Raw genomic sequence first — 230,686 nt, 5'->3', positions numbered from 1 at the left:
CTTGTCGATCAGCGAACGCTTGCCATGGACCACTTCGTCGTGGGAAATCGGCAGAACGAAACGCTCGGACCAGGCGTACACCAGGCCAAAACTCAACTCGTTGTGATGATGGGCGCGGTACACCGGATCCTGCTGGATGTAATGCAGCGAATCGTGCATCCAACCCATGTTCCACTTGTAGGCGAAACCCAAACCGCCCTGCTGCGTGCTCTGGCTGACGCCAGGCCAGGCGGTGGACTCTTCGGCGATGACCAGCGCACCAGGCGTTTCCAGGGCGATCACGTCGTTGAGATGCCGCAGGAAATCGATGGCTTCCAGGTTCTCCCGTCCGCCATGGCGGTTAGGCACCCATTCGCCGGCCTTGCGCGAATAGTCGCGATACAGCATCGAGGCCACGGCGTCCACCCGCAGGCCGTCGACGTGGAAATGCTTGAGCCAATGCAACGCCGACGCCAGCATGAAGCCGTGGACTTCGGTGCGGCCCAGGTTGTAGATGAGCGTGTCCCAATCCTGATGGAAGCCTTCCAGCGGGTTGCCGTACTCGTACAGCGCCGTGCCGTCGAACTGGGCCAGGCCATGGGTATCGGTGGGAAAGTGCGCCGGGACCCAGTCCAGGATTACGCCAATGTCAGCCTTGTGGCAGGCGTTGACGAACGCGGCGAAATCATCGGGCGAACCAAAACGCGCCGTGGGGGCAAACTGCGAAAGGGGTTGATAGCCCCACGAACCTCCGAACGGGTGCTCCATGATGGGCATCAGCTCGATATGGGTGAAGCCCAGGTCCTTGACATAAGGGATCAACCGCTCAGCCAGCTCATGCCAGTTGTACTGCCGGGACACCTCCCCCGCCTCGTCGATCTCGCACTGCCAGGAACCGGCGTGCAACTCATAGATCGAAAGCGGCGCGCCCGGTAGCTGGCGTTCACGACGGCTCTGCATCCACTCGTCGTCGTGCCATTCGATCTTCAGGGGCGGGGCGACCTTGGACGCCGTATCAGGCGGCATCTGCGTGGCCAGGGCCACCGGGTCGGCCTTGAGCGGCAGGATGCCGTGGGCACCGAGGATTTCGTATTTGTAGCCTTCGCCGGGACCCAGCCTCGGGATGAAGATTTCCCACACGCCAGACGGGTAACGAATGCGCATCGGGTGCCGGCGCCCGTCCCAGACGTTGAAATCCCCCACCACCGAGACCCGGCGCGCATTCGGCGCCCAGACGGCGAAGCGCACGCCATCGACGCCATCCACCGTTTTCAGTTGAGCACCGAGGCAGGCACTGAGGTCGCGGTGATTGCCCTCGGCAAACAGGTAGAGATCCATTTCCCCCAGCAGCGGTCCGAAGCTGTACGGGTCCTCGGCAACCTGCTCGCCACCGGCCCAACGGGTGCGCAGCAGGTACGGTTGGGCTCGGTCGAAATGGCCGACGAACAGGCCCGGGGTTTCGGTGATCTGCAACTCGCCCAGCTCTTCGCCGCCGTCACGGGCGAGCACATGCACACTCAACGCGCCGGGCAGATAGGCCCGGATGAATTGCCCTCCGGCGCCATCGCCATGAGGGCCCAGGATCGAAAACGGGTCGTGGTGTTCGGCGCGCACCAGCGCGTCGATGTCGTGGGGGGCCGGTAGCAAAGACTCTTTGGCCTGCCCCTGTGATTCCTTGTTCGAGACGCTCATGATTCTCTCCACTAAATCGGTCCGGCTAAATCGGAAAAGGGTTCAAGCCCACTCAATAACCCGTACAGGCCGTGCAGCGGCACGGGCAGCCAGGCAGGGCGATTCTCGGCTTCATAAGCCACTTCATAGGCCGCCTTCTCCAGGCCGAACAACGCCAATGCGGCGTCCTCGCCTTCAGCATCCTTCCACTCATGGGCAAGACTAGCTGCCGCCAGCCGATATGCCTGGACAAATGCCTGGCGAGCCTCGGTCAGATAACGGTCGGCGACTCGCTTGCGCGCCGCATCGGCATCGGCCGTGCTGTCGACGGTGTGCAACTGGACCGCCATCGCCGCCGCGTAATCGAACGAGCGCAACACACCGCTGACGTCCTTGTACGGGCTGTGCTTGCCACGTCGTTCATGCAACGGCCGCGCCGGCTCCCCTTCGAAGTCGATCAGGTAGGCATCGCCCTTGATCACCAGCACCTGCCCCAAGTGCAGGTCGCCATGCACGCGGATGCGCAAGCCGCCAGCGGCCTTGCCGGCCAGCTCCTGGACGTGGGCCAGCACGGTTTTCCTGTGTTCCAGCAAGCGTGCGACCATCGCCTGGTCCGCTGGGTTCAATTGGTCCTGGTTCTGTTTGAGCAGACGCAAGGCATTTTCCACCTGAGCGGCCACGTCCTTGCCGATGGCCTGGGCCTCCTTGGCGCTGGTAGGCTGGGGCGCGAAGTCCGGATTGTCGGTGGGCTGGGCGAGCACCTGGTGCATCTCCCCGAGGCGCTGGCCGAGCATGCCGGCGAAATCCTTCAGTTCGCCCAAGGCGTTGTAATGCTGTTCCTGCTCCGACACGGCGTCGGCCAATTCGTCGCGCAACGCGCGTTCGAGATTGTTCTGGGTCCATTCCCATGCATCGCCCTGGTTGCTCAGGTAACCCTGGGCGATCATCAGCAAGGCATCTTCACCCTGGGCATCGCGGCGAATCACCGAACCCAGCAGCGGCGAAATATTGCTGAAGCCTGCCGCGGTCAGGTAAGCGCTCATCTCCAGTTCCGGGTGAACGCCGGACGCGACCTTGCGAATCAATTTGAGCACCAGGCTGCCACCCACCACCACTGAACTGTTGGACTGCTCGGCGGACAGGTAGCGCACCTCCGGCTCGGCGCCCAGGTTCAGCGCCGCCAGACCTTCGGTGGGTTCGAAGCGCAATTCACCGTCAGCGCACGGCAGCACCGAACCGGCCTGAATGCCCTGGAGCACCGCGCGAATGAAGTTTTCCAGGGTGAACGCATCGGTGATCAAGCCGACCTGGCGACCCCGACGAACCCGCGACAAGGCCAGTTGCTGGGGCAGCGCCGGGCCGACGTGCTCTTCGGCGAGCAGGCCAAATGGAAGTTGATAACGTAAGGTCTGGCCGGCGCTGGTGACGTCGATTTCGCTCAACAGCACAGGGTGTTGCGGATCGCCGAAGCGCACGCCATAAACGATGTCGACGTTCTCGATGGCGCTGTCCTTGCCGGCGAACCAGCGGCGCTTTTGCAGCCAGCTTGGCAGGATGCTCTGCTCCAACGTGGCGCGCGATGGCGCCTCGAGCAATTCTTCCAGGCGTTTTTTCAGCACCAGCGTAGTGAAATCCGGCAGGCTCTGGACCGGCTCCACATGCCAGCTCGGCATCTGGTTTTCCGCCGCCAGGGCGAACCAATAGAAACCGTACGGCGCCAGGGTCAGTAGGAAATTCAACTGGCCAATTGGCGGGAATGCGTTGCCACCAAGCATTTCCACCGGGACCATGCCCGCATAGGCCGACAGATCCAGCTCGGCAGCCTGGGCACTGCGCGATACGTTGGCCACGCAAAGGATGATTTCGTGCTTGCCGTCCGGGCCGGTGTACTCACGGGTATACGCCAGGATCCGCCGGTTGCTCGGCGACAGCATTTTCAACGTGCCCCGGCCAAAGGCCTTGGATTGCTTGCGCACTGCGAGCATGCGACGGGTCCAGTTGAGCAGCGAATGAGGGTCGCCGGACTGGGTCTCGACGTTCACCGACAGATAGCCGTATTGCGGGTCCATGATCGGCGGCAACACCAGGCTCGCCGGGTCGGCGCGGGAGAAGCCGCCATTGCGGTCGATGGACCACTGCATCGGCGTGCGCACGCCATCGCGGTCGCCCAGGTAGATGTTGTCGCCCATGCCGATCTCATCGCCGTAATACAAGGTCGGCGTGCCAGGCATCGACAGCAACAGGCTGTTGAGCAACTCCACGCGGCGGCGGTCGCGCTCCATCAGGGGAGCCAGACGTCGACGAATGCCGAGGTTGATCCGCGCGCGACGGTCGGCGGCGTAGTAATTCCATAGGTAGTCGCGCTCCTTGTCGGTGACCATCTCCAGGGTCAGCTCATCATGGTTGCGTAGGAAAATCGCCCACTGGCAGTTGGCCGGAATCTCCGGCGTCTGGCGCAGGATGTCGGTGATGGGAAAGCGATCTTCCTGGGCCAACGCCATGTACATGCGCGGCATCAAAGGGAAGTGGAACGCCATGTGGCACTCGTCGCCATTGAGGCCTTGGGCATCGACGTCGCCAAAATAGAGCTGGGTGTCTTCCGGCCATTGGTTGGCCTCGGCGAGCAACATGCGGTCAGGGTAATTGGCGTCGATCTCGGCACGAATCAGCTTGAGGACGTCGTGGGTCTCGGGCAGGTTCTCGTTGTTGGTGCCGTCGCGCTCGATCAGGTAGGGGATCGCGTCCAGACGCAGGCCATCGATGCCCATGTCGAGCCAGTAGCGCATCACCGAGAGCACGGCCTTGATGACTTGCGGGTTGTCGAAGTTGAGGTCCGGCTGGTGCGAGTAGAAACGGTGCCAGAAGTACTGGCCGGCGACCGGGTCCCAGGTCCAGTTGGACTTCTCGGTGTCGAGAAAGATGATCCGGGTGCCGTCATATTTGTGATCGTCATCGGACCAGACGTAGAAATCCCGCGCCTTGGAGCCTTTCTTGGCCTTGCGTGCGCGCTGGAACCAGGGGTGCTGATCGGAGGTGTGGTTGATGACCAGCTCGGTGATCACCCGCAAGTTGCGCTTGTGGGCTTCGGCAATGAAGCGCCGCGCGTCGGCCATGGTGCCATAGTCGGGGCTGACCCCCCGGTACTCGGCGATGTCGTAGCCGTCGTCACGCCGGGGCGAAGGATAGAACGGCAGCAGCCAGATGGTGTTGACGCCCAGGTCGGCGATGTAATCGAGCTTCTCGATCAGACCGGGAAAATCACCGATTCCGTCATTGTTGGAGTCGAAATAGGATTTGACGTGAACCTGATAAATGACCGCGTCCTTGTACCAGAGCGGGTCGTTGATGAAGGTGGCAGACCGGGGTTTCTTGGCCATTTGCAACTCCTGCTGATTCTATAAAGCCGTTGAGCTGGCTGGCGAGACGTACGTGGCGAGGGAGCTTGCTCCCGCTTGAGTGCGAAGCGCTCATCGCTTTTAGAGGGCCGCTGCGCGACCCAGCGGGAGCAAGCTCCCTCGCCACAAAAGCACTTCATCCGCTCACTTTTGTTCTATGCCACGCTGATCCGCCAGATCCCGAACGGCTGGTAAGCCGGGTCGATGCGCATGAACTGGTACTTGCCATACCAAGTCCAGCGGTGGCCGTTCATCAAGTCCTCGCCCTGGGTCTGGGCGTCGTCCGGCAGGCCCATCTCCCATAACGGCAATTCGAAATTCGCTTCCTGGACGTTATGCGGATCGAGGCTCACCGCCACCAGGATGAAATTGCTGCCGTCCGGTGTGCGCTTGCCGAAGTACAGGATGTTGTCATTCCAGGCGTTGTAGATTTTCAGGCCAAGGTGCGTGTGCAACGCCGGGTTCTGGCGACGGATACGGTTGAGCTGGGCGATTTCGGCGATGATGTTGCCCGGCGCGGTGAAATCCCTCGGGCGGATTTCGTATTTCTCCGAATCGAGGTACTCCTCCTTGCCCGGCACCGGCGCCGATTCGCACAGTTCAAAGCCCGAATACATGCCCCACAGGCCCGACCCCATGGTCGCCAGCGCCGCACGAATCAGGAAACCCGCGCGTCCCGAGTGATGGAGGAACGCTGGGTTGATGTCCGGTGTGTTGACGAAGAAATTCGGCCGGTAGCATTCGCGCCAAGGCGACTCATTGAGCTCGGTGAAATACGCCGCCAGCTCGGCCTTGGTGTTACGCCAGGTGAAGTAGGTGTAGCTCTGGGAATAACCGACCTTGCCCAGTCGCGCCATCATCGCTGGGGTGGTGAACGCTTCCGCGAGGAAAATCACCTCTGGGTGCTGCGCACGAACGTCGGCGATCAGCCATTGCCAGAACGGCAATGGCTTGGTGTGAGGATTGTCGACACGGAATATCTTCACGCCTTCGTTGACCCAGCCGACGACGATATCCCGCAGTTCCAGCCACAGGCTGGGGATTGCATCGGCGGCGTAGAAATCGACGTTGACGATGTCCTGGTATTTCTTCGGCGGGTTCTCCGCGTATTTGATCGTGCCGTCCGGCCGCCAGCTGAACCAGCCCGGATGCTGCTGCAGCCAGGGGTGGTCCTGGGAACACTGGATGGCGAAATCGAGGGCGATCTCCAGGCCATGGTCGGCGGCCGCGGCCACCAGGCGCCGGAAATCTTCGCGGGTGCCCAGCTGAGGATGGATCGCCTCATGGCCGCCCTCCTCGCTGCCGATGGCATATGGGCTGCCTGGATCGTCCGGACCGGCGGTCAGGGAATTGTTCGGCCCTTTGCGGAAACTGCGGCCGATCGGATGGATCGGCGGAAAGTACAGCACGTCGAAGCCCATGTCCTGGATCACCGCCAGGCGCGAATGCACGTCGTTGAACGTGCCGTGACGCTTGGGATCATCGGTGATCGAACGGGGGAACAGTTCGTACCAACTGGCGAATTCGGCCAGTTGGCGCTCCACGTCCAGTGGATATTCGGGACTGATGCTCAGGTAAGGCCGGTGATCGGCCAGGGACATCAAGTCGGCACTGCGTGGCGCGAGAAACAACGCCACTTGCTCTTCAGGCAGCAGGCCCGAAAGCTCGTGGTGCAACGCGGCCAGCTGTTCGCTCAATTCGCCGTCGCTACGCTCGGCGGCTTGTTGCACGTGGTTGCGCCCCTCTTGCAGCTCCAGGCTGATGGGCACACCGGCGGCGTATTTTTTTTCCAATTCATAGCGGAAGCTGGCGAACTGGTCGAACCAGGCTTCGATACAGAACACGTAGCGTCCGACGGCCGGTACTGTGAACTGGCCACGCCAGCCATTATTACCCAGCTCGGCCATGACCTCGCTGTTCCAGATGTCATCTTCCAAGGCACGCCAACGGATTCGCACGGCCAATTTATCGTGGCCATCGGCGAACACCTTGCTGGTCACCGTCACGTCCTGTCCGGCGAGGGCCTTGGCGGCAAATTGCCCGCCGTCAATCACTGGCGTGGTGTCTTCAATCGCAATACGCGGCAACAACAAGGCCTGGGACAACGGCAGATGCGGGTTGTATTCCAGGTCGGTCGGCTGTTCGGCAGTCATCGAGCATCGCTCCTTTTACGCCCCATGGACGCGTTTGTGGCGGTAAAGGCCCAACGGGTCCTGATTAACTCACTTAAGCTCCGAACCGGACCGGCAGCCAAAAGTTCAGCGGGATTTGCTGGCCGGCAGCGGGGAATCAAACCCGTCCAACGGTGGTCAACCAGACAAGCACGACTCAAGCCACTTGCGTCCTGGAGGCACCACCCGATGACCATTCCCATCCCGGCCGAAACACCCGATCCGAACATCGACGACCCCAACCTGCCGCCACCGGGTCCCGATCCCGAGCCGATTCCGGAAAAAGACCCGCCGCTGGACCCGCAGCCGCCCCAGGGCGATCCGCCAAGCGAGGCGCCGCCGGAGCGGGTTTGAAAGCCTAGCCGCAGTGAACCTGCGGGAGCGAGCTTGCTCGCGATAGCGTCAGGTCAGCGAAGCCAGAGGTGACTGACACATCGTTATGGCGAGCTAGCTCTCCCACAAGGACCTTGCGCACAGCCCCGGCGAATGCCTTACAGCTTCTCATCCTTCTCCAGTGCCCGAACAATCACTGGCATCACACTGAAGATTGCCAGCGCCAGAACGGTGCTGAGCACCGCCGTCGCTTCCCGGCCGAGCCCGGCGGCGACGCCGATGGCGGCGGTCATCCACAGGCCCGCCGCGGTGGTCAGGCCTTTGACGTGGCTTTCATCTGCATCCGCGTTTTTCAAGATGGTACCGGCGCCGAGGAAACCGATCCCGGCGACAACGCCCTGTATCACCCGGCTCATCGCATCGGCCTCTGACCCCGACATTTGCGGCACCAGCACGAACAGCGCGGCGCCCAGCGCCACCAGCATGTGGGTGCGCACCCCGGCGGCCTTGCCCTTGTGCTCACGCTCGAACCCCAAAATGCCTCCCAACAGTGCAGCCATTACCAGGCGCACCGTCACCCGCGTCATTTGCTGGGCATCGGCGATGTCGGCGAACTCCGCTTGCAGGGTCATCCAGACTTCATCCCACCACGAATCCATGAACGTTCCTCTCTTCACTCGATAAATGATTGACCGCAAGCGATGCGAGACGTGCGACCGCTGATCAGCCACGAAGAACCCTGCCGATCGGGAGGCGCCTAACGTTCAGGCATACAGGAAGGAGCAGTACCATGACTGTACGTATCGATGACCACCAGACCTGCCATTTCGACACCGCCAACGGGCCGGAACTTCGCCCGGCCAGCGAGCTGACCATCATCACCGACCCGGACAAGGCCATGTCGGCGGTGGAACTCAATGGCGGGCGGGTCTACCTGACCGAAGCGCAGGTCGATGCCCTGATCGTGGCTGGGGCGGCTGACGGGCGGCAGAATCTGAAGGCGACGGACGGGGATTCGGTCATCTGACGGCTCGTTTGGCTCTTATTTATGATCTTGCGTTGCTCTTGATTTCGCTTCGGCTTTTGATCTTGAACGCCCCGTTAACCACGCTGGCCGAACGCAGGTATTGCGTAGTGGGTATCCCGGCATGGATGCCGGGATAGCCGCGCAGGGCCATGGATGGCCCATCGCGGCGGGCCCACGGAGCAATGCCGGAGTGAGGGAACGCCGAGCCTAGGCGAGGTGCCGAGTGGTGGGGCGAAGCCTTTTTTGCTTACTTTTTTTGGCGTCTGAAAAAAAGTAAGCCGCCGTAAGGGCGGAACCGTCAGTAGCCACCAACCGCAGAGATGGATATACACACCAATCCGGAAGTCGCATCAAACTGCCGCAAAGCGAGGGCTACATCGCATCTGATCCGGTTTTTATCAACCCACCTGAGCCTGTTATGCAAACAGTTCAATGGTCATAGTGCCCCAGCCAGATAGCGGCTGATGAGCGACCGACCATGAGCGAAAGAATCCCCGCCCAACTGATACAGACCTTCGACCCCACGCCCACAAAAACAAAGTCCAGAACCACCGACAACCTGATCCACACCCGCAGCTTTACCGGCTTGTTCCGCACCTTGCGCATCAGCGGTGCCGGCATTCTGTTCCTGTTGTTCTTCGGCACGGTATGGCTGAACTGGGGCGGCCGCCAAGCGGTGCTCTGGGACCTTTCCGAGAGCAAGTTCCACATCTTCGGCGCGACCTTCTGGCCCCAGGATTTCATCCTGCTGTCCGCCCTGCTGATCATCGCCGCGTTCGGCCTGTTCGCCATCACCGTGTTCGCAGGGCGCGTGTGGTGTGGCTACACCTGCCCCCAAAGCTCATGGACCTGGATCTTCATGTGGGTCGAGAAAATCACCGAAGGTGAACGCAACCAGCGCATCAAACTCCAAGCCGCGCCGTGGGACTTGAACAAACTCCTGCGGCGCTCGGCCAAGCACACTTTGTGGCTCGTCATCAGCCTGCTCACCGGCCTGACATTCGTCGGTTATTTCACCCCGATCCGCCCCCTGGCCGAGGAACTGCTGACCTTGCAGATCGGCGGCGTCAGCCTGTTCTGGGTGCTGTTTTTCACCGCGGCCACTTACCTCAACGCCGGCTGGCTGCGCGAAGCGGTGTGCATGCACATGTGCCCTTACGCACGGTTCCAGAGCGTGATGTTCGACAAGGACACCTTGACCATTTCCTATGACGTGGCCCGTGGTGACATTCGCGGGCCACGCAAACGCGAGGTCGATCCCGCCGATGTCGGACTGGGTGACTGCATCGACTGCCAGATGTGCGTGCAGGTCTGCCCCACCGGCATCGATATCCGCGATGGCTTGCAAATGGAATGCATTGGTTGCGCGGCGTGCATCGACGCCTGCGACTCGATCATGGACAAGATGGGCTACGCCCGTGGCCTCATCAAGTACACCTCCGAGCATCAACTGCAAGGAGGCAAGACGCATCTGCTGCGGCCACGGCTGGTGGGCTACACGGCGGTGCTGCTGGTCATGATCGGTGCTCTGGCGGTGGCGCTGGCGGAGCGCCCCATGGTGTCGCTGGATGTCAGCAAGGACCGTGGGCTGTTCCGTGAAAACAGCCAGGGCCAGATCGAAAACATCTATAGCCTGAAAATCATCAACAAGACCCAGCAACACCAGGCGTATGAATTGTCCCTGGTGGACGGCGACGGCTTTGTCCTGCAAGGCAAGACACGCCTGAGCCTGGCGCCGGGGGAAATCGTCGACGTGCCAGTCTCGGTGGCGATGCTCAGCGAACGGCCACGCAGCGGTTCCCAGGAAATGACCTTCAAGGTTGCCGACAGTGACGAGCAGCAAGTCTACAGCGTGGCCAAGAGCCGTTTTGTCGCGCCGATGAATCGGTGAACCTTTAAGATGCAATGTCCCTTATGACCGGGCCCGCCATGAAACGCTACGAAAAATTCGCCGATGACATCGCTGAACTGATCCGCTCCGGCATGCTGGGGCCCGGCCAGCGCGTGCCGTCGGTGCGCTACGCCAGCCAAACGTACGGCGTCAGCCCGTCCACTGTTTTCCAGGCCTATTACCTGCTGGAGCGACGCGGCCTGATCCGGGCCCGGCCGCGTTCCGGTTATTTCGTCAATAATCTTGCACCGCGCCCGTTCTGCGAGCCGGTTATCAGCAGCCAGGTGCAAGAGTCCACTGAAGTCGATGTCAGCGAACTGGTGTTTTCGGTGCTCGACTCGATCAAGGATCCCGCCACCGTACCGTTCGGCTCTGCATTCCCCAGCCCCATGCTGTTTCCGTTGCAGCGGCTGTCCCGCTCGTTGTCCAGCGCGACCCGGGACATGGACCCACGCGTGGTGGTGACCGACATGTCACCGGGCAATCCTCAACTGCGCCGCCAGATCGCCTTGCGCTATATGGTCGGTGGGCTGATGTTGCCCATGGAGCAATTGCTGGTCACCAACGGCGCCCTGGAAGCCTTGAACCTATGCCTGCAAGCGGTGACCGAGCCCGGCGACCTCGTGGCGATCGAAGCCCCTGCGTTCTATGCCAGCCTGCAAGTGCTGGAAAGGCTGAAGCTCAAGGCCGTGGAAATCCCCGTGCATCCGCGTGACGGGATCGACCTGGACGTGCTGGAACAGACGCTGGCGCGCCATCCGATCAAGGCGTGCTGGTGCATGACCAGCTTCCAGAACCCCATGGGCGCCACCATGCCCGAGGCGCGCAAGCAAGCGTTGGTGGAGCTGTTGCGCCAACACCAGGTGCCGTTGATCGAGGACGACGTCTATGCCGAACTCTATTACGGCCAGCAGGCTCCCAAACCAGCCAAGGCGTTCGACACCGAAGGGTTGGTGATGCATTGCGGTTCGTTCGCCAAGAGCCTGGCCCCGGGTTATCGCGTCGGCTGGGTCGCCGCCGGGCGCTATGCGCAGAAGATCGAACGGCTCAAGCTCATGACATCCCTGTGCGCCTCGATGCCGGCCCAGGCCGCGATCGCCGACTACCTGCAACACGGCGGCTACGACCGGCACCTGCGCAAGCTTCGCTACGCCCTGGAAGAACAGCAAAGCGCCATGCTCGCCGCCATCGGCCGCTATTTCCCGCCCCAGACCCGCGTCAGCCAGCCGGCGGGCGGCTATTTCCTCTGGCTGGAACTGCCGGAGCAGATCGACTCGCTGAAGCTGTTCCAGATGGCATTGTCGCAAGGCATCAGCATCGCCCCCGGGCCGATCTTTTCACCGACCCAACGTTTCAGGAATTGCATCCGGCTGAACTATGGCGGGCCTTGGACTGAGGCGTCGGAAAAGGCGATGGAGACATTGGGGCGGATTATCCGGTCGTTCTAATATTTGGTTTGCCAGCACTACCGCCATCGCGAGAAAGCTCGCTCCCACATTTGGAACGCAATCCCCTGTGGGAGCGAGCTTGCTCGCGATGAGGCCAGGGCAGACCGCCCAGTTCTCAGCGCCCACCACCAAGGTCAACAAACGTCCCCGTCGCATACGAAGCCTTGTCCGACAGCAACCAGATAATCGCCTCCGCCACCTCATCCGGACGCCCGCCTCGCGCCATGGGAATCGCCGATTCCAGCTTGCTGACCCGCTCAGGATCACCACTGAGGGCATGGAAATCGGTGTAGATATAGCCCGGGCGAACGGCGTTGACGCGAATGCCTTCGCCGGCCACTTCCTTGGACAGGCCTACGGTGAAGGTATCCAGTGCGCCCTTGGAGGCCGCGTAGTCGACGTATTCCCCCGGCGCGCCCAAGCGGGCGGCAACCGACGAGACGTTGACGATGCTACCGCCCTGCCCGCCATGGCGGGGCGACATGCGCAGCACCGCATGCTTGGCACACAGGATCGGCCCCAGCACATTGGTCTTCAGGATTTTGAGAATGCGGAACTCGGACATTTCATCGAGCCGGGATTTGTGGGCGACCGTACCGGCGTTGTTCACCAGGGCGGTGACACGGCCCAATTCGGCGTCGACGCGGTTGAACAGGCCGACCACCTCGTCTTCGATGCTCACGTCGGCCCGCACCGCAATGGCCCGCGCGCCCTTGGCCCGGACCTGTTCGAGGATGTCCTGAGCGGCGTTTTCATCGGACTGGTAGTTGATGCAGATGTGATAGCCCTGATCCGCCGCCAGCAGCGCCGTGGCCGCTCCGATCCCGCGCCCGCCACCAGTGATGACGATGACTTTATCCACGCTTGCTCTCCCGTTCCACGCAAACACGTCGGGCCCAAGAATAGCGTTGACCCGACGATTTGCACAACGCGGCCGGTTTACCGGGGCGATGACACCGACTGGCGAGCCAGTGCGCGCAGGTCCAGGCGCCCGTCCAGCAGCGGCGGGCACCAGTAATACCCGCCAGTGATCGGCCGGCTCATGCGGTACAAGCCATCGGTAATGCCGTCTTCGAGGCCGCTCATGCGGCGCAGTTGCGCTTCGAAGGCATCCAGGGAGAAACCGAACGCCAGGAACATCAGCCCAGCGCGATCGCCTTCGATCCACGGCATGGAACGGCGCACGACGAAAGCCTCCGGTGCAAAGCTTTCCTGGGCCGTGCGCTTGACGTGGGCCGACTCCGGCGCCTCTTCGATTTCCTCGTTGTCGCTCAGGCGACGGCCCATGATGTTGTCGCGTTCGTGGGACTGCATCGCCGCGAACCCGTCCAGATCGTGCTGCCACTGCTGGATCGCGGCGAAGCTGCCACCGCGCAGTCCGTCGGCGCCCTGGGCCAGGGCAGCGGCGACGGCCGCGTCATCGTGGGGGTTCTCGGTGCCGTCTTCGTAGCCGGTCAGGTCGTGGCCGGTCATATGGCGGAAGGTTTCGTTCATTTGCACCAGGCGCAGGGCCGGCGCCAGGGCCGCTTCGATGGCGCGGCTGCGGTGCAGCAGCTCGCCGCGATCCTCGCCATGCAACCAGCACCACAGCGCGTGCTGGGTCGAGGGATTATCGACGCCGACACCGGCCAGGGCAGGAAATGCCCGCAGCCCCTTGACCTCGGCGCCCAACGCTTGCACCAACGACTCGCCAAACCCGACAACCGCGCGGCCATCCAATTGCAGCAACAATTTATCGATCGCAGCCGGCAGTGCCTCGACCGATTCCAGGGCAAAAAACAGATGACGGGCCTGAGGCGGAACAGGGGTGGCGAGAATGCCGGGCTGGTAGTAACTCATGGGAACTCCTTCGGAAAGAGTCGCGAGTTTACCCGGCGGCGGCCGCTTTGTGTCGCTTCGCTTGAGGACAGGGCCCTTCGGTCGACGGGACCGTTTTGTGGGAACGCTCCCACGTCCCTGTCAGACAGCTCGGAACCCAGCCTGCATCCGTTGCTGCGGATTGCCGGGCAGCTAAAAACGCCCTAGATTGACCGTCCCTCAAGGAAGGCCAACGAGAGCGGTCCATCATGCACATTGCCAAATCGATACTCGCCGGGAGCTTTTTCCTGATCCTTTCTTTTACCGGCGTCGCCCAGGAACGCCTCGAAGAAACTGTCAATGCCGTTATCCAGCCCCTGATGAAACAGCAGGACATCGCGGGCATGGCGGTGGCGATCACCCACAACGGCCAGCGCCAGTTCTTCAATTATGGCGTTGCCTCCAAGGACACGAGAAAGCCCGTCACCGACCAGACCCTGTTCGAAGTCGGCTCGATCAGCAAGACCTTCACCGCCACGCTCGGCGCCTATGCCCAGGCCCAAGGCAAGTTGCAATTGTCGGATCCCGCCGGTCGCTATGCCCCGCAGCTGAACGGAGCAGCGCTGGCAAACACCCGCCTGCTCGATCTCGCTACCTACACGGCGGGCGGGCTGCCTTTGCAGTTTCCCGACGATGCAGACCATGCCGACAGGATGTTCAGCTATTACAAGTCCTGGAAACCGCTCTACCCGACCGGCACCCAACGGCTCTACTCGAACCCGAGCATCGGCCTGTTTGGCCATCTGGCGGCCCGCGCCCTGGGTCAGTCATTCGATGACGTGATGGAACAAACCCTGATGCCGGGGCTGGGCCTCAAACACAGTTATGTACGGGTGCCGCAAGACCAATCGGGCCGATACGCCCAGGGCTATGCAAAGGATGGCAAGCCCGTGCGGGTCGGACCTGGCGCCTTGGATTCCGAGGCGTATGGGGTGAAGACCAGCTCAGCGGACCTCATTCGTTTCGTCGAGGCCAACCTGCGACCGCAAAAGCTGGAGGAAGCCTTGAAGCAAGCCATCGCCACGACCCACATGGGTTTCTATCGGGTCGGCGGGATGACCCAGGGCTTGGGCTGGGAGTTCTACCCTGCCCCGTTCACCGTGGATGACCTGCTCGCCGGCAATACCCCGCAGATGGCCCTGACCCCACAGAAAGTCGAACCGCTCAACCCGCCCCGCCCGGCGCCGGACGGCAGCTGGATCAATAAGACAGGCTCTACCAACGGCTTTGGCGCATACGCGGCGCTCGTGTCTGGAAAGGATTTGGGGATCGTGATGTTGGCGAACAAGAACTACCCGATCGAAGAACGGATAAAGGCCGCCCACAAAATCCTGGCGGCGTTGGAACGACAATGAAGTCTGCTTTTGTGGCGAGGGGGCTTGCTCCCTCGCCACGTAAATTCGGCGTTATAGAGGGTCAATCCTCCAGCGCCTTCGGCGCGGCCGCGGGCTTGGTGGGCTTGGCCGCCTTGCCCGGCTTGGCGCCTTTCGCGTCCTTGGCCGGCGCGGGTTCTGGCTCGGGTAGCGGGGTTGGCGCCACGGCTTCCTTTTCAGCCGCAGGCAATTTGTCGACAGCATCGAACAGCTCGCTCAATGTGATCGCGCCGGAATGCTCAAGCTTCTTTTCCCCATCCTTGCCCACCAGGATGATCTTGGGCAGCGCACCGGCTCCCAGCTTGAGAGAACGGATCAGTGCCATGGTGCTTTGCGGGTCCAGATCCTTGCCATCACGTTTTCCGATGGTGTTGAAAACGGTGTAGAGCATCATGTTTCGTTCGGAGAATCCCTGCTTGCCCTCTGGCTTTTCGAGCTCTGCTTTCAACGTGGACCATGCAGGGTCGACGGAGCTGGGCGCGATAATGATCAAGGGGCGGGTCTTGCCCACCTCCGCCACCAGGGGCGAGTCGCCATCAGCGGCGAACAAGGGGCCAGCAAAGGCCAGCAAGGTAGCGAAGGTCAACGACCGAATAAGCATGCGCCTCTCCTTTTGATATTTACGCTGTACTGATTGCACATGGCGGCGATTGTTCCGCGAGAGTCGCCCGTTACCGCAGCTGCCTGCCTTGAAGCTTAGGCCACCGGCCCCATAGCGCAACCGCGTCACGAAGCGCTCAAAGGCCGAACGGGAAGGTGTCTTCCTCGTGCTCAAGCGTGTGAGGTGTTGGCAATGGCGTGACCGCTTCGGTCTGCTCGAACCAGAGCCAGGCATCGAACTGCTCGGCCAATACGGCTTCGAAGTAATGGCTCTGGCGTTCGGTTTCAGGGCGGTAGATCACGCCGATAGCGCGTTCGAGCAGGGGCTCGGACAATGCGTCCAGCAGTGCCTCGTCAGGATTAGTCCGCCAGTCCGTGAGCGATGCGCGAACACCCGCATTCAGGAATTCCCGCTCCCAACTGCCGGCCAATGCGGGCAGCACCTGCTTGATTTTCATCGGTGAGTCCCAGTCATCGGCCGCCGCCACACTGCCATGATCAGTGCCCATGCCCAACAGCACCGCGTCGCGGCCGTAAGCCATGCGGCATAACTGGCCGATATTGAATTCACCTTCCCAACCCATGCGGGTCGCGGCGGCATTGCCGATGTGGGAGTTGTGCGCCCAGACCACCGCTTTCGCATCGGGGCCACGATGTTCCATCAGGCTCTGCAGGGTGTCGAACATGTGCCGGTCCCGCAGGTTCCAGGACGATTTTCCGCCGCGATACATGGCCCGGTAGTACTGTTCGGCGGCGCGCACGACCCGGGCGTTCTGGATGGCGCTGAAGAAACTCTCGTCATCCTCGATCAGGGGATCGAGGCGCTCGGCGAGCAGCGTGTTGAGCTGCTCGACCACCGCGTCCTCGCAGGTCGCCAGGTTGCCGCGTTCGGTGAAATGACCGTAAAGCGCCGGGTCGTCGTGCCAAGGCGTCAGGCAACCATAACGATGCCGGGCGCCGCGGGCCAGGTGGGGGTGTGCCTTATCGAGGTAGTTGAGCACTTCGTCGATCGAGTGCCGCAGGCTGTAGACGTCGAGCCCGCGAAACTCCACGCGCCGATCGCCCGGCTGCTCCAGGTTGTAATCGCGCAACCAGCGGACGAAGGACTGTACGTCGGTGTTGCGCCACATCCAGCTTGGAAACCGGGCGAAAGCCTGCTGTTTCCAGGCCGAGGGTCCGAGGTCACGCACGCAGCGGTCGATTTGCCCGGCGTCGGGCCAGTCGGCTTCGACGGCGACGATCCCGAAGCCGTGATGCTCGATCATGTGCCGGGTGATGGCCGCGCGGGTGCGGTAGAAGTCATGGGTGCCGTGGCTGGCTTCGCCGATCAGCAAGACCTTCGCGTCGGCAAAGCGATCGAACATCTCGCCAAACGCCGGGCTGTCCTCGGCGGGCAGCGGTTCGGCGTGATGACGCAGAATGTCGGCGATGTCGGAGCGAGGTTCGACGCGACGACGGCGCAGGCGTTGCAGCAGATCTCTGGCTGGGCTGTTCATGGATCGTGGCCTCATCAGTACCTGGTTTACAGGTATGACTATGCCTATCGGCCCATGACTCCGAGCAAATCAGAACGCCAGTTTGAAGCCGATCATCGCCAACATCACCGCCAGGCAAGGGCGCAGGAGTTCATCGGAAATACGTCCCGACAAATGGCTGCCCAGGTAAATGCCCGGCAGTGAACCGATCAGCAAGAAGCCGAGGATGTGCCAGTCCATGTTGCCCATGCTTGCGTGGCCCAGGCCGGCCACCAGGGTCAGCGGCACGGCGTGGGCAATCTCGGTCCCCACCAGGCGCCTGGTGACCAGGAACGGATAAAGGATGAACAGCGCGACAGTGCCCAGGGCGCCGGCGCCGATGGAGGTCAACGCGACCATCGTGCCCAGCACCAAGCCGGTAATCACAGTGAGTACGTTGAGCCGTGAGCCGCTGGGGTTGTAGTGGCCGCCGGCGCGATCGTGGGCGAATTGGAGCAGGCGTTTCTTAAACAGGATCGCCAGGGCAGTGGCGAACAACACAAAACCCAGTGCTTGCTTGATGACTGCGTTCATCGCGTCTGGCGAGCTGTTCAGGCTGCTGAGGAACCACAGGGTCAGCCCGACCGCCGGCACGCTGCCCAAGGTCAGCCAACCGGTGATGGACCAGTCGATATTGCGGTTCTTGGCGTGAACCAGCACGCCGCCGGATTTGGTAATGGCCGCGTACAGCAGGTCCGTACCCACCGCCGTCGCGGGGTTGATGCCGAACCACAGCAGAATGGGGGTCATCAGCGATCCGCCACCCACGCCGGTCATCCCGACGATGAAACCGACCACCAGGCCCGCTACGACTAAACCGAAATTACCGAAATCCATCAAACCCGTCTCAGCGCGACCGCGTGAAAAATCTGGCCGCGAGCATAGCGATTTTTCTTATAACCCCCTATATCGATGTGATCTATCTTTATTCCATTTTTGATCACTGGACGGGCAGGAAATTCAGGAACAGCAGGCTCTGTGCATAGTTGAGCCCTATCCGCCGGTAGCGCTCGTCGAGCATCTGCGTCACCAGGTCCAGGCGTGCAACGATTTTCCCGAACTCGACGGCAAAGCTCAGGTTGCTGCCCTCCTCCGAGATTTCGTTGGAAAACAGCATCGGCGAGCCGTCCTTGTTCTGCCGCTGGCCCAGCAACCAGGTTGCCTTTTCGATGTTGCGCGCAGCGTTGCTGACGAAGCGCGGATCGATGGTGTCGGTCATGTAGAACTCCAGGCGATTGCCGTGGGCCGTGACCAGCATGCTGCCAATGGCGTAGATGAACGCACCGACCCTATCACCAAGGAACTCGGGGCTCATGGCATAGCTCAGGGCCGCCAGGTCCTTTTTATTGCCCAAGGTCGGCAAGGGCTGCTGTTGCTCGATGGCTTGGCGCACTTGCTTGACGGCGACGCGGACGTCGAGGAAGCCCGACTTGCGCAATTCTTCCGGGTTGCGCAGGTAAAGTTTGTGCATCAGCAGGTAAAGGCTCTGCAAGTTGTCGTGCATCGAGAGCGTGGCCATCCGGTCCACGCTGGTCTGCAAGAATTCCTGGGGCTTGGCGTTGCTGAACTGCGTAACCATGTCCTGGCCTTGCTGGTGGGTGCAGCCGCCGCTGAGCAACAGCAACAGGCCCACCAACAGCAGGTTGCTGCGACGTGGCGACACCATCACGGAAAGTAAAACACCGGCCATCGAATCTCGTCTGGACATGGGGAAGCGGTGGGGCTCGCCGCTTCCTGGCCATGGATAGAGCGGAAAAAACCCTAAAAGTGCAGTGCCTTACCCGAGAGTTGACGTCTGGTCACGATTCGCCTCGATCAATTAGTCTTACTTTTTAATTGATAAATCTCAATTTATAGCTATAAATCCCTTCTCCACCCGCAAATAGAAAGACTACTGAACAGAAAAACCTTCATCGCTGTCCGACCAATTAACGGACTCGACCCGCGTTAAAACAACAAAAAAACAACAGGAAGGAAGGTCACACTCATGCTTGAATCCAGACACCTGCTCTCGGCCCTCGGAGTTTCTCTGATGATTGCCACCTCTTCACAGGCCGCCGGCCTGACCAACGAACGCGTTGCTTTCGGTAAGACCGACGACGGCACGGCGGTTGAAAAATATGTGCTGCGCAACAGCAACGGCATGGAGGCTACCGTCATCACCTATGGCGGGATTCTCCAGTCGCTGATCGTGCCGGACAAAAACGGCATGACCGACGACATCGTGCTCGGCTTCGACGATGTCCAGGGCTACCAGAAGAATGGCAATGTATATTTCGGCGCGACCATCGGCCGCTTCGGCAATCGCCTGGCTGGCGGCGCGTTCGAGTTGGATGGCAAGCGCTACCAGGTGCCACAGAACGACAAGGACAATTCGCTGCACGGCGGGCCGCAAGGGTTCGACAAGCGTGTCTGGAAAGCCGAGCCGAGCAACGACAAGGACTCGGTCGGCGTGACCCTGACCTACCTGTCGAAGGACGGCGAGATGGGGTTTCCCGGCAATCTGAAGAGTGACGTCACCTACAGCCTCAACGACAAGAACGAACTGCGCATCGACTACAAGGCCACCACTGACAAACCGACCGTACTGAACCTGACCAACCACAGTTATTTCAACCTGGCGGGTGCAGGCAATGGCGACATCCTCAAGCAAGTCGCGACCTTGCACGCGTCCCGCTACACACCGGTGACCGCCAAGCTGATTCCCACCGGCGAGCTGGCGCCAGTGGCCGGCACGCCGATGGACTTTACCAAGCCAACCGCCATCGGCACCCATATCAAAGCCGATCATCCGCAGTTGAAGTTCGCCGAGCCAAAACAGGGTGGGTTTGACTTCAACTGGGTGCTCGACGCCAAGGGTGACGTAAACAAACTCGCCGCCGACGTCCAGGATCCGAAGTCCGGGCGACGGCTGCAGCTCTTTACCACCGAACCCGGTGTGCAGTTCTACACCAGCAACTTCCTCGATGGCACGGTCAAGGGCAAGCAAGGCAAGGTCTATCCGCACTGGGGCGCGTTTACCCTGGAGACCCAGCACTTCCCCGACTCGCCGAACCAGCCGGACTTCCCGACCACGCGGCTGGATCCGGGCCAGACCTACACCCAGGCCATGGTGCTGAAGTTCTCGGCGGAATAACCCTCCTGCCAACCGAGCGTTCCCACGTTGCGCGTGGGGACGCCTCCCGTGGCGCTTTGCGTCATGCATTTCGGCCCTAGAGCATCCCGCTGCATTGCGGCGCGAATCAAACCTGAACGCCTGGTCTATTCTGCTGCCACAGCTTAATCGACCCGCACGACAGGAGATGTGAATGAGAACTCTGGAGTTGGCCGGCGTGTCCGTGCCGGTAATCGGCCAGGGCACTTGGCGCCTGGGTGAAGAACCGTCCTATCACAAAAAAGAAGTGGCTGCCCTGCGCCTGGGCATTGAAATGGGCATGACCCTGATCGACACCGCCGAAATGTATGCCGAGGGCGGCGCCGAAAAAGTCGTTGGCGAAGCGATCACCGGGCTGCGTGACCAAGTGTTCCTGGTGAGCAAGGTCTACCCCCACAACGCCAGCCGCAAAGGCATTCCGCTGGCCTGCGAGCGCAGTCTGCGGCGGCTCGACACCGATTACATCGACCTTTATCTGCTGCACTGGCGTGGCCAATACCCGCTGGAAGAAACCGTCGAAGCGTTTGAACGACTTCGCGAAGAAGGCAAGATCGGGCGCTGGGGCGTGTCGAATTTCGACGTCGACGACATGGAAGAACTGAACGCGTCCGACTGCGCCACCAACCAGGTGCTGTATAACCTGCAGGAGCGCGGCATCGAATTCGACCTGCTGCCCTGGAGCCAGCAACGGCGCATGTCGATCATGGCCTACTGCCCGGTCGGCCAGGGTGGGCAGCTGCTCAGGGATCACACCATGCAACAAATCGCCGAGCGCCACCGCGCGACACCGGCGCAGATTGCCCTGGCCTGGCTGTTGCGCCAGGACAATGTGATCGCCATTCCCAAGGCCGTGCAGCCTGAACATGTGCGCCTGAATGCCGAAGCGGCGAATCTGCAACTTGAGCCCCAGGATCTGGCGGCGCTGGACCTGGTGTTTCCCAAGCCCCAGGGCAAGCAGCGGTTGGCGATGGTTTAGCTTGGGGAATCGAAGGTTCTGTGGCGAGGGAGCTTGCTCCCGCTGGGGTGCGAAGCGGCCCTCGCTTTAGGCGGCTGCTGCGCAACCGAGCGCGAGCAAGCTCCCTCGCCACAAGAGCCTCCCCCTCCAGCCCATCACTCAGCGGCATCAGAACAACCCCATCTGCCCCCCGACCAAAGTCGAAAAATCATCGTCCACAAACGGCAGGATTGCATCCGCCACCGGCTGTAGTTGCTTAGTCACGTAATGGTCGTAATCTATCGGCGCGCTGCGGGTTTCCAGCGGTTCGGGGCCGGCCACGGTGATAACGTAGCTGATCCAACCGCCGTTCTGATACTGCCGAGGCCGACCCTGGCGTTCGTTGAACTCATCGGCGAGCCGAGCGGCCCGTACGTGGGGCGGCACGTTGCGTTCGTAATCATCCAGGGGGCGGCGCAGGCGCTTGCGGTAGACCAGACGCTCATCGAATGTACCGGCCAGCGTCTGGCGCACGTAATCGCGCACATAATCCTGATAAGGCTGGCGATGGAAGATCCGTCCGTACAGCTCCTGCTGGAACTGCCGGGCCAGAGGCGACCAATCGGTGCGCACGGTTTCCAGGCCCTTGTAGATGATTTCATCGCTGCCGTCGGCGCGGGTCACCAAGCCGGCGTAGCGCTTCTTGCTGCCCTCCTCCGCGCCGCGGATGGTCGGCATGAGGAAACGCTTGAAATGGGTTTCGAATTGCAGCTCCAGCGCGCTCTCCAGGCCGAACTCGTCACGCACGTGCTCGCGCCACCACCCGTTGACGTAAGCCACCAGTTCCCGGCCAATCGCCGCGGCTTCTTCCTGGCCATGGGGCCGGCGCAGCCAGACGAAGGTTGAATCAGTGTCCCCATAGATCACCACATGCCCCCGGGCTTCGATCAACTGCCGGGTGCGTTGCATGATCTGATGACCGCGCAGGGTGATGGACGACGCCAGGCGCGGGTCGAAGAAGCGACAGCCACTGGAGCCGAGCACTCCATAAAACGCGTTCATGATGATTTTCAGCGCCTGGGACAAGGGCGCGTTATGTTCGCGCTTGGCGGTCTCCCTGCCTTCAGCGACCCGCGCCACGATGGACGGCAGGCAGTGTCGGGTACGGGAGAACCGCGCCCCGCGAAAGCCTGGGACAGACTCGTGCTCGCCCGGATGGCGCAGCCCCTCGATCAGGCCCACCGGGTCTATCAGAAAGGTGCGGATGATCGACGGGTACAGGCTCTTGTAGTCGAGCACCAGCACCGATTCGTAGAGCCCCGGCTGGGAATCCATGACGAACCCGCCAGGGCTGGCCTCGGGCGGACGCTGGCCGAGGTTCGGCGCAACGAAGCCCTGGCGGTGCATCAGCGGCATGTAAAGGTGCGTGAACGCCGCCACCGAACCACCGCTGCGATCGGCCGGCAGGCCGGTGACGCTGGCGCGCTCCAGCAGGAACTCGAGCAGATCGGTCTTGGCGAAAATCCGCGTCACCAGCTCGCAGTCCTTGAGGTTGTAGCGGGCCAGGGCCGGCTTGTCCTCGGCGAACATGCGGTTGATCTCGTCCATGCGCTGGTACGGGTTGTCGATGGACTTGCCTTCGCCCAGCAGGGTCTGCGCGACGTTCTCCAGGCTGAACGACGGGAAACTCCAGGTCGCCGAACGCAAGGACTCGATCCCGTCGATGATCAACCGGCCCGCCGCCGAGGCGAAGAAATGATTGTTGCGCGCGCCATGCTCGCGCCACTGCATTTCCTCGCCGCCACGCCCCAGGCGCAGCGGCACGGCCAACCGACGAGCATGCTCATGCAACACGCGCAAATCGAACTGCACCAGGTTCCAGCCGATGATCGCGTCGGGGTCGAAGCGGGCAAACCACTCATTGAGCTTCTTGAGCAGCAGCGTTCGGGATTCGCAATATTCGAGTTGGAAATCAACGTCGCGATCATCGCCGTTCGGTGGACCGAGCATATAGACCTGTCGCTCACCGCAGCCTTCCAGGGCGATGGAGTACAAATCGCCCTGGGCGGTGGTTTCGATGTCCAGGGACACCAGCCGCAGCGGTGGGCGGTACTCGGGAGCCGGTTTCATCTGGGCGTCAAGCAGCACGCCGTCGGCCGATGGCGTGCCACCGAACCACACCGGGGCGGTGATGAAGCGCTCCATCAGGTAGCGCTCCGGTGGCCGGATATCAGCTTCGAACACGTCCACGCCGGCGCGCCGCAGCGTGGTGTCTAGGCGCATCAGTTGTCCATGCTGTCGACAATACAGGCCCAGCACCGGGCGATGCTCGAAATCCAGCAGGTCCAGGGGACGCAGCTCGATGTCCTTCTCCCCTTGCAACAGCGCTTCGGCCTGGCCGCGCTGCACTTGCGGCACGAACGCCACCGAAGGCTGCACCGGCAGGCGCACGCGCCGGGGGCCGGCATCGGTCGCCAGCCAGAACTCGACTTCGGTGCCCGCCGGGGTATCGCGCCAATGCCGGGTCAGGACGAAGCCCTGCTGTAGATCCACCGCTGAAACCTCAAAACTTGCATGTGCGCTGATTCTACCTGTGGCGAGGGGATTTATCCCCGCTGGGGTGCGCAGCAGCCCCTCAAGCAACTTGCATCAGATGAATGTCGTGTCGACATTTTTGGGACTGCTGCGCAGCCCAGCGGGGCGGCGCGACGCTTCGCTAAATCCCCTCGCCACAACGGCGGATGACTTTAGATAGGAGTGAATTCACCCGCCATGACGCTTTTGGACGACTGACTGCCGCTTTATCGCTTGCCCTTCGCCGTTGGGTCTACGATTCTTTTACCACCCGCAAAAAACGATACCCGAGGGCTCCCCATGAAAACCGTCGCGCAGTTGCTCCGGATAAAAGACGAGAAGAACCAGCAAGTGCACACCATTTCACCGGACGACATGGTTTTGCAGGCCCTGATGCGCATGGCCGAGAAAAACGTCGGTGCCTTGCTGGTGGTGAAGAACGACGAGGTGCTGGGCATCATCAGTGAGCGTGACTATGCGCGCAAAATGGTCTTGCACGGGCGCTCATCGGTGGGCACGAAAGTCAGCGACATCATGGTTTCGCCCGTGATCACCATCGATCCCCATCAGAACGTCGAGACGTGCCTGAGCATCATGACTGAAAAGCACTTGCGGCATTTGCCCGTCGTGGAGGACGGCAAGCTCGTCGGCCTGTTGTCCATTGGCGACCTGGTGAAAGAGGCCATTGCCGAACAAGCAGACCTGATCCGACAACTGGAGCAATACATTCGCGGCGAATGATCGGCTCGGGCGGGTTGCTCATTTGCGACTCACTTCTATATTGAAGGAGTTGCCCCGCCGAGCATCCCCATGGCCGTTACCGAACGACTGATCATCTGTGAATATTGCGATGCGGTGTACGAGCCGGTTGAGCTCGCCCCGCATCAAAAAGCTGCGTGCGTGCAATGTCACGCCGTGATCCAGCGCTACAACGGCTTGACCATCGAACAGCGCTTGGCCTTGACCATCACCGCGGCGGTGGTGTGGGTCTTCGCCAACGTTTATCCGGTGATAAGCATCCGCCTCCAGGGCTTGAGCAACAGCGCGACGCTGTGGGACTCCGTCGTTGCCCTGAGCCAGGGCCCCATTACCTTCATCGCCCTGGTCGCCGCCGTCGCGATCATCATCGCCCCGGCCTTCCAATTGGCGCTCCTGCTCTGGGTGCTGGGCTACGCCTATTCCAAGCGGCGGGCACCGGCTTTCAGCCTGTGCATGCGCAGCCTGGAAACCCTGCGGCCGTGGAGCATGCTGGAGGTGTGTCTGCTGGGTGCGTTGGTCGCGGTGATCAAGCTTGCCGGCCTGCTGGATGTACTGCCCGGCATCGGCCTGTTCGCCCTGGCGGCCTTGAGCCTCTTGATGATCCGTATTGCCGGCCGCGATGTCCGCGACCTTTGGGACACCCTGTGAACGGGCCATTGCCAGGCAACCCGCCCCGGGCCGGCGACCTGAACCTGTGCCTGTGCCACAGCTGCGGCCTGGCGTGCGACATGAGCGACGAGCCCGAGACGTGTCCGCGCTGCGATGCCGCCCTGCACCGGCGCAAACCCGATACCCTGACCCGCACCTGGGCCTACATGCTGGCGGCGCTGGTGTTCTATATCCCGGCGAACCTGCTGCCGGTCATGAACACCCAAATGCTCGGCGATGGCGCGGACAGCACGATCATCAGCGGCGTTCTCGAGTTCTGGAACAGTGGCGCCTGGGACATCGCCTTGATCATCTTCATCGCCAGCATCGCCGTACCGGGCATCAAGTTCGTCGTACTGACGCTGCTGCTGGTGACCGTGCAGCGGCGCAGCACCTGGGCCCAGGTCCAGCGAGCGAAGCTGTACCGGCTGGTGGAGGTCATCGGTTACTGGTCGATGCTTGATGTGCTGGTCGTAGCGTTGGTGGCGGCGCTGGTGAAATTCCAGGCCCTGAGCGACATCGAACCGCGACCGGGAATACTGTTCTTCGGTCTCGTGGTGCTGTTTACCATGCTGTCGGCCATGAGTTTCGATCCACGGCTGATCTGGGATACCCAACCATCCGAGGAGGTCATGGATGAAGTCGCAAGCCACTGATGGACAGCCCGCACCGGGCCGGGCCCATGTCACCAGCCGTCGCTGGACGGTGTCGCTGGTATGGATCGTGCCCATCATCGCCGTGCTGGTGGGGGTGTCCCTGGTGGTCCATAACTGGCTGCAGGAAGGCCCGACCATCACCATCACCTTCAAGACGGGCGAGGGCCTCACCGCGAACAAGACCCCGGTCAAATACCGCAACGTGGTCATCGGCCAGGTCACCGACGTGCAACTGAGCGCCGACCAGAAGAATGTGACCGCCACCGTCAAGCTCGCCAAGACCGCGGACACGTTCACCCATGAAGACTCGGTGTTCTGGGTGGTCCGGCCGCGTATCGGCGCCGGCGGTATCTCCGGGATCGATACCTTGCTGTCCGGGGATTTCATCGGTGCCGACGCCGGCCACTCCACCGTGCGCGCCAAGTCCTTCACCGGCCTGGAGGCCCCGCCCCCCATCACTTACGGAGAGCCGGGCAAGCGCTTTACCCTGCACTCCCAGGACCTCGGTTCGCTGGACATCGGCTCGCCGGTGTACTTGCGCAAGATCCCGGTGGGCCAAGTGGTGTCCTATGCCCTGGACGCCGACGGCAAGGGGGTCAATATCGAAGTGTTCGTCAATGCGCCAAACGATGCCTACGTCACCGAGAACACCCGCTTCTGGAACGTCAGCGGTGTCGATGTGAACGTCGGCGCCAACGGTTTCGCGGTCAAGACCGAATCCCTCTCCGCCCTGCTGGTCGGCGGCATCGCCTTCAGGGCCCCGGAGTACAGCCCCAACGACACGCCCGCGCCCGAAGACAAGAATTTCGAGCTGTTCGCCGACCAACAGAGCGCCCTCGCCCCGCCCAGTGGCAAGGCGCAATTCCTGGCTTTACGCTTCGACCAGGCCTTGCGCGGCTTGCGCGTTGGGGCCCCGGTGGAGTTCCTGGGCATCGAGATCGGCCGTGTCGTCGCCATGAACCTGGATTTCGACGAAAAGCAGCGCACGTTCCCTATCAATGTCGGCATCGTGATCTACCCCCAACTGCTGGGAAAGGCCCACGAAAAACTGCTCAAATCGCTGGATTACGATCCGGAAGACGAAGCCGCCGCTGCCCGGCTGGTGGGCAGTTTCGTCGAACGGGGCCTGCGCGCCCAGGCTCGCAGCGGCAACCTGCTGACAGGGCAGTTGTATATCTCCCTGGATTTCTACCCCAAAGCGGAAAAGGTCGCCTTCGACCTCGCCGCCCGCCCCCTGCGGATCCCGACGATCCCGGGCAGCCTGCAGCAATTGCAGGAACAGCTGCAAACGGTGGTGGAGCGCATCAACAAGCTGCCGCTGGAGAGCATCGCCAGCAATCTGGACGGCAATCTGGTGGAGCTGCGCAAAGGACTCTCGCAATTCAACAACAAGACCCTGCCGGGCGTGCAAAGCACCTTGCAGGACGTGAGCAAGACCCTGCAATCGGCGAATTCTACGTTGGCGGAAGACTCGCCGCAGCGTGAACAGCTGACCCAGACCCTGGATGACCTGGGCCGCATGTCCCGTTCGCTGCGCGAGCTGTCGGACTACCTGAGCCGACATCCTGAATCGCTGCTTCGCGGCCGTCCGAAGGACGCCCCGGCGCAAAACCTGACTTTTCCGGTGAAAGAATGATGACAGGAGCACGCTCGATGCCGCTGACGCTGAGATGTTCGTTGATTGCCCTGGCGCTGCTCCTCGGCGCCTGCCGCAGCGACCCTATCCACTATCACACCCTGAGCCCGGTCCAACCGGCGGGCCAGGTGCATGCGGGCGTGGATATCCAGATCGAGCAACTCAGCGTTCCACCGCAAGTGGATCGCACCCAGATGGTGATTCGCCAGGGCGACAGCGGGTTGGCCATCCTCGAAACCGAATGGTGGGGCTCAAGCCTGGCGGACGAACTACGCAGCAGCCTTGACGAGCAATTGAGCAACCCCGGTGCGCCAAAGCGGTTGCTGCGGGTCGACGTGCAGCGCTTCGACTCGATTCCCGGTCGGTATGCGCGCATGGACGTGCAATGGCGACTGCGCACGCTGGGCAGCGACGCCCACGCCCTCACCTGTCGCAGTAGCCTGCAAACACCGGCCACGGGCAATATCGACGACTTGGTGAAGGGGCATCAAAACAACGTCCGGCAGTTGGTCGACCTCGTGGGGCAAGCGGCATCGCGCAACGCCTGCCCCTGATTCAATCGGGCCAATGCAGTGAAAGCACTGGAGCGACTCGCGGGTGGTGGTCGATGCGCGCCAGCAAGGCATGGAACTCAGGGCGGGCATTGAGCATCGCTTCCCGGGTTTCGACCCATTTCGTGATCACCGCCGCCAGGATATCCAGCGCGCCGGGCTCGGCGCCGCCGAGAAAGGGTGACGCTGCAAACTGGTCGGCAAACAGAGCCCAGTTGCGATACAGGCGCTGTTTCGTGCCCGACACCAGACGTTCCTGGGTGAGTTCGTCCGCATCAGGCAGCCAGCGCTGGGGGAAATCGATAATGCCAATGGGTGTGTAGCAGTTGGCGGCGATATAGACCAGGCCACGTATGACCTGCGCGCGCTGGGCCGGATCCTCCGGCAACAGTTTTGATTCTCGGAAAGACAACCCCAAGTGAATCAGGATCGCCGCCGCCTCGGTCAACACCGAGCCGTCCGGCAGTTGCAGCGTCGGGACCTGCTTCTGAGGATTCAACGCCTCAAGTTCTTTCGCGGCCTCGTTGTCCTCGGTCGAATAGGTATCGACGCGTCGATAAGGCACCCCGCATAGGTTCAAGGCGACCTCGACAGCTGCCGAGCCGGACTGGCTGTGACCGAATAACTGGTACATGCACCTGCCTCCTGCAAAAGGGATTATGCCGGTAGAGCTTCCTGGTCCGTGAGTGTTCCATCAATCTGACTGACACACCTGCAACGAGCTATCACCGCCGTCGATGTTCACCATCACGTCAATGAAGTTCTCATGCTCCCTGCCCGGCGCAACAATGGCCCCACACAAACAACACACCCCGGAGCACACCATCATGAAACGCCAAATCATCCTCAGCTTCGCTTTCTCGGTACTGGCCGCCAACGCATTCGCCGCCACTTCCCAACCCGTCGTTGCCGAAGGTGGCTCCGACCGCCTGATCGAAAGCCGCGTCGCCGAAGGTGGTTCCGACCGCCTGCTGGAACGCCGCGTCGCCGAAGGTGGCTCCGACCGCTTGCTGGAACGCCGCGTCGCCGAAGGTGGCTCCGATCGTCTGCTGGAACGCCGCGTCGCCGAAGGTGGCTCCGATCGCTTGCTGGAACGCCGCGTCGCCGAAGGTGGCTCCGACCGCTTGCTGGAACGTCGCGTCGCCGAAGGTGGCTCCGATCGTCTGCTGGAACGCCGCGTCGCCGAAGGTGGCTCCGATCGTCTGCTGGAACGCCGCGTCGCCGAAGGTGGCTCCGATCGTCTGCTGGAACGCCGCGTCGCCGAAGGTGGCTCCGATCGTCTGCTGGAACGCCGCGTCGCCGAAGGTGGCTCCGATCGTCTGGCTCAGAACCGTGCATGAGTGGTTTTCACGCAATGCCTGACCCGGTTCCAAACGACGTTCAATACGAGTCATGGCGAGGACAGCCCCTTGCCATGACGGTCCAACCCGCTTGCAAGTCATCCCCCTGAAAGCCCGGCCTTAACCGCCGGGCTTTTTCATGGCCAGAAGTTTTAGCGCCCCGAAGCCCGAGCCATGCAGCGCTGATAACGTTCGTCCACGCGCTTGGCAAACCATGCGGTGGTCAGTTTGCGTGTGATTTTCGGACTCTTGAGCACAATGCCCGGCAACAGTGCCCGAGGCAGCGGCTTGCCCTCGGCCTTCTCAGCCAGTTCGAATACACGCTTGTAGAGTTTGCTGTCTTCGAAGGCGAGGCTGTCGCCCAGCTCCAACTGATCGCGGATGGTCGGGTTGCGCATCCCCAGGGACTTGCCCAAGGTGCGCACCGCCAATTCCGTGCTGCCCGGCATGATCGAGCCATGCAAGATCAAATCGCCGTCCAGGGCCAAAGAAATACCCGAAGCGCGACTCACCGCATGTTGAAACGCCGCGTTGCGACTGGCATACCACCCGGCATTGAAATCGGCGAACCGGTACAGCGGCTCTGTGTAGCTCACCGGATAGCCCAACAAATGGGCGATGCCGAAATACATGCCGCCACGACGACTGAACACTTCCCGCCGAATGGAGCCATCCACCGTGTACGGATAATCCCGGGCATTGGCCTGGGCAAATGCGATGCTGACCTGCATCGGGCCACCCGTGTGCACGGGATTGAAGCCGTCGAACAACGTCTTGCCCAACGGCACCATGCTGATGAAGTCATCGAAAATCGCGCTGAGTTCTTTCTCGCTTCGCGCCGCGTCCAGACGGTCGCTGTAGCTTTTACCGTTCGGCGAACGCACCTGGAGCGCGCCGCTGACCAGGAACCCCGGAATGTGCACCTTGGCCGCGCGACGGTCGATCTCCTGCCGGGCGATCTTGCCCAGCCCGGGCACGGCCGGATCGGCCTGGAACGTGGATTCCTGTTCGGTCACCGCCAGCACCGAACAGATGTTCTGCGTCGTGGGCGGGATCTGCTGCGCCGAAAAGGCTACGTAGATATCCGTTGCCCAGCCTGCCCGATCAGCGGTCTTGGCCGGCAACAAACGAACGATCTGCGCCTTGACTTCGGCAGGCTGGCGTTCAGGCTCCTGGGCCTGGCGAGTGCCGCAACCGGCCAGGGCCAGCGAAGCGGCGAGGCTGATCGTCAATCGAGTGAAATGCATGGTGCTCCATCAGATCCATTGTTCGGGAGCAACCATACGACCAAAAGCCGGTAGAAATCCAATAGAGAGCAAGCTTGCTCCTACAAGGCAACGCCGTTCACTCAAGGCCACCTGCAAACCCGTGGCGAGGGAGCTTGCTCCCGCTGGGCCGTGAAGCGGCCCCAAAACCCGCCCAATGCGCAGCAACAGAAACACCGAGTCCGACGGTTTACGACCGCTTCGCAGCCGAGCGGGAGCAAAGTCCCTCGACACAGGTCCATCATCTTTCTAGTACGGTGCTGGGTTAGATTCCGCTCAAGGCCAGGTCCAGGGCGAAGTAGGTGAAGATCAGGTCTGCCCCGGCCCGCTTGATCGCGCCCAGGCTTTCACGTACCACGCGGGCCTCGTCGATGGCACCGGCCTGGGCGGCAAACTTGATCATCGCGTATTCACCGCTGACCTGGTAAGCCGACAAGGGCAAGTTCGACGCCTGGCGAATGTCGCGGATGATATCGAGGTAGGCCCCTGCCGGCTTGACCATCAACGCATCGGCGCCCTCCTGCTCGTCCAGCAACGACTCGCGCAAGGCTTCGCGACGGTTCATCGGGTTCATCTGGTAGCTCTTGCGGTCGCCCTTTAAGGCACTGCCGCCAGCCTCGCGAAACGGCCCGTAGAGCGCCGAGGCGAACTTGGTGGAGTAGGCCATGATGGCGGTCTGGCTGAAGCCCGCGTTGTCCAAAGCCTTGCGAATAGCCTGGACTTGCCCGTCCATGGCCGCCGACGGCGCAATGACATCGGCACCGGCGCGCGCCGCCGCCACGGCTTGCTTGCCCAGGTTGACCAAGGTGCGGTCGTTATCCACTTCATCGCCATGCAGCACGCCGCAATGGCCATGATCGGTGTATTCACAGAAACAAGTGTCGGACATCACCACCATTTCCGGCACGGCGTCCTTGCAGATCCCCGCCATGCGCGATACCAGGCCACGCTCGCTCCACGTGTCGCTGCCATCGTTGTCCAAGTGATGAGACACGCCAAAGGTCATCACCGACTTGATACCCGCGCGGGCATAGCGCTCGATTTCGCCGGCCAGTTTCGATTCGGGGATACGCCTCACACCCGGCATGCTCTTGATCGGCACAAAATCGTCGATCTCTTCCTCGACGAAGATTGGCAGCACCAGATCGTTCAATGTGAACTCGGTTTCCTGGAACAGGCTGCGCAAGCTCGCGTTGCGGCGCAGACGGCGTGGACGTGCTTCGGGGAACTGGCTGGACATGGGACTCCGGGGTCAGGTTTGAATCACGAGGCAAAGCTTATGCCCTGGCCAGCCAGGGCACAAACGGCGCTCGGAAAACAGAGTGTTACCGACCGGGCAATAATCCCTCAGTCAGCGAGCCCTGGTGCCAGTCATTCCGGGATCTTCAACCCGCGAGTCACTGCCGGCCGCGCCAGGAAACGCTCCAACACCCGAGTCACGTTGGGGAAGTTCTGGATGCCCACCAGGTCACCCGCCTCGTAGAATCCCAGCAGATTGCGCACCCACGGAAACGTCGCGATGTCGGCAATGGTGTAGCGCTCGCCCATGATCCAGTCCCGCCCCTGCAAACGGCCATCGAGCACCTTGAGCAGGCGCCTGCTCTCCTCGACATAACGGTCGCGCGGTCGCTTGTCCTCGTAGTCCTTGCCGGCGAACTTGTTGAAGAACCCCAGTTGCCCGAACATCGGCCCGATCCCGCCCATCTGGAACATCAGCCACTGGATCGTCTCGTAGCGCGCCGCCGATTCCTGTGCGAGCAATTGGCCGCTCTTGTCCGCCAGGTAGATCAGGATCGCCCCCGATTCGAACAACGCCAGCGGTTGGTCCCCGGGACCGTGGGGATCGAGAATGGCTGGAATTTTGTTGTTGGGGTTCAGCGACAGAAACTCGGGCGACAATTGGTCATTACTGCCGAAATCGACTTTATGGGGCTCGTACGGCAGGCCAATCTCTTCGAGCATGATCGAGACTTTTACGCCGTTGGGGGTCGGCAGGGAGTAGAGCTGGATCCACTCCGGGTACTGGGCGGGCCATTTTTGGGTGATGGGAAAAGGGGTCAGGTTGGGCATGAAATGGGTTCCAGAGTCAGCCAGAAAGCTGAAGCATAAATCAGCTGATCCAGCTTTGGGCCGTCGCCCATTCTTAAATCCGCAACATCCTGTCGCTAACATTCGCTTCATCTCCTGACGGCATGCCGCTAAAAACAGCGCATCGGCCAGGATCGAACCAAAGGGCGAGAAGGGACTCAGAGAGAGGCCCCGAGAAATCGAAGCGGCTTTACGACAAGGAAAACACCCGGGCCCAGGGCCTCGCGGTGCCGGGGTTTGTCAGCCTGAATCGAGAGCATCGAAGACGTCTATCCCATGATGAACCCACAGAGATTCACCCGTTACCTCAAACGCCGTTCGTGGCTGGTGCTGCCGACGCTGCTTGTGGCCTGTGGACTGGTGCTGTCGCTGGAATCCAGCGTCAGCCGCGCGCAGCCAGCCGACGGTGTCCAGACCCTGGTGTTCTTGCGCCACGCCGAGAAACCCGCCGGAGGCCTCGGCCAGCTCAACTGCCAAGGCCTCAACCGCGCCATCGACCTGGCTACCCTGCTGCCGGAAAAATTCGGCAAAGCTGACTATGTATTCGCCGCCAACCCTACCCGAAACGTCGAAGAGGGTGAGTTGGACAATTCCTATAGTTACATCCGCCCATTGATGACCATCAGCCCCAGTGCCATCAAGCTGGGCTTGCCGGTCAATATCGAATACTCAGCCAACGACACCAGCGACCTGGCAAACGAACTGCTGGACGACAAATACCACAACTCCACCATCTACACCGCCTGGTCCCATGGTTACCTGCCGGAGCTGATCAATAAGGTCGCTGGTGAAGCGGTGGGCAAACGGCAAGAGATTACCGACGATTGGGCGTCGAGCGATTTCGATTCGCTGTATGTACTGACCCTGACGTGGCACAACGGCAAGGCCAGCCTCACCAGCCAGAATTACAAGCAAGGGCTGGATAACGGGCAGGAGACGTGCCCGACGTAACCGGCAGCCCACTTCTATTGACTGGACATCCGATGTGGGAGCGAGCCTGCTCGCGAAAGCGGTTTCTCAGTCACCGATGTGGTGCATGGAACGGCCTCTTCGCGAGCAGGCTCGCTCCCACAGGGGCACGGTGTGTTGAATGCCAGATGGCGCCCTACCCGCCCCGAGCCGCGCGCTTACGCAGGTATTGCAATACCGCCGCCTGCTCCCCGGCGAACTCGATGCGCCCGCCCTTCTTTTCTCGCTGGAATACGTACATCGGGTCGTAATATTCGCGCAGCAAGCCTTCGATCCAGCCGCGATGCAAATCGACGGCTCCCGTACTGGCCTGCTCGGCCAGGGCCGCCTCCATGATGTCCATCAACCGGCGATGACGGTCGCCCCCCAGCCGCCTATGGATGTTATCGAGGCTCGACAGCAGCCGTTCGGAAAACAGTGAGAAACCTTCGTCGCCATGCACGTCGATGAATTCGGCACAAAGGTTGGTCACATAATCACTCAGGATGCGCTCGACCCGTCGCTCCAGGCTGTCTTCTAGCCAGACCATCGGCACCTGCTGCATACGCTGGTACAACGGCAGCGGCACGGCGCAGCTGCCCACCATGCGACTTTCGTCTTCCAGCACGAATTGCTCGAGCCCGGCGGCGCGCTTCTTCAGCACATCCACCGCCAGCAGGTTTTCGAAATCGATGTTGGACGGCTGCCCGGTGGCGCGCTTGCCAAAGCTGGAACCGCGATGATTCGCATAGCCTTCCAGGTCCAGTGCGTTGGGCAGTTGCGTCAGCACTTCGGTCTTGCCCGTGCCGGTCATGCCGCCCAACAAGACCAGGTCGCACTGGGCAGCCGCTTGATCGACGGTTTCGAGCAGAAAGGTACGCATGGCCTTGTAGCCACCGCCGACACGGGGGTAGTCGATGCCGGCTTCTTCCTTGAGCCACTGCTGGACAATCTGCGAGCGCAAGCCACCACGAAAGCAATAAAGCACTCCGTCGGGATGGGAACGGGCGAAGTCGGACCAGGCCTGGATGCGCTGGGCCTTGGTGTCACCGCTAACCAATTGATGCCCGAGGACGATGGCAGCTTGCTGGCCCTGTTGTTTATAGCAAGTGCCAACGCGTTGCCGTTCGATGTCGGTCATCAGGGGCAGGTTGACCACGCCGGGAAACGCGCCCTTGAGAAATTCGACGGGCGCTCGGGTGTCCATCATCGGACGGTCGTTGACGAAGATATCGCGGTAATCGGTGATGTCGCGGGGCATCAGAACACCTCGACCGCGTGGCTCTGTCGCTCGACCAATTCACCGATCGGCTCCAGCGAAAGGCCCAGCTCGACGGCAACCTGCAGGAATTCGCTTTCGCCTTCGGGCGTGACGGCAACCAGCAAGCCGCCGCTGGTCTGCGGGTCGCACAGCACGCGCTTGTGCAACTCCTGGACCCGACCGACCCTGCTGGCGTAGCTGTCATAGTTGCGCAGTGTGCCGCCTGGCACGCAGCCCAGGTCCAGGTAGTACTCGACACCCGGCAAGCGCGGCACGGCGTCGTAGCGGATGCGTGCGGTGAGCTGGCTGCCATCGGCCATCTCCACCAAGTGTCCGAGCAAGCCGAAACCGGTGACATCGGTCATTGCGGCCACGCCGTCGAGCTTGCCGAAATGGCTGCCGGGCTTGTTGAGGGTGCACATCCAATCCCGGGCCAGGCCCACGTCGGCGGCGCGCAGCTTGCCTTTCTTTTCCGCGGTCGTGAGGATGCCGATGCCCAGGGGTTTGGTCAGGTACAAGCGGCAACCCGCGACGGCGGTGTCGTTGCGCTTCATGTGGCGCTTGTGCAGGAGCCCCGTCACCGCGAGGCCAAACATTGGCTCCGGCGCATCGATCGAATGGCCGCCCGCCAAGGGAATGCCCGCCTCGTCGCACACCGAGCGGCCACCACGAATGACCTCCCGGGCAATCTCCGGGGCCAGTACGTTGACGGGCCAGCCGAGGATTGCAATCGCCATCAGCGGATCGCCGCCCATGGCGTAGATATCACTGATGGCATTGGTCGCGGCGATGCGTCCGAAATCGAAAGGATCGTCGACGATCGGCATGAAGAAATCGGTGGTCGAGACCACCCCGCGCTCCTCGTCGATGGCATACACCGCTGCATCGTCCCGGGAGGCATTGCCGACCCAAAGCTTGGGGTCAAGGTTCTGCGCACCGCTGCCGGCCAGGATCACTTCCAGCACCTGGGGCGAAATCTTGCAGCCGCAACCGGCACCGTGGCTGTACTGGGTCAGGCGAATCGGCTCGCTCATGGGCATACCTCTCGTAAGTCAAGGTCGGCAATTCTACCAGCAACGTCCGCCGCCCACCGCCCGTCGCGATCAATCGCCGCGTATCCGACGGAATTTTTCCGGCGTCGCGGGACTCACTTGAACAATAGCCGAGCCTTCCAAGGAGATAGCCGATGGACCCAACCCCACCCGCGACGACTCATCTTGATTACGGTCTCGACACGCTGTTCGGCCGCGAGACCAAAAGCGTCGACTGCCTGTTCGACGTCAAGCGTCTGGACGACGGCGAGCCGCCGTGGTTTGCCCTGCATGTACGCCCGCCGCTGCCCGAAGACCTGGCAAAGGCCCAGATCGTGGTGTTCAGCGCCGAAGGCCGACGCATCAGCGGTATCGTCCGGCGTTCCGAGCGCCTGGCCGATGACAGCTTGCAGCTGGACGTCGAACCGGACTGAAGCGCTCAGGCGCGCGGTGTACTGCTGCGGTACATGAACACCAGCGCCAAAGCCAGGCAGGCCATGGCCAGCAAGCGACTGCTGGACAGTTCGATCGCCGGATTGCCCAGCCAGCCGAAGTTATCGATCAGCATGCCCATGCCCAGTTGCCCGACAATGACCGCCACGGTGGCAACGGCCGTGCCGACTCGTGGCACCGCGCCGACCATCACTATCATGTACACCACGCCAAACAACGCACCGCTGAGCTGCCACTTGGGCACCTCCAACAGGCTCATGGCATGCGCCGGCTCGAAAAACACGATCAACAGCCCCGTGACCACCGTGCCCACCACAAAGGTCAGCAGGCTGCTGCGCAGCACGCCAACCGTCTCGCCCAGGCGTCCGTTGATCGCGGCCTGAACGCTCAGTACCGCGCCGGCGGCAACGACCACCAGCAATAACACAATGATGCTCATATCAACCTCGGGCTATCAGGACAAGGGCGACCACAATCAACGCCAACGCCAGCCAACGCTCGCGATTGACCCGCTTGCGACTCGCGCCGAACCAACCGAAATGGTCGATCAGCACGCTTTTGCCCACTTGGCCGGAGAGGATCGCGATCATGGTCATCGCAATACCGATGTGAGGGGTGGCGAGGGTCAGGACCACCACATAGATGGGTCCCAGAAAGCCGCCGATCAATTGCCAGCGCGGCAGCGTGTCCAGTGATGGGCCTCGCTGGGGGCCGCTGAGCAACAGCAGCAGGAACAACAGCGCGGCGCCCACGCCAAAGATGCTCAACGTCGCCCATAGATGGCCGACCTGGATGCCCAACGGTCCCAACAGACCGGCCTCCACCGACAATCCCATGCCCGCCAAGATGACCAGGGGCAACAATAGCCAGCGCAAAAATGGCCGGGGTGGCGCCGCAGCCTCTATCGGCGCGGCCGCGTCTTGTGATGTCGGTTGCATCGAATATACCTGTCTTGGAAAGAAACGACGGGCATTATCAACTGGCGCTCCTATGCGATAAATGTGAGCATTCCCACAACACTTTTGCGCAGTACGCACAGCGGATTTCCCATGCAAGGACTCGATGAACTGGGTTTCAAGGCACTCCGACTGTTTGTCGCGGTGCTCGATCACGGCAGCTTTTCGGAAGTGGCGCGGCGTGAGGGGTTGGCGCCCTCTTCGATTTCCCGCCAGATCCAATTGATGGAGCAAGCGCTGAACCAGCAACTGCTCTATCGCCACACGCGCGCCGTTTCGCCCACCGAAGCCGGCCGCCTGCTCGGTCACCACGCACGGTTGTTGCTGGTGCAACTGGAGGAAGCCGAACAAGCCTTGCAGGAGCAGTACAGCGAGCCGGCCGGGCTGATACGGATCAACGCTCCCGTGGTGTTCGGCCAGCGACACCTGACGCCGTGGCTGGGCCAGTTGTGCGAGCGCTACCCCAAGCTGCAGTTGGACATCCAGCAGACCGACAATTATGTGGACCCGCTGCAGCAAGGTGCCGACCTGCTCTTTCGCATCGGGCCGCTGCACGATTCCAGCATGCAGGCGCGGATCGTCGCGCCGCACCGCTTCCAGATTGCCGCAAGCCCCGACTACCTCGCCCGTCATGGCACGCCACGCAAGCCCCAGGACCTGGCTGCCCATGAGTGCCTGGCCTATAAAGGCGTGGCGGGCCAGCAGCGCTGGTTCTTCCGACGTCCCGGTCAAACCTGGACGCCATACAGTGTCAGGGGCCCGATCACCGGCAACCACGCCGACACCCTGACCCAGGCCGCCGTGCAAGGGCTGGGCCTGGTGATGTTCCCGTCGTGGCTCATCGGCGAAGCCGTGCGCAGCGGAACGCTGGTGCCGGTGCTGAGCGACTACGAAGCGTCCAACAGCCTCGAACCCCAGCAAATCGCTATCCTCTGGCCCGGCAGCCGACGCCTGTCGGTGAAGGTGCGTACGGTGATCGACTTTTTCCTTAAATGTTTCGGCGAGGTGCCCTACTGGGATCGTCCTTGACGGTCGGGCGCTGGAGTCAAGGCCAGGCCCATGGGATGATCCAGCTTTAGATCGAGCCTGCGTGGAGCGTTTTAATGTCATTGCTGAGTAAACGAGCCGCCGCCGTGCTGCTGACGGCGGTCGCCAGCCTGGCCGCATGGCCTGCCATGGCGGCCCAGCCCAAGACCGTGGCCCAGGCACCGGTCCAGAAGATTTCGATGCTGGGCGGCAAGTTCAGCTTCACCCTGCCCAAGGGCTACACGGCAACGCCGTTATCCGCGGGCGAAGTGGCCCAGGGGACAGCCGGGGCGACCGGTATGATGTACAGCAATGCCACGAGCAAGACAGTGGTGATCACGGCTGAAAACACCTTGGTCGACGGGGCGAATGTGAAGGACAACGACGCGGCCTTCCTGGACAGCACCTTTGCCGATTTTGCCGTCCAGAAAACCAAGGCTCTGCCGGATGCCAAAATTCTTGGCGAACAAAGCCTGGTCCAGAAAACCACCGGTCTGGGCCTGCGTCAGCTCGACACCAAGGCCACGCAGGGTGGCGGGCCGACGTTGGACACCACGCTGATCGGCGCCTCCGGCACCCGTATGGCCGTGGTGCAGATCATTTCCAGGGCCAGCGACCAGGCCGGCCATGAGGCGCTGGTCAAGCAGATCGCCAGCGGGAAGTGAGAACACTGGCGCAGCATGCCTGACCCGTGGGAGCGAGCCTGCTCGCGATGACGGCGATACATTCGGCATCCCATCAACTGAAACACCGCCATCGCGAGCAAGCTCGTTCCCACACTGGATTTGTGGATGACTCAAAACCCAAGCGCAGCACACCCCCCCTGTGGGAGCGAGCTTGCTCGCGATGACGGCGGTACATTCGGCATCCCCATCAACTGAAACACCGCCATCGCGAGCAGGCTCGCTCCCACACTGGATTTGTGGAGGACTCAAAACCCAAGCGCAGCCCCCCCCTGTGGGAGCGAGCCTGCTCGCGATGACGGCGGTACATTCAGCATCCCCATCAACTGAAACACCGCCATCGCGAGCAGGCTCGCTCCCACACTGGATTTATGGAGGACTCAAAACCCAAGCGCAGCACACCCCCCTGTGGGAGCGAGCCTGCTCGCGATGACGGCGGTACATTCAGCATCCCCATCAACTGAAACACCGCCATCGCGAGCAGGCTCGCTCCCACACTGGATTTGTGGAGGACTCAAAACCCAAGCGCAGCACACCCCCCTGTGGGTGCGAGTCTGCTCGCGATGACGGCGGTACATTCGGCATCCCCATCAACTGAAACACCGCCATCGCGAGTAGGCTCGCTCCCACACTGGATTTGTGGATGACTCAAAACCCAAGCGCAGCCCCCCCCCTTTGGGAGCGAGCCTGCTCGCGATGACGGCGGTACATTCGGCATCCCCATCAACTGAAACACCGCCATCGCGAGCAGGCTCGCTCCCACACTGGATTTGTGGATGACTCAAAACCCAAGCGCAGCACACCCCCCTGTGGGTGCGAGTCTGCTCGCGATGACGGCGGTACATTCAGCATCCCCATCAACTGAAACACCGCCATCGCGAGCAGGCTCGCTCCCACACTGGATTTGTGGATGACTCAAAACCCAAGCGCAGCACACCCCCCCTGTGGGAGCGAGCTTGCTCGCGATGACGGCGGTACATTCGGCATCCCCATCAACTGAAACACCGCCATCGCGAGCAGGCTCGCTCCCACACTGGATTTGTGGATGACTCAAAACCCAAGCGCAGCACAATCTCCTTTTGGGGCTGGTGTGCCTATCAGGGGTTGAGTCGCTCAAGCCAGGCCCGCAGATCCTTCACTTCCTGCGCATTGATCTCATGGCCAAGGCCCGGATAGGCATGGAATTCCGGCTCCAGGGCCAGGGTCTTTAGGAAGGTGTCGGCGTCGGTGCCGTCATGGAAGGGAATGATCGGATCCGCGGTGCCGTGGCCGATGAACACGGCTAGCGCCCTTCGCGCCTCGTCGGGCGTCAGTTCGGCCCGCAGCACCGGCAGGATTCGCCCACCCATCGCAGCGATGCCCCCGACGGCTTCCGGGTGTCGCAAGGCGATTTCGTAGCTCATCATCGCGCCCTGGCTGAAGCCCACCAGGTAGACGTTGCCCGCATCGGTCGGGTACTTGGCCCGCGCCTTTTCGATGAACTCCATAAGCATCTGGCCACTGGCCTTCAAGTCTGAAGTGTCACCGTCATACGCGCCCTCGCCCTTTTTGGCGAACCATTGGTAGTGGCCCGGTTCCATGGACTTGGGCGCGCGCACCGAGAGGTAGTTGTAGTGCCTGGGCAGTTCATCGGCGAGCCTGAGCAGATCCTTTTCGTTGCTGCCCGAACCGTGCAGGAAAATCACCAGCGGCCGGTTTCGGGCCTGCTCGTCGGCGCGGACCAGGTAATTGAGGGGCAAATCCGTTTGCAGCGACGGTTGGGCCTGCACGCCGGCCGATACCAGCAGCAGAAACAGGGCGAACGCTTTGAGCATCAGTCTTCCTCCATCATTGGATAGCCGCACGACAACGACCGTGCGGTGAGGTAGACAGCACTTATCAGTCGTTGATCAATTTCCCCGCCCGAATAGGCTCGCGCCCGGCGACTTTCGCCTGCCAGATACCTGGCTGGGTGTAGCGCCCACGATCCAGGGCGAACAGTACGCCGCTGGTGCCCGCTGGCACAACGCTGACCCGGTCATTCAACGGATCGACCACCTCGAACAGCGGATCGCCGCGCTCCACCCACTCCCCGGCCTCCCGCAGGAAACTCACCACGCCATGGTGCGGCGCGAACAGGTATTGCGTGCCTTCGAACGGCAAGCCCTCGCAGCATTCTTGCGGCGCGGCCGGCCAGTCACCGGCGATGAGGCCCTGTTCCGCGAGAAATCCCAGGATGGCTTCGCAATTGGCCTGGGCCTGCTCCACCCGGGTGTCGCCCATGCTGCCCAGTTCGAGCGTCGTCGCCAGGTTGGCCGGCGGAATCGCCGCTTGCGGAAAAATCCTAGCCAGGCGCAACCAGGGCGTCGAGCAGGACTCATCGAACGAACTGCCGCCCGAATCTTCACACAGCAACGCCACCCCGGCCTTCAACCGCGCGGCCAATGAGCGCCACTGCGGCCATTGCTGGGGCAAGGCATACAAGTGGATCGCGGCCTCGAAATCACAGTGCAGATCCAGAGTGACATCGGCGTCGCAGGCGTGGCGAAGCAATAGCCGGTGCAGGGCTTCAAGCTGGGAAGGTGGCGGCGGCAGATCTTCCAGCACCTCGACCATTGTCTGGCGAATCAGGGTGATGTTGGCAGCCGGGTCATCCCCGAGACGGTCACCGATGCGTTGCGCCACCGGGGCGCTGAGTTCGACGAAGGAACGGTTGAAATTCTTGCCGCTGCCCAGCTCGAAACGCCCCATATGGGCGCTTTGCAGATGCTGATCCAGGCCGATGGGATTGGCCACCGGCACGAGCTCGATCACGCCTTTGAGCAAACCACGGGCTTCAAGATCGTTCAGTCGCTGTTTCAGCTCCCATGCCGTGCGCATGCCCGGCAACTCGTCGGCATGCAGGCTCGCCTGGATGTACGCCTTGCGCGGCCCGTGGCCGTAACGAAACACGCTGAGCGAACGCTCCGTGCCCAGGTGACTCCATGGCAGGATATGGTCGATGCGTTGCATAGGCACTCCAGATATCGGTTTCTCGACAGGCTCAGGGTAAAACAATCGCCCATGAAAAAGGTGGCCGGCCGGGTCAGCGGCGGGCCACCTGTGGGCTTCAGCTATTAATGCCCGTAGACGTCAAAGGCGAAGTATTTGTCCTGCACTTTCTTGTAGGTGCCATTGGCGCGGATTTCAGCGATGGCAGCGTTGAATTTCTCGGCAAGCTCTTTATCACCCTTGCGCACCGCAATGCCGGCGCCGCCGCCGAAGTACTTGGCGTCTTCATAGGTAGGCCCGACGAAGGCAAAACCTTTGCCGGCGTCGGTTTTCAGGAAACCTTCGTCGAGGTTGACCGAGTCAGCCAGCATCGCGTCGAGGCGACCGGCAACCATGTCCAGGTTGGCCTCCTGCTGGGAGGTGTAGCGCACCAGGTTGATCCCCGCCGGCACCAGCACTTCGGTCGCGAAGCGGTCATGGGTACTGGCGCGCAGTACACCGACTTTCTTGCCCTTGAGCTCGGTCAGCGGGTCCTTGACGTCGGTGCCTTGCTTCATCACGAAACGCGCCGGGGTGTGGTAGTACTTGATGGTGAAGTCGACGTTTTTCTTGCGGTCGTCCGTGATCGTCATGGACGACAGGACCGCGTCGATTTTCTTGACCTTCAGCGCCGGGATCAGGCCGTCGAACTCCTGCTCGACCCAGACACACTTGACCTTCATCTGCTCGCACAACGCGTCGCCGATATCCACATCGAAGCCGGCCAGCTTGCCGTCAGGGGTTTTCATCGAAAAGGGTGGATACCCGGCCTCGATCCCGAGACGGATCGGCTTGGCGTCTTCGGCCACGGCTGAGAAGGATAATACGGACAGTGCCAGGGCACCGAACATGACAAGCTTCTTCATTTTTGCTCCTGAGTGCGCAGGTTTTTTTGATCGTTATTGGCAGATTCGGAAACAGCGTTCGGTCTGGGAAACCGAAGTGGGCGGGAGTCTAGAGGGGCACTCGGGAGGGGAATTACGTAGAGGCGACAAATAGTTATAGAAATACCCAGGCTTGGCTGAGGATCATGAATTTACGAAAAGCCTGACAGAGGCAAACGCTAGTGGCGAGGTTCTGCACCGCTCAGGACTGCTACGCAGCCCAGCGGGAGCAAGCTGCCTCGCCACTACGTGAACAAGCCGCCGGAAAATTTCAGCAATCGCAGCTGACGATCTTCTCCGCCACGCGCTCTACGGAACCGGTCAGGCGAAAGCCCTCGTCGAGCCAGCCCATGACGCCGCCAATCATTTCCTTGACCGGATACCCGAGGGTCGCCAGGCGGACCGCAGCCTTGTTGGCGCCGTTGCAGTGTGGCCCGGCGCAATAGACCACGAACAGAGTCGTCTCGGGATAGGCCGCCAGTGCGTGCGCGGTGAGCGTGCGGGTTGGAAGATTGATCGCCCCCGGCACATGCCCGCGCTCGTAGGCCAGCGGACCGCGTACATCCACCAGTACAAAATCGACATCGCCCGTTTCCTGGCTGGCATGGACATCGGAACAGTCGGTTTCGAACATCAGGCGCCGGCTGAAGTGTTGCAAGGCCAGGTCGGATGAGGCGGCAGGCACTTCGCTAACGGGGCTGGTCATGATTTTTACTCCTGGAACAAAAGGGCTCGAAGAGACTTTATCGACCTGGCGCTTACCGCTACAGTGGCGGATACGACACTCTGTGGGAATTTTCCGCCAAATGCATCCTACACCCGGCCTCGTCGCGATCCTTGCCTACGACGGCCTGTGCACGTTCGAGTTCGGCGTCGCCGTCGAGATATTCGGACTGGCACGGCCCGAGTTCGATTTCCCGTGGTATGAGCACCGCATCGTCGCCGTCGACGAAGGCCCGATGCGCGCCATGGGCGGCTTCCAGGTGCTGGCCGATGGCGGCATGGAACTGCTCGACAGCGCTCGTACGATTGTCGTGCCGGGCTGGCGCATTCGCAGCGGTCCGCCCTCCGATGCCCTGCTCCAGGCCCTGCGGCGAGCCCATGAACGCGGCGCCCGTTTGTTGTCGATCTGTTCAGGAGCGTTCGTGCTTGCCGCTACGGGGTTGCTCGATGGCCTGGGCGCCACGACTCATTGGCGCTACACCGACGAGCTCGCCGAGCGCTACCCCGCCATCGATGTGGATCCCGACGTGCTTTATGTCGATTCAGGCCAAGTGATCACGTCGGCTGGCAGCGCGGCAGGCATCGATGCGTGCCTGCACCTGGTTGCGCGGGATTTCGGAGCCCAGGTCGCCAACACCGTGGCACGCCGGCTGGTCATGCCGACGCAACGCACCGGCGGCCAGGCGCAATTCATTCCGTCGCCGGTCAGTCGCACACCGCGCAGCGACTTGTCCGGCGTCATGCAATGGGCCCGGGAACGTCTCCACGAGCCGCTGGGTGTGCGCGAGCTGGCAAGCCACGCCGCCATGAGCGAACGAACCTTCCTGCGCCGCTTCACCCAGGCCTCTGGCCTTTCACCCAAGGCCTGGCTGCAACATGAACGCCTGGCTCGGGCGCGGGAACTGCTGGAGAGCACGAGCGACAACACCGACATCATTGCCCAACTCTGCGGCTACCGCTCGGTGGAAAGTTTCCGCGTGGCATTTCGTAGCGTGGTGGGGGTTGCGCCGTCGGTCTACCGAGAGCGGTTTGGGCGGGGATGAACCCAGCATGAGCTTCGCCCAGGTTTGCTCGCGACGCTCAGCGTCTGCGCAACAAGTACGTGTCCATGATCCAGCCATTGGCCTGCCGCGCCGCCTGGCGAGTGCGTTCGATGTCATCGGCCACGTCCCCCAGCCGGCCGGCGACCAGGATTTCGTCCGCCGTCCCTACATAGGCGCCCCAGTAGATGTGCAGGTCCGGATCGCGTACCTGACGATACGCGTCCTGCGCATCGAGCATCACCACCACGCTCTCCGCGTCGCCGACCTGCCCCGCCGCCAACCGCCGGCCAGTGGTGATCTCCAGCGAACCGCCAATGGTATTCAATGACACTTTATGTCGCGCCGCGAGGGCCTGGACGCTGGTGATGCCAGGGATCACTTCGAACTCGAAAGCGCAGCGTCCCGAATCAAGGATCGCCTGGAGAATACGCAAGGTGCTGTCGTACAACGACGGGTCGCCCCACACCAGGAAACCGCCGCATTGTCCGTCCGATAACTGCTCATCGATCAGCCCTTCGAAAATGGCCTGCTTCGCCCGATTCAGCTCCGTGACAGTGCCCGCGTAGTCCGAATCGCCGCGCTCGCGCTCAGGACTGCTGGCTTCGACGAAACGGTAGGAATGGTCGGCGATATAGCGTCGACAGATCTCGCGGCGCAAGTCCAGCAACCCGTCCTTGGCAGGCCCCTTGTCCATCAGGAAAAACACATCCACCTGGTTCAAGGCCTTCACCGCCTGCATCGTCAAGTGGTCCGGATCACCTGCACCGATGCCGATCACCAAGAGTTTTTTCATGGTCGTGACTCCAAGGCTCGCAAGCGCCAAACCCCGTTGAATCGCAGGTCAACGACGCCAAGGGGTTCGATATCGATCCGGTTGAACATGGCCGGTTGGCAGCCCAGCACGTTCATCATGGCGGCGCGGATCACGAACGGATGGGTAACGGCCAACCAACGACCCGGGGTCTTTTCCAGGGACGCCAGCCAGTCACCGACGCGCCGACACAATTGGCTGACGGATTCACCGCCGTGGGGTGCGGCGTCCGGATCATCGCACCACGCCTGGAGGTGCTGCGGTTCGGTCGCGAGCAACTCGTCGATCGATGCCCCCCGCCACCGTCCGAAATCACAATCGGCCAATGCCGGGGTCACCACGGGTGAGTCACCCAACAAGGCCGCCGTCTGGCGCGTCCTCAGTTCCGGCCCGCAGAGCAGATGCCGGACATGGTGGTATTGGCGACCGATCTCGGGGCGCTTCGCCAGCCAACCGGCATCCAGCGGTTCGTCCAGGCCCAAGCGAGCGCTTTTCTGAGCGGCGGTGCGGGCGTGGCACATCAAGGTCAGGCGGGTCGCTTGCACGGGGGTTCTCGGGCGGTTGGAGGGGATCAGTGACAGGGCAATGGCGCACTTTGTTGTACAGCACCTTATATGAACTCCAATAACGTTGGACAAAAAGGCGTTATGTCCGACACCGGCAGAAGCATTACCTGACATACAAAGGCACCTCAACCAAAGCCTTGCCCTACAAGGCTTACACATAAGTTCAGACTTTTTAAACGGAACGTAAAAACCTCTGGACACGTAGCACCCGCTACCCAAATACTATTTTCGAAATGATGAAAAAAACCCAACACCCATCCAGGCAAGGAGCACGGATGCCTCTCTCCAGAGACCAGACCAGCGATCCATGCCTGGTTTTGCCGCCATCGGAAAGCCAGGCCATAGATGCCCTGCGCAGTCGGGCATTGTTCGAAGCGGTGTCCAGCCCGCTGGTTGAAGCCTGTCCAGCCTTGAAGGCCCGGGAGCCGGCCTTGACCCAGGCGTCGCCATCTGCCGAGCCTTGTGAGCACTATGCGCGAACCCATTGAATGCGCCGAATCAGGTCTGTACACCAAGCCTGCTTTCAGATTGCTGCGGGAAGAGTCGGACCATCCGCTGCTGCTGGTCTGTGAACACGCCAGCCGATTCATCCCAGGCGCGCTCAATGACCTGGGTCTGGATGAGACGGCGGCCCAGGAACATATCGCCTGGGACATCGGTGCCCTGGCCTTGGCCGAGCGGCTGTCCGAAACCCTTGGCGCGACCCTGCTGTCGGCCAACTACTCGCGACTGTTGATCGACCTGAACCGCCCATTGCACGTCCCCGACAGCATCCCGGCGCAAAGCGAGATCTACCAGATCCCCGGCAACCACTCGCTGGACGACGCCACGCGCGAATACCGCCAGCAGTGCCTGTTCCACCCTTTTCATGACCGACTGCGAACCCTGATCGACCGCCGCCTGGCTGACAACCGGGTCGTGCGGGTAGTGGGCATCCATAGTTTCACCCCGGTGTTCTACGGCCAGCCGCGCGCACTCGAGGCCGGCGTCCTGTTTGGCGAAGCCAGGGAATATGCCCAGCACATCGTCGAAGGGCTGGCCCGGCACTCGCTGCGGGTCGCCGGCAACCAGCCCTACAAGGTCAGCCCCTTGAGCGACATGACGGTTCCGGTACATGGCGACGGCCGCGGCCTGGATTCGGTGCTGATCGAAGTGCGCAACGACCAACTGCGCAGCCTCGAGTCGTTAAGGACCTGGAGCGCATACCTCGCTCCCCTGCTATAAACACGACGGTGTAGAGTTTTCAGCTGCAAAGCAACAACGCGTGGACAACGACAGTGATCGTCAAGCCCGGTGCCTATCAGCGGGTTCTTTGGAACAGGAGTGCAATCCATGCTGGCTTTACGTCCAGTTCAATTGACCGATTTGCCGCAACTGCAACAGCTGGCCCGCGATAGCCTGGTAGGCGTCACTTCGCTCCCCGACGACGTCGATCACCTGCGGGAAAAAATTCTCGCCTCGTGCGCCTCCTTCGAGGCCGAAGTGCACACCCCGGGCGGGGAGAATTATTTTTTTGTTTTGCAGGAGCTGGAATCAGGTCGCCTCGTGGGCTGTTCGGAAATTGTCGCCACCACGGGTTGCGGCGAACCATTCTACAGCCTGCGCAACCGGCCGTTTTCCAGCGAATCCCGCGAGCTGAACATCCAGCACGGCGTACCCGCGCTGTCGCTCTGCCAGGACCTCAACGGTCAGACGCTGCTGCGCGGTTTCCACATCGACGCTGCACGGGTACGCACGCCGGAGTCGGAGTTGCTTTCCCGGGCGCGGCTGATGTTCATCGGCGCCCACCCGCGGCGCTTTGCCGACTCGGTGATCACTGAGATCGTCGGTTTCAGCAGCGAGGATGGCCAGTCGCCCTTCTGGGACGCCGTCGGACAGCATTTTTTCGACCTGCCCTACACCGAGGCCGAACGTCTGTGCGGCTTGCGCAGCCGAACCTTCCTCGCAGAGCTGATGCCTCAATACCCGATCTATGTCCCGATGCTGCCCCCGGCGGCCCAGGCCTGCATAGGCCGGGTCCACCCGGACGGCCAGGAAGCCTTCGACATCCTCGAGCGCGAGGGTTTCGAAACCAACAACTACGTGGATATCTTCGACGGTGGCCCCACGCTGCACGCCCGGGTCGCGAACATCCGCTCGATCACCCAGAGTCACTTGGCTATCGCGCGCCAGAGCCGACACATCGACGCCACGGGTCGCTACCTGGTCAGCAACGATCGCCTGGGCCATTACCGAGCCATTGTCGCCGACCTGGAAGTCAACGGCGAAGGCCCTGTCCCATTGCAGCCCGATATGTTGCATGCGTTGGGCATTGCAGAGGGTGACCGGATCCGGGTGGTCCGCCTATGAGACGCCTTCGAGCCCGTCTATGGCAGCATCGCGCCCGGCATGATCAAGGAGCGACACCATGATTGTCCGCCCGGTCGCCCTGACCGACCTGCCTGCGTTGATGGACCTGGCGCGCTGCGCCGGCCCGGGGTTTACCAGCCTGCCGGCCAACGAAGAACGCCTGGCGCACCGAGTGCGCTGGGCCCAACGGACCTTCGCCGGGCAGGTGGAACGTGCCGATGCCGACTACCTGTTCGTGCTGGAGGACGACGACCGGCACGTGGTGGGTATCAGCGCGCTGACCGGCGCGGTGGGGGTGCGCGAGCCCTGGTACAACTACCGCGTGGGTGTGACCGTCAGCTCGGCGCCTGAATTGGGCATCCAGCGACAGATCCCGACGCTGTTCCTCAACAACGAAATGACCGGGCAATCGGAAATCTGCTCGCTGTTCCTTCATCCCCATCAGCGCCGTGGCCATAACGGGCGCTTGCTGTCCCTGGCGCGCCTGCTGTTCGTGGCCGAGTTTTCCCAGCTGTTTGGCGAAAAGCTGATTGCAGAATTGCGCGGTCGCGCGGACGACCAGGGCTGCTCGCCTTTCTGGGATAGCCTGGGACGACACTTCTTCAACAAGGACTTCAGCTACGCCGACCAGTTGGCTGGCATGGGCAACAAAGCCTTCATCGCCGAGCTGATGCCACGCCAACCGTTGTACACCTGCCTACTCACCGAGCAGGCCCAGGCAGCGATAGGCAAAGCGCATCCGGACACCGAACCCGCCTTGAAGATCCTCGGTGCCGAAGGCTTCGCCCACAAGGGATACGTGGACATCTTTGACGGCGGGCCGGTCATCGAGGCACCTGTCTCGAAGATCCGCAGCGTACGTGACAGCCAGCCACTGACCTTGACGATCGGCACGCCGGACGGGCAGGCGCCGGTGTGGCTGATCCACAACCGGCGCCTGGAAAGCTGCCGCGTCACCAGCGCCCGGGCCCACCTGCATGGTCAAAGCCTGCTCGTTGACCGCGCCACAGCCCAACGTCTGCAAGTGCAACCGGGCGACACGGTACGCGCCGTGACGTTGCTCAGGCCGCGAGAACAGGCCGAGGCGGCATAAATCCGCCGCCCTGTCCCGGCACTTTCCATTTACTCCTCGCGCAACGTGAGGATGTAACACTAAACAATAACAACCCTCTTTAACCAGAAAGCAACTCGATATTTCCCCGGCAATACTTGTCGACAATTAGCAAGTTGCCTCCCACCCTGTCCAACTCCATACTTTCCAACACCGACCCACTGCAACGAAAACGATCATGATCAAAAATCTAATTACCGAGATAGTTTCTCCAACGGACATTGCGGAAACAATTAAATCATTGGACATGACGTCAGAAACAAGACAACTGGTTTCTCAACTTACCGCCGCACCCGACTTTGCCAGGGAGCAATTCCGGCGGGCAACAATCATGAACGCCACCAACCCGCATACGGGAACCGTGATACTGCACCAGACGAATATAGGCAATATAAGTGTTAAATCACCTACATTCGACTCAACTTCATCGTCACTGTACTCAGTGCCCGGCCACAGCATTCTGTTCGCGCTTGACCGACCCTTCCAGATCCAGCGATACACTTTGATGGAACAGCGTATCGAAAAGGCCGATAGAGTAGTTATTGACGAAAGAAACCCGCTGATCATCGACGGCCGTCATACATTATTCGACTACATCCAAACCGACCCCAAGCCAGCCAGACTTACAGGGCGAATCAATCTGCCAAACAGAGCGGCCGATATCAGCGTATTCGATCGTGTCACGTTGAAAAAGATAGCGTGGTTGCCCCACGATGAAAGTGCCTCACGTTATCTGGTCAGCCTGGAGCTGCTCGACACAATCCAAGACCTCGATGGCGTCAAGGTCGCGGAGGAGTTGGTCTACCACTATCATCCCGCTGTGGTGTGGAAAGCCTTCCAGATACTCTACCGAGCGGACCGGCCCAAGGCGCTGGCATACGCTCCATTGCTGAAAAAACACAAAAGTGCGCGCCTGGACAGCTTGCTTCGTCCACTGGAGAAGGCCGCATGAAACTCGACACTTTCCTGGAGCGCATAAACACTTACGATCTGCAGCGTGACAAAGCCGATGTCATTGAAGACATGCGCCAGCTGGCGACGAATCGTTCTTTATTGAGTCACCATCTGCATGACGTAATACAGAGAGATGGTTTCGCCATCCGCAACAATATCTACAATGCCTATGCCTTTGTACTGCACAGCAACGATGAGTTTACCCTGCGCCTGGGATTCTGGGCACCCGTGGAAACACATGACGAGAGCAAGACTTTCATCTACAACCTGAACCACAATCATGACTTCGACATGTATGCGGTGGGCTATAGCGGAGATGGTTATACAACGGTTGTCCGCGAAATACTTGATGAACTTCCCTTACAAATGGGCAAGGTGCCCAGATTAGGTAAGGAACGAAGCGTAAAACTGGCGCCAGGCGAAGTTTTATACATGCCTGCATTTCGAGAGATCCACAAACAGATCGCGCCTCGGTCAATGTCTGCATCGTTGAGTCTGCTCATTCATCCTGAACACTCGATCAGACCGGACGAAGCCTGGTGTTTCGATGAAAACTATAAGCCGTTTTACCCCGGCGTAGCTGCGCAAGAGACAGCGTTATTCAAAGACACGCTGTCGTTGCTCAACCCCGGGCAGTCATTGGCTGCCCTATAACCAAAAGAGGAAAAAACATGGATAACCTGATGAACAACTGGGACCAAGCGCCTTTGCTGCGAGCCGGTACGGATGCGGTGGATACCGCTGTCCAATTGACGAACGAGAACGAAGTCTTCTGCACTATTCCCTTCTCGACCCGCTTCAACGTTGGAAACATTCACGAGATCAAGAAGATGTGGGGGGAAACGACCCTGTCCTGACATCGTTTAAGCTGTAGGCACTCGCCAGGCTACAGGCCTTCCGGTCTGTGGCCTTTTTTGGTGCACTGCAAAGCATGGCCCATGCACATTCGTCATCATCTTTGTGCCTGCCGCATGATAGCCTTTGGTTTTTCGGCGTTGACACTTTTGCTCAAGCCCTTCCATTCCATTGGTGGAACTTATATGTCCAGGCTTTCCCATCAAGATTTGCGTCGCAACTTCCGCCAATTGCTGGCTTCCGACACGTGCTACCACACTGCGTCCGTGTTCGACCCGATGTCAGCGCGCATAGCCGCAGACCTGGGATTCGAAGTGGGGATCCTCGGCGGCTCGGTCGCTTCATTGCAAGTGTTGGCCGCGCCGGATTTTGCCTTGATCACTCTCAGTGAATTTGCCGAACAGGCTACCCGCATCGGTCGCGTGGCCCAGCTGCCGGTGATCGCCGACGCTGACCACGGCTACGGCAACGCGCTGAACGTGATGCGCACGATCATCGAGCTCGAACGCGCCGGCATTGCCGCGCTGACGATCGAAGACACCCTGCTGCCCGCCCAGTTCGGCCGCAAGTCCACGGACCTCATCAGCGTGGCCGAAGGCGTCGGCAAGATCCGCGCCGCCCTGGAGGCCCGCGTCGATTCGGAGATGGCCATCATCGCCCGGACCAACGCGGGAATACTGCCGGTTCAGGAAATCATCAGCCGCACCCAACAATACGAACGTGCCGGCGCCGATGGGATCTGCATGGTCGGGGTACAGGACTTCGAGCATCTGGAAAAGATCAGCGAGAACCTGAACGTGCCGCTGATGCTGGTCACTTACGGCAACCCGCTGCTGCGTGACGACAAACGCCTGGCCGAGCTGGGTGTACGGATCACCATTGATGGCCACGGCGCCTATTTCGCCGCGATCAAGGCCACTTATGACAGCCTGCGGGAACAGCGCCAGATCTTTACCCAGGCGTCGGACCTGAGCGCCACCGAACTGACCCACACCTACACCCAGCCCGAGGAGTACATCCGTTGGGCCGAGGAATACATGAGCGTCAAGGAATAAGCTCATTCATCGTCCAAAAAAGACGGCCATCGCGAGCAAGCTCGCTCCCAAGGTGCTTGCGGTGAACGCCAATGCTGCGTTCATCCAACAAACTCAGTGGGAGCGAGCCTGTTCGCGATTACGTGTCAGTGTGAAGAAGCTTCAATGCCCGCTGCGCAACATCTCCTTGGGCACATACTTGCCGATCTCGAACTTGCCGATGGCGGCGCGGTGGACTTCATCCGGGCCGTCGGCCAGGCGCAACGTTCGCTGCATGGCATACATGTAGGCCAGCGGAAAGTCGTTGGAAACCCCAGCCCCGCCATGAATCTGGATCGCCCGGTCGATGACCTTCAGCGCCACGTTCGGCGCAACGACCTTGATCTGGGCGATTTCGCTCTTGGCCACTTTGTTGCCGACCGTGTCCATCATATAGGCCGCCTTCAACGTCAACAGGCGAGCCATGTCGATTTCCATCCGCGAATCGGCGATCTTGTCGATGTTGCCACCCAAGCGCGCCAGTGGCTTGCCGAAGGCGGTGCGACTGATGGCCCGCTGGCACATCAATTCCAATGCGCGCTCCGCCATGCCGATGGAGCGCATGCAGTGATGAATCCGGCCCGGGCCGAGGCGGCCCTGGGCAATTTCGAAACCGCGGCCCTCGCCTAGCAGGACGTTTTCGTACGGCACCCGCACGTTGTCGAACAGCACTTCGGCGTGGCCATGGGGCGCGTCGTCGTAACCGAACACCGGCAATGGCCGGACGATCTTGACCCCGGGCGTGTCCACCGGCACCAGGATCATCGAATGCTGGGCGTGACGAGGTGCATCGGGATTGCTCAGGCCCATGAAGATCAGGATCTTGCAGCGCGGGTCGCAGGCGCCTGAGGTCCACCACTTTTTACCGTTGATGACCCACTGGTCTCCATCGCGCTCGGCACGGGCGGCCATGTTGGTGGCATCCGACGAAGCGACGTCCGGTTCAGTCATGGCGAAGGCCGAGCGAATCTCTCCCCGCAGCAACGGTTCCAGCCAGCGCTGCTTTTGTTCTTCATTGGCGTAACGCACCAGCACTTCCATGTTGCCGGTGTCCGGCGCCGAGCAGTTGAACGGCTCCGGCCCCAGCAGCGAGCGCCCCATGATCTCCGCCAGCGGCGCATATTCAAGGTTGGTCAAGCCTGCGCCCAGTTCGGATTCCGGCAGGAACAGATTCCACAGCCCTTCGGCCCGGGCCTTGGCCTTCAGCTCCTCCATGATCGCGGTGGGTTGCCAACGGTCACCTTCGGCCACTTGTCGTTCGAATACCGCTTCGGCCGGGTAGACATGCGCATCCATGAACGCCGTAACGCGTTCACGCAGCTCCTGAACCTTGGGGGAATAGGCAAAATCCATGGGCAGCACCTTCTTGGCAGAGGTTGTTTTTAGGTCATGGAATCGATGCTAGTTGAGCTACGAAAATTTACCTAACCTATTCTCGGCGTGTATTAACATTCATCACCGATATATGGTTCACTGATTTGCATTGCCACCCGGCACCTCATACAAGCCCAAGAATAAGAGTGCAGCGCCATGAATCTGAGCAAGGTCGACCTCAACCTTTTCATTGTCTTCGATGCGATCTACACCGAAGCCAACCTGACCCGTGCCGGGCAGATCGTCGGCATCACTCAGCCGGCCGTGTCCAATGCCCTGGCGCGTTTGCGCGAGACTTTCAATGATCCGCTGTTCGTGCGCACCGCCCAGGGCATGGTGCCTACACCGATGGCCCAGAATATTATCGGGCCGGTGCGCAACGCCCTGTCGCTGCTGCGGGTATCGGTACAGGAAAGTCGGATCTTCAACCCACTGCAAGCCGTCAAGACCTACCGCATCAGCATGACCGACCTCACCGAGGGCGTGATCCTGCCGCCACTGTTCCAGCGCCTGCGTCGCCTGGCGCCGACCGTGGCTATCGAGAGTTTCCTGTCCAAGCGCCGGGAGACCACCAAGGAGCTGGCCGCCGGACGCCTGGACTTCGCGGTGGACGCCCCGCTCAACACCGACCCACAAGTACGCCACGTCAAGCTGATGGAGGACCGTTACGTCTGCGCCATGCGCAAGGGCCATCCGCTGGCGAACAAGGAAAAACTCAGCCTCGACGATTACCTGGCCCAGACCCACGTGCATATTTCCAGTCGCCGCAACGGCCTGGGTTACGTGGACCTGGCACTCGGCAAAATGGGCATACAGCGCAAGATTGCCCTGCGTTCGCAGCATTATCTGATGGCGTCCCAGGTGCTCCAGCAGACCGATATGGTCATGACTGTTCCGGAGCGCTTCACGCGCCGTCATGACCTGCATGCGGTCCACGTGCCCGTCAACGATGTGCCGCCAGTGGAAACCCATCTCTACTGGCACGAAAGCACCGACCAGGACCCGGCCAATCGTTGGATGCGCGAGCAGATCATCGAACTGTGCCAGCAGGTGACGGCCCATGAGAAGAAGCTCGATAAGGTTTAGCCTGTCCAATGTGGGAGCGAGCCTGCTCGCGATAGCGTCGGATCAGTCACTATTCATATTGGCTGGACTACCGCTTTCGCGAGCAGGCTCGCTCCCACAGGTTTCGTCGACAGCTCATTGCTTGACGTGAACGTCAACCTGCAATTAGCTTAGCGCCAACTCCTATCGTTTCGAGCGCTTCCATGAGCAGCCTGACCTACAGCATCTCCGATCTCGCCCGCGAGTTGGATATCACCACTCGAGCCATCCGCTTCTATGAAGAACAGGGTCTTTTGCGTCCGGAGCGCCGAGGCCAGGAACGTGTTTACTCGCCACGGGACAAAGTCAGCCTGAAACTGATCCTGCGGGGCAAACGCATTGGGTTTTCCCTCGCTGAATGCCGTGAGCTGATCGAGCTGTACGACCCCACCAGCGGCAATCAGAAACAGTTGCACAGCATGCTGGCGAAAATTGCCGAGCGTCGTGAGCAACTCGAACAGCAGCTGTTGGACATCGAACAGATGAAACTGGAACTCGACACCGCCGAGGAACGTTGCATCCAGGCGCTGGAACAGACGCTCAAGGGCGAGGAAACCGTCCAGTAACACAACAGTTATCCAGTGGGAGCGAGCAAGCTCGCTTCCACACCGAGCCCATTCACCACAGGTCAATCCCCATGTCCCTGCCCTCTTTTGTACGCCTGATCGAAGTCGGCCCCCGCGACGGGCTGCAGAATGAATCGCAACCCATCAGCGTCACCGACAAGGTGCGCCTGGTGGATGCCTTGAGCGCCGCGGGCCTCGGTTACATCGAGGTTGGCAGTTTTGTCTCGCCCAAATGGGTGCCGCAAATGGCCGGCTCGGCCGAGGTGTTCGCGCAGATTCAGCGCAAGCCCGGTGTGACCTACGGCGCGTTGGCGCCGAACCTGCGGGGGTTCGAGGACGCGCTTGCGGCAGGCGTCAAGGAGGTTGCGGTGTTCGCGGCGGCATCCGAAGCATTTTCCCAACGCAACATCAATTGCTCCATCAAGGAAAGCCTGGAACGTTTCGCCCCGATCATGGAGGCCGCACAGCGCAACGGTGTCAACGTACGCGGGTACGTGTCGTGTGTGCTGGGCTGTCCTTATGAAGGCGCGGTCGAACCCGAGCAAGTGGCCTGGGTCGCCCGGGAGCTGTACGACATGGGCTGCTACGAGGTTTCCCTCGGCGACACCATCGGGACGGGCACCGCCGGCGCCACACGCAGGATGTTTGAAGTGGTTTCGGGTGACGTTCCCCGGGAAAAACTCGCGGGACACTTCCATGACACCTATGGCCAGGCAATGGCCAACGTCTACGCCAGCCTTCTGGAAGGTATCGCCGTGTTCGACAGTTCCATTTCCGGCTTGGGCGGCTGTCCCTATGCCAAGGGCGCCAGCGGTAACGTCGCCACCGAGGACGTGCTTTACCTGCTCAAGGGGCTGGGTATCGAAACCGGTATCGACCTGGACGCACTGATTGCCGCGGGCCAGCAGATTTGTGACGTGCTGGGCCGCCCCACCGGTTCGCGTGTTGCAAAGGCGCGGTTGGCGCAGTGAGGTGTTACCGCCCTCGTCTGTAACGGGGGTGAAACGAGTAACACGGAAACAATTTGTCTGGGAATGGCCGTCCTGATTTTTTCGAGAAAATCACAAGTCATTGTTCTATATAGATTTTTTAAAGTTGGCACGCCACCTGCTATATCTCCTGCACAACAAGAATAAAAAAAAGCGACAAACCCAATAAAAACAAGACGAAACGACTCTGGCATAACAAAAACAACACGGCAGAGACGCAGCTAACAGATTTTTTTGGAGAAGATGTGCTTTTCAGGGTGCTTTCAGGAGCAACCCGCAACCGGGCAGAGAACAATAAAACTACCTTCAGGTAGCGCCCGAATCGGTTGGATCGCCAGGCGAAAAAGCAGATCAGCGCTCAAAAAAATACGTTTGCTCTTGATCCCGGATGGGGATCGCCAAAAACAGCGGTAAAGGGTCACGGCTGCCAAAAACAACAACAGGCCGCCCCTCAATAATAAAAAAAGAGCACGCGACGACAAAATTAAAGGGGAGCCTCGGCTCCCCTTTGTGCTGTCTGGCGTTTGGGTTTTCCTGCGGGAGCGAGCAAGCTCGCCCCCACAGGGAACTTACTCAGCCATTGCTATCGCTCAGTTCTTCGATGCTGATTTCCCGCATGCGAAATTTCTGGATCTTGCCCGTGACCGTCATGGGGAATTCTTCGACGAACTTGAAATGCCGCGGCGTCTTGAAGTGAGCAATTCGCTCCTTGCACCACGCTTGCAGCTCTTGCTCGGAGGCGCTGTGCCCGGGGTGGAACTTGATCCAGGCTACGATCTCTTCGCCATAACGCGAGCAAGGTATGCCAATCACTTGTACGTCGGCCACTGCGGGATGAGTGAAAAAGAATTCTTCCAACTCCCGAGGATAAACATTCTCTCCACCACGGATGATCATGTCCTTGTTGCGCCCGACGATACGCACGTAACCCTGCCCGTCCATGATCGCCAGGTCGCCGGTGTGCATCCAGCCTTGCGAGTCGATGGCTTCGGCACTGCCCTTGGGATTATTCCAGTAGCCGAGCATCACGCTGTAGCCTCGCGTACACAACTCACCGATGGTGCCGCGAGGGACGATTTCCCCCGCCTGGTCGATGATCTTGCTTTCCAGTTGCGGCTGAGTGCGGCCGACGGTAGTGACGCGTAATTCCAATTCATCTGTAGGACCAGTCTGCAACGACACCGGACTGGTTTCCGTCATGCCGTAGGCAATTTGCACCTCAGCCATGTGCATCTCGTTGATGACTCGCCGCATCACCTCGATGGGGCACGTAGCGCCGGCCATGATCCCGGTACGCAGGCTGGACAGGTCGAAATCCCCCCGTTGCGGCTGGTCCAGCATGGCAATGAACATGGTGGGCACACCATACAACGCGGTGGCTTTTTCCTCGGCCACGGTGCGCAGGGTCAGCAACGGATCGAACGCGTCGTTGGGGTAGATCATGGTGCTGGCGTGCGTCACGCAACCCAGGTTGCCCATGACCATGCCAAAACAGTGATACAGCGGCACTGGGATCACCAAGCGATCGCCAGCGCTCAGGCCGAGGCTTTCACCCACCATGTAGCCGTTGTTGAGAATATTGTGATGACTGAGGGTCGCCCCCTTGGGAAACCCGGTGGTCCCGGAGGTGTACTGGATATTCACGGGCTGATCGAAACGCAGGCTGGCCTGGCGCTCGGCCAGTTGCCCTGGCGACACCGAGGCACCCAGGGCCGTCAACTGCGACCAAGGCAGGAAGCCTGAGGGGGGCTGCGGATCGAGGCTGATCACACCGCGCAGATCCGCAAGGCGCTCGCTGTGCAAATGCCCGATAGGTTGCTCTGCCAGTTCCGGCGCCAATGCTTGCAACATGGCATGGTAATCCGAGGTCTTGAATGACCCCGCGCACACCAGCCACTGGCAGCCGGACTGCTTGAGTACGTACTCCAGTTCGGAGGCACGATACGCCGGGTTGATATTGACGAGAATCACGCCGATCTTCGCACTGGCGAACTGACTCACGCACCACTGCGCACAGTTGGGCGCCCATATGCCCAGGCGATCGCCTGTCTTCAACCCCAACGCCAAAAAAGCCCGTGCGTGTAAGTCGACCACTTCGGCCAGTTCGTGCCACTTGTAGCGCAGCGACTGGTGACGAACCACCAGTGCTTCGCCATCAGGGCATCGAGCCACGGTCTGGTCGAATGCTTGGCCAATGGTCTGCTCCAACAAGGACTTGGCTTGGCTCCCTCGGGTGTAGCTCGATTGCGCTTGCGAACCGGGTTGATCCATGACGACCCCTCTTGTCTTTATTCGGTGGGTGTATCGGCAATTTCCGTAGGAAAGCGGCCTTACTCTCGCCCAAGTTGACGTTAACGTAAAGAGCGATTGACAGCCATCCGTCACAAGCTTACGTTAACGTAAAGGTGAGAGCAGTCCTGCTACTTTCCGCACCCGACAAAAAAACAAAAGGTGTCCCATGAGCTACCCATCCCTGAATTTTGCCCTTGGCGAAACCATCGATATGTTGCGCGACCAGGTCCAGTCCTTCGTCAAGGCCGAGCTGGCGCCTAGGGCAGCCCAGATCGACATCGACAATCTGTTCCCTGCCGACATGTGGCGCAAATTCGGCGACATGGGCCTGCTGGGCATCACTGTGCCGGAAGAATACGGCGGTGCCGGCCTGGGCTATCTGGCCCACGTGGTCGCCATGGAGGAAATCAGCCGCGGCTCGGCCTCGGTCGCCCTTTCCTACGGCGCCCACTCCAACCTGTGCGTCAATCAAATCAACCGCAACGGCACCCATGAGCAAAAGAGCAAGTACCTGCCCAAGCTCATCAGTGGCGAACATGTCGGCGCCCTCGCCATGAGCGAACCGAATGCCGGCTCCGACGTGGTTTCCATGAAACTGCGCGCCGAAAAACGTGGCGACCGCTTTGTGCTCAACGGCAGCAAGACCTGGATCACCAACGGGCCCGATGCCAACACCTACGTCATTTACGCCAAGACTGACCTGGAAAAAGGCCCTCATGGCATCACTGCGTTCATCGTCGAACGCGACTGGAAAGGCTTCAGCCGCAGCAACAAATTCGACAAGCTCGGCATGCGCGGCTCCAACACATGCGAGTTGTTTTTCGATGACGTCGAAGTGCCCGAGGAAAATATCCTCGGCGTGCTCAATGGTGGCGTGAAAGTGTTGATGAGCGGCCTCGACTACGAGCGCGTGGTCTTGTCCGGTGGCCCGACCGGCATCATGCAGGCGTGCATGGACCTGATCGTTCCGTACATCCACGACCGCAAGCAGTTCGGCCAGAGCATCGGCGAATTTCAGTTGATCCAAGGCAAGGTCGCCGACATGTACACCCAGCTCAACGCCAGCCGCGCCTATCTGTACGCAGTGGCCCAGGCGTGCGAGCGCGGCGAAACCACCCGCAAGGACGCCGCCGGGGTGATCCTCTACAGCGCCGAGCGCGCCACGCAGATGGCCCTCGATGCCATCCAGATATTGGGCGGCAACGGCTACATCAATGAATTCCCGGCTGGTCGTCTTCTGCGTGACGCCAAGCTGTACGAAATCGGCGCGGGCACCAGTGAGATTCGTCGGATGTTGATTGGCCGCGAACTGTTCAACGAAACCCGCTAACGGAGCTGACCATGGCCACGCTGCACACCCAGCTCCATACCCGCTCGCCTGAGTTCATCGCCAACCGCGACGCGATGCTTGGTCAGGTCGAGGCTTTGCGCACCTTGCTCAATCACGTCCAGCAAGGCGGCGGGCCCAAGGCCCAGGAGCGGCACACGTCCCGGGGCAAATTGCTCCCGCGCGAACGCATCAATCGCTTGCTGGATCCAGGCTCGCCCTTTTTGGAAATCAGCCCGCTGGCGGCTTACGAAGTCTACGGGGAAGACGTGCCGGCGGCCGGCGTGATCGCCGGCATCGGTCGCGTGGAAGGCGTCGAGTGCATGATTGTCGCTAACGACGCGACGGTGAAAGGCGGTTCGTATTATCCGCTGACAGTGAAAAAACACCTACGGGCCCAGACCATCGCCCAACAGAACCGCCTGCCCTGCATTTACCTGGTGGATTCCGGCGGCGCGAACCTGCCACGCCAGGATGAAGTGTTCCCCGACCGCGAGCATTTCGGCCGCATTTTCTTCAACCAGGCCAACATGAGTGCCCAGGGCATCCCGCAGATTGCCGTGGTCATGGGCTCCTGCACCGCCGGCGGCGCCTATGTGCCGGCGATGGCGGACGAGGCGATCATGGTCCGCCAGCAGGCGACGATCTTCCTCGCCGGCCCGCCCCTGGTAAAAGCCGCTACCGGCGAAGTGGTCAGCGCCGAAGACCTGGGGGGTGCCGATGTGCACTGCAAGATTTCCGGGGTGGCCGACCATTACGCCGACAGCGACGAGCACGCCCTCGCATTGGCCCGTCGCAGCGTGGCCAACCTCAATTGGCGCAAGCTTGGCGATGTGCAGCAACGCGCACCCATCGCCCCGCTGTATTCGAGTGACGAGCTTTATGGTGTGGTCTCGGCCGATGCCAAGCAGCCGTTCGATGTGCGGGAGGTCATTGCGCGGCTTGTCGATGGTTCGGTGTTCGACGAATTCAAGGCGCTGTTCGGAACGACCCTGGTGTGCGGCTTCGCGCATTTGCACGGTTATCCAATCGCCATCCTCGCCAATAACGGCATCCTGTTCGCCGAGGCCGCGCAGAAAGGCGCGCATTTCATCGAACTGGCCTGCCAGCGCGGGATTCCCCTGTTGTTCCTGCAAAACATCACGGGCTTTATGGTCGGCCAGAAATACGAAGCCGGCGGCATCGCCAAGCACGGCGCGAAACTGGTGACCGCCGTGGCCTGCGCCCGGGTACCGAAGTTCACCGTAATCATCGGTGGCAGTTTCGGCGCGGGGAACTATGGCATGTGCGGCCGCGCCTATGACCCGCGGTTCCTGTGGATGTGGCCCAATGCCCGGATCGGCGTGATGGGTGCCGAGCAAGCCGCCGGCGTGCTCGTGCAAGTCAAGCGCGAACAGGCCGAACGCAGCGGCCAGCCCTTCAGCGCCAGCCAGGAAGCCGAGATCAAGCAACCGATTCTCGATCAATACGAAGAACAGGGGCACCCCTATTATTCCAGCGCGCGGCTGTGGGACGACGGCGTCATCGACCCGGCGCAGACCCGCGATGTGCTGGGGCTGGCCCTGTCCGCGTCGCTGAACGCGCCCATCGAACCGAGCCGCTTCGGCGTGTTCAGGATGTAACCGGGAAAACGCCCATGACTCAGTACAGCACCCTCGAATTGCAAACCGACCCGCGCGGCTTCGCCATCCTGTGGCTCAGCCGCGAATCAAAAAACAACGCGTTCAACGCCGAGATGATCCGAGAGCTGATTCTCGCCCTGGACCAGGTCGGCAGCGACCCGAACCTGCGCTTCCTGTTGCTCCGTGGCCGGGGCAAACACTTCAGCGCCGGCGCGGACCTGGCCTGGATGCAACAGTCCGCCGAACTCGATTACCACACCAACCTGGACGACGCCCGGGAACTGGCGGAGCTGATGTACAACCTCGCCAAGTTGAAGATTCCAACGTTGGCGGTGGTTCAGGGTGCCGCGTTTGGCGGCGCGCTGGGTCTGATCAGCGCCTGCGACATGGCCATCGGCGCCGACGAAGCGCAATTTTGTCTGTCAGAGGTGCGCATCGGCCTGGCACCGGCAGTGATCAGTCCATTCGTGGTGCAAGCCATCGGCGAACGGGCGGCGCGGCGTTACGCCCTGACCGCCGAACGCTTCGGCGGACAACGTGCGAAAGAGATCGGCTTGCTGTCGGAAAGTTACCCCGCCGAGACGTTGGACGATCAGCTCGGGCAATGGATCGACAACCTGTTGCTCAACAGTCCAGCGGCCATGCGCGCCAGCAAGGAACTGCTGCGTGAAGTCGGCAATGGTGCGCTCACGCCGGCGCTGCGCCGCTACACCGAAAACGCCATCGCCCGGATACGTGTCAGCCCTGAAGGTCAGGAGGGCTTGCGAGCTTTCCTGCAAAAACGCCCGCCCAGTTGGCAAGAGTCGAACAACAAGGAGCCGCGTCAATGAGCGCCCCTATCCTCAATACGCTACTGGTCGCCAATCGAGGTGAAATCGCCTGCCGGGTCATGCGCACAGCCAAGGCCATGGGCCTGGCTACCGTCGCGGTGCACAGCGCCACCGACCGTGACGCGCGCCATTGCCGTGAAGCCGATATCCGCGTCGACCTGGGCGGTAGCAAGGCCGCCGACAGCTACCTGCAAATCGACAAACTGATCGCCGCAGCCCTTGCCAGCGGCGCCCAGGCCATCCATCCCGGCTACGGTTTTCTTTCTGAGAATGCCGGCTTCGCCAGGGCCATTGAAAAAGCCGGGCTGATCTTCCTGGGCCCACCCGCCTCGGCCATCGACGCCATGGGCAGCAAGTCCGCCGCCAAGGCCTTGATGGAAACCGCCGGCGTGCCGCTGGTGCCTGGCTATCACGGTGAAGCCCAGGATCTGGAAACCTTCCGCGCCGCCGCCGAGCGCATCGGCTACCCGGTTCTGCTCAAAGCAACGGCGGGTGGCGGCGGCAAGGGCATGAAGGTCGTGGAAGACGTCAGCCAACTGGCCGAAGCACTGGCATCGGCGCAGCGCGAGGCGCAATCATCGTTCGGCGACGCGCGCATGCTGGTGGAAAAATACCTGCTCAAGCCGCGCCACGTGGAAATTCAGGTATTCGCCGACCAACACGGTCACTGCCTGTACCTCAACGAGCGCGATTGCTCGATCCAGCGCCGGCACCAAAAAGTTGTCGAAGAGGCTCCCGCTCCGGGTCTGAGCCCGGAGCTGCGCCGGGCAATGGGCGAGGCCGCGGTGCGCGCCGCCCAGGCCATCGGTTATGTCGGCGCGGGCACGGTGGAGTTCCTGCTGGATTCGCGGGGCGAGTTCTTCTTCATGGAGATGAACACCCGGCTGCAGGTCGAGCATCCGGTCACCGAAGCGATTACCGGCCTCGATCTGGTGGCCTGGCAGATCCGCGTGGCCCAAGGCGAACCGCTGCCGATTACCCAGGAACAAGTTCCGTTGCGGGGCCATGCCATCGAAGTACGGCTTTATGCCGAAGACCCGGCCAATGATTTCCTCCCCGCCACCGGACGCCTGGCGTTATACCGTGAATCCGCGGGGGGCGAAGGTCGACGGGTCGACAGCGGCGTAGAAGAAGGTGACGAGATTTCTTCGTTCTACGACCCGATGCTCAGCAAGCTGATCGCCTGGGGCGAAAACCGTGAACAAGCCCGTCTACGGTTGCTCGCGATGCTGGATGAGTTCGCCATCGGTGGCCTGAGAACCAACATCGGTTTTCTGCGGCGCATCGTCGGCCACCCGGCCTTTGCAGCGGCGCAACTCGATACCGGATTTATCCCACGCTACCAAGCGCAACTACTGCCCGAACCTGGCGAATTGGACGACGAGTTCTGGTACGCGGCGGCCCTTGCCTTTGCCTTGGGCATGACGCCTCGCGTCCGCGTGGATGACCTCAATTCCCCCTGGGCCGAGAGCACCGGGTTGCGCCTGGGGCTGCCAGGGGAAACCACCCTGCATCTGGTCTGTGGTGGCCAGGATCGGGCGATAACGGTGGACGTTACCGCCCGCAGCGCCGAGCTCAAGGGGGAGCACCTGGTCATCGAGCGTAACGGCCTGCGTCGCAGCCATCGGGCTGTTCGCCAGGGCGACAGCCTTTATCTGCAATGGGCGGGCGATTTGCATCGCGTCGATGTCTACGACCCGTTAGCCGCCGCCGAGGCCAGCCACGGCCATCAGGGCGGCTTGGTCGCACCTATGAATGGCAGCATCGTGCGGGTGCTGGTGAGTGTCGGGCAACCAGTGGAAGCCGGCGCGCAGTTGGTGGTGCTGGAAGCCATGAAGATGGAGCACAGCATCCGTGCACCCAAGGCGGGCGTGATCAAGGCGTTGTATTGCCAGGAAGGTGAGATGGTCAGCGAGGGCAGCGCGCTGGTGGCATTGGAAGAATAGGTATCGGCCCGTTTGCCGGGCCGATCCAGTTCAGAACCTGATGGTTGCCTGTACGACCACGCCGATGATGCGGCAATGCTCTGTGTATAGATTTTTCGGGTAAGTGGGATTGAGCGGGACCAGGTAACGCTGGCCGCTCTCTTCGATCAGTTTGCGGAAGGTCGCATCGCTGCTGCCGGGCAGTTTCGCCACCACCAGTTTGCCGGGCACGGCCTCGATCGCCGGATCAACCAGGATCGACATGCCCTCAGGGATGCTCAGCCCGCTTGGCGCAGTCATCGCGTCGCCTACCACCACCAACCAGAAAGCGTCTCCCTGGGCATGGTAATCCGTCAGCTCGTAGCGCGGCTGCCCGTACCCGACCAGATCACCCTCGTGAACCGCGCCGATGTCGTGCCAGTCATTGACCGGGTAGCGGAAGTACGGGTTGTACTTCTGCGCCAGCGCCATGCCCTCGTCAGTGGAGGTGTCCGGTTCGCGGATCACCATTGCCACTTCCAGGAACTCGAGTCCGAGCTCCTGAAGCACCCGGTTCATGTCTTCAAGACTGGGCTGCCGGCGCTTGGTCAGCCAATGGCCGACACCACCCTGGGACATCCCCAAACGCTCTGCGAGCACCACTTGCGTGATGTGCAGCTCCTTCATCTTGGCCTTGACCAACTCTATCCATTTATCCATGAACGGCACGATACGTGGATGACCACGCCCATCAAAACACAAATTGTAGTATTTAAATCGTCGTCACAATTACGAAGCGTACTAAGCTGGATCCAGGATTTCACACCAACACGGAGAAACTCGACACTATGGACAAGCCCAACAAAGACGAGCCCACAACCCCTTCAGAAAGCCCATTTCCCTCGCTTCAAGATTGCCCTGCGGCGAAGCGCGCCTTGGACTATTACTTGAAACCAGGTATTGCGCACGCCCAAGCAGAACATCGCTTCTTCGACGTGAACCGCAACATCAGCGGTGAGGAAGCCCTGGTTCATGCCTGCGAACTGCTGCGCTGCGCGGCCGCTACCGCCCAGGAATCTGCCACTCGACTCAGCGGCACGAGCCGCGACCTGGCATTTTCGGTGGTGCATATGATCGACTTGGTCAAGGCCATGATCGACCGGTCGCTGGACGGTTACCCTACTCGCTAGGCGTAACGCTGGAAAAGGCGGCTGCATAACCACATGGGAAATAATTTCCAATGGGCGCAATAAAAACATTTGACTTGCAAATGATAATGATTATTATTGCATCAGCTGGTCGCGAGATCAGTCGATAGGCCAGAAGACCTTAGGTCGGACTTCTGGATTATCTCCTCATCAGGCTAATCACGGTTTTTGACCCGGCTTTTTGCCGGGTCTTTTTTTTGCCGATTTTCGGCTTATGGCTTCAGGCTAATGAAGTCTTTGGGTGTCGCTAATTCGGTGCTGGGGATGATAGCAAATGCACATTCGTTTACAAAAGCCCCTGCGTTGCACCGGTTCGAATGATCGACAGGCAGCACTTGAGAATCGATCAGGGACTCTCTAATCTGCAAATGCGTCCAGGGAGGACGCCCCCTTCCCCCTACAACAATTCGTCCCGGTTTTCTCCTTCTTTGCGTGTAAAGTAACGGCCATGAAAATCCTGGGCAGGAATCGTGACCGTGGCTAAATCGTCCTTTGATATCAACGCCAATTTCGACAGCGGCAACATCGAAGTGGTGGACATCGGCAACCCGTTGCAATCATTGCTGAAAATCAGACCTGATACCCGTAGCGGCCATTTCCAGTGGTTTCACTTCAAGGCCAGCGGGTTGCACGTCGGCCAGGAATATTCCTTCCGCCTGCTCAATGCCAGCCAATCCTCCTACAACAAAGCGTGGACCGGTTATCAAGCCGTTGCTTCCTATGACCACGTCAACTGGTTCCGTATTCCTACGCAATTTGAAGGCGATGCGCTGCGCTTCCACCTGGAGGCCGAGCAACCTCACGCCTGGTTCGCCTATTTCGAACCTTACAGCCGCGGCCGCCACGATTGGCTGATAGAACAAGCGCAGCACAAGGCTGGCACCGAACTGCTGGCGACCGGCAAGAGCGTCGAGGGTCGCGATATTCAATTGCTGCGCAAGGGCAGCGGTGCCGAAGGACGGCGCAAAATCTGGATCATTGCGCAGCAACATCCCGGTGAGCACATGGCCGAGTGGTTCATGGAAGGCATCATCGAACGCCTCCAGCACCATGACGATGCCCAACTGAACCGGCTGCTTGCCAAGGCCGACCTGTACCTGGTGCCCAACATGAACCCCGATGGCGCGTTTCACGGCCATTTGCGCACCAACGCGATGGGCCAGGACTTGAATCGGGCTTGGCAGAACGCCAGCCCGGAAATCAGCCCCGAGGTATTTTTCGTACAACAGCAAATGGAAAAGTATGGCGTTGATCTGTTTCTGGACGCTCATGGCGACGAAGAAATCCCCCACGTCTTCACCGCTGGCTGCGAAGGTAACCCCGGCTACACACCGCGCATCGCCGGGCTCGAAGAACGTTTCCGCAGCCATCTCAAACGCCAGACCAAGGATTTCCAAACCGCCCACGGTTACACCCGAGACGAACCCGGCCAGGCCAACATGACGCTGGCTTGCAACGCGGTCGGCCAGAAATACGACTGCCTGTCGCTGACCCTGGAGATGCCTTTCAAGGACCACGACGACCATCCGAACCCGCACACCGGCTGGTCCGGCAAACGCTCCATGCAACTGGGCAAGGACGTGCTGAGCACCCTCGAGTCCATGGTCGACGAGTTGCGCTGAGGTCCCTTTAGCGCCGTTCCCCTGTGGCGAGGGAACAAGCCCCTCGCCACGAGCCTCCCGGTCAGTCCCGGCCGCGCAACATCCTGTGCAACACCTCGTCCCGGCGCACCCAGCCGTGAAACAACGCCGCCGCCAGATGCACCAGCACCGTCAGGAATAACAAATAGGCCAGGTAACCATGAGCCTTGCGCAGCCATGCGAAGGTCTGGGCATCCGCGGGTAGGATGGAAGGCAACCGAAGCGACTCGCTGAGCATCACCGGGTCCCCCGCCGCCGATATCATCCCCCAGCCCAACAGTGGCAACGCCAGCATCAAGGCATACAACAAGACATGCGAAGCCTTGGCCGACAAGGCCTGCCAGCTCGGCAGGTCGGCCGGCAACGGCGGTATCTGCGTGGTGAAGCGCACCACCAGGCGGACAATCACCAACAACAAAATAGCGATGCCCAGGGGTTTGTGCAGTTGAAGCAGCCACTCATGGCGCTCGGACACGGAGGCGACCATGCCCGCGCCGATAAACAACATGGCGATGATCATCAAGGCCATCATCCAGTGCAGCAGCCGAGCCAGCGGCGCGAAATGTCGGGGGGCGTTCATGGACGAGACTCCTGGGTGGCGGGCAACTGGCTGACTTCGCTGGTACGGCGCAGGTACGAACTGGCATAGGCCGCCGAACGAGCGGCCAACAGCGGATCATCAGAACCTTCGATCCCACTGGGCAGGATCAGCGGGTCATAGTTGATATCGCGGCAATCGCCGTTGTCCTGCGCCTGGGCGCGCTCCAGCACCAGGGTGCCGGCATTGAGCACCTTGCGATCGGCGGGCCAGGCCTTGCTGGCGTCGTTGACCGGATCGCCCGGGTTGGCCAAGGTGATGTTCAACTGCCAGCGCAGTGGTCCGCCAGCCAGGCGTTTGGTCAGGTCCTGTTCCAGGAAGTCGGCGCCTTGGGGTGGGCTCGCATCCACCGCGTCCTTGCTTATCGGCACCACCCCCCAACGCACGGCCTGGCGTTGTCCGGCAGGGCCCACCAGGTAGAACGCATTGATGCCGTTGTAGGTTTCAGTGGCATAGCTGGCCGATGGCTTGGCCGTCTTGATCCATTGCAAGAACGGCACTGCCTCGGGATGCGCTGCAAAAAACGCCGGCACGGCGCCAGGGTTTGGTTTGCCCGTGGCCGGGTCCGGCGACTGGGCCTGTTGCAGTTCAAAGAAAGCCTGCGGTGTACCCACCGGGAACACCGGCATACTGTTCATACCGGTGCGCCATTGCTGGCCGTCGGCCTGGGTAAAACGCAGCGCCAGGCTTCGGATCGGCACACTGCCATCCGGTGCGTAGGGGTTGCCGCTGGGCAGCGCAAAACGACCGACCACAGGCGTGCGTGGCTCATTGAATACCTGGGCGCTGGAGTAGGCGCGGGCTTCGCCACTGCTTTCAAAATAACCGGCAACGCAGACACCCTTGGAGTGATTGCGCCGGAAACCCGCATGGACCCCGTTGTTCGTTTCCAGCACATTGACCAAGGCCTTGGGCGTCAGGCGTTGTGGGTCGAGTGTGCCATTGACGTAGGCAAACGCCCCGGCCAGCGCAGCAACGACCACGGCAATGGCCGTCAGGCGCAATGTCAGGCTGGCGGCGCTCAACGGCGGCCGACGTTCAGAAGAAGGGTCAACCATTTGGAGACTCCAAGGCACAAGGCCGTTAGTGGAAAGGACCCGTCAGACGAAAGCCCAACGTGTTTATTCCCACGCTTCATATTTATTTTTCGTTCATTGGAATAATCTTGTGCCTGGATCGTCTTTCCTTCCAACGCAGTGATTGCCCACGAAGCCACGCATCCTCATGAACGAACTCGACGACCAGTTGCGCCTGCTCATTCCACGGCTGAGACGTTTTGCCGTGTCGCTGACACGCAACCCCAGCAACGCCGACGACCTGGTCCAGGCGTGCCTGGAAAGGGCCCTGTCGAAATGGAACGACAAGCGCCCGGACGGTGATTTGCGGGCCTGGCTGTTCTCCATCCTTTACCGGCAGTTCCTCGATGCCCATCGTCGTTCCCGACGGTACGCACGCATGCTGGAATTCTTCACCGGGCGCGACGATGCACACCCTTCCGCCGAGCGCAGCGTCATCGCCCAATCGTCGCTCCAGGCTTTTGACCAGTTGCCCACCGAACAGCGCGCGTTATTGTTGTGGGTGTCAGTAGAAGGCTTGAGCTACCAGCAAGTCGCCGACATCCTGGGCGTGCCGACCGGCACCGTGATGTCGCGCCTGTCACGGGCCCGCCAGGCCTTGCGCCAACTCAGCGACGGCGAAATCGCCCGCCCTGCCCTGCGAATACTCAAATGATCACCCTGCCCCCCAGCGACAAAGACCTGCACGCCTACGTCGATCATCAACTGAGCGAAGCCGACCGACGACAGGTTGAAACCTACCTGGCCAGCCACCCCGCCGTCGCCAAACGCGTACGGGCCTGGCAACAGGACGCGCAGCATCTGCGCGCAACCCTGAGCGCAACCTTGCAACTCCCCCCCAATCCCAGCCTCGACCCGACTGTCATCCGTCAACGCATGAAACACCGTACGCGCCGCCTTCTCGCCAGCGCAGCGGTCTTGACGCTGGCCGTCGGTATCGGTGGGGTGGGCGGCTGGCAGGCCCGACAGATAACCCTGCTCAGCGCAGCAGCGCCCATGGCTGACGCATTGCAGGCGTACCGGTTGATTGCCCAGCAGGGCGTGCTCCCGGCCGATTACCAGACTGGCGACGAGCACAGCATGCAAGGCTGGCTCGACCGTTACTTCAGCCAAGCCGACCGCTTACCGGATCTCTCGGCGGCGGGCTTCACGCCGGTCAGCGGGCGATTGCTCAGCACTGACCAAGGCGCGGCGGCGATGGTTGTTTACCAGGATTCGAGCGGCCTGAAGATCAGCTTCTATATCCGCCCACCAGGTCCGAAAAATTTTCTGCTGCCCCGTGGCAGCCGGCGCGATGGCGAACTGCAGGCCGAGTATTGGTCCGGGCCTGGGTACAATTATGCGATGGTCATCCCGAGCGATACGCCGACGGCGCAGAAGCTCAAGCAGACCTTGAATTTCTGACCACCACCTTCCCCTGTGGAAGCGAGCCTGCTCGCGAAATCGGTCGCACAGTTAGAAATGATGTCGACTGAGATACCGCCTTCGCGAGCAGGCTCGCTCCCACAGAGGTCTTGTGACAGGCCAAAAATCGGTATTCATCCCTGCCTGAACACCTGCGAAGGCCTGCGCAGCAGCGGATCGAACGGGTTGATTCGCGGGCCGATCATCGCGGCTTCGCGCTTGAGCATTTCCACCACCGTTGGCAGCCTATCCGGCCCGAGCCGGTCGCTGATGGTTGCCACGCTCAAGGCCGCCACGGCCCGTCCCTCACGATCGAGAATCGGCACCGCCACGCCGGCCATGCCCTGCAACACCCCGGTGTTGCGCCCGGCGTAGCCCAGCATGCGGACGTTCTCCACTTCCGTGCGCAGGAAGACTTCATCGTAGAGATGAAAATCCTTGAGCCGCGGCAGGTTGTAATGGATCACCGTGTCGCGCTCTTCCTCCGGCAGGAACGCCAGGATCGCCAGGCTGCCCTGTCCCACGCCCAAGGCCACGCGGCCACCGATGTCGCCGGTGAATGTGCGGATCGGAAACGGCCCTTCGCTGCGGTCCAGGCAGATCGCATCGAAGCCACAGCGTGCCAGCAGAAATAGCGAATCCCCCAACGACGCCGACAACCGCAACATCGCGGGCCTGGCCAGTTCCCGCAGGTTGCCGGTGTTACCTGCGCGCGCCGCCAGGGCAAAAAAGTCCAGGCTCAAGCGATAGCGTTTGCTGCGCGCATCCTGCTCGACCATGCCTTCGTCCATCAGGTTGCGCAGCAAGCGGTGCGTTGTGGGCTGGGACAGGCCAATGCGCTGGGCCAGTTGCGTGACTCGCTCGCCGCCCTCTGCGGTCTCGCCCAGGCTGCGCAAAACGGCAAACAACCGAGAAACCGAGCCAACCCCTACTTCAATCTTTTTGGTATTCCGCCCAATGGAATCAGACATAGGATTTTTTACTCAGTTATTTATTCACCGAAAGAAACGGAAAATAGTCATCGCTTCAGTGAAATAGTCCATTGAGCCCATCCTATTCTTCGTCCTACTCTGCGTCCATACAGGGGCGATTCGAACAACAGCGGCAGCCGACGTAAGTCGAGCGCCAACGCACCCCGCGACATCCTTTCGTATCTGCCCATACAAAAAAGCGCGCCTCGCGGCGACGCATAACAATCTCAGGTGGAGCGCAGTCATGGCTTTCGTGCAACTTCAAGACTTGAGCAAACGGTATGGCGACCTGGACGCCGTGGTCGCCACCAACCTCTGTGTGGAGAAAGGCGAATTCGTCTCTCTGCTAGGGCCGTCCGGTTGCGGCAAGACCACCACCCTGCAAATGATCGCCGGCTTCGTTGAGGCCAGCAGCGGCCGCATCCTGCTGGACGGGCGCGACATCACTCATGCCAAGCCCGCCAGCCGCGGCCTGGGCGTGGTGTTCCAGAGTTACGCGCTGTTTCCCCACATGACCGTCAAAGACAACGTGGCCTTCGGCTTGCGCATGCGCAAGGTGCCCAGCGCAGAATTGCAGTCCCGGGTCGATCGCGTACTCAAGCTGGTGCGCCTGGACCGGCATGCCGAGCGTTACCCGCGAGAACTCTCGGGCGGCCAGCGTCAGCGCGTGGCATTGGCCCGGGCGCTGGTGATCGAACCGCCGGTGCTGCTGCTCGACGAACCCTTGTCCAACCTCGACGCCAACCTGCGTGAGGAAATGCAGTTCGAAATCCGCCGCATCCAGCGCGAAGTCGGCATCACCACATTGATGGTCACGCATGACCAATCCGAGGCGCTTTCGATAAGCGATCGAGTGGTGGTCATGCAGGCCGGCCGCATCACCCAGATCGACGCGCCCTACACCCTTTACGAGCACCCGCGCACCGAGTTCATTTCCGGCTTCGTCGGCAAGGCCAATCTGCTGCCCGGCGAACGTGACAGCGCCGGCCTCGTGCAAGCCAGCAGCACCGGTAAAGGTGAGCTGACCCTGAGCCTGCGTCCCGAAAAAATCGACCTGTGCGCCCCCGGCTCGGGACGACTGCAAGGCACCGTCACCCAGCGTTTTTTCCTCGGTAGCCAATGGCTGTATAGCGTCTGCACCCCTCTGGGCGAACTCAGCGTGGTACGGCGCAACGACGGCTTGGCGCCCCTGGCCGAAGGCACCGCCGTGGGTCTGGACTGGGATCCGGCGCTGCTGCGTGTGTTGAGCGTGGATGAGGTGTTGGCATGAAGCTGATCGATGCCATGAAGCGCGGCCGCCAAGGCTATTGGATGTCAGCCCCGGCCCTGGCCTTGTACCTGGGCCTGCTGGTGATTCCCCTTGGTCTGACGCTCGTGCTGTCGTTCAATGTTTTCGACTACGGCTCGGGTATCGACGGCGACGCCTACACCTTCGAGCACTACACCAGCCTTCTGGGCGACCCGTACTTCTACGAAATCTTCCTGCGCACGTTCTGGATCAGCGCCCTGACCACGTTGCTGTGCGTGGTGATCGGCGTACCGGAGGCGTACATCCTCAGCCGCATGGGCGCGCCGTGGCGTTCGATCTTTCTGATCCTGATCCTTACGCCGCTACTGATTTCGGTGGTGGTGCGAGCGTTCGGCTGGAGCCTGCTGCTCGGCGCCGATGGCCTGATCAACCAGACGCTGCAAGCCCTCGGCGGTTCACCCATGAAGCTGCTCTACACACCGTTCGCGGTGGTCATCGCCCTGGTGCACGTGATGCTGCCGTTCATGATCATTCCGGTGTGGACCTCGCTGCAAAAACTTGATCCCGCCGCCGAACAGGCCGCCCTATCCCTGGGCGCGAGCCAATTCACGGTGATCCGCAAGGTGGTGCTGCCACAGATCATGCCGGGCGTGTTGTCCGGCACGCTGATCGTGTTCGGCCTCGCCGCCAGTTCGTTCGCCATCCCCGGCCTGCTCGGCGGGCGCCGCCTGAAAATGGTCGCCACGCTGATCTACGACCAATACCTGTCGGAACTGAACTGGCCGATGGGCGCGGCCATTGCCGTCGCGCTGTTGTTGCTCAATCTTCTGATCATGCTGTCGTGGAACCGCATGATCGAAGGCCGCTACAAGAAATCACTGGGGTAATTCTTCATGTCCAGGAACGGTCCTTTCGCCCTGTTGTTTCATGCCTTGGTAGTGGTGTTCATGCTGGCGCCGCTGGTGGTGGTCTGCCTGGTCGCCTTCACGCCGGAAAACACCCTGAGCTTGCCCACCACGGAATTTTCCCTGCGCTGGTTTCGTGCCGTGTTCGAGCGCGCGGATTTTGTCGATGCGTTCTACAACAGCCTCATCCTGGCGTTCAGCGCGGCCTCGCTGGCGACACTGATCGCGGTGCCGGCGGCCTTGGCGATCACCCGGTTGGAGTTTCCTGGCAGGGATTTTTTCAACGGCCTGTTCCTGTCGCCGATCATCATTCCGCACTTGGTGCTGGGCGTCGCGTTGCTGCGGCTGTTTGCACTGATGGGCGTGAACGGCAACTTCAGCTGGCTGATCTTCGCCCATGTGCTGGTGATCACGCCATATGTGCTGCGCCTGGTATTGGCCTCGGCCATCGGCCTGGATCGCAGCGCCGAGCAAGCCGCGCAGTCATTGGGCGCCGGTCGTTTCACCCTGTTCCGCCAGATCACCTTGCCGATGATTTTGCCCGGCGTCGCCGGAGGCTGGTTGCTGGCGTTCATCAACAGTTTCGATGAAGTCACGCTGTCGATTTTCGTCACCTCGCCGGCCACGCAAACCTTGCCGGTGCGCATGTACGTCTACGCCACCGAATCCATCGATCCGATGATGGCGGCGGTGTCGGCACTGGTGATCGCGCTGACGGCGCTGACCATGATTCTGCTCGACCGGGTGTATGGCCTGGATCGAGTCCTGGTAGGCAAACAATGAGGGCACCATGGCTCTGCTGAAACGACTGGCCGAAAACGACCGACCGGCCCTGGATTTCCTGCTCGACGGCGAACCCGCCAGCGGCTTGCTCGGCGATACCGTGCTCACCGCGGTACTGACCTGCGGCGAACACCTGCGCGGCAGCGATTTCAGCGCCGAGCCCCGTGCCGGCTTCTGCCTGATGGGCGCCTGCCAGGATTGCTGGGTGAGACTGGGCGACGGCCGCCGCGTGCGCGCCTGCTCGACGATGCTCGAAGCTGGGCAGCAGGTCAATCGCGAACCGGGGCGGCAGGTATGAACGGCTTTGACAGGTATGGCCCCATCGCGAGCAAGCTCGCTCCCACAGGTGACCTGCGGCGTACGCACAATCGGCATCCACGACAGATCCCATGTGGGAGCGAGCTTGCTCGCGAAGGCGGCCTCGACAGCAGCGAAAATCCGCTGCCGGTGGGGTTGCCATGAAACCCATCGTCATCATCGGCGCCGGCCCCGCCGGTATCCGCGCCGCGCAAACCTTGGTCGCCCATGGCATCTACCCGATCCTGCTGGACGAAGCCGCCCGCGGTGGCGGGCAGATCTACCGACGCCAACCCGTCAATTTCAGCCGGTCTGCGCGCAAGCTTTATGGCTTCGAAGCAACAAAGGCCAACGCCATCCACCAGACCCTCGATGCGTTGCGCGAGCAGCTCGACTACCGCCCCGACACGCTGGTCTGGAACGCTGAAGCCGGCCAGTTGGATACCTTGCATGAGGGCCGCGCCGATCGCCTGGATTACGCCAACGTGATCGTCGCAACGGGGGCCACCGACAGGATTCTGCCGGTCCCCGGCTGGACCCTGCCGGGCGTCTACAGCCTGGGCGCGGCGCAGATCGCCCTTAAATTCCAAGGCTGCGGCATTGGTGAACGGGTGGTATTCGCGGGCAGCGGGCCATTGCTTTATCTGGTGGCGTACCAATACGCCAAGGCCGGCGCGAACGTCGCCGCGGTACTCGACAGTTCGCCCTTGAGCGCGCAGACCCGCGCTCTGCCCGGCCTGCTCGCACAACCGGCCACGCTCGCTAAGGGCCTCTATTACCGCGCCTGGCTGACGACACATGGTATCCCGGTGCATCAAGGCGCCACCCTTGCGCACATCGACGGGAAACGCCGGGTACAGTCGTTGAAATGGCGAAACAAAAAGGGCGAGCACACGCTCGATTGTGATGCGGTCGCCTTCGCCCACGGCTTGCGCAGTGAAACCCAACTGGCCGATCTGCTGGGCTGCGAGTTTGCCTGGAACCCGCTCAATCGCGCCTGGCTACCGCAACGCGACAGCGCCGGTCGCAGCAGTTCGGCCGGGGTCTACCTGGCCGGTGACGGCGCTGGGATCATGGGCGCCGACGCCGCCGAAATGGCCGGCGAGCGCGCCGCCCTGGCACTGCTCGAAGACCTCGGCTACCGAGTCGACCCGCAACGTTGCGCCCAGTTGGAACAGTCTCTCGAACGCATCGGTAATTTCCGCCAAGGCCTGGAGCAGGCCTTTGCCTTCCCTGATGAGTGGGCGAGCCTCGCTCAAGACAACTTGATGATTTGCCGCTGCGAAGAAGTCAGCGTCGGCGATATCCGCCAGGTCGTGGGCGAAGGTCACTGGGAAATCAACCGGGTCAAGGCCCACTGCCGGGTCGGCATGGGCCGTTGCCAGGGACGGATGTGCGGTGCCGCCGCCGCGGAAATCATCGCTTGCGCAAGTGGCCGCGACATCCGGGACATCGGGCGCCTGCGGGCACAGGCACCAGTCAAGCCCGTGCCGTTTGGCCTGGAGGTCGAGCCATGATCGAGGTCGATGCAGTAATCATTGGTGGCGGCATCGTCGGCGCCTCGGCCGCACTGTTTTTGAGTAAGGCCGGACGCCGCGTGGCGCTGTTGGAACGAGACTTCTGCGGCTCGCATTCCAGCGGCGTGAACTACGGCGGCGTGCGGCGCCAGGGCCGGCCCTTGTCTCAGTTGCCGCTGTCGCAACGTGCCCATGAAATCTGGGGTCAATTGCCGCAGTTGATTGGCATCGACGGCGAGTATCAGCGCAGCGGCCATCTGAAGTTGGCACGCAGCCTCGATGACCTGCGTTCATTGCAGAACTACGCCGCCAGCAGTCAGGGCTTTGGCCTCGATTTGCAACTGCTGGATCACGACGAATTACGCAGACGGTTTCCCTGGGTCGGCACCGTCGCGGTCGGCGCCTCGCTGTGCCCCGACGATGGTCACGCCAACCCGCGGCTGGTCTCGCCGGCATTTGCCCAGGCGGCCCGCAGGCATGGCGCACAGGTTCACGAACAATGCCCGGTCAGCCACGTCACTCACGACGGCCAACGCTTTGCCGTGCACACCGAAACCGGCCTCGAATGTCGCGCGCCGTGGCTACTGAATTGCGCTGGCGCCTGGGCGAGCCGCTTCGCCGCGCAGTTCGGCGAAGCAGTGCCGATGTACGCCGGGCACCCAGCGATGCTGGTGACCGAGCCGCTGCCCGTGGTGATGGACGCCAGCACGGGCGTCGAAGGCGGCGGCATTTATGCGCGCCAGGTCGCCCGGGGCAATTGCGTGCTGGGAGGGGGCCAGGGCTTCGCACTGGACGACGCCCGCGCCAGGCCCGGCCAGCACGCGGTCATCGAGATCCTGCGCCAGGCCGTCGAACTCTACCCTTTTCTGGAGGGCGCCCAGGCGATCCGCACCTGGAGCGGCACCGAAGGCTACCTGCCCGATCGCCAACCGGTAATCGGCCCCAGCAGCACCCAACCCGGTCTCTTGCATGCGTTCGGCTTCGCCGGCGCGGGCTTCCAGATCGGCCCGGCGGTGGGCCAGGCGCTCACCGAAATCATCTGCAGCGGGGCTTCGTCCACGCCGCTGGATGCGTTTTCCATCACCCGGTTCCACTCCATCTCCGTTGCTTGATAGAGGAAGGTCGCGCTAATGAATAACGTAAAACGCAGTGCACTGTTCGGCTTCTGCTCGCTGGGTTCCGCTTGCCTGGGCGCCCTGCTCCCCGTCACCCAGGCGTTGGCCGAGCCGACGCTTTACCTGGGCATGAACGGCGGCACCATGGAGCGGCTTTATGCCGACAAGGTCTTGCCGGCCTTCGAGAAGGCCAACAATGTCAAGGTGGTGATCGTGCCGGGCACTTCGGCCGACATCCTGGCCAAGGTCCAGGCCAGCAAGGGCAACCCGCAGATGCACGTGATGTTCCTGGACGATGGCATCATGTACCGCGCCATCGCCATGGGGCTGTGCGACAAGCTGCAGGACAGCGCCCCCCTGGCACAGATTCCGGCCAAGGGCCGCATCAAGGACCAGGCCGTCGCCGTCAGCCTCGGCGTCACCGGACTGGCCTACAACACGCGGCTGTTCAAGGAAAAAGGCTGGAACACGCCGACGTCCTGGATGGATCTGGCGGACCCTCGATTCAAGGACAAGGTGGTGTTTCAATCGATGGCCTCCTCAACCTTCGGCCTGCACGGTTTTCTGATGTTCAACCGGATCCAGGGCGGCAGCGAAACTGACGTCGAGCCAGGCTTCAAGGCGTGGCCGAACACCGTCGGGCGCAACGTGCTGGAGTACATCCCCAGCTCGGCGAAAATCTCCGAGATGTTGCAGACGGACGAAGCGGCGCTGTTCCCGTTGACGCCGACCCAGGTCACCGCGTTAAAACTCAAGGGCATGCCGGTCGAATATGCACAACCGAAGGAAGGCGCAGTGGTGCTGAATGTCGCCGAATGTGCCGTCGCCCAGAACAGCGAACCCGAACTCGCGCAAAAACTCGCTGCCTTCCTGCTGACGCCCGAAGCCCAGGCCATCGCCCTTGAAGAAGGCGACCAGATCCCGTCCAACCCCAACACGCCGACCACCGAAAAGACGCGAGGCCAAGTGGAAGCGATGAAGCAGTACCTGGAAACCGCGATCGCGGTGGATTGGGATCAGGTCAATGAACAACGTCCGGCGTGGAATGCGCGGTGGAACCGCAGCATCGAGCGCTAGAAGCACTGGCGCAACCTTTTTGTTTATCATGCGGGCCTGCGCCGGTTTCACCATTGCGCTCGGCCCCTTGATAGCAGCGACTTCCCCTATGCAGACCCTCACCCAACTCCAAACCGGCCAGCTATCGGGCATTACCCGACTGAAGCTGTCGTGCGGCCTGACGGAGTTTCCTCAGGAAATTTACGACCTGGCGGACTCGCTCGTAATCCTCGACCTGAGCGGCAATCAACTCGAAACGCTGCCAGCGGATCTCCATCGGCTTACTCGCCTGCGGATACTGTTCTGTTCGGACAACCGCTTCACCGAACTGCCTGAATGCCTGGGCCGTTGCAGCGCATTGACCATGGTCGGCTTCAAGGCCAACCGCATCGAGCGCGTCACGGGCGCAGCCTTGCCGCCGCTGCTGCGCTGGTTGATCTTGACCGACAATTGCGTCAGCCAGCTGCCGGATGAGCTGGGCCGGCGTCCCCATCTGCAGAAATTGATGCTGGCCGGTAATCGCCTGCGGCAATTGCCGCCGAGCCTGGCCCGGTGTCATCGCCTCGAATTGCTGCGTGTTTGCGCCAATCAACTGACCGAACTGCCCTCCTGGCTGCTGGAAATGCCGAGCCTCAGTTGGCTGGCCTACGCCGGCAATCCATTGCAAGCGCAAGGCGATACCCAGGCGCTGCATGCCGCCACGCCGATCGATTGGTCGCAGTTGAGCTTGCAGCGTTCATTGGGCGAAGGGGCTTCGGGCGTGATCTACCATGCACTTTGGCAACCGCCCGGCAAGGCCAGGCGCGACGTCGCGGTCAAGCTCTACAAAGGCCAGATGACCAGCGATGGCTCGCCATTGCATGAAATGCACGCGTGCATCACCGCCGGCAAGCATCCGAACCTGATCGAGGTGCTGGGTCAGGTCAACGGCCACCCAGAGCAACAGGCCGGGCTGGTGATGGCCCTGATCGGGCCCGATTACCGCAACCTGGCCGGGCTGCCGAGCCTGGAATCCTGTACCCGCGACGTGTATGCCGATGAACTGCGCCTGAGCGCCGATGTGGCCTTGCGCATCGCCCGGGGTATTGCCGGCGTGGCGTGCCACTTGCACCGACAAGGCCTTACCCATGGAGACCTGTACGGCCACAACATCCTCTTCAATGACCAAGGCGATTGCCTGCTGGGGGATTTTGGCGCGGCGTCTTTCCACGCCACGGTCGAAAAAGACAGGCAAACACGGGCGTTGCAGCGCATCGAGGTGCGGGCCTTCGGGATTCTGTTGGGGGAATTGCTGGCGCGGATCGAACCGGCGCTCGGTAACGAGGATCTTTCACGACTGAAAGACCTCGAGGCGCGGTGCTGCCAGCCGGATGTACTGGCGCGGCCGGGGTTTGACGAGATTGAAGAATTGCTGCGAGTGGTGAAGGAGCTCGCTCCCTCACCACAGTGACTTTGGCTTAGCCCGCCAGACCGACAAACATATCCTGCACGTCGTCGTGGTTGTCGAGGCCTTCGAGGAACGCCTCGACTTCCGCCATCTGCTCATCGGTCAGGCCGCTGACTGGGTTTTTCGGCTGATAGCCCAATTTGGCGGACAACACCGTGAAGCCTTGCTCCGGCAACGCCTTTTGCACGGCGTCCAGGTCGCCAGGCTCGGTGATGAACAGCGTCGCACCGTCCTCGCCCGGTTCGAAATCCTGGGCCCCGGCCTCGATGGCGGCCATTTCCGGATCAGCGTCGGGGCTGTCCGGGGCGGCTTCGATCATGCCCACGTGGTTGAAATCCCAGGCCACCGAACCCGAGGCACCCAGTTGGCCCTTGCGGAACGCAACGCGAATCTCCGCGACGGTACGGTTGATGTTGTCGGTCACGCACTCAACGATCAGCGGCACCTGATGGGGTGCGAACCCTTCGTAGGTGACACGATGGTATTGCACGGTTTCGCCGAGCTGGCCGGAGCCCTTCTTGATCGCGCGCTCCAGGGTCTCGCGGGGCATCGAAGCTTTTTTTGCCTGCTCGACCACCAGCCGCAGGTGCGCGTTGGTGGCGACATCAGCACCGTTGCGCGCGGCAATGGTGATTTCCTTCACCAATTTGCCGAAGATCTTGCCCTTGGCGTTGGCAGCCGCTTCTTTGTGTTTAACCTTCCACTGTGCGCCCATTACTCACTCTCTTGTCTGACGCGCCGAGACACCTGGCCGGCGCTGTGGCGCAAGTTTATACGGCCTAAACCGGCTGATCGACCAAAAAATCGCTGCCTCCAATCGACATTTTCACAACGTGTTGTAGGGGTTTTCCGAAATAGCGATTCGGGCACAGCGCTGCGCGCCGGGGTTTCGTACCCTTGCACTCTTATCCTTCAGCCAGCATGGGCCGCAATGCGCAACGATTCGGAACACCCTTTCAGCCTGACGATCCTTCAAAGCGACCTGCGCCTGCAAGTGCTGCGGCTCAATGGCCGTGAGGCCCTGAACCAGCCTTACCGCTTCGACCTTGACCTGATCGGCCTGGCGCCGCCGGTCAGCCCCGACAGTCTGCTGGGGCAGGCAGCTTTCCTACGCCTTGATGGCGAGTCGGGCGTACATGGGGTTGTGCATTATGTCAGCCTGACCGCCGACACCATGCGCCGCGTGGGCTATCGCTTGACGCTGGTCCCTCATCTGCAGCAATTGGAACAAGGGCCACGACGGCGGGTTTTTCATCGGCTCAATGTTGTCCAGATCCTGCAGTGCCTGCTGGAAGGTAACGCCGTGCCTCCCGACAGCTATCGTTTCGAGCTGCCGCACGGGCAGTATCCGACTCGCCCGTTCTGCATTCAATATGAAGAAAGCGACCTGGATATGCTGCAGCGGTTATGCGAAGAGGAAGGCATCCACTATCACTTCGAACACGCGCCCCAGGGTCACGTTGCCGTATTCGCGGAAGATCCAAAGAGCTTCCCGGCACAGCCGGTCGAACTGGTCATGCGCCAGGATGCGGACAGGCACCCGACTATCAGGCGGCTATACCAGCGCCATCATTCGATCATCGCCAGACCGCCCGTCGGCCACAACGACCGAGGGGCGACACTCCCGCCTGGAAGCGCGGCCCCAGAAAAAATGCGTGAAGATCCGGCCCAGGCTTACCGCTACCAGGCGGGTCGCCGCAGCCTTGAACGGTTGCGCTATCGGCATCGGGAAATCCATGGCCACGCCACAGAACCAGCCCTGCGCAGCGGTCACATCGCGCAGATCTGCAATCACCCGGTGTCGTCCTTCAATGATCAATGGCTGATCACCGAGGTCCAGCACCGAGGAAGGCAATTTTCCATTCTAGAAGCGAACCCGCCGGCCACGCCGCAACCGCGGCATTATCGCAACCGGTTTTGCGCCATCCCTTGGTCCACGGTGTTCCGCCCGGCGCTCAAGCATCCCAAGCCATGTATCGCCGGTTACCACGTCGCCTACGTGTTCGGCCCGCCCGGCCAGCAAGCCAGGCCTAACGAGCAGGGTAAAGTCGAGGTCAGCCTCTGGAGCCCGGAGGAAGAACCGATCACGTTGCCCCTGTCTTGGCCGATGCCCGATGACCGTCCCCCATTGATTGCCGGCAGCGAAGTGCTGGTCAGCTTCATCGAGGGCGACCCAGACCGTCCAGTATTGTGTGCAGGATTGGTGGGCCCGGCCGTGGACAGCGATGGCCCTCCGTCTGCCCCCCCGCCTGAGCCAGGCGACAAAGATGTCGGGCTGCTGTTCAACTGGCTCTTGAACCCCCCGGACATCTCACCATGATCCTTTCCTAACCCAATTGCGGCTCGTCGATGCGCACTTTTCATTCAAAGTTTTCTTTCCGATAAAAAATGCCGCAACTCCATGGAGATTGCGGCAATAGTTCACGGCATTTCCAATCGAACGTTTCATACATTAACAACTGAACAATACAAATCTTCAGTTCTTTTTGTTCCCGTCCATGTCAAACCATTCGCCATCGGGAAATAGCACACTCCCATCCGGAAATTGAATCTGTCCATCGGCAAATACTACACGCCCATCAAGGTATACCAACGTGCCGTCGCCATATTGAATAGTTCCATCGGGACGCGTGACCGATTCACCTTCGACATCCACCACACTGCCATCGGCCAGCGAGACTGTCCCATCGTTATTCGGGGTACTCCCGGGTGATTTTGCCAGGTTTACGAACGCCAGGGGATCGATACCCACGTTCAAGGTGGGCCACGGAATGGATGCCCACGCCGGGGTGGGTTTAGTGGACGGACCGGGTGTCGTCGCTGGTGTCGGATTGGGTTTTGGCGTTGGTTTAGGTGTTGGCTTGGGCGCTGGTTTGGGTGCCGGCTTTGGGGTGGGCTTTGGTATTGGCTTGGGTGCGGGTTTGAGGGCCGGGCCAGGCTTGGCCGCCGGTTTTGAAACAAGGCCAGGCTTGGCCGTCGGCCTCGGGCGCAGCGGTTTCGCCATCTGCCGGTTAATGACAGCGTGTTGTGCGTTGTTGCCATTGAACGTATCCATGTTCTACTCCTCGTTTTATAAATACGGCCCGGCCGATCCAGGCTCGCTTATTTATAAATTCAAAAACATTGAGGCAACGATAGAGAACTTGAAAAGACCGTACAAACGAAAAAGATCATATAAATATGACCGGGCAAGTATTTCAGAATCTCGACCGCACAACAGCAGACCTGCAAACTTCAACCAGAGCTGAACAACAATGTTGGAGATCGTAGGAAAGAGCGAGCATTGATTGCTATACATGATCTTATTGATGGCTCACTGAAACCCACGACGCCCCTGCAAGCCACCCGTATGAACGAAGATCAACCGAGTACCCGGCTCAAAGGCGCCGGCCTCGACCTGAGCCTTTAGCAACATCAACGCCTTGCCGGTGTAGAGCGGCTCCAGCTCGATGGCCTGGGTGGTTTCTATGAACGTGGTGAGATCAGCATCAACCTGGCCGAAACCACCACGGCTGCCGTCGAGCAGCTCGTAGAGCGGGTCGGCAAGCCCTGCCGCCCTCACGATGTTTTCCACGTTCTGGCTGACGCCATGGCCTTGGGGCACCGCCAGGACGCCATGCACCTTGCGCTGGCCGGCTTCAGCCAGCACCAGGCCCGCCAGCGACGTTCCGGTGCCGCAGGCCAGCCACCAGCCGTGATAGTCCGCCCAGCCCAACGCCGCCAGTTGATCACGGGCACAGGCGACCCAGCTCATGCAACCTTGCGCGCCGGGCAGGCCTGCCCCCCCTTCCGGCACCGCCCAGAGTTCAGGGTATTGCGACCGCCAGGGTGTCCAGAAACCCTCGTCATGACGCCTGCGGTATCCCTCGTAACCCAACCAGTGCAGCGTCATGCCGAACGCTTTCAAGTCGAGCACCGTGGGCGTATCCAGGGGATGACCGCGCAGCAGTCCGACCGTCGCGAACCCAAAGCGCCGGCCCGCTGCGGCCAGTGCGTGCAGGTGGTTGGAATGAGCGCCGCCCAGGCTCATCACACCTGCAGCACCGGCCCGATGAGCTGCGCGCAGGTGGTGAAGCAACTTGAACCATTTGTTCCCGCTGATCAGCGGATCGATCCGGTCCAGGCGCAGCACTGCCACCTCGACGTCGGACCGGGCGAGCCAGTCCAGATGAAGGGGTTCGAGGCGAGGTTGAGGGTGCCAGTCGAGAGCGGGAAGTAGCATGGCGGCGAGTCGGGTGGAAAACAGGCCGGCATATTAACAGCTGGTTGCAAACGTCCTGACATCGAAAAAACGGTGGGGGCGAGCTTGCTCGCGATAACGGTGGGTCAGCCAAACATTTCTGAAACTGACTGACCGCCATCGCGAGCAGGCTCGCTCCCACAGAGGACTTGCGCCTTACAACTGCGCCGCCAGTCGCGAGCCTTGGTTGATCGCGCGCTTGGCATCCAACTCCGCCGCCACGTCGGCGCCGCCGATAAGGTGGACGGTCTGGCCGGCCGCTTCCAAGCCCTCCTGCAACTCGCGCAGCGGATCCTGGCCGGCGCAGATAACCACGTTGTCCACCGCCAGCACTTGCGGCTCGCCCGTTTCGCCGATGCGAATGTGCAGGCCCTGATCGTCGATCTTCAGGTACTCGACGCTGTTGAGCATCTGCACCTGCTTGTTTTTCAGACCTGTGCGATGAATCCAGCCGGTGGTCTTGCCCAGACCGTCGCCGACCTTGGACTTCTTACGCTGCAACAGGAACACCTGCCGCGCCGGCGCATGAGGTTGCGCCTTGACCCCGGCCACGCCGCCGCGCGCCTCGAGGTGGGTATCGATCCCCCACTCCTTCCAGAACGCTTCGCGGTCCTGGCTGGTGGCAACCCCCTGGTGTACGAGGAATTCCGACACGTCAAAGCCGATCCCACCTGCACCGATCACCGCGACGCTACGCCCTACCGGCTTACGCTCGAGGATCACGTCCAGGTAACTCAGCACCTTGGGATGATCCACGCCCGGGATGGCCGGCACTCGCGGTGCGATGCCGGTCGCCAGGATAATTTCATCGAAACCGCCGGCCACCAACTGCGCGACGTCCACCCGAGTATCGAGGCACAGCTCGACGTGGCTCGTCTGCAACTTGCGCTTGAAATAACGCAATGTTTCGAAAAACTCTTCCTTGCCGGGCACACGCTTGGCGATGTTGAACTGCCCGCCGATTTCACTGGCCGAATCGAACAGCGTCACCTGATGGCCGCGCTCGGCCGCCACGGTGGCGGCGGACAACCCGGCAGGACCGGCGCCCACCACGGCGATTTTTTTCACCTGGGTCACTGGCAGGTAGTTGAGCTCGGTCTCATGGCACGCTCGCGGATTCACCAGGCAACTGGTGAGCTTGCCACCGAACGTATGGTCCAGGCAGGCCTGGTTGCAGCCGATACAGGTATTGATTTCATCCGCCCGGCCAGCGGCTGCCTTATTGACGAACTCCGGGTCAGCGAGGAAAGGCCGAGCCATGGACACCATGTCGGCGTCGCCCTCGGCCAGGATCTGCTCAGCGACCTCAGGCGTATTGATGCGGTTGGTGGTGATCAACGGAATGCTCACCGAACCGCGCAGCTTGGCGGTGACTTTACTGAACGCTGCCCTTGGAACCTTGGTGGCGATGGTGGGAATACGCGCTTCATGCCAACCGATACCCGTGTTGATGATCGTCGCACCGGCCTGCTCGATGGCCTTGGCCAGTTGGACGATCTCTTCCCAGGTGCTGCCCCCTTCCACCAGGTCGAGCATCGACAGACGGAAGATGATGATGAAATTCGGGCCGACCGCCTCGCGCACCCGACGCACGATGTCCACCGGGAGGCGCATGCGGTTTTCGTAACTGCCCCCCCAACGGTCGGTACGGTGATTGGTGTGGGCCGCCAGGAACTGGTTAATGAAATAGCCTTCCGAGCCCATGATTTCGACACCGTCGTACTCGGCCTTCTGGGCCAGCAACGAACAAGTCACAAAATCGCTGATCTGTTTCTCGATGCCCTCTTCGTCCAGTTCCTTGGGCTTGAACGGGTTGATCGGCGCTTGGATCGCGCTCGGTGCCACCTGCTTGGGGCTATAGGCATAGCGTCCGGCATGGAGGATCTGCATGCAGATCTTGCCGCCGGCTTCATGCACCGCCCGGGTGACGATCTGGTGCTTGAGGGCTTCCTCCTCGGTGGTCAGCTTGGCCGCACCGGAGTAAACGCCACCCTCATCGTTAGGACCGATTCCCCCGGTGACCATCAGGCCCACGCCGCCACGGGCGCGCTCGGCAAAATAGGCCGCCATGCGCTCGAAGCCACCGGGCTTTTCTTCAAGACCGGTGTGCATCGACCCCATCAGGGTACGGTTACGCAGCGTGGTAAAGCCAAGGTCCAGCGGGGCCAGCAAATGCGGGTAATGAGGGGCGGTCATCGGTTACTCCACTACGGGCGATCACGGAAAATGCGGAAGCTCTATGGCCTCCGTCAGTCATGGGTAACAGCCTAAGAGTCGGGATGGGGACGCTCAATGACCGAAACTGACAAGTTGATGATCCAAATGCACAGGACAATCGGCTCGCCTAGACTTCCCACATCCTCCTCACACCGCGGTGCGCCCTTTCGCTAATCCTTTGTTTTACCGTACCCTGCCAGGTGTCCTGGTGAAAAATCACGAACCTGTAAGCGACCATTGACTGTCCCCATGCGCAAATTTCTGTACCTGCTGTTCTCACTGGCCTTGATGGCCGCCGTTATCACTTACGCACTGTGGACAGCGGACCGTCCAGTCGGCCATTACCTTTCAGACCTGCGCATCAACCTGGCGGTCGACCAGGGCACGCCTTCTGATCGCGGCAACTTGCTCGGCATCCAGCCCGAGCTTTTCCCCACCGACTACCAGAGCCCCCAGCGCCTGCGTCGCAAGCTGGCCGCCTATCTGCAAGCGGCGCGCGACCAAGGGTTTCTCAACGACAAAACCATCGTGGTCCTGCCCGAGCACATCGGCACTTGGCTGATGGTCAGCGGCGAAAAGGACGAGGTGTATCAAGCCAGTACATTGAAGCAAGCCATGCATTGGCTCGCCGCCAGCAATCCGCTGGCTTTTATTCGCGCCCTGGCAAGCGCCAAGGGCAGCAGCCGCCTGGACGATGCCTACCTGCGGATGAAAGCGGACACCATGGCCCGGGATTACCAGACGCTGTTTGGGGGCCTGGCCAAGGAATTCGGCGTGACCCTGGTGGCCGGCTCCATCGTGCTGCCCGAACCCAGTGTCAGCGAAGGCGAGCTGAAGATCAGTGGCGGCGCGCTGTACAACACCAGCCTGGTGTTCGGCCCCGATGGTCGTCCGATCGGCCAACCCCTGCGTCAACGTCATCCGATATTCGACCAACAAGACGTGCTCGGGGCAGAAGAAACCCAGGCTACCCCGGTCATCGACACGCCGGCCGGTCGCCTCGGCGTACTGATCGGCAGTGACAGTTGGTATCCGCTCCATTATCGGCAACTCGACGAGCAGGACGTGCAATTGATTGCCGTACCCGCCTTTGTGGTTGGCCGCGATTCGTGGAATAAACCCTGGGCAGGCTACAAAGGCCTTTCCACGCCAAGCGAAGTGAGCCTCAAGCCCGGCGAGATAACCGAAGGCCAGGCATGGCGTCGCCTGACATTGACCAGCCAGTTGCCGGTCAGCCAGGCCCTGGGGGGCGTCAGCGTGTTTCTGCGCGGCCAGTTCTGGGACAACGGCAGTGCCGGCCAGAGTTTCATCAGCCATGGCGGCCAGCAGTTCCCCGATGGCGAAGCCCGTGGCGCTCGCCTGTTGAACCTCTGGTTGTGAGCATGAAGCCACAGCCGATGCGCCTGGGCGACTTGTCCGTGGGTTTCGTCCATAGCCTTGCCGACGCAATTGCCAGCCACGGGAGGGATCCGCTGCCGTTGCTCGAACAATACGGCCTTGATCCTGCACGCCTGGCCGAACCCAGGGCGCGGCTGTCGATTCCGCGCTACATGCGCCTGGGCCACGCAGCGATCCAATTGACAGAGGATCCGGCACTGGGCTTGCGCATGGGTCAGCTCAGCCGCTTGAGCCAGGCCGGGCTCGCTGGCGTGACTGCCGCCCAGGCGCCCACCGTACGGGAAGCTGCCCGCTGCATGATCCGCTTCGAGCCGCTGTACGGTTCCAATTATCGCGGACAATCAAGCTTCCACGAGGACGCCCGAGGCGCCTGGCTGCGGTTCTATTCCATCAGCCCCTATAACGCCTATAACCGCTTCGTCGTGGATTCGATCATTGCCGGCTGGCTCAAGCAGTTGTCCAGTGTGAGCGAAATCGGGCTGCAAGCCGAACGCATCGACATCGAATTCGAGGAGCCGGAGTATGGGCAGGCCTATCAGATACTTGGCGACTGCCCGATGCAGTTCGGCGCCGAACAGAACCAGCTGCGCCTGGGCCTGGATAGCCTCGCACAGCGCAATCCTCAACACTGTCCCAGTACCTGGCGGCACCTGGTCCAATTATGCGAACGGGAACTGGAGCAACTGACACGCACGCGAACCTTGCGTGAACGTATCATCCAGCTGCTGGGTCCGCTGCTCAGTGGTGGGCGGGAGCCGGATCTAGAAGAAGTGGCGATGCGCCTGAAACTACCGACCTGGACGTTGCGCCGCAAACTGGCGGAGGAAGGCACGCAGTTCAGGGCGATCCTCAACGAGACCCGTCGAGACTTGGCCATGACGTACATTCGCGACACGGAGCTGGCGTTCGGCGAGATCGCCTACTTGCTGGGGTTCGCCTCGGCGGAAGCCTTTCAACGTGCCTTCAAGCGCTGGAACAACCAAACGCCCGGAGACTTTCGTCGCAGCCGCAAGGGGACATGAACCCGATACCCAGCGCCCAGGCTCCGTCGTGTCTCGTCGCCTCTAACTGGCCTCTAGCTGCCAGCGGACATGCCCCTAAAGCTCAGTCGCATCCTCGGCTGGTTCCAGCGGGTCCAGCTCATAGGCCTGATACTCCAGCAGCTCTTCCTGATAATCATCCATTGCGCGTCCTTCCCAATCGTTGAACCGAAGCCTGATGGCTTGGAATCAGCATAAAGCTGCTTTGTGAATAAAACATGAAGCCACAGCCTCATGAATTAAACGTAGCACAGCATTGGGGATTTAAAGCCAAGACATGTAGCAAGGAATGACAGCCCTTGCTACAGCTGCTCAGGAGGCCGGCAGGGGTTGGATTGGCTCGGTCGGTGCAGGCAAGGAGCTGGCCGGCGGCGGTGTGATGGTGTCCGACGAAGAAGGCGCGTAGGACTCCGGCTCGCTGGGTGCGATCGGCGCGGGCTCGACTGGCGGCGCGACCGGCTCCGATGCGGCGGGGGCCGGCTCGACCGGCATGATGGGTGCCGGGGCCGGCGCTGGTTCCGCTGCAGGCGCTTGCAAGGCCCCAGGGGCGGGTGCGGGAGCCGACGCGGGAGCCAAGGCTGCCGGTTCGGCCTTGGGTTCCGGAACGCCAAGCTCCGCTTTTGGCTTATCGGCATTCTCCACGGCTTTCTTGGCTTCCGGTGGCAGGAACACCTCCACCAGCGCGAAGAAGCGCTCATAGAACTTGGCCGCCGATACGGTTTCACTGGCGACCTTGACCATCGAATCATCCGAAGAACCGATCGGCATCGAGACCGATCCCAACACGCCCACGCCCAGGCTGGCGGAGTTGTTGATTTTCTTCAGGGCGTAGCGGTCCTGCAAGGCGTTGGCGAACATGGTGGCGCGATGGCCGGGACCGCCATCCTCGGCGCAGACCAGGTTGAAGCTGATCTCCATGTGGGTATCGCCAGTCTGCTGGAAACTCTTGTGGCCGCTGATCAGCTTCGGATCGCTGCTGGTGATGATGTAGCCCTGGCTGAGCAACGCCCGGCGCCCTGCTTCGCAGGTCGCCACATCAGTCACCGGATAGGTACGCGAGAACGTGCCCGAATCATCAAAGTTCTCGTGCTCGTAGATGGCGGCCTTCTTGGAGGAGCAGCCGGCCGCGACAGCCAGCAGCAATGCCAGCCCAACGGTGCGCATGTGAAATGATTTGAACATTGAGCATCCTGGGTAAAACAATCCGGCGCGTATTGTGCAACAGAACGCGACCAGGCAGCTTGGGTAATCGTGTCTCAAAGGGGGTACAAGTCTACGGGGGCTTGCGGGCAGGAAAAAGACCAAGTTCGACGAATCGACGAACATCCCCGTCAACAGCAATACACAGATACAAAAAGACCCCGGCTTTTCGGCCGGGGTCCATGGCTAACGCATCAATGCACTCAGAAGCGCTTGATGTCCGCCTCGCTTTCCAACTGTTTGCGGTAAGCCGCAAAATCCTGCTGGCCGACACGGGACGCCAGGTAGCGACGGTACTCGGCCTTTTCTTCCTCGGTCGGTGCCGCACCTTCGTTGACGCCGTTCAGGCGCAAGACCGTCACGCTGCCGTCAGGCAGGGTCACGCTGGCGAACGTCGGCTTGTCCTTGGTCTGCGGCTTGGACATGCGGAACAGCGCCTGCAGCACGGCAGGATCGATGCCTTCCTGGCTGCGAGTCGCCGCTTCTACAGCTTTCCACGCCTGGCCATTGACCGGCTTGTCCAGGGCAACCTTGCCATCGCGCAGGCTGGCGATCAGCTCATCGGCCTGGGTCTTGGCACCTGCGCTGGCATGTTCCTTGGACAATTGGGCGCGTATCGGACCGGCCACGCTTTCCAGCGGCATTTGCGCAGGCTTGCGGTGTTCCTTGGCACGCAGCACCACGACCGTTTCCGGGTCCAGCTCGATGGCCGTGCTGTTGGCACCCTCTTCCAGCACTTCCGGGCTGAACGCAGCAGTGATCACGGCGCGGTTGGCCGCAATTCCTTCACCGCCTTCGCGACCAAACGGTGCCGAGGTGTGCACGGTCAGCTTGAGGTCCTGGGCAGGCTGCGCCAAGTCCGAGGCTTCGAACGAAGCGTCTTCCAATTGCTTGGTCGCCTCGACGAAACGCTGCTCGACCTGCTGAGCCTTCAGTTCGCGAGTCAGCTTGTCCTTCAGGCTCGCAAAGGTCGGCACCTCAGGGGCTTCAACACCCAGCAGCTTGATCAGATGCAGGCCAAAGTCGGTTCGCACCGGTGCCGAAACCTGGTCCTTGTTCAGGGCGTACAGCGCCTTTTCGAACTCCGGATCGTAGACCCCTGGCCCCGCAAAGCCCAGATCGCCGCCATTGTTCGCCGAGCCTGGATCCTGGGAATATTCCTTCGCCAAGGCTTCAAACGACTCGCCTTTGGCCAGGCGCGCCTGGACTTCCTCGATCTTCGCCTTGGCCTGGGCTTCGGTGACCTTATCGTTGACTTCGATAAGGATGTGCGCCGCGCGACGCTGTTCGGACAAGTTGGCGATTTCTTTCTGATACGCCGCTTGCAGGTCCTCATCCTTGACGCTGACCTGGTCGAAGAAAGAGGCTTTCTTCAGCTCAACGTAGTCAATGACCACCTGGTCGGGTGTCATGAATTCCTTGGCGTGCTGATCATAGTAGGCCTTGACCTCGTCATCGGTCAGCTTCACGGTCGATGGATCTGCCTTGATGGTAAGGGTAGCGAAGTCACGGGTCTGCTTTTCCAGACGGGCAAACGCCAGCACCTGGGCATCGGTGACAAATCCGCTGCCAGCCAGGCCGGCGCGCAGCTGGCCGATCAGCATTTCCTGCGCCAGCATCTGGCGGAACTGCAGGCGACCGTAACCCAACTGGCGTATGACCTGGTCGAAACGCTCAGGGCTGAACTTGCCATCGACCTGGAACTCAGGCGTTTGCAGGATCACTTGATCCAGCGCGGCTTCGGAAAAAGCGAAATCCGCATCATGGGCGCCTTGTAGCAACAACTTGCGATCGATCAGGCCCTTGAGAGCCGAGTCGCGCAACATCTTTTCGTCCAGCAAGGAAGCATCGAAATCCTTGCCCAACTGTTGCATCAGCTGACGGCGTTGCATGTCGACCGCTTGGCTCAGCTCGTTCTGGCTGATCTCCTCGCCGTTGACCTTGGCCGCTTCATTAGTGTTCGAGGTGGCCTGAAAAATGGCTTCGAAACCGGTCAACGCCATCAATGCGACGATGATCCCGATGATGGTCTTGGCAATCCAGCCTTGTGAATTGTCCCTGATATTCTGCAGCATGCGTCCCCCAGAAACGGTTGAACTTCAAATTTAGGCAACCGTGGAGCGTGGGTAGAATCCGGATAGAAGAAAGGCGCATCCGAGGATGCGCCTTCTCGTAACTGGCGGAGCGGACCGGGCTCGAACCCGCGAGCCTCGGCGTGACAGCCCGGATGTTACCGGACGCATTACCGCTCCGCTGCCAAGCCAGGCATGACCCCGACCCGGATAAACTCAGTGAAACCTTAGTTAACGGCTTCTTTCAGCGCTTTACCAGCCTTGAAGCCAGGCTTTTTGGCAGCCGGGATCTCCAGGGTCTTGCCGGTCTGCGGGTTGCGACCGGTGCGAGCTGGACGATCAGTCACGGAGAAGGTACCGAAACCAACCAGAACAACGGAGTCGCCGGCCTTGAGAGCGCCAGTGACGGATTCGATTACAGCGTCCAGCGCACGGCCAGCAGCAGCTTTCGGGATATCAGCGGATGCAGCGATAGCATCAATCAGTTCCGACTTGTTCACTCTAAGTCCCCTTATATCTATTTGAGATGATTCTAAGTTTTTTTGGTGAAAGCAAAAACGAGTGCTGAATGGCCTGCAGACACTTAAGAGCCGCTTTATAACAAGGGCTCTAAAAAACTGTCAAGGAAGCCCCCCAGGCAAATGCGTATTAATGCGTGCTAATTCTTTCCTTAGAGTCAGACTCTCGCTTTTCTTCCTTCGCGACAATCTCCGGAGCCACATCCGGCAAGGGCTCCGGCGCGTATTGCAGCGCAATTTGCAGGACTTCGTCAATCCATTTAACCGGTTTGATCTGAAGATCCTGCTTAATGTTGTCAGGAATTTCCTTCAGATCGCGCACGTTCTCTTCGGGAATGATCACAATCTTGATCCCACCCCGGTGAGCCGCCAGCAGTTTTTCCTTCAAGCCGCCAATTGCCAGGACCTGACCGCGCAGGGTGATTTCACCCGTCATCGCAACATCGGCACGCACCGGAATGCCGGTCAGCGCGGAAACCAAGGCGGTGCACATGCCCACGCCGGCACTCGGTCCGTCCTTGGGCGTTGCCCCCTCCGGCATGTGGATGTGGGTGTCGCGTTTCTCATGGAAATCCAGCGGGATGCCCAGGCTCCGCGCACGGCTGCGGACAACCGTCAGCGCAGCCGTGATCGATTCCACCATCACATCGCCCAGGGAACCGGTCTTGATCAACTGGCCTTTTCCGGGCACCACGGCGGCTTCGATCGTCAGCAATTCGCCACCCACCTGCGTCCACGCAAGGCCGGTCACCTGGCCAATCTGGTCCTGCTGTTCGGCAAGGCCGTAGCGGAATTTACGCACGCCCAGGAAGTGCTCCAGCAGGTCCGAAGTGACCTTGACCGCGAAGCGTTTTTCCAGGGCGTGTTCCTTCACGGCCTTGCGGCAAACCTTGGCAATCTGCCGCTCAAGGCCCCGCACACCCGCTTCGCGAGTGTAGTAGCGGATGATGTCGCGGATTGCTTCTTCGTCGAATTCCAGCTCGCCCTTCTTCAGGCCGTTGGCCTGGATCTGCTTGGGCGAAAGGTATTTGACGGCGATGTTGATCTTCTCGTCCTCGGTGTAGCCCGGCAGACGGATCACCTCCATCCGGTCCAGCAACGCTGGCGGGATGTTCATGGAGTTGGAGGTGCAGAGGAACATCACGTCCGACAAGTCGTAGTCGACTTCAAGGTAGTGATCGTTGAAGTTGTGATTCTGCTCGGGATCGAGGACCTCCAGCAACGCAGAAGCTGGATCGCCGCGCATGTCGCTGCCCATCTTGTCGATTTCGTCCAAGAGGAACAGCGGGTTGCGCACGCCGACCTTTGTCATTTTTTGAATCAATCTTCCTGGCATCGAACCGATGTAGGTACGGCGATGACCACGGATTTCCGCCTCGTCGCGCACGCCGCCGAGGGCCATGCGTACGAACTTACGGTTAGTGGCGTGGGCAATCGACTCTGCCAGAGAGGTTTTACCCACCCCTGGAGGACCGACCAGGCACAACACCGGACCACGAATTTTCTTCACACGCTTTTGCACAGCGAGGTATTCGAGGATGCGTTCCTTGACCTCTTCCAGACCGTAGTGGTCGGCATCGAGGATATCCTCGGCACGCGCCAGGTCCAGACGTACCTTGCTCTGGGCTTTCCATGGCACCTGGACCAGCCAATCAATGTAGGAGCGCACCACGGTGGCTTCCGCCGACATCGGCGACATCTGCTTGAGCTTGTTCAGTTCGGCCTGGGCCTTGGCAAGGGCATCCTTCGGCAGGCCGGCGGCATCGATGCGCTTCTTCAGCTCTTCGATTTCGTTGTGACCTTCGTCACCATCGCCGAGCTCTTTCTGAATGGCCTTCATCTGCTCGTTCAGGTAGTACTCGCGCTGGCTGCGCTCCATCTGTTTCTTGACGCGACCACGAATGCGCTTCTCAACCTGCAGCAGGTCGATCTCGCCATCGAGCAATGCCAATACATGCTCGACACGGGCTGAGAGATCGATGATCTCGAGGATTTCCTGCTTCTGCTCGATCTTGAGGGCCATGTGAGCCGCCATCGTGTCGACCAGGCGTCCCGGCTCGTCGATGCTGTTAAGCGACGACAGCACCTCGGCAGGCACCTTCTTGCCCAGCTGAACGTACTGTTCGAACTGCGACAGCAGGCTGCGGACAAACACTTCGGACTCACGCTCTGGTGCATCGACTTCATCGATGAGCGAGACTTCGGCACGGCAGTGACCATCCACCTCGCTGAAACGCTCGACCGCCCCTCGCTGCTCGCCTTCAACCAGCACTTTTACCGTGCCATCGGGAAGCTTGAGCAACTGCAGGACCGTTGCAATCGTACCTACGCGATAAAGTGCGTCTTCGCCGGGATCATCGTCGGCAGGATTTCTCTGAGCGATCAGAAGAATCTGCTTATCACCCGTCATCGCGGCCTCGAGGGCTTCGATGGACTTCTCGCGCCCCACGAACAGCGGGATAACCATGTGCGGATATACCACGACATCGCGCAATGGCAGGAGAGGCAATTCGATGGTTGTCTTCATGATTTCGCCTCTACGGCGGCCATAAGGCCGTAAACAGATGGAAGTAAGCTTGAAACCAAGATGGGGGCAGCCTTCAAAAAAAACAAGCGCTAACACGTCTAAAACGCGCTAATAGCAAAGGGGCCCGAAGGCCCCTTCTTTTATTTCAACTGCGGGACACTCACGCGTCCGGCGCAGCCTTGGCAGCCGGCTCACTGTTTTCGTAGATATACAGTGGCTTGGACTTGCCTTCGATAACACTTTCGTCGATCACGACTTTGCTCACCTCGGATTGCGAGGGGATTTCATACATCGTATCGAGCAGCACACCTTCAAGAATCGAGCGCAACCCACGGGCACCGGTCTTGCGCTCCAGGGCTCGTTTGGCAACCGACTTCAGCGCGTCCGAACGGAACTCAAGGTCTACGCCTTCCATTTCGAACAGCTTGGCGTATTGCTTGGTCAGGGCGTTTTTCGGCTCGGTCAGAATCTGCATCAATGCTGCTTCATCCAACTCGTCCAGGGTCGCCAGGACCGGCAGACGACCGACGAATTCAGGGATCAGGCCGAACTTGACCAGATCGTCAGGCTCGACTTCACGCAGGGATTCACCGACCTTCTTGCCCTCTTCCTTGCTGCGGACTTCGGCGTTGAAACCGATGCCACCACGGGTCGAACGGTTCTGGATGACCTTTTCGAGGCCAGAGAACGCACCACCGCAGATGAACAGGATGTTACGGGTGTCGACCTGCAGGAACTCCTGCTGCGGATGCTTGCGACCACCCTGGGGCGGTACGGAAGCGACCGTGCCTTCGATCAACTTGAGCAAGGCCTGTTGCACGCCCTCTCCGGAAACATCCCGGGTAATGGACGGGTTATCGGACTTGCGGGAAATCTTGTCGATTTCATCGATGTAGACAATGCCCATCTGGGCCTTTTCCACGTCGTAGTCGCACTTCTGCAACAACTTCTGAATGATGTTCTCGACGTCCTCACCCACATAACCCGCCTCGGTGAGGGTGGTTGCGTCGGCGATGGTGAACGGAACGTTCAGCAAGCGGGCCAGGGTTTCTGCAAGCAGGGTCTTACCCGAGCCCGTAGGGCCGATCAGCAGGATGTTGCTCTTGCCGAGTTCGACCTCGTCATTCTTTTTGTCACGCTGGTTCAGGCGCTTGTAGTGGTTGTACACCGCTACGGCCAGTACCTTTTTCGCGCGTTCCTGACCGATAACATACTGGTCAAGGATGCCGCTAATTTCTTTAGGCGAAGGCAACTTATGCGCGCTGCTTTCGGCCTGGGCTTCCTGCACCTCCTCGCGGATGATGTCATTGCACAGGTCGACGCACTCGTCGCAAATGAAGACCGAGGGACCGGCAATCAATTTGCGTACTTCATGCTGGCTTTTGCCACAGAAGGAGCAATAAAGCAGTTTGCCGTTGTCCTCGCCGTTGCGGGTGTCAGTCATTCGATCGATCCAAATCCGATAGGCTTGCAACACAAGATGAAGGCAATTGCGGGCTTTTTCAAGCCCGCAGGCGGCCGGTCATCCCAACCACCTGCATTTTGAGCGGCTTAGGCAGGCATTTGACGCTTGTTGATCACAGAGTCGATCAGACCGTATTCGGCCGCACGCTCAGCGCTCATGAAGTTGTCACGCTCGGTGTCACGCTCAATGGTTTCGAGGCTTTGGCCGGTGTGATGGGCCAGCAACGAATTCAGGCGCGAGCGAATATGCAGAATTTCCTTGGCATGGATATCGATGTCCGACGCCTGGCCCTGGAAGCCGCCCAATGGCTGGTGGATCATCATGCGCGAGTTAGGCAGGCAATGGCGCTTGCCCGCTGCGCCGCCGGCGAGCAGGAACGCACCCATGCTGCAGGCTTGGCCGATGCAGATGGTGGACACGTCAGGCTTGATGAACTGCATGGTGTCGTAGATCGACATGCCCGCAGTCACCGAACCGCCGGGAGAGTTGATGTACAGATGGATATCCTTGTCCGGGTTTTCCGCCTCAAGGAACAGCAACTGCGCCGCAACCAGGTTGGCCATGTAGTCTTCGACGGGGCCGATCAGGAAGATGACGCGCTCCTTGAGCAGGCGCGAATAGATGTCATAGGCACGTTCGCCACGGGCGGACTGCTCGATAACCATAGGGACCAGGCCGCCTGCGGCCTGAATGTCAGAGCTCTGCTGATAAAAAGAATTGCGGGACATGTCTCGCAGTCACTCCCAAATAGTTATGTCTTGAATACGCATAAGCCAGCGCGAAGGCTGGCTTATGGTGTGTATTTCTTACCGCAGAACCATCAATCGGCTTGTGGAGCTTCCACCGGCTTGACCGCTTCTTCGTAAGAGACCGCTTTGTCGGTCACGCTAGCTTTCTGCAGAACAGTATCCACAACTTGTTCTTCCAGCACAACCGAACGGACTTCGTTCAGCTGCTGCTCGTTCTTGTAGTACCAGGACACCACTTGCTCAGGCTCTTGGTAGGCCGAGGCCATTTCCTGGATCAGCTCGCGCACGCGGGCTTCGTCAGGCTTGAGTTCGAATTGCTTGACCACTTCGGCGACGATCAGGCCCAGTACCACGCGGCGCTTGGCCTGCTCTTCGAACAGCTCGGCCGGCAGTTGGTCTGGCTTGATGTTGCCGCCGAACTGTTGAACGGCCTGTACGCGCAGACGGTTCACTTCGTTGTCCAGCAGGGCCTTTGGCACTTCGATCGGGTTGGAAGCCAGCAGACCGTCCATGACCTGGTTCTTGACCTTGGACTTGATGGCCTGGCGCAGCTCACGCTCCATGTTCTTGCGAACTTCGGCGCGGAAACCTTCCAGGCCGGTTTCCTTGATGCCGAACTGAGCGAAGAATTCTTCGTTCAGCTCAGGCAGCTTCGGCTCGGAAACACTGTTGACGGTCACGGTGAACTCGGCGGCTTTGCCAGCCAGGTCCAGGTTCTGGTAGTCCTCGGGGAAGGTCACGTTCAGGACGCGCTCTTCACCGGCCTTGGCGCCAACCAGGCCGTCTTCGAAGCCTGGGATCATGCGACCCGAGCCCAGCACCAGCTGGGTAGCCTTGGCGGAACCGCCAGCGAATACTTCGCCGTCGACCTTGCCGACGAAATCGATGTTCAGCTGGTCTTCGTTCTGGGCGGCACGGTCGGTCGCTTCGAAGCGGGTGTTCTGCTTGCGCAGGATGTCCAGCATCTTGTCCAGGTCGGCGTCCGAAACGTCGGCGCTCAGGCGCTCAACGGCAATGGATTCGAAACCGGCAACGGTGAACTCAGGGAACACTTCGAACGTGGCGACGAACTCGAGGTCCTTGCCTTTTTCCAGCACTTTAGGCTCGACGGAAGGAGCGCCAGCCGGGTTCAGCTTCTGCTCGACCACTGCTTCGTAGAAAGAAGACTGGATCACGTCGCCCACGGCTTCCTGGCGCGCATCAGCTTCGTAACGCTGACGGATCACGCTCATTGGCACTTTGCCTGGGCGGAAACCTGGGATTTTGGCCTTTTGGGCAGTCTGCTGCAGACGCTTGTTGACCTGAGTCTCGATACGCTCAGCTGGCACGGTGATGCTCATGCGGCGCTCAAGAGCAGAAGTATTTTCAACAGAAACTTGCATGGATATTCCTCGTTGCACAGACGTTGGCCGGGCGTTTCCGACCCCAGAATCAAGGGCATGCATTCTAGTAGGTCAAACTCAAGAAGTCACCCTACTGAAAACGCGCGGGAAACAGGCGCCGGGTTTAGAAGCGGAGCAATCAGTCATGCCCCGCCCGGTTTGCAAATAAAGTCGATCCTCGCCAGGGCTCTGCACGGCGCTTCTATATATAGAAGCGCCGCCCTCGAGCACTTGGCGTAAGGCCTCCACGAAAAGACCGACGGACATGCCAAGCATCATCACGAAACACAATCGCGACGAATCGCCCTGTGCCCGCATGAAAAAAACCGGACATGAGTCCGCGAATAAAACAAAAACGGCGCAGCCCTTTTCAGGTTCTGCGCCGTTCTCTGCTAATTAAATAGCGACTTGTATGGTGCGGACGGAGAGACTCGAACTCTCACACCTTGCGGCGCTGGAACCTAAATCCAGTGTGTCTACCAATTCCACCACATCCGCGTATCAAGCTTTTAAAGCAAAGGCGCCAGACTGTTAAATCTGGCGCCTTTCTAGAATATGGGGTGGACGATGGGGATCGAACCCACGACAACGGGAGTCACAATCCCGTGCTCTACCAACTGAGCTACGCCCACCATATTGCCTTGTTGCCTTACTTGTGCCAAAGCTGCCTAATGGCGCACCCGGCAGGACTCGAACCTGCGACCATCCGCTTAGAAGGCGGATGCTCTATCCAGCTGAGCTACGGGCGCCTTTTTAATCTGTATTCTTGGACGATTACAAACTAAGTGCTTTCAGTTTTACCGAGTTGAAACATCCAACTCCGCTCCACCTTCTTAACCAGTGCTAGGCTGTGCCCGACAAGTGCGACGAATGTTATAGACGGCCCGATAGGTCGTCAACTCTTTTTTAAAAAAAATTCATTTAATTAAAGGGGTTAGGGGAATTTACAGACCAAGCGCCTTTGCCCTCACGCCTCGGCATGCGAGAATGCGCTCTCTTTTTTTCCCCTCTCGATGGTTAACCACGCGCAATGACTGCACAACTTATCGACGGCAAATCGATCGCCGCCAGCCTGCGCCAGCAGATCGCCCAACGAGTCACCGAGCGCCGCCAGCAAGGCCTGCGCACGCCCGGCCTTGCGGTGATCCTGGTCGGCAGCGATCCTGCCTCTCAGGTTTATGTCTCGCACAAGCGTAAAGACTGTGAAGAGGTCGGCTTCCTTTCCCAGGCCTACGACCTGCCTTCCGAAACCACTCAGCAAGCGCTGGCCGATCTGATCGACCGCCTGAACGACGATCCGAACATCGACGGTGTTCTGCTCCAGTTGCCGCTGCCTGAACACCTGGACGCCTCCAAGCTTTTGGAACGTATCCGTCCGGACAAAGACGTCGACGGTTTCCACCCTTATAACGTCGGCCGCCTCGCCCAACGCATTCCATTGCTGCGCCCCTGCACGCCCAAGGGCATCATGACCTTGCTGGAAAGCACCGGGGTGGATCTTTACGGGCTCGATGCCGTGGTCGTGGGCGCCTCCAACATCGTCGGTCGCCCCATGGCGATGGAATTACTGTTGGCTGGCTGCACCGTCACCGTGACCCACCGCTTCACCAAGGACCTGGCCGGCCACGTCGGCCGTGCCGATCTGGTGGTGGTTGCCGCCGGCAAACCTGGCCTGGTCAAAGGCGAATGGATCAAGGAAGGCGCCATCGTGATCGACGTGGGCATCAACCGCCAGGACGACGGCAAACTGGTAGGCGATGTGACCTACGAGACCGCCCTGCCCCGCGCCGGTTGGATCACACCCGTTCCCGGTGGCGTCGGCCCGATGACCCGTGCCTGCCTGTTGGAAAACACGCTGTACGCGGCCGAGACGCTGCATAGCTGATAAAGGCCTCGACGCAACCTGTGGGAGCGAGCTCGCTCGTGATAGCGGTGGACCAGCCAGCATATCCGTTGACTGAGACCTACCTATCGCGAGCAAGCTCGCTCCCACAGTGTTTTCAGCTGCCAACATCCGATCCAACCCGTGACGCTCGAATTACATTTTTTTCAGATTCGATTCGCCAGAATCCACGTCCATTAAACTTTATTTATTCAAGCGTCCCGGTGGCAGCGGCATATGGCGCTGTCATCGCCCATACTCATAAAATGCGGCGCTTTTTCAACACGCCCCGCTCAACGGCACCCTTAACTCAATCGAGTCTACTCGCGTGAAAATCCGTCTTTCGATCATCAGTCTGTTTTTCGCCTTTACAGGGACTTTCATCGCGCACAACGTCAGTGCCCAGGAAACCATCGCTGCTCCACGGGACACTTCCAAACTGCAAGTCGCATCCGGCAGCGCCATCCTGTTGGACTTGCAGACCGACAAAGTGGTGTATTCCAGCAGTCCGGATGTCGTGGTGCCGATTGCATCGGTAACCAAGTTGATGACCGGCCTGATCGTGCTGGACGCCAAGCAGAACCTGGATGAATACATTTCCATGACCATCGCGAACACACCGGAAATGAAAGGCGTGTTTTCCAGGGTCAAGCTCAACAGCGAACTGTCCCGCCGGGATACGTTGCTGATCGCATTGATGTCGTCGGAGAATCGAGCCGCCGCCAGCCTTGCCCATCATTACCCAGGCGGTTATGCGGCGTTCATCGCGGCGATGAACGCCAAAGCCAAGGCCCTGGGCATGACCAGCACCCATTACGTCGAACCCACCGGCCTGTCAATCCACAACGTGTCGACGGCCCGGGACCTGACGAAGCTGCTGATCGCCGCGCGCAAATACCCCTTGCTGAGTGAGCTGAGCACCACCAAGGAAAAGACTGTAACGTTCCGCAAACCGGTCTACAGCCTGGGCTTTCGCAACACCGATCACCTGGTGCACAAGGCCAATTGGGATATTCAACTGACCAAGACCGGCTTCACCAATCAGGCGGGTCACTGCCTCGTATTGGTGACCAAGATGGGCAATCGTCCGATGGCACTGGTCATCCTCGATGCGTTTGGCAAATACACCCACTTCGCCGACGCAAGCCGCATCCGTAGCTGGGTCGAGACCGGCAAAAGCGCCAGCGTCCCGGCTGTGGCCTTGCAATACAAAGCCGCTAAGAACCTCAAGAGTCGCCAGAGCGGTGTGGTGGAAGCGTCTAAATAAGGCGCGATACATCACACATGAATAGCCCCGACTCGTCGGGGCTATTTGCATTCAGGGCTTCAAATCACCCAGCGGATCATAAGGCCGGGAAGAAGGCGGTTCCTCGTCGTCCTCATCCTGGGGTGCCTTGGCCGGCCCTATCGGATCGACCTGGGGATCGTCGAGGTCCGGAGAGTCGGGATCGAATCCCAGGTCATCGTCACCGGACGAATGTTCGGAAGAATGCGGTCCCGAAGGTGTTTTCGATTGTGCCATTGCTGCCTCCTTGGATCATGGCCTGGAAACTCCAGGCCTTGACGGTAAGAACCCGAGGCACGCCGGGTCGTGCCCGCCAGGTGACGAACGGGGCAGCGCTCAGCGGGCGGTGCCCAAAGCCTTGGTGGCGCGCGCGGCTGCCTGTTCCTGCCCTGCTCCGGCCAACTCATCGGCGGCCTTCAACCAGCGCTTCGAATCGACATTGGCCGGCAACTGCCCCGGTTGCTGGACCAAGACTGCCCAACCGCCAGCGCCTTTGAAAGCCGATTCGAACGCACCGAAACTCATCGAGGAGCGCCGATTCATCCCTGAACGCAGCAGTACGGTGCGCTTGTGCCGGTTATAACCCACGAGGATTGCGTAGCGCGGCTCAGCCCAGAACGCCGAGCCGTCGGTATAGCGCAGCAACACCGGATAACCGGCAGCCACCTGTTCGAGCAACGCGCCAAGCTCAGCCTCCAGGGGATACACCACCAGCCCATGTTCACGTGCCAGGGTTTGCAGGTTCTGCTGTAAACGGGCCTCGCCGCCGGGCAGGTGCAGCGGCTTCTCCAACAACCCTGGGGTAGTCACTGTGCCTTGCAACGTCAATAGGGCCGCCAGGGATTGCGGCGCGCCCTGGAACATTTCGCCACGAAAGAACGGCACGCTGTTGAGTTCTACCCGTTCAGGCAGTCGCTTTACTTGCGGCGACACACTTCCCGCGCATCCCGCCAGAGCGGCGAGACACGCCGTCGCCAATACCAGTGATCGAAAAGATGAAATTACTGGCAACATGATGACTCTCTTATTCAGACAGCCCCGGCATCAAGGCCGGGCTTGGGCCGACGATGATAAGACGCGTGCCGGCCCGGGTATAGCCATAAGCGACAGTTTCGACACCGTGATAGAACCAACCGATTCTTTGCACATGCAAGATATCGACTGCCCGTAACACTTGAGCGACTAGACTGTCCATTGTAAGAGTGCATTGCCCGGTCTGGGCAGAAGGAGGCGCAGATGAGCCTGATGACGACTATTCTGATGCTGGTTTTCGGCTGGTTGAGCGTAGCGGCAGCCATGTTGTGGGGGGTGTTGCGAATCGCCCGTCGCCACCATCCCGCACCAAGACGAGAAATGCAGCAGACCACTAAATCTTCCAGGCGCCACGCCACCGCGCACTAGGGCCTGCAGAAATGTGATCGCGAAGGCCAGACAACGCGAAACGGGGCGAGGAAGCGCAGTGTCCTGAAGTACATGAGCATTCCGAACCTCGTTCAACGCAGTCTGGGCGAGTGCGGATACGTTTCGTATAGGGCCTAGAGGGTCACCATGAAAAAAGCCGCCCGGGCGTTAACCCGGGCGGCTTTTGTCTGCCTTGGATCAGGCTTCGTCGACCAAGACCTTCTGCTTGGCGCGACGGGACATCATGTTCAACACCTCGATAGCCGCCGAGAAGGCCATGGCCGCGTAGATATAGCCCTTGGGCACGTGGGCACCGAAGCCTTCCGCGATCAGCGTCATGCCGATCATGATCAAGAAGCCCAGGGCCAACATGACCACGGTGGGGTTGTCGTTGATGAATTTCGCCAGCGGCTCGGCGGCCAGCAGCATCACCAATACCGAGACCACGACGGCAATAATCATGATCGGCAAGTGCTCGGTCATGCCCACCGCCGTGATGATGCTGTCAATGGAGAACACCAGGTCAAGCATCAGGATCTGACCGATCGCAGCGGCAAACCCCAGGGTCACGCCGGAAGTGGCCGACTTCGGATCATTGGGCGCCGGGTCCATGCTGTGATGGATCTCGGTGGTCGCCTTCCACAACAGGAACAGGCCGCCGGCGATCAGGATCATGTCCTTCCAGGAAAACGCCTGGCCGAGAATCTCGATGACAGGCTCCGTCAATTGCACGATGAAGGCGATGGTGCTCAGCAGACCCAGGCGCAGGATCAACGCCATGCCGATGCCAATCCGCCGCGCCTTGGCACGGTGTTGCTCGGGCAACTTGTTGGTCAGGATCGAAATGAAGATCAGGTTATCGATGCCGAGCACGATTTCCATGACGACGAGGGTTGCCAGAGCAATCCAGGCGGTGGGGCTGGCGGCGAGCTGTAACAGATAATCCATGGGTCAGTCCTGACTCGATTTGACGGGTTAGAGGGTATGGGTAGCGGGTTCGGATTCTTCAGCGTCCTTCTCCGGCGCTTTCTTGGGGCTGATCAGCCCGCCGGTGGCGTCACTGAGGGCTTGCTCGGCGGCCTTGTGCGTATCGTCGATGGCCTGCTTGGCCGTTTCGACAGCTTGCTCCTTCAACTGCTCGGCCAATTGTTGGGCGCTTTTTTCCGCTTGTTCGCAGCCCACCAGGGCCATCGAGGAAAATGCCAGCAAGCCTGTAAGCCCCAGGGTTCTATACGTCATGCACATTGCCTCTCAGAGAATAGACGGAGCACGAAAGATGGCTCACCGATGGCCCGGAATTCTAGAGAGGGAAATACTTCAGGAAAATTCGTATTTTCAGCGGCTATACTTCGGTTTTTACGAAGCGGCGAGAATCATGCTCAATTATCGACAGCTGCATTATTTCTGGGTCGTGGCGAAAACCGGCAGCATCGTGCGGGCCTGCGAGCAACTGAACCTGACGCCGCAAACCATCAGCGGGCAAATCTCATTGTTTGAACAGACCTACAACATCAAGCTGTTCCGCCGAGTCGGACGCCAGTTGGAACTGACCGAGGCCGGCCGCCAGACGCTGCCTTACGCCGAGCACATGTTTCAACTGGGCGGCGAACTGGAGCTGATGCTGCGGGCTCAACCCAACGAGCAGCAAACGCTGTTCCGGGTCGGGGTGGCGGACGTCGTGCCCAAATCCATCGTTTATCGGCTGTTGGCACCTACCATGGAATTGAGCGAGCCGCTGCGCATTACCTGCCGGGAAGACAAGCTCGAACGGCTACTGGCTGACCTGGCGATCCAGCGCCTGGATCTGGTGATTTCCGACAGTCCGATGCCAAGTCATCTGGATATCAAGGGCTACAGCCAGAAACTGGGGGAATGCGGAATCAGCTTTTTCGCCACCCCGGCGTTGGCCGAACATCATGGGCAGGACTTCCCCCACGGCCTGCATGACGCCCCGCTGCTGATCCCCGGGCCGGAGACAGTCGTGCGCAGCCGGCTGCAACGCTGGTTCGCTGAACAGCAGATCCAACCGCGCATCGTCGGTGAATTCGATGACAGCGCATTGATGCAGGCGTTTGGGCAATCCGGCAGCGGGATCTTCATCGGTCCCAGCGTGATCGTTGAAGAAGTCCAACAGCAATACGGGGTACAGGTGATCGGCCAGACCGATGCGGTGAGCGAGTCTTTCTACGCCATCTCCGTGGAGCGCAAGGTCAGCCACCCGGGCATCGTCGCGATCGCCGAGGGGGCGCGGCGCGAGCTGTTCAGCGCTTAGTGCTGCACACAGGCGGCGCGGGGCTTGAACGTCATCAGCAATAACGCCAGCAGGATCGACACCAGAATGAACCCGGCCGCGGCGAAACCGACCTTACCCAGCCCAAGGGTATCGATGACCCGACCGCCAACCATCGCGCCCAGGCCTATACCCAGGTTCGCCCCCGCGATATTCAGCGACGCGGCAAAGGCCGGAGCTTCTGGTGCGGCCTTCATCAGCCGGACATGGCTGACCAAAAACAGCGCCGCCTGGGTCACGCCCCATATGCCAAGGGCGGCGGCCAGCCCAAGAGTCGAATGGATACTCGGCACCAGCGCGACCATGCCGCCGATCATGAACAGGCAGAACACCATCGAGGCGATCAAGGGATGCCGGTCCACCGCGCGACCGCCCAGGGAATTGCCGAGCAGGCCTACCGCGCCGAAACCCATCAGGCACCAGCCCACCAGCGTGCCATCGAAGCCGGCCAGGCGTTCAAGGATATCCGCGAGGTAGGTGTAGGCGGTGAACATGCCGCTGAACACCAGGATCGACAACAACACATGCCCTTGCATCAACGGGCTGTGCAGGATCTTGAATTGCGAGCGAAAGCTCACCTGGTGTTGATGCAGATTTGTCCTAGGCAAGTAGATGAACAGCAGCAGCGCCTTGGCGAACGCAATGACGGCCAGGATCGCAAAGGCGCTTCGCCAGCCGAATGCATCGCTGATCAGTGTACCCACCGGGATACCAAACACCGTGGCGCAGACGATACCGAAGCCGATCCGGGCGATGGCCCTCCCGGCGAACTGCGGCCCGACTATGTCCACTGCCGTTTCGCTGGCCAATGCCCAGAACACAGGCAAGCCTAGGGCCGGGATCAATCGGGCAACTGCCATGACCCAGATGTTGGGCGCCAGCGCCGCCAGGGTGTTGGCCAACGCGAACATCACCAGCACGCTGATAAACAATTTGCGCCGTTCAACCCGGGCGAACCAGGCGGTGAGGAACGGCCCGAACGCCGCGACAGTAAACGCAAACAACGTCACTAACAGCCCCGCCTGGGGAATGGTGACGTGCAGGTCGCGGGCAATGGAAGGCAGCAGGCCGACGATGATGAATTCCGTGGTCAACACCGTAAAACCGGCAGCGGACAACAGGAAAATGGGTAACAGCATGCGCGACTCCGGGAAAAACGACGACACCAGCGATAGCCATAGGCCCGCTGGCGGTATTGAAAAGTGAGAAGGACAAAGCCTACCAGAATGTGCCCGTCAGAAAAACGTGCTCAAACATGGGGGGTGACGGATCGTCACGGGTCCGTCAGATTTTTCGTCGGGCTGTGATAAAGTCCGCGACCTGCAAACGCTCTACCTTCTTTCGGTCCCGTCCATGTGGCCTGCCGGCTTATAGCCCCGTTCGGCTGACCGTTACACATAAAAAAATCAGAGATACCGTTATGACAGCTGTCTCCCCTTCTCCCTTGCACCGCCTCAAAAGCACTGGCCTGGTCACGCAGATCATTATTGGCCTGATCGCCGGTATTGTCCTGGCATGGCTGGCGCCGGACCTGGCGAAATCCACTGAATTCGTCGGCAAGGTTTTTGTGTCCGCGCTCAAGGCGGTGGCACCGATCCTGGTGTTCGTGCTGGTCATGGCCTCGATCGCCAACCATAAGCACGGCCAGGAGACCCATATCCGGCCGATCCTGTTCCTTTATCTGTTGGGTACTTTCGCGGCCGCGGTGGTCGCGGTCATCGCAAGCACGCTGTTTCCCTCCAGCCTCGTGCTGAGCACCCAGGACGTTGCGGTCACCGCACCGGGTGGCATCAGCGAAGTGCTGCAAAGCCTGGCGTTGAGCGTCGTTGACAACCCGGTCCGTGCATTGATGACCGGCAACTTCATCGGCATCCTGGCCTGGGCCATCGGCATGGGCATCGCCATTCGCCATGCCGGCCAAACCACGCGCACTGTGCTCGAAGACCTGTCCAACGGCGTGACCGTGATCGTGCGCCTGGTCATCCGCTTCGCCCCGCTGGGGATTTTCGGGCTGGTGGCCTCGACGCTCGCCACTTCTGGCTTCAGCGCCCTGCTCGGCTACCTGCATCTGCTGATCGTACTGATCGGTTGCATGCTGTTCGTGGCGCTGGTGGTCAACCCGCTCATCGTGTTCTGGAAACTGCGTCGCAACCCTTACCCGCTGGTGTTTACCTGCCTGCGTGAAAGCGGCATCACCGCGTTCTTCACCCGCAGCTCCGCGGCGAACATCCCCGTGAACCTGGAGCTCAGCAGACGCCTCGGCCTGCATGAGGATACGTACTCGGTTTCGATCCCGCTGGGTGCGACCATCAACATGGCGGGCGCCGCCATTACCATCACGGTCCTGACACTGGCCGCCGTGCATACCCTGGGTATCGTGGTGGATATCCCCACCGCCGTGCTGCTCAGTGTCGTTGCCGCCGTCTGCGCTTGCGGTGCTTCCGGGGTCGCGGGCGGGTCGCTGTTGTTGATTCCCCTGGCGTGCAGCCTGTTTGGCATTCCCAGCGAAATCGCCATGCAGGTGGTCGCCGTAGGGTTCATCATCGGCGTGCTGCAGGATTCGGCTGAAACGGCGTTGAATTCGTCCACCGATGTCTTGTTCACGGCGGCGGCTTGCCTGGGTGAAGAAGAGCGGGCGCGGGACGCGGCGTAAACGCTTGGTGGCCTGACAGCCAGCCATAAAAAAGCCCGGGACGGCTCCACCGCCCCGGGCTTTTTCATGCCTGCGGGAGTTAGAACGCGCCCATGTAATCGCGCTTGCCTACTTCCACGCCATTGTGACGCAGCAGTGCATATGCGGTGGTCACGTGGAAGAAGAACTGCGGCAAGCCGTAGGTCAGCAGATAATTCTGGCCAGTGAAGCGTTTTTCCTTCGGCGTGCCCGGACGGGTCACGATTTCGATGCCTTCCTTGCCGTCGATCTGCTCGGCATTGATGCCATCGATGAAAGCCAGCACCTTGGCGATCAATGCCTGCAGCTCAGCGAAGGTGGTCTCGCTGTCGTCATACTTCGGCACTTCGATCTCGGCCAGGCGCGCGGACACGCCCTTGGCGAAGTCCACGGCAATCTGCACCTGGCGTACCAATGGGAACATGTCCGGGAACAGGCGCGCTTGCAAGAGCGCGTTCGGATCGATGTTCTTGGAGGTGGCGTGGGCCTCGGCCTTGTTCAAAACATCGCTCAGGGCATTGAGCATTTGCTTGAAAACCGGGACGGAGGCAGCGTACAGGGAAATAGTCATGGCGATCTCATGGAGTAATGGAAGGAAACGAATCAAACGTGGGCGATTATAGCCACGGCTTGTTGCGCACCTTGTCTTTTATTGCGCAAGGATTAGGCTAGGCGGCTTCCACAGCATAGGGAACGCGCGATGAGCATCGAAGAACAAAGCCCGGCCGAAGAACCGCGGCTCAACAGCACGGAAATCCGCATTCTTGGCGCCCTGATCGAAAAGCAGGCCACCAATCCCGAGACTTACCCCCTCACCCTCAACGCGCTGGTGTTGGCTTGCAACCAGAAAACCAGCCGCGAACCGGTGATGAACCTCAACCCGGGGCCAGTCGGCCAAAGCCTGCGAGCCCTGGAAGGACGTGGTTTCACCCGGTTGGTGATGGGCAGTCGCGCCGACCGCTGGGAGCACCGGGTCGACAAGGCGCTGGAACTGGTGCCGGCCCAGGTGATCCTGATGGGATTGCTGTTCCTGCGCGGCCCGCAGACCGTCAATGAGCTGCTGACCCGCAGCGGCCGCATGCATGATTTCGAGGACACCGAGCAGGTGGTGCATCAGCTGGAGCGCCTGATCGCTCGTGGCCTCGCGTTGCTGGTGCCGCGCCAGGCCGGCCAACGGGAAGACCGTTACATGCATGCCATGGGCGACCCGGCAGACATCGAGGCGATCCTCGCCGCGCGTCACCAGCCGACCGAACGCAGCGCGGCCGGCGGCGTATCGCTGGAGCGTATCGAAGAGCTAGAAGCGCGAATCGCAGCGCTGGAAGAACGGCTGGCACGATTGGAATGACAGGGCCTACACCGCTCGGGCAAACGCCACGGCCTTGTCGAATTGTTCCAGGTTGGGCCGAACGCCGGTGTACAGGACAAACTGCTCCAACGCCTGGATCGCAATGACCTCAAGGCCGGTGATCACCCGTTTGCCTTCCGCTCTGGCATGCACGATCAACGGCGTTTCCGAAGGAATCGCCACGACATCGAACACAGTGTCGGCGGCAGCGATGGCGGCGGGCTCGAATGCCAACAGGTCCGCTTCCGCCCCGCCGGTCATGCCGATCGGCGTGACGTTGATGAGCATCTGCGGCCGTCGGTCACCCAACTCGGCTTGCCATTCGTAACCCAGCGTGTCGGCCAGCGCTCGGCCGGTGGTTTCGTTGCGGGCAACGATCAAGCCGTTTGTATAGCCGCCGTCGCGCAAGGCGCTGGCGACTGCCTTGGCCATGCCACCGCTGCCGCGCAAGGCAAATGTTGACTCCTTGGGCACGGCATGGCTTTGCAACAGTTGCGCGATGGCGATGTAGTCCGTGTTGTAGGCCTTCAAATGACCATTGGTATTGACGATGGTGTTGATCGACTGGATGGCAGCGGCGGAAGGATCCAGCTCATCGACCAAGGCAATGCAGGCCTCCTTGAATGGCATCGACACACCGCACCCGCGGATACCCAGGGCACGGATACCGCCCACTGCCCCGGCCAGGTCCTGGCTGGTGAACGCCTTGTAGTAGAAGTTGAGCCCCAACTGCTCATACAGGTGATTGTGAAAACGCAGGCCGAAATTGCCCGGGCGCCCCGATAGCGACATGCATAGCTGGGTGTCTTTGTTGGGGTTCATCTGCATGTGCGTCTCCTTCAAGCCACTTTCGGATGGACGGGAGTGTCGTCCCGACCGGTTCATCGATGATCAGACACCGTGCGCAGCGAACCGACTCGGTGTTCGTAAAAAAAATCTGTCGCAGACCTTACACAACCTTTACCCAACAGCGCCGCAAATCCTGGGAAAATCGCTGTCATAGCAAGTATCCCCGCGCCCTTATTCGGGTCTGTAGCAGGCCACAGGCGCCGGGGTCGGAACGAGGAAACGCCATGAAACGCAAACTCCCTATCATCGCCCTGCTCGTGGGGGCACTCGCGGTCACCGGCCAGGCATCCGCCCATGGTCGCGGTGGTTGGGAGGGGCCCGCAGTGTTCGGCGCCATCGTCGGCTCTGCCATTGTCGGCTCCGCGCTCATCAACCGAGACCGGCCGGTTTACGTACAACAGCCCGTCTACGTTCAGCCACAGCCGGTCTACGTGCAGCAACCTCCACCGGTCTACTACCAGCCACAGCCGGTGTATATCGAGCAGCCGATCTATTATCGCCCGGCCCCGGTGTATTACGGGCCACCGAGGGGCTATTACTACGGTCCGCCACGTGGGCACTACGGGCGCTGGTAAACGGCCCCTCTAAAGCGAAACAAAAAAAGCAGCCTGTGATTGATCATCACAGGCTGCTTTTTGTTGGGCTGGGGTTTCGCCAAGGCTAGACGTGCTCACCGCTTTTCAATCGCACCGGGCCATGATCCCCAGTGGGATGCTCAGGTGCGGCTACGACGGGGATTTCGTTACCGTCGCAGTCGTGCAACTTGCCGTCGCTGAAATAGTCACCTTCCCGTAGCGCCGCCAGGTCCTGATAACGCAGCACCCGCTCGGTGCCGGCGGCGAATACCGATTGTTGATCGGAGTTGCCGGTGGTGAAGTGGTTGAAGGCCAGGTTCAACATGATGGCCATGATGGCCGATGAGCTGATGCCGGAGTGAAAGATCGTCGCGAACCAGCTCGGGAAATGATCGTAGAAGTTCGGTGCGGCGATGGGGATCATGCCGAAGCCAATGGACGTGGCGACAATGATCAGGTTGACGTTGTTGCGGTAATCGACCTTCGACAGCGTCCGGATTCCGCTGGCGGCAACGGTACCGAACAACACGATACCAGCGCCTCCGAGCACGGAGGTCGGCACGGCGGCGATTACCCGGCCCATGAAGGGCAACAGCCCAAGCACCACCAGGAACACACCCCCTGTCGCCACCACGAAACGACTCTTGATTCCAGTCACTGCCACCAGGCCGACGTTCTGGGCAAAGGCGCTCTGGGTGAACGATCCGAAGATCGGCGCGATCATGCTCGACAACATATCTGCTCGCAGGCCGTTGCCCAGACGCCGGGAATCGACCTTGGTGTCGATAATCTCGCCCACTGCCAGGATATCGGCCGAGGTTTCCACCAGCGTCACCATGATCACGATGCACATCGACAGAATCGCGGCGATATGAAAGGTCGGCATGCCGAAGTGAAAAGGTGTCGGGAAGCCGAACATTGGCCCCTCACCCACTGACGAAAAATCGGCCATGCCGAGGAACACCGCGATGACCGTACCGATGACCATCGCCAGCAGGATCGATAACCGCGAAATCGTCGCGCTGCCCATCTTGCTCAGCACCAGTACCAACACCAGGGTCACCGCGGCTAGGCCAATGTTGGCCATGCTGCCAAAATCCGGCGCATGGCTGTTGCCGCCCATTGCCCAGCGTGCCGCCACCGGCATCAACGTCAGGCCAATGGTGGTGATGACGATGCCGGTCACCAGAGGTGGGAAAAAACGCGTGATGCGGGAAAACACCGGCGTGATAAGCAGGCCGATCAAGGAGGCGGCAATCACCGCGCCGAGGATGGCCTGGAAGCCGCCCTCCCCACCGGTGCCGACAATTGCAACCATGGTTGCGACGCCGGAGAACGAAACGCCTTGGACCAGCGGCAGTTGGCAACCAAAAAACGGCAGGCCCAGGGTCTGCAACAACGTCGCCAGCCCCCCTGCAAACAACGAAGCCGCGATCAGCAGACCGATGTCGGCCGGGGACAACCCGGCCGCCTGGCCGATGATCAACGGCACCGCGACGATGCCACCGTACATGGTCAGGACATGTTGCAGGCCGTAAGCCATATTCGCGCCGACCCCGAGGTTTTCGTCCTCGGGCCGTGGGAGTGAAACATGGGGCGTTTTCATGGTTCGGGGGTTCCCTGTTTTTTGTTATGCGCACACTGTATTCAAAAGTCAGGACAAATGTCCATAGAGTTGTATACAACTTGTTGCGCATCCGTCGCTGACAGGGAATGCAATTGCTAAACCAAAACGCTCAAGACATCACACCAACAGCCCTTCGATTGCGGGTCGCAGCAGTTCCCGGGGCGGCACAGTGAGGCTGAATTCATTTTCCAGCAACGTGATCAGCTCATCCGCGTCGTTGATGGTGCGTCGTTCACTTTCGTGCCCGATCCGGTGCACGGCATAGCTGTTGCCGTTGAGCGTCCTACGGAGTCCCTCACCGGTACGGGCGACCATCAGCCTTCCCATGAACGGTGATTCGGGATGGGAGCAGACGTACCAATTGCCCACGGTATAGTCGATTTCCTCCTGGCGTTGCAGGTCGAAAAGGTACATCGGGCGCCATTCATCGCCGACCTGGGCGCGCAGCAGGTAGCCATCCGGGCTGACGTCGATGCGATACGGCTCATGGGGCGTGTGCTGGATATCGCGGCTATCCAGCAAAAGCGGCGCGGTGGGCACCATACCGCCGAAACCGACGTCGGTGATATAGCGCACGCCACTGAGCGTCACCACGCTCAAGCGATGGGTGCGCGCTGTCCAGGCGCCCTCGGCGGCGTTCATCACAACGCGTCCAGTGATGCCCTGGGCATCAAAGCCCAGGGTTTGCAACAGCGCCAGGAACAACTGGTTGAGTTCATAGCAATAACCGCCACGGCCCTGTTCGAAAACCTTCCGCTCGACGGATTCAAGGTCGATGGCGACCGGCTGGCGCAACAGTGTCGAGAGGGTTTCGAAGGGAAACTCGGCCGTATGGCGCTTTTGAAGCTGACGCAGCGTTTCCAGCGTTGGAGGCGGCGCCGTGTCAAAGCCCAGGCGTCGTAGATAGCGACCGGTGTCGCTCAGTCGAGGTTGGCTCATGGGGATGTCCTTTCCTGTCAAGGCAGGGCTTTGGGTTAGCGCGCTGCGATTGGGCAGGTATAAGGCATTTCCTTCCTACGGACAAATCCCACGAATGCCTGGTCCGCTCGAACCTTCAGCGTCGCTTGCGCGAAGACAAGCGAATCCAGGTAGGCGCATGGTCACTGGGATGCTCCTGGTTCCTGACCCAGGCATCCACGCCCGCGTCGCTCAGGTATGCACTGGCCACGGGGTTGAGCAGCAGGTGATCGATGCGCAGCCCGGAGTTCTTTTGCCAATGCTGGCGAAAATAGTCCCAGAACGTATATATCCGCTCCTCCGGGTAGAGGTGACGCAGGGAGTCCGTCCACCCCTGGTCCAGCAGTCGTTGGTAGCACTCCCGGCTTTCGGGCTGCAACAACGCGTCCTTGAGCCAGGAGCGTGGGTTGTAGATATCCATGTCGGTTGGCACCACGTTGTAGTCCCCAGCCAACACCACCGGATGATCACTCGCCTGGAGTGCCTGCGCATAGTCGATCAGGCGCTCGAACCATGCCAGCTTGTAGTCGAACTTCGGACCGGGCTGGGGATTGCCATTGGGCAAATAGAGGCAGCCCACCAGCACGCCATGCACCGCCGCCTCCAGATAACGACTGTGACTGTCTTCCTCTCCTCCTGGCAGCCCGCGTCTACTCTCCAGGGGTTGCGCATCACGGGCCAGGATCGCCACACCGTTCCATGAAGCCTGGCCATGCCAGATCGATCCATATCCCACCGACTCCAACTCGGCGGCGGGAAAGTCCTTGTCCGCAGCCTTGAGCTCTTGCAGGCAGGCAATATCGGGTTTTTCCCGCTCCAGCCATTCCAGCAGGTTAGGCAACCGCGCCCGAATGCCGTTGATGTTGAACGTCGCGATCCGCAGATTCTTCATGGGCGAATAATTCCTGAATGCCAAGACATAGCTGTGACCGGCGACAGGCCTCGGGGGTTGCAATCATTGCTCAGGAACCGGTTCTTGACATGGACTGGCTGCTTTCAAGCAAGGCAGCAAATGCCTGCTTGTCGATTGGCCGGCTAAGAAAATAGCCCTGCACTTCGTGGCATTCATCGGTGCCCAATGAACCCAATTGGGCCAGGGTCTCCACGCCCTCCGCCGTGACGGTCAAGCCCATCGCCTTGCCCAGGTTGATAATCGCCTGGACCACGGCGCGGTCGTTGCTGCTATTGCTCATCGAGGCAATGAAGCGCTTGTCGATCTTGATGCCGTCGAACGGGTATGTGCGCAGGTAGCCGAGGGATGAGTAACCGGTACCAAAATCGTCCATGTTCAAGCGCACCCCCAATTCCTTGAGCGCATTCATCACCTGGAGCGCGCCATCCACGTCGTTCAGCATGACGTTTTCGGTGATCTCCAGCTCCAGGCGACTCGCCGGGAAGTGGGTTTCGATCAATACCTGGCGGACATCCTCGACCACATCGCTGCGTTCGAATTGCGCCGGTGACAGGTTGACCGAAACCATCAGCGATCCTGGCCAGGTGAGCGCGGTTTCGCACGCCTCGCGCAGTACCCAGCGCGACAGCGGGACGATCAGGTCGGTTTGCTCGGCCAGCGGAATGAAGGCATCGGGGCTCAACAGACCCTGGGTTGGATGTTGCCAGCGCACCAGCGATTCCACCGCGACGATCTCCTGGCCGTCGACCGTGTAGCGAGGCTGGAAATGCAGAATGAATTCGTTGTTCTTCACCGCTTGGCGCAGGTCGTTTTCCAACTGACGACGATGCTGGATCTGATCGTTCATGTGCGAGGCGAAATAGCACCAGGTCTTTTTACCCTCGGACTTGGCCTGGTACAGGGCTATGTCGGCGCAGCGGATCAACTCGCCTGGTACGTAGCCTTGGCGTCGGCTCACGGCAACGCCGATGCTCGCACCAATGTGCAGGGAATGGGACTCGTAGTGGATCGGTTGCTGCAGGCTGTCGATGAGCCGCGTACAGAATCGGTCGATTTCAGTGGAGTGCTCCACGCCACTGAGCACTATCACGAACTCATCCCCTCCCAGGCGCGCCACCAGGTCCTGTTCACGCGTGCTGTCGCGCAGGCGCTGGGCGACTTCCAGCAACACAGCATCGCCCGCCGCATGGCCCAGGGAATCGTTGATCGGCTTGAAGTTGTCCAGGTCCACCATCAGCAGGGCCAACGGCGCGGAATGCTCCTTGGCGATCAACGCGTCGTCCAGGTGTCGCGCCAACTTGTTGCGATTCGGCAGTCCGGTCAGCGCATCATGCAGCGACAGATGCTGGACTTGAGCGTGGGCGGCCACCTCATCGGTGATGTCGCTGGCCGTGCCGCGATAGCCCGTCACGGTTGCCTTGTCCTGGATCGGTCGCGCCGAGACCCGACAGAATCGCAATTGCCCGGAATGATCGCGGTAAGAGCAGCGCAGGTTGCTGGCGTTCTGTTCTTCGACCAGGTTGCCCAGCCAGGAAGCAATGGGCAGGGTGTCGCAGAACAGCAACTGCTCGATCTCCTGGCCCAGCCACTGCTGGTCGGAAAAACCCGTGACGACATTAAAGCGAGCCGATAGATAGGTGATGCGTTGCTGGCTGTCGATCTCCCATATCCAGTCGGACGCCGCCTCGGCCACGGCGCGAAAACGTTCTTCGCTGGCCTCGAGCGCTTGTTTCGATTTTTCAAGGCTGTCGTAGCTGGCGTCCACCTGTCGAGCCGTGCGCATGGCATACCGGAAAAAATAGGCAGTGAGCAACGCCAGGATCAGCAATGCGCCTCCCAACGGCGGAGCCAGTGACCACAGCAAATGCTGGCCCGGCCGCTGCAGCTGCGATATCAAGCTGTAGCCGGTACTGTCCAACGGCACCGCGGGCTGGCCGGGCTCCAATGTGGTGTCTTTCACCAGGTTCAGGTCGGTCAGGCCGTAACCCATGCCCACCTTGCGCAGTTTCACCGGCGTCAGTTGGTCGACGAACAGGAGGATCGACGTCTCCCTGGCGTTGACCTGGGGACGTTCGTCGTTGGGCACAATCACCGAAGCCGTGACGACGGCCGGCCAGCCTTCGAACAAGGTGTAGCGAATCATCGGCCTGGTCAGGTCAGGTTGTGCCTGGAGCTCATCCACGAGGTCCTTCAGCGGCATATCAATGAACGCCGCCGCGTCTGCCTGGACCTGCTGGCCCCGCACCACGGCATATTTGGTGCGCTCACGGTCAATGACAAACACACCTTCTAGTTCATCGTTGGTGAACAGGGTCTTGCCCATGTTCTGGTCGGCATAGGCCCACTGCACATCGACCTCGCCGCTTAGGTGCTCGTAGGCAGTGGTCCAGTAGGCGTAGCTGGTGATGTAGTTTTTCGTGGCTGTGATGCGATTATCGAGGGCACGCTGGATATAGAAGCGGGTCTCGTCCACATCCTGTGCATCCAGCTTTTGCGCGATGTTGAACAGCGCGGCGACGGCCACCAGAACCCCCAGGACAAACAACACGCCAAGGGCCGCCACCAGGCGACGGGTGATCGGCGTATGACGCGAGACATCAGAGGGGGTATCGGCAGTGGTATCCATTGACCTGTTCCTATCCTTTCGGCGCTGGCTTCGCCGTGCAAAGGTCACGGCGTGAACCGCATCGGACCGTTGCGCTTTCTTAACCTTAGCAGCCATCGTCCAGCCAGATGATGAGCCCACAAGATTTGACGAAAGGGCCCACGCCTAGCCTGCATGTTGACCAATGGACCGTTATCCGCCGCCGATGATTCCAACGGATCTCAACGGTCGGAACGCTCCAGCGCATCCAGCGCGCCTTCCCTGGATAGGACCGCGACACAGTTTCGACCGCTGTGCTTGGCCTGATAGAGCGCAGCGTCCGCCCGTTGGATAAACACTTCGGTACTGTCCAGGCTGCTCGGCACGAAGGCATAGCAGCCGAGGCTGACCGTCAGGTAGCCAGAGGGGGAAGCGGAGTGGCTGATGTGCTTGTCGATGACACAGCTGCGGATCTGCTCGGCCAATGCCATGGCACCGTGCAGGTTGGTGTCGGGCAGCAGGACGGCGAACTCCTCGCCGCCGTAGCGCACCGCCAGGTCGGCCTTGCGATGACAGCAACTCTTGAGCACCTTCGCCACCTCGGCCAGGCAGTGGTCCCCCGCAACATGCCCATAGGTGTCGTTGTAGCGTTTGAAAAAATCGATGTCGAGCATGATCAGGCTCAGGGGGCTGCGCTGGCGAGCGCCTCGCCCGAATTCGATGTCCAGGGCACGTTCGAATAAACGCCGATTCGCCAGGCCGGTCAGGCTGTCGTGGGTGGCGATCAGCTCCAGCGCTTCCTGGGCCTTGCGCAAGTCTGCCTCGATCCGCTCGCTGTTGCGCACCTGGCTCACGAAGACCCAACCAAACAGGCAAACGCCCAACACCACCAAGGCCACGATAAGGCTGGACTGGAACGCCCTGTCGTACCAGCCCGCCAGGATCGCTTGTTCGGACATCGCGGCGGTCACCATCAGCGGATAAGCCTGCAGATGCCGGTGCCCATATAACCGGACGATGCCGTCGGGCGCCGGGCGGAGCACCGTATCGCCGGCGCCCATGCTTGCGTGCTGGTGTTCGTAAACGTACTCATCGGCAAGCGGACGACCGATCTGTCCCTCATCGAAAGGACGACGCGCCAGCAACGTACCGTCGGACAGCGCCAAAGACATTTCGCCTTTGGCGTCGAGACTGAAGCTTTTAAAGAATTGATCGAAATAGGACATCTTGATGCCGGCCAGCAGCACGCCCTGGAAGTTGCCCTTCTGGTCGTTCAATCGACGGGAAACCGGAATGATCCATTCACCGTTCTGTCGGCTTCGAACCGCTGGGCCGACGTGGGCGATCAGCGAGGCGTTCTGCTGGTGGAACTTGAAATAGTCCCGATCGGCCACCCCCGCCCCCCTGTGCAGGTGTTCGAAAGAAGTAATGATCCACTGGCCGTTCTTGTCGAACAGGAACAGACCGTGCAACTGCTCCAGGGACTGCACCCGCCTGGCAAACGTCTGGTGCAGGCGCGGTCGTGTCGACGGACCGAACCCGTCGTTTTGAATCCAGTCGGCCAGGCTGGCAAGCGCCAGGTCGGCTTGCAGGAATGTGTCTTGGGCCTGTTGGGCCATGGCCCGGGTGAGGTTGGCCGAAGCGAGGCGCGCCGACTCCAGGTCATGCCGACGGGACTGCTCCAGTTGCAAGAAGAGCAAACCGCAGAGGCACAGGCACACGGCTGCGATGAACATCACTGCGGCCTTGAGCAAAGGCAGGCGTTTCAAGGCACCGCCAGGCGCATGGTTCGGATCGTGGATGGGGATAGGCAAGCGAAATCCTGGGGAGGGCAAAACAGTGAGCGAGTCGCTCAAAAGCCCCCAATAATCGCGAGCTTAGCGTACCGCTTGGGGGGCGGCAATTTGCCTTTAGGAGGAAGTCGATGGATGGCGCAATGGATCCAAAACAAGCCAAGCGCAAGGCACGCGCCGCGCCCGGAGAATAAATTTGAACGGCCCCTGGCCCACATGAACTAACAAAGTTCATGGCCCGGCCCGCGCCTTGCGCGAATCGGCCAGGGCACAACCTGAACAGCAATGGCACAGGTGATCCCGACCCATGGATTCAAGCTCTCTCGACATTTTTACCGACACCCAACTGCTCGGCATTTCCATCGCCAATTGGTTACTGGCACTCAGCGTGATGACGGTGAGTTTCATCGTTGCCAGAGCCGGCATCGGCTTCCTGTTGAAAAACGTACGGGCACGGGCGCAAAGGCCCGATGCCTACGTCAGCCATATTGCTGTCGAGGTCTTGTCCAGCACCAGCAACACCCTGCTATTGCTGGCCTCGATTCTGATCGGCATCGGTGTTCTGGACCTGCCGGAACGCTGGCTGGGTCGGGTCAGCAGCCTTTGGTTCGTCGTCGCCGCCTTGCAGGTGGGGTTATGGGCAAACCGTGCGATCGCCCTGGCCTTGCTGCACTATTTCGCGCGCCACAGCCACAGCGACATCCATCAGAAAAGCGCCTTGGCCACCTTGAGCCTCTGGGGCGCAAAAGTGTTCCTGTGGGCAGTGGTGCTGCTGGCGATGCTTTCCAACCTGGGCGTGAACATCACAGCATTCGTTGCCAGCCTCGGCGTTGGCGGCATTGCCGTAGCGCTCGCCGTGCAGAACATTCTCGGCGACCTGTTCGCCTCGCTGTCCATTGCCGTGGACAAACCCTTCGAAGTCGGCGACTTCATCGTGGTCGGTTCCCTGGCGGGCACCGTGGAACATGTCGGCCTGAAGACCACCCGGATCCGCAGCCTGGGCGGCGAGCAGATCGTCATGGCCAACGCGGGGATGATCAGCACCACCATCCAGAACTACAAACGCCTGCAGGAGCGCCGCATCGTCTTCGAATTCGCCCTGCCTCAGGAATGCTCGACCGAACAACTTCGGCAAGTGCCCGTCATCGTCGAAAACATCATCAAGGCCCAGGAGAAAACCCGCTTCGACCGCGCGCACTTTCGCGGTTTCGGCGAAAGCACGTTGGAATTCGAAACGGTCTACATCGTGCTGGACCCCAGCTACAACGTCTATATGGACATCCAGCAAGCCATCAACCTGGGGATGATGGACGAGTTCGCCAAGATCGGCGTGCGCTTCGCCATGCCGTCCCGCGCCGTGCACGTGGCTTCGTTGCCGGAGATGCCTGAGCAATTCGCCAGGGGGAACAGTGAAAGGATGCCGCTACGAACCGATGGGGCAGGTGCCAAGCATTAACCGTCAATTGCGCTTCCATGACCCAGCGCAAACGCCCACGCTGCCCCTTCGGCTAAGCTCAACCCATCACCACGACAGGGAATCGACATGAGCAAGGCAGACGAACTCGCAGCAAAGCTGAGGCAGGCCCAACGCGCGCCGGCCGACACTGACCATTGCGCCGACCTGGCGATTGAACACTGGCCTGGCCAGGTGTACGAGCTGTACCGCCAGATTGAAAGCTGGCTGGCGCCGGTCTGTGAGGCGGGCCTGGTTATCCGGCGTAACCCCACCCATGTGTTTGAAAGCCATTCCAGCGGGTCGACTTACAACTATGCCATCGACCAATTGGTGATCGAGGGCAATCACCGCCGCATCTTGCTCGACCCGATCGCTCGCTTTTCCCCCGATGCCGAGGGATGCATCGAAATCCATACGAAGGGATTGGAGCGCTGCATCCTGCGCACAGTGGGGATGCATGGCGAATCCCATTGGCATCTGCGGCCAACCGGCCAGCAGAAGCCCGAACCCGTGACCCTCGATGAAGACACTTTCCTGTCGTTCATCGAGGAAGGCTTGGGCATTTAAGCACAAACGGGGATTCAACGGATTGCCCGTTCTCAGAGTCGATTCGATTCAAATGCCGCATCGGGCCCGCTTTTGATTGGCGTCCCTGTTTGCCGGTCAATGAGGATCGCCATGGCATTGTCGATCTCGTCGGCGGCACGCTCCGCATGTTGGGCATCCACCCAGGTCCAGTGCTGTTCGGACACCAGGCCGCCCACCGCTTGGGCGCATAACTCATCGCAACTGATGCCCATTTTTCCCGCAGCAGCTATTACCGCCAGAAGGGCCTGCTCCAAGGGTTGAATTCTCTCAGTAGACACAACTAACCAACTCGGTAGATAACGAGTCCAAAGTCTACCAAGATATCAATGTGCCACCAACCGCAGCCGCCCAACGGTTCCCAAGTCAACGCCCCGTGCTGTATGTCACGGTGGGCGACGCTTGTGTCGATGGTCGAGCCGCCGCCCGAGCTGCCAGAATGGTGAGGATTGCGGCTACGACCAAGACCGCGGCACTGGTCTCGAAGGTCGCGCGATAACCGCTCAAGTCAAACAGCACGCCGCCCACCGTGGCCCCCGAGGCAATGGCGAGTTGAACGATCGCGACCATCAATCCCCCCCCTGCCTCGGCATCGTCCGGCAACGTCCTTGCCAGCCAGGTCCACCAGCCCACAGGCGCGGCCGTGGCCACCAGGCCCCAGAGGCCGAGCAGTAAGGCTGTGATGGACGCGGAACTGCCGAACCCCACCAAGGCCAGGGCGATCGCGGCCATGAGCAGCGGGATGATGATCAGCGTGCGATACAGGCCTTTTTTGAGGAGCGCACCGATCAGGAAGGTGCCGAGCAATCCCGCCAGACCAATCGCCAGCAACATCAGCGAAAGCAACGAGACGTCCACCCGCGTCACGCTCTCCAAGAACGGCCGCAGGTAGGTAAACAACATGAACTGGCCCATGAAGAACGTGCTGACCGCCAGCATGCCCAACGCAACCGGCGCCCGGGCCATCAGCTTGAAAGGATTGGCGGCGCCCCGTTTCGCCTGGATGGGCATCGACGGCAGGCTCATCAGCAGCCATGCCAGGGCGAGCGCGGCGACGGGCACGATGCAGAAAAACGCACCACGCCAGCCAATGATCGCTCCCAGGAAACTGCCCAACGGCGCGGCCACGACCGTGGCCAAGGCATTGCCGCCGTTGACGATGGCAAGGGCCCGGGGGACTTTATCCTGCGGCACCAGGCGCATGGCCGTCGCCGCCGACAACGACCAGAAGCCGCCAATCGCAAAGCCGATCAGTGCGCGCCCGACCATGAAAACCAGATAACTGGGCGCCAGTGCCGCCACCGTTCCGGAGATGATCATCAACAGCGTCAGCGCCGAGAGCAGCCACTTGCGTTCGATGCGCGCCGCGATCGACGCGATGAACAGGCTGGTGACTAACGCAAAGGCACCGGAGACGGCGATGCCCTGACCAGCCTGTCCTTCGCTGATGTGCAGGTCTGCGGCCACCGGTGTCAGCAGGCTGACCGGCATGAATTCCGACGCAACGAGTGCAAAGGCCGCCAACGACATGGCGAGCACAGCGCCCCATGCAGGTTTGCCCTGTGGTTTTGGCAATGAGGTATCGGTCATGAAAATCCTGAAATTGCTTGATGGGCTCGGAGCCCCTCTCTTGGGTCTAGGGATTGCACCGAGCATGGACCCGGCGAGCGAGCGCCGTTCCGGATGAGCTTAATGTGACGTGCAGTTTTAACGACCGGCAAGGGCGACCGGTAGAACATTTCGCTGGAGTTCTTGCCCGATCCTGTGAACCCGCCTGTTTGCCATAGGCAACGCTTCGCTTGGCGGGGTAATGTTCTGCCTATAGCTCTCAATCCCGCAGATATCGACATGACCGCCCAAGACAGATCGCTCCAACAGAGGCTCGCCAACCTCATCGATAACCGGACGACAGGACCGGGCGACTTTGAAACGTCAATTGCCGGTCTTTGTTTTTTCCGCCGCGACGCCCCTGCCCCACCCATGACCTGCATGATCGAACCGAGCATCGTCCTCGTCGCCCAAGGGATGAAACAGGTGTGGATTGGGGGGCAGGCGTATGGGTACGACACCGCACGTTTCCTTATGACTTCGCTGGATATGCCTGCGAACTCGGAAGTGTTGGCCGCCAGCCCGCAACAGCCCTGCCTGGGGCTGGTCATGCGACTCGATTTGCGCATGGTGGCGGATCTGATCGCCCAGGGCAGCGTGATACCACGGGTCGAGCGCGCCGTCGGGATAGGTGCGGGGATCGGCACGGCCACCCAGGATTTTCTCGAGCCGTTCGTGCGCCTGCTGGCCCTGCTCGATGAACCCGACGCCATCCCGGTGCTGGCGCCCTTGATCCAGCGAGAAATTCACTATCGGTTGTTGATGGGCGACCAGGCCGCGCGGCTAAGGCAGATTGCCTCCGTCGACAGCCAAGGCTACCGGATCGCCAAGGCCATCGACTGGTTGAAGCTCAACTACACCGGGCCTGTCCGTGTGGAGGACCTCGCGTCCCGCGTGCAGATGAGCACCCCGACGTTCCATCACCATTTCCGCCAGCTCACGGCTATGAGCCCACTGCAATACCAGAAATGGCTGCGGTTGAACGAAGCAAAGCGCCTGATGCTCAACGAGCACTTGGACGTGGCGAGCGCGGCCTACCAGGTGGGCTATGAAAGCCCCTCGCAGTTCAGCCGAGAATACAGCCGTCTCTTCGGCGCGTCCCCGAAGCGGGATATCGCGGCGTTGCGCAGGCCGGCAGATGCCATTAAAGCTGATTGACTCGTGGTGCCCGGCTCCACCTTGGCGACTCGGCTTCATCCTGCGGGTCCGCCAGCGCAATACATTTGCGCGCCAGGATCAGGGGGATTGCATTGCACCTACACCAACCGCAAGCCAACCATGCGCAAGCCATGGAATACCTTGGAGCGCGCTTCGTTGTGCTCATCCGCCTGACACCGCGCGGTAATACTGCGTCATGTACTCCACGAACACGCGCACCTTGGCCGGCAAATGCCGGGCATGAGGGTAAAGCGCGTAGTAATGCCGTTCCCCTAGGGTGTGCTCAGGCAGGATCCGCACCAGCCTGCCGGCCAGCAGGTCATCTTGCACCGTCGCCAGGGTAAACGCGGCTATGCCGCCGCCTGACAAGGCATAAGCGTGCAAGGCAGTGATGGTGTCTGTATGAAAAATGCCCTGGCAATCCAGAGTGACGGGGCCTTCCCTGGCGCTGGTGAACGTCCACTGAGGAGTCGCCCCATACGTCAGCAACCGATGCTCGTTGAGTTCGGCAGCACTGCGAGGCAAACCGCACTTGAACACGTAGGCCGGCGCCGCTACCAGCACCAGCGGTGAAACGCTGAGCAAACGGGCGACCAGGCTGCTGTCGGCCAAGGGCCCGCAAATCCGCAACGCGACGTCGAAGCCATCGGCCACCAGATCGACCAACGGATCAGAGCAAGACAAATCGATCTGGATCTCCGGATACCGCGCCTGGAAGGCCGGCAACCAATGCGCCAACTCCAAGGTGCCTACCACCAGCGGCGCGCTGATCCGAAGCAGCCCGAAGGGACGCTCGTGTTCCAGCGCGACGGCTTGGGACGCGGCATCGACTCGGTCAAGGATATCCACGCAGGCTGCGTAGTACCTTTCCCCTGCTGCCGTAAGGCTCATGCGGCGGGTATTGCGATTGACCAGACGCACGCCCAACGTGGATTCCAACTGATGCAAATGCCGGGAAACCGACGAGTGCGTGGTGTTCAGCCGCTCAGCGGCGGCTGAGAATCCCTGGGCCTCAGCGATGCAGCGGAACACACGCATGGCGAGCATCTGATTCATAGGGGGCTTAGCGCACCGGTAGCTTGACGATTTCGGCGGTGTTCATCACATCGCCGAACGTATCCTCAATCTCGGCGAGGGCAGCCTTGTGCAAGGCGTCCTTGTCGATCGATTCCCCATTGACCCGGGTAATCGCACGCGTAGCTGATGCATCGGCCGCCACCAACACGTTATAGCTCAGCGGTGCCGCATCCCGAGCAGCGCCCGCCACGCACGCATGGGTCATGAGGCCAGAGACGATCACGTTCTCGATACCCCCGGCTTTCAGACGCTTGTCCAGATCGGTACTGCCGAACACGCTGACGGTGGTTTTTTGCAAGACCGGGTCATTGGGCCTGGGCTGCATATCAGGATGGAATTTCACGGTTTCACCGTCGATGGCAAACACAGGGGAGCCGGCGGGTGCGATGTGCTGAACGTGGTAGACCGGCATTTTGTGTTCATCGGCGAATTCGATCAGCTTCCGGGCGTTGGCCAGCGCTGCCGGGCCGTCAGGGATCGGCATCTTACCGGTGAAGTATTCATTCTGAAAATCGATCACCAGTAACGCGGTTTTACCGGCAGGCAACTGGCTCACGGGCACTGCACCAGACATTGCACGAATGGTTGGATGACTCTCGGCCGAGGCGCCGGCACTGGCGAGAACGCCTGAGAATACACAGGCGGTGAGCAATCGACGGGTAAAGCTTTGCATGGGCAGTTCCTTCTTTCATGGAGTGAATGAAGGGAATCCTAGGTGGATGGCTGGCGCCGGAACACAGCGCGGACGGCACAGAACTTGTTTGGAATTTGCACAGGTGAACCGTGATCGAGCGCTCAGGACTGTCTACAGCCCCGTACCTCTGCCCCACTGCCCGCGATTATCCGCTTCCCCACTTTCTCCCCCACTTCCAATGCCTGCCCATCCCTCTGCTTGCCCTGCCGCGCCTGCCCCACCAGCTGAGGAATCAAATCCCCTTCAGGTAAGTGCTTCCAGAATCGCCCCGGCATGTGCTGGCGCAACGCGGTGGGGTTGAGCCTCGCCGGATTGAAGATGTGTCGATAATAGGTGCGCCACAGTTCCGCGCCGGGATCTTCGGCGTGGCGGGCCCATTGTTGCCATTGCTCGGGGCAACGGCGTTGATAGTCCAGCGAATGCCCATCGAAACGAATGCCATCGCGGGGCGTTGCGATCAGCCAGCGTTGCCGGCCCAATCGATCGGCAAAATGCCCGCTCGCGCTTTCAAGGATGTCGTGGGCGGGCTGGTGGAAAGCCACAAGATCCAACTGCAGTTGTTCGGCGACCGCCGGCGGCAGCGGTACGAAACGCACGAACGCATGAAGGTGATGGGCTTCGCGGCTGACCTGTTTGATGCGCCGTTGCAATTCGCTGCCCAATCGATCGCCAGCGAGCATTGCGGTGCGGTCTCCATGGGCGACGCGCCAGAGCACTTCGTACAGCAGATTCCAGCGTTGTTCGCCCTGGTAGCGGCTGGCCTGTTCCAATTGCCCCAACAACCCCGGCGGCACGCGCGTCTGGAACGGCCCCGGGCCCTGTGGCAGCGGCGTCGGCACAGCCAGCAGGTCGGCGATCGGGCCCTGGGCCCATGTCACGTCGCAGGGGTCGATTCCGTGGCCCAGCAGCGTTCGGGCCTGGTCACGCCAGGTGCTGAAATCGTCGCCACAATCGAGGGCGATCATGCCCACAGCCCCATTTGCACCGGCCGCTGTGGGTCGCGCAAGCGCGCTCGGAGCAGCCCGCTGCGCACTTGGCCGTCAGCGGGGCGGTAATCGCTGGTCACGATAAACGGACGCGCCTTTTCCAACACGCAACGCAACTGCACCAAGTCGTCGTAGCGAATCCGCCGCTCCCTGCGCAGTGTCACCAGCCGCTGGACACTGCGCAGGCCGATGCCGGGAATGCGCGCGAGCAAAGCCGGCTCGGCGCGGTTGAGGTCGAGTGGAAACACATCACGATTGGCCAATGCCCAGGCCAGCTTGGGGTCGATGTCCAGGTCCAGGTTGGTGGATGTGCTCAATAGTTCGCCTGCCTTATAGCCGTAGCCTCGCATGAGGAAGTCGGCCTGATACAACCGATGCTCCCGCAGCAAAGGTGGCGCGGCCAGTGGCACGCTGGCGGGGCTCTCGGGGATCGGGCTGAAGGCGGAGTAATAGACTCGCCGCAGGCCGTAGCCCTGGTAAAGCGACTCGGCGTTGCTGAGGATGGCGTGGTCGTCAGTGGCATCGGCCCCGACGATCACTTGCGTGCTCTGCCCGGCCGGGGCAAAACGAGGCGCCCGCGGCTCGCCCGCCACCGCCTGTTGGCCGTCGTGGATGGTGCCCATCGCCTGACGGATGGTAGCCAGTTGCTTCTCCGGCGCCAGGCGCTTGAGGCTGATCTCCGAGGACAATTCGATATTCACGCTCAGGCGATCCGCCAGCCGCCCGGCCTCTTCGATCAATAGCGGGTCGGCGTCGGGAATGGTCTTGAGATGGATATATCCACGGAACTGGTGCTCTTCGCGCAGCAACCGCGCGACTCGAACCAACTGCTCCATGGTGTAATCGGCCGAGCGAATGATGCCAGAGCTCAGGAAAAGGCCGCTGATGCAATTACGTCGATAGAAATCCAGGGTCAGCCGGACCACTTCTTCGGGTGAGAATCGCGCCCTCGGCACATTGCTGGAGCGGCGGTTCACGCAGTACTGGCAGTCGTACAGGCAGAAATTGGTCAACAACACCTTGAGCAGCGATACACAGCGACCATCCGGCGTGTAGCTATGGCAGATACCCATGCCATCCGTGGCCCCAAGCCCGTCCCGCCCCCGCGAACTGCGCTTGGGGGCGCCACTGCTGGCGCAGGATGCGTCATATTTGGCGGCATCGGCAAGAATGCCTAGCTTGGCAATGAGTTGCATGGAAAACACTCGGACACTGGATGCATGAACAGTATTCGCAGATGCGCCGTGTTGCAAGCTCCGTTGGTCAATCCAGCCGCCGAACCGACAGTGACAGATGGGCTCATTGGCTACGCGATGGGCTATAATCCGCTCACCCACGTGATTCGAGGTCCAACCCCATGGGCACTGTCAGCCTTGAAACAAAGAAGGCCTACGCGGCCAGGACTCGTAGGTCCAACTACGCAGCGAGCCTGCGCCTGGAGGGCTTCAAAGTGTCTTTCGAGGACGGCGAACGCAAGCTGCCATCCCGTGAAGACGTGTTGAAGACCTTCACCAAGACCCGAGCCTGATGCCCGACAAATATGGCGTCGGCGAGGACGCCTACTGCTATCCCGGCTCCACGGTCCTGCGCAACAAACTCGATATCCACGACGAACCCACCCTGGGCGAAGCCGAACAACAGCTTTCGGCGATCGCGGCGAGCAGTGTTGAATTCAACCCGCCCCCTTACAGCCTGGCTTACCTTCAGAACATCCATCACGCATTGTTCGCAGACCTGTTCGAATGGGCCGGACAGCTGCGGACCGTTGGCATGGCCAAGCAGGACACTCGCTTCTGCCAACCGGAATACATGGAGAAGGAAGCCGAAAAGATTTTCGCCCGCATGGCGGCAGCGAATTGGTTCGAAGCAATGGGCCGGGATGAACTCATAGTCGCCGTGGCGGACGCCTATTCCGATATCAACGTCATCCATCCCTTTCGAGAAGGCAACGGCCGCGCCCAACGCATCCTGTTCGAGCACCTCATCATGAATGTCGGGTTCGAAATAAGTTGGTGGGGAATCGAAAAAGACGAATGGATCAATGCCAATATCGCGGCTTATAACTGCGTGCTCGATCCCATGGAAACCGTTTTCAAGAAGTGTATTGGACAGCCGATACAATCTCGACCATAAGTTACCTGCGCTCTTTGCTCAAGCGATACATTCCGTGCCAGCCAACCCTGCCGAAAGACGATGTATGAACCAGACCGCCTCGTTCCCCCCGAATGAACGAGGCCGAGACTTTGTCGTGGGCGACGTCCACGGGCATTTCAAGCTTCTGGAAAGGGCCTTGGCGAAACTCGAGTTCAATACCGAAGTAGACCGGGTTTTTTCCGTGGGGGACCTCATCGATCGCGGTCCCGACTCAGAGGACGTATTGAATTGGCTTGGGCAACCCTGGTTTCATGCGGTACGCGGCAACCATGAGCAAATGGTTATCGATGGTATCTGCGGCCACGGAGACAGACACAGGCACATCCGCAACGGCGGCGCCTGGCTCTATGAGTTGAGCCCGACCACCCAGGAGCAACTTCTAGCAGCGCTTCAGCAACTTCCGATCATTATTGAAGTTAAGTTATCCGACGATAAAACAGTTGGGATAGTACATGCCCAAGCGCCAGCTGTCGGGCTTGAAAATGAATGGCAGAATGCGAAGGAAGCCATTACCGGAACGCGAGGAAAGCAGTCCGAACAACAAGCCTTGGCGCAAGCCCTTTATGCCCGGGACAAAATCGAACAGCAGGACCCGACTCCAATCAAAGGCATCCACGAAGTTTATGTCGGACACTCATCAGTCCCGCGCGTCACCCGCCTCGGCAATGTTGTCTACATGGATACTGGCTGCTCCTTTTCCGACGGAGCACTGAGCCTCATGGAAATCGGCAGCCAATCGGTTTTCAGCATAGGCATGACGCAGTGAATGGGTGGGCTGCCTAGTCCGGGCTGAATGCATTCGCTGCCGCCCCATACCTGATAAACTGTGCGGCCTCCGCATTTGCCTCCAGATTCCCATGCCTCTTCAAGAAACTTTGCGACAGTCCGTTTCCCGCCGCTTCAGCGTGGCCCCGATGATGGATTGGACCGACGCCCACTGTCGCTTCTTCCTACGCATCCTCTCCAAGCACGCCCTGCTTTACACCGAAATGGTCACCACCGGTGCCTTGCTCAACGGCGACCACGAACGCTTCCTGCGCCACCATGAAACCGAGCATCCGCTGGCCCTGCAACTGGGCGGCAGCGTCCCCGGCGACTTGGCGGCCTGCGCCCGAATGGCCCAGGAACATGGCTACGACGAGGTGAATCTCAACGTCGGCTGCCCAAGCGACCGGGTGCAGAACAACATGATCGGCGCCTGCTTGATGGGGCATCCGGAATTGGTGGCCGATTGCGTGAAAGCGATGCGCGACGCCGTGTCGATTCCGGTGACGGTCAAGCATCGGATCGGGATCAATGGTCGCGACAGTTATGAGCAATTGTGCGAGTTCGTCGGGACCGTGCGTGACGCCGGTTGCAACAGTTTTACCGTGCATGCACGGATTGCGATCCTGGAGGGGTTGTCGCCGAAGGAGAATCGCGACATTCCGCCATTGCGCTATGACGTGGTGGCCCGATTGAAAGCGGACTTCCCTGAGCTGGAGATCGTACTCAACGGTGGAATCAAGACACTGGAGGCCTGCCACGAACATCTGCAAACGTTCGATGGTGTCATGCTGGGCCGCGAGGCGTACCACAACCCGTATCTGCTGGCCGAAGTGGACCAACAGTTGTTCGGCAGCACTGCGCCGCTCGTTACTCGTGCCGAGGCCTTGGCACTGCTGCGGCCTTATATTGCCGATCACTTGGCACAAGGCGGTGCCATGCACCACATCACCCGTCACGTGCTGGGGCTGGGCACTGGGTTCCCGGGCGCGCGGCGGTTCCGGCAGTTGTTGTCGGTGGATATCCACAAGACCAAGGATCCGTTGGCCTTGCTCGATCAGGCGGGCCAGTTGCTGGAAGGGCGTTAACCATCACTTGCTTTGAACCTGCGCGCTGTTTTGGCATCGTATCTACCGGTAGTTGCCCCGGCCTTTCAAACACCCGTTTTCAGGTTGTTGCCGCTGGGGCCATCGATACCTCTTCACGCCCTTGAGTGGCTGCCGGCCCTCGGGTAATGTCAACGGACCCATAGGACAGAGCACGCTCATGACTTCCAAGCTGGAACAACTCAAGCAGTTCACCACCGTCGTGGCCGATACGGGCGACTTCGAAGCCATCGCCCGCATCAAACCCGTCGACGCCACCACCAACCCATCCCTGCTGCTCAAGGCTTCGGCCATCCACGGTTATGCCGAGCTGCTGAACGCTTGCGTGGCGGACTGCAAGGGCGACGTGGGCCTGGCCAGCGACCGCTTTGGTGTTGCGGTGGGCCAGGAAATCCTGAAAGTGATTCCGGGGCGCATTTCCACCGAAGTGGATGCACGCCTTTCGTTCGATACCGAAGCCATGCTCAAGCGCGCGCATCGGCTGGTCGATCTGTACGAAAAGGCCGGCGTTGGCCGTGACCGCGTGCTGATCAAGATCGCTTCGACCTGGGAAGGCATCCGCGCTGCCGAGAAACTGGAGCGCGAAGGCATCCAGTGCAACCTGACCCTGCTATTCTCCTTCGCCCAGGCCGCTGCCTGTGCAGATGCCGGGGTTTTCCTGATCTCGCCGTTCGTGGGCCGTATCTACGATTGGTACAAGAAGGCCAACGGCAACGACTACACCGGCGCCGATGATCCGGGCGTACAGTCCGTGACGCGCATCTACAACTATTACAAGGCCAATGACTACAAGACCGTGGTTATGGGCGCGAGCTTCCGCAACCTCAACCAGATCGAGCAATTGGCCGGTTGCGATCGCTTGACTGTCAGCCCTGAGCTGCTGGAGAAACTGGCCGCCGACGAAGGCAAGCTGGAGCGCAAACTGGCACCTGGGCAAGCTGGAGAAGCTCGCCTGAGCCTCAATGAGCCCCAGTTCCGCTGGTTGTCCAACGAAGACGCCATGGCGACCGAGAAACTGGCTGAAGGCATCCGTCAGTTCGCTCGTGACCAGGAGAAGCTGGAAGCGTTGCTGCAAGCCAAGCTTTGAGCTGATTCGCAAGGCATGCAAAAGGGCGAACCTTGATGGGTTCGCCCTTTTTTTATGCGGCTCGGCCTGAGAAATCTGGCGTCTGACCAGGCCATTCGCAAGCAGGCTCGAGAAAGCGTCAGTCCGGCCTACGCAGGCTCAAGAATCAAGGCCGCTCCAGCGCATTCACCAGGTCATGGAACGCTTCGCGATTGGAGTCGTTCAGCCCCATGAGGATCTTGTGGGCTTCGAGTACCTTGATCCGCACTTCTTCCTCGGATTGGTCCTGGTCAGGCAGGTCGTCCAGGCAATCGGGGCATGGCACCGGATCGCCGACGATGTTGAACACCTGGTCGAAACCCATCGATTGCAGAAGACGGGTGATGTCGTTGTGGGTAGTGACGACAGTCGGCAGCAGGCCGACTTTCTGCCGCGACAGGATCGACAGCTTGGCCAGTAGGCCCAGCGTAGTGCTGTCGATGCTGCGGGTTTCGGTCAGGTCGATCACGATGGCGCTGAAATTCAGCGCGGTGAAGATCTTTTCTATTGTCGCATCCAGCGCCGAACACAAGGTCAGGCGCACCTCACCGACAAACTTCAGGACAAAAGTGCCGTCCTGCTCGGCGAACTGGATTCTACCGGTACTCATCAAAGGTTCCTGCTCAACACTAACAGGGCGATATCATCCGGCATCTCCCCTAGCGTGGCTAATCCAAACACTTGCCGCAGGCCTTCCAGGCTGCCGCCCGCTGCACTCACCCGCTCGGGCAAGGCCGCTTCTTTCTCTTTGAGTGTAGGCTCTGACAAAAGGTCCAGAATGCCATCAGACATCAGCGTCAGGCTGAATGTCGGTGGCAGCTCCAATACGTGGTCCTCATAGGTCGCCTCGTTGAACAGGCCTACCGGCAAACCACGCCCTTCCAGGTAACGAACACTGTCTGGTGTATACAACACAGGCAACGGCAGGTGACCGCCGATGCTATAGGTCAACAAACCAGTCTCCTCGTCGATGACTCCACCGACCATCGTGACGTGCTTGCCCAGCTTACAACTGATCAGGCCCCGGTTGATATGCCCAAGGACCTCCGAAGGCTTGAATTCCGGCAATGTGCCGTTGCGCTTGGATTCGAACAGCAGGCGCGTGGTCATGAACTTCAGCAACACCGTGACGAACGCCGACGAAGCACCGTGCCCGGAAACGTCCGCCAGGTAGAACGCCACGCGACGCTCATCTACACGAAAATAATCGACGAAGTCCCCCGACAGGTACAACGACGGTATGATCTGATGGGCAAAACGGAAACCATCGACCGTCCAGGGGCTCACCGGCAGCATGTTCATCTGCACCTGGCGCCCGGCGTTCTGGTCCTCTTGCAACAGGTTCAGGCTGGCTTCGAGCTCGCGATTGGCGGTCTCCAGCTTTTCCCTGTAGCGCTGGTTCTCCACCAGCAGTCGCGAGCGATCCAGGGCTCGGCGCACCGAGTGCTCAAGCACCGCGAGGTCTTCGAGGGGCTTGATCAGGTAGTCCGCCGCGCCCAGGCGCAACGCCTCGACCGCGTCGTTCATCACACCCGCGCCCGAAACGACGATGACCGGGGTCTGCGACGACAGCTCGGTGACCTGGCGAATGAGTTCGAGTCCGCCCATCTGCGGCATGCGCAGGTCGCAGATGACCAGGTCGGGCTTCTCCTGCTCGAATACCTGAAGACCCTGTTGGCCGTTACTGGCCTGCAAGACGCTGAAACCACTGTCTTCCAAGTAGGCCGCGAGACTGGCTCGCACCACTTCGTCATCATCGATTATCAGCAGCGTGGCACTGGTTTTTGGCATGTGGGCAAACGGCGCCAGAATTAGGTTGGCGTAGCGGGCTTGGCGTTGGGCCTGCGCGCACTACTGGATTCGCTTTCTAGCCTCTCTGCCGTACCGGCTTCAGGCCTTCGCCCTACACACGGTTACACCAGAGGTGCCCTTCTAAGGCGCAGACGGTACTCCCATCCGCGGGGCGTTTCAAGCTCATGCGAATCGCCGCTTGCCGTCTTTATTTGTCAAAGCACGGAGAGTTATAAGAACCGAGCGAAGCGTAACTCAATGGAAGGACAAATCTGCGCTTGAACCCTACCAAAGCAAAGAAGGCGGCCATCTGGGCCGCCTCCGCAACTTACAATTGGAAATCAAAAATCATCTTCGACTTGACCATCCTTGACCTTGAATTCGCGGTTTTGCAGGAAGGCATTGCGGATGAACACATACTTGTCGCCGCTGACGAGCTTTTCCGCCGAGAGCAGGCTGGCACGGGTGTCGACGATGTTCAGGCCCCAGATCGAATTGCGGACCGAGACATTATCGATATAAGGGTAAGGGGTGGCGTAGCTGTCGACCCACTTGGCCGGCGCGTCACGCAGGGTACTCGGCCCCAGCAGCGGCAGCATCAGGTACGGTCCGCTGCCCAGCCCCCAATACCCGAGGGTCTGGCCGAAATCTTCGTCGTTACGTTGCAGGCCCATCTTGGTGCCCACGTCGAAAAACCCCAGGAGACCGAACGTGGTATTGAAAATCAAACGGGCTGTGTCGACTCCCGCAGCGGCCGGTTTGGCTTGCAACAGGTCGTTGGCCAGGTTGCCCACGTCACCGATGTTGCGAAACATGTTGTGGATGCCGTCTTCGAGGAATCGCGGCGTCACGTACTGATAACCCTGGGCCAGCGGTTTGAGCGCATAGGTATCAATGGTGTCGTTGAAGGTGAAGATTGGACGGTTGATGCTTTCCCATGGATCTTCTTCCGTGGCGGCCTGGGCGGCAAACGGTACCAGCAGGATACTGGCAGATAGACACAGCTGAGCTAGACGATGGCTCCAGCGCATAGGGAAAACTCCTTGGATTATTCAGGCAAGGGCGCCGAGCCCAGGCGGTAAGGCCGCTAGTATAAGACGGAAAACGTGGATAGGCAGCACTGAAGCAAGAAGCTCGCTGTAGGAATATTCCACAACTAACTCGCATCATGGTGCTGTCACCGGACTGTCATCCGCGCTCGCTAGGCTGCTGGTTATTTCAAGGACGTTCCCATGCCGCGCGCCGAAGCACTGCCCCTCCCTGCCCCCAGCCTTACCGCCGTACTGTTTGGCCTGAGTGGATGCCTGGTGGATTTCGGGGCGCGCGTACGCCAGCCAGGCACCCAGCCATCGGATCATGCCCATCCGACCCCAGGCGCGCTGGAAAGCCTGCAACGCTTGCAGCATCTGGATATCCCCTGCGCCTGGCTCGACGACCTGCCCCCCGCCGTCAGCCATGGCCTGGCGACTACGTTGCCTGCGTCCATCAAGGCGCCGCAACTTCCGGCAACAAATCAACCTTGGCCGGCGCCGCATGCCTGCTGGCAAGCCCTCATGGCGCTGAACGTCCAACAATTGGACGGCTGCGTGTTGGTCAGTGGCGAACCCAAGTTGTTGCAGTCCGGGCTCAACGCCGGGTTGTGGACCATTGGACTGGCGTCCTGCGGCTCATTGTGCGGGCTGTCCCCTTCCGAATGGCAAGCCCTGAGCCAGCAGGAACGGGAAATCAAACGGGCCAAGGCCACGGTGCAGCTCTTCAGCCTCGGCGTGCATTCGGTGATCGACCACCTGGGCGAATTGGAGACTTGCCTGGCCGACATCAACCTGCGCAGACAAAAAGGCGAGAAGCCCTGAGCCGGATCATGCAGGGAGCGTGAGTGTGGATTACTCTTAAGGCAGGCCAAGGACCTTTGACGCAGCGTCGCGGTCCATGACTGTGCCTATCAATAAAGGGAGTACGCCAATGCCTGCCAGCCGGGAATTGCAAGAACAACTCGATACCTTGCGCGAGCAATTGGAACAGGACCCGCCGCTGTCTGAGCCAGATCGCGAACATCTGCACAAGTTGATGGCAGAGATCGAATCTCAGATCGAACTGGAAAACCAGCTTCAGGACAACAACCTGGTCGACGGCGTAAACCTGGCCGTAGAGCGTTTTGAAGTGGAGCACCCAACGATCGCCGGAACACTGCGCAATATCGTCATTACCTTGGGCGGCATGGGGATCTAAACCCTTGAAACGCAGAAAGCCCTGCTATCGCCAGCAGGGCTTTTTAATGTTTACGAATTGAAATGCAATCCCACAGTCAAGATGTCATTGGCGGACCAGCCGATGGTTCGGCAATTGCACCTCGTCGGTGCTGCGATACGGATTGATGTCCAGCCCACCACGCCGCACATACCGCGCATACACCGTCAGTTTCTCCGGCTTGAGCAAGCGCTGCAGGTCGAGGAAGATCCGCTCCACGCACTGCTCATGGAAATCCGAGTGCTGGCGAAAGCTGACGATGTAGGCCAACAAGCTCGCATGATCCAACGCAGCGCCGCGATACTCCACCGCTACGCTGCCCCAATCCGGCTGGCTCGTCACCGGGCAGTTGGACTTGAGCAAATGGCTGTGCAGGCTTTCCTCGACGATGCGCGAGTCATCGCAACGCAACAGTTCCGGGCGCGGGTGCTCATAGGAATCGACGCTGATGTCCAATTCGTCGATGCAAGCACCGGGCAGCGCCACGATGCCTTCGTTTTCCACATCCTTGAGACTGCGGATCCGCACACCCACTGGCTTGCCGGCAGCCGCCGAAAGGTCCTGACGCAAGGTCGCTTCCAGGCTCGCGGTGTCGGTGAATGGGGTCTGGTTCAACGAGTTCAAGTAAAGCTTGAAGGATTTGGACTCGATAATGTTCGGCGAATCCGCCGCGATGGCGAACTCGCCGATGGCCACCACCGGCTTGCCGGAAGGCAACAGCCAGGACAATTCGAAACAGTTCCAGAAATCCACGCCTTTGTACGGCAGGGTCTCGGCCGTCAGGCCCAGCTCCGCCCACTTCGCGGCGCGCGGAATCGGGAACAGCAATGACGGCGTGTACGTGGCGATGTATTCGCTGGATTTGCCCAGCGGGGAATGTTCGGCTGCGGGATGCATGACGGAAACCTGACTGAAGAATCAGCGGATTCTACCAGTCTTTGCCGCAGCCTTTGAGTGCTTACTGACTGACTGTCAGCTCGCCCCTCATGCCAGCCTGGTAATGGCCGGGAACATTACAGGCGAATTCCAGGCGCGTGGCCTTGCTGAAGGTCCAGGTCAGCTCGGCGGTCTTGCCCGGCTCCACCAGCACGCTGTTGGGATCATCGTGGCGCATCTTCGCCTCGCCGTGGCCCATGGCGGCACGATCCAACTCCGGCTTCATCGTGGTCGGCATCAATCCAAACGCTGCTCATCACTTGGATGAGTGAAATTTTGGGGCTGCGGCGCAGCCCAGCGCGAGCAAGCTCCCTCGCCACGAAAGCCGGTCCAGCCTCAGGAATACCGCAACGCCTGCGCCGGTTCGATCTTCGCCGCGCGCCACGCCGGGTACACGGTGGCGAGGAAGCTGAGGATGAACCCGGCAGAACAGATCAGCACCACGTCGCCACGCTGAAGCTCAGACGGCAGGTTGCTGACGAAATACACATCGGAACTGAAGATGTGCTGACCGCTGACCCGCTCCAGCCAACCCACCAGCTCACTGACGTTCAACGCGGCGATCACGCCCAGCACGCCGCCAATGAGCGTGCCGACGATGCCGATCACCGTTCCCTGGACCATGAAGATCGCCATTATCTGCCGCGGCGTGGCGCCGATGGTGCGCAGGATGGCGATGTCGGCGCCTTTATCGTTCACCACCATGATCAACGTGGCGATGATGTTGAACGCCGCCACCGCGACGATCATCAGCAACAGCAAGCCAATCATGGTCTTTTCCATTTTCATGGCGCTGAACAGGCTGCCCTGGGTGTGAGTCCAGTCGTCGGCCTTGTAGCTGGCGCCAAGACCGTTGGCGATATCACCCGAGACTTTCGGCGCCGCGTACAAGTCCTTCACCGCCAGGCGCACGCTTTGCACCTGGTTCGGCTGCCAGTGCTGCATCTGCGCGGCGTCAGCCAGGTGGATCAGCGCCATGGAGCCGTCCAGCTCGGCGCCGACCTTGAACACGCCGACCACATTCAGCCGCTGCATCCGTGGCGTGATGCCACCAGGCGCGGTGCTGACTTCCGGCACGATCAGGGTCAGTTTATCGCCCACGTTCAGGCGGAAGCGCCGGGCAGTGATCTCGCCGATCACCACGCCAAACTCCCCCGGTTCCAGGGCGTCGAGACGGCCCTGGACGATGTGCTGGGCGACGATGGAAACCTTGCCTTCCTGGGCCGGGTCCACGCCGCTGATCTGGATCGGCTGCATCGAACCTTTATGGCTCAGCATGCCTTCCATCTCGGTGAACGGAACGGCCGCGAGGACTTCAGGATTTTTCAATGCGGCGGCGGCCACTGGCTGCCAGTCATCGATCGGGTTAACGCCAACGATGGTGGCGTGCGGAACCATGCCGAGGATGCGCGAACTCATTTCGCGCTGGAAGCCATTCATCACCGACAACACGACGATCATCGCCAGTACGCCGAGGGCGAGGCCGATCATCGATGTCATGGAAATGAACGAGACAAAACGATTGCGGCGCTTGGCGCGGGTATAGCGCGTGCCGATGAAAATCGATAACGGTCTGAACATTCGTTGGGCACCGTATGAAAATAAAAGACCCGGCGCTTGCGGCAAGCGCCGGGTTTCGGTCGATCAGATGGGCGTCAGGCAACCTTCCTGCAAGTGCAGGACGCGGTCCATCTGGCGGGCCAGGTTCATATCATGGGTCACCACCAGGAACGCCGTTCGCATCGAGGTGCTGAGCTCCAGCATCAAGTCCTGGATGCCCTGGGCGGTGTGGGAATCGAGGTTGCCGGTCGGCTCGTCGAGCATCACCAGACCGGGCTTGTTGACCAGGGCGCGGGCAATCGCCACGCGCTGACGCTCGCCACCGGACAGTTCGGCCGGCTTGTGCTCCAGGCGATGCCCCAGCCCTACCCGCTCCAACAGTGCAGTGGCGCGCTGACGGGCCTCGGGAATCGCCGTGCGACCGATCAACAGCGGCATGCAGACGTTTTCCAGGGCCGTGAACTCGGGCAGCAGATGGTGGAACTGATAGACGAAACCCAGGGAACGGTTACGCAACAGGCCGCGGGCTTTCTCATTCAATGCCGAGAGTTCTTCGCCCGCCAGCCAGACACTGCCGGCGGTGGGCGTATCGAGGCCACCGAGCAGGTTCAGCAAGGTGCTTTTGCCCGAGCCGGAAGTTCCGACGATCGCCACGCGCTCGCCGGGATGCAGCTCCAGCTGCAGGCCCGACAACACCACCACCGACTCCGGGCCTTCCTCATAGGATTTGCCCAGGTCGCGGCAACTCAAGATTGCTTTTTCACTCATGCCCGACTCACTCATAACGTAACGCCTCCGCAGGCTGGGTGCGCGCGGCACGCCAGGCTGGATACAGGGTGGCGAGGAAACTCAGGATCAACGCGGCGCCGCAGACCATCAACACGTCATCGGCCTGCAATTGCGAGGGCAAGTAATCGATGAAGTACACGTCGGCGTTGAGAAACTTGTGCCCGATCAGGGTTTCGAGACCGGCAATCGCGGCGCTGACATTCAACGCGGCGAACATTCCGACCAGGGCCCCGACGAACGTACCGATAACGCCAATGACGGTGCCCTGGACCATGAAGATGCGCATGATCTGCCCCGGCGTGGCGCCGAGGGTACGCAGGATGGCGATATCGCCCTTCTTGTCGTTCACCACCATCACCAGCGTCGAGATGATGTTGAACGCCGCCACGGCGACAATCAGCAACAGCAGCAGGCCGATCATGGCTTTTTCCATGCGGATCGCCTGGTACAGGTTGCCGTGTGTGCGGGTCCAGTCGCGGGCGTAGTAACGGTCTTCGCCGAGTTGCTGGGCAATGTTCCAGGCAACACGTGGCGCCTGGAACAGGTCATCGAACTTCAATCGCAGGCCTTGGACCTGGTCCGGTTTCCAGCGATGCAGGCGGGCGAGATCCTGGAGATTGGTCACGCCCAGGTAGCCGTCCAGCTCGCCGGCGCCGACATGGAAGATTCCGACCACGGTAAAGCGTTTCATGCGCGGGAACATGCCGCCCGGGGTGACGGTGACTTCCGGCGCGACGAAGGTCAGCTTGTCGCCGATGGCCACGCCGAGCTTGGCCGCGGCTTTGTCGCCGATCACGATGCCGAAGCTGCCTGGCGCCAGGTCGTCGAGTTTGCCCTGCTTCATGAAGTTGTCGATGATCGACACCTGCCGCTCCAGCCCGGGGTCGATGCCGTTGAGCAAGACCTTGGAAACCTTGCCGTCGTTGGTCAGCAGCCCCTGCATCTGCGTGAAAGGCGCCACGGCCAGCACCTGCGGGTTCCGCTTGACGTTGGCGGCCAGGCTCGGCCAATCGCTGATGGCTTCGCCGGTTTCGAGGGTCGCGTGAGGCACCATGCCCAGCACGCGGGTGCGCATTTCATGATCGAAGCCGTTCATCACCGACAACACGACGATCATCACGACCACGCCAAGGGCCAGTCCGATGATGGACGTCAGGGAAATGAACGATACGAAATGATTGCGACGCTTTGCACGGGTATAACGCGTGCCGATGAATACGAAGAGAGGTCTGAACATGTCGGGGCTTGTTCGGAGGGAAAAGGAACGTCCTTGTGGCGGGGGTCACAAACCAGCTTTACACTCAGACCACCGCCGCTACCATGGGTTCGCCATGTCGACATTAGATGAAGAAGATCGCCGCGAATACTACCGTATCGAGGACACGATCGCACTGGAAATTCGGCCCCTGTCCGTTCCTGAAGCCGCCAGCCAGGAAGTGTTGCAGGATGAGTCCCCATTGTTCAATCTGCTCAGCGAATTGCACCTGAGCGAATTCGAGTCACAGCACCTGTTGCGCCAGATCAGCGAGCGCGAACGCAGCATCGCCGCCTACCTGAAGGCCATGAACAAACGCATCGACTTGCTCAGCCAGGTCATCGCGGTGACCGTGCTTGGCGAAATCGGCGAACCACAGCCTGTGATCATCTCCGAAGGCGGCATTGATTTCCAATACCCCTCCCCCGTTGCGGTCGGCGCGCACCTGTCGATCAAGCTGGTGCTGATGCCCCAGGCCCTGGGCCTGTTGCTCCGAGCCCGCGTCACGCATTGCGATCCCAAGGGCGATGGCTACGACGTGGGAACAGAGTTTGAACACCCGACCGACGCCCAGCGCCAATTGCTGGCCCGCTACATCCTGCAAAAACAGGCGCAAGAACGGCGCCTGGCGCGGGAACTGAACGAATCTGGCATCAATAAGGAAGAACCGTGACCCTCATCTATGGCCACCGCGGCGCCAAGGGCGAAGCACCGGAAAATACCCTCACCGGGTTCCAGGAATGCCTCAAGCACGGCGTGCGCCGTTGCGAGCTGGACTTGCACCTGTCCATGGACGGCGAGTTGATGGTGATCCACGACCCGACCCTCAAGCGCACCACCGATCGCCGGGGCAAGGTCGTCGAACACACCGCCGCCGAACTGGTGACCTACGATGCGCGCAAAGGTGGCCCAGGCTGGATCAAGCCGTGCCCGATTCCTCGGCTGGAAGAGCTGTTCGAGCAATGCGATTTCGAGCACTGGCAACTTGAAGTGAAAAGCGCGTCACGCACCCGCGCCGCCGCGACCGTGCTGGGCATTCGCGAGATGGCCCAACGCTTCGGGCTGCTGGATAAGATCACCATCACCTCCAGTTCCCGGGAAGTGCTCAAGGCGGCCTTGGACCTGACCCCGGACATTTCCCGCGGACTGGTGGCCGAATACGCCTGGCTCGATCCGTTGAAGGTCGCCCAGAGTTATGGCTGCGAGATTCTGGCGCTGAACTGGACCCTGTGCACGCCGGAACGCCTTATCAAGGCGCAGCGCCAGGGGCTGCATGTGTCGGTGTGGACGGTCAACGAGCCCGCGCTCATGCGCAGGCTCGCCGACTTTGGCGCTGACAGCCTGATTACAGACTTTCCCGGTTTGGCCACTGCCACCCTCGAGAATTGCTGAAATCGGTCTCCCCGGCCGGCTCAGGCCACCGGCCGGAGCCGCTCAAAAAAGCCGGTTGAGCCCGTCATAGGCGGCTACCCGATAGGCTTCAGCCATGGTCGGGTAGTTGAACGTGGTGTTCACGAAGTATTTCAACGTGTTCAGTTCGCCCGGCTGGTTCATGATCGCCTGGCCGATGTGAACGATCTCCGACGCCTGGTAGCCGAAGCAGTGCACGCCGAGCACTTCCAGCGTCTCGCGATGGAAGAGGATCTTCAGCATGCCTTGCGGCTCGCCGGCGATCTGTGCCCGCGCCATGCTCTTGAAAAAGGCCTTGCCCACTTCATAAGGCACCTTGGCCTGGGTCAGTTCCTGCTCGTTCTTGCCGATCGAGCTGATCTCTGGAATGGTGTAGATGCCAGTCGGTACATCGTTGACGAAGCGCCAGCTGCCGTTGTCGACAATACTGCCGGCGGCCGAACGGCCCTGGTCGTGGGCGGCACTGGCCAGGCTCGGCCATCCGATCACATCACCGGCACCGTAGATATTCGGTACGCAGGTGCGGTAGTTCTCGTCGACCTCGATCTGGCCACGGCTGTTGACCTTTACGCCAATGTTCTCCAGGCCCAGGGTGTCCGTGTTGCCGGTACGGCCGTTGCACCAGAGCAAGGCGTCGGCCTTGATCTTCTTGCCAGACTTGAGGTGCAGGATCACACCGTTGTCGACGCCTTCCACGCGGTCGTATTCCTCGTTGTGGCGCACGGTAATGTTGTTGTTGCTGAAGTGGTAGCTCAAGGCCTGGGAGATTTCCGAGTCAAGGAAGCTCAGCAACTGGCCGCGGTTGTCCACCAGCTCCACCAGCACGCCCAGGCCGCTGAAGATCGAGGCGTATTCGCAACCGATCACCCCGGCGCCGTAGACGATGAGCTTACGTGGGGTGTGACCCAGGCTCAGGATAGTGTCGCTATCGTAGATACGTGCGTGGTTGAAATCGATATCAGCCGGACGATATGGGCGCGAACCGGTGGCGATGATGATGTGCTTGGCCACCAGCTTCTCGACCACGCCATTGCCACAGACTACTTCGACAGTCTGCTCGTCGGCGAAGCTGCCAGTGCCGAAGAACACATCGACACGGTTGCGAGCGTAGTAGCCGGTACGCGAGGCCACTTGCTTGGAGATCACCTTCTCGGCGCTCTTGAGCACGTCCGGAAAGGAGAACCAGCGCGGCTCGCCGATGGCCCGGAACATCGGGTTGGTGTTGAACTGCATGATCTGCCGGACCGAGTGACGCAAGGCCTTGGACGGGATGGTACCCAAGTGGGTGCAGTTGCCGCCGACCTGCCGACGGCTGTCGACCATCGCCACTTTGCGCCCTGCCTTGGCAGCGTTCATTGCCGCGCCTTCCCCAGCAGGGCCGGAACCCAGTACTACCACGTCGTAGTTGTAGACAGCCATGCGTACTCCTCAGAACAGGCCGCGATGCCACGCTTGGCACCGACGGCTAAATCATGCCGACCGGCGGCATGAAGGAACAATTTGGGGCCGGTTCACGCGCCCGGCCACAGTCTATAGAAGCGTCAACGCCGCGCACATTACCCCTTGGTCGCGTCGTAGGCTAGGGGGCGTTCTCAATTAGTTTCCCCACCGCGTTGTGGGTAAATTAATTGAGAATGCCCCCTTTGCCTGCGCTATTTCGCCACGGGAGCCTTTCAGCACCCTGTCATTGCATGACACTGATCTCAAGTACACTTGGATCATGTGGCGAGGGAGCTTGCTCCCGCTGGGGTGCGTAGCGCCCCCTCCATTTTTGTGAGCGCTTCGCACTCAAGCGGGAGCAAGCTCCCTCGCCACGGTAATTCCACTTTAATGGTCATTGGTTTTTTCCACGGGTCATCCGTTCAAAGATGTCGTTGGTGCGGCTGACGAAACGCTCCCCATCCCGCAATACGAAAAATACCCCGACGCCATGTTCCTGGGCATAGTCCCAACCTCGTTCAGGACCGAGAATCAGCAACAGCGTCGATAGTCCATCGGCCATCATCGCCGAAGGATGAATCACCGTGACGGACGCCAGGTTGTGTAGGACCGGCGCACCAGTACGCGCATCAAAGGTGTGGGAATAACGCTTGCCGCCCTGCTCGAAGTATTTTCGGTAATCACCTGACGTTGAAATCCCGTAGCCGTTGACCTCGATGACCCGCTCCGCCACTTGCCGGTCGTCCCGTGGTTCTTCCAGAGCGATGCGCCAGGGCGAACCATCCGGCTTGCGCCCGATAGCCTTGAGTTCACCGGTGGCTTCGGCCAGGTAGCTGTCGATGCCCAGGGCCTGAAGCCTGGCGGCGATGCGGTCGACGGCGTAACCGGCCGCGATGCTGTTGAAATCGACTTCCACCGCGGCGTCCTTGCACAGTTGGTCGCGCTCAATGCGCAGATGTCTATGACCTACGCGCTGACGAGTTTCGGCCAGGGCCTCGGCGCTCGGCACCTTTTCTTCCCGGGACTGCGGACCGAACCCCCACAGGTTCAATAAAGGCTCAACCGTCAAATCGAAGGCGCCTGCGCTTTGCGAGGAGAGTTGCTCGCCCGCTCGGATCAGCTCGAGCACTGGCTCCGGCATCACTCGGCAACTATCAGCAGGCATCGTATTGAAACGCTCGATGTCCGAGTCACTGCGATAGGTGGACAACTGTCTATCTACTTCGGCCAGGATCTTTTCCACCTCGCCCTGCACCACTTTCGGACCGGGGGTAGCGACATGCCTGACGTACTGGATGGAATAGCGGCTGCCCATGGTCGGGCCGTCGAAGCGCTCCAAGGTGTCGCCGTTGCCGCAAGCGGATAACACGCCAGCAAGCATCACACCCCCTATCCATCGTCCAGTTAACAAATCTTCATCTCCCGACAAAACCGCGCCAGCCATTATGGGCTACAGACACGCGCAAAAAACCTGTGGGAGCGAGCTTGCTCGCGGCGGCGGGGGCTCATCGAGAATGCGCTACCTGACACACCGCTATTACGAGCAAGCTCGCTCCCACAGGGGCTGCAGCGTTTTCATACAAGATTTGCCAAAGTGGGTACTTAACCATGTCTTCCAACACGAGCAACGGCAAGGCGATTTTCCGCGTCGTCAGCGGCAACTTCCTCGAGATGTTCGACTTCATGGTCTACGGCTTCTACGCCACGGCCATCGCCAAGACATTTTTCCCAACAGACAGCGCCTTTGCCTCGCTGATGCTGTCCCTGGCCACGTTCGGCGCGGGATTCCTGATGCGTCCGCTGGGCGCGATTTTCCTCGGCGCCTACATCGACCGCCACGGCCGCCGCAAAGGCCTGATCATCACCCTGGCGATGATGGCCGCCGGCACGGTGCTGATCGCCTGCGTTCCGGGCTACGCCACATTGGGCGTGGCGGCACCGTTACTGGTGTTGCTGGGTCGATTGCTGCAAGGCTTTTCCGCTGGCGTGGAGCTGGGTGGGGTGTCGGTGTACCTGGCGGAAATTTCCACGCCAGGGCGCAAGGGCTTTTTCGTCAGTTGGCAGTCCGCCAGCCAACAGGCCGCGGTGGTGTTCGCCGGTCTGCTGGGGGTCGGTCTCAATCATTGGCTGAGCCCCCAGGAGATGGGCGAATGGGGCTGGCGCGTGCCGTTCCTGGTCGGCTGTCTGATCGTACCGGTCATCTTCGTGATTCGCCGCTCCCTGGAGGAGACGGCTGAATTCCAGGCCAGAAAACACCGCCCTACCCTGTCAGAAATTGTCCGCTCCATCGGTCAGAACTTCGGCATCGTATTGGCAGGCATGGCGTTGGTAGTGATGACCACAGTGTCGTTCTACCTGATCACGGCTTACACACCGACCTTCGGCAAGGCCGAATTGAACCTTTCGGACCTGGACGCGCTATTAGTCACCGTGTGCATCGGCTTGTCGAACTTCTTCTGGCTGCCCGTGATGGGCGCGTTTTCCGACAGGATCGGGCGTAAACCCCTACTGCTCGGTGCGACGATCCTGGCGATCCTGACCGCGTACCCAGCACTGTCCTGGCTGGTGGCGAACCCCAGTTTCAGCCATCTGCTGATCGTCGAGTTGTGGCTATCGTTCCTGTATGGATCCTACAACGGCGCAATGGTCGTGGCCTTGACGGAAATCATGCCAGTCGAGGTGCGTACCACTGGTTTTTCCCTGGCCTATAGCCTCGCCACCGCGACCTTCGGCGGATTTACCCCAGCGGCCTGCACCTACCTGATCCACGTGCTCGGCAACAAGGCCGCACCGGGAATCTGGCTCAGCGGCGCGGCGGTGTTGGGGTTGATTGCGACCTTGGTGCTGTTCAAGGGTAACCGGCATGAGCTGCGGACCGCCCAAGCTTCTGCCGTAGGTGGCGCCTGACAAATCCCAGGCAAAAAAACGCCCCGACAAGTCGGGGCGTTTTCACAAGCAGTTAACGCTTAGCGCGGGAATGCAGGCGGATTCACATCAGCCATGTCTTCCATCACACGAACCACCTGGCAGCTGTAACCGAACTCGTTGTCGTACCAGACGTAAAGGACAACACGGTTATCCTGGACGATGGTCGCTTCTGCGTCGACGACACCGGCGTGGCGGGAGCCAACGAAGTCGGTGGACACCACTTCCTGCGAGTTGACGAAGTCGATTTGCTTATGCAGATCGGAGTGCAGCGCCATGTAGCGCAGGTAGTCGTTCATCTCTTCGCGAGTCGCGGCTTTCTCAAGGTTCAGGTTGAGAATGGCCATCGACACGTTCGGCGTCGGCACGCGGATCGCGTTACCGGTCAGCTTGCCGGCCAGCTCAGGCAGGGCCTTGGCTGCAGCAGTGGCGGCACCGGTCTCGGTGATGACCATGTTCAGCGCGGCGCTACGACCACGGCGATCGCCCTTGTGGAAGTTGTCGATCAGGTTCTGGTCGTTGGTGTACGAGTGAACGGTTTCGACGTGACCGTTGATGATGCCGAACTTGTCGTTCACGGCCTTGAGCACCGGCACGATGGCGTTGGTGGTGCAGGACGCGGCGGACACAATCTTGTCGTCAGCGGTGATTTCGTTGTGGTTGATACCGTGAACGATGTTCTTCAGCTTGCCCTTGCCAGGCGCGGTCAGGACAACGCGGTCGATACCCGGGCACGCCAGGTGCTGGCCCAGGCCATCGGCGTCACGCCATACGCCGGTGTTGTCCACCAGCAGCGCGTCCTTGATGCCGTACTGGGTGTAATCCACCTCGGTCGGGTTCTTCGCGTAGATCACCTGGATCAGGTTGCCGTTGGCGGTGATGGTGTTGTTTTCTTCGTCGATGGTAATGGTGCCATTGAACGAACCGTGGACCGAATCGCGACGCAGCAGGCTGGCGCGCTTGGTCAGGTCGTTCTCGGCGCCTTTGCGCACGACGATGGCACGCAGGCGCAGGCCGTCGCCACCACCGGTTTTCTCGATCAGGATGCGCGCCAGCAGACGACCGATACGGCCAAAGCCGTAGAGCACGACGTCAGTGCCTTTGCGCGGCGAAGCGTTCTGTTGACCAACCACATCGGCCATCTCTTCGCGAACGAACTGCTCGGCGCTACGGCCATTGCCTTCGTTACGGAATTTGAACGCCAACTTGCCCAGGTCCACCGAAGCCGCGCCGAGCTTGAGCTCGCTCATGGCCTTGAGCAGGGGGAATGTTTCGTGGACGGAGAGTTCGCTGTCGTCGGAAGAACGGTGGCGAGCAAAGCGGTGGGCCTTGAGGATCGCGATGACAGACTGGTTGATCAGGCTGCGGCCATAGATCGAGCTCACCACATTGTTATTGCGGTAGAGCTGACCGATGAGAGGGATCATCGCTTCTGCGAGTGCTTCACGATCAATCCATTCACCAAGACACTGGTCGGGCTTCTGAGTCACGGTAACCTTCCACATGTAGGGGCTGAAAAAAGGGGCTACATTATGCCGCCGAGTCCTCTGCGGAGCAATGCGCGCCCGTCGCGCCGTGGTTTTGCGTTCTGACAGAGTAGTCCGCGACTGACAGCCGGGCACTTCCCCCGCTACAATTGTCGACTTTGTCGCAACGCTGGAGCTCAACCTTCCGTGCCCGTTCTGCGTCTTCCGCTTCTCCCTGCCGCGGCAGGTAAACAGCACTGGGGCAACCTGCCCGGTGCCGCCCTGAGCCTGGCTATCGCCGAGGCCGCCAGCGCTGCAAAGCGCTTCACCCTGTTGTTGACCGCCGACAGCCAGAGCGCCGAGCGGCTGGAACAGGAGCTGGGTTTCTTCGCCCCGGATTTGCCAGTGCTGCATTTCCCGGATTGGGAAACCCTGCCCTACGACCTTTTTTCGCCGCACCAGGACATCATTTCCCAGCGCATCGCCAGCCTCTACCGGCTGCCGGAGCTCAGTCATGGCGTTTTGGTAGTGCCGATCACCACAGCCCTACATCGCCTCGCACCGACTCAGTTCCTGCTAGGCAGCAGCCTGGTGCTGGACATCGGCCAGAAGCTTGACGTCGAGCAGATGCGCAGCCGGCTCGAGGCCAGTGGCTATCGCTACGTCGATACCGTTTACGAGCACGGTGAGTTCGCGGTCCGTGGCGCCCTGATCGACCTCTTCCCGATGGGCAGCAAATTGCCCTATCGCATCGACCTGTTCGATGACGAAATCGAGACCCTGCGCACTTTCGATCCGGAAAACCAGCGTTCCATCGACAAGGTCCAATCGATCCGCCTGTTGCCCGCCAAGGAATTCCCGCTGCAAAAAGACGCGGTCACCCGGTTCAAAGCGCGTTTTCGCGAGCGTTTCGACGTGGACTTCCGCCGTTGCCCGATCTTCCAGGACCTGAGCAGCGGAATCACGCCGGCCGGCATCGAGTATTACTTGCCGCTGTTCTTCGAAGAAACGTCCACGCTGTTCGATTATCTGCCCCAGGACACCCAGGTGTTTTCCCTTCCGGGCATCGAGCAGGCGGCGGAAAACTTCTGGAACGATGTACGTAATCGCTACGAAGAACGTCGCGTCGATCCGTCTCGCCCTTTGTTGCCGCCTGCCGAGCTGTTCTTGCCGGTGGAAGACTGCTTCGCCCGCCTCAAGAGTTGGCCCCGTGTGGTGGCGAGCCAGCAGGACGTGGAAACCGGCGCCGGGCGTGAACGCTTCCCTGCCAAGCCTTTGCCGGACCTGGCAATCGAAGCCAAGGCCACGCAACCGCTGGCGGCCCTGGCCGGTTTCCTCGACGGTTTCCCTGGCCGTGTGCTGTTTACCGCCGAGTCCGCGGGCCGCCGCGAAGTGTTGCTGGAGCTGCTCGAACGCCTGAAGTTGCGTCCGAAGACCGTCGACAGCTGGCCTGACTTTGTCGCGGGCAAGGATCGCCTGGCGATCACCATCGCACCGCTTAACGACGGCTTGATCCTTGACGATCCGGCCTTGGCGCTGGTGGCTGAAAGCCCATTGTTCGGCCAGCGTGTCATGCAGCGTCGTCGTCGCGAAAAACGCGCCGACGCAGCCAACGACGCAGTCATCAAGAACCTCACGGAACTACGTGAAGGCGCGCCGGTGGTGCATATCGACCACGGCGTGGGCCGCTACCTGGGCTTGGCGACCCTGGAGATCGAAAACCAGGCCGCCGAATTCCTGACCCTCGAATACGCCGAGGGCGCGAAACTGTACGTGCCGGTGGCCAACCTGCACCTCATCGCCCGCTACACGGGCAGCGACGACGCCTTGGCCCCGCTCCATCGCCTGGGCTCGGAAACCTGGCAGAAAGCCAAGCGCAAGGCCGCCGAACAGGTGCGCGACGTGGCAGCGGAATTGCTGGATATCTATGCTCGCCGGGCCGCACGCGAGGGTTATGCATTCGCAGATCCGAAAGCCGACTATGAAACCTTCAGCGCCGGCTTCCCCTTCGAAGAAACCGTCGACCAGCAGACCACCATCGAAGCCGTGCGCGCCGACATGCTCGCGCCCAAGCCCATGGACCGGCTGGTGTGTGGCGACGTGGGTTTCGGCAAGACCGAAGTGGCGATGCGTGCTGCGTTCATTGCCGTGCATGGCGGCAAGCAGGTGGCGATCCTGGTGCCGACTACCCTGCTCGCCCAACAGCATTACAACAGTTTCCGCGACCGCTTCGCCGATTGGCCGGTGACCGTGGAAGTGATGAGCCGCTTCAAATCCGCCAAGGAAGTAAACGCCGCCGTGGCCGACCTGGCCGAAGGCAAGATCGACATCGTCATCGGCACGCACAAGCTGCTGCAGGACGATGTGAAGATCAAGAACCTCGGGCTGGTGATCATCGATGAAGAGCACCGTTTTGGCGTACGCCAGAAAGAACAGCTCAAGGCCCTGCGCAGCGAAGTCGACATCCTGACCCTGACCGCCACGCCGATCCCGCGCACATTGAACATGGCCGTTTCAGGCATGCGCGACCTGTCGATCATCGCCACGCCGCCGGCCCGGCGCCTGTCGGTGCGCACATTCGTCATGGAGCAGAACAAGAGCACGGTCAAGGAGGCCTTGCTACGCGAGCTGCTGCGCGGCGGCCAGGTCTATTACCTGCACAACGACGTGAAGACCATCGAGAAATGCGCCGCCGACCTGGCCGAGTTGGTGCCGGAAGCACGCATCGGCATCGGCCACGGACAAATGCGTGAACGCGAGCTCGAACAGGTGATGAGCGACTTCTACCACAAGCGCTTCAACGTGCTGATCGCCTCGACCATCATCGAAACCGGCATCGACGTACCAAGCGCCAACACGATCATCATCGAGCGCGCCGACAAATTCGGCCTGGCCCAGTTGCACCAATTGCGTGGCCGGGTCGGACGCAGTCACCACCAGGCCTACGCCTACCTGCTGACACCGCCGCGCCAGCAGATCACCCCGGACGCGGAAAAACGCCTGGAAGCCATTGCCAACACCCAGGACCTGGGCGCCGGCTTCGTACTGGCCACCAATGATCTTGAAATCCGTGGCGCTGGCGAGTTGCTTGGCGATGGCCAGAGCGGGCAGATCCAGGCAGTGGGTTTCACCCTGTACATGGAAATGCTTGAACGGGCGGTCAAGTCGATCCGCAAGGGCGAGCAACCGAACCTCGACCAGCCCCTCGGAGGCGGCCCGGAAATCAACCTGCGGGTGCCAGCGCTGATCCCCGAGGATTACCTGCCGGATGTTCATGCACGCCTGATCCTCTACAAACGCATCGCCTCGGCCACCGACGAGGAAGGCCTGAAGGACCTGCAAGTGGAGATGATCGACCGCTTCGGCCTGCTTCCGGAGCCGACCAAGAACCTGGTACGCACAACACTGCTCAAGCTCAAGGCCGAGCAATTGGGCATCAAGAAAGTCGACGGCGGCCCCAACGGCGGCCGGATCGAGTTCGAGGCGCAGACCCCGGTTGATCCGCTGGTCCTGATCAAGCTGATCCAGGGCCAGCCCAAACGCTACAAATTCGAAGGCGCCACGATGTTCAAGTTCATGGTGCCCATGGAACGCCCGGAAGAGCGCTTCAATACCGTAGAGGCGCTGTTCGAGCGCCTCAATCCGACCACTGCTTGAAGGACGCCCAATGCGCCTGTTTCGCTCCTTGACGTTGTTGATGACGCTGATCGCTCCCCTGGCGGTTGCCGACGACTTGTACCAGGTTGAAATGATTCTGGTCCGCCAGAATGCCGAGCCGGCCATTATCAGCCGCGCCGCGCCGGAGGACTGGGACGCCGGCGCACAACGCCTGGGCGCGGACAGCCAGCGCACGCCGGCGATGGGCAACATCGTCGAGAAACTCAACGCCAGCGGTCAATACACCGTGCTGATGCACAAGGCCTGGCAACAGAACCTGGGCGAACAGGGCAGCAAGATTGCCGTCAGTGATGGCGCCGAGCAGTTCGGCCAGTTTCCCATCGAGGGCACCCTGGAACTGAAACTGGGCCGTTTCACTGACGTAGACGCCGACTTCTGGATCAACCAGATCGACGCCAATGGGCTGGTCACGGCCAGCGAGCGCTTGAAACAACAGAGCCATACCAAGAACGGCCAGCTGAACTTCCTCGATAACGGCCACCTTGGCTTGTTGATCAAGATCACCTCGTTGACTGCGCCTGCGCCTCGGCAGGCACCTGACGTCATTCCAGACTGATCGGCGCGCCCATGCCCTCGCCCCTGAGCAAACCGCTGGCACCTTCCTGGGTCAATCGATTCAAGGAACAAAGCCTGGAGCGTGGGCGCCGATACGCGCTGGAAAACCGCGTGAGGGTCGTCGAGGCCGGCGACAGCACCATCATCGCCAGCTGCGAAGGCTCGGGCGGCAGCGTCTACCGTCAGACCATTCGCCTCAAGGAGTCAGCCAAAGGCACATTGATCCTGCTAGACGCCGCGTGCTCCTGCCCGGTGCGCATCAATTGCAAGCATTGCGCAGCGGTGCTGCTGCAAGTTCAGGAAACCCTGGCCTACCCGGCCGCCGAAAAAGACGCGCAATTGCTGGAAAAGCTCCAGGCAGTGCTGGACAACCGCAGCCCCAAGGCCCCGCCGCAAGTCCTGGTGGAAAACGTGCAGCCGGTGCCACGGCTTTGGCTGGCAAGTGTCGAGTTCAGCGCCTTCGAGCCGCGCAACGGCAAGATGCAGCGTTATATCCAGCACCGCGCCGCCTTGTCCTTCAGTTATCTGGACGAGTACGTCAGCGGCCAGCGCAACACCGACGTACTGATTCGCCAGGAAACCCAGACGCTGCGGATAAAACGCCAGATCGAAGTGGAACAGTCCTACCGCGAGCAGTTGCGAATTCTTGGATTCAAGGTTGCGACCCGACAAAGCAAGGCTCTACCGGAGAGCGCTGGCGAACTGTACGAAATGGTCAACGACAGCGCCTGGCTGACCTTTACCCTTAATGACCTGCCAAAGCTGCGCACCCAGGGTTGGGAATTGCAGATTGATGAAGACTTCGGCTTCGACCTGACGGCGGTGGATGAGTGGTACGCCACGGTCGATGAGACTCCGGAGCGTGACTGGTTCGACCTGGAGCTGGGCATCATCGTCAACGGCGAGCGACTGAGCCTGCTGCCTATCCTGTTGAACCTGATGCGCTCGCATATCGAGCTATTCAACCCGGAACGACTGGCCAGGCGCCGCGATGACGAACTTATCCTGGTTAACTTGCCGCACCGGCCCAACTCGGAATTCGGCCCTCAGCAAGTTGCCCTGCCGTACGGGCGGTTGAAGCCCGTGCTGGCGACCCTCGGCGAGTTCTACCTGCAAGAGCCCGGCACCACCAAACTGCGCCTCAACAGCGCCGATGCCCTGCGCCTGAACCCATTGCAGGACATGCCGCTGCGCTGGGAAGGTGGCGAGCACATACGCAGCCTGGCCCAACGCCTGCGGGACATTAAGGACTACACCGCCACCGCCCCGCAGGGCTTGAACGCCACGCTGCGACCCTACCAGCTCGAAGGTTTGAGCTGGATGCAATCGCTACGACAGCTGGAAGTAGGCGGGATTCTCGCGGACGACATGGGACTGGGCAAAACCCTACAGACCCTGGCGCACATTCTCAGCGAAAAAAACGCTGGGCGCCTGGACCGACCGTGCATGGTGGTGATGCCGACGAGCCTGATTCCCAACTGGCTCGACGAAGCCTCGCATTTCACTCCGCAGCTCAAGGTACTGGCGCTGTACGGTGCCGGGCGCAAGAAACACTTCGAGCGCCTGGCCGATTACGACTTGATCCTGACTACCTATGCGCTGCTTCCCAAGGATGTCGAACGCCTCAAGGCGCAGCCGCTGCATGTACTGATCCTGGATGAAGCCCAGTACATCAAGAACCCCACCAGCAAAGCCGCCCAAGCCGCCCGGGAACTCGATGCCAAGCAACGGTTGTGCCTGTCCGGTACACCACTGGAAAACCACCTTGGTGAACTCTGGTCACTGTTTCACTTCCTGCTGCCGGGCTGGCTTGGCGACGTCAAGAGCTTCAATCGCGACTACCGCGTACCGATCGAAAAGCGCGGCAGCGACGTACGATTGCAACACCTGAACGGTCGGATAAAACCATTCTTGCTGCGCCGTACCAAAGAGCAAGTGGCGACGGAGCTGCCACCCAAGACCGAAATCATCCATTGGGTGGAACTCAGCGACGCCCAGCGGGATGTCTACGAGACGATGCGCCTGGCGATGGACAAGAAGGTGCGCGACGAGATCACCCGCAAAGGCGTGGCGCGCAGCCAAATCATCATCCTGGAAGCGCTGCTCAAGCTGCGCCAGGTGTGCTGCGATTTGCGCCTGATCAGTGATGCCACCCTGCCCACCCGCGGCAGCACCTCGGGCAAGCTCGACAGCCTGATGGAAATGCTTGAGGAATTGTTCGAAGAAGGTCGGCGGGTGCTGCTGTTTTCACAGTTCACCTCCATGTTGGCGCTGATTGAAGATGAACTGAAAAAACGCGGCGTGGATTACGCCATCCTCACCGGCCAGACCCGAGACCGACGCACGCCAGTGAAGGAATTCCAAAGCGGCAAGCGTCAGATCTTTCTGATCAGCCTGAAGGCCGGCGGCGTGGGCCTGAACCTGACAGAAGCGGACACGGTGATTCACTACGATCCTTGGTGGAACCCCGCCACTGAAAACCAGGCGACCGACCGCGCCTATCGCATTGGCCAGGAAAAACCGGTGTTCGTGTACAAACTGATTGCCCGCGGCACGGTGGAAGAAAAGATCCAGCTGCTGCAAAAAGAAAAGTCCGACCTGGCGGCCGGCGTGCTGGATGGGCGTGTGACTGGGGATTGGAAACTGCAGAACGAAGACATCGAGGCGCTATTTGCGCCGCTGCCGGACAAGCTGGAGAAGCGCTGAAACTCCTTGATTGTGGGAGCGAGCAGGCTCGCTCCCACAAGATCATTCTCCAATAAACCGGACTTTCTAGCCCGCCATCAACACCCGCGCCAGGGTCGACTTCACTTTACCCATTCCGTCATGCAGGGCCTGCTCGATTTCCGCCATGGTAATCACCGCAGTGGATTTGCCCGCCGCCGGGTTCACCACCAGCGCCAGGCAGGCGTAGTCCAGTTCCAGCTCACGGGCCAGCGCCGCCTCCGGCATGCCCGTCATGCCGACGATATCGCAGCCATCGCGCTCCAGGCGTGCGATTTCGGCCACGGTTTCCAGGCGCGGCCCCTGCGTGCAGGCATAGACACCGTGACTGCTATAGCCGCAGCCTTCGGCAGCCAGGGCCGCAATCAATTGCTGGCGCAGCGATTCCGTGTAGGGGTAGCTGAAATCAATGTGGGTCACCGCCTCCAGGTCATCGGCGAAATACGTATGCTGGCGACCGCTGGTGTAATCGATCAACTGGTGGGGCACGCAAAAATGACCGGTGCCCATCGCGGCGTGGATCCCGCCGACGGCGTTGACCGCCAGGACCGCCTCGGCGCCCGCCTGCTTCAGCGCCCAGAGATTGGCGCGATAGTTGACCTGATGCGGCGGGAAACGGTGGGGATGGCCATGGCGTGCCAGAAACAACACCTCACGCCCGGCGTATTCGCCGATCTGCACCTCGGCTGATGGCGCGCCGTAGGGCGTCTCCACCGCCAGGGATTGGCTAATGGTCAGGCCTTCCAGCTGGGTCAGGCCGGTGCCGCCGATAATTGCGTAAACAGTCATCGAAACATCCTTAATCAATCAGTTGAGCGGCTTTCAACGCGCCGATCGCTGTCAACCAGCGCGGATCCTGACGGTACTCGGTACTGGCGAAGGCCTGGCCGCGCATACGGGCAATCCGCGCCGACGGCGTGACCTTCAGGCGCTGGGCAGCGCTCAAGGCGAGCTCGGCGGCCGCGCGGTCGTTGCAGACCAGCCCCATGTCGCAGCCCGCGGCCAAGGCAGCCTCGATCCGACTGGCGGCATCGCCGACCACGTGGGCGCCGGCCATCGAAAGATCATCGCTGAAGATCACGCCATCAAACTGCAACTCGCCGCGCAGGACCTCTTGCAGCCAACGACGGGAGAACCCTGCCGGGCTGGCATCCACCTGGGGATAAATGACATGGGCGGGCATGACGGCCGCCAGCTTCTTGCTCAGCTTGGCAAACGGTACCAGGTCGCAGGCTCGGATCTGTTCGAGACTGCGTTCGTCAGTAGGAATGGCGACATGGGAGTCTGCCTCGGCCCAGCCATGCCCCGGAAAATGCTTGCCTGTGGCCGCCATTCCCGCGGCGTTCATGCCACGGATAAACGCACCTGCCAGCAGTGTGGCGCGCTCGGGGTCGCCTTCGAAGGCACGACTTCCTACCACCGCGCTGCGTTGGTAATCGAGGTCCAGCACGGGGGCGAAACTCAAATCGAGGCCGACCGCCAGCACTTCGGTGGCCATGATCCAGCCGCACTGCTCGGCCAAGTACTCGGCGTTCGGGTTATCGGCTATGGCCCGCATCGCCGGCAGACGCACGAAGCCTTGGCGCAGGCGTTGCACCCGGCCGCCCTCCTGGTCAACCGCCAACAACAGATCGGGGCGAATGGCCCGGATCGAGGCGCTCAGCTCGCGCACCTGGCGGGGATGCTCGATATTGCGGGCAAAAATGATCAGTCCACCCACTTCGGGCTGACGCAACAGATGGCGATCTTCAGCCGTCAGCCAGGTTCCGGCGACGTCCACCATCAACGAGCCTTGAAGGGCACCAGTCATAACAGTTCCTTTTAATAACGAGGGACGCGCGCGATGCTGCATCCGCCCCGGCACCGCCAGGCTGAAGGGCCGGCAGACCGCGCGGGCGAAGAATATTGAGACGAATTCAAAAGGAGAATCGGCATGGGCGGCTAGCTTAGCGGATGTAGCCATCCGCGCCCACCCGTGTGCCTATGCCTTGGCGAGCGCCGGCGTCGATTTGCTGCGCGGACGCAGCTGCGCGGCCGCCATTGCTTCATCGGTGACGCCGCTTTCGGCGCGCATGCCCGCTGCCAGGAACGGCACCATCAGGCGCATCACCTGCTCGATCGACGTATTCACGCCGAAGTCGGTCTCGGCGATAGCCCGCAGCGCCTTGATGCCCGACATGCTGAATGCCGCGGCACCAAGCATGAAATGCACGCGCCAGAACAATTCGATAGGTGGTATGCGCGGCGCGGCTTCGTTGACCAGCAGCATGTAGCGACGGAACACCTTGCCGTACATGTCTTCGAGATAGCGCCGCAAGTGCCCTTGGCTCTGGCTGAATGCCAGGCCCAGCAAACGCATGAATATGGAGAGGTCGTTACCGCTGCGTGGCTGGACCACGAGGGCTTGTTCGACCAGGATCTCGAGCAGCTCTTCCAGAGTGGGCTTGACGTCAGGCTTGGCCTGGCGACGCTCCAGCTCGCGATCGAGGCTGATACAGAACGGCCCTAGGAAGCGCGAAAATACCGCTTGGATCAGGGCTTTTTTCGAGCCGAAGTGGTAGTTCACCGCCGCCAGGTTCACCCCGGCCTTGCTGGTAATCAGACGCAAAGAGGTTTCGGCGAAACCTTTTTCCGCGAACAATTGCTCGGCAGCATCGAGAATGCGTTCAACGGTTTCCGACTGGGCCATGGCTACTCCGCCTGACAAACACTTGTTTGAAACATACGTTTCAGCCTGGGGCTTGTCAAGCCTGCCGGGGCATTTTGCGAACGTCCGGTCAGGTATTTAACCACACCTTTGGCGAGCTGTAGCACAGTCCCTGCCAGCGGTTCCATCAACCGTCTGGCAGCCTGGCGAAAAAGGAGGATTGCCAACTGACTCGTACTGTATATAATCCCAGTCACTGTATAAAAAGACAGAGCGATCGATATGCTAAAGCTGACGCCACGCCAAGCAGAGATTCTGGCCTTCATCAAACGCTGCCTAGAAGACAACGGCTATCCGCCGACCCGTGCGGAAATCGCTCAGGAACTGGGTTTCAAATCCCCCAACGCGGCTGAAGAGCACCTCAAGGCGCTGGCCCGCAAGGGTGCAATAGAAATGACGCCCGGAGCATCCCGGGGGATTCGCATCCCCGGCTTCGAAGCCAAGGCCGACGACACCACCCTGCCTATCATCGGGCGCGTGGCCGCCGGCGCGCCTATCCTCGCCCAGCAGCACGTCGAGGAGTCTTGCAACATCAATCCTTCATTCTTTCACCCGAGGGCCGATTATCTTCTGCGCGTGCACGGTATGAGCATGAAGGACATCGGTATCTTCGATGGCGATCTCCTGGCTGTCCACACCACCCGTGAAGCCCGTAACGGCCAGGTCGTGGTGGCGCGGATCGGCGATGAAGTCACCGTCAAGCGCTTCAAGCGCGAGGGCAGCAAGGTCTGGTTGATCGCCGAGAACCCGGAATTCGCCCCCATCGAAGTGGACCTGAAAGACCAGGACCTGGTTATCGAAGGCTTGAGCGTTGGCGTCATTCGCCGCTAAAGGAGGCTTTATGCAATTTCCTCATACACCACAGCACACACAACTTCCGCTGTTCGAGGCATTCATGGCCCAACCGCTGGTTCCAGTCCTGAACGAGGTCATCGAGTCGCCCTGGAGCGTCGAACCCGAAGCCTTCAGCGAGCTGTCGTTGCGTGGTGCGGCGGGAAATTGCCTGAACCTGCTAGCGCCGATCCTGAGAGAACTGAGCCAGGACCAGGACGCTCGCTGGCTTACGCTGATCGCACCACCGGCCAGCGTAACGCAGGCCTGGTTGCGAGACGCTGGTCTCAATCGCGAGCGAATCCTGCTATTGCAGCCGCGCGGCAGCCAGAGCGCCCAGCAGTTGACCTGCGAAGCGTTGCGCCTGGGGCGCAGTCATACGGTGGTCAGCTGGCTCAATCCCTTGACCGCGACCGCGCGTCAGCAATTGATCAGCGCCGCGCGCACCGGCGATGCACAAAGCCTGAATATTCGATTGGGATAAACGCAGGGCTTCTCCAGGACAGAGAAGCCAGACCAGTCACATTACTTCAAAAGCCGACAAACGGGGATCAATGTAGAACCCGCGGCCCCTCTTCCTTGTTGAATTCGCCTTCAACCAGGCGACCTGCCATCTGGACACCCACGCTGAGCATCGCCTTGGCGACCTCGACATGTTGGCCCTGAAGAAACACCTTGGCATCCTCGGAGAAGTTCAGGGTAACCAGCGAACCCTCGTCTTCAGCCCGGCGCAGCTCAATGCGACCATCAGGAAGTTCGACAATTTCTAGAAAGGACGTAGGCATAAAAGTCTGTTCTCCACGAAAGGCGGGGATTATATAGTCATCGGCCAAGCTTCGCTCAGGATCTTGACCAAGCGTTACCGACGGCCATCACGTCAGCATTCGTTCAAGCCGTCACGGAACCGAATCGCCAGGCTTTTGAGATTCTGACGCCAGCTCTCCAACTCTTCCCGACTCAGCTCTGGCTCTGGTTCCTGCTCGTCAAGATTGACCGCGACAATCAACGGCTGGGTAACATCACCCTTCGGTTTACGCGGGGCCCGTGGCGGCTGGAATAACGCGGCATGAGCCTCCAGCAACTTGGCCAGCCAAGTCTCGCGGTTCTGCGCCAACTCGACCATTTCCGCCAGCTCGGGAATCGCGAGGCTGTCCAGTACTTCTGGCATCAGCATCAGTTCGGCCCGTGACGCATTCGCCTGGGGCAAGCGATAGAACCCGGCAATTTCGTGGCAAAGACCCAGCAAGGCGCCGTACAAATGAAACAGCACGGATTCACGCCCAGCCTGGACCAGCGCTGGAGCATTCATGGCGCGCCCATCCTCTGCCCTGGCAAGCGCTTCGAGCGACAGGCCGGCAAAATAAATCTTCTGATTGGTACGGGTGTAGAGTTCGTGGGCCATGGCGGCATTCTCCCCAACGAAATAAAAGCGTCACGCAGGTGCGACAGTGTCGTGGATCAACCGAAGCTACTGCAAGCCAAAAACTGAAAGGCCGCATGAAAACCCAAGGGTTGTCATGCGGCCTTTTGCTTACGCGGCGTTTAGAACAACGACTGAATCGCCCAGCGGGAGCAAGCTCCCTCGCCACGAGGATCGCGCAGATTCAAATCCTTTCGCCATCAATCAGCGCTTGTCTTCAACGGTCCACTTGCCACCGTCGTAGAACGCTTTCCAACCGGTAGGCTTGCCGTCAACCTCGGTCTGCACGTATTGCTCCTTGGTCTTGCGGCTGTAGCGGATCACCGCTGGGCGGCCATCCGGATCCTTCTGCGGCGCGTCGCAGAGGAAATGATACTTCGGATCGATCTCATCCTTGTGCGGCAAGATCTCGATCACCAGCGGCGCCCGAGTCTCGCGATTCTTCGGAAACTGGCTGGCTGCCAGGAACAGGCCGGATGCACCATCACGAAGGATGTAGGTGTCGTTTACCTTCTCGCACTTGAGCTCGGGCATCTTCACCGGATCCATCTTCGGCGGCGCCGCGTCACCGCTCTTGAGCAGCTTGCGGGTGTTCTTGCAGGTCGGATTGGTGCAACCGAAGAACTTGCCGAAACGGCCGGTTTTCAGCTGCATTTCGCTGCCACACTTGTCGCATTCCAGGCTCGGACCTTCGTAGCCCTTGATGCGATAGGTGCCCTCTTCGATCTCGTAGCCGGCGCAATCAGGATTGTTACCGCAGATGTGCAGCTTGCGCTTTTCATCCAGCAGGTAAGCATCCATCGCTGTGCTGCAGATAGGGCAACGGTGTTTGCCGCGCAGCACCAGAGACTCCGACTCACCTTCGTCGTCCGCGGCGATTTCATCGCCTGGTACCAGGTTGACCGTCGCCTTGCAGCGCTCCTTGGGTGGCAGGCTGTAGCCCGAGCAACCCAGGAATACACCGGTCGACGCGGTACGGATCTGCATCGGACGCCCGCAGGTCTGGCATGGAATATCGGTCATGACCGGCTGGTTCGCCCGCATGCCGCTTTCCGGACTTTCGGCCACTTCCAGTTTTTTCTTGAAGTCGCCGTAGAACTCGTCGAGTACGTTCTTCCAGTCCCGCTCACCCTGGGCCACGTCGTCCAGGTTCTCTTCCATGCCGGCGGTGAAGCCGTAGTCCATCAGGTTCGAGAAACTCTCGGACAAGCGCTCGGTGACGATGTCCCCCATCTTTTCCGAATAGAAGCGACGGTTGTGCAGCGTCACGTAGCCGCGATCCTGGATAGTGGAAATGATCGCCGCATAGGTCGAAGGACGACCGATGCCACGTTTTTCCATTTCCTTAACCAGGCTGGCCTCGGAATACCGTGCCGGCGGCTTGGTGAAGTGCTGGGTCGGATCCAGCTTGATCAGCTTCATCACGTCGCCCTGGGCCATGTCCGGCAGGACGTCGTCGTCCCCCGGCTTGGTGATCTGCGGCATGACGCGGGTATAGCCGTCGAACTTCAGGATACGACCCTTGGCGCGCAGCTCGAAATCGCCAGCACCGACGCTGACCGTGGTCGACAGGTATTGCGCAGGTAGCATCTGGCATGCCAGGAACTGGCGCCAGATCAGCTCGTAGAGACGCTCGGCGTCGCGCTCCATGCCCGACAGCTTGCTTGGCTCGGTATTGGCGTCGGAAGGACGAATCGCTTCGTGAGCCTCCTGGGCGCCTTCCTTGCTGCTGTACACGTTCGGCGTATCCGGCAGGTATTTCTTGCCAAACTCGCTTTCTATATAAGTACGCGCCATCGCCACGGCATCGGCCGAGAGATTGGTCGAGTCGGTACGCATGTACGTGATGTAGCCCGCTTCGTACAGACGCTGGGCCATCATCATGGTCTTCTTCACACCGAAGCCCAGGCGGTTGCTCGCCGCCTGCTGCAAGGTGGACGTAATGAAGGGCGCCGACGGCTTGCTGCTGGTGGGCTTGTCTTCGCGCTTGACGATGCTGTAGCTGGAAGCCTTGAGCTTCTCCAGCGCTGCCATGGCCTGGGCTTCATTGAGCGGCTTGAAGGCTTCGCCTTTCTCGCGAGCCACTTCGAAACGCACGGTAGCGCCCTTGGCGGTACCGAGATCAGCATGGACTTCCCAATATTCTTCGGGATTGAACGCACGGATTTCCCGCTCGCGCTCCACCACCAGCTTTACCGCCACCGACTGCACACGACCGGCCGACAGGCCACGGGCGATCTTGGCCCACAACAATGGCGAGACCATGTAGCCCACGACGCGGTCAAGGAAGCGACGCGCCTGTTGGGCATTGACCCGGTCGATGTCCAGCTCGCCCGGCTGGGAGAAGGCTTCCTGGATAGCCTTCTTGGTGATTTCGTTGAACACCACGCGCTTGTAGCGGCTGTCATCCCCACCGATGGCTTCGCGCAGGTGCCAGGCGATGGCTTCCCCTTCGCGGTCCAAGTCCGTCGCGAGATAAATGGTGTCGGCGTCCTTGGCGAGCCGACGCAGTTCTTCGATGACCTTTTCCTTGCCCGGAAGGATCTCGTACTTGGCTTTCCAGCCGTGCTCCGGATCGACTCCCATGCGTGAGACCAGCTGCTTGCGCGCCTTGTCTTTCGGCGACAGCGCCGGCGCTTCACCAGCGGCCGCCTTGCCGCGCTTGGCGGCTGGCTCCTTGCTGGCGCTAGCCGAACCGCTGGTGGGCAGGTCTCGGATATGGCCGATACTCGACTTCACCACGTATTGGTTGCCCAGATACTTGTTGATGGTCTTGGCCTTAGCCGGGGATTCCACAATGACCAGCGATTTGCCCATGGATCAGAAAATTCCTGAATTCTAAAAAGTGAAAGGCGGTTGGCGCCTGACGCGGCACCGCTATATATAGTGGCTGCAAGGTGAGGTCAAGGGCGGGGTCGCCCTCACACTGGCCTCACGACTTGGAAAAGATGCTCTCCTCGACCTGCACCAAAGCAAAGCGCGGCACCTGTTCGCCGTCAACTTCGACAGACTCCTGGAACATGCTCAACGGACGCACCCAAAAGCCGTAATCGCCATACAGGGCTTGATAGAAGACCACTTCTTCCTCGGTCTCGGAATGCCGCGCAACGCTGAATACGCGGTACTGCGGACCTTTGTAATGTTGGTAGAGCCCAGGTTGTATCGGCATGCGTTGGCCCTCACTCAAATTTTTTCAAAATAAAAACAAAATCTTTCTTTACTAAACCCGAAAAACAAAAACCGGGGCACTTGGCCCCGGCTTCCATCAACGCAACGCTTAGACGCGTTCGAAGACAGTGGCGATGCCCTGGCCGAGGCCAATGCACATGGTGGACACCCCTAAAGTGCCGCCGTTCTGCTTCATGACGTTGAGCAGCGTGCCAGAGATACGCGCACCAGAGCAACCGAACGGGTGACCCAGGGCGATCGCGCCGCCGTGCAGGTTAACCTTCTCGTTCATCTTGTCGAGTACTTTCAAATCTTTCAGCACAGGCAGCGCCTGTGCGGCGAAAGCTTCGTTGAGCTCGAAGAAGTCGATATCGGAAATGCTCAGGCCCGCGCGCTTCAACGCTTTCTGCGTAGCCGGTACTGGACCATAGCCCATGATCGCCGGGTCCACACCCGCGACAGCCATCGAACGAATCACGGCCATCGGCTGGATGCCCAGGTCCTGGGCACGCTGGGCCGACATCACGATCATGCACGAGGCACCGTCGGTGATCTGCGACGAAGTACCCGCCGTCACGGTGCCGCCCTTAGGATTGAAGGCCGGCTTCAAGGTCGCCAGGCTTTCCAGGGTGGTTTCCGGACGAATGGTTTCGTCGTAGTCGAACAGTTTCAAGAAGCCGTTCTCGTCGTAGCCCTGCATCGGGATGATTTCATCCTTGAACTTGCCTTCCACCGTCGCCTTGTGGGCGAGCTGGTGGGAGCGCACGCCAAAGGCGTCCTGCTGTTCGCGGGTGATGCCATGCATCTTGCCGAGCATTTCCGCGGTCAGGCCCATCATGCCCGAGGCTTTTGCCGCGTACAGCGACATGTGCGGGTTCGGATCGACACCGTGCATCATGCTCACGTGGCCCATGTGCTCGACACCACCGACCACGAACACATCACCGTTACCGGTCATGATCGCCTGGGCGGCGGTGTGCAGCGCGCTCATGGACGAACCGCACAGGCGGCTGACCGTCTGGCCGGCAGCGGTGTGAGGGATCTGGGTCATCAGCGAAGCCATGCGGGCGATGTTCCAGCCCTGCTCCAGGGTCTGGTTCACGCAGCCCCAGATCACGTCCTCGACTTCGTTGGGGTCGACCTTGACGTTGCGTTCCAGCAGTTTGCTGATCAGGTGCGCCGACATGTCTTCGGCGCGAGTGTTGCGGTGCATGCCGCCCTTGGAGCGGCCCATCGGCGTACGACCGAAGTCGACAATCACGACGTCTCTAGGATTCAAGCTCATAAATGTTCTCTCGCTCTAGTCGTTGGGCGCTTAACCGAAGAAACGCTGGCCGTTCTTGGCCATTTCACGCAGCTTCGCGGTCGGGTGGTACAACGCGCCCAGATCAGCGTACTGGTCAGCCAGGGCAACGAACTCGGCCACACCGATCGAATCGATGTAGCGCAGCGCACCGCCACGGAATGGAGGGAAACCGATGCCGTAGACCAGACCCATGTCGGCTTCGGCGGCGGTTTCGACAATGCCGTCTTCCAGGCAACGCACGGTTTCCAGGCACAGCGGGATCATCATCCAGTTGATGATGTCCTCGTCGGTGACTTCGCGCTGCTCGTAGACGATCGGCTTGAGCACTTCCAGCACCGACGAATCGGCGACTTTCTTCTGCTTGCCGCGCTTGTCGGTCTCGTAGGCGTAGAAGCCCTTGCCGTTCTTCTGTCCCAGGCGCTTGGCTTCGTAGAGCACGTCGACGGCGGAACGACGGTCGTCTTTCATGCGGTCCGGGAAGCCTTCAGCCATGACGTCGCGACCGTGGTGGCCGGTGTCGATGCCGACCACGTCCATCAGGTACGCCGGGCCCATCGGCCAGCCGAATTTTTCCATGATCTTGTCGATGCGCACGAAGTCCACACCGGCACTGACCAGCTTGGCGAAACCGCCGAAGTACGGAAACAGCACGCGGTTGACCAAAAAGCCCGGGCAATCGTTGACGACGATCGGGTTCTTGCCCATTTTTTTGGCGTAGGCCACGGTGGTGGCAATCGCCTCCTCGCTGGATTTCTCGCCACGGATCACTTCCACCAGGGGCATCATGTGCACCGGGTTGAAGAAATGCATGCCGACGAAGTTTTCCGGACGCTTGAGGGCTTTGGCCAGCAGCGAAATGGAAATGGTCGAGGTGTTCGACGCGAGGATGGTGTCCTCTTTGACCTTGTCTTCGACTTCAGCCAGAACCGCCTGCTTGACCTTCGGGTTCTCGACAACCGCTTCGACCACCAGGTCGACGTGGCCGAAATCGCCGTAGGACAACGTCGGACGAATGCCATTGAGCACTTCGGCCATCTTCGCGGCGGTCATGCGACCTTTGTCGACGCGACCGACCAGCAGCTTGGCGGCTTCGGCCAACCCCTGCTCGATGCCGTGTTCATTGATGTCCTTCATCAGGATCGGCGTGCCCTTGGACGCCGACTGATAGGCGATGCCGCCACCCATGATGCCGGCGCCGAGCACGGCAGCCTGTTTCACGTCACGGGCAATCTCGTCGTAGGCCTTGGCCTTTTTCTTCAGCTCCTGATCATTGAGGAACAGACCGATCAGGCTCTGGGCGGCAGACGTCTTGGCCAGTTTCACGAAACCGGCGGCTTCGACTTCCAACGCTTTGTCGCGACCGAAATTCGCGGCTTTCTGGATGGTCTTGATCGCCTCGACCGGCGCCGGGTAGTTCGGGCCCGCCTGGCCGGCGACGAAACCTTTGGCGGTCTCGAAGGCCATCATCTGTTCGATGGCGTTGAGCTTGAGTTTTTCCAGCTTCGGCTGGCGCTTGGCCTTGTAGTCAAACTCGCCGCTGATGGCGCGCTTGACGGTTTCAAGGGCCGCCTCCAGAAGCTTGCCGGGTTCGACCACCGCATCCACGGCGCCGACTTTCAGCGCGTCTTCGGCACGGTTTTCCTTGCCAGCGGCAATCCACTCGATAGCGTTGTCAGCACCGATCAGGCGCGGCAGGCGCACGGTGCCGCCGAAACCCGGGTAGATGCCCAGCTTGACTTCCGGCAGGCCGATCTTGGCCGCGGTGGACATGACGCGGTAGTCCGCCGCCAGGCACATTTCCAGGCCGCCACCCAGTGCGATGCCGTTGATGGCCGCGACGGTCGGTACGTTGAGGTCTTCAAAGTCGCTGAAGATACGGTTGGCTTCGAGATTGCCAGCGATCAGTTCGGCATCGGGCAGCTTGAAGTTGTCGACGAATTCGGTGATGTCGGCGCCAACGATGAACACGTCCTTGCCACTGCTGACGATCACACCCTTGATCGACGCATCTGCCTTGATAGTGTCCACGGCCTGACGCAATTCATTCAGGGTTAGACGGTTGAACTTGTTGACGGACTCACCCTTGAGGTCGAATTTCAGTTCGACGATGCCACTTTCAAGAGCCTTAACCGTGATGGCTTTACCTTCGTAAATCATCAACTGATCTCCACGATATGGAAGCTGAACAGTACACGTTGGACGCTGGCCCCTGGCTCCACATGGACATAACCGCCGATGCTACGCCAATCCGCCAGACACACCCGTCAACGCGATAGTCGGGTTCTGTAGGAACGTTCTGAAAATACAAACGCTCAATTCATACGCCCGTTTGATTTGGGTACGTCACCTTCACGGAATTTCCGACAATTGTCAATCGCCCTAAACAGGCGTTTGAACGGGACTCCGCAGTCATTTCCGTACCGCCTGGATCCGTAACACGACCTTGCATGAGCGACCATTCATAGAATCAATCATTAGAAAAGTCGCCCTAATTCCAGGCGCACCGGATTCAACCGACTAAGCTGGTGACAATATGATTGAGTACGCGGGGAACAGGACGTTTCGAAGCACGCCCTGGAAAGAATGGTTTTACCGGCCTGCCTGGCCAACCCGCCCGATGATGCTGTCGGGCTTTTTTACGCTCAGGCCAACGCCTTTAATACGGCAGAAATGTCCTGCAAAACACTGGCTTCGCCTTTCTCTCCCCAATACAGGGCGATCATTTGCCGGTCGGCCTCGACCTTATAGACATTGGCTGGCAATGCTCGGAAGTGGCCGAGCAACGCTTCATCCTGGCACACCTCCTGCCATTGGTTGACCCACACCCCTGGAGCCTTTTGCCAATAACTCCAGCTGGCCGGCTGACTGCCCCGCCGGGCTCGGTGGTACTGCGCACAGGGGTTTGGTGGCTGCTGGCCAAGCCAATGGGGCCAGTCTTGCGGGGTCAATCGCATGGCCAGCCCGAGGCGTCGCGCCTCCATGCGAAGGGCTATACGCCCGCTCTGTGCGCGAGACGGTCGCAACCATGCCAGGGGGCTTAATACCACCAACAGGATTGACACCACTATCCAGACCGTCATATCTGTACTCCCGAATTCTGATGAGCCCATTGACCTGTATCGCCATCAATGCGCTTGAAACCAGCCATACTTACCGTATCGCCATTCTCTGGAGTGCTTTTCATGTACTACGAACACATCCTGGTCGCCGTCGACCTTACTGAAGAATGCGATCCCGTCGTCAAGCGAGCCCTCGCCCTTTGCGAAGGGCGGGACAACAAACTGTCGCTGGTGCATATCGTCGAGCCGATGGCGATGGCCTTCGGCGGTGACGTTCCGATGGATCTTTCCCAGTTGCAACAGCAGCAGTTCGACCAGGCCAAGGAACGCCTTGACCGATTGATCGTGAAATACCCTGCCTTGAAAAAGGAAAACAGCCACCTGACCTATGGCCAGCCGCGCCAGGAGATCCATCACCTGGCCAAGGAGCAAGGCTGCGACCTGATCGTGGTCGGCAGCCATGGCCGCCATGGCCTGGCGTTGCTGCTGGGCTCCACCGCCAACGACGTGCTGCATGGCGCGCCTTGCGATGTGCTGGCGGTGCACCTGGTCAAGCGCACCTGACCCTGGACCTTCGGGAGCGAGCAAGCTGGCTCCCACAAGGGATTGCGTTCAAATAAAAAAATCCCGGCGTTCATTGCTGAACGCCGGGAATCTTCTCAACAGCGGATCAAGCGTCCAGCTCAGCCCAACGCTCGACCAGCGCATCCAGCTCAGCCTGCAACTGTTCCAGATGCGCGATTACCTTGGCGGTTTCGGCCGCGGGACGCTGGTAGAAGCCGGCATCAGCCATCTCGGCCTCCACCGCGGCGATCTGCTGCTCCTTCGCGTCGATATCACCTGGCAAGGCTTCCAGTTCACGTTGCAGCTTGTAGCTGAGCTTTTTCTTGGTCGGAGCCGGTGCGGCAGCGGCGGCAACCGGCGCCGGCTCGGCCTTGACGACCGCGGAGTTCAAGTCGGCCTTGCCTGATTTGCTCTCAGTCACACCCAGCAGGCGCGGCGAGCCGCCTTGGCGTAGCCAATCCTGATAACCACCGACATATTCGCGAACCAGCCCCTCGCCTTCGAACACCAACGTGCTAGTGACCACGTTATCGAGGAAGGCCCGATCGTGGCTGACCATCAGCACAGTGCCGTTGAACGTCAACAACACTTCTTCCAGCAGCTCGAGGGTTTCCACGTCCAAGTCGTTGGTTGGTTCGTCGAGCACCAGCAGGTTCGCCGGCTTGCTGAACAACTTGGCCAGCAGCAGCCGTGCCCGCTCACCACCAGACAGCGCTTTCACCGGCGTACGGGCGCGCTGTGGGCTGAACAGGAAGTCGCCGAGGTAACTTAATACGTGGCGGCTCTGGCCATCGATTTCGATGAAGTCGCGGCCTTCGGCGACGTTGTCGATCACGGTTTTTTCCAAGTCCAACTGATGGCGCAACTGGTCGAAATAGGCGACGTCGATCTTTGTCCCCTCCTCCACTTTGCCGCTGGTCGGCACCAGGCCGCCAAGCATCAGCTTGAGCAGGGTCGTCTTGCCGGTACCGTTGGCGCCAAGCAGGCCGATCCGGTCACCGCGCTGCAGGACCATGGAGAAATCCTTGATCAGGAACGGGCCGCCCGGATGGGCGAAACTGACATCTTCCAGCACCATGACCTGCTTGCCCGACTTGTCGGCCGTCTCGAGCTGGATATTGGCCTTGCCGGTGCGCTCGCGACGTTCGCTACGCTCCACGCGCAATGCCTTGAGGGCGCGCACACGGCCTTCGTTACGAGTCCGTCGGGCCTTGATGCCCTGGCGGATCCACACTTCTTCCTGGGCCAGGCGCTTGTCGAACAAGGCGTTGGCGGTTTCTTCCGCCGCCAGCACCGCTTCCTTGTGCACCAGGAAACTGGCGTAGTCACCGTTCCAATCGATCAGGCCGCCACGATCCAGTTCGAGGATGCGGGTCGCCAGGTTCTGCAGGAAGGAACGGTCGTGCGTGATGAACAGAACCGCCCCTTGGAAATCCTTCAGCGCTTCTTCAAGCCAGGCGATGGCACCGATGTCCAGGTGGTTGGTCGGTTCGTCGAGTAGCAAAAGGTCTGGCTCGGACACGAGGGCCTGGGCCAGCAGGACCCGACGACGCCAGCCGCCGGACAGCTCGGCCAAGGTCTTGTCAGCCGGGAGTTGCAGGCGGCTCAAGGTGCTGTCGACCAATTGCTGCAGGCGCCAGCCATCACGGGCCTCGAGGTCGTGCTGCACATGCATCAGCTTGTCCAGGTCGGCATCGGTGACGATGTTCTGGCTCAGGTGGTGATATTCGGCCAGCAGCGCGCCGACACCGTCCAGGCCTTCGGCAACCACGTCGAACACGGTCCGCTCGTCGGCTACCGGCAGCTCTTGTGGCAGCTCGCCGATTTTCAGCCCGGGCGCACGCCAGACGGAGCCGTCATCGGGCTTCTGATCCCCCTTGACCAGCTTCATCATGCTGGACTTGCCAGTGCCGTTGCGGCCGATGATGCACACCCGCTCTCCACGGGCGATCTGCCAGGACACCTTGTCCAACAACGGCATCGCGCCGAAAGCAAGGGACACATCGCTGAATTTGAGCAGGGTCATGAGCTTCTCCAAAAACCGGGCGCGCATTCTACCTGAGAAGAGACCTCAAAAGTCCGTCAATTTCGTCGTCGAAGCACTCTGTACTACAAATGTTGCGAAGTTGTGCCAACAGTCCCGCAAAGCTTTCGCCGGTTGCTGGCAAAAGGCTAAGCTACAGGCAAGTTACCCTGGGTTTCTCCTTGGGCTTGTCATGTTTATCTTTGCCCGGACGTATCATGCGCAGTCGCCTTTTCAGTGTTTTATCTTGTTTGTTTGTATGTGCCACTGCCGTTCAAACCGCCCATGCGGTGGATATTTCCACCCAGCGCCAGTACTACGACGAGGCCAAGCGTGCTCTGGCCAAAGGCGATTCCGCTCCCTACTTTCGCTACAGCCAGGCCCTGCGCGATTATCCGCTGGAACCGTACCTGGCCTATGACGAACTGACTGCGCGACTCAAGAGCGCGAGCAACGCCGAAATCGAAAAATTCCTCGCCGAACATGGCGACCTGCCCCAGGCCAACTGGATGAAGTTGCGCTGGTTGCGCTGGTTGGCCGAACGTGGCGACTGGGCAACCTTCGTCAAGTATTACGATCCCAAGCTCAACTTCACCGAGCTGGATTGCCTCAACGCTCAATATCAACTGAGCCATGGCCTTAAGGCCGAAGGTTATGCCAACGCCGAGAAACTATGGCTTACCGGTAAATCCCAGCCGACGGCTTGCGACGCGCTGTTCGGCATGTGGGCCGCGCAAGGCCAGTTGACCGAGCAGAAACGCTGGGAGCGCGCGAAACTGGCGGCCCAGGCACGCAACTATCCGCTGGCCAATAGCCTGATCAGCGGCCTGACCACCCTTGCCCCCCGAGGCAAGCTGTTGGTTGACGTCGCGCAAAAGCCCGAACTGCTCAACCAGCCTTCGCGCTTCATGCCCGCCGATGAGCCCATGTCCGATGTCGTCAGTCTTGGGCTGCGCCGCCTGGCCCGCCAGGACCCGGAAAAAGCCATGTCATTGCTGGAGGGCTATGCCAGCACCATGCGTTTCTCTCGGGACGAGAAGGTCGCCATCGCCCGGGAAATCGGCCTGACCCTGGCCAAGCGCTTCGATAGCCGCGCCCTGGATGTCATGACCAAATATGACCCGGAGCTTCGGGACGACACCGTATCGGAGTGGCGCTTGCGCCTGCTCCTGCGCCTCGCCCGCTGGGACGACGCCTACCAACTGACCCGCCGCCTGCCCGAATCGCTGGCGAGCACCAATCGCTGGCGCTACTGGCAGGCCCGTAGCCTGGAACTGGCGCAGCCACAGAACCCCGAAGCGCTGACGCTCTACAAGCATCTGGCTCGCGAGCGTGATTTCTACGGTTTCCTGGCCGCCGACCGGTCCCAGTCACCGTATTCGCTGGTGAACAAGCCGCTACCCATGAGCCAGGCGCTGATCAACAAAGTCCGCAATACACCGGGCATACGCCGGGCGCTGGAATTCCACGCGCGTGGTCAAATCGTCGACGGACGCCGCGAGTGGTATCACGTCAGCCGTCATTTCAGCCGGGACGAAATGGTCGCCCAGGCGAAACTGGCCTACGACCTCAAGTGGTACTTCCCAGCCATCCGCACCATCAGCCAGGCCAAATACTGGGATGACTTGGATATCCGCTTCCCGATGGCCTACCGCGACACGCTGGTGCGAGAAGCCAAGATCCGCGGTTTGCACCCTAGCTGGGCGTTCGCCATCACCCGGCAGGAAAGTGCGTTCATGGACGACGCCCGCTCCGGTGTCGGCGCCAGCGGCCTCATGCAATTGATGCCGGCCACGGCCAAGGAAACCGCGCGCAAATTCAATATTCCCCTGGCATCACCGCAGCAAGTCTTCAACCCGGACAAGAATATCCAGCTGGGCGCGGCGTACCTGAGCCAGGTGCACAGCCAGTTCAACGGCAACCGCGTCCTCGCCTCCGCCGCCTACAACGCCGGCCCCGGTCGCGTGCGCCAATGGTTGCGCGGTGCAGACCACCTGAGCTTCGACGTCTGGGTCGAAAGCATCCCCTTCGACGAAACCCGCCAATACGTGCAGAACGTGTTGTCGTACTCGGTCATCTACGGCCAGAAGCTCAACTTGCCGCAACCGCTGGTGGACTGGCATGAGCGGTATTTTGATGATCAGTGAGTATTAGCGAGACGCTGTTCCTGAGAAGAAAAAATGCCCGCATCGAAAGATGCGGGCATTTTTGGTCGGCTACTTGGTCTGTTGCTGGACCTTGTGGGAGCGAGCTTGCTCGCGATGGCGTCGGCACCTTCAACATGGATGCAAGCTGACCCACCGCTATCGCGAGCAAGCTCGCTCCCACAGGGGATTCGTGTGGACGCTGCGCTCAGTCGGCTGCCGAGTCCAAGCCAACGTTGAACTGCAACGCTGCCAACCGCGCATACAGCGCATTGCTTGCAACCAGCTCCTGATGGCTACCCACGGCAACCACCTTGCCTTGGTCCATCACCGCAATCCGGTCGGCGTTTTTCACCGTGGCCAGGCGATGGGCGATGACCAGGGTGGTACGGTTCTTCATCAGGCTGGGCAAGGCTTGCTGGATCAGGTGTTCACTTTGCGCGTCGAGGGCGCTGGTGGCTTCGTCCAGTAGCAGGATTGGCGCGTCCACCAGCAGGGCCCGGGCGATCGCCAGGCGTTGGCGCTGGCCGCCGGACAGTCCAAGGCCGCCATCGCCCAGGTGGGTCTGGTAGCCGTCAGGCATTTTTTCTATGAAATCATGGGCGTGGGCAATCTGCGCAGCCTCGCGTACCTGCTCGAATGTTGCTTGGGGATTGCCGTAGCGAAGATTTTCTTCGACCGTGCCGAAAAACAGTGCCGGGTTTTGAGAAACCAGGGCGAAATGACGACGCAGGTCCAAAGGGTCGACCGAGGTCAACGGCACGTCGTCGATCAGGATCCGCCCTTGCACCGGATCGTAGAAGCGCAGCAGCAGGTCATACACCGTTGACTTGCCCGCGCCGGATGGCCCGACGAGGGCCAGGGTTTCGCCGGCCTTGATGCTCAGGTCGAGGCCATCGACCGCATAGCTGTCCGGTCGGGAGGGGTAGGAAAAACGCACGCCTTCAAGGCGCAAGTCACCCCGCACCCGCTCCGGCAACGTCACCAGCCCTGTGACCGGTGGCTGGATAATGTTCTGCGAACGCAGCAACTCGGCAATGCGTTCCGCGGCGCCCGCTGCCCGTTGCAGCTCGCCGATCACTTCGCTGAGGGTGCCAAAGGCGCTGCCAACGATCAGGCTGTAGAACACGAACGCCGCGAGCTCGCCGCCGGAAATCCGCCCGGCGATCACATCCATGCCGCCGACCCAGAGCATCACCCCTACCGCACCCAGCACCAGCACGATCACCAGGGTGATCAACCAGGCCCGCTGGGCGATGCGCTTGCGGGCGGTGTCGAAGGCTTGCTCCACCGTCACGGAAAAACGCTGTTCATCCTGAACCTGGTGGTTGTAGGCCTGCACGGTCTTGATCTGGCCGAGGGTTTCGGAGACGTAGCTGCCGACGTCGGCGATGCGGTCCTGGCTCTGGCGCGACAAGCTGCGCACCCGTCGCCCGAACACCAGGATCGGCGCCAGGACCAATGGCAGGGCAATGACCACGATACTGGTCAACTTGGGGTTGGTGACAAACAGCAGCACGATGCCGCCAATCACCATCAAGGCGTTGCGCAGGAACAACGACAGCGACGAACCAATCACCGATTGCAGCAGAGTCGTATCGGCGGTCAGGCGTGACTGGATTTCCGAACTGCGATTGTTCTCGTAGAAGCCCGGGTGCAGATACACCAGGTGATTGAAGACCTGCCGCCGAATATCGGCCACCACCCGCTCACCGATCCATGACACGAGATAAAAGCGTGCAAACGTACCGATAGCCAGGCCCACCACCAGCACCATGAACAGGCCAATGGACTGATTGAGCAGATGCGGCGAACGGGTCATGAAGCCTTGGTCCACCAGCAGGCGGATCCCTTGGCCCATGGACAACGTGATACCGGCCGTGACAATCAGGGCCAGCAAAGCACCGGCGACCTGTTTGCGGTAAGGGGCGATGAAGCCGCTGGCCAGGCGTATTGCGCGGCGATGTCGTGAAGAAAGCATCGAGAGTGTCCGATAATGCAACAGGAAAAGATTGGCCATCAGTACCGAAACGCAGCGGAACCAAGTGGAATCGAAATGAGTCAGGTTAAATATGACCGCCGAGACTAATGCCTAGATGTTATCGGTCTAACGTCTGGCTGGAAACGCGAGTGTGTTTCTGGTTGAGTGGAGCTGTCGTCATGGACCTTCAAGGAGTGTCATGGCTCGGTCACCTGACGACATTACGATAGGCACGCAACCTGATGAGGAGACAGGCCATGTCCTTGCAACACAGCAGCGACGACAAGATTCAAGTAATCCGCACGCAACCGGACCAGTCCCTGGGCTGCTCGTTCATCGATGCCCAAGGGCGCGAAGTACCGATCACCGAAGACATGATCCAGAAAGCCTGCAGCGAGCTGGAGAAACGACTGGTCAAACCTGCCGAACAAAAGTGATACAGCCCGTCTTCAATTGAACCCGACCTTGATGTCGGGTTTTTTATGCCTGTTCACCGGGCTTAAACGATAGTAGCTCCCAGGGCCGTCACGATCTGCTGCAAGGCCGTCGACTGCCCTTCGATACGCACCTTCAAGCTGTCGATCTCCCGGCGTGGCGGGTAATGCTTGCGCAACGCATCAAACGCACTGCGCTGCTCACCCACCGTACCGATCAAGCTGCGGCGAAAATCCGCATCGTCGCGGCGCGGGTCGTACACGCTCCGGCACAACACCGCCAGCGCCCAGGCCGGGTCGGTATCGGCATCCAGCGTGATGCCCCCGAGCCAAGGCCGGGGTAACAAGTCGGCCAGATCGACTTCGGCGGGCCGCCCAAGAAAATCGCACAGGGCCTGGTAGATCTGCGCCGTGCCGCGCTGGCGACCGTCAAGGCTGTAGCCGGCAATGTGCGGGGTGGCGATCACGCAGAGGTCGGCCAGGTCCACGTCCACCGTCGGCTCCTGCTCCCAGACATCAAGCACCGCCTGGAGGTCTTCGCGCTCCAACAGCACCTCGCGCAACGCCGAGTTATCGATGACCGGGCCGCGCGCGGCGTTGATCAGCCAGGTGCCAGGCTTCAGGCTGTTCAAGCGATGCTCATCAAAAAGGTGCCAAGTCACGTGCTCACCCGTGCGAGCCAATGGCGTGTGCAGGCTGATGACGTCGCATTCCTCGATGATCTGCTCCAGGCTCACGTAGTCGCCGCCTTCGGCAGCGTGGCGAGGCGGGTCGCAGACTTTCACAGCCCAGCCCAGGCCCTTGAGCACCTCGATCAACCGCCCACCTACCTGCCCCGCGCCGACCACGCCAAACGTGCGCTGCGCAAGATCCGCGCCTTCGATCTCAGCCAGGGCCATAAGGCTGCCCAGTACGTAATCCACCACGCCACGGGCATTGCAGCCAGGCGCGCTGGCCCAGCGGATGCCGGCCTCGGCAAAATAATCCAGGTCCAGGTGATCAGTGCCAATGGTGCAAGTGCCGACGAAGCGCACCTTGCTGCCTTCCAGCAGGGCTCGATTGACCTGGCTGACCGACCGTACCAACAGCACATCGGCCTGCTCTACCAATGCTCGGTCAATGCCCCGCCCCGGCACCCGGCGGATCTCACCGAAACCTTGGAAAAATGCATCGAGCAGGGGAATGTTTTCGTCGGCGACGATCAGCATGGCAGAGCTCCTTTGGCGGGACGGGCAGTGTAGGCGTTCCTCGCCTCGATGGGCCAGCCCATTACTTCAGTGAACCCGTTTGTGGCGAGGAAGCTTGCTCCCGCTGGCCTGCGAAGCGGGTCCAAAAGCAGGCGACTGCTGCGCAGTCGAGCGGGAGCAGGTTCCCTCGCAACAAGCATTCGTACGACTAAGCGAGCGATTACAAATCCACAACACAGGTTTTTTCCTGACCACTGCGTCAAGGCGTAGAATCCGCCGCCTTGCGTTTATCTTTTTCGGATGCTTGCCTCGTGAATCCTGCAATCGACACTCCTTCCGTCCTCTCTCGCCCCGCCCGGGTTCGCCTGGAGCTCAAGACGCTGCTCGCCCTCGCCTTGCCGATCATGGTGGCGCAATTGGCGACCACTGCCATGGGTTTTGTCGATGCGGTGATGGCCGGACGGGTCGGCCCGCGGGACCTCGCCGCGGTGGCGCTGGGTAATTCGATCTGGGTGCCGGTATTCCTGTTGATGACCGGCACGCTGCTGGCCACTACGCCAAAAGTTGCCCAGCGTTTCGGGGCCGGCACGTTCGAACAGATTGGCCCCTTGGTGCGCCAGGCATTGTGGTTGGCCCTCGCGGTGGGGCTGGTCGCGACATTGGCGCTGTTCAGCGCCGAGCCGATCCTGCATGTGATGCACGTCGATCCCGAATTGATCGGCCCTTGCATGGAATACCTGCGGGGTATAGGCACCGGGCTCCCGGCAGTGGCGCTCTATTACGTGCTGCGCTGTTTCAGCGACGGCCTGGGGCGCACGCGACCGGCCATGGTGCTGGGGCTGTGCGGACTGGCGCTGAACATTCCGCTCAATTACATCTTCATCTACGGGCACCTGGGCGTCCCGGCCATGGGCGGGGTTGGCTGCGGCTGGGCCACCGCCATCGTGATGTGGTTCATGGCAGCGGGCATGGCGATCTGGACGTATCGGGCCCCAATCTATCAATCGAGCCGTCTGTTCGCCCGTTTCGACTGGCCGCAATGGTCGATGATCAAGCGCCTGCTGGGCATTGGCCTGCCGATTGGCATCGCGGTGTTTGCCGAGTCGAGCATCTTTGCGGTGATCGCCCTGCTGATCGGCAGCCTCGGCGCCACGGTGGTGGCCGGGCACCAGATCGCGCTGAACTTCAGCTCGCTGGTGTTCATGATCCCCTACTCCCTGGGCATGGCCGTGACGGTACGGGTAGGCCAGGCGCTGGGGCGTGGCCAGCCTCGAGAGGCGCGCTTCGCCGCGGGCGTCGGCATGGGCACGGCTCTGGCGTACGCGTGCCTGTCAGCGAGCGTGATGTTCGCGCTGCGCGGCCCCATCGCAGCGATCTACACAGCCGATCCGCGGGTGATCGAGGTCGCATCGATGCTGATCGTCTACGCGGCGCTGTTCCAGTTTTCCGATGCGATCCAGGTCACGGCGGCCGGCGCATTGCGCGGCTACCAGGACACCCGGGTGACGATGATCCTGACGCTCTTCGCTTACTGGGGCATCGGCTTGCCGGTGGGTTACGCCCTGGGCCTGACCGACAGGCTCGGCACCGCCAGTGGCCCAAGCGGATTATGGCAAGGCTTGATCGTGGGGTTGAGCTGCGCGGCGCTGATGCTGTCGATTCGCCTGGCACGCAGCGCGCGAGGGCAGATCCGCATCAGCCGTGCGACGGGTTAGGCGAGTTTCTTGCGGATCCAGTAGAGGTAGGTGCCGGCGTCCTCTTGCTGGGCCACCAGCTCGTGGTCCAGAAACACGCAGAACTTAGGGATGTCGCGGCGAGTCGAGGGGTCGGTGGCGATGACTTTGAGCAGGCCACCTGGGGCCAGGTCGCGGATATGCTGGTGCAACATCATTACCGGTTCCGGGCAATTCAGACCAGTGGCATCCAGCGTGCCGTCGATTGGCGCATCGTTCATTTCACTCATGATCTACTCCTGAAACTGGCGGGCATTGTCGCGCAATGTCGGCGTTCGGTCACCCCTGGTTCAACACTGCACCCTGTGGGAGCGAGCTTGCTCGCGATGGCGCCAGCACATCCAATATCGATGCAAACTGACCCACCGCTATCGCGAGCAAGCTCGCTCCCACAAGGGCTTCATTGGCTTTCGAGGACTAACGGGACTTCGTTTTTTTGGTGTCCAACCGCCGCAGATGACACGTCACCTCCTCTCGGTCGTGGTACAGCTGCTTGCAGCCGATCTCGACCTGGATGCCCCGGGCCTTGAAACCCTCGGCGATGCGTTCGAGCAGGCGTTTCACCTCGGCGTAACGCTGTTTCATCGGCAACTTGAGGTTGACCACGGCCTCGCGGCAATGGCCCTCGCCGATCCACTCTTCCAGCATCGCCGCGTTGCGCGCCGGTTTCTCGACGATGTCGCAGACCATCCAGTCCACCGGCTGCCTGGGCTTGAACGTGAATCCGTCCGCCATCAAGTGCTGCACCAGGCCGGTGTCCATCAGGCTTTCGGCCATTGGGCCATTGTCGATGGCCGTCACCAGCATGCCACGGTTGACCAATTGCCACGTCCAGCCACCCGGCGCCGCACCGAGGTCCACACCGGTCATGTCGCTGTGCAGGCGTTCGTCCCACTGGTCCCGAGGAATGAAATGGTGCCAGGCCTCCTCGAGCTTGAGTGTGGAGCGGCTCGGCGCGTCCCGGGGGAACTTCAGACGCGGGATACCCATCGGCCACATCGCTGAGTTATCCGCCTCAGCCAGGCCAAGGAAGACTTCACGACCGCTCTTGAAGGTCAACAGCAGGCGCGGCTTGCGCGGGTCGTCCAGCAGTTTCCCTGCCCCGCCCAAGGCCTTGCGCAGCGGGCCTTCGAACTTTTTGCAGAAGTTCGACAGTTCCTTGCCGTCGTTCGTGTCAACCACCTCCAGCCACAGGCTGCCACACGTCGGGAAGGCCGCCATGTGGGTCAGGATGACGCTGATTCGGTCGGTCTCAGGCAATTCGATGAACGTGCCACGCGCCCACTGCCGAGGAAAAATCAGATCGGCGAAACGTTGCCCGCGCATCAACCGCTCGGCGCCGTCCTCTTCGGTACAGACAAATTCGGCGCAGGCGCTGGCCGGCTTGGCCTTGGCGTACCCGGCGACGTTGAGCCGGGCCGCGTGTTCGGCAATCTCGGAACAGACCTCGCCTTCGAAGCCCGGCCGGCAGTGCATGAAAAGCGTGTTCATTGAAACTCCGTAGCAAAGCCTGTCACGAAAACCGGCGCATGATAGCGGAGTTCGGAACCGCGAACCTTGCTATACAGTCCAGTGATTAGTCATACGTTCAAAACAGGGCTAGGTTAAAGGCTCTGTCCGTTCCGTCAGTCCGTAGCCGTGCGGACTCAAAGGAGTGATTTCAATGCCGTCCATCGATAGCCTGAAAACCCTTAAAACATTGCAAGTCGACGCCAGGACCTACCATTATTTCAGCCTGCCGGACGCAGCGCGAAGCCTGGGCGACCTAGACAAGTTGCCGATGTCCCTCAAGGTTCTGCTGGAAAACCTGTTGCGCTGGGAAGATGACAAAACCGTCACCGGCACCGACCTCAAGGCGCTGGCCGGCTGGCTCAAGGAGCGCCGTTCCGACCGCGAGATTCAATACCGCCCGGCCCGGGTGCTGATGCAGGACTTCACCGGCGTCCCCGCCGTGGTCGACCTGGCGGCCATGCGCGCAGCGGTGGAAAAGGCCGGCGGCGATCCGCAGAGGATCAATCCGCTGTCACCCGTCGACCTGGTCATCGACCACTCGGTGATGGTGGACAAGTTCGCCAGCCAACAGGCCTTCGAGCAGAACGTCGACATCGAGATGCAGCGCAACGGCGAACGCTACGCCTTCCTGCGTTGGGGCCAGAGCGCGTTCGACAACTTCAGCGTGGTGCCACCGGGCACCGGCATCTGCCACCAGGTCAACCTTGAATACCTGGGCCGCACCGTATGGACCAAAGAGGAAGACGGTCGTCTCTACGCCTTCCCCGACACCCTGGTCGGCACCGACTCCCACACCACCATGATCAATGGCCTGGGCGTGCTCGGCTGGGGCGTCGGCGGTATCGAAGCGGAAGCGGCGATGCTCGGCCAACCGGTATCGATGCTGATTCCGGAAGTCATCGGCTTCAAACTCGTCGGCAAACTGCGCGAAGGCATCACCGCCACCGACCTGGTGCTGACCGTCACGCAGATGCTGCGCAAGAAAGGCGTGGTGGGCAAATTCGTCGAGTTCTATGGCGACGGTCTAGCCGACCTGCCATTGGCCGATCGCGCCACCATCGCCAACATGGCCCCGGAGTACGGCGCCACCTGCGGCTTCTTCCCCGTGGACGATGTGACGTTGGACTACCTGCGCCTGTCCGGCCGTCCGACGGAAACCGTGAAACTGGTGGAAGCCTACTGCAAGGCCCAGGGACTGTGGCGGTTGCCAGGGCAGGAACCGGTTTTCACCGACACGCTGGAACTGGACATGGGCAGTGTCGAAGCCAGCCTCGCCGGCCCCAAGCGTCCCCAGGACCGGGTGTCGCTGCCGAATGTCGGCCAGGCCTTCAGCGACTTCCTGGGCCTTCAGATAAAGCCCACCAGCAAAGAAGAAGGTCGCCTCGAAAGCGAAGGCGGCGGCGGTGTCGCGGTGGGCAACGCCGACCAGGTGGGCGAAGCGGAATATGAATTCGAAGGCCAGACCCACCGCCTGAAGAACGGCGCCGTGGTCATCGCGGCGATTACGTCCTGTACCAACACCTCCAACCCCAGCGTGATGATGGCCGCCGGATTGCTTGCAAAAAAAGCCGTGGAAAAAGGCCTGGCCCGCAAGCCTTGGGTGAAGAGTTCCCTGGCACCGGGCTCGAAAGTGGTGACCGACTACTACAAGGCCGCCGGCCTGACCGAATACCTCGATAAACTCGGTTTCGACCTGGTGGGCTATGGTTGCACGACGTGTATCGGCAATTCAGGCCCGCTGCCCGATCCGATTGAAAAAGCCATCCAGAAAGCCGACCTGTCCGTGGCGTCCGTGCTGTCGGGTAACCGCAACTTCGAGGGACGGGTGCATCCTTTGGTGAAAACCAACTGGCTGGCCTCACCGCCACTGGTGGTCGCCTATGCCCTGGCCGGCACCGTGCGCATCGACATCAGCAGCGAACCGCTGGGCAACGACCGCGAAGGCAATCCGGTGTACCTGCGGGACATCTGGCCGAGCAGCAAGGAAGTGGCCGACGCGGTGGCTCAAGTGGACACAAGCATGTTCCACAAGGAATATGCCGCCGTGTTTGCCGGCGACGAGCAATGGCAAGCGATCGAGGTTCCACAAGCCGCGACCTACGTCTGGCAATCGGACTCCACGTACATCCAGCATCCACCGTTCTTCGACGATATTGGCGGGCCTCCACCCGTGGTCAAAAACGTTGAGGGTGCGCGGGTCCTCGCTCTGCTGGGAGACTCGGTGACCACGGACCACATCTCCCCCGCCGGCAACATCAAGGCGGACAGCCCGGCCGGTCGCTACCTGCGCGAACAGGGCGTCGAGCCACGGGACTTCAACTCCTACGGTTCGCGACGGGGCAATCACCAGGTCATGATGCGAGGCACCTTCGCCAACATCCGCATCCGCAACGAAATGCTCGGCGGCGAGGAAGGCGGCAATACGATCTATATCCCCAACGGCGAACGCATGTCGATCTACGATGCCGCGATGTTGTACCAGGCCACCGGCACGCCATTGGTGGTGATCGCGGGCCAGGAATACGGCACGGGGTCAAGTCGAGACTGGGCGGCCAAGGGTACGAACCTGCTGGGAGTCAAGGCCGTTATCGCCGAAAGCTTCGAGCGTATCCACCGCTCTAACCTGGTGGGCATGGGCGTGCTGCCGTTGCAATTCAAGCTCGATCAGAATCGCAAGAGCCTGAACCTCACCGGCAGGGAAACTTTGGACATCCTCGGTTTGAGCGACACCGAGCTGACGCCACGCATGAACCTGCCCGTGGTCATTACCCGCGAAGACGGTAGCCAGGAACGGATTGAAGTGTTGTGCCGGATCGACACCTTGAATGAAGTGGAATATTTCAAGGCCGGTGGCATCCTGCACTTTGTCCTACGGCAATTGATTGCAGGATAAAAAGAACGTCCTACGAAAACACCGCCTCAGATAGGCGGTGTTTTTGTATGGGCCTGCCTATAATCCCCGCCGGCTCTGCGAGCTTCGCCCGTTTTCCAGCCCCAAGGATTCGACATGCCCGCCCTACCCTGGCCCTACCTGGCCCTTCTCTCGATCGGCTATGGCTTCGCCCTGGTCTATGGCCACCTGGCCTGGACAGCGGCTATTTCGGTCGCGCTGCTGCTGTTCGCCGGGTATGCCGTTCGCCAGCGGCAGACGCCGGTCGGGCAGTTCCTCGGGCATTGCCTGTTCGCGGTGCTCGCGGTCGCGCTGGCCCTGCACTGGATGCCAGGCTTCTTCAACGGCAGGGCCATCGCGGCACAACGTTTTACCGATGATGCCGTGCGATTCGCCATGTACCTGAACCAGGACAAGCCACTGATCGGCTTCTGGTTGCTGCTGTTCTGCCCATGGATCATCGGGCGGCGCCCGTTTCGCTTGTCTGTCTATGCCACGGCCCTGGGCATGTGCATCAGTACGATCCTGGCCCTGGGCGGGGCCATGCTGCTGGGCATGATCAACTGGGCGCCTAAATGGCCAGACTCGGCCTGGCTGTGGGTCCTGAATAATCTTCTTCTGGTGACGTTGGTGGAGGAAGCGTTGTTTCGTGGCTATATCCAGGGAGGCCTGAGCCGGCGCTTTCAACACTTGCGCCATGGCGACAACCTCGCGTTACTGCTGGCCTCGCTGGTGTTCGGCCTGGTGCATGCCGGCGCCGGTTGGGAATGGGTGCTGCTGTCGGGGCTGGCCGGGATCGGTTACGGCCTGGCCTATCGATTGGGTGGCCTGGGTGCAGCGATAGCCACGCATTTTGGCCTCAACCTGCTTCACTTCACCCTGTTTACCTACCCGATGCTGGCGTGACACCGCCGGGAAGAATTATTTCAACAAAAAGCTGACGGTGCCGACAACCTTTCAAAGCCTTGCGGACTACCACACCATGCGTAACAACCAGCCTATTACACAACGCGAAAGGACCTTCCCGGCCCAGCAACGACTTATTTCCACCACCAACGCCAAGGGTGTGATTACCTACTGCAACGATGCTTTCATCGACATCAGTGGTTTTACAAAGGAACAATTGATCCATTCGCCGCACAACCTGGTGCGCCATCCCGACGTTCCGTCGGCCGTGTTCACCCACATGTGGAACACGTTGAAACAAGGCTTGCCATGGATGGGCATCGTCAAGAATCGCTGCCAGAACGGTGATCACTACTGGGTCAACGCCTACGTCACGCCCGTGTTCGAAGGCAATCAGGTCGTAGGCTATGAATCGGTACGGGTCAAACCCACCGCTGAGCAGATTACCCGAGCTGAAGCCCTTTATAAGCGCCTCAACCAAGGCAAATCCGCAGTGCCGGGCAGCGATAAATGGCTGCCGATGCTGCAGGACTGGCTGCCGTTCATCCTGGTCAGCCAGTTGAGTTTCGTTGTCGGCGCTTTTTTCACCTCTTCCTGGGGTTTTGCCCTCGCCGGCCTGCTGTCGGTGCCGTTGGGACTGCTGGGCCTGCAGTGGCAGCAACGCGGTATCAAGCGCCTGCTGCGCCTGGCCGAACAAACCACCTCGGACCCGTTGATCGCACGGATGTTCACCGATAGCCGCGGCGTCCAGGCACGCCTGGAGATGTCGATCCTGAGCCAGGAAGCCCGCCTCAAAACCTGCCTGACCCGCCTGCAGGATACTGCCGAGCACCTGAACGGCCAGGCGCGCCAATCCAGCGCGTTGGCCCACGACAGCTCCAGCGGCCTGGAGCGCCAGCGGGTGGAAACCGAACAAGTGGCCACCGCCATCAACCAGATGGCCGCGACCACCCAGGAAGTCGCCAGCCACGTGCAGCGCACCGCCGACGCCACCCAAGAGGCCAATCGCCTGACGGGACGCGGTCGCGACATTGCAGGCGAAACCCGCGAGGCCATCGAGCGACTGTCGGTCGTCGTGGGCGAGACCGGGCAGACCGTGACCCAGTTGGCCAAGGACAGCGACGAAATCGGTGGCGTGGTTGACGTGATCAAGGGCATCGCCGACCAGACCAACCTGCTGGCCCTCAACGCCGCCATCGAAGCGGCCCGCGCCGGCGAGATGGGACGCGGGTTTGCCGTCGTCGCCGATGAAGTGCGGCAATTGGCCCAACGCACCAGCGAGTCCACTGGGCAGATCCATGCCTTGATCGCCAAACTGCAACAGACCGCCACCAACGCCGTGCAGACCATGGACGCCGGTCATCGCCAGGCTGAAGAAGGCGTTGCGCGGGTCATGGAAGCCGACCAGGCACTGGCGGGGATCAGCGAAGCGGTGGCACACATCACCGACATGACCACTCAGATCGCCGCCGCGACCGAGGAACAAAGTTCGGTGGCCGAGGAAATCAGCCGCAACATCAGTAACATCTCGGAACTGGCCGACCAGACCTCTGGGCAGGCCCACAGCTCGGCGCTGCTAAGCGAAGAACTGACCCGCACGGCCAACACGCAGTATTCGTTGGTGGAGCGGTTCAACCGCTGAGTTCAATTGGCGAACCAAAGGCCCGGACAGCGAAAGCTTCCGGGTTTTTGTCGTCTGGCAGGCCGCTATCGCGAGCAAGCTCGCTCCCACAGGGGTTCCCGGTGGTTATTCAACCTGGTTCCAATGTGGGACCGAGCTTGGCCGGGGCAAACTGCCGAGAACTTACCGGAGAAATCCGACTACCTTGCGCGCCGCCGCCTCCAAATGCTGCTCATGACTAAACCCCGACGCCTTCAACGGTTTCAGATCATGATCCGCCGCCACCAGCCACATGACCTCGATGCCCGGTGACAACGTGTAGCCCTGCACCGCCTCCCGATTGCCCAACGCATCCCGCTCACCCTGGACGATCAAGGTTCGGGTCTTCAACGTTGCCAAGTGCTCGACCCGCGGTTTCTCCGGTTTGCCTACCGCGTAGAAGGGATAGCCCAGGCATACCAGCGCATCGGCGCCCAGCTCATCGGCCACCAAACTAGCCATGCGCCCGCCCATGGACTTGCCGCCAATGGCCAGCCGCCCAGCGACATAAGGCCGCACGGTGGCGTACACCTCTCGCCAGCATTCCAGCAGCTTTGGCGCAGGGTTCGGTGGACGCTTGCCGCCGTCCACGCGCCGCTGGGCCATGTAGGGAAACTCGAAGCGCAACACATTGACGCCCTGTGCGCCTAGGCGGCTGGCCATTTGCGCCATGAAACCGCTGTCCATCGGTGCGCCGGCGCCATGGGCCAGGATCAGGGTCGGCGACTCGGCGCCAGCACCTGGCTTGGCGGCCGTCCACAGCCAACCATGTTCCGCCACGCATCGCGCCCATTGATCCTCGTCAATACTGGCCTTGTGCTGTTTGTCCATGCTTGCCTCGCTTTTAGTCTGCCTATAACTCCAGGCGAAGAACGCCGCACTGCCTTGCGCAGGCACTCACTTCGACTGAACCGTGGATGGGGAACCATGAACACTTCTATCAGTACCGCCTACAACTACAAGGTGGTCCGCCAATTCGCCATTATGACGGTGGTGTGGGGCATCGTCGGCATGGGGCTCGGGGTTTTTCTCGCGGCCCAGTTGGTCTGGCCGCAGCTCAACTTCGATTTGCCCTGGACCAGCTTCGGCCGCCTGCGCCCGTTGCACACCAATGCGGTGATCTTTGCCTTCGGCGGTTGCGCGTTGTTTGCGAGTTCGTTTTATTCAGTGCAGCGCACCTGCCAGACAACGTTGTTCGCGCCGAAAATCGCCGCATTCTGCTTTTGGGGCTGGCAGCTTGTGATCCTGCTGGCGGCCATCAGCCTGCCGCTGGGCTACACCAGTTCCAAGGAATACGCCGAATTGGAATGGCCGATCGACATTCTGATCACCATCGTCTGGGTGGCCTACGCCATCGTATTCTTCGGCACCGTGGCCAAGCGTAGGACCAAGCACATCTACGTCGGCAACTGGTTCTTCGGCGGGTTCATCTTGACCGTGGCGATCCTGCACATCGTCAACAACCTGGAATTGCCGGTGAGCCTGACCAAATCCTATTCGGTGTATGCCGGGGCCACCGATGCGATGGTGCAATGGTGGTACGGCCACAACGCCGTAGGCTTTTTCCTCACCGCAGGCTTCCTGGGGATGATGTATTACTTCGTGCCGAAACAGGCCGAGCGTCCGGTGTATTCGTATCGTCTGTCCATTGTCCACTTCTGGGCGCTCATCACGTTGTATATCTGGGCCGGCCCGCACCACCTGCACTACACCGCGCTGCCGGATTGGGCGCAATCGCTGGGGATGGTGATGTCGCTAATCCTGCTGGCGCCAAGCTGGGGCGGCATGATCAACGGCATGATGACCCTCTCGGGCGCCTGGCATAAATTGCGCAGCGACCCGATCCTGCGCTTTCTGGTGGTGTCCCTGGCGTTCTATGGCATGTCGACCTTCGAAGGGCCGATGATGGCGATCAAGACCGTCAACGCCCTCTCCCACTACACCGACTGGACCATCGGCCACGTACACGCCGGCGCACTGGGCTGGGTGGCGATGATTTCCATCGGCGCGCTGTACCACATGATCCCCAAAGTCTTCGGCCGCACGCAGATGCACAGTATCGGCCTGATCAACGCGCACTTCTGGCTCGCAACCATCGGCACCGTTTTGTACATCGCCTCGATGTGGGTCAACGGCATTGCCCAGGGCCTGATGTGGCGTGCGGTGAACGAAGACGGCACGCTCACCTACTCCTTCGTCGAAACCCTGGTGGCCAGCCACCCAGGCTTCATCGTGCGGCTGGTAGGCGGGGCGATCTTCCTCAGCGGCATGTTGCTGATGGCCTACAACACCTGGCGCACCGTGCGGGCCTCTCAGCCTGCCGAAGCCACCGTTGCCGCGCAGATGGCTTGAGGAGTCCGCGATGAAACACGAAACAATCGAAAAAAACGTCGGCCTGCTGATGCTGCTGATGGTCCTGGCCGTGAGTATCGGGGGCTTGACCCAGATCGTGCCGCTGTTCTTCCAGGACGTGACCAATAAACCGGTGGACGGCATGAAACCCTACACCGCCCTGCAGTTGGAAGGCCGCGACATTTACATCCGCGAAGGCTGCGTCGGCTGCCACTCGCAGATGATTCGTCCGTTTCGCGCCGAGACCGAGCGCTACGGCCACTACTCGGTGGCCGGCGAAAGCGTCTGGGATCACCCGTTCCTTTGGGGCTCCAAGCGCACTGGCCCGGACCTGGCCCGGGTCGGCGCGCGTTACTCCGATGATTGGCATCGCGCGCACTTGTACAACCCGCGCAACGTCGTGCCCGAATCGAAAATGCCGGCCTACCCGTGGCTCGTCACCCAAGCCGTCGACAGCAGCCACACCGAAGGCAAGCTGCGCGCCATGCGCACCCTCGGCGTGCCGTACACCGACGATGACATCGCAGGCGCGACGGCCACGCTCAAGGGCAAGACCGAAATGGATGCGCTGGTGGCCTACCTGCAAGTGCTTGGCACCGCCATCAAGAGCAAGAGGTGAGCCATGGTGCTTGAAATGAGTACTGGAATGATCCGCGGTCTGGGCACCGTCGTGGTGTTCATCGCCTTCATCGGCCTGGTCCTGTGGGTGTTCAGCAGCAAGCGCGGCCCGGAATTCGCCCAGGCACGCCTGCTGCCGTTTGCCGATGAGCCGCCCGCCGACCTCATCCCCCAAGACCCTGAACCAAGGAGTACCTGGTCATGACCACTTTCTGGAGTACGTGGATCTGCGTACTGACCCTCGGCAGCCTCATCGGCCTGACCTGGCTGCTGATCGGCACCCGCAAGGGCGAGACCAAGGGCAGCGTCGACCAGACCATGGGCCACAGCTTCGACGGCATCGAGGAATACGACAACCCGCTGCCGCAATGGTGGTTCCTGTTGTTCGCCGGCACCTTGGTGTTTTCCGTTGGCTACCTGATTCTCTATCCGGGCCTGGGCAACTGGAAAGGCATCCTGCCCGGCTACGACAACGGCTGGACCGGCGCCCATGAATGGGAAAAGGAAATGGCCAAGGCTGACGCCAGGTTCGGGCCAATCTTCGCCAGGTTCTCCGCGATGCCGGTGGAAGAAGTCGCCAAGGATCCGCAAGCCTTGAAAATGGGCAGCCGGTTGTTCGCTTCCAACTGCTCGGTCTGCCATGGCTCGGACGCCAAGGGCGCCTTCGGCTTCCCGAACCTTGCCGACAGTAACTGGCGCTGGGGCGGGAATGCCGAAACCATCAAGGCGACCATCATGGGCGGCCGCATGGCAGCGATGCCGGCCTGGGGCGACGTGTTGGGAGATGCCGGGGTCAGGAACGTCGCCGCGTATGTGCGACACGATCTGGCAGGCCTGCCGCTACCGGCGGACAGCGGTGCCGACCTGCAAGCCGGCCAGCAAGCGTTCAGCACCACCTGCGTCGCCTGCCACGGCGCCAACGGCCAGGGCACCGAAGCCATGGGCGCCCCGAACCTGACGCAACCGGCCGGCTTCATCTACGGCACCAGCCTGGCCCAATTGCAGCAGACCATTCGCCATGGTCGCCAAGGCCATATGCCTGCGCAGAATGAACTGCTTGGCAATGATAAGGTGCAACTGCTCGCGGCTTACGTCTACAGCCTGTCCCAGGGTGTCGGCACCGAGCGCCTGCAAGCGGAACACAAAAGCGAATAAATCCTGACCACACGAACAGCCGCGTTCATCTGGATGCGGCCGTTCCGTGCCCCTGCGCGACTCATTGTCGCACCCTGCCTTAGTCTTTCTTTCGGTTCCATGGAATCAGGTCTAAGCTTGCCTTTGCGTGTGCTGGCGACTGCCGGTTTCAGGTCGATCCGACCCGATGCGTTCGACAATCGTTCGACAAAAAGGCCGCAAAGGCAGGTGAATACCGGCTGTTGCGACAGTTGCCTGTCACCCCCCGAACGCCGTGTTTGAACACACCCCGTTACAACCGACCTGACCCCCTCGCCTCCTTCCTTTGTCGCGACATTTTGCCGAGGGCCAATTTTGTCCCTACACCGAACATGGAAAGGCCGCAGAATCAGCTTTGGAAAGCATTGACCCCGGTCATGGCGCGTTGCAATGACCCCCCGCTTTCTCCATACTTGCGACCGATTTTTATCCTAATAAAACACCCAAACCGTGGAACCTTAGAATGAGCACAGCAATCAGTCCGACTGCTTATAACTATAAGGTAGTCCGCCAGTTCGCCATCATGACGGTGGTCTGGGGGATCCTTGGCATGGGGCTCGGTGTCTTCATCGCCTCGCAACTGGTCTGGCCGGAGTTGAACTTCGATCTGCCATGGACGACATTTGGACGCCTGCGCCCGCTGCACACCAACCTGGTGATCTTCGCCTTCGGTGGTTGTGCGTTGTTTGCCACTTCTTATTACGTCGTGCAGCGAACCTGCCAAACGCGACTGATTTCCGACAGCCTCGCCGCCTTCACCTTCTGGGGTTGGCAAGCGGTGATCGTTGGCGCGATCGTGACCTTGCCAATGGGTTTCACCACCACCAAGGAATACGCGGAACTGGAATGGCCCCTGGCTATCCTGCTGGCCATCGTCTGGGTGACCTACGGTTTGGTGTTCTTCGGCACCATCGTCAAGCGCAAGACCAAGCACATCTATGTCGGCAACTGGTTCTACGGTGCGTTCATCGTCGTCACCGCCATGTTGCACATCGTCAACCACGCGTCCCTGCCGGTCAGCTTCTTCAAGTCTTACTCGGCCTATTCGGGCGCCACCGACGCGATGATCCAATGGTGGTACGGCCACAACGCCGTGGGCTTCTTCCTGACCACCGGCTTTCTGGGGATGATGTACTACTTCGTGCCGAAACAGGCCGAGCGTCCGATCTACTCCTATCGTCTGTCCATCGTGCACTTCTGGGCGCTGATCACCCTGTACATCTGGGCCGGCCCTCACCACCTGCACTACACCGCGCTGCCGGACTGGGCACAGTCCCTGGGCATGGCGATGTCGATCATCCTGCTGGCGCCAAGCTGGGGCGGCATGATCAACGGCATGATGACCCTCTCGGGCGCCTGGCATAAGCTGCGCACCGACCCGATCCTGCGGTTCCTGGTGGTGTCTTTGGCGTTCTACGGCATGTCGACCTTCGAAGGCCCGATGATGGCCATCAAGACCGTCAACTCCTTGAGCCACTACACCGACTGGACCATCGGCCACGTACACGCCGGCGCCCTCGGCTGGGTAGCGATGATTTCCATCGGCGCCATCTACCACATGATCCCGAAACTGTTCGGTCGCGCGCAGATGCACAGCACTGGCCTGATCAACGCGCACTTCTGGCTCGCGACCATCGGCACCGTGCTGTACATCGCCTCGATGTGGGTCAACGGCATTACCCAAGGCCTGATGTGGCGTGCGATCAACGATGACGGCACCCTGACCTACTCGTTCGTCGAAGCGCTGCAAGCCAGCCACCCGGGCTTTATTGTCCGTGCCCTGGGCGGCGCGTTCTTCGCCAGCGGCATGCTGCTGATGGCTTACAACGTATTGCGCACCGTTCGTGCCTCTGACCCGGCTGAAGCTGAAGCCGCTGCCAAGATCGCCGTTGTTGGAGCTCACTGATGAAGCACGAAGCAGTAGAGAAGAATATCGGCCTGCTGGCCTTCTTCATGGTTATCGCCGTCAGCATCGGCGGCCTGACCCAGATCGTTCCACTGTTCTTCCAGGACGTGACCAACAAGCCGGTCGAAGGCATGAAGCCGCGCACCGCCCTTGAACTCGAAGGCCGCGACGTCTACATCGCCAACGGTTGTGTCGGCTGCCATTCGCAGATGATCCGTCCGTTCCGCGCCGAGACCGAACGCTACGGCCACTACTCGGTCGCCGGTGAAAGCGTCTGGGACCACCCGTTCCTGTGGGGTTCCAAGCGTACCGGTCCGGACCTGGCCCGCGTGGGCGGCCGCTACTCCGACGACTGGCAGCGTGCGCACTTGTACAACCCGCGCAACGTCGTGCCTGAGTCGAAAATGCCGGCTTACCCGTTCCTCGTAGAAAACAAGCTCGACGGCAAAGACACCGCCAAGAAAATGGAAGTCCTGCGCTCCCTGGGCGTTCCCTACACCGACGAAGACATCGCCGGCGCCAGGGATGCCGTGAAGGGCAAGACTGAAATGGACGCGCTGGTGGCCTATCTGCAAGGCCTGGGCACCATCATCAAAAGCAAACGGTGATCTGGATGGATATCGGGATGATTCGTGGCCTGGGCACCGTCGTCGTGATGGTGGCCTTCATCGGCCTGGCTCTGTGGGTGTTCAGCCCAAAGCGTAAGTCGGAGTTTGACGACGCGACCTTGCTGCCGTTCGCGGACGATCCCGAAGCCATCAAGCACGTCGAGCAAGCTTCTAGGAGTAACAAAGAATGACTACGTTCTGGAGTCTGTACGTCACAGTCCTCAGCCTGGGAACGATCTTCGCCCTGACCTGGCTGCTGCTGTCGACCCGTAAGGGCCAGCGCAGCGAAGCCACCGAGGAGACGGTCGGCCACTCCTTCGACGGGATCGAGGAGTACGACAACCCGCTGCCGAAGTGGTGGTTCATGCTGTTCGTGGGCACCATCATCTTCGCCCTCGGCTACCTGGTGCTCTACCCCGGCCTGGGTAACTGGAAGGGCCTGCTGCCAGGCTATAACTACCTGGACACCGAAAAGCAGACCCCTTTTGCCAACGGCCAGACCGGCTGGACTGGCGTGCATGAGTGGGAAAAGGAAATGGCCCGCTCGGATGCCAAGTTCGGTCCGATCTTCGCCAAGTTCGCTTCCATGCCGATCGAAGAAGTCGCCAAGGACCCGCAAGCCTTGAAGATGGGTGGCCGCCTGTTCGCTTCCAACTGCTCGGTCTGCCACGGTTCCGACGCCAAGGGTGCCTATGGCTTCCCCAACCTGACCGACGCCGACTGGCGCTGGGGCGGCGAGCCGGAAACCATCAAGACCACCATCATGGGCGGCCGTCACGCCGTCATGCCGGGCTGGGCTGCCGTGGTTGGCGAACAAGGCGTCGCCGACGTGGCCTCCTACGTCGTGACCGGCCTGCACGGTCGCAAACTGCCGGAAGGCGCCAAGGCGGATCCGGCCAATGGCCAGAAACTGTTCGCAGCCAACTGCGTGGCTTGCCACGGTCCGGCCGGCAAAGGCACGCCCGCCATGGGCGCACCTGACCTGACGCACCCGGCCGGCTTCATCTACGGTTCCAGCTTCGCCCAGCTGCAGCAGACCATCCGCTACGGTCGTCAAGGCCAGATGCCGGCCCAGGCCGACATGCAAGGCAATGACAAGGTCCACCTGTTGGCCGCCTATGTCTATAGCCTGTCACATGGCGAAAAGGCTCCGGCCGCTGACGCTCAGTAAAGCAACTCCCTGATACACCAAAGGCCCCGCCAATTCATTTGGCGGGGCCTTTTTTATCGGCCTTCGAAAATGTCGAGCCTGTTTCCCCTTGCCTGCACTTGGCGCCAGTAGTAACGTGCCTACATTCAGTTACCATGGGGTACGCCACCATGTCCGTCACTACCATTTCCAGCCGCGAATTCAACCACGACACAAGTGGTGCCAAAAAAGCCGCCCGTGAAGGGCCGGTGATCATCACCGATCGTGGCAAGCCGGCCCATGTGCTGCTAAGCATTGAGGAGTACCAGAAACTGACCGGCATTGGCGCCAGTATTGTCGAGTTGCTGGTCATGCCCGACGCGTCGGATATCGACTTCGATCCCGAACGTGCCGTCATCACTCCCCGATCGGTCGACCTGTCCTGAATGTTTCTACTCGATACCAATGTCATCTCGGAGCTGCGCAAACCCCAAGCCGACAAGAACGTGCAGGCTTGGGCACGCAGCGTCCCCGCCCCCAGCCTCTACGTCTCGGCCATTACCGTGTTGGAGCTGGAAACCGGCGTCTTGCGCATCGAACGCAAGGACCCGGTGCAAGGCAGTCGCCTGCGCGCATGGCTGGACAACCACGTCATGCCCACGTTTGCCGGCAGGATTCTCGCCGTCGACCGCGCCGTTGCGCTTCGCTGCGCACGTCTTCACGTTCTCGACCGCAGCAATGAATGCGATGCTTTGATTGCCGCCACCGCGCTGGTTCACGGGCTGACCGTGGTGACCCGCAACGTGACGGATTTCCAGAGCAGCGGCGTGGCGTTGCTCAACCCTTGGTCAAGCTGATAACACAACGGACTCACCACTTAACGCCAGGGAGACAGGCGCAATGAAAGGCATCGAACCACCCAAGCATACAAGCGCCAGTTTGAGCATCGTCCATGTCTGACGCGCTCTGGGCTGCCCGCCTGGGCGACGCGCTGAACCACACTTCAATGATGGCCGACATTCTCGGCGGCGTGCTGGAGGTGGCGGCGAACATCGCGATCACTGCCGTGGCGACCGCCGCGGTGGTCGCCGCCACGGGCATTACCGTGGTCACTGGCGGCCTGGGCTGCTTCGTGCTCGGCCTGGTGGTGGGAACGGTGGTCGGCCTGGCCATGAGCAAGACCGGGGCCGATAAAGGCTTGAGCAATATATGCGAAGGCATCGGCAACGCCCTCTTTCCGCCCACGGTGCAGGCCAACATCCTCACCGGGTCCACCGACACCCTCACCAACAACATACCCGCCGCCCGCGCCGCCGGGGCGATTCAATCCCATGTCGCCCCGGCCGGCACCGAGCTCGAAGCCTCCGAGCCAGAAGAAGAACCCAGCTACCTGGACATGGCCGGGTCATTCTTCTCGCAGATGTGGCGTCCTACCGTCGCCACGCCCGCGCCGGGCGCCGTACCCAAGCCCGAAGACTTGGTCATCTGCACGAAGCACCCGCCGATGCCCCCGCAATTCATGGCCGAGGGCTCGGACAAGGTCACCATCAACGGCCAGCCCGCCGTGCGCAGCGGCGACCGCAGCACGTGCGACGCGACGGTGGTGTCGTCCGGGCTGATCTCACCGGACGTGACCATCGGCGGCGGTTCGGTGGTAGTGCGCGAGATCCGCAGCGGCAAGACCCCGGGCGTGGGGTTGGCGGTCACGGCGCTTTTGATGCTCAAGGGCGGCAAAGGCAAGTTCTTCAGCAAATTGCCCTGCATGTTGGTGGGCGGCGCGGTGTCCATGGCCGCCAGCAGTGCGGCGAACGCGGCTGCCAACGCCGCCCTGGGCTCGCCGAACCCGGTGCATGCCGCCACCGGCGCCAAGGTGCTGGGTGGTGATGAAGAGCTGGACTTCGTCTTGCCCGGCATCCTGCCGATAAACTGGCAGCGTTTCTACAACAGCCGCGACGAACGTCACGGCAGCCTGTTCGGTGCCGGGTGGAGCGTGAGCTATGAGGTACAGGTCGAAATCCTCCCTCACCCCGACGGCGGCGAAACCCTGGTCTACACCGATGAACAGGCGCGCCCCATCGACATGGGCTCGATCCCATTGGGCGGCGCGGTGTTCAGCGCCGGCGAGGGTCTGGCCGTGCGCCGTCACGCGAACGGGCAATTGCTGATCGAAAGCGACGACGGCCTGTACCGTTTGTTCGAACCCACGCCGGTCAACCCGGCACACCTGCGCCTGAGCCAACTGGGTGACCGCAACGACAACCGTATCCACCTCGACTATGACGACGCCGGACGCCTGGTACGGCTGCGCGACACCTTCGATCTGGTGCAGGTCGAGTTGATTCGCGAAGGCGAACGCGTCAGCCGGATCGAACGTCTCTATCCTGATCAATCGCGGGAAGTGCTGGTCAGCTACGCCTACGACGCCGCATGCAACCTCGCCGAAGTACGCGACGCTGGCAACCAGATGCAACGGCGTTTCAGCTATGACGGCGGGCAGCGGATGGTCGAGCACCAATTACCCACCGGCCTGCGCTGCTTCTATGAGTGGGCCTTGATCGAAAGCCAGGAATGGCGCGTGGTCCGGCACTGGACCGACGAAGGCGACGCCTACCAGTTCGACTATGACCTGCACGCCGGTATCACCCGCATCAGCGACAGCCTGCAACGCGTCAGCATTCGGCACTGGAACAGCCAGCACCAGATCATCCGGTTCAGCGACAACCTCGGCCAGACGTGGCTGTTCGAATGGAATGATGAACGTCAGTTGCTCAGCGCCACCGATCCACAAGGTGGCCAGTATCAGTTCAGCTATGACGATGCCGGCAATCTGATCAGCGAAACCGACCCGATGGGCCGCAGCGAATCCACCCTCTGGCTCGAACATTGGGGACTGCCGCTGGTGGACACCAACGCCGCCGGCCACAGCTGGAAATACCGCTACGATCAACGCGGCAATTGCACCGCGCAAACCGACCCGCGGGGCCACATCACCCACTATCGCTACGACGCCCACGGCCAGGTCGTGGAAATCATCGACGCCACCGGCAAAAACAAAAAGCTGCGCTGGAACCCGTTTGGGCAATTGGTTGAACACGTCGATTGCTCGGGTTATCCGACGCGTTTCAGTTATGACCAGCGAGGCTACCTGCAAACCATCACCGATGCCCTCGGCGAGCGCACCCAATTCAGCTACGACGCCCAAGGGCGCTTGCTCAGCAGCCAATTGCCGGACGGCCGCACCGAGCACTACCAGCGCGACACCGCAGGCCAACTCACCGGCTACACCGACCCGGCCGGGCACACCACGCGCTACCAACACAACCGCCGCGGCCAGGTCCGCCTACGCACCGACGCCCAGGGCCGGCAAGTGCAGTTCGCCTACGACAGCTTCGGCCGGCTGCAAGCGCTGACCAACGAGAATGGCGAGAGCTACCGGTTTGCCTGGGATGCTGGGGATCGGTTGAGCGAGCAACAAGACCTGGATGGCAGCGCCAAACGCTACGACTACGACCGCCTCGACAACGTCGCGGCAGTGACGGCGATGCCTGCACCGTACGGCACGGGCCTGGCGCTCATTCCCGAAACACCGCCGGCGCCCATCGTCCATCGCCTGGAACGCGATGCCGTGGGTCGGCTGATCGCCAAAGTCACCGACGACGGCCGCACCGAATACCGCTACGACCCGCTGGACCAACTCACCGCCGTCACCTTCACCGACCTGCAAGGCAACGCGCAAACCCTGAGCTTCGCCTACGACGCCCTCGGCCAGTTGCTCGCCGAAAACAGCGCCGCCGGCAGCCTGCAACACCACTACGACGAACTCGGCAACCTGATCCAGACCCAACTGCCCGATGGCCGCTGGGTCAACCGCCTGTACTACGGCAGTGGTCATCTGCACCAGATCAACCTCGACGGCCAGGTCATCAGCGACTTCGAACGCGACCGCCTGCACCGCGAAGTGCTGCGTACCCAAGGGCAGATCAGCACCCGCAGCGAATACGACCGCAGCGGTCGCCTGCGCACGCGACAACGCCGCCACAGCGGCCAACCCTCGCTGTTGCCGGCGGCGGTGCAAAAACACTTCGAGTACGACCCCGCCGACAACCTCATCGGCAAACTCGACCAGCAACCCGCCGCGCAACAGCGCCAGCTCCTGCACTACGACGCCACCGGTCGCATCATCGCCAGCCAGGACAGCCTGCACGGCCAGCGCGAAACCTTCACCTACGACGCCGCCGCCAACCTGCTGGACGGCCCGGCCCCCGGCGCCGGATTGGTGATGCACAACAAACTGCTGACCTACCAGGACAAGCGCTACCGCTACGACGCCTTCGGCCGGATGATCGAAAAACGCAGCGCCAAACGTGGCGTGCAGCACTTTGCCTACGACGCCGAAAGCCGCTTGATCGAGGTGCGCAATGACAACGGCAGCGTGGTCAAAATGGCCTACGACCCGCTGGGCCGGCGCATCGAAAAAACCGAACACGACAGCCACGGCTACCCGCTGGGGGAAACCCGCTTCACCTGGGATGGCATGCGCTTATTGCAGGAAAGTCGATACAACCAGACTAGCCTTTATCTTTATACGGATAACACCTACGAACCCCTTGCGCGGATAGATGGATACGGTGCGCATCAGAAAGTCCGTTATTACCACAACGACCTGAACGGCCTGCCCGAACAACTCACAGAAGTCGACGGACGAAGCGTCTGGCAAGCTCGCTTTGAGGTGTGGGGTAACCCTCTTCAGGAAATTCGTGAACCCTACTTCATTGAAGAGCAAAACCTGAGGTACCAAGGACAGTATCTCGATCGAGAAATTGGGCTGCACTACAACGTTCTCAGGTTTTACGATCCTGACGTGGGTCGCTTCACTACGCCCGATCCAATAGGCTTGGCTGGAGGCCTAAATTTCTATGCCTATGCGCCCAACCCTATCGGCTATGCAGACCCTCTAGGCCTTGCAGTCGACCCGCTGATAAAACTGAAAGACCGTGGGTACACCGGCGTCACGAAGACACCTGGTGGAGGTCTCGACTATTCTGAAAGTAACGCGCTTTACAACAAAAAATCCGGCGTGAACCCAATCGTTAGAATTGAATACACTGGCGACTACGGGAAGGACTTCGAGGCCGCAAACAAGGCGGCCAAGTTGAGTCAAAAAACTACGCCATCCGGCCACGTATGGCACCACTTGGATGATTACGACCCGAAGACCAACACAGGCACGATGCAGCTCATCAAGCAAAACGCCCACAGCGGCATAAGCCATAACGGCGGTGTAGCTCAATACAAAGCAGCTACGGGCAAGGCCTACACCCACCCAGCTCGTTTCAAGAGCAGAACAAAAGGAGCATCCAAATGCGGCTGACCCTCGAAGAATCCGAACACGCCCTCTCTGTGCAAGAGTTGAATGAGTTCCAAGAAAAATTCAATGTGGAATTACCGACAGCCTTTAGGCAATTTTATCTAAAGCACAACGGCGGCGATTTGGCTGAGAGCAATAGCGAGAATGATTTTTTGCTGGGTGGATTCACTCCGATCAAATACGGACAAGCCCCTATCGAAACGGTCTATCGAGACTTGACGGACGACGTTCCGTCGTTAAAGCAAATGATCCCCTTTGCGTACGATCACGGTGGCAATTCCTTCCTCTTATCCGTTAAGGAGGCTGACTTCGGAAATATTTACCTGTACTTGATGGATGAAGAAGATCTGGCGTTCGTATGCGAATCATTTGAAGAATTCCTCGCTGAACTCACGGGTCAATAGAGCCATGCGTCATCGCTGGACAGGCTTAGTCTACACACGAGCCCGTGAAGCGATAGCCTCACGAGGCTCGCTCAGGTCTGCGCCATGAGTATGGAAATTCGCAAGCATCTGGAAGTGAAACTACTGGCGGCGCTGCAGCAAACAACGTCAGCCCACTTGGACCTGAAGGCCAGCAAAAACAAACTTGGCCTGCTCGCTGCCAAGGAAAAATTTGGGGAAATCTACGTTCAACACCTAACCAAGGCCGACGGCTATTACGCGGGGTTGGAGCTCTATACCCGCGAGGCCTTCAGCTTCTGCAAAGAGCAATCCCCGCCCTACGAGAGCCGCCTGCTGAATGCATCGTTTTTATCGAAGAGCTCCTTGTCGGAGCAAGCAAAACAATTCGGTGACGAGCCGGGCGGCATCATCAGGACCCCGTCCCCTCAAGCCATCAGCGCAACCGTCAAGAAAATAAGCGAACGGCTCGAGAAATTTTACCTGCCCAAGGCAGAGCACAGCGTTCTTGGCTCCCCCACATTAATCGATGACGTGTTGGCCGAGCCGGATAACTATGCGTTCCCATTCCTGACGATTGTCTTTGTAGCGCACAAAAATAATCTGAGCCTGGATTCGGATTTGCTCAAGAACGCTCTGGCCACTAAATCAATATTCGGAAACAAGCAGTTCGACTTGCCGCTTGCGAAAAACTACTAGGCGCAGGTTAAGCGCAAATTCCCGTGGCGAGGGAGCTTGCCCTTGCTGGGCTGCACAGCAGCCCCAAAAAGGCAGGCGCATTCCTACAGAAAAAACGCTGCGCCACCGAGCGAAAGCAAGCTCCCTCGCACCGAATCCAGGGCATTACGAAGGCTTGTTTATTCTCCCTGCGCAATGCTTCCGACAAGCTACGAATCCTTGCGCCATTGCCTACAACTACGCCAGAATCCGCCCGCTTGTGCGCCTTGCCCATGGGTTCTATCGTTTCCCTGCCACTGCCCATCAGTGGTCGGGCTTGGCGGCCCGGTACACGAAAGGCGCAACAGCCCCCAATATGATTGCAATGTCTCTGGCATTTGGCACTCCTATGTTATGGCGGGTTGCGCAAGGATCCCTTCGGGGATGCCGGGTTCCTTTCGTGCCGGTCCGCCAACCTTGCGTAACCCGTCACCCCACCTGCTTGGCGGCAGACCGTGATGGTTCCTCTTACGAAAGGAGCTGCACCATGTTCAAAATTACACCGAATCCCCCCGAAACAGAGCGCATCTCTGCGTCCACTCAATCCAAAACGAAGAAACAAGACGAAGCAGAAAAGCGCGCCTTGGATTACTACCTGCTACCGAAACCGGAAAAGTCCGAAGATGCATCCAAACCGGACCTGCTCTTCATCGTGGCAAAAAACGCCGACAACGAATGCCTGCTCGCTAACCTCAGCGAAAACCTGGCATCCGCTGACGCGATGATCAGCAACCTAGCCTTCGACCTCGAAGGCCCCCGCCGCCACATCGCCCTCGGCATCCAGCAATTGATCGAACTGAGTTCAATGCTGGCCAGCCGTGTACTGGATAACGTCGACCCACGCTAGCTGCTACACCACCTCCGTGGCGAGGGAGCTTGCTCCCGCTGGGTGGCGAAGCCGCCCCAAAACAGACCGGCGCATCCCTACAGACACACCGCATCAGCCGGTTTACGACGGCTGCGCCGCCGAGCGGGAGCAAGCTCCCTCGCCACGGATCGCCTACACCTCAAAAGCAAGCGTGTAACCCGCCCTCACCAACCTGCAAGGCGACGTGCAAACCCTGAGCTTCGCCTACGACGCCCTCGGCCAGATGCGATTCAGCACGTCCAGTATGTGCGCAGTACAAAATCCGGAGCCACCTACAAGCTTGACTACCATCCAGGCGGCAGCCCTACCCAGCCCAACGTCCATGGAAATGATTATTGGAAGGTCTATAAAGTCAATAAAGCCGGTGAAGATGTTGTATTCGGCAGGATTGGACATAGTGACTTTAAAAATTATGACCCTCATAAAAGACTGACCCGTATACGTAAACGGCACGCTAATGAACGGTGGAACTTAAATGATTGATTTTGCAGCCGACATAAAATCCAAGCATTCAATTGCGAACATTTTATTGCAAGACAATATCTCGACCTATATGAATGAGCTCTATGAGCATCATAAAGTCGAGATAAAGAGCTACACGCTACCTGACGGTGAAACTAGAACAGCGTACGTAATCGATAGTACGCTCACCCTCTCAACCCTTCCTGACGGAACAATTTTTTCAATCGGTTGCAACGCGCGATACAAAGGGCTTTACGAACATACGCTTTCCACAGGGATGCCTTTTGACCAGATAAAGAAGCTGACCGAACGCCAGCGCATATTTAATGGCATCATAATCCTCAACGAGGATTTTGGCTTCTGCTACGTCTTGCCAACACCTTATGACGAGATAGCTGACAGCATCGAAAACATACCGCCGACGCTAACGCTGGATGAAATTTACATATCCGACTTTTCTTCCTGGCTTCATAAACCGCAATAACATAAACCATCAAATTATCCGTCTGAATGCCAGCTAGAAAGAGGCAGCGCGGAACGCTGGCTGAGCACAAGATTTGAGGCGAAACGCAGATCCCCTGACGAGGGAGCTTGTTCCCGCTGGGCGGCGAAGCCGCCCCCATCCAATCTCCGCCAATGCCATGCTCTGTCTATAGTCAATTGATCCAGGTCATGACTTGTTACATCCGCTACACCATTCAGCCCGGACACCCAACGCGACCAAAGGTCGCACCCTTGAGCCAGAGCGACAGGCGTATCATTGCGCCACTGCAACACCCTTTCTGACCGTGGTCGGCACGTACTGGCCTCGGCATTTTTCCACTGCCGTGGGATGCAATTGATGAGCAACCAGATTCCGGTACATGACGTTACCCCGCCTGCCAAAGACGCCAACAAAAGCGTCGACCTGTACGCCTCTCGGGAGAAAATCTACACCCGCGCCTTCACGGGCCTGTTCCGCAACCTGCGAATGGTTGGCGGGGGGTTTCTGTTCCTGCTGTATTTCGGCACGGTCTGGCTGAATTGGGGCGGTCACCAGGCCGTCTGGTGGAACCTGCCTGAACGCAAATTCTTTATTTTTGGTGCAACCTTCTGGCCCCAGGACTTCATCCTCCTCTCCGGCATGCTGATCATCGCCGCCTTCGGCCTGTTTTTCATCACGGTATATGCCGGGCGCGTCTGGTGCGGCTACACCTGCCCGCAAAGCGTCTGGACCTGGATCTTCATGTGGTGCGAAAAGGTCACCGAAGGCGACCGCAACCAGCGCATCAAGCTCGACAAGATGTCCATGAGCGCCAATAAATTCCTGCGCAAATTCGCCAAGCACAGCCTGTGGCTACTGATCGGTTTCGTCACCGGCATGACCTTCGTCGGTTACTTCACCCCGATCCGCGAACTGGTGTTCGAGTTCTTCACCGGCCAGGCCGATGGCTGGTCGTATTTCTGGGTCGGATTCTTCACCTTGGCCACTTACGGCAATGCCGGCTGGCTGCGTGAACAAGTGTGCATCTACATGTGCCCTTACGCCCGCTTCCAGAGCGTGATGTTCGACAAAGACACCTTGATCGTTTCCTATGACCCGCGTCGCGGTGAAAGCCGTGGCCCGCGCAAGAAAGGCATCGATTACAAGGCCCTGGGCCTCGGCGATTGCATCGACTGCACCATGTGCGTCCAGGTCTGCCCCACCGGCATCGACATCCGCGACGGCTTGCAGATCGAGTGTATCGGCTGCGCGGCCTGCATAGATGCCTGCGACAACATCATGGACAAGATGGATTATCCGCGCGGGCTGATCAGCTACACCACCGAACACAACCTCTCGGGGCAAAAAACCCATAAACTGCGCCCGCGCCTGATCGGCTACGCCTTGGTGCTGCTGGCCATGATCAGCTTGCTGGTAACGGCGTTTTTCATGCGTTCGCTGGTGGGTTTCGACGTCAGCAAGGACCGCGTGCTGTACCGCGAGAACGCCGAAGGCCGGATCGAGAACGTCTACAGCCTGAAGATCATGAACAAGGACCAACGCGACCATACGTACGTCCTGGAAGCCGCCGGCCTGCCTGATCTCAAGCTCGAAGGCCGACGGGAAATCAAGGTCGCCGCCGGCGAGATCTACAGCCAGCCGGTCGAATTGTCCAGCGCACCTGAACAATTGCCATCGAGCACCAACGAGGTGACCTTCATCCTCAAGGATGCCGATGACGAAAGCGTCCATGTTGAAGCCAAGAGCCGGTTCATCGGCCCACAGACTCGTTGAGAGAAATGAACATGCCTGCAGCAACTGCCACCAGCCCTTGGTACAAGCACCTCTGGCCGTGGATCATCATCGGTATCCTTGCCTGCTCGGTAACGCTGAGCCTGACCATGGTGACCATCGCGGTGAACAACCCGGATAACCTGGTTAACGACAACTACTACGAAGCCGGTAAAGGCATCAACCGCTCCCTGGAGCGCGAACTGCTGGCCCAGACCCTGCAATTGCATGCCAATGTGCAGCTGGACGACCTCACCGGGGAAGTCAACCTGCGCCTGGACGGCAACAGCCGTCCCCAGACCCTCGAACTGAGCCTGATCTCACCCACCCAGCCGGAGAAGGACCGCAAGATCGTCCTGACCCGCAACGACAGCGAACCTGGGCGCTACGTTGGCCAATTGGCAGACAAGGTCGAAGGCCGGCGCTTTGTCGAACTGCTGGGGGCGCAGAACGAGAAGACCTGGCGCTTGTTCGAAGAAGAGCAGATCAACCACGAACAGGCCATCTTGCTCGGTGATGAACCGCTGCAAGGCGCTGAAGACCTGAAGAAATAAGCCGCTTTTATGCAGCAACCATGACCACCCCACGGCCCTGCTACCACTGCGCCCTGCCCGTCCCGCCCGGCAGTCGCTTCACCGCCGTTGTCCTCGGTGAAACCCGCGAGCTGTGCTGCCCGGGTTGCCAGGCGGTGGCCGAAGCGATTGTGGCCGGCGGTTTGGAAAGCTATTACCAGCATCGCAGTGAAGCATCGGCCAACCCCCAGTCCCTGCCGGTGCAACTGACCGAAGAACTGGCGCTGTACGATCGCCCTGACGTGCAGCAATCGTTCGTTCGCCATGAAGGCGAGCTTTGCGAAACCACCCTGCTGATGGAAGGCATCAGTTGCGCCGCCTGTGGCTGGCTGATCGAAAAGCACCTGCGCGCTTTGCCAGCGGTGGCCGAGGCGCGACTGAACCTGTCCAACCATCGCCTGCACGTCCGCTGGGCCGACGCCCAATTGCCGCTGAGCACCCTGCTCGCGCAATTGCGCCAGATCGGCTACGCCGCGCACCCGTACCAGGCCGACCAGGCTTGCGAACAGCTCGCCGCGCAAAACCGTCTGGCCCTGCGCCAGCTGGGCGTGGCCGGCTTGCTTTGGTTCCAGGCGATGATGGCGACCATGGCCACCTGGCCGGAATTCAACATCGACCTGAGCCCGGAGATGCACACCATCCTGCGCTGGGTCGCGCTATTCCTGACAACGCCCATTGTGTTCTACAGCTGCGCACCTTTTTTCAAGGGTGCCATGCGTGACCTGCGCACTCGCCACCTGACGATGGACGTTTCAGTCTCCCTGGCCATCGGTGGCGCTTACATTGCCGGCATCTGGACCTCCATTACCGGTGTCGGCGAGTTGTATTTCGATGCCGTCGGCATGTTCGCCCTGTTCCTGCTGGCCGGCCGCTACCTGGAACGCCGGGCTCGGGAACGCACCGCTGCGGCCACCGCCCAATTGGTGAACCTGTTGCCGGCCTCGTGCCTGCGCCTGGCGGATGACGGCCAGAGCGAGCGCATCCTGCTCAGCGAACTGCATACGGGCGACCGGGTGCTGGTGCAGCCCGGGGCTATCCTGCCCGCCGACGGCAGGATTCTCGAAGGGCAGTCCAGCGTCGACGAATCGCTGCTGACCGGTGAATACCTGCCGCAACCCCGCCAGGCCGGCGATGCAGTCACGGCGGGCACGCTGAACGTCGAGGGCGCGCTGACCGTTCAGGTATTGGCCTTGGGGCAGGACACTCGTTTGTCCGCCATCGTCCGCCTGCTGGAACGCGCCCAAGGCGAGAAACCGCGCCTGGCGGAAATCGCCGACCGCGCCGCCCAATGGTTCCTGCTGTTCTCTCTGGTTGCCGCCTCCGCCATCGGCCTGTTGTGGTGGCATCTGGATGCTTCGCGCGCTTTCTGGATCGTCCTGGCGATGCTCGTCGCGACCTGCCCTTGCGCGCTGTCCCTGGCGACGCCAACCGCACTCACCGCAGCCACCGGCACCCTGCACAAACTCGGATTGTTGCTGACCCGCGGCCATGTATTGGAAGGCCTGAACCAGATCGACACGGTGATTTTCGACAAGACCGGCACCCTTACCGAAGGCCGCTTGGCGTTGCGCGCCATCCGCCCCCTGGCGGCGCTCGACAGCGATCAGTGCCTGGCCTTGGCCGCCGCCTTGGAGAATCGCTCCGAACACCCGATTGCCCGCGCCTTCGGCCGGGCGCCACTGGCCGCTGAGAATGTGCAGAGTTTTCCGGGACTTGGGCTTGAGGGCTTGGTGGGGGAACAGCGATTGCGCATCGGCCATCCCGGCTTTGTCTGCGACCCGAGTGGCGCCACCGTACCGGTGATGCCGGACGAACCTGGGCAATGGCTGTTGCTGGGGGATGATGCCGGGCCGCTGGCCTGGTTTGTCCTCGACGACCGTCTGCGTACGGATGCCCCGGCCCTTGTCGCGGCCTGCAAGGCGCGGGGCTGGCGCACGCTCTTGCTGTCGGGCGACAGCTCGCCGATGGTCGCCAGCGTTGCCACCGGACTGGGCATCGATGAGGCTCGCGGCGGCCTGCGCCCGGACGACAAGCTGGCCGTGCTGCAGCAGTTGCGTCAACAGGGCCGCAAGGTGCTGGTGCTCGGCGACGGCGTGAACGATGTGCCGGTACTGGCAGCGGCGGATATCAGCGTCGCCATGGGCTCGGCCACCGACCTGGCCAAGACCAGCGCCGACGCGGTACTGCTGTCCAACCGCCTCGAGGCCCTGGTTCACGCCTTCAGCCTCGCCCGGCGAACCCGTCGGGTCATCATCGAGAACCTGGTCTGGGCGGGGCTGTACAATGGCCTCATGTTGCCGTTCGCCGCCCTAGGCTGGATCACTCCCGTGTGGGCTGCGGCCGGCATGTCCATCAGTTCGCTGACCGTGGTCTTGAACGCGCTGAGGCTGACCCGCCAACCCAAGGTGCAGGTTCTTGATGCCACGCCCGATACCCGTCCGCAGCCGGCCTGAGCCGCGCGGGCATGGAGGTCCGACATGCCAGCTCTTTACGTAATGATTCCGGCCGCGCTGCTGATCGTAGCGATCGCCGTCTACATATTCTTCTGGGCCGTGGACAGCGGCCAATACGACGACCTCGACGGCCCGGCCCACAGCATCCTGTTCGACGAACAAGACCCGAACCATAAGGCCGCGGTGGAAGAAGCAAGCGGCGAGGCCCAGAAACCGGACGACAAGGCGCCGCCCCATGCTTGATCTGGCGCCGCTGTTGATATCGGCCGTCATCCTCGGCCTGCTCGGCGGCGGCCACTGCCTGGGCATGTGCGGCGGTCTGATGGGCGCCCTCACCCTGGCGATTCCCAAGGAACAGCGCAGCCGGCGTTTTCGATTATTGCTGGCGTACAACCTGGGGCGGATCCTGAGTTACGCCACGGCGGGCTTGCTGATCGGACTGGCCGGCTGGGCCGTCGCCAACAGCCCGGCGGCGATGATCATGCGGGTGCTGGCCGGTCTGCTGCTGATCGCCATGGGCCTGTATCTCGCCGGATGGTGGAGCGGCCTGACCCGTATCGAGGGGATCGGCCGGGGCTTGTGGCGACACATCCAACCCGTCGCCAACCGCCTGCTGCCGGTATCAAGCCTGCCACGGGCCTTGCTGCTCGGCGCGCTGTGGGGGTGGCTGCCATGCGGGTTGGTCTACAGCACCCTTCTCTGGTCCGCCAGCCAGGGCAATGCGCTGGACAGCGCGCTATTGATGCTCGCCTTCGGCCTGGGTACCTGGCCGGTGCTCCTCGCCACTGGCCTGGCGGCCGAGCGTGTCACCGCCCTGTTGCGTAAACGCAGCGTGCGCATGGCCGGTGGGTTGTTGGTGATCGTCTTCGGCATCTGGACACTGCCGGGGCCGCATCAGCATTGGCTCATGGGTCATTGACCGAGTCGCCTCCTCCTCAAGCAAATTTAGAGGAAATGAGCACATCATGATCGCAGCCCTGTGGCGAGGGAGCTTGCTCCCGCTGGCCAGCGAAGCAGGCCCCTACACCCCCAGGCAGAAACGCATGTAACTGATATTGCGTCTGCTGCGCAGCCGAGCGGGAGCAAGCTCCCTCGCCACGGATTTGAGTTGTCTGCACGAGCATCACCCTCGACGACTGCCAGCCCCGTTGACGCAAATCAACACGCCCTTTCCCACGCCCCCCTAGACTCGCGACCATGCCAGCCTATCCGGGGAACGCCCGCATGCTCGACGCCATCCGTTGGGACTCAGACCTCATCCGCCGCTACGACCTGGCGGGACCACGCTACACCTCTTATCCTACTGCGGCACAGTTCGCCGGCCAGGTGGGCACCTTCGACCTGCTCCACGCCCTGCGCGACAGCCGCAAGGCACACAGGCCACTGTCGCTGTACGTGCACGTGCCGTTTTGCGCGAACATCTGCTACTACTGCGCCTGCAATAAAGTCATTACCAAGGATCGCGGTCGTGCCCACACCTACCTGCGACGCCTGGAGCAGGAAATCCAACTGATCGGCTGCCATCTGGCCCCTTCCCAACGGGTGGAACAACTGCACCTGGGCGGTGGCACGCCGACGTTCCTGAGCCACGACGAGCTGCGCCAACTCATGGCCAGCCTGCGCAAGCATATGAATCTGGTGGACGACGATTCCGGCGACTACGGCATCGAAATCGATCCACGGGAGGCCGACTGGTCAACCATGGGCCTGCTGCGGGAGCTGGGCTTCAACCGGGTCAGCATCGGCCTGCAAGACCTCGACCCTGCCGTGCAGCGAGCCGTCAATCGCCTGCAGAGCCTGGAAGAAACCCGGGCGGTGATCGAAGCCGCCCGGACCTTGCAGTTCCGCTCGATCAACATCGACCTGATCTATGGCTTGCCCAAACAAAAGCCGGAAAACTTCGCGCGCACGGTCGAAGAAGTCATCAGCCTGCAACCGGACCGTCTCTCGGTTTTCAATTACGCCCACCTGCCGGAGCGCTTCATGCCGCAGCGGCGGATCGATGGCCAGGACCTGCCTACCCCGGTGCAGAAACTGGCCATGCTGCAAGGCACCATCGAACAGCTGACCGCCGCCGGTTATCGCTACATCGGCATGGACCACTTCGCCCTCCCCGACGACGAACTGGCGATCGCCCAAGAAGAAGCGACCCTGCAGCGCAACTTCCAAGGCTACACCACCCATGGGCATTGCGACCTGATCGGCCTCGGCGTGTCAGCCATCAGCCAGGTCGGCGATTTGTACTGCCAGAACAGCAGCGACCTGACCCACTACCAGAACACCCTTGCCGACGGGCAACTGGCAACCAGCCGCGGGCTGGTGTGCAACGCCGACGACCGTTTGCGACGCGCCGTGATCCAGCAGTTGATCTGCCATTTCTCGCTGGCGTTCGCCGAGATAGAGCGAGACTTCAATGTCGACTTGCGCGGTTATTTTGGCTCTTTATGGCCGCAACTACAGACGATGGCAGCCGATGGGCTGCTCGAATTGACGCAGACCCATATCAACGTACTGCCCGCGGGGCGCCTGCTGGTGCGTTCTGTCTGCATGGTGTTCGACGGTTATCTGCAGCAACAAAACCGCCAACGTTTTTCCCGGGTCATCTGAGCGCGACACTTTGACGGGGACACCGCACTGGCCGGAGTTTGTGCGCTGGGTTACCCTTACGTCTCATGTGTGTTTTCCCACAAGGATTTAAGAAATGTCCGAGCCAGTCAAATCCCGCGCTCACAGCCAGGCCCATTGCAAGGATTGCAGCCTGGCCCCTCTATGCCTGCCACTTTCGTTGAATCTGGAGGACATGGACGCGCTGGATGACATCGTCAAACGGGGACGGCCGCTGAAAAAAGGTGAGTTCCTGTTTCGCCAGGGCGATGGCTTCGACTCGGTTTACGCAGTGCGCTCGGGCGCCCTGAAGACGTTCAACCTGAGCGACGGTGGCGAAGAGCAGCTCACCGGTTTCCATCTGCCCAGCGAGCTTGTGGGCCTGTCGGGCATGGACACCGAGACCCACCCGGTCTCGGCCCAGGCACTGGAGACGACTTCGGTGTGCGAAATTCCTTTTGATCGTCTCGATGAGCTGGCGGTGCAGCTGCCGCAACTGCGTCGACAATTGATGCGGGTGATGAGCCGGGAAATTCGTGACGACCAGCAAATGATGTTGTTGCTTTCGAAGAAAACCGCCGACGAACGCATCGCCACGTTCCTGGTCAATCTCTCGGCGCGTTTTCGTGCCCGCGGGTTTTCGGCCAATCAGTTTCGCTTGAGCATGTCCCGCAATGAAATGGGCAACTACCTGGGCCTGGCCGTGGAAACCGTGTCCAGGGTGTTCACCCGCTTCCAACAGAACGCGTTGATCGCAGCCGAAGGCAAGGAAATTCATATTCTCGACCCGATCCAGCTCTGCGCCCTGGCCGGCGGCTCGGTCGAAGGCTGATGCGCTCGCGCGGCTGAGGCTTTCGCCCCGTCGCGCTATACTGCCGCGTTTGCAGCCAGCCAGGACACCTCGACGATGGTCTTCGACTCCTTCGACATCAAATCCCTGATCCGCCCCGTGATCGACTTCCCCAAGCCAGGCGTGATCTTTCGCGATATCACTCCGCTGTTCCAGTCGCCCACTGCCCTGCGGCTGGTCATGGACAGCTTCGCCCATCGCTATGTCGAGGCCGAGTTCACGCACATTGGCGCGATGGATGCCCGGGGTTTCCTGATCGGCTCGATCCTGGCCTATCAGTTGAACAAGCCGCTGGTGTTGTTTCGCAAACAGGGCAAGCTGCCAGCCGACGTACTGGCCGAGGGTTACCAGACCGAGTACGGCGAAGCCTTTCTTGAAGTGCACGCCGACAGCCTGTGCGAAGGGGATTCGGTGGTGATGTTCGATGACCTGATCGCCACTGGCGGAACGTTGATCGCCGCCGCCAACCTGATCCGCCGCATGGGCGCCAGGGTCCATGAAGCCGCGGCGATCATCGACTTGCCGGAACTGCTCGGCTCCCAGCGCCTGGAAGACATGGGCATCCCGACGTTCTGCCTGACGCAGTTCTCCCTCAGCGAAAAATAACCTGGCCAAATCACATAACCCATTGTGGGAGCGAGCCTGCTCGCGATGGCGGTAGATCTGTCGATACCTATACTGGCTGACACACCGCTATCGCGAGCAGGCTCGCTCCCACAAGGGATTCGTGTTGCGGCTACAACGCGATTGGCTTGCGCCCGGCAAACGAATGCGCCAGCGTCCCGCCGTCCACCAACTCAAGCTCCCCACCCAACGGCACGCCATGGGCGATGCGGGAGGCGACCAGGCCTTTATTGCTGAGCAGTTGGGCGATGTAATGCGCAGTGGCTTCGCCTTCGACCGTCGGGTTGGTGGCGAGGATGACTTCGGTAAACGTGCCCGCCTCCTCGATCCGCGCCATCAACTGCGGGATGCCGATGGCTTCGGGCCCCAGGCCGTCGAGCGGTGACAGGTGCCCCTTGAGCACAAAGTAACGGCCGCGAAAGCCGGTCTGCTCCACCGCATAGACATCCATAGGCCCCTCGACCACGCAGAGCAGGCTGTCGTCCCGTCGCGGGTCGGCGCATTGCGGGCAAAGATCGTCCTCGGTCAGGGTGCGGCACTGGCGACAATGCCCGACACCTTCCATGGCTTGGCTCAACGCCTGGGCCAGGCGCGAGCCGCCGCTGCGATCACGCTCGAGCAGTTGCAACGCCATGCGCTGGGCGGTTTTCTGACCCACGCCTGGCAAGGTTCGCAGGGCATCGATCAGTTGGCGGATCAAAGGGCTGAAGCTCATGGGGGAAACGTCCGACATAACAACGAGACGCGGTTTATACCCGCGCCTCCGATTAGCGTCAAATACTCAATCGCGCGCTACTCGCACCACCAACTTGCCGAAATTTCGCCCCTCCAACATGCCGATGAAAGCCAGGGGCGCATTTTCAAGACCGTCGACCACGTCCTCGCGGAACTTGACCTTGCCATCGCGCACCCAAGGCGCCATGGCGCTGATGAATTCCGGCTGGCGATCACCGTAATCATCGAACACGATGAAACCCTGGATGCGCACGCGCTTGGTCAACAGCGTGCGTTGTAGTTGCGGCAGGCGATCCGGGCCACTTGGCGGCTGATGATCATTGTAGGATGCGATCAAGCCGCAAAGCGGGACGCGCGCCTTGGCGTTGAGCAGCGGCACGACCGCATCGAAGACCTTGCCGCCGACGTTTTCGTAATAGATATCGATACCTTGATCGCAAGCCCTGGCAAGCTCTTCGGCGAAATTCGCGCTTTTATGGTCAATACAGGCGTCGAAACCCAGCTCATCGACCACGTACTTGCATTTTTCGCCACCGCCGGCCACCCCCACCACCCGCAAGCCCTTGATCTTCGCCACCTGGCCAACCACGGAGCCCACGGCGCCCGACGCCGCCGCCACGACCAGGGTTTCCCCGGCCTTGGGCTGGCCAATGTCCATCAACCCCATGTAGGCCGTCATGCCCGGCATCCCCAACACCCCCAGCGCCATCGAGGGGCTGGGCAAGCCGGAAGGGATCGGAATGACATCGCGGCCATCGCTGATGCAGTGGCTCTGCCAACCCGTGGCCCCCACCACCAGATCACCCTCTTGGAATTTCGGATGCATCGAGCGCTCTACGCGGCTGACGGCACCACCGGTCATCACCTCATCGATCTGCACCGGCGCAGCGTAGGAAGGCGCGTCACTCATGCGCCCGCGCATGTAAGGGTCCAGTGACAGGAAGAGCGTCTTGAGCAGGATTTGTCCTTCGGCCAGATCGGGCAACGTCACGTGTTCAAGTCGAAAGTTTTCAGGGGTTGGCGCACCTTGGGGGCGCGAGGCCAGCACGATGCGCTGATTGGAAATCGATGACATGGAGGCGTCTCCTAGTTCGTTGAGCGTACACGTATAGGGAGCAGACCATTGCCTTGGGGGCGCGTTCGATGTTTATGCCGGGATAGCACGGTGCAGCCTGCTCCGGACGGCGTTCCGACGAAAGCAGTCGAACAGAGACCCCATTGCTCCTGCCAGAAACAAAAATGCCAGGCGCGATGCCTGGCATTGTGTGTAGCCCATCCCGAGCGCGATGGCGAATCAGAACGGCAGTTTCATGCCCGGCGGCAGCTGCATGCCAGCGGTCATGCCGGACATCTTGTCCTGGCTGTTCGCTTCGATCTTGCGCACTGCGTCGTTGACGGCGGCGGCGAACAGGGCTTCGAGCATTTCCTTGTCGTCTTCGCTCAGGCCTTCGACCACGCTCGGGTCGATGCTGACGCGCTTGATATCGTGGCGACCGGTCATGACCACCGTCACCATGTCGCCACCGGATTTGCCGGTGACTTCAGCGTTGGCCAGCTCTTCCTGCATCTTGGCCATTTTTTCCTGCATCTGCTGCGCCTGCTTCATCAGGCCGGCCATGCCACCTTTCATCATGGTAATCACCTCGAAAGTACTTGGATAAACAACGCGCCCGGCCTGCCCGGCCCGGCGCCTTCAGTTATGAGCCCTGGGTGACCGGGGCCTCGACAGGTTCGATAGTATCGTGACGGACCACGGCGCCGAACTGTTGCATCATCTGTTGGATGAACGGATCGTTCTGGATCGATTCCTCGGCTTCGCGCTGACGGTCGGCGCGGCGCCGGGACGCGGCCTGAGCCGGGGTTTCCTGCTCGGGCTTGATCAGCTCGATGGTCAACGTGAGAGTGCGCTGGTGGTACTGGTTCAGCGCATCGTTGAGGCGACGCTGTTGGGTTGCGTTGAACAGCGCGCTGTGGGCCGGATCCAGGTGCAGCAGCCAATGGTCGCCCTCGACCGAGATCAAGGTGCAGTTGGCGGCGATGCTACCGGTCATGCCACTGATCTGCAGCTTGGGGAACAGCTCCAGCCATTGCAGGGCCAGCCCAGTGGCGGGCATTGCCGCCGGTTCAGGTTCTGGCTCCGGTGCCGGTTCGGCGGCATGTTCGCTGGCCAGGTCGTCCAGGTAGCTGTAGGCCGAATCGATGTCCGGCTCGATGTAGTCCTCGTCCAGCGGCGGCTCGTCGTCCAGATCGATGCCCGGCGTCGCGACCTCGACGTCGGCCACCGTCGGCTCCGGCATTGGCGCAGCCACCCACTCGGGTGCATCGGGCACCACGCTGTCGGGTGTCGGCAGGGGCATCGGCGGCAACTCGGGCTGCTCGGCGATGGTTTCCAAAACGGGCTCGACGGCGGGTTGCTGGATAACTTGCGGCTCGACCGGGTCGTTCCAAGGCAGGTCGATGACTTCTTCGGCGACGGGCTCGGGGAGCGCCTCGACGACCGGTTCGGGCTCTGGCTCAGGCGTGACGACAACAGGCGCCGGGGCCGGAATCGGCTGGGCTGCGGGCGCCACCGCCGTAAGAGCAGGAGCCGCTGCCGACGCAACAACGGGCGTGGCAGCCACTGGCTTGGCGGAATCAGCTGTGGCCTGACTGATCCCCACTGGCTTTAGCGCTTGTCTCGGGGCGTCCGCGGTATCGGCCGGCCGGAACGCAAGCATTCGCAGCAGCACCATCTCGAAGCCGCCGCGCGGATCCGGTGCCAGTGGCAGGTCGCGACGGCCGATCAGGCCCATCTGGTAATAAAACTGTACGTCTTCGGCCGGCAGCGCCTGGGCCAAAGCCAACACGCGGTCCCGGTCGCCATGGCCGTTGTCGACCCCCTCGGGCAAGGCCTGGGCGATGGCGACACGGTGCAGCACGTTGAGAATCTCCGAGAGCACGCCATTCCAGTCCGGCCCCTGCTCGGCCAGGTGACGCACCGCTTCGAGCAATGCCTTTGCGTCCCCTTCGATGAGCGCAGTCAAAACGTCGTAGACCTGGCCGTGATCGAGGGTGCCCAGCATGGCACGCACCTCGGCGGCCATGACCTTGCCTTCGCCGAAGGCAATGGCCTGGTCGGTCAGGCTCATGGCGTCACGCATCGAACCGTCGGCGGCTCGTCCCAGCAGCCACAGCGCATCGTCCTCGAACGGCACGTTCTCGACGCCCAGCACATGGGTCAGGTGCTCGACGACCCGTTCCGGCGTCATGTTCTTCAGAGAGAACTGCAAGCAGCGCGACAAAATCGTTGCGGGAAGTTTCTGCGGATCGGTAGTCGCCAGGATGAATTTGACGTAGGGCGGCGGTTCTTCGAGGGTCTTGAGCAGCGCATTGAAGGAATGGCTGGAGAGCATGTGCACTTCGTCGATCAGGTAGACCTTGAAGCGCCCACGGCTCGGGGCGTACTGCACGTTGTCGAGCAGCTCGCGGGTATCCTCGACCTTGGTGCGGCTGGCGGCGTCGATTTCGATCAGGTCGACGAAACGACCTTCGTCGATTTCCCGGCAGACCGAACATTCGCCGCAGGGCGTCGACGTAATACCGGTTTCACAGTTCACGCACTTGGCGATGATCCGCGCAATGGTGGTCTTGCCCACGCCGCGGGTACCGGTGAACAGATAGGCATGGTGCAGCCGCTGGCTGTCCAAGGCATTGATCAGAGCCTTGAGCACATGGGTCTGGCCGACCATTTCGCGGAACGAGCGCGGACGCCATTTACGTGCAAGAACCTGATAACTCATCGAAAACCGTCGCAACGAAGGAACATAAGCGGCTAATGCTAGCGGAGCAGGGACGAAATTGCATCCGGTGCGCTCGTCTAATCTGGCTAAGCTAGGTTCAGCAGCTCGGTTGTCGACAGTTTTTTGTACAGTCAGGAGAGTTTATGCGTTCGGCCATGGGGGCTTTGCTGTTGTTGGGGACGGGGTGTTTCGCTGATGAGGTTCCCTTGCGTTTTGCCGTCACCGATGGCTGGGCCATGCCCATGGTGCAGATCGACAGAGGCCGCCCGACCCAGGGCATTCTGACGGACGTCATGACCAGCCTGGCGACCCAGGTGGGCATGCCTGCGCAATTCCATGTCCTGGCCCGCGCGCGGCTGGACAGCGCCATGGAGCAGGGCGAAATAGACATGCGCTGTTATGTCTCGCCTGATTGGGTGAAGGATATTGAGGGCGACTATCTCTGGAGCGTCCCGCTGTTCTTCCAGCGCGATGTGCTTGTCGGTTCGCCCGGCGCTCCCGCTGCCATCACGCCGTCGGCACTCACACAACAGTCCATCGGCACCGTGCTGAGCTACAGCTACCCCACCCTGCAGCCATTATTCGACAGTGGCCACCTGCGGCGCGACGACGCCCGCAGCCAGGATCAGGTGCTGGCGAAACTGCTGGCCCGGCGATACCGCTATGCGGTCAGCAATCAATGGGCGCTGGACTGGTTCAACCAGCGTCACAGCGCTGACCGACAGCTGCGCCAAGTCGCTGTCCTGCAGGAACAACAGTTGAGTTGCTATGTGCGCAATGATCCGAAGATTCCCGCACAGCGCATCCTGCGTACCTTGTCGAACATGAAGAGATCCGGGGAAATCGACGCGATCATCCAGCTATATACTGGCCGCAACGAAGGGTTGCGGGACGGCGATGCGTCTCCATGATCAACGGGCCGGGCCTGGCGCTGTGGTGGCGCCCTGTGGTTTCGTCAGCCACCGGCACGAGCGTGATATCGCAGAACAGGAGGTATCTGGCAAACCTTGCGAACGAAGGCCTGGGGGCGTTAAGGAGGCAACCCCACCAGCCACACCCCGGCACACAATGTTCCCGCTGTGGCTGCTTCCTTCCGGATCTGACCAGGTTCACGGGTAATCGTTGCGGGGGGACCGATGGGGTCACCATAACGACGCCCGCCTTGCGGCGAGCCGCGCCATTGTACCTATCTGACAAGAAGTTACAACCGTTCGTGCCGGATTAAAAAAATCCATGAGGTTCAAGTACTTGTATAGGGGAGAAGCTCTTTCGCAATCGCGTCGGCCATTCAGATAGAAACTACAACAGCACCTCATCCGCCCGGCCACCCTCTTCCTGGATCACCAGATGGATGAAATGCAGTTTGGTGATTACTGCCGCCGGTACGACGAACGGGTAGAAATCCGGCTGGCCCATGCTGCGCGAGAGTTCGTTGAGCATTCCGGCCAGTTCGATCCAGGCGTTGACGAATGAAAGGAACGCCTTGCCGCCCGCATGCTCGGGGTCGAACAGGGTTTCGGGAGGAAATGGCTGGTAGTCGAAATCCATTTCCCGCGCACTCATGCCGAAGCCGAGCGCCGTGTCGACGGCGTCCATCATGTGCAGGTAATGGGCCCAGGTTTCAGCCCAGTCCTCCCACGGGTGCATGGTGGCGTAGGCGCTGACGTAACGGGCCTGCCAATCCAGTGGCGCGCCTTGTTGATAATGCCGCTCCAACGCCTCGGAGTAGCTTGCGCGCTCATCGCCGAACAAGGCGCGAAACGGCTCCAGCCAGTGACTGTCGGCAACCAGCCGGTCCCAGAAATAATGGCCGACCTCGTGGCGAAAATGCCCGAGCAAGGTCCGATACGGCTCGTGCATCTGCTGCCGCACGTGCTCGCGGTGAGCATCGTCGGCTTCCTTGATGTCTAGGGTGATAAGGCCGCTGGCGTGCCCGGTCGTCGGCGGTTTCCCGTCGGGGTCGACGCCGATGAAATCAAAGGCCAGGCCGATGTTTTCGTCGGCGCTCTTGGGGATGACCGGCAAGCCGAGGGTAATCAGTTGCGCCACGAGGCGGCGCTTGGCGGTTTCGACCTTGCGCCAGCGCTCGGGGTTTTCCGGGATCGAGAGGTCAGGAATCGTGCGATTCAGGCTGCAGGCGATGCACAGTGTGTCGTGCCCGTTGGCTGGTAACAGCCAATTGCACGCCGCCGGGGTGTCGAGATTGGCGCAGCGGCGAAACAGTCCGGCCTGCGGGTCGACGTCCAGGAGCCAGGTACCAGGTTGCTCGCCGGGCTGAAGGGACGAAAGGCGGCTCTGCTCCGGCTGATACCCCAACGCCGCCAGGCACGCCAGGCATTGGCTGTTGCGAAAGAACAATGACTGGCCGCAGCGGCACGGCCAGACTTTGCTGTTGCGTGACCGATCACCCAGGAACGGCGCGGCGATGCGTGAGCTCAGTTGTTCGAAAAAGCGGTACATGGCGATCTCTCCCAGGAGCCTGCAAGACTAGATCACCTGATGCTCATAATCGTTCCAAAACGCTGTGTCATGACCCCGATAACCGTGGCGAGGGAGCTTGCGCCCCCGCCACAAAAGCCAAGCCTCAGAGCGCGACGCCATGCCCTGTCAAGAACTCGACAAACGCTTGTTCGTCGAGCACCTTGAGCCCCAGTTCATTGGCTTTGGTCAATTTCGATCCAGCGCCCGGCCCGGCCACCACGCAGTGGGTTTTCGCCGACACGGAACCGGCCACCTTCGCCCCCAGGCTTTCCAGCTTGTCCTTGGCGACATCGCGACTCATCAGCTCCAGCGAACCGGTCAGGACCCAGGTGTGCCCCGCTTCAGGCAAGCCCTCGACAACCTTCTTCTCGCTCCGCCAGTGCATGCCGAAATCCCGCAGTTGCTGCTCGGCAGCCAAGGCCTGTTCACGATTGGCGGCGATGGTGAAGAATTCGCGCACGGCGTTTGCCTGCTTTTCCGGCAACGCCTGGCGCATGTCCAGCCAGTCGGCATCCATGACGGCTTCGAGGGAACCGAACTTGTCCGCCAGTTTCTGCGCGCCGCCCGGCCCGACCGAAGGAATGTGCAGCTTGTCGAGGAAGCCTCCCAGGGTAGTACTGGCGGAAAATTCCGCGCCCAGTTCGCCCTGGTCCTGGATCTCCAGGCCATGGCGCAGCAGATCCTTGATGACCTGGCGATTGTGCGGGTCTTCGAAGAAGCTGTGGATCTCGTGGGCAACTTCCAGGCCGACATCCGGCAGGTACGTCAGCACCTGCGGCAGCGCCGCCTGCACGCGCTCCAGTGAACCGAGGGAGCGGGCCAGGACCTTGGCGGTCTCCTCGCCCACGTCGGGAATGCCGAGGGCGTAGATAAAACGCGCCAGGCTCGGCTTCTTGCTGTCGACGATCGCTGACAGCAGATTCCTGCTCGACAGCTCGGCGAAGCCTTCCAGGTCGACGATCTGCTCGAACGTCAGCGCATACAGGTCCGCCGGCGACCCCACCAGGCCTTCGTCCACCAATTGTTCGACGCTCTTCTCGCCCAGCCCTTCGATATCCATGGCCCGGCGCGAGACAAAATGAATGATTGCCTGCTTGAGCTGCGCGCCACAGGCCAGGCGACCGACGCAGCGGTACACCGCGCCTTCGCTGACGGTTTCACGGCCCTTGCTGCGCTTGATCAGTTGAGTGCGTTCGACGTGGGAACCGCAAACCGGACATTGCTGCGGCACTGCCACCGGACGGGCATTGGCTGGACGACGCTCGGTGACGACTTGCACCACTTGCGGGATGACATCACCGGCTCGGCGAATGATCACCGTGTCGCCGATCATCAGGCCCAGGCGCGCCACCTCGTCCATGTTGTGCAACGTGGCGTTGGCCACCGTCACGCCAGCCACCTTGACCGGCTTGAGCCGCGCCACGGGCGTGACGGCGCCGGTGCGGCCGACCTGGAACTCGACGTCCAGCAGTTCGGTAAGCTCTTCGCTGGCAGGGAATTTATGAGCGATAGCCCAGCGAGGCTCCCGCGCGCGAAAACCCAGTTCGCGCTGTGACGCGATGCTGTTGACCTTGAACACCACGCCGTCGATTTCGTAGGGCAGCGAACTGCGCCGCTCACCAATGTCACGGTAGTAATCCAGGCATTCGTCGATGCCGTGGGCCAGCTTCAGCTCGCGGCTGATGGGCATGCCCCAAGCCTTGAGTTGTTTGAGATTGCCAATGTGGGTATCGGCGATGTCCGACGTCACCTGGCCGATGCCATAGCAGCAAAACTCAAGGGGACGATTGGCGGTGATCCGGGAGTCCAACTGGCGCAGGCTGCCCGCGGCAGCGTTGCGGGGGTTGGCGAACGTCTTGCCGCCCGCCTCCAGCTGGGTGGCGTTCAAGCGCTCGAAACCGGCCTTGGACATGTACACCTCGCCGCGCACCTCCAGCACCGGTGGCCAGCCGCTGCCTTGCAACTTGAGAGGAATGTTGCGCACGGTGCGCACGTTGACGCTGATGTCTTCGCCCGTGGTGCCGTCACCGCGCGTCGCGCCGCGCACCAGCATGCCGTCTTGATACAACAGGCTGACCGCCAGGCCATCGAGCTTCGGCTCGCAACTGTATTCCACCGCCGCGCCGCCGCCGAGCAAATCGCCCATGGGCAGGTCGAGGCCTTCGGTCACTCGCCGGTCGAACTCGCGCAAAGTGGTTTCGTCGAACACGTTGCCCAGGCTGAGCATCGGGATTTCGTGACGCACCTGGCTGAAGGCCGATAGCGCCACGCTGCCGACTCGCTGGGTCGGGGAATCGCTCGTCACCAGCTCCGGGTGTTGTTCTTCCAAGGCTTTGAGCTCATGGAAAAGACGATCGTATTCAGCGTCCGGAATGGAAGGTTCATCGAGGACGTGATAGCGGTAATTATGCTGGTCCAGCTCGGTGCGCAGCTCTAGGATGCGTGTTTCGACGGCGCTCATGGTGTTCTCTCATAAAGCAAAAGAGCAGCCTGGGCTGCTCAATTTTCTCAAGACGTTGAGGGGTACTTCGCACCCCAGCGGGAGCAAGCTCCCTCGCCACAAGAGGCTCTCCAACCAAGGGGAGCCGGTCTCATCGCTCAACGCTTCTGGGTCAGCGCGCGGCGTTCGAATTCGACAATGCGCTGGCGGTAGTGCTCGATGGTCTGGGCCGTCAGCACGCTGCGTTGGTCGTCCTTCAATTCGCCGTTGAGCTCCTGGGCCAGCTTGCGCGCAGCGGCCACCATCACGTCGAAAGCCTGCTTGGGATGACGCGGGCCTGGCAGGCCCAGGAAGAAGCTCACCGCCGGCGTGCTGAAATGGTCGATGTCGTCCAGGTCGAACACGCCAGGCTTGACGGCGTTGGCCATGGAGAACAACACCTCGCCATTGCCTGCCATGCTTTCGTGGCGATGGAAGATGTCCATCTCGCCAAAACGCAGGCCGCTTTCCAGGATGTTCTGCAACAGCGCAGGGCCCTTGAAGCCGGCCGGGTCGCGGCAGATCACGCTGATCACCAGCACTTCTTCGGCCTGGGCCTGTTCCTTGTCGCCGCTGGATGACTTGCTCTCGTCCGGGAAATCACCGTCACGGCTGTTGAAGCTCGGCCCGCCATCGAGGTCGAGGTTCAGGTTCAAATCACCCTGGGACGGTTCGCTGTTGCGCTTGCCACGCTTGGAACCCGACTCCCGTGGCTCACGGGCAGGCGCGCTCATGGACGGCAAATCGTGTTCGTCCAGCTGCGGCTCCTTGTGGGTGTCCAGCACCCGGGGCGGGCCCAACAGCTCGGCGCTGTCATCCTCATCGGGGAGGTTCGACAGGCTGCGATCCAGGCGAAACTTGAGTTTGCCCTTGCCGCCGCGCATGCGACGCCAGCCGTCGAAAAGAATACCGGCAATGACAATGATGCCGATGACGATCAGCCACTCGCGCAGACCGATTTCCATTTAATCCCGTGCCTCTATAAAAATGCTGAAAAATAAGGGGCTTAGCTATTTCCAAACCGCTTTAAAACGTGGCGCCAACTCTATGTTCTGAATGGCGTTTTGCCCACGCATACGAAAAATTGACATTAAACTAGCACGACCAAAGATAACTTTACACCGTCTGTCGCATAGGCTTGTGCCCAATCTGTGAATTGAACATCAGCCCCAAGGGTAAAAAACACCTACAGCGTTCAAAACAGAAGCCCTGCGAGCCTTTGTTCAGGCGTCCACCATGGCCATGGCCTCCTCCACATCCACCGCCACCAGCCGCGAACACCCCGGCTCATGCATGGTCACGCCCATCAACTGGTCGGCCATTTCCATGGCGATCTTGTTGTGGGTGATGTAGATGAACTGCACCGTTTCGGACATTTCCTTCACCAGCCGTGCGTAACGGCCGACGTTGGCGTCGTCCAGTGGTGCGTCGACCTCATCGAGCATGCAGAACGGCGCCGGGTTCAGTTTGAAAATGGCAAAGACCAGAGCCAGCGCCGTCAGCGCTTTTTCGCCGCCGGAGAGCAAATGGATGGTGCTGTTCTTCTTGCCGGGAGGACGCGCCATGATTGTCACCCCTGTATCGAGTAGATCTTCGCCCGTCAGTTCCAAGTAGGCGCTACCGCCACCGAAAACTTTTGGGAAAAGCGCCTGCAAACCGCCGTTGATCTGATCAAAGGTATCCTTGAAGCGGTTGCGGGTTTCCTTGTCGATCTTGCGGATGACGTTTTCCAGGGTCTCCAGCGCCTCCGCCAGATCGTCGTTCTGAGCGTCCAGGTAACGCTTGCGCTCTGACTGCTGCTGGTACTCGTCGATGGCCGCCAGGTTGATTGCCCCCAGGCGCTGGATGCGCTGGGCGATGCGTTCAAGTTCTTCCTCGGCGTCCTTTTCGTTCGCCCCGGCCACCAGGGTGGCGAGCACGCCGTCGAGGTCGTAGCCGTCTTCCAGCAATTGGTCCTGCAAGGCTTTGCGCCGCACCGTCAAGGCCTGCCACTCCATGCGCTGCTGCTCCATCTGGCCACGGATCAGCTGCGATTGCTGCTCGGCCTGGCTGCGGCGCTTCTCAGCGTCGCGCAGTTCGCGGTCGGCATCCTCCAGGGCAATCTGTGCAGTCTTGAGTTCTTCGTCGACGCTCATGCGTTTGTCGAGCAACTCTTCGAGCTTGAGGCGCAGTTCTTCCAGTGGCGCCTCGCCCTCTTCCAGGTTGAGGCTCAACTGCTCACGCTTTTCGGTCAGGCGCTCGGACTGCATTTCCAGACGTTCCAAGGCCTGGCGTGTGGAATCGTGCTGGGCCCTGAGCGAGCCCAGGCGTACCGCCAGCTGATGGGCATGGTCTTTGTGCTGGCGCGCTTCCTGGCGCACGCGGTCCAGGCGTTCACGCAGGCTGTCGCGCTGGGCCAGCAGCAATTCACGCTGTTCGGTATCCACCGCCATCGCATCAAGGGCTTCTTGCAATTGCAGGCGCGCCTCGCCGATCTGTTCGTGTTCCAACGCCCGCTGCTCGCCCAACTCGGCGATTTCTTCGTCAAGACGGGTACGACGCAGGGCCAATTGTTCGACCTTGGCCTTGCCGGCAGACAGCTGCGCCTTGAGTTCGCCCTGCTGGCGCGCTTCATCTTGCAACAGCCGACGCAGGTGTTCGCGGCCGTTTTCCTGTTGGCGCTGTTGCGCCCGCAGGTTCTGTAGTTCGGTTTCCAGGGCTTCGACGCTGGCCTCGCGCTCTTCGCGCTCGGCGGCCAGGCGCTGGATTTCCTGGCCTCGGGCGAGCATGCCGCTCTCGGCTTCAGAGGCCCGGCGAACCCGCAGGAAATGCCGCCCGACCCAATACCCGTCGCGGCTGATCAGGCTTTCGCCGGCTGCCAATTGCCCGCGCAAGGCCAAGGCGTGCTCGAGGCTGTCCACCGGCTTGACCTGCCCCAGCCAAGGCGACAGGTCGACCTGGGCTTCGACCTTGTCCAACAGACTGCCTGGCACCCGCACGCCGTCGCCGGCCGGGCTGAGCAGGCGCAGATCGCCCTGGCTGAAACCGGAAAGATCGAACCCGGCGAAATCATCCACCAGCACTGCTTGCAGATCGGCGCCCAGCACGGTTTCCACCGCCAGTTCCCAGCCGGCATCGACCTTCAAACCTTCGGCCAGGCGCGGGCGCTCGGCCAGGTGCTGGTCGCGCAGCCATTCGGCGGTGCCGGTGCCTGGGTCCAACGCGGCTTGCTGCAAGGCCTCCAGCGAGGCCAGCCGACCGTTGAGTCGCTGCAATTCGCCCTGGGCCTGTTGCTGGTTCTGCAAAGCCAGCTGCAAGGCTTGGCGCAGTTGTTCAAGGCGTTCGACCTGGGCATCTTCGCTGGCCTGCAGGTCTTCGAGGGTGGCTTCGCTGGTCGCCAGTTGCTCGCTCAGCTCCAGAATCGCGGCGTCTTCCGGATCCGCGGCGAGCAAGGCGCGCTCTTCAGACAGGCGACGCTGACGTTCGGCCAGGCGCTCCATGCTGGTTTCCAACTGCTGGATGCGCGACTGCTGGACTTCTGCCTGGCGCCGCGGCTCGGCCGAGGTCAGGTTGAAACTGTCCCACTGCTCTTGCCAACCATGCATGGTCAACTCGGCTTCTTCCAGGGCTGCGGCTGCCTCTTCGGCGGCGGCGCTGGTGAGTTCCTGCTCCGGCGTGAGCCGCTCCAGCTCCTCGCCGAGGGTCAGCAACAAGGTGCGATCGTGGCCCAGGTTGGATTCGGTTTCCAGGCGTGCGCGCTCAGCCTCCTTCAAATCTTCCTGCAACTGGCGCAGGCGCTGCTGGCCGTGCTGGATGCTTTGCTCGACCCTGGCAATGTCGCCTCCCACGGAATAGAAGCGCCCTTGCACCAGGTTGAAGCGCTCGGAGAGTTCATGGTGCCCGTCGCGCAGGCGCTCGATGGCGGCATCGGCGTTGCGCTGCTCGGCCACCAACGCTTCGAAGCTGACTTCCTGGTTGCCGATGATCGCCTCGCGCTGGCCCACCTGTTCGTTCAACGCCTGCCAGCGCAGGGCCGACAGTTGGGCCTTGAGCTGGCGCTCTTCGGCTTTGTATTCCTGGTATTTCTTTGCCGCCTCGGCCTGGCGATGCAGGCGTTCGAGCTGGCGCTCGAGTTCTTCACGCAGGTCAGTCAGACGCGCGAGGTTTTCGTGGGTACGGCGGATGCGGTTCTCGGTCTCGCGACGCCGTTCCTTGTATTTGGAGATGCCGGCGGCTTCTTCGATGAAGTTGCGCAGGTCTTCGGGCTTGGCCTCGATCAGCTTGGAGATCATGCCCTGCTCGATGATCGAATAGCTGCGCGGTCCCAGGCCGGTGCCTAGGAAGATGTCGGTGATGTCCCGGCGACGGCATTTGGAGCCGTTGAGGAAATAGCTGTTCTGGCTGTCACGGGTCACTTTGCGGCGGATGGAAATTTCCGCGTAGGCCGCGTATTCGCCGATGAGGGTGCCATCGGAATTATCGAACACCAGTTCGATGCTGGCCTGGCTCACTGGCTTGCGGCTGGTGGAGCCGTTGAAAATGACGTCGGTCATCGACTCGCCGCGCAGGTTCTTGGCCGAGCTTTCGCCCATCACCCAGCGCACGGCGTCGATGATGTTCGACTTACCGCAACCATTGGGCCCGACCACCGCCGCCATGTTGCTGGGGAAGTTCACCGTCGTCGGGTCGACGAAGGATTTGAACCCCGCCAGCTTGATGCACTTGAGTCGCACGTCAGGCCGCCGTCAGGGCCGAAACCACCAGATCGCAACTGCGCTGGGCGTAAGCCGTGAGCACGGTGCGGATCTGCGGCAGATCACGGGCCAGCACGGCCGCGAGCAGGCGCTGGAACAGGTCGAGGAATTCGCTCATTTCCGCCTTGCGCTGCTCAAGAGCCAGGAAATAGGCGCGGCTCATGGCCGGTTGCAGGTTTTCAACGGTTTCCTGCAGATAAGGGTTGTTGGCAAAGGGATAGGCTGCTCGCATCACGCTGAAGCTATCGTCGACGAACGTACGGATGTCCTGGCGCTCGTAGGCTTCCTTGAGGCGCTGCTGGATCGCCACGAACGGCGCCATGTCGGCCTGCTCTTTCCAACCATGCGCCACTGCATTGCCCAGCAGGATATAGAGCTCGCTCATCAATGCGCAAAGGCTGCGCACCTTGTGTTCGGTGAGCTCGGTGACGTGGGCGCCACGGCGCGGCAAGATGGCGATCAGGTGACGCCGCTCCAGGATCAGCAAGGCCTCGCGGACCGAACCGCGGCTGACATTGAGCGCCAGCGTAACCTTCTGCTCCTGGATGCGCTCTCCCGGCTTCATTTCGCCGCGAATGATGCGCTCGGCGAGATGATGGGCGATTTGCTCGGCGAGGCTGTCCGGGGCCTTGAACGTCATGGTTGTCCTTCAAACTCTTCAGATCTGCACAAGCGGCGCAGTGTAGCGCACTCAATACGTCATGGCGCAGGGCCTCCACCTGGTTTTTGGCACGATATAAGCAAAAAGTGCCTGCCCTCTTGGTGAAAGAGAGCCCGTGAGAGCGAGCTCGCTCCCACAGGGTTTTATCGACATAACGGTATTTCTTGACCTTTAAGTCAGAAAAGCATTGACCGAAAAGTCAGAACTGCTAAATTCAGCTCACGTCGATACAACAATAATGAATCTGCGAGGCCTTCCGTGATCCAGTTTTTACTCAACCAGGAACTCCGTAGCGAGCATGCCCTGGACCCGAACCTGACCGTGCTCAATTACCTGCGCGAACACGTTGGTAAACCCGGCACCAAGGAAGGCTGCGCCAGCGGCGACTGCGGCGCATGCACCGTGGTGGTGGGCGAATTGGAGACGGACGCAGAAGGTGGCGAGCGTATTCGCTACCGCAGCCTCAATTCGTGCCTGACCTTCGTCTCGTCGCTGCACGGCAAGCAATTGATCAGCGTCGAAGACCTCAAGCACGATGGCCAGCTGCACAGCGTTCAGCAGGCGATGGTCGATTGCCACGGTTCGCAATGTGGTTTCTGTACCCCGGGCTTCGTCATGTCGTTGTTCGCCCTGCAAAAGAACAGCGAGCAGCCCGACGCCCATAAGGCCCACGAAGCGTTGGCCGGTAACTTGTGCCGCTGCACCGGTTACCGGCCGATCCTGGCCGCCGCCGACCAGGCCTGTTGCGCCAAGCAGCCCGACCAGTTCGACGCCCGTGAGGCCCAGACCATTGCCCGCCTCAAAGCCATCGCACCGACCGAGACCGGTGAACTCAACTGCGGCGACAAACGCTGCCTGGTGCCGCTGACCGTGGCTGACCTGGCCGACCTCTACGACGCCTACCCACAAGCACGGCTGCTGGCCGGCGGCACTGACCTGGCGCTGGAAGTCACCCAGTTCCACCGCACCCTGCCGGTGATGATCTACGTGGGCAACGTCGCCGAACTCAAGCGCGTCGAGCGTTTCGATGATCGCCTGGAAATCGGCGCGGCCACCGCGCTTTCCGATTGTTACGAGGCCCTGCAAGCCGAATATCCGGACTTCGGCGAACTGCTGCAGCGCTTCGCCTCGTTGCAGATCCGCAACCAGGGCACCCTGGGCGGGAACATCGGCAACGCCTCGCCCATTGGCGACTCGCCGCCCCTACTGATCGCCCTCGGCGCGCAGATTGTGCTGTGCAAAGGCCAGACACGCCGCACCCTGGCCCTGGAAGATTATTTCATCGATTACCGGGTCACCGCCCGCCAGGAAAGCGAATTCATCGAAAAGATCATCGTGCCCCGGGCCAGCGCCGAGCAAGCGTTTCGCGCCTACAAAGTCTCCAAGCGCCTGGACGACGACATTTCCGCCGTGTGCGCGGCGTTCAACCTGCGCATCGACAACGGCATGGTCCGCGAGGCCCGTGTGGCCTTCGGTGGCATGGCCGCGACCCCCAAGCGCGCCAAGCACTGTGAGGCCGCGCTGATCGGCGCGCCCTGGACCGACAGCACCCTCGAACGCGCCTGCGCGGCCCTGGCGGAGGATTTCACGCCCCTGTCGGACTTCCGCGCCAGCAAGGAATATCGCCTGCTCAGCGCCCGCAACCTGCTGCGCAAATATTTCATCGAACTGCAAACGCCCCACATCGAGACTCGGGTGACCGCTTATGTCTAATCATCACGCCGTAGAAAAGACCCAAGCCGAACTGGCGCAACTGTTCGCCCGCGACCTCACCACCGGCGTGGGCCGCAGCGTCAAGCATGACAGCGCCGCGAAGCACGTTTCAGGCGAGGCACAGTACATCGACGACCGCCTGGAATTCCCGAACCAATTGCACGTCTATGCCCGGCTCTCGGACCGCGCCCACGCGCGGATCCTGCGCATCGACACCGCGCCTTGCTACGCCTTCGAAGGCGTGCGCATCGCCATTACCCACCAGGACATCCCGGGCCTGAAGGACATCGGCCCGTTGCTGCCCGGTGACCCGCTGCTGGCGATCGACGATGTGCAGTTCGTTGGTCAACCCGTTCTGGCCGTTGCCGCCAGGGATCTCGAAACGGCGCGCAAGGCAGCCATGGCGGCCATAGTCGAATACGAGGACCTGGAACCGGTGCTGGATGTGGTCGAGGCGCTGCGCAAGCGGCATTTCGTGCTCGACAGCCATACCCACCAGCGCGGCGATTCAGCCACGGCGCTGGCAAGCGCCGAACATCGCATCCAGGGTTCACTGCACATCGGCGGCCAGGAACATTTCTACCTGGAAACCCAGATTTCCTCGGTGATGCCCACCGAAGACGGCGGCATGATCGTCTACTGCTCGACCCAGAACCCCACCGAAGTGCAAAAGCTGGTGGCCGAAGTGCTCGGCGTGTCGATGAACAAAGTGGTGGTGGACATGCGTCGCATGGGCGGTGGGTTCGGCGGCAAGGAAACCCAGGCCGCCAGCCCGGCGTGCCTGTGCGCCGTCATCGCGCACCTCACCGGCCAGCCGACCAAGATGCGCCTGCCCCGGGTCGAAGACATGCTGATGACCGGCAAGCGCCATCCCTTCTACATCGAATACGACGTCGGCTTCGACAGCACCGGTCGTCTGCACGGCATTGCCTTGGAACTGGCTGGCAATTGCGGCTGCTCGCCGGACCTGTCCGCCTCGATCGTCGACCGAGCGATGTTCCATGCCGACAACGCCTACTACCTGGGCGATGCAACGATCAACGGCCACCGCTGCAAGACCAACACCGCCTCGAACACCGCTTACCGTGGTTTCGGCGGCCCCCAAGGCATGGTCGCCATCGAAGAGGTGATGGACGCTATCGCCCGGCACCTGGGGCTCGACCCCCTGGCGGTGCGCAAGGCCAACTACTACGGCAAGACCGAGCGCAACGTCACGCATTACTACCAGACCGTCGAGCACAACATGCTCGAAGAGATGACCGCCGAGCTTGAACAAAGCAGCCAATACGCCGAGCGCCGCGAAGCGATCCGCCGCTACAACGCAGGCAGCCCGATCCTGAAAAAGGGCCTGGCGCTGACGCCGGTGAAGTTCGGCATTTCGTTCACCGCCAGCTTCCTCAACCAGGCCGGCGCGTTGATCCACATCTACACCGACGGCAGCATCCACCTCAATCACGGCGGCACAGAGATGGGCCAAGGCTTGAACACCAAGGTCGCCCAAGTGGTGGCCGAGGTGTTCCAGGTGGAAATGGACCGCGTGCAGATCACCGCGACCAACACCGACAAGGTGCCGAACACCTCGCCCACCGCCGCGTCCAGTGGCGCCGACCTGAACGGCAAGGCGGCGCAGAATGCCGCCGAAACCATCAAGCGGCGCCTGGTGGAGTTCGCCGCGCGGCAATACAAGGTCAGCGAGGAAGACGTGGAATTCCACAACGGCCACGTGCGGGTGCGCGATCACATCCTGACCTTCGAGGCACTGGTTCAACAGGCGTATTTCGCGCAGGTCTCGCTGTCGAGCACCGGTTTCTACAAGACCCCCAAAATCTACTACGACCGCAGCCAGGCCCGTGGCAGGCCGTTCTACTACTACGCCTACGGCGCGGCGTGCGCCGAGGTGATCGTCGATACCCTCACCGGCGAGTACAAGATGCTGCGCACCGACATCCTTCACGACGTCGGCGCCTCGCTGAACCCAGCCATCGACATCGGCCAGGTCGAGGGCGGATTCATCCAGGGCATGGGCTGGCTGACCATGGAAGAACTGGTGTGGAACGACAAGGGCAAGCTGATGACCAATGGTCCGGCCAGCTACAAGATCCCCGCCGTGGCTGACATGCCATTGGATTTGCGGGTCAAGCTGGTGGAAAACCGCAAGAACCCCGAAGACACGGTGTTCCACTCCAAGGCCGTGGGCGAGCCGCCGTTCATGCTCGGCATCGCCGCTTGGTGCGCCATCAAGGACGCCGTGGCGAGCCTGGGGGATTACCGGCATCAACCGAAGATCGACGCGCCGGCCACGCCGGAGCGGGTGTTGTGGGGGTGTGAGCAGATGCGGCAGTTGAAGGCTGTGAAGCCTGCGCAAGCCGAGGTCGAGTTGGCTTCGCTTTAAACCGCGGCGCGGCCTTCGCGAGCAGGCTCGCTCCCACAGGGACCGCGTTGCAAATGTGGGAGCGAGCCTGCTCGCGAAAGCGGCCGAACAGACAACAGAGATGTCGAGGTGAACATGTACAACTGGATCAGCGCCCTCGCCGACCTGCAAACCCGCGGTGAACCCTGCGTGCTGGTGACGATCATCGAAGAGCTTGGCTCCACGCCGCGCAATGCCGGTTCGAAGATGGTCATCAGCGCCAGCCAGACGTTCGACACCATCGGTGGCGGTCATCTGGAATACAAGGCCATGGAAATCGCTCGGCAGATGCTCGCCAGCGGCCAGCAGAACACGCATCTGGAGCGTTTCAGCCTCGGCGCCAGCCTTGGCCAGTGCTGCGGCGGCGTCACCGTGTTGCTGTTCGAACCCATGGGGCAGGTCCAGGCGCAGATCGCCGTGTTCGGCGCCGGCCATGTCGGCCGGGCCTTGGTGCCGTTGCTGGCAAGCCTGCCCTGCCGGGTCCGCTGGATCGACTCGCGGGAGGCGGAGTTTCCTGAACAGTTACCCCATGGTGTGCGCAAGATCGTCACTGAAGAGCCATTGGATGAAGTCGACGACTTGCCCGCCGGCAGCTACTGCATCGTCATGACCCACAACCATCAGCTCGACCTGGAACTGAGCGCCGCGATTCTCAAGCGCAACGACTTCGCCTATTTCGGCCTGATCGGCTCAAAGACCAAACGGGTCAAGTTCGAACACCGCTTGCGGGATCGCGGCTTCGACAGCGGCACCCTGCAACGTATGCGTTGCCCGATGGGCATTGGCGAAGTCAAAGGCAAATTGCCTGTGGAGATCGCCATCTCCATCGCCGGCGAAATCATCGCCACCTATAACGCGGATTTCGGCCAGCACACCTCGCGCGCCGAACCCATTGCCAAGTTGCTGCCGGTTTCGCGCCGCAGCCAGCGTTAATCTTTTTATCGAGACAGACCATGCCCCTGACACGCAAAGCCTACCGCGCCGCCCTGCTCCACAGCCTCGCCGACCCGGCCGAAGTTGGCATCGAGGCGTCCTATGAATATTTCGAGGATGGCCTGCTGGTGGTGGAAAATGGCCAGATCAGCGCCATCGGCCACGCCCATGAGCTGCTGCCGACCCTGGCGGCGGATATCGAAATCGCCCATTACCCGGACGCGCTGATCACTCCAGGCCTCATCGATACCCATATCCACCTGCCTCAGACCGGTATGGTCGGCGCCTATGGCGAGCAACTGCTGGACTGGCTCAACACCTACACCTTCCCCTGCGAAAGCCAATTCGCCGACCCGGCCCACGCCGAGGCAGTGGCGGATATTTTCATCAAGGAACTGCTGCGCAACGGCACTACCACGGCCCTGGTGTTTGGCAGCGTGCATCCCCAATCGGTAAATGCATTTTTCGAGGTGGCCGAGAAGCTCGACCTGCGCATGATTGCCGGCAAGGTGATGATGGACCGCAACGCCCCGGACTATCTGGTCGACACTGCCGAATCCAGCTACACCCAGAGCAAGGCATTGATCGAGCGTTGGCATGGCAAGGGTCGCCTGCACTACGCCGTGACGCCGCGCTTCGCGCCGACCAGCACCCCGGAGCAACTGACCCTGGCCGGCCAGTTACTCAGTGAATACCCGGACCTGTACATGCAGACCCACATCAGTGAGAACCTGCAGGAAGTGCAATGGGTCAAGGAATTGTTCCCGGAGCGCAAGGGATACCTGGACGTCTACGACCACTACCAGTTGCTCGGCGAACGTTCGGTATTCGCCCATGGCGTGCACCTGTGTGACGACGAATGCGCGCGCCTGGCCGAGACCGGATCGGCCATCGCTTTTTGCCCGACGTCGAACTTCTTCCTCGGCAGTGGCCTGTTCAACTTGCCGATGACGGAAAAGCACAAAGTGAACGTGGGCCTGGGCACGGACGTGGGCGGCGGCACCAGTTTCTCGCTGCTGCAAACCCTGAACGAAGCCTACAAGGTCATGCAACTGCAAGGGGTGCGGCTGAGCCCGTTCAAATCGCTGTACCTGGCCACCCTCGGCGGGGCCCGGGCCTTGCGCCTGGAAGACAAGATCGGGACGTTGCAACCGGGAACGGACGCGGATTTCCTGGTGCTGGACTACAACGCCACGCCATTGCTGAGCTATCGCCTGAAGCAGGCCAAGGACATTGCCGAGCGGTTGTTCGTGCTGATGACGCTGGGGGATGACCGGACGGTGGCGCAGACTTATGCGGCGGGTCGGTTGGTGCACCAGCGGTAGGTTGTATTGCCTGCCAGGACGCTATCGCGAGCAAGCTCGCTCCCACAGTGGATTTGTGGTGTACACATAACCCTGTGGGAGCGAGCTTGCTCGCGATCGGCGGTATGACTGGTTCAACCCTCAGAGCTTGGCAGGCGAACGCCCCGGCTTCTTGCTCTGCAACAGGTGCGAGAACACCGCGTGCAAGTCATCCGACGCGCTTTCTTCGTCGAGGTTGAGCTTGCTGTCGATGTGGTCCATGTGATGCATCATCAGGTTCACCGCCAAGGCCGCGTCACGGGCCTCGATGGCGTCGATCAATTGGGTGTGTTCGTCATAGGAACAGTGCGAGCGGTTGCCGCTTTCGTACTGGGCAATGATCAACGAAGTCTGGGACACCAGGCTGCGCTGGAAACTGATCAGCGGTGCGTTTTTTGCCGCCTCGGCCAGTTTCAGGTGGAACTCGCCCGACAGCCGGATGCCGGCGCCACGGTCGCCACGGGAAAAACTGTCGCGCTCGTCGCTGACCATCTGCCGCAGCTCGGCAAGCTGCTCGGCCGTGGCGTGCTGGACCGCCAGCTCCGTGATCGCCTTCTCCACCATGCGCCGGGCGAAGAAAACCTGGCGGGCCTCTTCGACACTTGGGC

General features: G+C 60.8%; 205 protein-coding genes, 3 tRNA genes, 1 other RNA gene and 1 pseudogene (2 of these 210 only partly in view). 109 read left to right on the top strand and 101 right to left on the bottom strand.

Annotated features, from left to right (window positions below; translation table 11 throughout):
* The 3 genes from glgB to J3P81_RS09795 all read right to left on the bottom strand — a co-directional run.
* Positions 1–1,671, bottom strand: the 5' portion of a protein-coding gene (gene glgB / locus J3P81_RS09805) for a 1,4-alpha-glucan branching protein GlgB (protein ID WP_434563456.1). Its footprint begins 564 nt before the window's first position; only the first 1,671 of its 2,235 coding nucleotides appear in the window; the start codon lies at positions 1,669–1,671; the stop codon falls past the left edge of the window.
* Positions 1,672–1,682: 11 nt separating this feature from the next.
* Positions 1,683–5,027, bottom strand: coding sequence for a maltose alpha-D-glucosyltransferase (gene treS / locus J3P81_RS09800; protein WP_434563454.1), 3,345 nt, complete (start codon positions 5,025–5,027; stop codon positions 1,683–1,685).
* 173 nt (positions 5,028–5,200) lie between these two features.
* Positions 5,201–7,198: an alpha-1,4-glucan--maltose-1-phosphate maltosyltransferase gene (locus tag J3P81_RS09795; protein WP_434563452.1), complete on the bottom strand. Its 1,998-nt coding sequence runs from the start codon at positions 7,196–7,198 to the stop codon at positions 5,201–5,203.
* 207 nt (positions 7,199–7,405) lie between these two features.
* On the opposite strand from J3P81_RS09795, the gene J3P81_RS09790 reads away from it, so the two are divergent.
* A complete protein-coding gene (locus J3P81_RS09790) occupies positions 7,406–7,570 on the top strand; it encodes a hypothetical protein (RefSeq protein WP_434563450.1) in 165 nt (54 codons plus the stop codon).
* A 137-nt stretch (positions 7,571–7,707) separates the two neighbouring features.
* On the opposite strand, the gene J3P81_RS09785 is transcribed toward J3P81_RS09790, so the two are convergent.
* Positions 7,708–8,208 (bottom strand): MgtC/SapB family protein, encoded by a 501-nt coding sequence (locus J3P81_RS09785; RefSeq protein ID WP_434563448.1) that lies wholly within the window; start codon positions 8,206–8,208, stop codon positions 7,708–7,710.
* A gap of 131 nt (positions 8,209–8,339) precedes the next feature.
* On the opposite strand from J3P81_RS09785, the gene J3P81_RS09780 reads away from it, so the two are divergent.
* The 3 genes from J3P81_RS09780 to mapR all read left to right on the top strand — a co-directional run bounded on the left by J3P81_RS09780 (position 8,340) and on the right by mapR (position 11,915).
* A complete protein-coding gene (locus J3P81_RS09780; RefSeq protein WP_420764554.1) occupies positions 8,340–8,576 on the top strand; it encodes a DUF3203 family protein in 237 nt (78 codons plus the stop codon).
* Positions 8,577–9,054: 478 nt separating this feature from the next.
* A complete protein-coding gene (gene ccoG / locus J3P81_RS09775; RefSeq protein WP_434563446.1) occupies positions 9,055–10,467 on the top strand; it encodes a cytochrome c oxidase accessory protein CcoG in 1,413 nt (470 codons plus the stop codon).
* 38 nt (positions 10,468–10,505) lie between these two features.
* Positions 10,506–11,915 carry a GntR family transcriptional regulator MpaR gene (gene mapR / locus J3P81_RS09770; RefSeq protein WP_434563444.1) on the top strand — a complete coding sequence of 470 codons (1,410 nt, stop codon included), beginning with the start codon at positions 10,506–10,508 and terminating at the stop codon, positions 11,913–11,915.
* Positions 11,916–12,030: 115 nt separating this feature from the next.
* Here mapR and J3P81_RS09765 read toward each other — a convergent pair whose 3' ends face one another.
* Both J3P81_RS09765 and J3P81_RS09760 read right to left on the bottom strand, forming a co-directional pair.
* Positions 12,031–12,777: an SDR family oxidoreductase gene (locus J3P81_RS09765; RefSeq protein ID WP_434563442.1), complete on the bottom strand. Its 747-nt coding sequence runs from the start codon at positions 12,775–12,777 to the stop codon at positions 12,031–12,033.
* A gap of 77 nt (positions 12,778–12,854) precedes the next feature.
* Complete coding sequence (locus J3P81_RS09760; RefSeq protein WP_434563441.1) at positions 12,855–13,754, bottom strand: Dyp-type peroxidase; 900 nt, start codon at positions 13,752–13,754, stop codon at positions 12,855–12,857.
* Between the two features lie 227 nt (positions 13,755–13,981).
* On the opposite strand from J3P81_RS09760, the gene ampC reads away from it, so the two are divergent.
* Complete coding sequence (ampC, locus tag J3P81_RS09755; RefSeq protein WP_434563439.1) at positions 13,982–15,127, top strand: class C beta-lactamase; 1,146 nt, start codon at positions 13,982–13,984, stop codon at positions 15,125–15,127.
* A 61-nt stretch (positions 15,128–15,188) separates the two neighbouring features.
* Here the strand turns inward: ampC and J3P81_RS09750 are convergent, their stop codons facing one another.
* From J3P81_RS09750 to J3P81_RS09735, 4 genes are all read right to left on the bottom strand, one after another.
* Positions 15,189–15,746, bottom strand: a complete 558-nt coding sequence (locus tag J3P81_RS09750) for a DUF4174 domain-containing protein (RefSeq protein ID WP_420764833.1) — start codon at positions 15,744–15,746, stop codon at positions 15,189–15,191.
* A 136-nt stretch (positions 15,747–15,882) separates the two neighbouring features.
* Positions 15,883–17,241, bottom strand: coding sequence for an erythromycin esterase family protein (locus J3P81_RS09745; RefSeq protein ID WP_434563437.1), 1,359 nt, complete (start codon positions 17,239–17,241; stop codon positions 15,883–15,885).
* A gap of 69 nt (positions 17,242–17,310) precedes the next feature.
* Positions 17,311–18,096, bottom strand: coding sequence for a sulfite exporter TauE/SafE family protein (locus J3P81_RS09740; protein ID WP_434563435.1), 786 nt, complete (start codon positions 18,094–18,096; stop codon positions 17,311–17,313).
* Between the two features lie 103 nt (positions 18,097–18,199).
* The gene (locus J3P81_RS09735; protein ID WP_434563433.1) at positions 18,200–18,949 is read right to left on the bottom strand and encodes a hypothetical protein; all 750 of its coding nucleotides are present in this window, start codon (positions 18,947–18,949) and stop codon (positions 18,200–18,202) included.
* A gap of 297 nt (positions 18,950–19,246) precedes the next feature.
* On the opposite strand from J3P81_RS09735, the gene J3P81_RS09730 reads away from it, so the two are divergent.
* Positions 19,247–20,395: an aldose epimerase family protein gene (locus J3P81_RS09730; RefSeq protein ID WP_434563431.1), complete on the top strand. Its 1,149-nt coding sequence runs from the start codon at positions 19,247–19,249 to the stop codon at positions 20,393–20,395.
* 172 nt (positions 20,396–20,567) lie between these two features.
* The gene (locus J3P81_RS09725) at positions 20,568–21,389 is read left to right on the top strand and encodes an aldo/keto reductase (protein WP_434563429.1); all 822 of its coding nucleotides are present in this window, start codon (positions 20,568–20,570) and stop codon (positions 21,387–21,389) included.
* Positions 21,390–21,536: 147 nt separating this feature from the next.
* On the opposite strand, the gene J3P81_RS09720 is transcribed toward J3P81_RS09725, so the two are convergent.
* Positions 21,537–23,900 (bottom strand): DNA polymerase II, encoded by a 2,364-nt coding sequence (locus J3P81_RS09720; protein WP_434563427.1) that lies wholly within the window; start codon positions 23,898–23,900, stop codon positions 21,537–21,539.
* Between the two features lie 321 nt (positions 23,901–24,221).
* On the opposite strand from J3P81_RS09720, the gene J3P81_RS09715 reads away from it, so the two are divergent.
* The 5 genes from J3P81_RS09715 (at position 24,222) to J3P81_RS09695 (ending at position 28,174) form a co-directional block, all read left to right on the top strand.
* The gene (locus tag J3P81_RS09715) at positions 24,222–24,662 is read left to right on the top strand and encodes a CBS domain-containing protein (RefSeq protein WP_030138503.1); all 441 of its coding nucleotides are present in this window, start codon (positions 24,222–24,224) and stop codon (positions 24,660–24,662) included.
* 69 nt (positions 24,663–24,731) lie between these two features.
* Positions 24,732–25,328, top strand: coding sequence for a paraquat-inducible protein A (locus tag J3P81_RS09710; RefSeq protein ID WP_434563425.1), 597 nt, complete (start codon positions 24,732–24,734; stop codon positions 25,326–25,328).
* Positions 25,325–25,984: a paraquat-inducible protein A gene (locus J3P81_RS09705; protein WP_434563423.1), complete on the top strand. Its 660-nt coding sequence runs from the start codon at positions 25,325–25,327 to the stop codon at positions 25,982–25,984. Before J3P81_RS09710 ends, J3P81_RS09705 begins: the two co-directional genes overlap by 4 nt.
* Positions 25,965–27,620, top strand: coding sequence for an intermembrane transport protein PqiB (locus J3P81_RS09700; RefSeq protein WP_434563421.1), 1,656 nt, complete (start codon positions 25,965–25,967; stop codon positions 27,618–27,620). The genes J3P81_RS09705 and J3P81_RS09700 overlap by 20 nt, the downstream gene beginning before the upstream one ends.
* Before the next feature lie 17 nt (positions 27,621–27,637).
* Positions 27,638–28,174 (top strand): PqiC family protein, encoded by a 537-nt coding sequence (locus J3P81_RS09695; RefSeq protein ID WP_434563419.1) that lies wholly within the window; start codon positions 27,638–27,640, stop codon positions 28,172–28,174.
* Position 28,175: 1 nt separating this feature from the next.
* Here the strand turns inward: J3P81_RS09695 and J3P81_RS09690 are convergent, their stop codons facing one another.
* Positions 28,176–28,805, bottom strand: a complete 630-nt coding sequence (locus tag J3P81_RS09690; RefSeq protein ID WP_434563417.1) for a glutathione S-transferase family protein — start codon at positions 28,803–28,805, stop codon at positions 28,176–28,178.
* A gap of 193 nt (positions 28,806–28,998) precedes the next feature.
* On the opposite strand from J3P81_RS09690, the gene J3P81_RS09685 reads away from it, so the two are divergent.
* Positions 28,999–29,511, top strand: a complete 513-nt coding sequence (locus tag J3P81_RS09685) for a phage infection protein (RefSeq protein ID WP_434563415.1) — start codon at positions 28,999–29,001, stop codon at positions 29,509–29,511.
* Positions 29,512–29,663: 152 nt separating this feature from the next.
* Here the strand turns inward: J3P81_RS09685 and J3P81_RS09680 are convergent, their stop codons facing one another.
* The 3 genes from J3P81_RS09680 to J3P81_RS09670 all read right to left on the bottom strand — a co-directional run bounded on the left by J3P81_RS09680 (position 29,664) and on the right by J3P81_RS09670 (position 32,846).
* Positions 29,664–30,758: a DUF1615 domain-containing protein gene (locus tag J3P81_RS09680; protein WP_420764571.1), complete on the bottom strand. Its 1,095-nt coding sequence runs from the start codon at positions 30,756–30,758 to the stop codon at positions 29,664–29,666.
* A 283-nt stretch (positions 30,759–31,041) separates the two neighbouring features.
* On the bottom strand, positions 31,042–32,016 hold the full coding sequence (gene hemB / locus J3P81_RS09675) for a porphobilinogen synthase (RefSeq protein WP_434563413.1): 975 nt from the start codon (positions 32,014–32,016) through the stop codon (positions 31,042–31,044).
* A 131-nt stretch (positions 32,017–32,147) separates the two neighbouring features.
* Positions 32,148–32,846 (bottom strand): glutathione S-transferase family protein, encoded by a 699-nt coding sequence (locus J3P81_RS09670; protein WP_434563411.1) that lies wholly within the window; start codon positions 32,844–32,846, stop codon positions 32,148–32,150.
* A 294-nt stretch (positions 32,847–33,140) separates the two neighbouring features.
* Here J3P81_RS09670 and J3P81_RS09665 point away from each other — a divergent pair, with 294 nt between their 5' ends.
* Complete coding sequence (locus tag J3P81_RS09665) at positions 33,141–33,815, top strand: histidine phosphatase family protein (protein ID WP_434563409.1); 675 nt, start codon at positions 33,141–33,143, stop codon at positions 33,813–33,815.
* A 154-nt stretch (positions 33,816–33,969) separates the two neighbouring features.
* Here the strand turns inward: J3P81_RS09665 and mnmH are convergent, their stop codons facing one another.
* Together mnmH and selD are read right to left on the bottom strand one after the other, a co-directional pair.
* A complete protein-coding gene (gene mnmH / locus J3P81_RS09660; protein WP_434563407.1) occupies positions 33,970–35,073 on the bottom strand; it encodes a tRNA 2-selenouridine(34) synthase MnmH in 1,104 nt (367 codons plus the stop codon).
* Complete coding sequence (gene selD / locus J3P81_RS09655) at positions 35,073–36,107, bottom strand: selenide, water dikinase SelD (protein ID WP_434563405.1); 1,035 nt, start codon at positions 36,105–36,107, stop codon at positions 35,073–35,075. The genes mnmH and selD overlap by 1 nt, the downstream gene beginning before the upstream one ends.
* A 152-nt stretch (positions 36,108–36,259) precedes the next feature.
* On the opposite strand from selD, the gene J3P81_RS09650 reads away from it, so the two are divergent.
* Positions 36,260–36,538 carry a hypothetical protein gene (locus J3P81_RS09650; RefSeq protein WP_434563403.1) on the top strand — a complete coding sequence of 93 codons (279 nt, stop codon included), beginning with the start codon at positions 36,260–36,262 and terminating at the stop codon, positions 36,536–36,538.
* A 5-nt stretch (positions 36,539–36,543) separates the two neighbouring features.
* Here J3P81_RS09650 and J3P81_RS09645 read toward each other — a convergent pair whose 3' ends face one another.
* Together J3P81_RS09645 and J3P81_RS09640 are read right to left on the bottom strand one after the other, a co-directional pair.
* Positions 36,544–36,996: a DMT family transporter gene (locus J3P81_RS09645; RefSeq protein WP_420764577.1), complete on the bottom strand. Its 453-nt coding sequence runs from the start codon at positions 36,994–36,996 to the stop codon at positions 36,544–36,546.
* 1 nt (position 36,997) lies between these two features.
* Entirely contained in the window at positions 36,998–37,495 is a 498-nt protein-coding gene (locus J3P81_RS09640; RefSeq protein ID WP_434563401.1) for a DMT family transporter, read from the bottom strand.
* A 111-nt stretch (positions 37,496–37,606) separates the two neighbouring features.
* Here J3P81_RS09640 and J3P81_RS09635 point away from each other — a divergent pair, with 111 nt between their 5' ends.
* Positions 37,607–38,542: a LysR family transcriptional regulator gene (locus tag J3P81_RS09635; protein WP_434563399.1), complete on the top strand. Its 936-nt coding sequence runs from the start codon at positions 37,607–37,609 to the stop codon at positions 38,540–38,542.
* Between the two features lie 74 nt (positions 38,543–38,616).
* Entirely contained in the window at positions 38,617–39,204 is a 588-nt protein-coding gene (locus J3P81_RS09630; RefSeq protein ID WP_420764580.1) for a hypothetical protein, read from the top strand.
* Positions 39,205–40,319: 1,115 nt separating this feature from the next.
* Here J3P81_RS09630 and J3P81_RS09625 read toward each other — a convergent pair.
* The 4 genes from J3P81_RS09625 to J3P81_RS09610 form a co-directional block, all read right to left on the bottom strand.
* A complete protein-coding gene (locus J3P81_RS09625) occupies positions 40,320–41,036 on the bottom strand; it encodes an alpha/beta hydrolase (protein WP_434563397.1) in 717 nt (238 codons plus the stop codon).
* 64 nt (positions 41,037–41,100) lie between these two features.
* Complete coding sequence (locus J3P81_RS09620) at positions 41,101–42,213, bottom strand: succinylglutamate desuccinylase/aspartoacylase family protein (RefSeq protein WP_420764582.1); 1,113 nt, start codon at positions 42,211–42,213, stop codon at positions 41,101–41,103.
* A 104-nt stretch (positions 42,214–42,317) separates the two neighbouring features.
* Positions 42,318–43,097, bottom strand: coding sequence for an ABC transporter substrate-binding protein (locus J3P81_RS09615; RefSeq protein ID WP_420764583.1), 780 nt, complete (start codon positions 43,095–43,097; stop codon positions 42,318–42,320).
* A gap of 289 nt (positions 43,098–43,386) precedes the next feature.
* A complete protein-coding gene (locus J3P81_RS09610) occupies positions 43,387–43,821 on the bottom strand; it encodes a rhodanese-like domain-containing protein (protein ID WP_420764584.1) in 435 nt (144 codons plus the stop codon).
* A 100-nt stretch (positions 43,822–43,921) separates the two neighbouring features.
* Between J3P81_RS09610 and ftrA the strand changes: the two genes are divergently transcribed.
* A complete protein-coding gene (gene ftrA / locus J3P81_RS09605; protein WP_434563395.1) occupies positions 43,922–44,881 on the top strand; it encodes a transcriptional regulator FtrA in 960 nt (319 codons plus the stop codon).
* A gap of 37 nt (positions 44,882–44,918) precedes the next feature.
* On the opposite strand, the gene cobF is transcribed toward ftrA, so the two are convergent.
* A complete protein-coding gene (cobF, locus tag J3P81_RS09600) occupies positions 44,919–45,674 on the bottom strand; it encodes a precorrin-6A synthase (deacetylating) (RefSeq protein WP_434563393.1) in 756 nt (251 codons plus the stop codon).
* A complete protein-coding gene (locus tag J3P81_RS09595) occupies positions 45,671–46,237 on the bottom strand; it encodes a histidine phosphatase family protein (protein WP_434563391.1) in 567 nt (188 codons plus the stop codon). Before J3P81_RS09595 ends, cobF begins: the two co-directional genes overlap by 4 nt.
* 296 nt (positions 46,238–46,533) lie before the next feature.
* Between J3P81_RS09595 and J3P81_RS09590 the strand changes: the two genes are divergently transcribed.
* The 8 genes from J3P81_RS09590 (at position 46,534) to J3P81_RS09555 (ending at position 52,582) form a co-directional block, all read left to right on the top strand.
* Complete coding sequence (locus tag J3P81_RS09590) at positions 46,534–46,746, top strand: hypothetical protein (protein ID WP_434563389.1); 213 nt, start codon at positions 46,534–46,536, stop codon at positions 46,744–46,746.
* Positions 46,730–47,482, top strand: coding sequence for an N-formylglutamate amidohydrolase (locus J3P81_RS09585; RefSeq protein ID WP_420764589.1), 753 nt, complete (start codon positions 46,730–46,732; stop codon positions 47,480–47,482). The genes J3P81_RS09590 and J3P81_RS09585 overlap by 17 nt, the downstream gene beginning before the upstream one ends.
* 108 nt (positions 47,483–47,590) lie before the next feature.
* The gene (locus tag J3P81_RS09580; protein WP_434563387.1) at positions 47,591–48,607 is read left to right on the top strand and encodes an arginine N-succinyltransferase; all 1,017 of its coding nucleotides are present in this window, start codon (positions 47,591–47,593) and stop codon (positions 48,605–48,607) included.
* 58 nt (positions 48,608–48,665) lie between these two features.
* Positions 48,666–49,700 (top strand): arginine N-succinyltransferase, encoded by a 1,035-nt coding sequence (astA, locus tag J3P81_RS09575; RefSeq protein WP_434563385.1) that lies wholly within the window; start codon positions 48,666–48,668, stop codon positions 49,698–49,700.
* A gap of 196 nt (positions 49,701–49,896) precedes the next feature.
* Entirely contained in the window at positions 49,897–50,670 is a 774-nt protein-coding gene (locus J3P81_RS09570; protein WP_434563383.1) for a hypothetical protein, read from the top strand.
* Entirely contained in the window at positions 50,667–51,326 is a 660-nt protein-coding gene (locus tag J3P81_RS09565; protein WP_434563381.1) for a transposase, read from the top strand. Before J3P81_RS09570 ends, J3P81_RS09565 begins: the two co-directional genes overlap by 4 nt.
* A gap of 17 nt (positions 51,327–51,343) precedes the next feature.
* Positions 51,344–51,529: a hypothetical protein gene (locus tag J3P81_RS09560; protein WP_420764594.1), complete on the top strand. Its 186-nt coding sequence runs from the start codon at positions 51,344–51,346 to the stop codon at positions 51,527–51,529.
* A gap of 183 nt (positions 51,530–51,712) precedes the next feature.
* Positions 51,713–52,582 (top strand): isocitrate lyase/PEP mutase family protein, encoded by an 870-nt coding sequence (locus J3P81_RS09555; protein WP_420764595.1) that lies wholly within the window; start codon positions 51,713–51,715, stop codon positions 52,580–52,582.
* Positions 52,583–52,723: 141 nt separating this feature from the next.
* On the opposite strand, the gene J3P81_RS09550 is transcribed toward J3P81_RS09555, so the two are convergent.
* Positions 52,724–53,953, bottom strand: coding sequence for an acyl-CoA dehydrogenase (locus tag J3P81_RS09550; protein WP_420764596.1), 1,230 nt, complete (start codon positions 53,951–53,953; stop codon positions 52,724–52,726).
* A 177-nt stretch (positions 53,954–54,130) separates the two neighbouring features.
* Between J3P81_RS09550 and J3P81_RS09545 the strand changes: the two genes are divergently transcribed.
* The 3 genes from J3P81_RS09545 (at position 54,131) to J3P81_RS09535 (ending at position 56,615) form a co-directional block, all read left to right on the top strand.
* Entirely contained in the window at positions 54,131–55,060 is a 930-nt protein-coding gene (locus J3P81_RS09545; protein ID WP_420764597.1) for a LysR family transcriptional regulator, read from the top strand.
* 182 nt (positions 55,061–55,242) lie between these two features.
* Entirely contained in the window at positions 55,243–55,644 is a 402-nt protein-coding gene (locus J3P81_RS09540) for a MerR family transcriptional regulator (RefSeq protein WP_420764598.1), read from the top strand.
* A gap of 71 nt (positions 55,645–55,715) precedes the next feature.
* Positions 55,716–56,615, top strand: coding sequence for a hydroxymethylglutaryl-CoA lyase (locus tag J3P81_RS09535; RefSeq protein ID WP_434563379.1), 900 nt, complete (start codon positions 55,716–55,718; stop codon positions 56,613–56,615).
* 591 nt (positions 56,616–57,206) lie between these two features.
* On the opposite strand, the gene J3P81_RS09530 is transcribed toward J3P81_RS09535, so the two are convergent.
* The gene (locus J3P81_RS09530) at positions 57,207–58,904 is read right to left on the bottom strand and encodes an AMP-binding protein (protein ID WP_434563377.1); all 1,698 of its coding nucleotides are present in this window, start codon (positions 58,902–58,904) and stop codon (positions 57,207–57,209) included.
* A gap of 187 nt (positions 58,905–59,091) precedes the next feature.
* Between J3P81_RS09530 and J3P81_RS09525 the strand changes: the two genes are divergently transcribed.
* From J3P81_RS09525 to J3P81_RS09510, 4 genes are read left to right on the top strand one after another with little or no spacing between them, the layout of a single operon-like run.
* Positions 59,092–60,255, top strand: coding sequence for an isovaleryl-CoA dehydrogenase (locus tag J3P81_RS09525; protein ID WP_420764601.1), 1,164 nt, complete (start codon positions 59,092–59,094; stop codon positions 60,253–60,255).
* An 11-nt stretch (positions 60,256–60,266) separates the two neighbouring features.
* Positions 60,267–61,874, top strand: coding sequence for a carboxyl transferase domain-containing protein (locus J3P81_RS09520; protein WP_434563375.1), 1,608 nt, complete (start codon positions 60,267–60,269; stop codon positions 61,872–61,874).
* Between the two features lie 14 nt (positions 61,875–61,888).
* Complete coding sequence (locus J3P81_RS09515) at positions 61,889–62,704, top strand: gamma-carboxygeranoyl-CoA hydratase (RefSeq protein ID WP_434563373.1); 816 nt, start codon at positions 61,889–61,891, stop codon at positions 62,702–62,704.
* Positions 62,701–64,650: an acetyl/propionyl/methylcrotonyl-CoA carboxylase subunit alpha gene (locus J3P81_RS09510; protein WP_434563371.1), complete on the top strand. Its 1,950-nt coding sequence runs from the start codon at positions 62,701–62,703 to the stop codon at positions 64,648–64,650. Before J3P81_RS09515 ends, J3P81_RS09510 begins: the two co-directional genes overlap by 4 nt.
* Positions 64,651–64,680: 30 nt before the next feature.
* On the opposite strand, the gene J3P81_RS09505 is transcribed toward J3P81_RS09510, so the two are convergent.
* Positions 64,681–65,328, bottom strand: a complete 648-nt coding sequence (locus tag J3P81_RS09505) for a LexA family protein (RefSeq protein WP_434563369.1) — start codon at positions 65,326–65,328, stop codon at positions 64,681–64,683.
* 128 nt (positions 65,329–65,456) lie between these two features.
* Here J3P81_RS09505 and J3P81_RS09500 point away from each other — a divergent pair, with 128 nt between their 5' ends.
* Both J3P81_RS09500 and J3P81_RS09495 read left to right on the top strand, forming a co-directional pair.
* Positions 65,457–65,798, top strand: coding sequence for a DUF6124 family protein (locus J3P81_RS09500; protein WP_434563367.1), 342 nt, complete (start codon positions 65,457–65,459; stop codon positions 65,796–65,798).
* A 488-nt stretch (positions 65,799–66,286) separates the two neighbouring features.
* A complete protein-coding gene (locus J3P81_RS09495) occupies positions 66,287–67,438 on the top strand; it encodes a M14 family metallopeptidase (RefSeq protein ID WP_420764607.1) in 1,152 nt (383 codons plus the stop codon).
* A gap of 61 nt (positions 67,439–67,499) precedes the next feature.
* On the opposite strand, the gene J3P81_RS09490 is transcribed toward J3P81_RS09495, so the two are convergent.
* A complete protein-coding gene (locus J3P81_RS09490) occupies positions 67,500–68,036 on the bottom strand; it encodes a cytochrome b (protein ID WP_434563365.1) in 537 nt (178 codons plus the stop codon).
* On the bottom strand, positions 68,033–69,112 hold the full coding sequence (locus tag J3P81_RS09485; protein WP_420764609.1) for a catalase family peroxidase: 1,080 nt from the start codon (positions 69,110–69,112) through the stop codon (positions 68,033–68,035). The genes J3P81_RS09490 and J3P81_RS09485 overlap by 4 nt, the downstream gene beginning before the upstream one ends.
* Before the next feature lie 166 nt (positions 69,113–69,278).
* On the opposite strand from J3P81_RS09485, the gene J3P81_RS09480 reads away from it, so the two are divergent.
* Positions 69,279–69,785, top strand: coding sequence for a sigma-70 family RNA polymerase sigma factor (locus J3P81_RS09480; RefSeq protein ID WP_420764610.1), 507 nt, complete (start codon positions 69,279–69,281; stop codon positions 69,783–69,785).
* On the top strand, positions 69,782–70,534 hold the full coding sequence (locus J3P81_RS09475; protein ID WP_420764611.1) for an anti-sigma factor family protein: 753 nt from the start codon (positions 69,782–69,784) through the stop codon (positions 70,532–70,534). The genes J3P81_RS09480 and J3P81_RS09475 overlap by 4 nt, the downstream gene beginning before the upstream one ends.
* 134 nt (positions 70,535–70,668) lie before the next feature.
* Here the strand turns inward: J3P81_RS09475 and J3P81_RS09470 are convergent, their stop codons facing one another.
* On the bottom strand, positions 70,669–71,505 hold the full coding sequence (locus tag J3P81_RS09470) for an IclR family transcriptional regulator (protein ID WP_434563363.1): 837 nt from the start codon (positions 71,503–71,505) through the stop codon (positions 70,669–70,671).
* Between the two features lie 244 nt (positions 71,506–71,749).
* On the opposite strand from J3P81_RS09470, the gene J3P81_RS09465 reads away from it, so the two are divergent.
* From J3P81_RS09465 to J3P81_RS09430, 8 genes are all read left to right on the top strand, one after another.
* Entirely contained in the window at positions 71,750–72,775 is a 1,026-nt protein-coding gene (locus J3P81_RS09465; protein WP_434563361.1) for an ABC transporter ATP-binding protein, read from the top strand.
* Positions 72,772–73,641, top strand: a complete 870-nt coding sequence (locus tag J3P81_RS09460) for an ABC transporter permease (RefSeq protein ID WP_434563359.1) — start codon at positions 72,772–72,774, stop codon at positions 73,639–73,641. The genes J3P81_RS09465 and J3P81_RS09460 overlap by 4 nt, the downstream gene beginning before the upstream one ends.
* Before the next feature lie 6 nt (positions 73,642–73,647).
* Positions 73,648–74,442 carry an ABC transporter permease gene (locus J3P81_RS09455; RefSeq protein WP_030140057.1) on the top strand — a complete coding sequence of 265 codons (795 nt, stop codon included), beginning with the start codon at positions 73,648–73,650 and terminating at the stop codon, positions 74,440–74,442.
* Positions 74,443–74,449: 7 nt separating this feature from the next.
* Positions 74,450–74,740, top strand: a complete 291-nt coding sequence (locus J3P81_RS09450) for a (2Fe-2S)-binding protein (RefSeq protein WP_434563357.1) — start codon at positions 74,450–74,452, stop codon at positions 74,738–74,740.
* A 160-nt stretch (positions 74,741–74,900) separates the two neighbouring features.
* Positions 74,901–76,256 (top strand): FAD-dependent oxidoreductase, encoded by a 1,356-nt coding sequence (locus J3P81_RS09445; protein WP_434563355.1) that lies wholly within the window; start codon positions 74,901–74,903, stop codon positions 76,254–76,256.
* Positions 76,253–77,368: an NAD(P)/FAD-dependent oxidoreductase gene (locus J3P81_RS09440; protein ID WP_434563353.1), complete on the top strand. Its 1,116-nt coding sequence runs from the start codon at positions 76,253–76,255 to the stop codon at positions 77,366–77,368. The genes J3P81_RS09445 and J3P81_RS09440 overlap by 4 nt, the downstream gene beginning before the upstream one ends.
* An 18-nt stretch (positions 77,369–77,386) precedes the next feature.
* Positions 77,387–78,448, top strand: a complete 1,062-nt coding sequence (locus J3P81_RS09435; protein ID WP_420764618.1) for an ABC transporter substrate-binding protein — start codon at positions 77,387–77,389, stop codon at positions 78,446–78,448.
* Between the two features lie 88 nt (positions 78,449–78,536).
* Complete coding sequence (locus J3P81_RS09430; protein ID WP_434563351.1) at positions 78,537–79,877, top strand: leucine-rich repeat-containing protein kinase family protein; 1,341 nt, start codon at positions 78,537–78,539, stop codon at positions 79,875–79,877.
* Between the two features lie 7 nt (positions 79,878–79,884).
* Here the strand turns inward: J3P81_RS09430 and J3P81_RS09425 are convergent, their stop codons facing one another.
* A complete protein-coding gene (locus J3P81_RS09425) occupies positions 79,885–80,589 on the bottom strand; it encodes a YebC/PmpR family DNA-binding transcriptional regulator (protein WP_420764620.1) in 705 nt (234 codons plus the stop codon).
* Positions 80,590–80,805: 216 nt separating this feature from the next.
* Here J3P81_RS09425 and J3P81_RS09420 point away from each other — a divergent pair, with 216 nt between their 5' ends.
* The gene (locus J3P81_RS09420; protein ID WP_434563349.1) at positions 80,806–82,194 is read left to right on the top strand and encodes a type VI secretion system Vgr family protein; all 1,389 of its coding nucleotides are present in this window, start codon (positions 80,806–80,808) and stop codon (positions 82,192–82,194) included.
* Positions 82,195–82,350: 156 nt separating this feature from the next.
* Here J3P81_RS09420 and J3P81_RS09415 read toward each other — a convergent pair whose 3' ends face one another.
* Positions 82,351–82,632: a hypothetical protein gene (locus J3P81_RS09415; RefSeq protein WP_434563347.1), complete on the bottom strand. Its 282-nt coding sequence runs from the start codon at positions 82,630–82,632 to the stop codon at positions 82,351–82,353.
* Between the two features lie 13 nt (positions 82,633–82,645).
* On the opposite strand from J3P81_RS09415, the gene J3P81_RS09410 reads away from it, so the two are divergent.
* Positions 82,646–83,122, top strand: coding sequence for a hypothetical protein (locus J3P81_RS09410; RefSeq protein ID WP_434563345.1), 477 nt, complete (start codon positions 82,646–82,648; stop codon positions 83,120–83,122).
* 65 nt (positions 83,123–83,187) lie between these two features.
* Here the strand turns inward: J3P81_RS09410 and J3P81_RS09405 are convergent, their stop codons facing one another.
* Positions 83,188–84,096 (bottom strand): 1-aminocyclopropane-1-carboxylate deaminase/D-cysteine desulfhydrase, encoded by a 909-nt coding sequence (locus tag J3P81_RS09405; protein WP_434563343.1) that lies wholly within the window; start codon positions 84,094–84,096, stop codon positions 83,188–83,190.
* Positions 84,097–84,270: 174 nt separating this feature from the next.
* Complete coding sequence (locus tag J3P81_RS09400) at positions 84,271–86,310, bottom strand: FAD-dependent oxidoreductase (RefSeq protein ID WP_420764625.1); 2,040 nt, start codon at positions 86,308–86,310, stop codon at positions 84,271–84,273.
* Positions 86,311–86,580: 270 nt separating this feature from the next.
* Here J3P81_RS09400 and J3P81_RS09395 point away from each other — a divergent pair, with 270 nt between their 5' ends.
* Positions 86,581–87,711, top strand: a complete 1,131-nt coding sequence (locus J3P81_RS09395) for a nitrilase-related carbon-nitrogen hydrolase (RefSeq protein ID WP_434563341.1) — start codon at positions 86,581–86,583, stop codon at positions 87,709–87,711.
* A 2-nt stretch (positions 87,712–87,713) separates the two neighbouring features.
* Complete coding sequence (locus tag J3P81_RS09390; protein WP_420764627.1) at positions 87,714–88,751, top strand: AraC family transcriptional regulator; 1,038 nt, start codon at positions 87,714–87,716, stop codon at positions 88,749–88,751.
* Positions 88,752–89,081: 330 nt separating this feature from the next.
* On the opposite strand, the gene J3P81_RS09385 is transcribed toward J3P81_RS09390, so the two are convergent.
* The 10 genes from J3P81_RS09385 to J3P81_RS09340 all read right to left on the bottom strand — a co-directional run bounded on the left by J3P81_RS09385 (position 89,082) and on the right by J3P81_RS09340 (position 99,431).
* Positions 89,082–89,951: a DUF2242 domain-containing protein gene (locus J3P81_RS09385; protein WP_434563339.1), complete on the bottom strand. Its 870-nt coding sequence runs from the start codon at positions 89,949–89,951 to the stop codon at positions 89,082–89,084.
* Between the two features lie 221 nt (positions 89,952–90,172).
* Positions 90,173–92,044 (bottom strand): SurA N-terminal domain-containing protein, encoded by a 1,872-nt coding sequence (locus J3P81_RS09380; RefSeq protein ID WP_420764629.1) that lies wholly within the window; start codon positions 92,042–92,044, stop codon positions 90,173–90,175.
* A 224-nt stretch (positions 92,045–92,268) separates the two neighbouring features.
* Positions 92,269–92,541 carry an HU family DNA-binding protein gene (locus J3P81_RS09375; RefSeq protein WP_003183171.1) on the bottom strand — a complete coding sequence of 91 codons (273 nt, stop codon included), beginning with the start codon at positions 92,539–92,541 and terminating at the stop codon, positions 92,269–92,271.
* A 148-nt stretch (positions 92,542–92,689) separates the two neighbouring features.
* Positions 92,690–95,086, bottom strand: coding sequence for an endopeptidase La (lon, locus tag J3P81_RS09370; RefSeq protein WP_039589135.1), 2,397 nt, complete (start codon positions 95,084–95,086; stop codon positions 92,690–92,692).
* Positions 95,087–95,246: 160 nt separating this feature from the next.
* Positions 95,247–96,530 (bottom strand): ATP-dependent Clp protease ATP-binding subunit ClpX, encoded by a 1,284-nt coding sequence (clpX, locus tag J3P81_RS09365; protein ID WP_024778305.1) that lies wholly within the window; start codon positions 96,528–96,530, stop codon positions 95,247–95,249.
* 107 nt (positions 96,531–96,637) lie between these two features.
* Positions 96,638–97,279 (bottom strand): ATP-dependent Clp endopeptidase proteolytic subunit ClpP, encoded by a 642-nt coding sequence (clpP, locus tag J3P81_RS09360; protein WP_003183177.1) that lies wholly within the window; start codon positions 97,277–97,279, stop codon positions 96,638–96,640.
* A 92-nt stretch (positions 97,280–97,371) separates the two neighbouring features.
* A complete protein-coding gene (gene tig, locus J3P81_RS09355; protein ID WP_420764630.1) occupies positions 97,372–98,682 on the bottom strand; it encodes a trigger factor in 1,311 nt (436 codons plus the stop codon).
* 413 nt (positions 98,683–99,095) lie between these two features.
* A tRNA-Leu gene (locus J3P81_RS09350) sits at positions 99,096–99,180 on the bottom strand.
* Between the two features lie 58 nt (positions 99,181–99,238).
* A tRNA-His gene (locus J3P81_RS09345) sits at positions 99,239–99,314 on the bottom strand.
* A gap of 40 nt (positions 99,315–99,354) precedes the next feature.
* Positions 99,355–99,431, bottom strand: a tRNA-Arg gene (locus tag J3P81_RS09340).
* 281 nt (positions 99,432–99,712) lie between these two features.
* Here J3P81_RS09340 and folD point away from each other — a divergent pair.
* A complete protein-coding gene (gene folD / locus J3P81_RS09335; protein ID WP_420764631.1) occupies positions 99,713–100,567 on the top strand; it encodes a bifunctional methylenetetrahydrofolate dehydrogenase/methenyltetrahydrofolate cyclohydrolase FolD in 855 nt (284 codons plus the stop codon).
* 325 nt (positions 100,568–100,892) lie between these two features.
* Positions 100,893–101,831, top strand: a complete 939-nt coding sequence (pbpG, locus tag J3P81_RS09330; RefSeq protein WP_420764632.1) for a D-alanyl-D-alanine endopeptidase — start codon at positions 100,893–100,895, stop codon at positions 101,829–101,831.
* A gap of 51 nt (positions 101,832–101,882) precedes the next feature.
* Here pbpG and J3P81_RS09325 read toward each other — a convergent pair whose 3' ends face one another.
* Positions 101,883–102,086: a DUF6021 family protein gene (locus J3P81_RS09325; RefSeq protein WP_420764633.1), complete on the bottom strand. Its 204-nt coding sequence runs from the start codon at positions 102,084–102,086 to the stop codon at positions 101,883–101,885.
* A 99-nt stretch (positions 102,087–102,185) separates the two neighbouring features.
* The gene (locus J3P81_RS09320; RefSeq protein ID WP_434563337.1) at positions 102,186–102,863 is read right to left on the bottom strand and encodes a peptidase C39 family protein; all 678 of its coding nucleotides are present in this window, start codon (positions 102,861–102,863) and stop codon (positions 102,186–102,188) included.
* Positions 102,864–103,085: 222 nt separating this feature from the next.
* Here J3P81_RS09320 and J3P81_RS09315 point away from each other — a divergent pair, with 222 nt between their 5' ends.
* Entirely contained in the window at positions 103,086–103,250 is a 165-nt protein-coding gene (locus J3P81_RS09315; RefSeq protein ID WP_420764636.1) for a hypothetical protein, read from the top strand.
* 198 nt (positions 103,251–103,448) lie between these two features.
* Here the strand turns inward: J3P81_RS09315 and J3P81_RS09310 are convergent, their stop codons facing one another.
* Both J3P81_RS09310 and J3P81_RS09305 read right to left on the bottom strand, forming a co-directional pair.
* A complete protein-coding gene (locus J3P81_RS09310; protein ID WP_420764637.1) occupies positions 103,449–104,198 on the bottom strand; it encodes a TerC family protein in 750 nt (249 codons plus the stop codon).
* A gap of 27 nt (positions 104,199–104,225) precedes the next feature.
* Positions 104,226–104,489 (bottom strand): hypothetical protein, encoded by a 264-nt coding sequence (locus J3P81_RS09305; RefSeq protein ID WP_434563335.1) that lies wholly within the window; start codon positions 104,487–104,489, stop codon positions 104,226–104,228.
* A 136-nt stretch (positions 104,490–104,625) separates the two neighbouring features.
* Between J3P81_RS09305 and nhaR the strand changes: the two genes are divergently transcribed.
* Positions 104,626–105,522, top strand: coding sequence for a transcriptional activator NhaR (gene nhaR, locus J3P81_RS09300; protein ID WP_434563333.1), 897 nt, complete (start codon positions 104,626–104,628; stop codon positions 105,520–105,522).
* Here the strand turns inward: nhaR and J3P81_RS09295 are convergent.
* Entirely contained in the window at positions 105,519–106,679 is a 1,161-nt protein-coding gene (locus J3P81_RS09295) for an MFS transporter (protein WP_434563331.1), read from the bottom strand. The genes nhaR and J3P81_RS09295 overlap by 4 nt on opposite strands.
* A gap of 281 nt (positions 106,680–106,960) precedes the next feature.
* Here J3P81_RS09295 and sstT point away from each other — a divergent pair, with 281 nt between their 5' ends.
* Positions 106,961–108,193 carry a serine/threonine transporter SstT gene (sstT, locus tag J3P81_RS09290; protein WP_434563329.1) on the top strand — a complete coding sequence of 411 codons (1,233 nt, stop codon included), beginning with the start codon at positions 106,961–106,963 and terminating at the stop codon, positions 108,191–108,193.
* Positions 108,194–108,272: 79 nt separating this feature from the next.
* Here sstT and J3P81_RS09285 read toward each other — a convergent pair whose 3' ends face one another.
* Entirely contained in the window at positions 108,273–108,782 is a 510-nt protein-coding gene (locus J3P81_RS09285; protein WP_434563327.1) for a DUF1993 domain-containing protein, read from the bottom strand.
* Positions 108,783–108,911: 129 nt separating this feature from the next.
* On the opposite strand from J3P81_RS09285, the gene J3P81_RS09280 reads away from it, so the two are divergent.
* Positions 108,912–109,559: a YceH family protein gene (locus tag J3P81_RS09280; protein ID WP_420764643.1), complete on the top strand. Its 648-nt coding sequence runs from the start codon at positions 108,912–108,914 to the stop codon at positions 109,557–109,559.
* A gap of 6 nt (positions 109,560–109,565) precedes the next feature.
* Here the strand turns inward: J3P81_RS09280 and J3P81_RS09275 are convergent, their stop codons facing one another.
* Positions 109,566–110,387, bottom strand: a complete 822-nt coding sequence (locus J3P81_RS09275; protein WP_420764644.1) for a shikimate 5-dehydrogenase — start codon at positions 110,385–110,387, stop codon at positions 109,566–109,568.
* Between the two features lie 245 nt (positions 110,388–110,632).
* On the opposite strand from J3P81_RS09275, the gene J3P81_RS09270 reads away from it, so the two are divergent.
* Positions 110,633–110,983, top strand: coding sequence for a hypothetical protein (locus J3P81_RS09270; protein WP_039589121.1), 351 nt, complete (start codon positions 110,633–110,635; stop codon positions 110,981–110,983).
* A gap of 85 nt (positions 110,984–111,068) precedes the next feature.
* On the opposite strand, the gene J3P81_RS09265 is transcribed toward J3P81_RS09270, so the two are convergent.
* The 5 genes from J3P81_RS09265 to J3P81_RS09245 form a co-directional block, all read right to left on the bottom strand.
* Positions 111,069–112,589: a nucleobase:cation symporter-2 family protein gene (locus J3P81_RS09265; RefSeq protein WP_420764645.1), complete on the bottom strand. Its 1,521-nt coding sequence runs from the start codon at positions 112,587–112,589 to the stop codon at positions 111,069–111,071.
* Positions 112,590–112,727: 138 nt separating this feature from the next.
* Positions 112,728–113,549, bottom strand: a complete 822-nt coding sequence (locus J3P81_RS09260; RefSeq protein WP_434563325.1) for an arylamine N-acetyltransferase family protein — start codon at positions 113,547–113,549, stop codon at positions 112,728–112,730.
* 115 nt (positions 113,550–113,664) lie between these two features.
* Positions 113,665–114,459 (bottom strand): exodeoxyribonuclease III, encoded by a 795-nt coding sequence (gene xth / locus J3P81_RS09255; protein WP_420764647.1) that lies wholly within the window; start codon positions 114,457–114,459, stop codon positions 113,665–113,667.
* Between the two features lie 70 nt (positions 114,460–114,529).
* Complete coding sequence (locus J3P81_RS09250; protein WP_434563323.1) at positions 114,530–117,106, bottom strand: bifunctional diguanylate cyclase/phosphodiesterase; 2,577 nt, start codon at positions 117,104–117,106, stop codon at positions 114,530–114,532.
* A 200-nt stretch (positions 117,107–117,306) separates the two neighbouring features.
* Positions 117,307–118,878 carry a sensor domain-containing diguanylate cyclase gene (locus J3P81_RS09245; RefSeq protein WP_434563320.1) on the bottom strand — a complete coding sequence of 524 codons (1,572 nt, stop codon included), beginning with the start codon at positions 118,876–118,878 and terminating at the stop codon, positions 117,307–117,309.
* 286 nt (positions 118,879–119,164) lie between these two features.
* Here J3P81_RS09245 and J3P81_RS09240 point away from each other — a divergent pair, with 286 nt between their 5' ends.
* Positions 119,165–120,313 (top strand): mechanosensitive ion channel family protein, encoded by a 1,149-nt coding sequence (locus J3P81_RS09240; protein ID WP_434563318.1) that lies wholly within the window; start codon positions 119,165–119,167, stop codon positions 120,311–120,313.
* Positions 120,314–120,400: 87 nt separating this feature from the next.
* Entirely contained in the window at positions 120,401–120,880 is a 480-nt protein-coding gene (locus J3P81_RS09235) for a hypothetical protein (RefSeq protein WP_434563316.1), read from the top strand.
* Positions 120,881–120,912: 32 nt separating this feature from the next.
* Here J3P81_RS09235 and J3P81_RS09230 read toward each other — a convergent pair whose 3' ends face one another.
* Complete coding sequence (locus tag J3P81_RS09230; protein ID WP_434563314.1) at positions 120,913–121,155, bottom strand: hypothetical protein; 243 nt, start codon at positions 121,153–121,155, stop codon at positions 120,913–120,915.
* A 109-nt stretch (positions 121,156–121,264) separates the two neighbouring features.
* Entirely contained in the window at positions 121,265–122,488 is a 1,224-nt protein-coding gene (locus tag J3P81_RS09225; protein ID WP_434563312.1) for an MFS transporter, read from the bottom strand.
* A 258-nt stretch (positions 122,489–122,746) separates the two neighbouring features.
* On the opposite strand from J3P81_RS09225, the gene J3P81_RS09220 reads away from it, so the two are divergent.
* The gene (locus J3P81_RS09220; RefSeq protein WP_434563310.1) at positions 122,747–123,664 is read left to right on the top strand and encodes an AraC family transcriptional regulator; all 918 of its coding nucleotides are present in this window, start codon (positions 122,747–122,749) and stop codon (positions 123,662–123,664) included.
* 162 nt (positions 123,665–123,826) lie between these two features.
* On the opposite strand, the gene J3P81_RS09215 is transcribed toward J3P81_RS09220, so the two are convergent.
* The 4 genes from J3P81_RS09215 to J3P81_RS09200 all read right to left on the bottom strand — a co-directional run bounded on the left by J3P81_RS09215 (position 123,827) and on the right by J3P81_RS09200 (position 127,617).
* Entirely contained in the window at positions 123,827–124,720 is an 894-nt protein-coding gene (locus J3P81_RS09215; RefSeq protein WP_434563308.1) for a LysR family transcriptional regulator, read from the bottom strand.
* A gap of 7 nt (positions 124,721–124,727) precedes the next feature.
* Positions 124,728–125,414, bottom strand: a complete 687-nt coding sequence (locus J3P81_RS09210) for a cysteine hydrolase family protein (protein WP_434563306.1) — start codon at positions 125,412–125,414, stop codon at positions 124,728–124,730.
* A 122-nt stretch (positions 125,415–125,536) separates the two neighbouring features.
* The gene (locus J3P81_RS09205; protein WP_434563304.1) at positions 125,537–126,400 is read right to left on the bottom strand and encodes a TIGR03915 family putative DNA repair protein; all 864 of its coding nucleotides are present in this window, start codon (positions 126,398–126,400) and stop codon (positions 125,537–125,539) included.
* A complete protein-coding gene (locus J3P81_RS09200; protein WP_434563302.1) occupies positions 126,397–127,617 on the bottom strand; it encodes a putative DNA modification/repair radical SAM protein in 1,221 nt (406 codons plus the stop codon). Before J3P81_RS09200 ends, J3P81_RS09205 begins: the two co-directional genes overlap by 4 nt.
* Before the next feature lie 161 nt (positions 127,618–127,778).
* Here J3P81_RS09200 and J3P81_RS09195 point away from each other — a divergent pair, with 161 nt between their 5' ends.
* From J3P81_RS09195 to tal, 5 genes are all read left to right on the top strand, one after another.
* Positions 127,779–127,949, top strand: a complete 171-nt coding sequence (locus J3P81_RS09195) for a YhfG family protein (RefSeq protein WP_085987050.1) — start codon at positions 127,779–127,781, stop codon at positions 127,947–127,949.
* Positions 127,949–128,554 (top strand): putative adenosine monophosphate-protein transferase Fic, encoded by a 606-nt coding sequence (locus J3P81_RS09190; RefSeq protein ID WP_434563300.1) that lies wholly within the window; start codon positions 127,949–127,951, stop codon positions 128,552–128,554. Before J3P81_RS09195 ends, J3P81_RS09190 begins: the two co-directional genes overlap by 1 nt.
* A 64-nt stretch (positions 128,555–128,618) precedes the next feature.
* A complete protein-coding gene (locus tag J3P81_RS09185) occupies positions 128,619–129,341 on the top strand; it encodes a metallophosphoesterase (RefSeq protein ID WP_420764659.1) in 723 nt (240 codons plus the stop codon).
* Between the two features lie 91 nt (positions 129,342–129,432).
* Positions 129,433–130,428 (top strand): tRNA dihydrouridine(20/20a) synthase DusA, encoded by a 996-nt coding sequence (gene dusA, locus J3P81_RS09180; protein ID WP_434563298.1) that lies wholly within the window; start codon positions 129,433–129,435, stop codon positions 130,426–130,428.
* A 178-nt stretch (positions 130,429–130,606) separates the two neighbouring features.
* Entirely contained in the window at positions 130,607–131,533 is a 927-nt protein-coding gene (tal, locus tag J3P81_RS09175; protein ID WP_420764661.1) for a transaldolase, read from the top strand.
* 145 nt (positions 131,534–131,678) lie between these two features.
* Here tal and rssC read toward each other — a convergent pair whose 3' ends face one another.
* From rssC to J3P81_RS09160, 3 genes are all read right to left on the bottom strand, one after another.
* On the bottom strand, positions 131,679–132,161 hold the full coding sequence (rssC, locus tag J3P81_RS09170; RefSeq protein WP_420764662.1) for an anti-sigma factor antagonist RssC: 483 nt from the start codon (positions 132,159–132,161) through the stop codon (positions 131,679–131,681).
* Entirely contained in the window at positions 132,161–133,342 is a 1,182-nt protein-coding gene (rssB, locus tag J3P81_RS09165) for a two-component system response regulator RssB (RefSeq protein ID WP_039589103.1), read from the bottom strand. The genes rssC and rssB overlap by 1 nt, the downstream gene beginning before the upstream one ends.
* Before the next feature lie 341 nt (positions 133,343–133,683).
* A complete protein-coding gene (locus J3P81_RS09160) occupies positions 133,684–134,373 on the bottom strand; it encodes an MlaA family lipoprotein (RefSeq protein WP_420764663.1) in 690 nt (229 codons plus the stop codon).
* 201 nt (positions 134,374–134,574) lie between these two features.
* Between J3P81_RS09160 and J3P81_RS09155 the strand changes: the two genes are divergently transcribed.
* Together J3P81_RS09155 and J3P81_RS09150 are read left to right on the top strand one after the other, a co-directional pair.
* A complete protein-coding gene (locus tag J3P81_RS09155) occupies positions 134,575–135,195 on the top strand; it encodes an HAD family phosphatase (protein WP_434563296.1) in 621 nt (206 codons plus the stop codon).
* Positions 135,196–135,304: 109 nt separating this feature from the next.
* The gene (locus J3P81_RS09150; protein WP_420764665.1) at positions 135,305–135,571 is read left to right on the top strand and encodes a DUF4404 family protein; all 267 of its coding nucleotides are present in this window, start codon (positions 135,305–135,307) and stop codon (positions 135,569–135,571) included.
* An 84-nt stretch (positions 135,572–135,655) separates the two neighbouring features.
* Here J3P81_RS09150 and queF read toward each other — a convergent pair whose 3' ends face one another.
* The 5 genes and pseudogenes from queF to J3P81_RS09125 all read right to left on the bottom strand — a co-directional run bounded on the left by queF (position 135,656) and on the right by J3P81_RS09125 (position 140,111).
* A complete protein-coding gene (gene queF, locus J3P81_RS09145) occupies positions 135,656–136,486 on the bottom strand; it encodes an NADPH-dependent 7-cyano-7-deazaguanine reductase QueF (RefSeq protein WP_420764666.1) in 831 nt (276 codons plus the stop codon).
* 61 nt (positions 136,487–136,547) lie between these two features.
* Positions 136,548–136,730 (bottom strand): annotated as a pseudogene (locus J3P81_RS09140) (cupredoxin domain-containing protein); the annotation flags it as partial.
* A gap of 131 nt (positions 136,731–136,861) precedes the next feature.
* Positions 136,862–138,106 (bottom strand): lipoprotein-releasing ABC transporter permease subunit, encoded by a 1,245-nt coding sequence (locus tag J3P81_RS09135; protein ID WP_434563294.1) that lies wholly within the window; start codon positions 138,104–138,106, stop codon positions 136,862–136,864.
* Between the two features lie 63 nt (positions 138,107–138,169).
* Positions 138,170–138,853: a lipoprotein-releasing ABC transporter ATP-binding protein LolD gene (gene lolD, locus J3P81_RS09130; RefSeq protein WP_434563292.1), complete on the bottom strand. Its 684-nt coding sequence runs from the start codon at positions 138,851–138,853 to the stop codon at positions 138,170–138,172.
* Between the two features lie 7 nt (positions 138,854–138,860).
* Positions 138,861–140,111: a lipoprotein-releasing ABC transporter permease subunit gene (locus tag J3P81_RS09125; protein WP_434563290.1), complete on the bottom strand. Its 1,251-nt coding sequence runs from the start codon at positions 140,109–140,111 to the stop codon at positions 138,861–138,863.
* Positions 140,112–140,205: 94 nt separating this feature from the next.
* On the opposite strand from J3P81_RS09125, the gene J3P81_RS09120 reads away from it, so the two are divergent.
* Positions 140,206–140,802: a PilZ domain-containing protein gene (locus J3P81_RS09120; RefSeq protein WP_434563288.1), complete on the top strand. Its 597-nt coding sequence runs from the start codon at positions 140,206–140,208 to the stop codon at positions 140,800–140,802.
* Positions 140,799–141,521, top strand: coding sequence for a glycerophosphodiester phosphodiesterase (locus J3P81_RS09115; RefSeq protein WP_434563286.1), 723 nt, complete (start codon positions 140,799–140,801; stop codon positions 141,519–141,521). Before J3P81_RS09120 ends, J3P81_RS09115 begins: the two co-directional genes overlap by 4 nt.
* 42 nt (positions 141,522–141,563) lie before the next feature.
* Here the strand turns inward: J3P81_RS09115 and sthA are convergent, their stop codons facing one another.
* Both sthA and J3P81_RS09105 read right to left on the bottom strand, forming a co-directional pair.
* Positions 141,564–142,958 (bottom strand): Si-specific NAD(P)(+) transhydrogenase, encoded by a 1,395-nt coding sequence (sthA, locus tag J3P81_RS09110; RefSeq protein ID WP_304553302.1) that lies wholly within the window; start codon positions 142,956–142,958, stop codon positions 141,564–141,566.
* A 415-nt stretch (positions 142,959–143,373) separates the two neighbouring features.
* The gene (locus tag J3P81_RS09105) at positions 143,374–144,360 is read right to left on the bottom strand and encodes an FAD:protein FMN transferase (RefSeq protein ID WP_434564092.1); all 987 of its coding nucleotides are present in this window, start codon (positions 144,358–144,360) and stop codon (positions 143,374–143,376) included.
* 227 nt (positions 144,361–144,587) lie between these two features.
* On the opposite strand from J3P81_RS09105, the gene J3P81_RS09100 reads away from it, so the two are divergent.
* Positions 144,588–145,886, top strand: a complete 1,299-nt coding sequence (locus J3P81_RS09100) for an MFS transporter (RefSeq protein WP_420764672.1) — start codon at positions 144,588–144,590, stop codon at positions 145,884–145,886.
* A 59-nt stretch (positions 145,887–145,945) separates the two neighbouring features.
* Here J3P81_RS09100 and J3P81_RS09095 read toward each other — a convergent pair whose 3' ends face one another.
* On the bottom strand, positions 145,946–147,409 hold the full coding sequence (locus J3P81_RS09095; protein ID WP_420764673.1) for a glyceraldehyde-3-phosphate dehydrogenase: 1,464 nt from the start codon (positions 147,407–147,409) through the stop codon (positions 145,946–145,948).
* A 168-nt stretch (positions 147,410–147,577) separates the two neighbouring features.
* Between J3P81_RS09095 and mfd the strand changes: the two genes are divergently transcribed.
* From mfd to J3P81_RS09080, 3 genes are read left to right on the top strand one after another with little or no spacing between them, the layout of a single operon-like run.
* On the top strand, positions 147,578–151,027 hold the full coding sequence (mfd, locus tag J3P81_RS09090) for a transcription-repair coupling factor (protein ID WP_434563284.1): 3,450 nt from the start codon (positions 147,578–147,580) through the stop codon (positions 151,025–151,027).
* Between the two features lie 10 nt (positions 151,028–151,037).
* Positions 151,038–151,604, top strand: coding sequence for a CsiV family protein (locus J3P81_RS09085; protein ID WP_420764675.1), 567 nt, complete (start codon positions 151,038–151,040; stop codon positions 151,602–151,604).
* Between the two features lie 11 nt (positions 151,605–151,615).
* Entirely contained in the window at positions 151,616–154,309 is a 2,694-nt protein-coding gene (locus J3P81_RS09080) for a DEAD/DEAH box helicase (RefSeq protein WP_434563282.1), read from the top strand.
* Between the two features lie 66 nt (positions 154,310–154,375).
* Here the strand turns inward: J3P81_RS09080 and J3P81_RS09075 are convergent, their stop codons facing one another.
* From J3P81_RS09075 to J3P81_RS09065, 3 genes are all read right to left on the bottom strand, one after another.
* Positions 154,376–155,116 carry an S-methyl-5'-thioinosine phosphorylase gene (locus tag J3P81_RS09075; RefSeq protein WP_434563280.1) on the bottom strand — a complete coding sequence of 247 codons (741 nt, stop codon included), beginning with the start codon at positions 155,114–155,116 and terminating at the stop codon, positions 154,376–154,378.
* A gap of 10 nt (positions 155,117–155,126) precedes the next feature.
* Positions 155,127–156,137, bottom strand: a complete 1,011-nt coding sequence (gene nagZ / locus J3P81_RS09070) for a beta-N-acetylhexosaminidase (protein ID WP_434563278.1) — start codon at positions 156,135–156,137, stop codon at positions 155,127–155,129.
* Positions 156,138–156,308: 171 nt separating this feature from the next.
* Positions 156,309–157,016: a TetR/AcrR family transcriptional regulator gene (locus tag J3P81_RS09065; protein ID WP_420764679.1), complete on the bottom strand. Its 708-nt coding sequence runs from the start codon at positions 157,014–157,016 to the stop codon at positions 156,309–156,311.
* Positions 157,017–157,256: 240 nt separating this feature from the next.
* Here J3P81_RS09065 and lexA point away from each other — a divergent pair, with 240 nt between their 5' ends.
* Entirely contained in the window at positions 157,257–157,865 is a 609-nt protein-coding gene (gene lexA, locus J3P81_RS09060; RefSeq protein ID WP_420764680.1) for a transcriptional repressor LexA, read from the top strand.
* Positions 157,866–157,875: 10 nt separating this feature from the next.
* Entirely contained in the window at positions 157,876–158,349 is a 474-nt protein-coding gene (gene sulA / locus J3P81_RS09055) for an SOS-induced cell division inhibitor SulA (protein ID WP_420764681.1), read from the top strand.
* 67 nt (positions 158,350–158,416) lie between these two features.
* On the opposite strand, the gene J3P81_RS09050 is transcribed toward sulA, so the two are convergent.
* The 7 genes from J3P81_RS09050 to J3P81_RS09020 form a co-directional block, all read right to left on the bottom strand.
* Positions 158,417–158,650 carry a hypothetical protein gene (locus tag J3P81_RS09050; protein ID WP_003183419.1) on the bottom strand — a complete coding sequence of 78 codons (234 nt, stop codon included), beginning with the start codon at positions 158,648–158,650 and terminating at the stop codon, positions 158,417–158,419.
* Between the two features lie 92 nt (positions 158,651–158,742).
* A complete protein-coding gene (locus J3P81_RS09045) occupies positions 158,743–159,267 on the bottom strand; it encodes a DUF6586 family protein (RefSeq protein WP_434563276.1) in 525 nt (174 codons plus the stop codon).
* Positions 159,268–159,489: 222 nt separating this feature from the next.
* Positions 159,490–162,102, bottom strand: coding sequence for a type I DNA topoisomerase (gene topA / locus J3P81_RS09040; RefSeq protein WP_420764683.1), 2,613 nt, complete (start codon positions 162,100–162,102; stop codon positions 159,490–159,492).
* A 115-nt stretch (positions 162,103–162,217) separates the two neighbouring features.
* Complete coding sequence (locus J3P81_RS09035) at positions 162,218–162,454, bottom strand: DUF1653 domain-containing protein (RefSeq protein WP_420764684.1); 237 nt, start codon at positions 162,452–162,454, stop codon at positions 162,218–162,220.
* 108 nt (positions 162,455–162,562) lie between these two features.
* Positions 162,563–163,738 (bottom strand): acetyl-CoA C-acyltransferase FadA, encoded by a 1,176-nt coding sequence (gene fadA, locus J3P81_RS09030; RefSeq protein ID WP_420764685.1) that lies wholly within the window; start codon positions 163,736–163,738, stop codon positions 162,563–162,565.
* A gap of 30 nt (positions 163,739–163,768) precedes the next feature.
* Positions 163,769–165,916, bottom strand: a complete 2,148-nt coding sequence (gene fadB / locus J3P81_RS09025; RefSeq protein ID WP_420764686.1) for a fatty acid oxidation complex subunit alpha FadB — start codon at positions 165,914–165,916, stop codon at positions 163,769–163,771.
* 485 nt (positions 165,917–166,401) lie between these two features.
* Positions 166,402–166,839 carry a hypothetical protein gene (locus J3P81_RS09020; protein ID WP_420764687.1) on the bottom strand — a complete coding sequence of 146 codons (438 nt, stop codon included), beginning with the start codon at positions 166,837–166,839 and terminating at the stop codon, positions 166,402–166,404.
* Positions 166,840–166,941: 102 nt separating this feature from the next.
* Between J3P81_RS09020 and J3P81_RS09015 the strand changes: the two genes are divergently transcribed.
* Positions 166,942–167,382 carry a universal stress protein gene (locus tag J3P81_RS09015; protein WP_420764688.1) on the top strand — a complete coding sequence of 147 codons (441 nt, stop codon included), beginning with the start codon at positions 166,942–166,944 and terminating at the stop codon, positions 167,380–167,382.
* Between the two features lie 106 nt (positions 167,383–167,488).
* Here J3P81_RS09015 and J3P81_RS09010 read toward each other — a convergent pair whose 3' ends face one another.
* Positions 167,489–169,408 (bottom strand): ATP-binding cassette domain-containing protein, encoded by a 1,920-nt coding sequence (locus tag J3P81_RS09010; RefSeq protein WP_420764689.1) that lies wholly within the window; start codon positions 169,406–169,408, stop codon positions 167,489–167,491.
* A 215-nt stretch (positions 169,409–169,623) separates the two neighbouring features.
* Here J3P81_RS09010 and J3P81_RS09005 point away from each other — a divergent pair, with 215 nt between their 5' ends.
* Positions 169,624–171,552 (top strand): transglycosylase SLT domain-containing protein, encoded by a 1,929-nt coding sequence (locus tag J3P81_RS09005; protein WP_434563274.1) that lies wholly within the window; start codon positions 169,624–169,626, stop codon positions 171,550–171,552.
* Positions 171,553–171,757: 205 nt separating this feature from the next.
* Here the strand turns inward: J3P81_RS09005 and J3P81_RS09000 are convergent, their stop codons facing one another.
* Positions 171,758–173,569 (bottom strand): ABC transporter transmembrane domain-containing protein, encoded by a 1,812-nt coding sequence (locus tag J3P81_RS09000; RefSeq protein ID WP_434563272.1) that lies wholly within the window; start codon positions 173,567–173,569, stop codon positions 171,758–171,760.
* Between the two features lie 218 nt (positions 173,570–173,787).
* Between J3P81_RS09000 and J3P81_RS08995 the strand changes: the two genes are divergently transcribed.
* Entirely contained in the window at positions 173,788–173,967 is a 180-nt protein-coding gene (locus J3P81_RS08995) for a PA1571 family protein (RefSeq protein WP_003199629.1), read from the top strand.
* Between the two features lie 62 nt (positions 173,968–174,029).
* On the opposite strand, the gene pdxB is transcribed toward J3P81_RS08995, so the two are convergent.
* Complete coding sequence (gene pdxB / locus J3P81_RS08990; RefSeq protein WP_434563270.1) at positions 174,030–175,172, bottom strand: 4-phosphoerythronate dehydrogenase PdxB; 1,143 nt, start codon at positions 175,170–175,172, stop codon at positions 174,030–174,032.
* Positions 175,173–175,462: 290 nt separating this feature from the next.
* Between pdxB and J3P81_RS08985 the strand changes: the two genes are divergently transcribed.
* The gene (locus tag J3P81_RS08985; RefSeq protein ID WP_434563268.1) at positions 175,463–176,866 is read left to right on the top strand and encodes an MATE family efflux transporter; all 1,404 of its coding nucleotides are present in this window, start codon (positions 175,463–175,465) and stop codon (positions 176,864–176,866) included.
* Here the strand turns inward: J3P81_RS08985 and tusA are convergent.
* Both tusA and rlmM read right to left on the bottom strand, forming a co-directional pair.
* Positions 176,863–177,114, bottom strand: coding sequence for a sulfurtransferase TusA (tusA, locus tag J3P81_RS08980; RefSeq protein ID WP_420764694.1), 252 nt, complete (start codon positions 177,112–177,114; stop codon positions 176,863–176,865). The two genes, J3P81_RS08985 and tusA, sit on opposite strands and share 4 nt — an antisense overlap.
* Before the next feature lie 187 nt (positions 177,115–177,301).
* Positions 177,302–178,375, bottom strand: a complete 1,074-nt coding sequence (gene rlmM / locus J3P81_RS08975) for a 23S rRNA (cytidine(2498)-2'-O)-methyltransferase RlmM (RefSeq protein ID WP_434563266.1) — start codon at positions 178,373–178,375, stop codon at positions 177,302–177,304.
* A gap of 172 nt (positions 178,376–178,547) precedes the next feature.
* On the opposite strand from rlmM, the gene acnA reads away from it, so the two are divergent.
* From acnA to J3P81_RS08960, 3 genes are all read left to right on the top strand, one after another.
* The gene (gene acnA / locus J3P81_RS08970; protein ID WP_434563264.1) at positions 178,548–181,289 is read left to right on the top strand and encodes an aconitate hydratase AcnA; all 2,742 of its coding nucleotides are present in this window, start codon (positions 178,548–178,550) and stop codon (positions 181,287–181,289) included.
* A gap of 114 nt (positions 181,290–181,403) precedes the next feature.
* Entirely contained in the window at positions 181,404–182,192 is a 789-nt protein-coding gene (locus tag J3P81_RS08965) for a CPBP family intramembrane glutamic endopeptidase (RefSeq protein WP_420764697.1), read from the top strand.
* 76 nt (positions 182,193–182,268) lie between these two features.
* Positions 182,269–183,834 carry a methyl-accepting chemotaxis protein gene (locus J3P81_RS08960; protein ID WP_420764698.1) on the top strand — a complete coding sequence of 522 codons (1,566 nt, stop codon included), beginning with the start codon at positions 182,269–182,271 and terminating at the stop codon, positions 183,832–183,834.
* A 162-nt stretch (positions 183,835–183,996) separates the two neighbouring features.
* Here the strand turns inward: J3P81_RS08960 and J3P81_RS08955 are convergent, their stop codons facing one another.
* Positions 183,997–184,683: an alpha/beta family hydrolase gene (locus J3P81_RS08955; protein WP_434563262.1), complete on the bottom strand. Its 687-nt coding sequence runs from the start codon at positions 184,681–184,683 to the stop codon at positions 183,997–183,999.
* A gap of 96 nt (positions 184,684–184,779) precedes the next feature.
* Here J3P81_RS08955 and ccoN (J3P81_RS08950) point away from each other — a divergent pair, with 96 nt between their 5' ends.
* The 23 genes from ccoN (J3P81_RS08950) to J3P81_RS08840 all read left to right on the top strand — a co-directional run bounded on the left by ccoN (J3P81_RS08950) (position 184,780) and on the right by J3P81_RS08840 (position 208,793).
* A complete protein-coding gene (ccoN, locus tag J3P81_RS08950) occupies positions 184,780–186,204 on the top strand; it encodes a cytochrome-c oxidase, cbb3-type subunit I (protein WP_434563260.1) in 1,425 nt (474 codons plus the stop codon).
* A gap of 10 nt (positions 186,205–186,214) precedes the next feature.
* Positions 186,215–186,823 carry a cytochrome-c oxidase, cbb3-type subunit II gene (gene ccoO / locus J3P81_RS08945; protein WP_181286923.1) on the top strand — a complete coding sequence of 203 codons (609 nt, stop codon included), beginning with the start codon at positions 186,215–186,217 and terminating at the stop codon, positions 186,821–186,823.
* 3 nt (positions 186,824–186,826) lie between these two features.
* Positions 186,827–187,027: a cbb3-type cytochrome oxidase subunit 3 gene (locus tag J3P81_RS08940; RefSeq protein WP_434563258.1), complete on the top strand. Its 201-nt coding sequence runs from the start codon at positions 186,827–186,829 to the stop codon at positions 187,025–187,027.
* Complete coding sequence (ccoP, locus tag J3P81_RS08935; protein ID WP_434563256.1) at positions 187,024–187,977, top strand: cytochrome-c oxidase, cbb3-type subunit III; 954 nt, start codon at positions 187,024–187,026, stop codon at positions 187,975–187,977. The genes J3P81_RS08940 and ccoP (J3P81_RS08935) overlap by 4 nt, the downstream gene beginning before the upstream one ends.
* 481 nt (positions 187,978–188,458) lie before the next feature.
* Positions 188,459–189,901, top strand: a complete 1,443-nt coding sequence (ccoN, locus tag J3P81_RS08930) for a cytochrome-c oxidase, cbb3-type subunit I (RefSeq protein ID WP_420764704.1) — start codon at positions 188,459–188,461, stop codon at positions 189,899–189,901.
* A complete protein-coding gene (gene ccoO / locus J3P81_RS08925; RefSeq protein WP_039589059.1) occupies positions 189,901–190,509 on the top strand; it encodes a cytochrome-c oxidase, cbb3-type subunit II in 609 nt (202 codons plus the stop codon). Before ccoN (J3P81_RS08930) ends, ccoO (J3P81_RS08925) begins: the two co-directional genes overlap by 1 nt.
* A 5-nt stretch (positions 190,510–190,514) precedes the next feature.
* A complete protein-coding gene (locus J3P81_RS08920) occupies positions 190,515–190,700 on the top strand; it encodes a CcoQ/FixQ family Cbb3-type cytochrome c oxidase assembly chaperone (RefSeq protein ID WP_003183474.1) in 186 nt (61 codons plus the stop codon).
* A complete protein-coding gene (gene ccoP, locus J3P81_RS08915) occupies positions 190,697–191,680 on the top strand; it encodes a cytochrome-c oxidase, cbb3-type subunit III (RefSeq protein WP_434563254.1) in 984 nt (327 codons plus the stop codon). The genes J3P81_RS08920 and ccoP (J3P81_RS08915) overlap by 4 nt, the downstream gene beginning before the upstream one ends.
* A 149-nt stretch (positions 191,681–191,829) precedes the next feature.
* A complete protein-coding gene (locus J3P81_RS08910) occupies positions 191,830–192,084 on the top strand; it encodes a type II toxin-antitoxin system Phd/YefM family antitoxin (protein WP_420764706.1) in 255 nt (84 codons plus the stop codon).
* Complete coding sequence (locus J3P81_RS08905) at positions 192,085–192,495, top strand: type II toxin-antitoxin system VapC family toxin (RefSeq protein ID WP_420764707.1); 411 nt, start codon at positions 192,085–192,087, stop codon at positions 192,493–192,495. It begins immediately after the preceding gene.
* A 95-nt stretch (positions 192,496–192,590) separates the two neighbouring features.
* A complete protein-coding gene (locus J3P81_RS08900) occupies positions 192,591–197,009 on the top strand; it encodes an RHS repeat-associated core domain-containing protein (RefSeq protein ID WP_434563252.1) in 4,419 nt (1,472 codons plus the stop codon).
* On the top strand, positions 197,000–197,410 hold the full coding sequence (locus tag J3P81_RS08895) for an SMI1/KNR4 family protein (RefSeq protein ID WP_434563250.1): 411 nt from the start codon (positions 197,000–197,002) through the stop codon (positions 197,408–197,410). Before J3P81_RS08900 ends, J3P81_RS08895 begins: the two co-directional genes overlap by 10 nt.
* Before the next feature lie 84 nt (positions 197,411–197,494).
* Positions 197,495–198,106 (top strand): hypothetical protein, encoded by a 612-nt coding sequence (locus J3P81_RS08890; protein ID WP_434563248.1) that lies wholly within the window; start codon positions 197,495–197,497, stop codon positions 198,104–198,106.
* Positions 198,107–198,611: 505 nt separating this feature from the next.
* Complete coding sequence (locus J3P81_RS08885) at positions 198,612–198,971, top strand: DUF6124 family protein (protein WP_434563246.1); 360 nt, start codon at positions 198,612–198,614, stop codon at positions 198,969–198,971.
* 496 nt (positions 198,972–199,467) lie between these two features.
* Positions 199,468–199,938 (top strand): hypothetical protein, encoded by a 471-nt coding sequence (locus J3P81_RS08880; protein WP_434563244.1) that lies wholly within the window; start codon positions 199,468–199,470, stop codon positions 199,936–199,938.
* 357 nt (positions 199,939–200,295) lie between these two features.
* Entirely contained in the window at positions 200,296–201,711 is a 1,416-nt protein-coding gene (ccoG, locus tag J3P81_RS08875) for a cytochrome c oxidase accessory protein CcoG (protein ID WP_434563242.1), read from the top strand.
* 11 nt (positions 201,712–201,722) lie between these two features.
* On the top strand, positions 201,723–202,262 hold the full coding sequence (locus tag J3P81_RS08870) for a FixH family protein (protein ID WP_420764714.1): 540 nt from the start codon (positions 201,723–201,725) through the stop codon (positions 202,260–202,262).
* A 20-nt stretch (positions 202,263–202,282) separates the two neighbouring features.
* A complete protein-coding gene (locus J3P81_RS08865) occupies positions 202,283–204,733 on the top strand; it encodes a heavy metal translocating P-type ATPase (RefSeq protein ID WP_434563240.1) in 2,451 nt (816 codons plus the stop codon).
* A gap of 24 nt (positions 204,734–204,757) precedes the next feature.
* Entirely contained in the window at positions 204,758–204,976 is a 219-nt protein-coding gene (gene ccoS, locus J3P81_RS08860; protein ID WP_420764716.1) for a cbb3-type cytochrome oxidase assembly protein CcoS, read from the top strand.
* The gene (locus J3P81_RS08855) at positions 204,969–205,652 is read left to right on the top strand and encodes a sulfite exporter TauE/SafE family protein (RefSeq protein ID WP_434563238.1); all 684 of its coding nucleotides are present in this window, start codon (positions 204,969–204,971) and stop codon (positions 205,650–205,652) included. Before ccoS ends, J3P81_RS08855 begins: the two co-directional genes overlap by 8 nt.
* Before the next feature lie 305 nt (positions 205,653–205,957).
* A complete protein-coding gene (hemN, locus tag J3P81_RS08850) occupies positions 205,958–207,340 on the top strand; it encodes an oxygen-independent coproporphyrinogen III oxidase (RefSeq protein ID WP_434563236.1) in 1,383 nt (460 codons plus the stop codon).
* A gap of 94 nt (positions 207,341–207,434) precedes the next feature.
* A complete protein-coding gene (gene fnr / locus J3P81_RS08845; protein ID WP_420764719.1) occupies positions 207,435–208,169 on the top strand; it encodes a fumarate/nitrate reduction transcriptional regulator Fnr in 735 nt (244 codons plus the stop codon).
* A gap of 75 nt (positions 208,170–208,244) precedes the next feature.
* Positions 208,245–208,793 (top strand): adenine phosphoribosyltransferase, encoded by a 549-nt coding sequence (locus J3P81_RS08840; RefSeq protein WP_420764720.1) that lies wholly within the window; start codon positions 208,245–208,247, stop codon positions 208,791–208,793.
* 130 nt (positions 208,794–208,923) lie between these two features.
* Here J3P81_RS08840 and recR read toward each other — a convergent pair whose 3' ends face one another.
* The 4 genes from recR to dnaX all read right to left on the bottom strand — a co-directional run bounded on the left by recR (position 208,924) and on the right by dnaX (position 213,325).
* Positions 208,924–209,526 (bottom strand): recombination mediator RecR, encoded by a 603-nt coding sequence (recR, locus tag J3P81_RS08835; protein ID WP_181286939.1) that lies wholly within the window; start codon positions 209,524–209,526, stop codon positions 208,924–208,926.
* A 66-nt stretch (positions 209,527–209,592) separates the two neighbouring features.
* Positions 209,593–210,621 carry an NADP-dependent oxidoreductase gene (locus J3P81_RS08830; protein WP_434563234.1) on the bottom strand — a complete coding sequence of 343 codons (1,029 nt, stop codon included), beginning with the start codon at positions 210,619–210,621 and terminating at the stop codon, positions 209,593–209,595.
* Positions 210,622–210,840: 219 nt separating this feature from the next.
* Positions 210,841–211,179, bottom strand: a complete 339-nt coding sequence (locus tag J3P81_RS08825; RefSeq protein ID WP_003183512.1) for a YbaB/EbfC family nucleoid-associated protein — start codon at positions 211,177–211,179, stop codon at positions 210,841–210,843.
* Between the two features lie 64 nt (positions 211,180–211,243).
* Positions 211,244–213,325 carry a DNA polymerase III subunit gamma/tau gene (dnaX, locus tag J3P81_RS08820; RefSeq protein ID WP_434563232.1) on the bottom strand — a complete coding sequence of 694 codons (2,082 nt, stop codon included), beginning with the start codon at positions 213,323–213,325 and terminating at the stop codon, positions 211,244–211,246.
* A gap of 143 nt (positions 213,326–213,468) precedes the next feature.
* Here dnaX and J3P81_RS08815 point away from each other — a divergent pair, with 143 nt between their 5' ends.
* A complete protein-coding gene (locus J3P81_RS08815; protein WP_434563230.1) occupies positions 213,469–214,236 on the top strand; it encodes a substrate-binding periplasmic protein in 768 nt (255 codons plus the stop codon).
* 131 nt (positions 214,237–214,367) lie between these two features.
* Here the strand turns inward: J3P81_RS08815 and ffs are convergent.
* From ffs to J3P81_RS08785, 6 genes are all read right to left on the bottom strand, one after another.
* Positions 214,368–214,464, bottom strand: an RNA gene (gene ffs, locus J3P81_RS08810) — signal recognition particle sRNA small type.
* Positions 214,465–214,624: 160 nt separating this feature from the next.
* Complete coding sequence (locus J3P81_RS08805) at positions 214,625–215,785, bottom strand: zinc-binding metallopeptidase family protein (protein WP_434563229.1); 1,161 nt, start codon at positions 215,783–215,785, stop codon at positions 214,625–214,627.
* Positions 215,786–215,909: 124 nt separating this feature from the next.
* A complete protein-coding gene (ligA, locus tag J3P81_RS08800; RefSeq protein WP_434563228.1) occupies positions 215,910–218,267 on the bottom strand; it encodes an NAD-dependent DNA ligase LigA in 2,358 nt (785 codons plus the stop codon).
* Positions 218,268–218,404: 137 nt separating this feature from the next.
* Positions 218,405–219,250, bottom strand: a complete 846-nt coding sequence (gene zipA, locus J3P81_RS08795) for a cell division protein ZipA (protein WP_420764726.1) — start codon at positions 219,248–219,250, stop codon at positions 218,405–218,407.
* 258 nt (positions 219,251–219,508) lie between these two features.
* Positions 219,509–222,997, bottom strand: a complete 3,489-nt coding sequence (gene smc / locus J3P81_RS08790) for a chromosome segregation protein SMC (RefSeq protein ID WP_434563226.1) — start codon at positions 222,995–222,997, stop codon at positions 219,509–219,511.
* 1 nt (position 222,998) lies between these two features.
* The gene (locus J3P81_RS08785; RefSeq protein ID WP_420764728.1) at positions 222,999–223,658 is read right to left on the bottom strand and encodes a GntR family transcriptional regulator; all 660 of its coding nucleotides are present in this window, start codon (positions 223,656–223,658) and stop codon (positions 222,999–223,001) included.
* A 279-nt stretch (positions 223,659–223,937) separates the two neighbouring features.
* Between J3P81_RS08785 and xdhA the strand changes: the two genes are divergently transcribed.
* The 4 genes from xdhA to guaD all read left to right on the top strand — a co-directional run bounded on the left by xdhA (position 223,938) and on the right by guaD (position 230,060).
* Entirely contained in the window at positions 223,938–225,392 is a 1,455-nt protein-coding gene (xdhA, locus tag J3P81_RS08780; RefSeq protein WP_434563224.1) for a xanthine dehydrogenase small subunit, read from the top strand.
* Positions 225,385–227,784 (top strand): xanthine dehydrogenase molybdopterin binding subunit, encoded by a 2,400-nt coding sequence (gene xdhB / locus J3P81_RS08775; protein WP_434563222.1) that lies wholly within the window; start codon positions 225,385–225,387, stop codon positions 227,782–227,784. The genes xdhA and xdhB overlap by 8 nt, the downstream gene beginning before the upstream one ends.
* Positions 227,785–227,898: 114 nt before the next feature.
* Positions 227,899–228,735 (top strand): xanthine dehydrogenase accessory protein XdhC, encoded by an 837-nt coding sequence (gene xdhC, locus J3P81_RS08770; protein WP_434563220.1) that lies wholly within the window; start codon positions 227,899–227,901, stop codon positions 228,733–228,735.
* 20 nt (positions 228,736–228,755) lie between these two features.
* Complete coding sequence (guaD, locus tag J3P81_RS08765) at positions 228,756–230,060, top strand: guanine deaminase (protein WP_434563218.1); 1,305 nt, start codon at positions 228,756–228,758, stop codon at positions 230,058–230,060.
* Positions 230,061–230,180: 120 nt separating this feature from the next.
* Here the strand turns inward: guaD and J3P81_RS08760 are convergent, their stop codons facing one another.
* Positions 230,181–230,686 carry the 3' portion of a GntR family transcriptional regulator gene (locus tag J3P81_RS08760; RefSeq protein ID WP_420764733.1) on the bottom strand. The gene runs 259 nt beyond the window's last position, so the window shows 506 of its 765 coding nt (coding positions 260–765); the start codon falls outside the window, past its right edge; the stop codon is at positions 230,181–230,183.

Source organism: Pseudomonas sp. R1-6, from assembly GCF_051132115.1.
Taxonomy (GTDB): domain Bacteria; phylum Pseudomonadota; class Gammaproteobacteria; order Pseudomonadales; family Pseudomonadaceae; genus Aquipseudomonas.
The sequence above is the reverse complement of the archived record's forward strand: the minus strand, read 5'-3'. Positions and strand labels throughout refer to the sequence as shown.

Coding starts and splice junctions, on each gene's coding strand:
- J3P81_RS09235 (WP_434563316.1), top strand. CDS start 120,401: ATGAGCAAGGCAGACGAACTCGCAGCAAAGCTGAGGCAGGCCCAACGC.
- J3P81_RS08920 (WP_003183474.1), top strand. CDS start 190,515: ATGGATATCGGGATGATTCGTGGCCTGGGCACCGTCGTCGTGATGGTG.
- J3P81_RS08870 (WP_420764714.1), top strand. CDS start 201,723: ATGCCTGCAGCAACTGCCACCAGCCCTTGGTACAAGCACCTCTGGCCG.
- J3P81_RS09670 (WP_434563411.1), bottom strand. CDS start 32,846: ATGCCCAACCTGACCCCTTTTCCCATCACCCAAAAATGGCCCGCCCAG.
- ligA (WP_434563228.1), bottom strand. CDS start 218,267: ATGAGCGCCGTCGAAACACGCATCCTAGAGCTGCGCACCGAGCTGGAC.
- J3P81_RS09465 (WP_434563361.1), top strand. CDS start 71,750: ATGGCTTTCGTGCAACTTCAAGACTTGAGCAAACGGTATGGCGACCTG.
- J3P81_RS09550 (WP_420764596.1), bottom strand. CDS start 53,953: ATGGATTTTGCCTATTCCCCCAAGGTTCAGGAGCTGCGTGAACGCGTT.
- ccoS (WP_420764716.1), top strand. CDS start 204,758: ATGCCAGCTCTTTACGTAATGATTCCGGCCGCGCTGCTGATCGTAGCG.
- rssB (WP_039589103.1), bottom strand. CDS start 133,342: ATGCCAAAAACCAGTGCCACGCTGCTGATAATCGATGATGACGAAGTG.
- J3P81_RS08840 (WP_420764720.1), top strand. CDS start 208,245: ATGGTCTTCGACTCCTTCGACATCAAATCCCTGATCCGCCCCGTGATC.
- tig (WP_420764630.1), bottom strand. CDS start 98,682: ATGCAAGTTTCTGTTGAAAATACTTCTGCTCTTGAGCGCCGCATGAGC.
- ccoO (WP_181286923.1), top strand. CDS start 186,215: ATGAAACACGAAACAATCGAAAAAAACGTCGGCCTGCTGATGCTGCTG.
- tal (WP_420764661.1), top strand. CDS start 130,607: ATGACTTCCAAGCTGGAACAACTCAAGCAGTTCACCACCGTCGTGGCC.
- J3P81_RS09410 (WP_434563345.1), top strand. CDS start 82,646: ATGGATGCCCACGCCGGGGTGGGTTTAGTGGACGGACCGGGTGTCGTC.
- J3P81_RS08900 (WP_434563252.1), top strand. CDS start 192,591: ATGTCTGACGCGCTCTGGGCTGCCCGCCTGGGCGACGCGCTGAACCAC.
- lolD (WP_434563292.1), bottom strand. CDS start 138,853: ATGAGTGAAAAAGCAATCTTGAGTTGCCGCGACCTGGGCAAATCCTAT.
- xdhC (WP_434563220.1), top strand. CDS start 227,899: ATGTACAACTGGATCAGCGCCCTCGCCGACCTGCAAACCCGCGGTGAA.
- J3P81_RS09590 (WP_434563389.1), top strand. CDS start 46,534: ATGCCTCTCTCCAGAGACCAGACCAGCGATCCATGCCTGGTTTTGCCG.
- J3P81_RS08865 (WP_434563240.1), top strand. CDS start 202,283: ATGACCACCCCACGGCCCTGCTACCACTGCGCCCTGCCCGTCCCGCCC.
- pdxB (WP_434563270.1), bottom strand. CDS start 175,172: ATGCTGATCGTCGCCGACGAAAACATTCCCCTGCTCGATGCATTTTTC.
- J3P81_RS09445 (WP_434563355.1), top strand. CDS start 74,901: ATGAAACCCATCGTCATCATCGGCGCCGGCCCCGCCGGTATCCGCGCC.
- J3P81_RS09050 (WP_003183419.1), bottom strand. CDS start 158,650: ATGCCTACGTCCTTTCTAGAAATTGTCGAACTTCCTGATGGTCGCATT.
- clpX (WP_024778305.1), bottom strand. CDS start 96,530: ATGACTGACACCCGCAACGGCGAGGACAACGGCAAACTGCTTTATTGC.
- ftrA (WP_434563395.1), top strand. CDS start 43,922: ATGCATCCTACACCCGGCCTCGTCGCGATCCTTGCCTACGACGGCCTG.
- J3P81_RS09105 (WP_434564092.1), bottom strand. CDS start 144,360: ATGCTTGCTGGCGTGTTATCCGCTTGCGGCAACGGCGACACCTTGGAG.
- xdhB (WP_434563222.1), top strand. CDS start 225,385: ATGTCTAATCATCACGCCGTAGAAAAGACCCAAGCCGAACTGGCGCAA.
- J3P81_RS08880 (WP_434563244.1), top strand. CDS start 199,468: ATGATTGATTTTGCAGCCGACATAAAATCCAAGCATTCAATTGCGAAC.
- J3P81_RS08940 (WP_434563258.1), top strand. CDS start 186,827: ATGGTGCTTGAAATGAGTACTGGAATGATCCGCGGTCTGGGCACCGTC.
- fadA (WP_420764685.1), bottom strand. CDS start 163,738: ATGAGCTTGAATCCTAGAGACGTCGTGATTGTCGACTTCGGTCGTACG.
- J3P81_RS09135 (WP_434563294.1), bottom strand. CDS start 138,106: ATGTTCAGACCGTTATCGATTTTCATCGGCACGCGCTATACCCGCGCC.
- J3P81_RS09195 (WP_085987050.1), top strand. CDS start 127,779: ATGGGCACTGTCAGCCTTGAAACAAAGAAGGCCTACGCGGCCAGGACT.
- J3P81_RS09795 (WP_434563452.1), bottom strand. CDS start 7,198: ATGACTGCCGAACAGCCGACCGACCTGGAATACAACCCGCATCTGCCG.
- J3P81_RS08805 (WP_434563229.1), bottom strand. CDS start 215,785: ATGTACCGCTTTTTCGAACAACTGAGCTCACGCATCGCCGCGCCGTTC.
- J3P81_RS09400 (WP_420764625.1), bottom strand. CDS start 86,310: ATGACCGCCCCTCATTACCCGCATTTGCTGGCCCCGCTGGACCTTGGC.
- lexA (WP_420764680.1), top strand. CDS start 157,257: ATGCTAAAGCTGACGCCACGCCAAGCAGAGATTCTGGCCTTCATCAAA.
- mnmH (WP_434563407.1), bottom strand. CDS start 35,073: ATGCCCCGCGACATCACCGATTACCGCGATATCTTCGTCAACGACCGT.
- guaD (WP_434563218.1), top strand. CDS start 228,756: ATGCCCCTGACACGCAAAGCCTACCGCGCCGCCCTGCTCCACAGCCTC.
- rssC (WP_420764662.1), bottom strand. CDS start 132,161: ATGAGTACCGGTAGAATCCAGTTCGCCGAGCAGGACGGCACTTTTGTC.
- J3P81_RS09515 (WP_434563373.1), top strand. CDS start 61,889: ATGACTCAGTACAGCACCCTCGAATTGCAAACCGACCCGCGCGGCTTC.
- sstT (WP_434563329.1), top strand. CDS start 106,961: ATGACAGCTGTCTCCCCTTCTCCCTTGCACCGCCTCAAAAGCACTGGC.
- J3P81_RS09710 (WP_434563425.1), top strand. CDS start 24,732: ATGGCCGTTACCGAACGACTGATCATCTGTGAATATTGCGATGCGGTG.
- ccoN (WP_434563260.1), top strand. CDS start 184,780: ATGAACACTTCTATCAGTACCGCCTACAACTACAAGGTGGTCCGCCAA.
- J3P81_RS09455 (WP_030140057.1), top strand. CDS start 73,648: ATGTCCAGGAACGGTCCTTTCGCCCTGTTGTTTCATGCCTTGGTAGTG.
- J3P81_RS09500 (WP_434563367.1), top strand. CDS start 65,457: ATGGACAAGCCCAACAAAGACGAGCCCACAACCCCTTCAGAAAGCCCA.
- hemB (WP_434563413.1), bottom strand. CDS start 32,016: ATGTCCAGCCAGTTCCCCGAAGCACGTCCACGCCGTCTGCGCCGCAAC.
- acnA (WP_434563264.1), top strand. CDS start 178,548: ATGCCGTCCATCGATAGCCTGAAAACCCTTAAAACATTGCAAGTCGAC.
- J3P81_RS09275 (WP_420764644.1), bottom strand. CDS start 110,387: ATGCAGATGAACCCCAACAAAGACACCCAGCTATGCATGTCGCTATCG.
- J3P81_RS09730 (WP_434563431.1), top strand. CDS start 19,247: ATGCTTGAATCCAGACACCTGCTCTCGGCCCTCGGAGTTTCTCTGATG.
- J3P81_RS09075 (WP_434563280.1), bottom strand. CDS start 155,116: ATGACTGTTTACGCAATTATCGGCGGCACCGGCCTGACCCAGCTGGAA.
- J3P81_RS09440 (WP_434563353.1), top strand. CDS start 76,253: ATGATCGAGGTCGATGCAGTAATCATTGGTGGCGGCATCGTCGGCGCC.
- J3P81_RS09265 (WP_420764645.1), bottom strand. CDS start 112,589: ATGAAAACGCCCCATGTTTCACTCCCACGGCCCGAGGACGAAAACCTC.
- J3P81_RS09505 (WP_434563369.1), bottom strand. CDS start 65,328: ATGGATAAATGGATAGAGTTGGTCAAGGCCAAGATGAAGGAGCTGCAC.
- J3P81_RS08785 (WP_420764728.1), bottom strand. CDS start 223,658: ATGACGTTCAAGGCCCCGGACAGCCTCGCCGAGCAAATCGCCCATCAT.
- zipA (WP_420764726.1), bottom strand. CDS start 219,250: ATGGAAATCGGTCTGCGCGAGTGGCTGATCGTCATCGGCATCATTGTC.
- cobF (WP_434563393.1), bottom strand. CDS start 45,674: ATGAAAAAACTCTTGGTGATCGGCATCGGTGCAGGTGATCCGGACCAC.
- fnr (WP_420764719.1), top strand. CDS start 207,435: ATGTCCGAGCCAGTCAAATCCCGCGCTCACAGCCAGGCCCATTGCAAG.
- fadB (WP_420764686.1), bottom strand. CDS start 165,916: ATGATTTACGAAGGTAAAGCCATCACGGTTAAGGCTCTTGAAAGTGGC.
- ampC (WP_434563439.1), top strand. CDS start 13,982: ATGCACATTGCCAAATCGATACTCGCCGGGAGCTTTTTCCTGATCCTT.
- J3P81_RS09010 (WP_420764689.1), bottom strand. CDS start 169,408: ATGACCCTGCTCAAATTCAGCGATGTGTCCCTTGCTTTCGGCGCGATG.
- J3P81_RS09220 (WP_434563310.1), top strand. CDS start 122,747: ATGACCGCCCAAGACAGATCGCTCCAACAGAGGCTCGCCAACCTCATC.
- J3P81_RS09215 (WP_434563308.1), bottom strand. CDS start 124,720: ATGAATCAGATGCTCGCCATGCGTGTGTTCCGCTGCATCGCTGAGGCC.
- tusA (WP_420764694.1), bottom strand. CDS start 177,114: ATGAGTGAAATGAACGATGCGCCAATCGACGGCACGCTGGATGCCACT.
- nhaR (WP_434563333.1), top strand. CDS start 104,626: ATGCTCAATTATCGACAGCTGCATTATTTCTGGGTCGTGGCGAAAACC.
- J3P81_RS09690 (WP_434563417.1), bottom strand. CDS start 28,805: ATGTACCAGTTATTCGGTCACAGCCAGTCCGGCTCGGCAGCTGTCGAG.
- queF (WP_420764666.1), bottom strand. CDS start 136,486: ATGCATCCCGCAGCCGAACATTCCCCGCTGGGCAAATCCAGCGAATAC.
- J3P81_RS08815 (WP_434563230.1), top strand. CDS start 213,469: ATGCGTTCGGCCATGGGGGCTTTGCTGTTGTTGGGGACGGGGTGTTTC.
- J3P81_RS09155 (WP_434563296.1), top strand. CDS start 134,575: ATGCCGCGCGCCGAAGCACTGCCCCTCCCTGCCCCCAGCCTTACCGCC.
- J3P81_RS09735 (WP_434563433.1), bottom strand. CDS start 18,949: ATGGCCGGTGTTTTACTTTCCGTGATGGTGTCGCCACGTCGCAGCAAC.
- J3P81_RS09785 (WP_434563448.1), bottom strand. CDS start 8,208: ATGGATTCGTGGTGGGATGAAGTCTGGATGACCCTGCAAGCGGAGTTC.
- J3P81_RS09485 (WP_420764609.1), bottom strand. CDS start 69,112: ATGGTTGACCCTTCTTCTGAACGTCGGCCGCCGTTGAGCGCCGCCAGC.
- J3P81_RS09320 (WP_434563337.1), bottom strand. CDS start 102,863: ATGTTGCCAGTAATTTCATCTTTTCGATCACTGGTATTGGCGACGGCG.
- J3P81_RS09120 (WP_434563288.1), top strand. CDS start 140,206: ATGTCGACATTAGATGAAGAAGATCGCCGCGAATACTACCGTATCGAG.
- J3P81_RS09780 (WP_420764554.1), top strand. CDS start 8,340: ATGACTGTACGTATCGATGACCACCAGACCTGCCATTTCGACACCGCC.
- J3P81_RS09665 (WP_434563409.1), top strand. CDS start 33,141: ATGATGAACCCACAGAGATTCACCCGTTACCTCAAACGCCGTTCGTGG.
- J3P81_RS09310 (WP_420764637.1), bottom strand. CDS start 104,198: ATGGATTATCTGTTACAGCTCGCCGCCAGCCCCACCGCCTGGATTGCT.
- J3P81_RS09475 (WP_420764611.1), top strand. CDS start 69,782: ATGATCACCCTGCCCCCCAGCGACAAAGACCTGCACGCCTACGTCGAT.
- J3P81_RS09430 (WP_434563351.1), top strand. CDS start 78,537: ATGCAGACCCTCACCCAACTCCAAACCGGCCAGCTATCGGGCATTACC.
- J3P81_RS09650 (WP_434563403.1), top strand. CDS start 36,260: ATGGACCCAACCCCACCCGCGACGACTCATCTTGATTACGGTCTCGAC.
- J3P81_RS09435 (WP_420764618.1), top strand. CDS start 77,387: ATGAATAACGTAAAACGCAGTGCACTGTTCGGCTTCTGCTCGCTGGGT.
- J3P81_RS09020 (WP_420764687.1), bottom strand. CDS start 166,839: ATGACGGTCTGGATAGTGGTGTCAATCCTGTTGGTGGTATTAAGCCCC.
- J3P81_RS09540 (WP_420764598.1), top strand. CDS start 55,243: ATGAGCAGCCTGACCTACAGCATCTCCGATCTCGCCCGCGAGTTGGAT.
- J3P81_RS09535 (WP_434563379.1), top strand. CDS start 55,716: ATGTCCCTGCCCTCTTTTGTACGCCTGATCGAAGTCGGCCCCCGCGAC.
- J3P81_RS09095 (WP_420764673.1), bottom strand. CDS start 147,409: ATGTGGAAGGTTACCGTGACTCAGAAGCCCGACCAGTGTCTTGGTGAA.
- sthA (WP_304553302.1), bottom strand. CDS start 142,958: ATGGCTGTCTACAACTACGACGTGGTAGTACTGGGTTCCGGCCCTGCT.
- J3P81_RS09250 (WP_434563323.1), bottom strand. CDS start 117,106: ATGGATACCACTGCCGATACCCCCTCTGATGTCTCGCGTCATACGCCG.
- J3P81_RS09555 (WP_420764595.1), top strand. CDS start 51,713: ATGTCCAGGCTTTCCCATCAAGATTTGCGTCGCAACTTCCGCCAATTG.
- topA (WP_420764683.1), bottom strand. CDS start 162,102: ATGGGCAAATCGCTGGTCATTGTGGAATCCCCGGCTAAGGCCAAGACC.
- J3P81_RS09380 (WP_420764629.1), bottom strand. CDS start 92,044: ATGCTGCAGAATATCAGGGACAATTCACAAGGCTGGATTGCCAAGACC.
- J3P81_RS09570 (WP_434563383.1), top strand. CDS start 49,897: ATGATCAAAAATCTAATTACCGAGATAGTTTCTCCAACGGACATTGCG.
- J3P81_RS09325 (WP_420764633.1), bottom strand. CDS start 102,086: ATGGCACAATCGAAAACACCTTCGGGACCGCATTCTTCCGAACATTCG.
- J3P81_RS08830 (WP_434563234.1), bottom strand. CDS start 210,621: ATGTCATCGATTTCCAATCAGCGCATCGTGCTGGCCTCGCGCCCCCAA.
- J3P81_RS09470 (WP_434563363.1), bottom strand. CDS start 71,505: ATGTCTGATTCCATTGGGCGGAATACCAAAAAGATTGAAGTAGGGGTT.
- J3P81_RS09390 (WP_420764627.1), top strand. CDS start 87,714: ATGAAGCCACAGCCGATGCGCCTGGGCGACTTGTCCGTGGGTTTCGTC.
- folD (WP_420764631.1), top strand. CDS start 99,713: ATGACTGCACAACTTATCGACGGCAAATCGATCGCCGCCAGCCTGCGC.
- J3P81_RS09420 (WP_434563349.1), top strand. CDS start 80,806: ATGCGCAACGATTCGGAACACCCTTTCAGCCTGACGATCCTTCAAAGC.
- J3P81_RS08910 (WP_420764706.1), top strand. CDS start 191,830: ATGTCCGTCACTACCATTTCCAGCCGCGAATTCAACCACGACACAAGT.
- J3P81_RS09225 (WP_434563312.1), bottom strand. CDS start 122,488: ATGACCGATACCTCATTGCCAAAACCACAGGGCAAACCTGCATGGGGC.
- ccoP (WP_434563254.1), top strand. CDS start 190,697: ATGACTACGTTCTGGAGTCTGTACGTCACAGTCCTCAGCCTGGGAACG.
- J3P81_RS09405 (WP_434563343.1), bottom strand. CDS start 84,096: ATGCTACTTCCCGCTCTCGACTGGCACCCTCAACCTCGCCTCGAACCC.
- J3P81_RS08855 (WP_434563238.1), top strand. CDS start 204,969: ATGCTTGATCTGGCGCCGCTGTTGATATCGGCCGTCATCCTCGGCCTG.
- J3P81_RS08885 (WP_434563246.1), top strand. CDS start 198,612: ATGTTCAAAATTACACCGAATCCCCCCGAAACAGAGCGCATCTCTGCG.
- J3P81_RS08905 (WP_420764707.1), top strand. CDS start 192,085: ATGTTTCTACTCGATACCAATGTCATCTCGGAGCTGCGCAAACCCCAA.
- J3P81_RS09725 (WP_434563429.1), top strand. CDS start 20,568: ATGAGAACTCTGGAGTTGGCCGGCGTGTCCGTGCCGGTAATCGGCCAG.
- J3P81_RS08890 (WP_434563248.1), top strand. CDS start 197,495: ATGAGTATGGAAATTCGCAAGCATCTGGAAGTGAAACTACTGGCGGCG.
- lon (WP_039589135.1), bottom strand. CDS start 95,086: ATGAAGACAACCATCGAATTGCCTCTCCTGCCATTGCGCGATGTCGTG.
- J3P81_RS09525 (WP_420764601.1), top strand. CDS start 59,092: ATGAGCTACCCATCCCTGAATTTTGCCCTTGGCGAAACCATCGATATG.
- ccoN (WP_420764704.1), top strand. CDS start 188,459: ATGAGCACAGCAATCAGTCCGACTGCTTATAACTATAAGGTAGTCCGC.
- J3P81_RS09560 (WP_420764594.1), top strand. CDS start 51,344: ATGGATAACCTGATGAACAACTGGGACCAAGCGCCTTTGCTGCGAGCC.
- rlmM (WP_434563266.1), bottom strand. CDS start 178,375: ATGAACACGCTTTTCATGCACTGCCGGCCGGGCTTCGAAGGCGAGGTC.
- selD (WP_434563405.1), bottom strand. CDS start 36,107: ATGAGCGAGCCGATTCGCCTGACCCAGTACAGCCACGGTGCCGGTTGC.
- J3P81_RS09625 (WP_434563397.1), bottom strand. CDS start 41,036: ATGCTCAAAGCGTTCGCCCTGTTTCTGCTGCTGGTATCGGCCGGCGTG.
- J3P81_RS09585 (WP_420764589.1), top strand. CDS start 46,730: ATGCGCGAACCCATTGAATGCGCCGAATCAGGTCTGTACACCAAGCCT.
- J3P81_RS09620 (WP_420764582.1), bottom strand. CDS start 42,213: ATGCAACGCATCGACCATATCCTGCCATGGAGTCACCTGGGCACGGAG.
- J3P81_RS09760 (WP_434563441.1), bottom strand. CDS start 13,754: ATGAGTTACTACCAGCCCGGCATTCTCGCCACCCCTGTTCCGCCTCAG.
- sulA (WP_420764681.1), top strand. CDS start 157,876: ATGCAATTTCCTCATACACCACAGCACACACAACTTCCGCTGTTCGAG.
- J3P81_RS09015 (WP_420764688.1), top strand. CDS start 166,942: ATGTACTACGAACACATCCTGGTCGCCGTCGACCTTACTGAAGAATGC.
- J3P81_RS09635 (WP_434563399.1), top strand. CDS start 37,607: ATGCAAGGACTCGATGAACTGGGTTTCAAGGCACTCCGACTGTTTGTC.
- J3P81_RS09510 (WP_434563371.1), top strand. CDS start 62,701: ATGAGCGCCCCTATCCTCAATACGCTACTGGTCGCCAATCGAGGTGAA.
- treS (WP_434563454.1), bottom strand. CDS start 5,027: ATGGCCAAGAAACCCCGGTCTGCCACCTTCATCAACGACCCGCTCTGG.
- J3P81_RS09125 (WP_434563290.1), bottom strand. CDS start 140,111: ATGTTCAGACCTCTCTTCGTATTCATCGGCACGCGTTATACCCGTGCA.
- J3P81_RS08965 (WP_420764697.1), top strand. CDS start 181,404: ATGCCCGCCCTACCCTGGCCCTACCTGGCCCTTCTCTCGATCGGCTAT.
- recR (WP_181286939.1), bottom strand. CDS start 209,526: ATGAGCTTCAGCCCTTTGATCCGCCAACTGATCGATGCCCTGCGAACC.
- J3P81_RS09000 (WP_434563272.1), bottom strand. CDS start 173,569: ATGGCCAATCTTTTCCTGTTGCATTATCGGACACTCTCGATGCTTTCT.
- J3P81_RS09460 (WP_434563359.1), top strand. CDS start 72,772: ATGAAGCTGATCGATGCCATGAAGCGCGGCCGCCAAGGCTATTGGATG.
- J3P81_RS09045 (WP_434563276.1), bottom strand. CDS start 159,267: ATGGCCCACGAACTCTACACCCGTACCAATCAGAAGATTTATTTTGCC.
- J3P81_RS09080 (WP_434563282.1), top strand. CDS start 151,616: ATGCCCTCGCCCCTGAGCAAACCGCTGGCACCTTCCTGGGTCAATCGA.
- J3P81_RS09750 (WP_420764833.1), bottom strand. CDS start 15,746: ATGCTTATTCGGTCGTTGACCTTCGCTACCTTGCTGGCCTTTGCTGGC.
- J3P81_RS09210 (WP_434563306.1), bottom strand. CDS start 125,414: ATGCAAAGCTTTACCCGTCGATTGCTCACCGCCTGTGTATTCTCAGGC.
- J3P81_RS09740 (WP_434563435.1), bottom strand. CDS start 18,096: ATGGATTTCGGTAATTTCGGTTTAGTCGTAGCGGGCCTGGTGGTCGGT.
- J3P81_RS09280 (WP_420764643.1), top strand. CDS start 108,912: ATGAGCATCGAAGAACAAAGCCCGGCCGAAGAACCGCGGCTCAACAGC.
- J3P81_RS08955 (WP_434563262.1), bottom strand. CDS start 184,683: ATGGACAAACAGCACAAGGCCAGTATTGACGAGGATCAATGGGCGCGA.
- J3P81_RS09240 (WP_434563318.1), top strand. CDS start 119,165: ATGGATTCAAGCTCTCTCGACATTTTTACCGACACCCAACTGCTCGGC.
- J3P81_RS09695 (WP_434563419.1), top strand. CDS start 27,638: ATGCCGCTGACGCTGAGATGTTCGTTGATTGCCCTGGCGCTGCTCCTC.
- J3P81_RS09285 (WP_434563327.1), bottom strand. CDS start 108,782: ATGACTATTTCCCTGTACGCTGCCTCCGTCCCGGTTTTCAAGCAAATG.
- J3P81_RS09530 (WP_434563377.1), bottom strand. CDS start 58,904: ATGGATCAACCCGGTTCGCAAGCGCAATCGAGCTACACCCGAGGGAGC.
- J3P81_RS09190 (WP_434563300.1), top strand. CDS start 127,949: ATGCCCGACAAATATGGCGTCGGCGAGGACGCCTACTGCTATCCCGGC.
- J3P81_RS09395 (WP_434563341.1), top strand. CDS start 86,581: ATGCGCAAATTTCTGTACCTGCTGTTCTCACTGGCCTTGATGGCCGCC.
- J3P81_RS09565 (WP_434563381.1), top strand. CDS start 50,667: ATGAAACTCGACACTTTCCTGGAGCGCATAAACACTTACGATCTGCAG.
- J3P81_RS08895 (WP_434563250.1), top strand. CDS start 197,000: ATGCGGCTGACCCTCGAAGAATCCGAACACGCCCTCTCTGTGCAAGAG.
- J3P81_RS09480 (WP_420764610.1), top strand. CDS start 69,279: ATGAACGAACTCGACGACCAGTTGCGCCTGCTCATTCCACGGCTGAGA.
- J3P81_RS09305 (WP_434563335.1), bottom strand. CDS start 104,489: ATGACGTATAGAACCCTGGGGCTTACAGGCTTGCTGGCATTTTCCTCG.
- J3P81_RS09685 (WP_434563415.1), top strand. CDS start 28,999: ATGAAACGCCAAATCATCCTCAGCTTCGCTTTCTCGGTACTGGCCGCC.
- hemN (WP_434563236.1), top strand. CDS start 205,958: ATGCTCGACGCCATCCGTTGGGACTCAGACCTCATCCGCCGCTACGAC.
- J3P81_RS09630 (WP_420764580.1), top strand. CDS start 38,617: ATGTCATTGCTGAGTAAACGAGCCGCCGCCGTGCTGCTGACGGCGGTC.
- J3P81_RS09205 (WP_434563304.1), bottom strand. CDS start 126,400: ATGATCGCCCTCGATTGTGGCGACGATTTCAGCACCTGGCGTGACCAG.
- ccoG (WP_434563446.1), top strand. CDS start 9,055: ATGAGCGAAAGAATCCCCGCCCAACTGATACAGACCTTCGACCCCACG.
- J3P81_RS08825 (WP_003183512.1), bottom strand. CDS start 211,179: ATGATGAAAGGTGGCATGGCCGGCCTGATGAAGCAGGCGCAGCAGATG.
- xth (WP_420764647.1), bottom strand. CDS start 114,459: ATGAAGAATCTGCGGATCGCGACGTTCAACATCAACGGCATTCGGGCG.
- J3P81_RS09200 (WP_434563302.1), bottom strand. CDS start 127,617: ATGCAACTCATTGCCAAGCTAGGCATTCTTGCCGATGCCGCCAAATAT.
- J3P81_RS09385 (WP_434563339.1), bottom strand. CDS start 89,951: ATGTTCAAATCATTTCACATGCGCACCGTTGGGCTGGCATTGCTGCTG.
- J3P81_RS09645 (WP_420764577.1), bottom strand. CDS start 36,996: ATGAGCATCATTGTGTTATTGCTGGTGGTCGTTGCCGCCGGCGCGGTA.
- clpP (WP_003183177.1), bottom strand. CDS start 97,279: ATGTCCCGCAATTCTTTTTATCAGCAGAGCTCTGACATTCAGGCCGCA.
- J3P81_RS09450 (WP_434563357.1), top strand. CDS start 74,450: ATGGCTCTGCTGAAACGACTGGCCGAAAACGACCGACCGGCCCTGGAT.
- J3P81_RS09545 (WP_420764597.1), top strand. CDS start 54,131: ATGAATCTGAGCAAGGTCGACCTCAACCTTTTCATTGTCTTCGATGCG.
- ccoG (WP_434563242.1), top strand. CDS start 200,296: ATGAGCAACCAGATTCCGGTACATGACGTTACCCCGCCTGCCAAAGAC.
- ccoO (WP_039589059.1), top strand. CDS start 189,901: ATGAAGCACGAAGCAGTAGAGAAGAATATCGGCCTGCTGGCCTTCTTC.
- J3P81_RS09035 (WP_420764684.1), bottom strand. CDS start 162,454: ATGCCGATACAACCTGGGCTCTACCAACATTACAAAGGTCCGCAGTAC.
- J3P81_RS09160 (WP_420764663.1), bottom strand. CDS start 134,373: ATGCGCTGGAGCCATCGTCTAGCTCAGCTGTGTCTATCTGCCAGTATC.
- astA (WP_434563385.1), top strand. CDS start 48,666: ATGATTGTCCGCCCGGTCGCCCTGACCGACCTGCCTGCGTTGATGGAC.
- mapR (WP_434563444.1), top strand. CDS start 10,506: ATGAAACGCTACGAAAAATTCGCCGATGACATCGCTGAACTGATCCGC.
- J3P81_RS09580 (WP_434563387.1), top strand. CDS start 47,591: ATGCTGGCTTTACGTCCAGTTCAATTGACCGATTTGCCGCAACTGCAA.
- dnaX (WP_434563232.1), bottom strand. CDS start 213,325: ATGAGTTATCAGGTTCTTGCACGTAAATGGCGTCCGCGCTCGTTCCGC.
- J3P81_RS09270 (WP_039589121.1), top strand. CDS start 110,633: ATGAAACGCAAACTCCCTATCATCGCCCTGCTCGTGGGGGCACTCGCG.
- J3P81_RS08960 (WP_420764698.1), top strand. CDS start 182,269: ATGCGTAACAACCAGCCTATTACACAACGCGAAAGGACCTTCCCGGCC.
- J3P81_RS09680 (WP_420764571.1), bottom strand. CDS start 30,758: ATGCATTTCACTCGATTGACGATCAGCCTCGCCGCTTCGCTGGCCCTG.
- J3P81_RS09490 (WP_434563365.1), bottom strand. CDS start 68,036: ATGAACGCCCCCCGACATTTCGCGCCGCTGGCTCGGCTGCTGCACTGG.
- J3P81_RS09005 (WP_434563274.1), top strand. CDS start 169,624: ATGCGCAGTCGCCTTTTCAGTGTTTTATCTTGTTTGTTTGTATGTGCC.
- J3P81_RS09085 (WP_420764675.1), top strand. CDS start 151,038: ATGCGCCTGTTTCGCTCCTTGACGTTGTTGATGACGCTGATCGCTCCC.
- J3P81_RS09715 (WP_030138503.1), top strand. CDS start 24,222: ATGAAAACCGTCGCGCAGTTGCTCCGGATAAAAGACGAGAAGAACCAG.
- J3P81_RS09640 (WP_434563401.1), bottom strand. CDS start 37,495: ATGCAACCGACATCACAAGACGCGGCCGCGCCGATAGAGGCTGCGGCG.
- J3P81_RS09700 (WP_434563421.1), top strand. CDS start 25,965: ATGAAGTCGCAAGCCACTGATGGACAGCCCGCACCGGGCCGGGCCCAT.
- J3P81_RS09185 (WP_420764659.1), top strand. CDS start 128,619: ATGAACCAGACCGCCTCGTTCCCCCCGAATGAACGAGGCCGAGACTTT.
- J3P81_RS09315 (WP_420764636.1), top strand. CDS start 103,086: ATGAGCCTGATGACGACTATTCTGATGCTGGTTTTCGGCTGGTTGAGC.
- J3P81_RS09425 (WP_420764620.1), bottom strand. CDS start 80,589: ATGGGCGCACAGTGGAAGGTTAAACACAAAGAAGCGGCTGCCAACGCC.
- J3P81_RS09295 (WP_434563331.1), bottom strand. CDS start 106,679: ATGCTGTTACCCATTTTCCTGTTGTCCGCTGCCGGTTTTACGGTGTTG.
- J3P81_RS08995 (WP_003199629.1), top strand. CDS start 173,788: ATGTCCTTGCAACACAGCAGCGACGACAAGATTCAAGTAATCCGCACG.
- dusA (WP_434563298.1), top strand. CDS start 129,433: ATGCCTCTTCAAGAAACTTTGCGACAGTCCGTTTCCCGCCGCTTCAGC.
- J3P81_RS09150 (WP_420764665.1), top strand. CDS start 135,305: ATGCCTGCCAGCCGGGAATTGCAAGAACAACTCGATACCTTGCGCGAG.
- J3P81_RS09260 (WP_434563325.1), bottom strand. CDS start 113,549: ATGAGCCAACCTCGACTGAGCGACACCGGTCGCTATCTACGACGCCTG.
- J3P81_RS09100 (WP_420764672.1), top strand. CDS start 144,588: ATGTCTTCCAACACGAGCAACGGCAAGGCGATTTTCCGCGTCGTCAGC.
- J3P81_RS09610 (WP_420764584.1), bottom strand. CDS start 43,821: ATGACCAGCCCCGTTAGCGAAGTGCCTGCCGCCTCATCCGACCTGGCC.
- J3P81_RS09065 (WP_420764679.1), bottom strand. CDS start 157,016: ATGGCCCAGTCGGAAACCGTTGAACGCATTCTCGATGCTGCCGAGCAA.
- J3P81_RS09745 (WP_434563437.1), bottom strand. CDS start 17,241: ATGAACAGCCCAGCCAGAGATCTGCTGCAACGCCTGCGCCGTCGTCGC.
- ccoP (WP_434563256.1), top strand. CDS start 187,024: ATGACCACTTTCTGGAGTACGTGGATCTGCGTACTGACCCTCGGCAGC.
- J3P81_RS09790 (WP_434563450.1), top strand. CDS start 7,406: ATGACCATTCCCATCCCGGCCGAAACACCCGATCCGAACATCGACGAC.
- nagZ (WP_434563278.1), bottom strand. CDS start 156,137: ATGACTGGTGCCCTTCAAGGCTCGTTGATGGTGGACGTCGCCGGAACC.
- J3P81_RS09615 (WP_420764583.1), bottom strand. CDS start 43,097: ATGAAGAAGCTTGTCATGTTCGGTGCCCTGGCACTGTCCGTATTATCC.
- J3P81_RS09520 (WP_434563375.1), top strand. CDS start 60,267: ATGGCCACGCTGCACACCCAGCTCCATACCCGCTCGCCTGAGTTCATC.